A 227,987-nucleotide genomic window follows, 5' to 3' on the forward strand; every position below is an offset into this window, starting at 1 on the left:
GGTATGCTTTTCGCATATGCGCAATCACCGCCTCCGCCTCTTCTTTGGAACGAACATGAGAGACATATCCCAAAAACTCGGACTTTTTCTCCTCCAATCGACTGCGCCCTTCTCGCAATACGGTCTTATACATAGCGCCTCCGTATCTGTCTTTCGTAGCGGGGTAAGTAGCTCTTGGGAAGCGTCGTCGTAATCGCCACCCCTTCGTGGTCGTAGTCGAATTGCTCGACGGGAAACCGCGCCTTGATCTCTTCTACGCGGTGCATTTCGTCAAAACCGAAGTGCAGATCCACCTTGGCGAATCCCCCTTCGATCTTTTCTTGCAGGGCATCGAAGAAATAGTCGAAGTCCGCATCGAATTTGACGGAACCGTAGAGCACCGTATCCTCTGCCGGCAAAAACGGGAGTCTTCCCGCTTCCATCTTGTCCCGCTTGTTGACGAACAAAATCGAAGGCGTCGCGCTCACTTCGAGATCCCGAAGGATCTTTCGGGTCGTCTTATACTGCATTTCGGCATTTTCTCCGGATCCGTCGATGACGTGTACGATAAGATCCGCATCCTTTAATTCTTCGAGCGTCGTATAAAAAGATTCGATCAGGGCGGTGGGAAGATTGGAAATAAAACCCACCGTGTCGGTGACGAATACACTCAAGCCGTCTTTAAGCCGAATGCGCCGCGTGTCGGGATCCAACGATGCAAAGGGCATATCCTCCACAAAGACCGGTTTTCCCGACGAGGCGCCGTCTTTGAGTAGGCGATTCATAATCGACGATTTTCCCGCATTGGTATAGCCTACCAAGGCGATAGAAGGGATTTTGGACGACAGGCGGTCCTTTCTCCCGGTGTTTCGGATCTTTTTGGCCCGGGCCAGGCGCTTTTTGGTGCGGGTGATGTCCGCGCGAATGCGCCTGCGATCAATCTCGAGTTTTTGTTCCCCGGGCCCTCGGGTGCCGATCCCGCCGCCCAATCTCGAATAGTTCCGCTTGCCGATCAAGTGGTTTTTTCCGTATTCCAACTGCGCCAGATAGACCTGTAGCTTTCCCACATCGGTCTTCGCCCGGGCGGCAAAAATATCCAAGACGACGGCGGTGCGGTCCAAGACATCGGTCTCGAGAATCTTTTCGATCTCGCGCATCTGCACGCCGCTGAGTTCTTGGTCGAAGACCACCAGATCGACATCTTCCGCTCTGACGAAGTCCTTCAATTCCTCGAGCTTTCCCTTGCCCATTAGCGTCGACGGGTGGTAGGACCGCACGTTTTGGGTCATTTCCGCCACCACATTGCCGCCGGCGACTTCGACCAGGGCGTTCAGCTCCTTCAGACTTTCCTCGTTAAATTCGTTTTCATCGTCCCAAACGGCGACCGTTACCACCGATTCCGGACGACCTCCGCGATGTTCTATTCTGTTCACACAGTACCTCCTTTCATAAATATACACAATCCGAAGCTACTGCGCAACAGAGCCGCTGTGCTATAATTGGAGAAAGGAGGATGTGTATGGGTGGAATAAAACATTTGTCCCGCGGCGACAAGGCGAAGCTTTTCCTGCTTCTTCTCGTCGCGCTCTTCGTGTTAATCGCGGGATCGATCGGCGCCTGGATGCTCTCTATCCTGAAAAAGGCGCCGGAAACCGACTTTACAAAGGTGACGACGGCGATCGCGCAGACCTCTGTGATTTACGACGCCGAGGGCGAAGTGATTGACGAGGTGGATCCTTCGGTCTTCAGCAACTATGTGCCGCTCTCGGCGGTGCCAAAAGATGTACGGAATGCCTTTTTGGCGACGGAAGACCGCAGTTTTTATAGCCACAAGGGACTCGACGGACGGCAACTTTTTGCCAGTCTTGCGACAAATCTAAAGCAAGGCAGAATCGTCCGCGGCGGATCGACCATTACCCAACAGCTGGTAAAAAATCTCTATCTGAGTACCGAGCAATCCGTCGACCGCAAAGTCACCGAGGCCTATTTGACCCTCGCCATCGAGGAAGCACTTCCCAAAGAAAAGATCCTCGAAGCCTATCTCAACCGCATCGATCTGGGCATGGGCGCCCAGGGGATCGACGCCGCGGCGCGGGCGTATTTTTCCAAGACGCCCAAGGATTTGACCCTCGAAGAAGGGGCGCTCCTCGCCGGCATCGTAAAGAGCCCTTCAAAATACCAGCCGCTGAAGCGAATTCCCGAAGAGAACGTAAAAGATGAAAGCCCCTTGGCGGTGCGCACCATCGCCGGGGAACGGTATGTACTGGTGGAAAACCCTCACGCCCTGGCACGTCAAAAGGTCGTGCTCGCCGCCATGGAAAGCGCCGGATACATAGACGCGAAGACGCGTGCCCGCGCTGAAAACAGGAATTTGGCCTTTCGGCCGCAAGAAGACGCCGAATCGCCTTACACTTCATATGTGGCCGATGCCATAAGCGAAGAGGCCGAAGCGCATATCGCCCAGGCACTGCGGCTGACTCGCGAGGAGGCGGAGAAAAAAGTCCGAGAAGGCGGCCTCAAAATCTACTCGACCATACAACCGGATATGCAACATAAGCTCGAAGCCCTGTACGATCAATTCCCCGATCTGGTGCGATCGGGTGCAGACAAGGGCGCAAATTTTGTCGACTTCAGCACCGATACCGAAGGCAATATCGTCGATGAAGCCGGAAAAATCCTCTACCTTTCCCACGACGACCTGTTTTTAGACGACGGTTCGTTGCGCCTTACAAAAGAGGCTTTTTCCCGCGCCGGCGGCGACCTACTTCTCTCCGGACGCTACTTCTCTTTCGACGACGGCATACTCACGCTCAAACCTTCCTATTATCTCGACGGCGATGGCAATCTCTGTACCGTATCCCGCATCACCACCGCCTTTGAAGAAGAAGACGTACAAAGCGGAAGCGACTACCGCATCTCCGCCAAAGCGCTCAAAAAATACGGCGACAAGATCGCCATCGACGACGAAGAATGCATTCTCTCCGGCGAACTCTTTCTCGCCTCGGAAAATATTAATCTGCAGCCCCAATCCGCCGCGATCATCATCGACAACAAAGATGGATCCGTCGGCGCCTTCGTCGGCGGAAACGACGTCACCGATCCCGCCAGAAAGCGCTATAACCACCTCTTCGGCAAACGGCAACCGGGCTCGGTGTTTATGCCCCTCTCTACCTATCTGACGGCGCTGTGCCGAAAGGACACTCTGGCGACGGCCTACGACGACATACCCATGTATGTAGACGGGCTGATTTGGCCCGAAGGCCATAAATTCCGCGGCAATACGATCTTCGCCGAGGCCTTGGAGCAAGGCAGAAAATCGGTAAGCGGCAAGCTCCTCGAAAAATACGGTTACGACAATACCCTCAAAACCCTAAAGACTCTGGGTCTCTATGCCGACAGCGAAGACGACGACATCGTCACGCCCCAGGAATCGGCGAACCGCCACGACTTTACCTTCGATGCCATGGCATCGGGCAATTTGGTGAATGGCACGAATCTTATGCATATGACCGGCGCCTATGCAAAAATCGCCTCTTCTAATACGGGCAATATTCATATGGTGCAAAAGATCACCGATGCTTCGGGAGAAGTGCTCTATGAAGCAAAGGTAAAAAAATCGGAATTTCCGCGAAAGGCGGACGTGCTCTTGCGCTACGCCCTCGGCTCCACCGATGTGGCAAAGCGGCTTGGCGCCAAGGGCTATGATGCCTTTGCGGTGCTCGGAAGCAACAAATACAATGCGGACTACTTTTCCCTCGGCGCGACCCCCGGCTACACCTGCGGCCTGTGGCTCGGCAACGATCTGCAAAAGCTCGCGCTTACAAAAAATGACGCCGTCGTCTCGGACTTTTACGCCAAGCTCTACGATATCCCGAATGATAAGAGCACTTGGGAGCTGCCGAAAAACTTAGAGAAGAAAGAAGTGAGCGACCGCACCGGCCTTTTGGCCTCCGCCTACGCCCGCCGCGCCAAGTCGATCGTCAGCTTGCCGTTTTTGCCCAATACCGCACCCACCGAAGTCACCGAGCGCTATACGCGCAAGTTGATTTGTGCGGTCTCCGGCGAACTCGCCTCCACCTACTGCCCCTACGAAACCATCACCTACGGGTATTACTACGCCCGTCCCGACGGCTATAAGCCCGAAGACTTCGACGGCATCGTCCCCGAAGACTTCTATGCCGGACCGCGGCGCTACTGCACGGTGCATACCAAGGAATGGTATATGCAAGAGCAAGAGCGCATCCGCCAAGAGCTCGAAGAACAAAGGCGGCAGGAAGAGGAAGAAAACGAAGGCGATGACGAGGACGACGACAACAATACCTACAATCGTCAACAGAGCCAAAAACAAAACAATCGAAAGCGCAATTAGGATCGCGATGGATTTTACGAGTGAAAAGCGCGTGTTTCGGGTAAATAAATTGCATATACCCGAAATACGAAGGAGGTTCGCAATATGAAATTGAAGAAGCTCATTAAGTTTTTCGCCTTTGCCAAAGGCATCTCGCTGCTTTCTCGAAGACCCGTTCGCAAAAGAACCGGTGGCCTATTGAAGAAATATCTTGCCTGGAAATATCTGCGCAGACGCTAAAAAATCCCCGCTTTGACGGGGATTTTTTATGCAAGAAACATATTCTCAAGGAGCAAGAGATTGGTGAGACTCCCTACGCCGCCGGGCACCGGCGTCACATATTCGACGATCTTTTCTACCGCTTCGGTATCGACATCGCCGGTCATTTTTCCATTTTCGTCAAAAGCGATGCCGCAGTCGACAATCCACTGCCCTTCCCGGACAAAACGCCCGTCGATCCAACGGGACTTGCCCGTGGCATAGACCACGAGATCCGCCCTTTTCGCCTCTTCTTCCAGATTTCGCGTGCGGGAATGGGCGATGGTAACGGTGGCGTTCTTATCGAGGAGCATCATCGCCAAAGGCTTGCCGATCACCATAGAGCGATTGACGATAAGCGCCCGCTTTCCTTCCAAAGGTCCCATGGCCTCTGCAATCGCCAGGGCGCTTTTTGCCGTAGCGGGATATAGCACACCGCCCCCCGCATACACCTTGCGCTGGTTGTCCGGATGCAAGCAGTCGATATCCTTTTCGATTGCGACGGCGGCATCCACTGCGCCGGAATCGACGGTATCGGGAAGGGGATGGAAGACGAGAATGCCCCCGACGGCGGGGTTTTCGTTGTCCCGGCGAATCCCTTCGAGCAATGCCTCTGTCTCTACGTCCTCGGGGTAGCAGTGTACGTCCACGTCGATCCCCGCCGATTGCGCCGATTTCTTGAGTCCGCGCTCATAGGCGAGATCCGGCTGATTCTCGCCCACTCTATGAATACTCAGTATATAGCCTTTTTCCTCATTTCTCGCCGCTCTTGCTTTCTCTTTTAAGGAAGCGAGAATCTCTTCACGCAGTTCTGTTACGCCAAAACGCATATACGACCTCCTCTATTTCGGTAATAAAAAAGAGAACGGATTGTACCGTTCTCTCGTAATGTTATTTTACAGTACCCGTGTCGCGTTGACAAATCGGGAGCTATAATATTTTTCGCTCAACTTATTGGTTCTTACCTTTGCACTGCCGCTGGAGGCGTGGATAAACACGTCGTTTCCGATATAGATGCCCACGTGGCTTACGCCCTTACCGGAGGTGTTGAAGAATACCAAATCGCCGGGTTGCAATTGGTCTTTGCTGACCTGCTTGCCGACCTGAGATTGCGCGGAAGAGGTTCTGGGAAGGGAAAGACCCATTTCCTTTACATAGATAGAATATACCAAACCGGAGCAGTCATAGCCCTTGCCGCCGGTGGCGCCCCACACATAGGGGGAACCCATCTTCGCATAGGCGGAATCGACGACACATTGTGCCTTTTCGCCGTCTACTTGGGGAACATCGGCCGCTACGGCTGCCGCTTGGGCGCCGTCCGCTTTTTGTGCGGGCGCTTGTTCCTGAATGGTGGCTTGTTGTTTGGGGGCGATGCCGTTTTCACCGAAATCTAAGTAATTGGGATCGATTTGGAAATCCTTGCCTTCATCGTTTAAGAGGATGAAAAGGCCGTCCTTATAAGAAACTACGCGGACTTCCTGCTCTTTTTTCAGGCTATAAGTACCGTTGCTGTTTTCAAGGATCAAATCTTGTTTTACTTTTGCCGGGGTCACATAGGGACCTTCTTGGGCTTCGATGAACTCTTTAGGTACGGATCCGAACAGGCCGTCGGAGGTGTTTACCGCTACGGTGTTGGGATAGTGTTTTACCGTTTCTAGGGTTTCTCCGATAAAGAGATTGCGGACGATCTTTCCGTTGCGACGGAGAATCGCGTTCTTTTTGACTACATAGTGTTGGGGTTCGCCTTCGGTAACGAGAATTTTTTGTTTCGGTACTGTTACCTTTGCCTTGCCCTTTTGAACCACATATCCCTTATCGTTGGTTTCTACGATATTTGCCGCTTCTTCTACGGCGAAGCTCAATTTGCTGCCACTATATAGAGTTGTCGTGTGATCTTGTACGAATATTCCGGTGTCTCTCAGGCCTACCACGGAGACCAATGCCAATGCTGCGGTTCCGATGGTAAGCTTTAACTTCGAATTCATGAAAAAGTACACTCCTTACTCTCAAAATCCGCCGAAGCGGCGGAAAATCTTCTAAATTAGACATTTCTTAATGATCTTTGGAAATTATAACACAGAAGGTTACAGAATGTAACTATTTTCGGGGTCTTTTGTGTTACTTCTTTGTTACGTTTGTGTTTCAGTTCGTGATACAAATCACGAATTCGCCGGGATTTGCCGTATACCCTATAAATGCTATAATGTAGGAAGGAAACTGACGACCGGAGGTGATGGGTTTTGGAATACGAAACAAGTTATGACGAACTGATGGAACGGATCAAAGAGATCATCCGCGCGGGCGATGTGACAAAGACCCGAACGATCTACGAAGAGTACCACGCCGTCGACATCGACGAAGTGCTGGAAGATATGGAGGCGTCCGAACTTCAGTATTTTCTCTTTATGCTCGACCCGGAAATGGTGGCGGATCTGATGGAAAATGCCGAAGACGATCTGCAGATCCGTATGACCAATTTTTACTCGACCAAAGAGTTGATCGAGATCTTCAGCTATATGAGCAATGCGGACGTCGCCGACCTTTTGGGGTTGATGGGCACCAAGCGCCGCAAAGATCTGCTGAATTATATGAAGAAAAGCGACTCCAACACGCTACAAATGATCCTCTCTTACGACGAGGAGAGCGCGGGCGGGGTTATGACGACGGAGTTTTTGTCGCTGAAACAAACCCTTTCGGTGGGCGAGGCGTTACTTAAGATCAAAGAAATCGCACCGACTACAGAAATTATCGAGTCGATCTTTATTACCGACAATCTGCACCGACTGGTGGGAATCGTCGATTTAAGAGACATCTTGGTGGCGGCCGGCTTTACGCCCCTCTCGGATCTGATCCAGGACCATCCGTTTTTTATCTATGCGGATCAAGACCAGGAAGATGCCGCCAATTTGATCTACAAATACGATCTGAAGTACCTCCCCGTCGTCAACAAAAATATGGCGATCCTGGGGATTATCACCAGTGAAGATATTATCGAGGTCATGGAACAGGAACACAGTGAGGACATTCTCGCCATGAGCGGGGTCTCCAAAGACGAGGAATACGACTCGAATTTCTTTGAATCCATCAAGAGTCGCCTCCCTTGGCTTGTAATCAATCTGTTTACCGCCTTTATGGCCTCGGCGGTCGTCAGTATGTTTGAATCCACCATCAGCCAAGTGGTCGCCCTCGCCGCTGCCATGCCCATCGTCACGGGAATGGGCGGAAACGCCGGCAACCAGGCGCTTTCTATCGTTCTGACGAGCATCGCGCGCGACGAAATGGAATTAAAAGAAGATTTTCCGTTGGTGTTGAAGGAAATCGGCCTCGGCCTTTTCGACGGCGCCATGATCGGATTGTTGGCGGGCATAGTGCTATATTTTAAGTATTATAATTTCTTTTTGAGCTTTATTATCTTTGCCGCCATGATCCTCAACATGATTATCGCCGGCATCGTAGGCTTTTTGCTGCCCCTCCTCTTCGATCACTTCGAGATCGACCCGGCGATCTCCTCCCCCATATTTCTGACGACGTGTACGGATATCTTTGGATTCTTTATCTTCTTGGGATTAGCGACGACGCTGCTTCCCAAATTGATTTAACGAAAAAAAGACCCTTTGCAAAAACTGCAAAAGGTCTTTTTATATGCCCAAAATTCGATCGATCGCCGCCATGTCGACAGAGGATTCCACCAGATCCGCCAGTTTTTCGTATTGACTCTCTTTATAGGCGGCATAATCGCTGAGACTCTCTTTTTGAGAAATCCCCTTTTGTGCCCGAAGGGTCGCCAGTAGGGATTCCGTAATCCCTTCGTCTTCAAAGGCGCCGTGACGATCGAAGGTCGCGACCACAGCGTCCGCATTCGACGCATCGTGCGCCGCGTTCTCGTTCCACAAATCGAATCCTTCCAATCCGCCGCTCGCGCCATCCCCTTTTACATATTTTCCCAACAAATCCTTGCCTTCGGCCACAGCGACGAGCTTTCCGCCCGTTGCCGCATATTTCAGGACCGCGGCATACAATCCGCTTTCTTTCAGCCACTTCAAATCGCCGTAGGGACGCAGCGTGCCCGGCAAAATCAACAGATCCGGCGCACGAAAATTCCGCAGGCCGTCGATATATCGCAGCGATACATCGGGATGGCGATAAAAAGGCGCGAAATCGGTGAAGTCGGTCATATAGGGCAGCCGCAGCACCGCCACATCGACCGCGCCGCTTCTTATTTCCGCAAGGCTTTCGGATAGCGAATCTTCCGCCTCTATGGTGAAATCGCCGTAGGGTATGACGCCCAAAACCGGCGTTTTTGTGATTTCTTCCAGCGTCTCGAGCCCCGGCATCAGAATCGAGACGTCGCCGCGAAATTTATTCACGACGATGCCCTTCAGTCGCCTGCGCTCTTCTCTGTCGAAGAGCAAATGGGTGCCCGCCACGGCGCCGAACATACCGCCCCGATCGATATCCGCCACCAACAGTGCGTCCATATCCGCCGCCTTGGCGAGGCCCATATTGACGATATCTACCGATTTCAGATTGATCTCCGAAGCGCTCCCCGCCCCTTCGGCGATTACGATGTCGTATTCTTCGCGCAGGCTCTCTAAAGAACGCAGCGCCGCTTTGAAAAACGCCGCTTTTTTCGCGTAGTACGCCCGCGTCGAGAAGCGACCCGCTACGCGGCCGTTTACGATCACCTGGCTCGTGCCCGGCGCCACCGGCTTTAAGAGAATGGGGTTCATGCGGACATCGGGGGCGATCTGTGCCGCCTCCGCCTGTACGATCTGTGCCCGCGCCATTTCCTTGCCGTCTATGATGCCGCTGTTGAGTGCCATATTCTGCGACTTAAAGGGGCATACGCGGTATCCGCGGCGCCGATAGATGCGCATAAGCGCCGTAACGAGGGTGCTTTTTCCGCCGTTAGAAGCCGTGCCCAAAACGATCATCGATCCCATACTCTCGCCTCCTCTAGGGCATGTAACCATCGAGAAAATACCGAGGTATTTCCCGTAAGGTGAAGCTGTGCATAGCCCAAATAGGCATTGGGTTCATGATATCCTCCCACGTGGTTTCTAGCGGAAAGGGGTTTTTGTAACCAAAAATCCTCGCCGCTTTGCGACGATCGGGAATAATGAAACTCGTGTACGCCGATCTGCTCCCCGCGTCGTAAGAGCAGTCCGTCTTTTTGGGCATGCATAGAATAATAGCCGAAATTTTGCAGGCGATCGGTGCTCTCTACCCGGCCCGGAAGGATCGACAGTGTGGGCACGCCGTCGATGGTTTCTTGAAGTGCCGCAAAGCCCCCGCCTTCGGCAATGACGACGCCGCCGGTTTCGTAAAAGGCGCGGATTTCGTCGGCGAGGGTATGTCTGTGGGCGAGCGTCTCGCGATAGAGTTCGGGATAGCCGCCGCCCAGATAGAGCCCCGAAACTTCCTTGGGCAGAGGATCGAGAAGCGGCGAAAAACGCACCCACTCCACCCCCGCCGCCTCGGCTTCTCGCAGGACATCCTCGTAATAGAAACAAAAAGCTGCATCCTGTGCCAGGGCGCAGCGGACGGGTTGCGCAAGCCGCGGGGATATATAGTCGCTTTCGGTCTCGGTCCGTTCGGCGATCAACCACAGCCGCTCCATATCGATATGGGCTTCAAAATCGTCGGCGGCAGCATCTACATAGGCGTCGAAATCCGCCCATTCCTCCGCGCGCATCAGTCCCAAATTCCGCGAAGGCGCTTCGAGTTCCATGCGGGGAATACAGCCCAATAGGGGCAGATCTGCGTGGTCCTCTATAATTTTTTTGTAATAGCCATACATGGAAGGCTTGGTCTTGTTGAGGATCACGCCGGCGATGGTATTTTTCGAAAAATTTCGAAACCCCGCGATTTCCGCCGCGAGGCTCAACCCCTTCCCCGCACCGCTTGTGATTAAAATTACGGGCGTATCGGTCTCTATCGCCATTTCACAGGCGGAGGCGCGTCGACTCGAGCCGATGCCGTCGTAAAAGCCCATGGCGCCTTCCATAACGACGATGTCGTTTTCTTCCATTTTCGCCAGTAAATGGCGCCGATACGCCGCCTCTGTCAGGATCGAATCGAGATTCATGCCGCGCGCGCCCGCCGCCCGGTGATACATCGGGTCGATATAGTCCGGGCCGATCTTGGCGGAAGCCACGGTATGCCCCCGCCGCACGAGGGCGCGAATCAGGCCGACGGTCAATGTGGTCTTGCCCGCATCGGATGCCGTGGCGGCGAGCAAAATGCGCCGCTTCACGGCCGGCTCCATTGATAGGCGATCCGCTCTGTTCCGTCTCCTACGCGGATCGTGCCGCAATGACGGAATCCGCTCGTCTCGATCAAATTTCGCATGCGGAAATTGTCCCGGTGGGTGTCGATCCGCACCTCCGACAGACCCTTCGAGATGGCAAATGCCTTGATTGCATCCAAGGCCCGTCGTCCAATGCCGTGGCCTTTCTTTGCGGGCGAGACCGCCATGCGGTGTACCGTCAGGTACGGCCGGGCATTGGCCCAGACCCCGTCGATCACATGATAGGTGGGTTCCTCGCCCAAACAGAGTGCCGCCGTCGCCACAGGATCCTCCCCTTCTTCACAAAATACATAGCAGGCGCCGCGGCAAATATCTGTCCGCAAAGTCTCGCGGCCCGGTTCTTTGCCCTGCCATTGGTCCACGCCGTCTTTCGCGAGGGACTGTTTTGCCCCGTAAATCATTGTCTCTATGATAGAAAGATCCGCCTCCCTCGCTTGCCGCATCGCAAGCGGAGCATCGAGCCGCACGGCAACCGGTCGCGACAGATGCATTTTGGCGCCGTCGATCTTCGTATCCATAGCATAAAGATCTACGCCGGCTTGTTCCGCGCGGCAGAGTGCCGCCGCAAAGGCGGGGTCCGTCTCGTGATTGGGCGAAAAGGCGAACACGCCGTCCGTCTGTATCACAAACCATACCATGGCGCCTTCCCCTTTGGCGGCAATTTGCGTAAGTTCGTCGATATGCCGCGTGCCCCGCAGCGTGGGCGCATCAGGAAAACGAGCCATTCCGTTTTCTTCCAAGGTGACGCCTTTCACCTCGATATAGCCGGCGGCCTCCCCCCCTACAACGTAAAAGTCGAATCGACTCGTGCCTTTTTTAACCTCTCGCCGATAGGACCGCACCTTGCCGAAGCCCTTCAGCACGGGCGCGGCGTCGAGATACTCCGCCACCAGGTGATTGGCGGCGGCGGAATGAATATGAAACCACCGGTCGTCCTTTTCTACGGCGATCAGACTATATTCGGTTTTTCTCGTCTTTGTCTGTGCCGCTTTGGCGAGCAATACGCGGCGCCGGGGCACCAGGAGTTCTCGCAGGCGACCGGTATTGGGGACGTGCACGCGGATGGGCACCTCGCCCAGCTCTACCCAAGCAATAAAGCGATTTTCCCGTTTTAGAAAAATCGCTTCTTCGACAATCTCGTATTTCATTTATCGTCCTTCCTTCTGTCTTTTCCTCCGAAAATGGCGAATCAAAAACAGGATGCCCGCCACGACGAGGATCGCGGCGATGACGTATTTGTAGTAATCCAGATATTTTAATATGCTGTGCCAGTTCTCGCCTGCTTTTAGGCCCGCGAATGTGAGAATGCAGTTCCAAAGGAAAGACCCCAGGGCCGTGAGCACGGTAAAGGAAAAGAGATGCATCTTCACCATACCCGCCGGAATGGAAATCAGACTTCGGATGATCGGCACACAGCGGCCGAATAGCACGAGGATTTTCCCCTTTTCCTCGAACTTTTCGACCACCATGGTGATCTCCTGTAACTTAAAGCCCAACTTTCGCATCCAACCGCGTTCGGCGGAGGCATATATTTTTTCGGCGGGCACGAGTTTTCCGATGCCGTAGAGAATAAAGGCCCCCGCCACCGATCCCGCCGTGGCGGCGAGTACGGTGGGGAAAAAACCCAGGGCGCCGGTGCCGACGAAAAATCCCCCGAACAAGAGAATCACTTCCGAGGGAATGGGCGGAAATACATTCTCGATAAAGATCAGGGCAAATACGGCGAAATAGCCATAGGACTCGATCGCCGAAGTCATCATTTGTTCCAAAGCGCTCCTCCTATTGCATGGCCTTTAGCTTATTGGTCAGCATTTCGTTGGCCATCTGCGGATTGGCTTTGCCGCGGCTCTTTTTCATAACCTGCCCCACCAAAAATCCGACGACGCGGTCCTTCCCGTTTAAGAACTGCTGTACGGACTCGGGGTTTTCCGCGAGCACCTCTTCGACAATGCCTTCGATCGCCGAAGCGTCTCCGATCTGGGTGAGCCCTTCCGCTTCGATGATATCGGCGGGCTTTTTGCCCTCTTCGCACATAATGCGGAAGACCTTTTTCCCGGCATTGTTGTTGATCTTCTTATCGCGAATCTGTTTTAGAAGATAGGCGAAATCTTCGGCAGAAAATGCGACCTCTAACTCTCCATCTTCTGAAATGGGGATGCGGCGCAGAAACTCGGTCATAAACCAGTTCGAGAGCATCTCGTAATCGTCGAATTTCTCGGCGACGGCCTCATAAAAATCCGCCACCGCCTGAGAACCGCAGATGACCTTGGCATCATAGCTTTTGAGCCCGTAGGTATCGATAAAGCGCTGTACCTTGACGTCGGGAAGCTCTGCCATGTCGTCTTGTACCTCGCGGATCCACGCCTCGTCGATATACAGAGGACCCAGATCTCCTTCCGGCGCAAAGCGATAGTCGTTTGCCGTATACTTCACCCGCATAACGACGGTCTCGCTTTTCGCATCGTCCCAGCGACGGGTGGCGCGGTGTTCTTTTTCACCCTTTTCCATCAGCGCCTTTTGCCGTGCGACTTCGTAGTCGATCGCCTTTTCTACGGCGCGGAAGGAGTTTAAGTTCTTTACCTCGGAAATGGCACTGCGCTCGCCGCTCTCTTCGTCTTTGATGTTGACATTCACATCACAGCGCAAAGAGCCCTCTTCCATCTTGACGTCGCTTACACCGAGATAGCGCAGGGTGTTGCGGAGCTTTTCCAAGAAGAGACGTGCCTCTTCTCCCCCGGTGAGATCCGGTTCCGTGACGATTTCCACCAAGGGAACGCCCGCCCGGTTGTAGTCCATCAGGGTCGTCTCCTCTTCGGTATGCAGGCTCTTGCCGGTATCTTCTTCCAACTGAATCTGCGCGATCCCGATCTTTCGCGTCATACCCTCGTGTTCCACCTCGATATAGCCGTCTTTGGCGACGGTGGCATCGGTTTGGGTGATTTGGTAGCCCTTCGTAAGGTCCGGATAGAAATAATTTTTTCGGTAAAATGTACTCTTGGGTTGAATGTCCATGTGAAACGCCGTGGCGATCTCGATGGCGCGATCCACCGCGCCCTTATTTAAGACCGGCGTCGCGCCGGGAAGGCCCAAACAAACCGGGCACACACAGGTGTTCGGTTCTCGGCCGTAGGCGTTTTCGCAGCCGCAAAACGCCTTGGTCGCCGTCGAGAGTTCTACGTGGATTTCCAACCCCACTATTGTCTTATAAGCCATCAGATATTGCCCTCCAATTCTTTTGCGGTCGCCAATGCCTGGTGATCTTCTCCCTTTCTCGGTATAATCTGCACGCCGAAGGGCAGTCCGTTTTCACGATGCACCGGCACGCTGATGCCCGCGGTGCCGATGAGATTTACCGGCACCGTAAACAGGTCGAGCATATAGATCTCGACGGGCGACAACTCCTTGTCGACGGGCACGGCGACGGTGGGAGAGGTGGGACAGAGGATAATGTCGTGGTCCTTAAATACCTCTTCGAATTCGACGATCATGCAGTGGCGCATTTCCAACGATTTGTCGAAGTATTCCTTGGAATGGTCCATGCTCATGATGTAGGAGCCGATCATAATGCGGCGCTTGACTTCTTCGCCGAAGCCTTCGCTGCGGGTCTTGATATACAATTCCTCGAGCGAATCGTACTCCTCTGCCCGGTAGCCGTAGCGAATGCCGTCGAAACGACTCATATTGGGGGCGATTTCGCCATTTACGAGGATATGATAGATCGAGATGGCGAGCGCCAAGCTTTCGATGGGGACATATTCCACCACGGCGCCTTGTTCGCGCATATATTCTACCGTGCGGGCAAATCCTTCGCGCACTTCGTCTTGCACATCGAAGGTCTTAAAGATCTCGGGGATGCCCACGCGCAGGTCCTTTAAGGGCACCGCGTCTTTCATGGCATCGAGTCCCAACGCCGCATTGCCGATACAGGTCGCATCGCGCGCGTCAAAGCCCTCGAGGATGTCGAGCACATAGGCGGTATCGTCTACGGTCTTTGCTAGCACGCCGACCTGATCGAAGGTATTCGCCATGGCGGAGACCCCATAGCGGGAGATGCTGCCGTGGGAAGGCTTCATGCCGACGAGGCCGCAGAAGGCGGCGGGTTGGCGTACGGAGCCGCCCGTATCGGTGCCCAGGCTTACAGAACAGAAGCCCGCCGCCACCGACGCAGCGCTGCCGCCGGAACTGCCGCCGGATACGCGGCTGCGGTCGACGGGGTTTCGGGTGACGCCGAAATACGAAGTCTCGGTGGAAGATCCCATGGCAAACTCGTCGAGATTTACCTTGCCGATCAAAATCGCATCTTCTTTCTTCAATTTGTCGACGACCACCGCGTCATAGGGCGCGACGAAATCGGCGAGCATTTTGGAGGCACAGGTCATCTTTACGCCTTTGACGGCGATATTGTCTTTGATCGAGACGACGATCCCCGCCATCTTGCCCAAAGACTCGCCCCGATCGCGCCGTTCGTCGAGTTCTCTCGCCTTTTCGAGGGCCGAATCTTCCATTACGGTGATAAAGGCGTTGATTTCGTCGTCTTCCTTCTTAATATTTTCTAGATAGGCCTGTACCAATTCCACGCAGTCGATATCGCCCGAGAGAAACTTTTCGCGCGTTTCGAGTGCGCTCAAATCTGTCAGCTTCATATATCCTCCTATTCCACGAATTTGATGATTTCAAAATAGCCGTATTTTTCGGTCGCGGTGTTTTGTGTCGCCGCCTCTCGATCGAGGGACGGACGAATGGTATCCTCCCGAAGCCGATTGGGTAGATCGTTGGTGTGGAACGTGGGATCGCAATGGATCGGCGATTGTTTTATGGAATCGATCAGATCCATGGTTTCGGTAAAGTGCTCGGCAAAGCCGTCCAATTCTTCGTCGGTAAAGCGAAGCATAGAGATCTTCGCGATATGTTGTATGTCTTCTCGGTTCATCGTAATTCCCCCCATCTGGTATATAACTCGTCTTCCGACAAGATTTCGATATTCAGTGTTCGCGCCTTTTCGACCTTCGAGCCGGGATTGTCGCCGGCTAAAACGAAGTCCGTCTTTTTCGAGACGGAACCGGTGACTTTGGCGCCCTCCGCCTCGAGTTTTTTCTGCATCGCATCCCGCGGCATGCTGAGCGTACCGGTAAGCACAAAGGTATAGCCTTCGAGGAGATCCCCCGCCGCCTTTTCGGGATAGAGGATCTCGATCCCCGCCTTTTGGAAATCTTCGAGATATTCGGCGATAACGGGGTCGGTAAAAAACAATCGAATCTCCTCGGCGGTATGCGGGCCGATGTCTTCGATCTTCTCGAGCGCCGCCCGATCGGCATGGGAAAGGGCCTCGAGATCGGAAAAGCTGTTTGCGAGATCCCCTGCCGTCTTTTTGCCCACTTGCCCGATCCCCAAGGCATACAAGAACCGCGCAAAGGGCACGCGCTTCGAATTTTGTAAGGCGGAAATTAAATTCTCCGCTTTTTTCGGCCCGAACCCTTCCAGTTCCATCAGCGCATCGGCATCCAAAGCGTAGAGGTCGGGGATCTCGCGCACCAGATCGGCCGCGATCAGCTTCTGCGCCGTTTTTTCGCTAAGCCCTTCGATGTCCATCGCATCTCGCGAGGCAAAATGGCTGATGCGCCGGACCAGCTGTGGTTCGCAGCCGATGGTATTGGGGCAAAAAATATGCACCCCATCGCGAATCAGCTCGGTTTGGCAGGCGGGACAATGGGTGATGACGGGGATCGGCTCCCCCTCTTCTCCGATGCCCTTTAGGATCTCGGGAATCACCTCATTGCTTCTGCGGAGCAGTACCGCGCCGCCTTTCTTTACGCCTTTTCTGAGGATGTCGTCGTAATTGTTGAGCGTCGCCCGCTGAATGGTGGCGCCGTCGATTTCCACGGGCTCGAGGATCGCCGTAGGTGTCACCTTTCCCGTGCGCCCCACATTCCATTCTACATCCAAAAGGCGGGTGTTGACCTCTTTTGCCTCGAATTTATAGGCGATCGCCCAGCGGGGAAACTTGATCGTATGCCCCAAGCGCTCCCGCGCCGCGAGGTCGTTGATCTTTACCACTACGCCGTCGATCAAAACGTCCAGCAAATCGCGCGTCTCTTCCACCTCTCGAATGTAGTCCAAGAGTTCTGCAAAACCGTCTACGCGTTTGGTCATGGGATGGACGAGAAAACCCTGCTCGGCGAGAAAGACTTTGACCTCTCGATCGGTTTGAAACTGCGCGTCCTCGATGGCGGTGGCGTTGTAAAGATAGGCGATCAGCCCCCGCCTTCTCGTCTCTTTGGGATTGAGATTTCTCAGGGCCCCGGCCGCGCCATTTCGGGCGTTTTTTAATTTCTGCACAGCCGTTCGATTGTACCGCTCCAACGAAGCAAAGGGCATCAGCCCTTCCCCCTGTACCACCAAGTGCCCGGTAAAGGGAATCGAAAGCGGCACAGAAGAAATCGTACGTACCTGTTCGGTGATGACCTCTCCCGTGGTGCCGTTCCCCCGCGTAAGGGCACGGGTCAGTCTGCCGCCGTCATAGGTCAGAGAAATCGTAAGGCCGTCGAATTTGAGTTCCGCCATCATGCCCGCATCCAGAGCGCCCGCCGTCTCCATGCGCTGCGCCCAGTTCTGTAAAGTCTCGAAACTCTGCGCTTTGTCGAGGGAGTAAAGAGGCGTCTCGTGATCCGCTTTCGAAAATGCCTTCAGCAGCGCACCGCCCACCCGAAGCGTCGGCGAATCGGGTTCTGTGTGTCCCGTCTCTGTTTCCATCTGCACCAATCGGTCGTACAAGGCGTCGTAAGTCGCATCGTCCACCAGCGGATCGTCATAGGTGTAGTAGGCTTCGGCCCAACGGTTTAATTGGTCTACGATCTCTCGCATATTCATATTATTCCTTCTTTCGAATGGGCGCCACCGAGAGGTTTAGAGTCTTAAGCCCCTTTCCCGCAAAGGAGATCACGGCCTCGGCACCGCCGCCCTTCAGTTGCACCACCATGCCTTCGCCCCACTTTTTGTGAAGAATCTTATCGCCGATTTGGTAGTGTACCGCATCCTGAGGCGCCTCTTTCGGCTTAGGTATCTCTTCCGTCGTCGTACCGGCAAATATCTTATGCCCCGTGCGCTGATCTTTCTTCCGGTTCTCGTCTTTTACGATCTCGATGGCGTCCTCGATTTCGTCTACAAACCGACTCCGCTTCGACACAATCCGGTTTCCGTAGAGGGTGCGGGACTTCGCCGAGGAAAGAAAGAGCCGCTCCTCTGCCCGCGTAATGGCGACATACATGAGCCGCCGCTCCTCCTCCATATCCGCCTCGTCGTCGAAGGCGCGGGAAGTCGGGAACAAGCGCTCCTCCAGGCCGACCACGAACACAATGGGAAATTCGAGACCCTTTGCCCCGTGTACGGTCATCAGTTTTACGGCGCGGTCTTCGTCGGCCAATTCGTTTTTGTCGCTCACCAAACTGAGATTCGCCAGAAAATCCGTCAGCGTCAATTCCGGATTTTCGCGCTCGAATTCCGATGCCGCCGATACGAACTCCTCGAGGTTTTCCAGTCGGCTCGCCGCCTCTACGGTGTCCTCTTTCTTGAGCTCCTCGAGATACTTGCTTTCGAACAGAATGGTCTCCACCAATTCGCGGATGCCCATCTCCGCCCGCTTGCCTTGGAGCAGGTGAATCAGATTGACGAAGCTGCGGATGTTTTTTTGGGCGCGAATCTTCAATTCGTCGTTTTCCTCGAGCCCTTCCATCACCGAAAACAGGTCCATATCGTGCGCATCTGCGTATTCGCGCAGCTGGCCGATGGTGGTCTCGCCGATCCCCCGCTTGGGCACATTTACGATGCGCACCAGATTTACTTCGTCGCGGGGATTGTCGATCACCTGCAGATAGGCGATCATGTCTTTAATTTCCTTGCGGTCGTAAAAGCGCAGGCCCCCCACCACCCGATAGGGAATGCCCTCGCGCATCAAAATCTCTTCAAAGCCGCGGGACTGGGCATTGGTGCGGTACAGAATCGCCATATCGCCGAAGGATGCGCCCTTGTAGTTGAGATGCTGCATTTTCTGAACGACGGCGGTCTCTTCTTCGCTATTGTGGTAGAACTCGCGGTAGACGACGGGCGCGCCGCCTTCTTTGTCGGTCCATAGGTTTTTTTCTTTGAGACAGGGATTGTTTGCGATCAATCGATTGGCGCTGTTCAGAATCGGCGAGGTAGAGCGATAATTCTGCTCCAAGAGGACCGTCTTTGCGCCGGGAAAGTCCCTTTCAAAGGAAAGAATATTGCCCACATCGGCGCCGCGCCAGCGATAAATCGACTGGTCATTGTCGCCGACGACGGTGAGATTTGTCCCGTCGTTGGCCAACATGCGCACCAAAAGATACTGAATGTGGTTGGTATCCTGGTATTCGTCGACAAAAATATGCGTAAATTTATGGCGATAAAAGGCCAATACATCCGGCCGCTGCTCGAACAGCTCGACGGTCTTTACCAATAAGTCGTCGAAGTCCAGTGCATTGTTCTCGCGTTTTTGTCGTTCATACAGACGATAGACCTCCGCCATATTGCGCATATGGTAATCTCCGAAATGCTCTTTCATCGCCGCATCCGCATCGATCCCTTCGGTCTTCCAGGCAGAAATCTGGCTGAGGATGCTGTAAGGCTTATACAGTTCTCGGCTGATGTTCAACCGCGCCATACAGTCTTTTACCAGCGTCTTTTGATCCGATGTGTCGTAGATGGCAAAGTTCTTCGCGTATCCCAAATGGTGAATGTCGCCCCGCAATATGCGCACGCACATGGAGTGGAAGGTGCTGATCCACATCCCGTCGACATTTCGGTCCAGTAAAGCGGCGACCCGCTCCTTCATCTCCTTGGCCGCTTTGTTGGTAAAGGTGATGGCGAGAATCGCATAGGGGGATACGCCCCGCTCCCGAATCAAGTACGCGATCTTTCCGGTGACGACGCGGGTTTTTCCGCTTCCGGCTCCGGCGAGGACCAAAAGCGGTCCCTCGGTATGTAAAATCGCTTCTCTTTGACGCTCGTTATAGTCCGCTAACAATGCCATGACTCCTCAATTCTACTTCTCAATCAGATCTCGTACGATTTTCGACGCCATAATTAGGCCCGCGGCAGGCGGTACAAATGCGATGCTCGCCGGCGTGCGTTGTTCCTTTGGAATTTCGCGGGGCGGCTCTTTGGAATAGACGACGGTATAGTCATCGATACCCCTTTTCCTCGCTTCCCTTCGCATGACCCTCGCTAAGGGACACACCGAGGTCTCGGACAGTTTTGCGATCTCGAAACACTCGGGACGCAATTTATTTCCCGCCCCCATAGACGCGATAAAAGGCACCTTCGCCTTTTGCACCGCCTCGGCCAAAAGGAGCTTTGCGCTTACATCGTCGGTGGCATCGGCGACATAGTCGTAGGCGGAGAAATCAAAATCGCCGATATTTTCCGCGTTTAAGCGAATGGAGAATGTCTCCATCTCCAAATCGGGGCGAATGGAGAGGGCGCGCTCGCGAAACACTTCCACTTTTATGCGACCCACGGATTCCGTGGTGGCGATGACCTGCCGGTTCAAATTGGTCACGTCTACCGCGGCGAAATCGACGATGTCGATGCGGCCAATCCCGGTGCGCACCAATGCCTCGGCGAGGCTTCCGCCGACGCCGCCTGTACCGAAGACAATCACCTTTTTTTGCTGTAAATTCTGTAACGCCGCATCTCCGATCAGCATGCGGGTACGTTGCGTCCAGTCCATAACGCCTCCTCCCTGTCCTAACGTCTAATTATACCAAAAAAGACCCCGCGAAAACAAATTCGCAGGGCCTTTTGCCGCTTGTTAAAGTTTTTATAGACCGGCGTTAATGGGAAGGGCGGGAACGCCATTGACGGTGGCATTGATATAATAGATCTCTCCATCTCTTCTCATCACATCGGCTTTCATTGTGAGAATAGTGCCGATCGTGTATTTCTGAGTGCTTTGGAATCTTCCGCGGAAGGTATTGTCGACATCATTGCTGTCCAGCATCGTAAACTCATAGGCAGTATATCCCGGCATTGCATTTTTCCCCCAACCGGAAGTGTCGATCATCAATCTGTCGATCTTGATCTGAACTTCCTTTCCGGGTTCTTGTACATAGCCGCGTAATACTATTTTAACGACTCTGTCATTGACCATATATACATCGAGGAAAGCATTGTTCTTGTTCTTTAAAATATTGTGCAATTCCCAGGCAGTATATGTGCCGGAAGCACCTCCAAGGCTCTCATCGACATATTCGATTTTGTCCGCGAGGACATATCTCTTTTCTCCGTTTTCGTTGCTGAGTTTAATCGCAAAATCCCAAGTGGAGTTGGTGAATCCGGTGTCATATCCTTTAAAGGTTCCCTGTACCATTCCCTTTGAAGTATATTTCTCCACGCCGACGATATTTTGATACAGTAAATTGAAGCGCAGCTTCACATTTCTGTCGTTGTCCTTGATCAATGTATTGATCTTTTCAATAATCTCAGGCTCCAATACATAGTACGTGAATGCATTATCCTCAGAGAGTTTTACCTTTACCGCTTGGCGCTTGCCTTGCATTGTACCATAATCGATATCGACGACGGTTCCTTCTACGGAATGGGTCTTCGGATATACGGCGATCTCTTTTAATCGTCCGTTTTCGGTGGTAAACGCCACCATATCGTCTTTACGGATGTCGGAGGCTTTGATTGCAGCGCCGTGACGGGTGATCTTCGCATTGTCCGCAAAGGAAAATACCTCGGTTTTTTCCATATCGAATTCATGGGAGGGATCGATATTTTCTTTTAAGGTATACGAGATCTTAAAGCCGTCTTTTTCTACGCTTTGCACAATACCGATGGTCTTTACGTCTGCTTTCACCACTTCTACGGTCTTCGCCGTCAGTGCGGTAATGGCGCCCTCTTCCATATAGGCACTCACCTTGACGGTACTGCCTTCGACGATGGCATCGGCGTCAGCTGCCTTTCCATTCACGGTTACTTGGGTCTTGTCGTTCAACACAAAGCCCACGGTTTTCTTGTCTTTGGTCGCGATGGCGAAGGTGTTGGTGTTGTTCAGCCGCTCGTGATAGATGACCTTGCCTTCGTATTCACGGGTATTTTCTTGTGCTGCCTTATATTGATAGCTCAGGTCGGTGATTTTCGCCATTTGCTCACGCTTTAAGGTATCTTGGGGTCTGAATTGTCCCTCGTCGCCCAGAGCGTCGAAGATCTTGGCGTCGACCATGGCGGCATACAGTCCCTTTACGTCGACGTCGCCGATCAGTTCCTTAGCGGTCTTTCCGATGGCATCGAGGTCCGATACCTTGATCGAAGACAAGTCGTTCGAGGGCTTCATGCCGAGTGCCTTGGCATAGAGAACCAAAGCGACTTCGCGGTTCGGGTATTGGTCGGCCGTGGGTTGGCTGGTAACCCATCCGCGGGCGTAGGCCGCCTTCAAATTCGTCTCGGTCAATAGGCCGGTGTTGAGCGCATAGGAAACTGCGCTTTTTGCCCATTGGGGCACTTTATACGCGTCTGCGATATAGCCTTGCTTGGCCAGGGCTTCGGAGATTTCCGCGCCGGTGGGTTTTTGAACGCCCTTGAGCAGCTCGAGAATTTCCAAATAGCTAACGGCACGGTCGGGCTTGAAAGAGCCGTCGACATAGCCGTCTACGATCTTCAAATCGGAGAGCCTGGAAATATGTGTATACGCCCAGTGGGTGTTGGGTACGTCGCTATAGCTCGCGGCCAAAGCGGCGACGGGCGATGTCGCCAAGATGCCGGCGAGTGCGAGGGTGGCAATGGATTTCACGTGTAATTTTTTCATCCGGATCCTCCTATAAATCATACAGTTCACAATTTCATTATAACATGGACCCATCGACTTCGTTGTTACGTTTCCGTTTCATGGGGAAACGAGGATCTCTTTTTTTGCTATAATATGGCTATACACCATTATAATTTACATCCGAGGAGGTATTATGCGCTACTTTCCCCTCTACATGGATACGCGGGGTAAAAAAGTCTTGGTCTGCGGCGGTGGCCGCTCGGCGCAGTTAAAAATAGAAGGACTCCTGTCGAGCGAGTTTCATTTTTACTGCATCGCAGAGACGTTTTCTCCGGAGATTACCGCATTGCAGAAAAAATATCCCGAACGCATCTCTTTGAAAGCACGGCATCTCGACGAAGACTTTGTATTCTTCGCCTACGATTATGTGATCGTCGCCACCGACGACTACGCCGTAAATGCCGCCCTGATTCGGCGAGCAAAGCGCCTGTCCGTGCCGGTTCTTTCGACCGAAAATCGCGAGGACAGCGACTTTCGCCTCGCCTATCGGATCGAACACGGTCCGCTTTCGGTCAGCGTCTCTTGCCAAAATCCTACGATTTCCAGAAAGATCGGCGAGGCGCTCCGGCCGCATATAGAGCAGTTCGATGCGGAAAAGTTATCTCTTTTAAACCGCATCCGCGCCTGTATGCGCAGAAAGAGGCAAAAAAATATCTCCGAGGTGATGGAGGATTTATGGACAAACGAAAGTATTCAAGCACGAAAATTTTTGGAGGAAATCGATGAAACTACGCCTGGGCACAAGGGGCAGCCGATTGGCGCGCATACAAGCACAGAGCATTCAGAAGATCTTTGAGGCGACGGGATACGAGACCGAAATCAAGGTCATTACCACAAAGGGCGACAGAGTTCGCAATCTGCCCATCGATCAGGTAGGAAAAAACGGCGTCTTTGTCGGCGAGTTAGAACGCGCCCTCGTGGCAAAAGAGGTGGATGTGGCCATCCATTCGCTCAAGGATATGTCTTCAAAAATCCCCGAGGGATTTACATTGGCCCCCCCTCCTAAGGCGCCGCGGGTAGAAGATGTATATGTTTCGAAGCGCGCGAATATCTTGAGGGACGACTTAAACGGGCATATGGTCGCAACCGGATCCAATCGCCGTAAGGCACAGCTGCTGCACTTTTTCCCCCGGGCAAAAACCGTGCCCGTCCGCGGCAATATTCAAACCCGCATCCAAAAAATGGAGGAATCCGAAGCGGACGGAACGATCCTCGCCTATGCGGGGCTCGAGCGCGCGGCATTGACCGACAAGATCTCGCTCGTCCTGGACCCGAGGGAATTTATCCCCTCCCCCTGCCAGGGCATATTGGGCATCGAAGTTTCCGAGGCGCGTCACGATCTGATCGAGGTGCTGGAAGCGGCGGCGGATCCGGTGACGCGCTTTCGCATGATTATCGAGCGCAAGTTTCAGATCACCCTCTCCGCCTCCTGCCAATCGCCCATCGGCATCTACACGGAATTTACAAAAGACGGCGTTAGGCTCCACGGCTGTTACGCCAAAAATGTCGACTCTCCCCTCCGCTTCGCCCGAGTGGATACCACCATAGAGACCGCACTTAAAGACGTTGTAATACTCGCAAAGCAGGTGAAATATGAATAGAACGCGCCCCGTAGTGATCGCCGGCGCCGGAATCGGCGGCGCAAAGTACTTGACGCAGGCAGTCGATGCGGCCCTTCGCGCAGCCGATGTGATCGTATACGATCGTCTGCTGGATGCCGCCATCTTAGATCGCTACCCCGCCGCCGAGAAAATATACGCAGGAAAATCTCCCGATCGCCACACCCTACGCCAGGAAGAGATCAATGCGCTCCTCGTCAATTGTTATCGATCCCGTAAAAACACGGTGCGGCTCAAAGGGGGCGATCCTTTCGTCTTTGGAAGGGGCGGTGAAGAGGCACTTCACCTGGCATCGGAAGGCATTCCCTTTCGCGTCCTATCGGGACTTACGGCCGGCGTCGTCGTACCGGCACAATTCGGCATCCCCGTCACACACAGAAATATCGCTACCAGCGTTTCGTTTATCACCGGCCACCGCGCCGACGAAAACGACGATTTTTCGATCTATGCAGAAATTCCCGGCACGCTTATTTTTTACATGGGCCTTTCGAATGTCCAAAAGATCGCATCAGATCTCTGTGCCGCCGGAAAAGACCCCGACACCCCCCTCGCCGTCCTATCCAAGGGGATGACGGCAGAGGCGGCGCGCTTTACGAGTACGCTGGGCGCCGTCGTCAAAGACGGCATCCCGGATTCGCTCGCCACGCCGGCCCTTATCGCCGTCGGCGATACAATCGCACTTGCCGATGCGATCGACCCCACGCGCATCCTCCTCTTGGGCAGAAAAAACATCGTGCTTACGGGCGATCGGGTGCGGGCGGAAATGGCGGATATTCTCACCGCATTCGGCGCAAATGTCGTAGAGCGCCCCACCATCGCCATCGAGCCGATCCACCAAGAGCACTTGGCTGCGGACATATCCGCATTCGATGCCGAGGTATTGGTCTTTACCTCCGCCAATGCGGTTTCCATTTTCTTCGATGCATTCCGTAAAGCGCGGGACATTCGCGACCTCTATGGCGTCGCGGTCTATGCCGTCGGCGAAAAGACCGCAGAAGCCGTATCGCGTTTCGGCATTCGACCCGAAGCCTACCCAGCCGTTTATAACGGCGACGCCTTTGGCGCGTTCTTGCGCGCGCGATTGAAGAAAGGCACGCGCATCTATTTCCCGCACTCCCTCCATAGCCGCCCGGACCTTCGGGCGACTTTAGAGGAGATCGGCAGGTGTAAGAGCCGCGCCGTCTACCGGCCCGCGCTTCCCGAACGTGCGCTCCCGCTTCCGGATTCTATCGATGCCATCGCCTTTTCGTCGGGCTCCACGGTGGCGCATTTTGTCGCGTTGTATTCCCGCAAACCGCTTTTGGATACGAAGATATTCAGCATTGGCCCGATGACCACTGAGCGACTTCTCGCCGAAGGCGTGGATTCCGCGCGCATTATCGAGGCAAACTGCGCCACCGCCCATTCGCTCGCGGAATCGATTCTCGACGCCTTTGAATCAGAACATCAAGGCGATTGGAAGCCGAAGGAGGATCCCCATGATTAAAAACGACTTTTTATTGCGGCAAATTCAAGAGACGATTCTATTTCTCGTACGCCTCCTCTTTCCCCGCGGCATCACAGAGCGCGAACGCAAAGAGATTCGCAATACCGAATTGTATTTGGCGCTCACGGATTTGATCCGCGCACAAAAATTCGGCGAGGCGGAAGACCTCCTCTTCGAGAAGGCGGCGGAAGGGGGCGCCGATGCGGCAACGGGCGTGTTCTTCTATGAGGATTTGCTCGCTTTGGGCGAAACCAAACTCCGTGCCGGCGACTTCTCGGTAAAGGAAGTCGAATCGGGCTTAAACGATTATATGAAACTCTTTCATTTGCGCATATAAAAAGCGGATTCGAGGAAAAATCCTCGAATCCGCTTTTTGCTTGTGATCTATCTTTCTTCTCTTAATTTTCTCAGAATCATCTTTTGTTCCACGCCGGATACCAATCGTCTGGTGTAGTCGACCGTGTCGGGGTTTACGGACATAGAGGTAATGCCGCATTCCACCAAGAATTCTGCAAATTCCGGGTATTGGCTCGGACCTTGGCCGCAGATGGAGCAAGTGATGCCCTTTTTGTTCGCCGCATCGACGAGGATCTTGATGGCGTTTTTCACCGCCGTATTTCTCTCGTCGAAGTATCCCATGCGGTTTAAGATGCCGCTGTCGCGGTCGGCGCCCATGGTGAGTTGGGTCAAGTCGTTGGAACCGATCGAGAATCCGTCGACGAGTTCGGCAAATTCTTCGGCTTGGAAGACCACGGAGGGCACTTCTGCCATAATCCAGATCTTGAAGTTCTTGGATTGTTTTAGTCCTTCTTCCGCCATGATTTCCTTTACGGTTACCAATTCTTCCGGCGTACGCACGAAGGGCAACATGGCAACGACATTGTCGAGGCCGAAGTCTTCGCGTACCTTGCGCATGGCTTGACATTCCAGACGGAATCCCTTTTCGTATTCGGGAGAAATATAGCGGCTTACGCCTCTCCAGCCGATCATCGGGTTTTCTTCGTGGGGTTCCACTTCGTCTCCGCCCTTTAGGCCGCGGAACTCATTGGTTCTAAAGTCACTCATACGCACGACGACGGGACGCGGGTAGATGGCGCCGGCGACTTCGGCGATGCCTTCGGCGAGTTTTTCGATCAACAGATCGCCTTGGCCGGTCTTTGCAAGATACATGGGGTGCGCGCCGATTTTATTGGTAAAGATAAATTCCGTGCGCATCAATCCGATGCCGTCGAAGGGAAGATCCTTATATTTTTCGATCAGAGCGGGCTCGCCCAGATTCATATAGATCTTGGTGGCCGTGGTAGGGGCGACCATCTTTTTGAGTTCGTCTAGGGAGATGCCCAAGCCCGCACCGGTGCCTTCGGTTTTTTCCTTTTTCTTTTCCTTATCTTTGAGGACATTGCCTTCGTAGACCACGCCGCGGGTGGCATCGACGGTAATGAATTGGCCTTCCTTCAAGGTCGAAGTGGCGGTGTTGCTTCCTACGACGCAGGGAATGCCGAGCTCGCGGCTTACGATGGCCGCATGACAGGTTCTGCCGCCTTCGTCGGTGACGACCGCTGCGGCTTTTCGCATGGCGGGCACCATATCCGGGTTGGTCATGGCGGTGACGAGGATGTCGCCGTCTTCGACGAGATTGATTTCGCTAACGTCTTTAATCATCTTCACCTTGCCGCGGCCGATGCCGGGAGATGCGGCGAGACCACGTACCAACGGCGTCAGTTTTTCGGGTTGCTCGTTCATTTCAGACTCCTCTTCTTCGGATACCTCTTTTAAGGTCGTGATGGGGCGAGATTGCAGGATATACAAACCCTTGGTGTCTCTATCCATGCCCCATTCGATGTCTTGCACGCTGCCGTAAAGGCTTTCGATCTTGAGGCCTGCCTCGATTAGCGTATTGAGCTCTTCGGGGGTCAAACATTCTTCCTTCACGGCGCCCGCACCCAATACGTCTTCTACGCTTGCTTCGTGGGTGCCGATGCCGGAATCGTTTTGAACGACCATCTTTTTCTTATCGGCGACGACTTTTTCGAGTACGGATTTGTCGGACTTGCGAATCGTGTATTCGTCAGGGGTGACGATACCGCTAACCACCGCTTCGCCGAGGCCATAGCTGGCATTGATCATCATTTCATCGGTGGAACTGGTAATGGGGTTGGCGGTAAACATTACGCCGGATTTTTCCGAGTTGACCATCTTTTGTACGACGACCGCCAAAGAGACGTCGAAGTGGTTGTATTGTTGCTTTTCCCGATAATAGATCGCCCGCGGGGTCCACAGGGACGCCCAGCACTTGCGAACGTGCTGAATCAATTCCTCTTCGCCGGCAATGTGCAAATAGGTATCTTGTTGCCCGGCAAAGGATGCATCGGGCAGGTCTTCCGCTGTGGCCGAAGAGCGTACGGCGACTTGCGGATCTTTCACCTCGATGGAGCGACTGAATTCCTTATAGGCCAATACGATTTCTTCTTCGAGCTTCGGGTCGATCTCGCCCTGCTCGATATTTCTGCGAATGTCGTTCGACGCAGCGGTGAGCATATCCACATCGTCTACGTCCAAATCTTGCATCAAAAACCGAACCTTCTCGTCGAGTCCGGCGTAGTCGATAAAGGCGTCATAGCCCTTCGAAGTGACGCAGAATCCCGGAGGCACGTCGAGACCGAAATTGGTCATTTCTCCGAGGTTGGCGCCCTTCCCGCCGACGATGCCGACATCGTCTTTGCGGATCTCATGAAAAAAACGAATGTACTTAAAACCTGTCATATTCTTCCTCCTCGGGAATATTATAACACACTTAATATATATGTTGTACTATTTATTCCACGATTCCTTTAATTCTCCGATCGTCTTCGAACTGATCCGATCTTCCGGGAGTCCCAACGCGCGAACCGCCTCGTAAATCGCTTCCGCATTCGGCCCCTCGATCTCCATATAAGGTACCGGAAAGGTGTCCGCATCCCAGCGGTCCAGGTCGAAGCGCAAACCGTCTTTCTCGTAGCTGATCCGATGTTTTTTTCCGTAAATCTGGCGATTGAATCCCAAAAGCGCAAGTATTTTTCGCATCGACTCCATTTCGTCGATCAAAGCGGTGTGTTCGTCGTAGAGTTTTACCGCCCCTTCGCCGATTTTTTCTTTGAAGGTCATCTCGATCCGCTCGTCGCTTTCTTTGACCACGCGGCGAATCCGAAGATAACCCTTTTCTTCGTCGACGGGATGCGCATCGGAATTGATCCGCACGGTCTGATGCACCTCTTCGGAAACTTTTTTCGCACCGAATGCGATCAAATCCGCCTCCACCGCTTCTCGATCGATGTCGAGCACCTTGATTTCCATTTCTCGTTCCATATCACACCTCAATCTGTACCGGTCGAAAGTCGATATAATCGGAAGAAACGCAGATATACTCTACGCCTTCTATATCGCCTTCGACGATAAATTTATGTCCGTAACTGTGCAGATGGCCGTACACGCAGATGTCGATCCCCGCTTCTTTGAGGATATCGGCAAAGTCGTTGGGACTCCCCTTCGCAGAAAACGGCGGATAGTGGAGCATGGCGATGCGCTTTGTAAGCCCCGCTTCCTTGCCCTTCGCCTCCATATCTTCAATGCTGAGGCGCAGGCGGTTCAGTTCCCGGAGATAGATTTTCTCGTCCTTCTCGTCGAAACCGCCGGAGTCGATATCCGACCAGCCACGGCTGCCGCAAATGCCGATTCCCGCGGCGACATAGCCCGTATTTTGCAAAAACTCCATGTCGGACAGGCCCAAATCGTACATTTTCTTTAAAGAGGACCACCAGTAATCGTGGTTTCCCTTGATGCAGATTTTGGTGCCGGGGAGCGTTTCCAGCCTTCGAAGGTCTTTTTCCCCTTCTTCCAACTTGAGCGCCCACGAGATGTCTCCCACCAAAAGGACGATGTCCTCCGGTCGCACCCGTTCTTTCCAAGCGTCAAAAATCCGCTCCTCGTGATCCTCCCAGTCCTTGCCGAAAACATCCATCGGCTTTTCTTTTTTATAGTCCAAATGGAGATCCCCCAGGGCCCAGATCAATCCTTTCCCCTTTCTGTTTCCGCTTCTGTCGTCGTCAGACAAATGCACTGTCTTTCGAGCGACTCCAATACCGAATATATCTTTGTCTTTCGCCTGCCGTCCGCGTAGACGAATACATCGTCTAAAACCATGGGAATGGATGCGTCCATTCGCTCCAATGCGGCAAAGCGGAGCGCCATGACCAAAATATGCGCCGTCGACCGACTTAACTGCGCCTCATAAAAACTCGCACCCCACGCGTCTATCACCGAAAATTCGCCGTCTCCCATCAGGATTTTTCCGTAACGGCCATCGGATAGCGTATAGAGATATTCGCCCGCTTTTTCGAGCATATCGGCGAGAAATGCCTCGCGATCCCCGGCCTCCGCTTCTTCGAGCAGAGTTCTGGTCATCTCGATCGCTTCGAGTTCCCGCTCCAAATGGGCCTTCTGCGCCAGTTCTTCGGCATAATCTTCTTCTTTTTTACGGCGCTCGGCGGCAATCGCATTCTCTCGTTTCAATTGTCCTTCTAGCTGGCCGATGGTGCGCTGTGTATTTTCTACCGCTTGTGCCACTTCGGCGCTACGATCCGGCAATCCCTTCAGATGTGCCGCATACGTCGTCATCGCGTCCAGAAGCAATTCCATTTCAAACTCCCGCTCCAAATGGGGATCAAACCATTGGAAGATGGCGTCTTTTTCCATCAAAAGGCGATCTCTCTTCATATAGCATTCGTGATAGAGGCGAATGCGCTTTTTGGTGCGTTGCCGCATGCCGAATATGCCCAACGTGATAAGAGACACTGCGCCCGTTAGGAGAACGCCCAGACTCCAAATCGAAATCTCGTTGACAAACAAAAGAAGCGTCACCGCGGTCGCCGCAAGAGAGGCGATCACAAAGTATCGCAGCAAGCGCGAATCCGAAAAGGCGGTCCGCTTCTGCATCGACTCAAAGCGGTCGATCTCCTTTTCATTGGCCGCCAACTGGCGATCCAAGACTGCTACCTCGCCCATAGCGCGCTCGAGCTGCGGCAAAAAGTATTTCTTGTCGTTCAACTGCCGCTCTTCGCGCTTTAAGGAACTCAGCCGATCGGCGAGTGCCTCTTTTCGGGCTATGTCTTCTCGTAGGCGGTTCTCTTCGGCCTTCTTGCGCGCGATATCCGCCTCGAGACTTCGTATGTTTTCTCGATTTTCTCCCACCGGAGATTTCTTCGCACGCTCCGTTCCCAGCGCGCGCTCTTCTTTGTCCAGATACGCATAGGCTTTTGCCATATCCACGGCATAGGAACCGGTGGTTAAATAATTTTTTGCTTCCTCGATGCGACTAAAGATGTCGGCCGCGCTGTAGAGTCGTAGATCCTCCAAACAAAAAAAGCGCATAAAGTCGTCCTGGGAAAGTCCCCAGAACAGAGCGCCCGGTTGTGGAATTTTAGAGTATCGATACAATTCCTCGTTATCGCCGAGGACCCGATTGTCGTCCAGAGAAATGATATTTAGCCGTTCGTTCTCCTTCAGAAAATTGCGCTCGATACAATAGCGTTTGCCCGCCACCGACAGTTCCATGGCGGCGGCATAGCGGTTGCGATCCTTGGGAAAATACAGATCGTACGCTTCGCTATAGCGCCGCATATGCAAACTGTCTTTGGAGAAACCGTAGAGAAGGGCGCGAATACACATTACCATGGTGGACTTGCCGGACTCGTTATCCCCGGCGAGGAGCTGAAACCCTTCGTCGAAATATACGGTTTCTTCGTGAAACATGCCGAAGTCGCGCATTTCCAATTTATGAATCATACTCGTCCCCCAACACCGCGCGGATCCCCAAATCGTATACCCGCTCTCGCAGGTCGTCGTCCATGGGATGCGCCTTCACCTTCTCTAAAAACGTACCAAATTGATCGTTCGCATGTCGCTTCTCCAATGCCTTTACGATCTTCGGCAGATCCCGTGCCCAGCGAATTTCATAGGGAATCTCCATCTCCTCGAGCGTCGCGCGAATCGACGCGTCAAAGACACCGCTATAGGCGCCGGTTATCGCAATCGTATAGATCCGGGTTCCGTCGTCAGAAAATTCGCGCACCCGCCGTAAAATCGCCTCGTCGTCCGCGTCGCCCCTTCGGTGAAAATTTTCGCCGATCACAGAACGTCGCGCCAAGGAAATATATTCCGTCTCGAGATGATCGGTGAGCGCGCCGGAGACGATGCCCAAACGGCCGCGGTCGGTGTGATCCAAGGGTTCGGGCGTGCCGCACATCTGCAATTTGTTTTCATAGAGAATCGGCTTGTGCACATGCCCCAGGGCGATATAGTCGAAATACGGCAATATATTTGCATCCACGGGAAAGTAGCCGTCTCCGCCGGTCCAGTTTCCGTGGTGCAAAAGCACATGGCGAAACCCTTCCCGCAGCCCCGTCGGATCGATTTCGAGAATCTTGTGGTGGCTATCCCTCGACCAGCTTACGCCGTGAAAATCGATGCGATGCCTTTCGTCGGTAAACACATCGGAGCCCTCTTGGTTAAAGAGATAGACATTTTCGGGCACCCGCTCCGTCAGATACGGATAGAGGGTAAAATCGTGATTGCCGAGGAGCAATAGGATCGTCGCCGAACAATTCGCCATCTCGGCAAGGGCAAAATCTACTTCTTCTCGACTGATCTTCTTTTGTTCGAAAATATCGCCCACCAAAAACACATACTCCGCCTCGTATCGGTCGGCGCGGCGCAGAATATTGCGAAACGTCTCAAAGCGATCCCGCTTTCCCACTGCCCGCAAGGCAGAGTCCGTAAAGGGAAAGGAGCGCCCCAAGTGCAGATCTGCCGTATGCAAAAACCGCATTATTTGATCAGTTTTTGAACGGCTTTAAACTCATCCGTGCCCGATACGGAATTCAAGTCGAAGAGTATGGTCTCTGTGGGACGCACGGCGGCACCCATTTGGCGCATTTCTTCTGCGGCATACAGTGCCGATTCGGGATCGCGCGATCCGATCGCATCCGATGCGACATACACGTCGATGCCGCGCGCAATCAGATCCCGTACCGTCATCAATACGCAGATATGCGCTTCCATGCCGGAGACGATGACTTGTTTCGGCTTCTTTTCGTCGAAAAAGGCGGCGATTTCGTCGTCTAAGAGGCAAGAGAACGATTTTTTGTCGAAATCCTCCGCATCCTTGACCTTATTTCGAATTTCTTCGTTAAAATCGCCCAGGCCCTTTTTGTACTGCGTCGTAAATACAGAAGGAATCTGCATAATTTCTGCGGTATCCGCCAATATGCCGGCATTCTTTTTTAAGCGTTCTTCTCGATCGATCACCTTCGAAAGGCTGTCCTGGATGTCGATAAACAAAAATACCGCATCTTCTCTTCGCAAATTAAAATCCATATCATACCTCCATTTTTCTGACTTCGATTCGATTCATATCCGATTTAATGTCGACAAATTCCGAGTCGTCCGTACTTTTTGCCGCTGCAAGCGACAGTTTTAAGATCATGCGCGCATCGTAATTGCGCAGGATGCCGGTCGCCATGGCGAACAGCGCATTGTGTTCGTCGAACTCGATCTCTTCCGTTTCATGCTTGCCGTGAAAAAATTCGCCGCGGAAGAACAAAATCGCCCCTTTGTCGCTCCCGGTAACGAGAATCAGCGGAATGCGTTCTTGAAACAGCGATTTTAAGGCCTTGGATACATCGCCTATAAATTGCATGTTCTTGCCCGTGAGTTTGGAAAGGGCAAAACGGTCGATGACGATTCCGAAGGGCCGTGCCTCCACGAGATCGTCGATGTCGTCCGTATGGTCGCAGAGGACGACGACGGGCTTCGATTTTTTACGGGCGTAGCGGATCAGGGGCAACTTCATCGCTTCCCCCTCATCCCGCCTGCGGTCCCGCGTAATCGCCACGACGTCGCTTTCCGCCACTTCCTTGGCATAGCGCTCGTAGAAGTCCAAGACGCTTTCTCGGGTAATGCGTGGCTCTTTGGTAAAGATCTGCGTCGACTTATATTTTTCTTCCAGAATAAAGCACTCCTGGGTCTCGTCGCGTAAAGGCTCTCTGATCACATCGCCGCCGCGAGAGACGAATAAAGTCTCAAAGCGATCGCCGGCATTCCCGCCCAAGAAGGTAATCAGACGCACGGATTCGTTCATGTCCGCCGCCAGTTCACACATATCCGCGCCGTACCCCGCGGGTCTCGTCTGCTGAGAATCCGCATAGCTCACGCGGGACTTGGGGAAATCCTGCCCGGTAATCTTGCGCTCCAGATAGGGGCAGGGATCTACAACCAGAATCATTGCTTGCCGTCAAATCGATCGGTGATTGCAGACCGTATCCAATCGATTTTCTCCCTCGCCACCTGCGCGTCTGCATCCGTCGTATAGATATAGAGCTTGATCTTCGGCTCTGTTCCGGAGGGACGCACATAAAAGCGGCTACCGTCGGCCATATGGTATTCCAACACGTCGCTCGCGCCGATCTTTTCGATTCCGTCGCGGTAGTCCACCACGCCTTCGACTGCGATATCGCCGATACATTCGATGGGGCGCGTGCGCAGATCTTTCATAATATTCGCAATCTGTTCCTGCCCCGCCTGTCCTTCTTTTACGACCGACATCAAGTGCTCCCCGTGGAAGTGGTGTTCGCGGTAAAGATCCTCGAGAACCTCGCCCAAGGTCTTTCCCCTTCTCGCATAATAGGCGGCCATCTCTACGATCATCATCGTGGTCACCACGGCATCCTTGTCCCGCACGTGATCGCCGTAGACATATCCAATGCTTTCTTCATAGCCGAATAGGAAGGTATATTCCCCGGTGTGATCCCATTCGTTGGCGAGGGCACAGATGTTTTTAAAGCCGGTCAGCGTATTGAACATGGGCACGCCGTATTTTTCACAGATTCTCGTACCCAATTCGCCGGTCACGATGCTCTTCACCACGGCGGCGTTCTTCGGCAAATCGCCCTTTTCGCTCCGTCTGGATAGGATATATTCCAAGAGCAACGCGCCGGTTTGGTTTCCGTTGAGGGGTACAAAACCGCCGTGTTCATTGCGCACCACTATCGCAACCCGGTCGCAGTCCGGATCGGTGGCGATCAAGATATTCGCATCGACCGCTTCGCCGAGTTTCATCGCATACTCAAAGGCGTGCACATCTTCGGGATTCGGGTAGCCCACCGTCGTAAAATTCGGGTCCGGATTGGTCTGTTCCTCCACCAAATGCACTTTATGAAATCCCCGTTCCTTTAACACCCGACGCACCGGAAGATTTCCGGTCCCGTTCAGAGGGGTATATACGATGTCGATTTCCTTATCGATATCGTCTTCAATCGCCTTGGAGAGCGTGAGGTCGTAATAGCGATCCTCCACATTTTTGGGGATCGTAAGGATCAGACCGTCCGCTTGGTATTCCTCGAAGGTTTTGTCCACGGTGACATCATAGTCGAGTTTTTCGATTTCACCGGAAATCTCGTCGGCGATGGCATCTCGAATCTGCGATCCTTCTTCCCAATATACCTTATAACCGTTGTATTCCTTGGGGTTATGGCTTGCGGTAATCACGATCCCCGCCTGGGTATGCAGCGCGCGAACGGCAAATGAGAGCATGGGCGTGGGGCGAATGCCGCTAAAGATATGCACACGGATACCGCGCGATGCGAGTACGTCTGCCGCTACGCGCATAAACATCTCGCTGCGATGGCGGATGTCCCAGGCGATCGCGACACCTCTATGCTTTGCTGCTTCCCCGCGGCTTTCGATCACTTTGGCGAGCCCCAACGTCGCCCGCGCAATCACCTGTTCGTTCATGCGGTTGGTGCCCGGGCCCAGCTTACCGCGCAGACCCGCCGTCCCGAATTGCAATTCCCGGTAAAAGCTATCCGCTTTTTCCGCTTCGTCCATTTCTATCAGCCGCTCCCGATCCTCGGGAGATACGGTGGGCAAAGATTTCCAAATCTCAAAACGATTATTGATTTCCATTAGTTCCCCTCTTTCGTCAAATCTGCAAAGTCCGCTTTTGCGACACGGGCCAAATCCTGCGGCGAGATTCGCATCTGAAGTCCCTTTTTGCCGGCGCTTACATAGATCTCTTCATACGCTTCGGCCGACTTGTGGATCCAGGTGGGAAACTCTTTTTTCATTCCCACCGGAGAACAGCCGCCGCGCACATAGCCCGTAAGGGCCGTCAGCTTCTTCACCGGCAGCATTTCCATCTTCTTTTCATCGGTGACGCGCGCCGCTTTTTTCAAATCCAATTCCTCCGAGACGGGAATCACGAAGACAAAGTAGTTCTTGTCCTTTCCCTCTGCCACCAGCGTCTTAAAGACCTTTTGTGGCGGCAAATCGTTTAAAGCCGCGATTTGAACGCCGTCGACTTCCGCATTCGAATCATATTCCAGTGTTTCATATGAAATTTCCTCGAGATCCAAAAGTCTGAGCGCATTGGTCTTTTTCATAATAACACCTCTCGTATAAGTATACCCGACTTCAAAACAGATCCATTCGAAACCTTATTATATCATGGAAATTCTTATCATTCCCGCCCCTACACCAAATTCAGAACGTACGCGCGATATTGCACCGAATGGCTTATCTGCAAGAACGCAATAAAAAAAGGACCGAAGTCCTATTTTATTCGTCTTTCAACATTTCTCTTCTGGCCTGCATAATTTCCATAAGCTCGTCCAGGTCTTCCAGCGTCGCCTTTGTTCGAATAAAAGATCTGGCCGCACGCCGCCCGGCCAAATAGCGGGTACGTTCCGGATTCTTCTTTTCCCAGCGCCTGGAAGCTGCAATTTGCGCATCCGATGTTTTGTTCTCGCCCATCTCGATCTACTCCTTTGTTTTCTCGACGTCTCACGCGTAAATAGTCTTCTTCTATTATACGACGCCTGCGAACTTTCACAAAGAGGATTTACACAGTTCGGAGTAGGATGTTATATGTTTTTTCGATCTTTACCATCTTCGAACGAGAAAGAAGCACACAAAAAAGCCCTGAAACATTGTAGTTTCAAGGCTTCTTTGGCGTACCTCAGAGGATTCGAACCCCTGACCTTTTGGTCCGTAGCCAAACGCTCTATCCAGCTGAGCTAGAGGTACATATGGAGCGGAAGACGAGATTCGAACTCGCGACCCTCGCCTTGGCAAGGCGATGCTCTACCACTGAGCCACTTCCGCATATTTGGTGGAGGAGAGTGGATTCGAACCACTGAAAGCTGAGCTAACGGATTTACAGTCCGTCCCCTTTGGCCAACTCGGGAACTCCTCCATATTTACTTATATAAGTAGATGGCGACCTGGATCGGGCTCGAACCGACGACCTCCAGCGTGACAGGCTGGCATTCTAACCAACTGAACTACCAGGCCATAATAACACTTGTAGTAATGTATGGTGGGCGCTATAGGGCTCGAACCTATGACCCCCTGCTTGTAAGGCAGATGCTCTCCCAACTGAGCTAAGCGCCCATACATGGTGACCCCGCCGGGATTCGAACCCGGGTAACCGCCGTGAAAGGGCGGTGTCTTAACCGCTTGACCACGGGGCCAGTATGGTAGCGGTGAACAGATTTGAACTGCTGACACTACGGGTATGAACCGTATGCTCTAGCCAACTGAGCTACACCGCCTTATTCAAGAAAAATAAAATGGTAGCGGGAGCAGGATTTGAACCTACGACCTTCGGGTTATGAGCCCGACGAGCTACCAGACTGCTCCATCCCGCGATAGTAATTTGCTGATGGACTATCCTTTTGGTGCCGAGGACCGGAATCGAACCGGTACGATCTCAACGACCGCAGGATTTTAAGTCCTGTGCGTCTGCCAATTCCGCCACCCCGGCTTATGGCTCTCAGGGTGGGACTCGAACCCACAACCTACCGGTTAACAGCCGGTTGCTCCACCATTGAGCTACCTAAGATTATAAGATTCATTGGCTATACCATTCTATTTAATTCAGAAGAAGATAAATCTTCTGTCCGGCAATTTCCTACTCTCCCGGGTCGTTACCAACCAAGTACCATCGGCGTTAGGAGGCTTAACTTCTGTGTTCGGTATGGAAACAGGTGTGTCCCTCTTGCTGTTGTCACCGGACAACCTACAATCACTACACAATCAACTATCTTGGTCAAGTCTTCGACCGATTAGTATCTCTTAGCTACATACATTGCTGTACTTACACCTGAGACCTATCAACCTCGTAGGCTACAAGGGGTCTTATCATTGAGGGAAATCTCATCTCGAGGTGGGCTTCGTGCTTAGATGCTTTCAGCGCTTATCCCGTCCAAACTTAGCTACTCAGCCGTGCCATTGGCATGACAACTGATGCACCAGCGGTTTGTCCATCCCGGTCCTCTCGTACTAAGGACAGATCCTCTCAAATTTCCTACGCCCACGACGGATAGGGACCGAACTGTCTCACGACGTTCTGAACCCAGCTCGCGTGCCTCTTTAATGGGCGAACAGCCCAACCCTTGGGACATGCTTCAGCCCCAGGATGAGACGAGCCGACATCGAGGTGCCAAACCTCCCCGTCGATGTGGACTCTTGGGGGAGATAAGCCTGTTATCCCCAGGGTAGCTTTTATCCGTTGAGCGATGGCCCTTCCACGCGGTACCACCGGATCACTAAGTCCTGCTTTCGCATCTGCTCGAGTTGTCGCTCTCGCAGTTAAGCTTCCTTTTGCCTTTGCACTCTACGCACGATTTCCGACCGTGCTGAGGAAACCTTTGAACGCCTCCGTTACTCTTTGGGAGGCGACCGCCCCAGTCAAACTGCCCGACTGGCAGTGTCCCTCTTCCGGATTCACGGAAGTAGGTTAGAATTCTAGAATGAATAGAGTGGTATCCCAAGGGCGACTCCCGAAACACTGGCGTGCTCCGCTCATAGTCTCCCACCTATCCTGTACAGTTCATTCCAAAATCCAATATCAGCCTGCAGTAAAGCTCCATGGGGTCTTTCCGTCCTGTCGTGGGTAAGCGGCATCTTTACCGCTACTACAATTTCACCGGATCCTTTGTTGAGACAGTGCCCAAATCGTTACACCTTTCGTGCGGGTCGGAACTTACCCGACAAGGAATTTCGCTACCTTAGGACCGTTATAGTTACGGCCGCCGTTTACCGGGGCTTCAGTTCTAAGCTTCGCTTGCGCTAACTTGTTCCCTTAACCTTCCGGCACCGGGCAGGTGTCAGCCCCTATACTTCGTCTTTCGACTTCGCAGAGACTTGTGTTTTTGGTAAACAGTCGCTTGGGCCTTTTCACTGCGGCCATGTTGCCATGGCTCCCCTTCTCCCGAAGTTACGGGGTCATTTTGCCGAGTTCCTTAACAAAGGTTCTTCCGCTCGTCTTAGGATTCTCTCCTCACCTACCTGTGTCGGTTTACGGTACGGGCGGCTTACGCGAATAGTGGCTTTTCTCGGCAGCTTGGAGTCGGCTCCTTCTCTACTTATTTTCGATCCGCATCACACTTCAGACTCCGGAAAGCGGATTTGCCTACTTTCCATCCTTTGTGCTTGCACGCCACACCAACTGGGCGCTGCGCGTATCCTTCTGCGTCCCCACTTCTTCATTGCGATCGCCGGTACAGGAATTTCCACCTGTTGTCCATCGACTACGCCTTTCGGCCTCGCCTTAGGTCCCGACTTACCCTGAGTGGACGAGCCTTCCTCAGGAAACCTTAGGTTTTCGACGGGGGAGATTCTCACTCCCCTCTCGCTACTCATGCCAGCATTCTCTCTTCTGTGCACTCCACAATGCCTTACAGCTTTTGCTTCACAGCGCACACAATGCTCCTCTACCAATCCTTTGATTCCACGGCTTCGGTATCGTGTTTAGCCCCGGTTATTTTCGGCGCAGGGTCACTTGACTAGTGAGCTATTACGCACTCTTTCAATGTATGGCTGCTTCTAAGCCAACATCCTAGTTGTCTCAGTAACTCCACATCCTTTTCCACTTAACACGAATTTTGGGACCTTAGACGGTGGTCTGGGTTGTTTCCCTTTCGACTATGAAGCTCATCCCACATAGTCTGACTCCGGAGGATATGTCTTCGGTATTCGGAGTTTGATAGGTCGCGGTAACTTGGTAAAGTCCCTTGACCATTCAGTGCTCTACCCCCGAGACACTCCCTTCCAGGCTAGCCCTAAAGCTATTTCGAGGAGAACCAGCTATCTCCGCGTTCGTTTGGCTTTTCACCCCTATCCACAGGTCATCCGATAGCTTTTAAACGCTACCCGGTTCGAGCCTCCATTGCCTTTTACGGCAACTTCACTCTGCCCATGGATAGATCACACGGTTTCGGGTCTATGCCCTACGACTCTTCGCCCTGTTCAGACTCGCTTTCGCTACGGCTACGGTGCAGCACACCTTAACCTTGCCGTAGAACATAACTCGCTGGCCCGTTCTACAAAAAGTACACGATCGTGGCCGAAGCCACTTTCGCTGCTTGTAAACATCCGGTTTCAGATTCTATTTCACTCCCCTCCCGGGGTTCTTTTCACCTTTCCCTCACGGTACTTATGCGCTATCGGTCACCAAGGAGTATTTAGCCTTAGGGGGTGGTCCCCCTGTATTCCCACCGGGTTTCACGTGCCCTGTGGTACTCGTTTAGAGTGGTTGTGACTTCTTCGTATACGGGACTGTTACCCCCTACGGTTCGCCTTCCCAGGCGATTCTACTCGTCGTCACTTCCGTATCTCAATTCGGGCTCTACCCCGTTCGCTCGCCGCTACTTAGGGTATCGAGGTTTCTTTCTTTTCCTCGGGGTACTTAGATGTTTCAGTTCCCCCGGTATTCCCTCCTAAGGCTATGAATTGACCTTAGAATCCTTTGAGGCTATCAAAGGGGGTTTCCCCATTCGGAAATCTGTGGATCAAAGTGTATTTGCCACTCCCCACAGCTTTTCGCAGCTTATCGCGTCCTTCATCGGCTCTTGGTGCCAAGGCATCCACCGGATGCTCTTTCTAACTTGACCTAAATTGATCTGTTTTGATCCAATCGTTGAAATTGTAATCTTAAAAAATTTGAAGATTTGATTCTTACGATGTTCTCGTTGATTGTGTATGTGATTGTCAAGGTTCAATGCACATCCGAAGATGTGTGGTGGACCTGGGTGGACTCGAACCACCGACCTCACGCTTATCAGGCGTGCGCTCTAACCAGCTGAGCTACAGGTCCATATATAATTAAAGGTATAAGAGAAGTAACCATCTTTATGGCGCCTCGCCCGCAGGCGAGGGCCGTTTTCCTTAGAAAGGAGGTGATCCAGCCGCACCTTCCGATACGGCTACCTTGTTACGACTTCACCCCAGTCATTAACCCTACCTTCGACAGCTGCCTCCTTGCGGTTGGCTCGCTGGCTTCGGGTATTGCCAACTCCCATGGTGTGACGGGCGGTGTGTACAAGACCCGGGAACGCATTCACCGCGGCATTCTGATCCGCGATTACTAGCAACTCCGACTTCATGCAGGCGAGTTGCAGCCTGCAATCCGAACTGGGATCGGCTTTTTGAGATTCGCTTAACATCGCTGTCTCGCTGCCCTCTGTACCGACCATTGTAGCACGTGTGTAGCCCGGGACATAAAGGGCATGATGATTTGACGTCATCCCCACCTTCCTCCGATTTATCATCGGCAGTCCTTCCAGAGTTCCCGCCATAATGCGCTGGCAACTGAAAGTAAGGGTTGCGCTCGTTGCGGGACTTAACCCAACATCTCACGACACGAGCTGACGACAACCATGCACCACCTGTATTGCCGTTTCCGAAGAAAACATTTTATCTCTAAAATTGGCGACAATATTTCAAGTCCCGGTAAGGTTCTTCGCGTTGCTTCGAATTAAACCACATGCTCCGCTGCTTGTGCGGGTCCCCGTCAATTCCTTTGAGTTTCATGCTTGCGCACGTACTCCCCAGGCGGAGTGCTTATTGTGTTAACGACGGCACCGAGGTTTGACCCCCGACACCTAGCACTCATCGTTTACAGCGTGGACTACCAGGGTATCTAATCCTGTTTGCTACCCACGCTTTCGTTCCTCAGCGTCAGTTGAAGTCCAGCAAGTCGCCTTCGCCACCGGTATTCCTCCTAATATCTACGCATTCCACCGCTACACTAGGAATTCCACTTGCCTCTCCTTCACTCAAGCTCGACAGTTTCCGATGCTTACGAAGGTTAAGCCTTCGCCTTTTACATCGGACTTGCCGAGCCGCCTGCGAACCCTTTACGCCCAGTAATTCCGGACAACGCTCGCCCCCTACGTATTACCGCGGCTGCTGGCACGTAGTTAGCCGGGGCTTCCTCCTATGGTACCGTCATTATCTTCCCATAGGACAGAGCTTTACGACTCGAAAGCCTTCATCGCTCACGCGGCGTCGCTGCATCAGGGTTGCCCCCATTGTGCAAGATTCCCCACTGCTGCCTCCCGTAGGAGTTTGGACCGTGTCTCAGTTCCAATGTGACCGTTCACCCTCTCAGGCCGGTTACTGATCGCAGCCTTGGTAGGCCGTTACCCCACCAACTAGCTAATCAGACGCGAGGCCATCTCTCACCGCTGTGACTTTAACCACTGTAACAGGCGTTACTGTGGTCTCATACGGTATTAATCCCGGTTTCCCGAGGCTATCCCGTTGTGAGAGGCAGGTTCCTCACGCGTTACTCACCCGTCCGCCGCTAATCCGCTCTTCTTCACCCCGAAGGGATCCGAAGAGGTTCATCGCTCGACTTGCATGTGTTAGGCGCGCCGCCAGCGTTCGTCCTGAGCCAGGATCAAACTCTCAATAAAAACTTTTGAGTTTGCCTAACTCGGATTCACTGACTGTGTTTCCGCTTTAAGCTTAGATGTGTTATGGTTTATTCTCTTATACCATTTAATTAACTTGGTTCAATGTGCCGCTTCGGTGAAGCAGCTTATTTAGTATATCTTCTCGAAAAGACTTTGTCAAGCGTTTTTTAAAACTTTGTTAAGTTTTGTTTACGCTCGCTTTCTCTCACGAGACGACTTATATAGTTTACATCGGATGTAAACTCTTGTCAATGGAAAATTGAAATCTTCTCGATTTCTTTTTTCCTGCCGAAGGCGGATTTGCCCGCCGTTCAGATGACTTTATTATTATACTAACGGTCTTTTACAAAGTCAAGATGGTTTTTACATTTTCCATACAATCACCGCAAATCCGGGTGTCGTTCGTTTTTCTCGGTTTCTTGAATCAGCTCCCAAAGCGCCGCGTCTGCCTCTAATCGATACGCCGCTTCAAAGTCGATTCGCGCCGCCGCATAGTCTTTCTTCCTATAATAGAGAATGCCGCGGTTCATAAGTGCGGTTCGGTTCTCCGGCTCTCGTTCCAATAGCGCACTGAGGCGCATTACGGCATCTTCTTCGCGGCCGCTTGCGGCGAGTGCGATGGCGAGGTCGTTTTCTACGGCGGAATCCTCCCCGTAATGCAGGGCCTCTTCGAGATGCAATATGGCGTTTTCGTACGCGCCCATGCCGTAATAGGCCATCCCCGCGATTTTTTCCTGCCGCGCGGGATCGGTATCGCGAGAACGCACTTTTTCTACGGCGGCTAGGGCATCGGAAAACTTTCCGTAATGCAGATAGGTCTCTGCCGCCTCCAAGGCGGCGGGGTCCTCGAGCCGGAGAACCTCTTTTCGAATGCCATCCTTCCACTCTTCTGCCGCTTCGCCCCCGAGGGCCTTCTCAAAAAGCAATTTCGCTTTCAAATACTGTCCCCTCGCCTCGGAAATGCGCGCGAGTCCGGCGTTGGCAGCGGCGTCATCGGTTTTTTCGGCGAGCATGGCTTCGTATCGATCGGAGATTTCTTTGACGAGATCGGCGGCAAATTCCGCTTCCCCGTTTTCCCAATAGGCATTGTAAAGGGCCTCCATGGCATAGGTGGTCTCGAGCATATCGGCTCGATTTCCCCGCATAGCCTCTTTGGCGCGGGCGAGAAGGCATAGGAGTTCGGCATTTTCGCTTTCGAGTGCTGCGTTCATCCGCCGTTGTATAGCCGCCACGGCTTCGTCGGGATTTCTTTGCATAAATGCGAGATAGGTATCGCGATACGGGAATTTGGGGTCCAAGCCGATGACGATGCACATAGCGGTAAAAATTCGCTCGGCATCGAGTACGTCTTTTGCGTCCGGATGTAGGATTTCTCGGACGATGTCTTTTTCCAGCATCGGGATCGGCGCGCCGCTTAGGGCAGCCGCAAGGGGCGCCGTTTCGTCTTTCAGTTCTAAAAAACCGAGTTCGTCGTACCAGGAGCCGAAGTATTTTTTCGTGTCCATCGTTACCGCCTTTCGTCGAAATGTCTGATGTATTTGCCGTCTGTATAAAGATAGTAGCGCTTTGTATTCGCTAGGCGAACGCCACGCACCCGCTTCGCCGCTTTGTGTGGGTTGCGATCGGAAGCGAATTCGGGATTCCGTTTCAGAAATTCGATGACCTCATTTTTTGAAAGTTCCGGATCCTCGATGCCGAGCACATGTCCGATATAGCGGTCTTCATTGCGGTAGAAGTCTTTTTTAAGGGCATCGTAGAGTGGCGCATCTCTCCCGTATTTTTCGTTCAGATGCCTATGCAAAAATCGGTATTTGCCGTCGCGTCCCCGGAACAGACGTCGATGCGCATCGTCTTGTAATTTTTGCGCAATGCCCAAATAGAATTGAGAAGGAGGGGTTCCTTTTTTCTGTACGGCATGGTACACCTCCCGAAAACGGGCTTCGTCGTAATAATTTTCTACCGCTGTCGCAAAATTTCGGAGCAAAATCACTTCGCGCGCCGAAAAATCCGCCGTTGCTATGACTTCATATGGCGGGGTCGATTCATATACGATGCCGAATTCTTCCGCCCGGCGCCTTAACTCCGTGCCGCGCAGGAGCTTTAAAAAACCGATCTGTATTTTTTGCGCGCCCAATTTGGCGACGCGATCAAATCCCGCGAGAAAGCTCTCCAAATCCTCATGGGGCAGGCCGACGATCAGATCCAGATGGATGTGGGTCTTTTCTGTATCGAGCATTTGTAGTGCCCGCCCCACGGCATCGATATCCGTTTTCCGATGGATGGCGGCGTTGACGACGGGATTTACAGACTGTATTCCCGCTTCTATTTGAAATTTGCCCGCAGGCGCCGCATTGATATGTTTTGCGACTTCGCGATCTAAGTGCTCCAGGTTCATTTCAAAATGAATACCCGTATCCGCCGGCGATTCCTCGGAAAAAAAGTCGATGATCTCGACGGAACGAGCGGGGTCAATGTGAAAGGAACGATCGACGAATTTGATCAGTTTGGTGCCCGTGGCAAATATTTCGCGCATATCTTCTTTTATCTTCTTTACATCCCGATACCGAATGCGACCGCCTTCGGAGGACAGGCAATAGCTGCAGTGATATGGACAGCCCCGCATGCTCTCATAGTAGAGGATGCGGTTTTTCATGGATTCCGTATAGCTTGCGGGAATGAGCGCGTTCAGATCGCTCGCGTATGCGGGGAGCGGGTTGACTCGGACTTCTTCCCCTTCCCGATAGGCGAGGCCGGCAACCTCGGATCGCCCCCGCCTCCCCTCGATACATTCTACCAGGGCGCCTATGGTGTTTTCCCCTTCCCCGCGAAGAATTCCGTCGATCCAATCTTCGTTTCTGAGCCGCTCTTCGACGTCGTAACTGACCTCGGGCCCGCCCACATATTGCGCGATATGCGGGTCTGCTTTTCGAATATATTCGCCGATTCTTTGAATGTCTGTCCAGTTCCAAATGTAGGCGGAGTAGAGGATATAGTCCGGCGCCGCGAGCAAAATTTTTCCGATTCTGCGGTGCAGGTCTTCGTTTACGGTCATCTCGAGTATCGATATGTCTTTGTGCAGCTGTTCTCGAAGCAGGCGCACGGCGAGATTGGTATGCACATAGCTCGCGTTTTGAGCGACGAGTAGTCCTTTCATGGTTCCTCCAATAAAAAAGAGGCCGCCGCCTCCTTTTTTCTACATCGCATCCGGTGCCTGTATGCCCAACAGGCCCAAGCCGATGCGGATCATGTTCTTTGTGCCGTAGATCAACAGCAATCTGGTGTTGCGCAGCACCTCGTCCTCTACGAGGATCGGCGTGTTCGTATAGTACTTATTGAACGTCTTTGCACAATCGACGCTATAGCGCGTAATCAAATAGGGTTCGCACTTCTCGTGGCTGTCGACGATGACTTGGCGGAATCCGTAAAGTTTCTGCAATAGCTCCCGCTCTTCCTCTTCTTTGAGCAAATCGGTGTCGACGGCGGCATCGATTTTGAAATCGCCCTTTTTCAGCAGAGAATTCATGCGGGCATGGGTGTATTGCACATAGGGCCCTGTCTCTCCCTCAAAGCTCAGGGTGCGATCCCAATCGAAGGTATAGTCTTTGATCCGTTGGTTAAACAGCTCTTGGAACTTGACGGCGCCGATCCCCACCTGCCGGGCGAGGGTTTCGCGGTTTTCCATGGGTGCACCGATCTTTTCTTCCCGCTCTTTGAGGATCTCGTCCACCTTCGAAACGGCGCGGTTCAACACGTCTTCCAAATAGACGACATTGCCCTTTCTCGTAGACAGCGTACCCTCTTTGAGCCCCACCATGCCGAAGGGAATGTGCACGCAATCTTTCGCCCAGTCTTTTCCCATCTTGTCAAGGATCGCCTTCATCTGTTGAAAGTGGAGGATCTGCTGCGAGCCGACCACATAGAGATTCTTGTAAAAGTCGTATTCTTGTTTTCGGAAAATAGCGGTGGTGATGTCGCGGGTGATATAGATCGTAGAGCCGTCGCTTTTTAGGATGATTGCCGGCGGCAGACCGTACGATTCCAAATCGACGATCTTGGCGCCCTTATCTTCGACCAATACGCCGGTCTCTTCCATTTCCTTTACGGTGGCGGGCATCAGGTCGGTGTAGAAGCTTTCGCCGCGATAGGAATCGAAGTCGATGTCGAGCATTTCGTAGACGCGCTTAAATTCTTCGAGGCTGACTTCTCGGAACCACTCCCAGAGACTTACGGCTTCGGGATCGCCGTTTTCCAGCTTTCGGAACCATTCCCGAGAGCGATCCAACAGGTCCGGCTCGTCTTTTGCTTCGGCATTGATCCGCACATAGAGTTTTACCAATTCGGGGATGGGGTTTGCTTCGATGACATCTCGATCGCCCCAGAGTTTATAGGCTTCGATCATCATGCCGAATTGTGTCCCATAATCGCCCAAGTGGTTGACCGCCTCTACGGTGTAGCCGAGATGGCGATAGATTCTCTTGATGGAATCGCCGATTACGGTCGTACGGATATGTCCGATGTGGAAGGGCTTTGCGATATTGGGCGAAGAATAGTCGATGACCACGGTCTTTCCCTTCCCAAGATCCGATTTGGAAAAGTCTTCGCCCTCTTCTCGCACCGCTTGTAGAGTGGTGGCGGCCAAGGCTTTTCCGTCGACGATAAAGTTGAGATAGGGCCCCGCCACCTGAATCCGCTCTACGCCTTCTAAGCCTTCGAGCTTTTGTGCCAATTCCTCTGCGATCGCCTTGGGGTTTTTGCGCATCACTTTTGCCAAACTGAAGGCGGGGAAGGCGTAGTCTCCCATAGACCGATCCGGCGGGATTTCGATTTTTTGCGCCACTTCCGCCGCTTCGAGGCCGGTATTTTCGGCCAATGCGTCCACTATATTTTTCTTAAAGTCAATCATATGCTCTCCTATCTGAAATGTGCGACGGTTACACCGCTTCCGCCTTCGGCGGGATCGGCATCCTCCTCTTTGCCGATAGAGGGGTGCCTTCTAAGATATTCTTTTACTTTTTTACGGAGTTGGCCGGTGCCCTTTCCGTGGATGATGCGAATCGACGACAAAGAGGCGAGATACCCGTCGTCGATCGCCTTTTCGAGCACGGATTTCGCTTCTTCGAAGGTCTTTCCGCGTATGTCGAATTCCGTCTTAACGTGTTTGGACTTGTTTTGAGAAAATTTTTCTCGCTTGCCGCCTATATTGGGCGTCTGTGGCTCCTCTTCCCGAAGAACCAGCGCGGCACGGGGGAGCGTCATTTTCATCAGCCCCGCCTGAATGCTCACATTGCCCTTGTCGTCGGGCCCCTCCAAGACAGTGGCGGTCACACCCAACGATTCCGCATAGACGGTGTCGCCGGGTTTTAGCTTTTTGGCAGGATTTTTCGCTTTTTTCAGTACGATGCCGCGGTCCTTGGATCGCAAACGGCGATCGCTTTCTCTAAGGATATCCTGTGCTTCCTGCACGGTCTGGGCTTCTTCGCGCTCCAGATCCCGCTTCAGCGTGCGGATTTCCGATACGGCGAGGTCCGCATCTTCTCGCGCCGATTTCACAATGCGATGCGCTTTGTCCCGCGCTTTCGAGAGGATGGCACCTCTCTCGCGTTCCAAGTTCTTTCGCATTCGCGCCGCTTTATCGGCCTCTTCCCGATACTGCGCCCTTAATTGTACCAGTTCCGCCTGTTGCTTTTCCAGTCGGGTGCGCTGCTCGTCGAGCGTGGTAAGCACGTCCTCGAAGGCGATGTCTTCTTTTTCCAGAAAATCCTTCGCCCCGGCGAGCACCTCGTCGGAAAGCCCCAAGCGCGCCGAGATTTCGAAGGCATTACTCTTTCCCGGCACGCCGACCATCAGCCTATAGGTCGGCGACAAGGTGTCGACGTCGAATTCCATCGACGCATTTTGTACGCCTTCTCGGGTCAGGGCATAGAGCTTGAGTTGGGTATAGTGGGTCGTCGCCATAAAAACCGCGCCCTTTTTCAGTACGTATTCGATAATGCTCAACGCGAGCGCCGCCCCTTCGGTGGGGTCGGTCCCCGCGCCCAACTCGTCGAAGAGGACGAGGCTTTTGTCGTTTATGGTACCCAATATATCGACGATATGGACCATATGGCTGCTAAAGGTAGAAAGGGACTGCTCTATGCTCTGCTCGTCGCCGATGTCCGCATATGCGCCTTCGTAGATCCCCATCACCGTACCCGGCTCGGCGGGAATATGCAGACCGTATTGGGTCATAAGCACCATAACCCCCAACGTCTTCAAACTGACCGTCTTCCCGCCGGTGTTCGGTCCCGTAATGATCAGACCCTGATGTTGCCCGCCCACTTCCAAGCTGAGCGGAACGACGTCTTTGGGATCGATCAACGGATGGCGCGCGCCGACGAGTTTGGTATAGCGGCCTTTGGAAAGGGACGGAAATATCGCATTTTGTTCCGAGGCCAGCTTTGCCTTGGCAAAGACGAAATCCAGATCGCCGAAGATCTGCTCGTTCTGTGCAAATTCCTCGGGATACGCGCCGATTTCTGCCGATAGCTCTTCGAGAATGCGGCGAATCTCTTCGCGTTCCTTGAGTTCCAAAGCGCGGATTTCGTTATTGGCTTCGACCACCGCCATGGGTTCCACATATACCGTCTGCCCGGAGGCGCTCATATCGTGCACTAGGCCTTTGACCTTATTGCGGGCGTCGTGGCGCACGGGGACGACGTATCGACCCTCGCGCACGGTGACAATGGAGTCCTGCAGGGATTGCTGCAGATCTTGGGAATTGAGGATGTTTTGGAGTTTTTCCCGCACGGAATATCGCTTGGCGGCGAGATTTCTGCGAATTTGTTTGAGCTGCGGCGTCGCGTCGTCGTAAATTTTATCTTCCGATTCAATGGTCGATTCGATCGCTTCGCGGAGTTCTCCCCGACTCCAAAGCGCCGAAACCATGCCGCCGATAATGGGAAAGGGCAACTCTTCCTCTTCCCCTTTGGACCCGTCCATATACTTTCGAATGCGCGATACGCCGCGCAGGGAATCGCCGATATTTAAGATTTCATCGATCCCGAGCACCCCGCCGCGAGAGGCGTAGTGGGCGGCCTTTGCCACCGAACGGGCGCCGGATAAGGGCGGCGCCGCACGCGTGATCAGAAGCGAAAGCGCCTCTTGCGTCTCTTTCTGCATATATTCGATCTCGTCGGCGTCTTGCGAGAAGCGCATCTTCAAAATGCGCGCTTTTCCGATATCGGAACTCGCGAGATCCAACAAACGCTTTACGATTTCGTGAAATTCAAGGATGGCTTCTATACTTCTCGCCATATCTCCTCCTCTAAACCTCCAATATACCTCTGTTCCAATGGCCGCGGGTAAATTCTTGCACCGCGAGATCCTTCGGGCGCTCGCCTTCGATCACGCGGCGCGCCTCTTCGATGATCGGGCGCACATCTTCTCCCAGTCGGCTGCGAATCTTTAGTGCCGAGGGTGAAAGCGTCATCAGCTGCGCGCTGCGGTCCCCGAGATAGATGGGCAGACTGTTGTAGATCTCGGTCATATCGCCCACTCTTCTAAAGGGAAAGCGGACGCGCTTTTCGTCGAGGAGCGCATAGCCCTTTCGATAGCCGCAGATCGAGCAGTTTCTGTTCGCTCCGCAGCCTTTTTTTAGGCTCATGGGGCAGTGCACGGCATTCATCGCCCGAGGATACCCGTAATACAAAATCTCGCCCGCATGGCCGAATCGCATCGTAAAGTCTTCCAGTTGCCGCCGCGTACATTCCAAAGACGGCATCAGTGCGCCGCGGGCCGCAAAATAGTCGAAGCTGTATCGATTGAAGATATTTAACCCCTCTCCCGCCACTTCTTCGCCGCGGATTCGACCGAGTTGTCCGAGATTTTGAACGACCGCACCGGAAAACAATCCGTCCCAGTCGAAAAACCCTTTCGGCGTCTCGTAGGGAAAGCTGAAATACACCGGCAACGCTATTTGCCGCAAAAAATCTGCGGCCTCTTTCGAAGGCGTAAAGTATAACTCCAGTCGATCGATTTGATCATAGGGTAGGTGATAGATCTGCGGTTCTTCGGCGATTTCTACGGTCAAAAGCGTCTTTTTCGGCCGCGGCTTGACGCGAATCTCGGGCAGCGGCGCTGTTTTTAGACCCGCAGGAAGCTCTTTTTCTTCGTAGCGCATCAGCGCCTCGCGCCGCAGGCCATTGACCAAAGAAATCGGCACAAACGCTTTTTCGTCGAGCTGCAAATCGACCGCGTCCAAATAGTAAATGGAATCGCCGAACTTCGACAGATTCTCTCGAATCCGATCCGGATCTACTGCCGCTTTTTTGGCCACTTCGATCCTATCGTCTCCGATTGCCTCGACGACTTTTTGGCCCACAAGCCGAAACACGGGCCGCTTTCCGACGGCGATATACAATTCTCCGCGAAGGGGAATCCGTCCGCTCTCTTTCTGCGTGCTCTTTGCCGCTTCTGTAAGAAGCCGCGCACTTTGTAGCCGAAGTATCTTTGTGTTCGGATCGGGGGAAAAAGAAGGCGTGACTACACCCGATGCCGGCACCGTATAGGTCTTTTTTTCTCCATGCACCGAAAACTCCAGGAGATCGTCCGCATCGGGCTGCACCTTCCAGCGCACGGTTTTTTTGTCCGCCGAAACTTTTCCGATCTCCACGCCCCGGTGATTGGGCCGTTCTGTGCTGATCAGATCGTGACCGAATGCGCCAAACCCGATCCCTTTCGTATAGGTCCGGTTGAACATCTGCGCCATTTCTTCGGCCGCGTAATCTTCTCCGTCGAGGGCATGGCGGTAGTTTCTGCTCACCATGGCGACGTATTCGGCACTTTTCATGCGCCCTTCCAGCTTAAAGGAATAGACCCCCGCCTCTCGCAATTCGTCGACGCGATCGATGGTATTGAGATCGCGCGGGCTCAGTAAATACCCGCGATCATAGACGACCGCCCCGCTTTCGTCGACGATCTCGTAGGTCCTTCGGCAGGGCTGGGCACAACTGCCCCGATTGCCGCTCCTTCCGCCGATCAAAGAGCTCATAAGGCATTGGCCGCTTACGCTCACGCATAGGGCGCCGTGACAAAATGCTTCGATTTCGAGATCGGTGTGCTTTCGAATTTTCGAGATCTCTGCGGGATCGATCTCTCTTCCCACCACGACGCGGGAAAATCCCATGGATTCGAGGAAACGGGCGCCTTCTTCCGTCATCACACTCATTTGCGTAGAGGCATGCAACTCCAGCTCCGGCACCATTTCGAACAGGGCGCGGGCAAAGCCGATATCCTGCACGATCAGCCCGTCTACGCCCATTCGATGGAGTTCCTCTGCGTAGCGCACGGCGCCTTCGAATTCGTCGTCGGCAATCAGGATGTTGGCCGTGACATAGACCTTTTTTCCCCGTACATGGGCATAGGAGACGGCCTCGGCCATCTCCTCTTCTGAAAAATTCTTTGCACTTGCCCGGGCGGAAAACCGCTTGCCGCCCAAATATACCGCATCGGCGCCATTGTGGATCGCGGCGTAAAACGCGGCGAGATCGCCGGCCGGCGCCAGCAATTCGGTCTTATTTTTGTTCATCTTCACCACGGAGTACGTATATCTCCTTGTTCAAATCCACGATGCGCATTTGGCTCTCGTAGTTTTTCTCTTCCAATTCTTTGATCTTTCGGTCTTTTTCCGACAAAGCGCCGTCCAGATTTTCATTCTTCCTGCGGAATTCATCGAGCGCTTTTTTCAGCTCTTTTTCTTCGGTCTCCAGTTCCGCCACTTGTGCGACAAAGGAATCGATCTTCGCCTTCTCTGTCGCGGCATCTTCGCGAGACGTTTCGAGATCGCGCTTTAAGGCTTCGATTTCCGCCAACTTGTCCTTTAATGCACCGGCCTCTTGCGACAGAGCGTCCGCTTCTTTTTGCGATTTTTCCATTTTGTGCATCGCATCCAATGCATTTAACAAGGTCAGAATATAGACCTGTACGTCGTTTAAACGATAATTGTTTCTTTCGATCTCGTCGATGCGACGATTGGCATCTTTTGCCAGACCCTTTACATAGTCGGCATCGTCGTCGCCCACTACCTGAAATGTCATTCCTGCGATTTCTACTTGTACGCGTTTGGAAACCATAATGCACTCCTTATTCCGATCGTAGCTTGGCGTCAAACGTACTTTCTATGCCCTCAATCAATGCGTCGATAATCTCCGTCACCTCGGACTCCTTGAGCGTCCGCTCTTGGTGGCGGAAGAACATCTTTAGGGCAATGCTCTTCTTTCCGTCTTCAATGCCCTTGCCGAAGTACACGTCGAAGACACGCACTTCCTCCAATAGATCCGTACCCTTTTCTTCGATATAGTCGATCAATTTTTGCGCGGGAAGCTTTTTTTCGACGACAAAGGCGAGGTCGCGTTCCACGGCGGGGAATCGGGCGATGGGCCGGTATGTGACGGCCTCTACGGCCGCATCGACGATGCGCGAAAAGTCGAGTTCCGCCATATAGATCTCTTGACGCAGCCCCATTTCGTCCGACAATTCGGGATGTACGGCGCCGAAAATGCCGATTTCCGCATCGCCGGAAAACACCCGCGCCTGTCTGCCGCGGTGGAACAAGGGAAAGTCCTCCGCCTGTACGAAGCGCAGATCGCCGATGCCCATGCGAAAAAGCAAGGTCTCTATGGTCTTTTTAAGGAAGTAGAAATCCTCTTTGCCGTAAAAGCCGATCGAAAGATTTACCGATTCCTTCGGCAGGCCTTCGCCGTCATCTTCTTTGGAGAAGACGTTGCCAAATTCAAAACCGTATGCCGCGGAATTCTTGTAGCTGATATTTTTCGCAAAAATATCGAGCATATTCGGTAGCAATGTGGTCCGCATAATCGAATACTCTTCTCCCAGCGGGTTCATAATCCGCACACTGTCGCGTAGAGGATGCCCTTCGGGAAGGCGTATCCGATCGTAGGCGGAGGGCCCCATAAACGAATAGGTCATAAATTCGTCGTAGCCGGCGGCGAGCAAAATGTCCCGCGCCTTTTTCTCCGCGCGTCGGTAGGGACTCTTTCCGCCTCGGGTCAAAGTACCAGTAAGCGGCTTGGGCTCTATATTGCCGAAGCCGTAAATGCGGCCCACCTCTTCGGCGAGATCCTGCCAAATATTTAGATCGCCGCGGAAAGTGGGGATCGTCGCCCGCAAGGTGTCCTCATTTCGTTCTACGTCGATCAATAGAGATTCGAGGATCTTCTCCATCTCTTCGCCCGAAAGCGCGGTACCCAATAAACCGTTGATGCGAGATACGGACGCCTCGAGCGTCTTGGGAGAGACGGGATGGGGATAGTGATCCAAGGCGCCCTTTGCCACCTTGGCGGCGCCGATTTCCACCGCCAGTTGTGCCACGCGGTCCACGGCTCTTTTTGCGGTTTCCGGATCCAAGCCCTTTTCAAAGCGGGTGGAGGCTTCGGAACGCAGACCCAAGCGCTTCGAAGTCTTTCGAATATGTTCGCCGGAGAAGTTCGCGCCTTCGAGGATGACGGTGTGCGTAGAGGAATTGACGCTGCTCATCGCACCGCCCATTACCCCGGCAAGGCCGATAACGCCCGATCCGTCGGCGATGACGATGTCGCTCGGGGTGAGGATGCGCTCCTCCTCATCCAACGTCGTCATGCGCTCCCCTTCTTCCGCCATGCGCACGACGATGCCGTCGCCGTCCAGCGCCGCCAGGTCGTAGGCGTGGAGGGGTTGGCCCAGCTCGAGCATTACGTAATTGGTCAAGTCGACGATATTGTTCACGGGCCGCACGCCGGAGGCCATCAAGTCGTTTTGCATCCATTGGGGGGAAGGCGCCACTTGGACGTCGGTGAGCATGCGCAGGTAAAACCGCGGCGCATTTTCCGTCTGCACATCGAGCTTTGAAAATCTGTCTTTCATCGCCACTTCTCCGTCTTCGACGACCGAGATCTCGGGCAGGTGCAGTTCGCTGTCACAGGACGCGGCGGTTTCGATCGCCATGCCCGCCACGCTCAGACAGTCGGGACGGTTGGGGGTGATCTCGAGTTCGATCACTTCTTTGTCCAGCTCCAAAATCTTCGTATAATCGTCCCCGGGCTTGCAGTCGGCGGTTAGGATGTGAATCCCGTCGCGCGATTCCTTGGGCACCACCGATGCGTCAAAGCCCACTTCTTCTAAGGAGCACATCATGCCGCAGCTCTTTACGCCGCGCATTTCGGTCTCGTGGATCTCCATACCGCCGGCGAGTTTTGCGCCGTCCAGCGCGACGGGCACCAGTGCGCCTTCAAAGACATTTTTTGCACCGGTGATGATCTGCCGCGTATCTGTGCCGACATCGACCTGGCAGACGACGAGTTTGTCCGCGTCGGGATGGGCTTCGATTTTTTCGATGCGGCCGATTACGACGCCCGATATATCTTTGCCTCGATTTTCGATGGATTCCACGTGGCTTCCAGTCTCAGTGATGCGGTCGGCGAGGGCGCGGGTGGAGCCTTCGATCTCTACGTATTTTTCCAGCCATGCTTTGGGTAATAACATACTTCCTCCTAGAATTGCGTCAAGAAACGGGCGTCGTTTTCAAACATCAGCCGGATATCGGTGATGCCGTATTTCACCATGGCGATCCGATCGACCCCCATGCCGAAGGCAAATCCGCTGTATACATCCGGATCGATGCCGCAGTTTTTGAGTACATTGGGATGCACCACGCCGGCGCCCAACAGTTCCATGCTCCAGCCCGTAAAATTACAAGCCGGGCACCCCTCGCCGTGGCAGGCGTGGCAGGTGACGTCGACTTCGGTAGAGGGCTCGGTAAACGGGAAGTTGTGCGGACGATAGCGAATCTGCATATCGTCGCCGAACATTTCATGCACGAAGACATTTAAGGTGTCGATCAGATTCGCAAGGCTTACGCCCTTGTCGACGACCAGCCCTTCAAACTGGTGAAACATGGGCGAATGGGTGTCGTCCACGTCGTCGAAACGGAATACGCGTCCGGAACTTACGATGCGCAAGGGCGCGCCGTATTTTTTCATGGCGCGAATCTGCATCGGCGATGTATGTGTTCTGAGGAGGGTATCGTCGTCGATATAAAAGGTGTCGCTCTTGTCGCGGGACGGGTGGTTTTTCGGCGAATTGAGTGCGTCGAAGTTATTCGCCACGCTTTCGATTTCCGGTCCGTCCACCACGGTAAATCCCATCTCTACAAAAAGGTCTTCGAGCTCTTCTTTCGTCGCAAGAAGCGGATGGCGATGGCCGATTCTAAGATCGCCCGCATCCAAGGTCACGTCGAGATATTCCTCTTCCATGCGCGTCTCGTAGGCGGCCTTTTTCAGCGTTTCGACCTTTTCGTCCCAGATGCCCTGTACGAATTCCCGAACTTCGTTGGCATATGCGCCGATGACGGGTCGTTCGTCTTTGGGGAGCTTGCCCAATCCCTTGAGAATTTGGGTCAGCTCTCCCTTTTTGCCGAAGTACTGCAGCCGGATCTTTTCCAGTTCCTCTTCGGATGCGGCGCCCTCGATGGCTTTTAGGGCATCCGCTCGCAATGTTTGCAACAACTCTTTCATGATAACCCCCTATTTTTACCAATTTATCTAATGGTTAATTATACCATACAATGCGTCTTTTCCGAGAATTCAGCACGGCATTTTGCCATTTCGAAAATTCTCTTGTTTTACTGTAAAGATTGTGTTATACTTGTAAAGTCAAGAGGCGGGGCGGCATAGCCAAGTGGTAAGGCGCGGGTCTGCAACACCCTTATCTCCAGTTCAAATCTGGATGTCGCCTCCAAATCGTCGTGGAAATCCACGACGATTTTTTTGTGCGCAAGAACGGGATACAAAAAAAGCCCGGGAAACCCGAGCTTTGCTGGAGCGGAAGACGAGATTCGAACTCGCGACCCTCGCCTTGGCAAGGCGATGCTCTACCACTGAGCCACTTCCGCAAATGGTGCCCAGAGCCGGAATCGAACCAGCGACACGTGGATTTTCAGTCCACTGCTCTACCGACTGAGCTATCTGGGCAGGTCAACGACCTTTTTCCATTTTACAGAACTATAACATGTCTGTCAAGAATTTTATAATCTACGAGAGAAAAGTTTTCAGTTCCTTCCCGTCGAAGTGGTATGAGCGGTTGCAGAAATGGCATCGCGCCTCGGCCCCGTCGTCCTCTTCGATCATTTCTCGGATGTCCGAATCGGGGAGCGCGGCCAAAGATTCCGCCACCTTTTCTCTGGAACATTCACATACATAGGCGATTTCCTTGCGCTCCAATTCCCGCAAGTTGTAGTTCGGGAGCAACGCATGCAGAATGCCCTCGGCGTCCAGCCCCTGTTCGATAAACTCCGTCACCGAACGCACGTCTTTAAGCGTGGTCTCGAGTTCTCGGATCTGCGATGCCGATGCGCCCGGCAGCACTTCGACGATAAACCCGCCCGCCGCACGCACGGACAGATCTTCGTTGACGGATACGCCCAGGCCCACCGCCGAGGGAATCTGTTCGGACTGGTACAAATACTGCGCCACATCTTCGCCGATCTCTCCGCTTACCAGAGCGACTTTTCCCGTGTAGGCTTCCCTCAGCCCCAAATCCATCGTCACCGTAAGGGTTCCCGCGGTGCCTACGATGCCGCGCACGTCGAGCTTGCCGTCGGATGCGCGGGTCGGAAGATCCGCCGAGGGATTGTCGATATATCCCTTCACATATCCGTTATTTCTGCCGGTGACGACGATCTTTCCACCCGGCCCATCGCCGTCAATGATCAGCGTAAGCGATTCGTCTTCGCCCTTGAGTTTGTTGCGCAACAAAACGCCCGCCAGCAAACTGCGGCCCAGCGCCGCCGTCGCCGTCGCAGAGGTCTGATGGGTTATCCGCGCCGTCTCCACCAGTTCGGTGCCCACGGCGACGTGTACTTTGAACAGGCCGCTCTCTTCGATGGCCCGAATACAAATATCGTTCATACTTACTCCTTTATCACCACATACGATACCCGCCCCGACGTCTCCGTGGCGGGCTTATGGGTATAACCGTCCAATGTCTCCATACGATGCAGGCCGTTTTCTCGCAGCAGGTTTTCGATCTCCTCGCGGGTATAGGCGTACTCCTTGTGCACCTCCCGGGCGCGTTCGTATAGGCCGTCTCGGGTCTCGAAAAAGATATTTACGTCGTAGCGATTTACGCGCCGCACTTCGTCGTATTCGTTCTCCCACGTCAGAAAATAGTCGTCCCCTTCCCGAATTTCTCGGTATGCGCCGTATTCTTCCGAAAAACGGTAGGCTGTGTTCATGTCGAATACAAAGAGCCCGCCCGAACGCAGATGGGCATACACGCGTTCGAAGGAATTCGAGAGATCTTTTTTCGTGGGAAGGTAATTATACCCGTCGCAAAGACAGACAATCAAATCAAAGTTACGGCGAAGATCGAAGTCCCGCAGATCCGCCCTACGCATCGTCACCATGGGATCGCCGTAGAGCGCGCCGTAGGCGATCGAAAGCATTTCAGGAGAACGGTCGAAGCCCGTCACTTCCCCCAAGGCCGTCAAGCGCTCAGTGAGCTTTCCCGTCCCCATTGCCATTTCCAAGATCGTCCGCACTTCGACTTTGTGGCGACGGAGCAAGTCCTCGAGCCAACGAAATACGAGGTCATAGTCGTAATTGTCCATGACCTCGTCGTAGATGCGGCTGAATACCTCGTAATCAGCCAAGGATCCTACGCTCCAATTCGACAAGCACATCGCTTGCCGCACCCTTAAACACGACATCCGCCTGATAGTCGTAGGGCGTGGTTCCCTTGTTGACCAAAATCAGATGCTCCGCCATGCGCGGCAAGTACGCCACCGGCATCACCTGCAGGGAACTTCCCACCACGATCATCACATCGGCGCGTTCCGCCGCCTGCATCGCCGCATCGAAGGCGGGCGGCATGGCGTCGCCGAACAGCACCACATTGGTCCGCATGGTGTGGCCGCAGTTCGGGCATTTGGGCGGAATGTCGCCTTGTTGTACCAGTTCGTCGAAGGCGGCAAAATCCATCTCCCTCCCGCAGACCGTGCAGCGGGCGCTGGACGCGTCGCCGTGCACCTGCAATACATTCTCGGCACCTGCCTGTTGGTGCAGATCATCGATATTTTGGGTGACGATTTCGTGAATAATCCCCGCTTTTTGCAAATGTGCCAGAGCAATATGGGCGGGATTGGGCTTTTTGCCCTCGAGATCTTGAATGATCCGATAGCCTTCGGAATAGAAGCGCTCGGGATCGGATTCGAGTACGCCCACAGAGAGAGCCTCCTCGGGAATCATCGTATTGTAGTACCCCCTGTCGCTTCGAAAATCGGGAATGCCGGATTCGGTCGAAATGCCGGCGCCGGTCAGACAGATCGCATAGTTCGCGTTCTCTAAGAGCGCTTTGGCTTTGTCAAAATTGTCCATATACATAACCTCCTATAAAAAGATCGCAATCAAATACAGAATCGTCAGCAAGAGGACGGGAATCGGCTCTTTGTTTCGAAGGAGCTTTTCGCCCCCGCTCGGGGGCCGCTGGCGCGACCGGCGCAAAATCAGGATCAGGCTCAAAACGCAACACAGAATCAGGATCAGGGTAATGCCGTTTTCCGCCCCGCCCAGGCGTGCGGCACGGGTTAGCTCCGAAAACGCGGTGATCCACTCTTCGTTAAAGAGGCGGATCAAGAGCACGGACGCGACATTGTAGACAAAGTGAGATAGGATTGAGGGCAACAGACCACCGTGCAGATAGATATGACCCAGCACCAGGCCGAAGAGAAAGGGCGCCAGGCTGTTTTGCAAACTGAAGTGAAAGAGTGCAAATAGCGCCGCCGAAAATACCACCCCGCCCAGCGGGTTTCGCCGGGAAAACACCTCGCATACCACGCCGCGAAACAACAACTCCTCGAACACGGCGGGAAAAGCCGCCAGCGTCAATAGCTGCACCCATAAGGGCTCCTGTTCCCGCAAGATCTCTAGGTTTCGGTTTTGCAAAACCACATACTCCGAAAGAAAATCCAGAAAGAGGCCGTTGATCAGAAGTATGATCGGAAAGACCGCGAGCGTAAGAACCACGACCTCGCCGTAGCCGATTCTCTTCGGCCGATATAAGGGCAGGCGCGTGCGTAGAACAAAGGCCGGAACGGCGATGGCGATGCATTCCGTCGCCACAATGCCCCAGAGGGGGTGGAGCCTGCCCAGCACCGGCCCGGTGGCGAGAAAAACAACGGCACAGGCTACGAGGACATACAGCAGGGGAAGATATTTAATCTTCTTCGTACGTATAGATGTAGGGTTTGTTTCTGTAATAGGGTCCATAATTCAGCCCGTATCCTACGATAAATACATCGTCGATGGTAAATCCGGTCCAATCGGCGGAAAAATCCACTTCCCGACGGGAGGGTTTGTCCAACATGACGACGCTTTTTACCGATCGCGGTCCCATGGTTTCGATGGCGCGGGTCACCGTCATCAATGTCCTTCCCGTGTCGATAATATCGTCGACGATCAACACGTCGCGGTCTTTCACATCGGCCCGTAAACCGCCCAATATTTGAACGTCGCCCGAACTCACCTCGTCGTTTCCGTAGCTGGATGTGGACATAAAATCGACCTCGACTTTGCTCTGCATCTCCCGCACGAGATCCGCACAAAATACGAACGCGCCCCGCAGCAAGCCGACGACGAGGATCTCTCGCCCTTCGTAATGTGCGTCGAGTTGCGCGGCCAACTCCCGGATTCGCTCGGTAATCGTCTCTCTGTCATATAGTATCCGTTCACGTTTTTCCATTGGATCCTCCTTCATTGTATTGAACCTATTATATCAGATGGAAAGACGCTTGTTCACGATCAATGGTATAATCAGAGAAGGTGATGAAATGAATCGTGAAAATCTACGGAACTTGGCGTCCGACAAATTATATATTTTGGCCTATATCATGCGGCGACCGGCGCCGGTGGAAAGAACGGCACTGACCGCCGATATCTTGCGAGAAGGCAGAATCAATTATTTTTTCCTTTGTCAATATATCGCGGAACTTTCGGAATCCGGCCTACTGGCAGAAAGCCAAGGCCTGCTCTATTTAACCGAAGAAGGCGAACGCATCCTCACCATGTTCTCTCAAAATCTGGACGCAGAAGATTTGGCGCAGATCGAAAAACCGCGCATTGCCTACGACCTGCGCGAAGAAAACGGCTATGTGACGGTATCCAAAACGGAAGATGGCGCGCTAAAAATCGCCCTTACGCTCCCGGAATCGGAATTTTATGCCCAAAGCGCGGGTGTATCGGAAGAAATTTTGATCGAGGCGGTACTTGCGACCATCGAAAAAGCGGACAGCTGAGCTGTCCGCTTTTTCTTGCCTATCTTCCACTTACCAACGCGGGGTATTCGGTGCGTAGGTGGGGTATTCGGTCCTTACATTTTGCGGGGGATTGTTTGCAAATTGGTTGTTGATTTGATTGCCGATATTGTTCTTCTTCTTTTCTTCGAAGTCTTTGCGGGTCATCACGTCGACCACTTCGACATTGAGTTCGACCAAATTCAGGCCGGTCATCAATTCCAATTGCTTGGTAGCGTATTGCTTTAATTCTTCGAAGATGCGGGGCGCGGATTGGCCGAATTCGAGAATCATCTTTACATCGAGTACGGCGTCCTTGTCGTCAATGGTCGCATCGACGCCTTTGGTTTCGTCGTCTCCAAAGTTAAAGCTTTCTTGAATGCCGGAGATAAATCCGCCCTTCAGATCCAACACGCCTTTGATTTCACGGGCTGCCAGGGCAACGATCTTTTCTACGACGGCATCGTTGAATACCAACGAGTCCTTGTAATCTTGATCTCTGGCTTCTTCACCGCCGACGTTGGGGGCATTTTTTACCGCATTGTCGTTGACTTGATTGTTCATTTTTTCGTTGTTAGCCATTCTTTACACCCTTTCTGTTAACCCAAATTGTTGATAAATCGCATGACGACGGGATTTCTATCGAAGAAACCGCCGATGAGAAAGCCGATCGCCATCAGAATCGCCAGGAGCAGGGTTTGGAAAAACCCGATCGCCAAAAACAAGATTCCGATGATAAGGCCGATCAGCATTCCCCAAATCGTCTTTCCGTATCTTCTCAGGTAAAAGCGATTTCGTTCGTTGTCGAGCAGGCCGCGCTTTGCTGCCTGTCCGCCCCGGTTTGCATTCTGTCCGTTTCCGGAGGGCACGATGTCGTAGTCCCCCAGATAGCTGAATTGATTGTTCGGATCTCGTGTATACAGTCTCATAGTATCACCCCGCGACCGTTTCCGTCGAAGGCGCATCGGGATCCGCGAATGTCACTTCGACATCCCCTACGGAAAAACCTACATACTGTTCAAGATCTTCTCGTACCTGTTCCTGGATTTGTCTCGCCAGGAGTTTCAGATCGTGTTGACCTTTCACCTTACACGCAATTTTCGAGCGTACCGTAGGATTGCTTCCGCCGCGGATATTGACCGCGACTCGGGGCACGGACACTTGATGAAATCTGCGTACAGATGCCTCGACCACGGATTCTACGGACGATTCGGTCAAATAGACCTCCCCGTCCTTTTGGCGAATGCGCACGCTATGCTCCCGGGTCGCCGTAAACAGTGCACGGAGCAGGAGAAACAGCGCATAGGCGCCGGTGATCGCGGCGAGGATCGCCAGTACATAGAATCCCCAATCCCTACCTAAATAGGAAAGAAGATTCTGCTGTACCGCGTCGGCTCCAATCAAATTGCCGTAAATCGAAAAGAAGCAAACATAGGCGAAGACGAGAAGTATAAGGGCAATGACGATGTCCAATGCCTTTTTACCTTTTCTCATTTAAGCCTCCCCTCAGCACAGTGTGTTGAATCATTTATTTACACATGTCTTTTACCCGATATATCGGCCGCTTACACAAGGGATTCGTCAGAAAGGGCTTATATTTCTATAAAATTATAAACGTTCCTTTACAAAGTGCAGGCGCTCGTTCAGATTGGCGAGATTTTCGGTATAGGTGGCGAGCTTTTCCCGTTCCGCTTCTACCACCTCCGCCTTCGCCTTGTTGACGAAGTTTTCATTGGCGAGTTTCTTCTCTGCCCGCTCGATTTCCGATTGCGTCTTTTCCACTTCCCGCTCCAGGCGCTCCGCCTCTTTGGCGTAGTCCACCAAATCCTTCATGGGAAGGAAGAGTTCCGCTTTTTCCACGACGACAGAGATGACGTCTTCTTCCACTTCGTCGCGATTTTCGGCAAACGAGACGTCGGTGATGTTCGCGAGGTTGGCGAGATGTCCCCGGGATTCGTCGTAGAGCGCCCGGCGGTCGGCGTCCGAAGAGAGGACAAAGAGCTTGCTCTTTCGATGGGGTTCAATGTCCATTTCGGCCTTGGCGTTTCGAATGCCGCGAATGGCTTCTCGAAGGGCGGAGATCTTTTCGACATCCTCTTTGAAGGCGTATACGCCCGATTGCGGCCAGTCGCTTGCGATCAATTTCCCTTTTTCCCCGGGCAGGAAGGAATAGATTTCCTCGGTGATAAAGGGCATAAAGGGATGGAGCATCTTGAGGATCTTTTCCAATACATCGAGGAGTACGGCATAGACCGTTTCTCGATCGCGGACGTCCTCTCCGTAAAGGCGCGGCTTTACCATTTCGATATACCAGTCGCAGTATTCATCCCACACGAAGTCGTGGATCGCCTCGGCGGCAAGGCCGATGTCGTATTTTTCGATCTTTCGCGCCACATCGCTTACGGTCTTGTCGCCGCGGGTGAGAATCCACCGGTCCTCGGAGCGGAGCTTGGCGCTGTCGATCGAAGCGTTTTGGAAGTCTTCGGGCAGATTCATCAACACAAAGCGGGATGCGTTCCAGAGCTTATTGCAGAAGTTGCGGTTGTTCTCCACGCGCTTGTCGCTAAAACGGGTGTCGTTTCCGGGAGAAGTGCCCGTCACCAGGGTAAAGCGCAGGGCATCGGCGCCGTATTGGTCGATGACTTCCAAAGGATCGATGCCGTTTCCGAGACTCTTGGACATCTTTCTTCCCTGTTCGTCGCGCACGAGGCCGGTAAGATAGACGTCGGTAAAAGGCAGCTCGCCGGTGAGCTCCAGGGCGGAAAATACCATACGAATCACCCAGAAAAAGATGATGTCGTAGCCCGTTACCAGTACGTCGGTGGGATAGTAATACTCGAGATCTTCGGTCTGATGCGGCCAACCCATGGTAGAGAAGGGCCAAAGTGCCGAGGAGAACCAAGTATCGAGGGTGTCTTCGTCTTGGCGCAATGCGGTGTTATTACATTTTTTGCACGCGGTCGGCTTCTCTTTGGAGACAATGATTTCGCCGCATTCGTCGCAGTAATAGACGGGTATGCGGTGTCCCCACCACAGTTGACGGGAGATACACCAATCGCGGATATTTTCCAGCCAGTGGGTGTAGATTTTTCCGAAGCGCTCGGGCACAAAGTGCAGTTCGCCCTTTTGATACGCTTCGAGGGCGGGTTTTGCCAAAGATTCCATGGCGACAAACCACTGTAGCGACAGCATGGGCTCGATGACGGTCTTACAGCGCTCGCAATGGCCGACGGCGTTGTGGTGGTCTTCGATTTTTACCAAATAGCCCGCCTCGTCGAAATCGGCGACGATTGCCTTGCGCGCTTCATAGCGATCCATGCCTTCGTATTTGCCCGCATTGGCGTTCAAATGCGCGGTCTCGTCCATAATCAAAAGTTGGCCCAAATCATGCCGTTCCCCGACCTGAAAGTCGTTGGGGTCGTGGGAAGGCGTAATCTTTACCGCACCGGTCCCGAATTCGGTCTCGACATAGGGATCGGCGATAATCGGAATTTTACGGCCCAAAATCGGCAACACGACCTGTTTTCCGATATATTCGGTGTATCGTTCGTCGTCGGGATTAACCGCCACCGCCAAGTCCCCGGGAATGGTCTCGGGTCGGGTGGTGGAAATTTCGATACAATCGTCCTCCCCGTCGATGGGATAGCGGAAGGTCCAAATCTTGCCGTCCTGCTCGTCATGTTCGACTTCCGCATCGGAAAGGGCAGTTTTGTCGTGGGGACACCAGTTGATGATGCGATTGCCCCGGTAAATCAGCCCCTTTTCGTACAAGCGGATAAAGACTTCCTGCACCGCCTCCGAAAGATTTTCGTCGAGGGTGAATCGATCTCTGGACCAGTCACAGGATACGCCGAGTTTTTTGAGCTGATTTTTGATATTGCCGCCGTATTCCTCGGTCCAGTCCCAGGCGGCGTCGAGAAATTTCTCGCGGCCCAGGCTCTCCTTCGACTTTCCTTCTTGGCGCAATTTTTCCACGACCTTGACTTCGGTGGAAATCGACGCGTGGTCGGTCCCCGGAATCCACAACGCGCTATAGCCTTGTAAGCGCTTAAAACGGGTCAGGATATCCTGTAAGGTGTTGTTCATGGCGTGTCCCATATGGAGATTGCCCGTTACATTCGGCGGCGGCATGACGATGGTAAAGGGCTGTTTGTCCGCCGCCCGATCGGCGTCCCGATCCGGCGTGAAATCTCCCGCCTCCATCCAATCCCGATAGATCCTCTCCTCGAAGTCCTTCGGATTGTAAACCTTTTGCATATTCTTCATCTCTTCCTCCTACTCAAAAAAAGATCTCGCCCTAAAAAGGACGAGATCTCGCGGTACCACCTTTGTTCCGTATCGCTACGGCACTCTTCTCGATAACGGCGAGGACCGTTTCGCTCTCGCGAAAAATTCGACGGGCGACCTTCGATCCTTTCCTCTGGCCGCTCGCACCGAACGCGGCTTCTCTGAATCAGCTCCGGATCTACTCCTCCCGTCACATCAACTATGGGTTTGCTTCGATTATAAAAAACTCCCGTGCCGTCGTCAAGGAAAAACCCCTACTTCTGCACAAATCCGACCTTGCGGTATACCTTTCGGAGCGTCTTTTGTGCAAGATACGAGGCGCGCTGTGCCCCCTCTTTGCAGACGGATTCGAGCAGCGCCTTGTCCTCGCGGATTTCCTTATAGCGCGTTTGCACCGGTTCGAGCCCTTCGACCACCGCTTCGGCGACGCCTTCTTTTAGCGCACCGTAGCCGCTCGATGCGAATTCGCGCTCCGCCGCCTCGGGGCTGATCCCCCGAAAAGAGGCGTAAATATCCAAGAGGTTTTTGACGCCGGGTTGCGAATCGCTGTATACGACCTTGCCTTCGGAATCCGTCACCGCCCGCTTGATCTTTCTGCGTATCGCATCGGGTTCGTCCAGGATCAAAATATACGCGTTCTCGTCGGCATCGGATTTGCTCATCTTCGCCTTGGGATTTTGCAGACTCATAATCCGCGCGCCCACTTTGGGCGCCATAATCTCGGGAATCTTGAATGTCGGCGAATAGCGCGTGTTAAAGCGCTCGGCGATGTCGCGCGTAAGCTCGATATGTTGTCTTTGGTCTTCGCCCACCGGCACAAGTTCGGTTTGGTACAAGAGGATGTCCGCCGCCATCAGGACGGGGTAGTTTAAGAGTCCCGCATAGATCTCTTTTTGTTTTTGCGACTTGTCCTTAAATTGGGTCATGCGATTCAGCTGCCCCACAGAGGTGATGGTATTCAATACCCACGCCAACTCTACGTGTTCCGGCACGTGGGATTGTACGTAGAGAATGGCGTTTTCGGGGTCGACGCCGCAAGCCATATAGAGGGCGATCAGATCCAAAGTACGCTTTCTGAGCTGCGCCGGATGCTGGGCCACGGTAATGGCGTGCATATCCACCACGCAGTAGATACACTGATAGGCTTCCTGCAGCGCCGGAAAGTTTCGAAGGGCGCCGAGATAGTTTCCGATCGTCAGGGCGCCGGAGGGTTGAATGCCGGAGTATACGATTTTTCTGTCCATAAGCGATTCCTTCCTATCTTTATGATTCGCGTTCTTCCATGGCGGCGCGCATCTCTTCGTCCAGTTCCTTGCGCGCGAGGAGTGCCTCGAACTTATTTGCCACCGATTCTCGTACTTCTTCGATGTCGATCCGGGTGAGCACCCGGTCCTTCATAACGAAATTGCCGTCGATCAAGACGTGGCGGATATCGGCACTCTGGGCGGAATAGCAAAGCGCGCTGATCAGATTGTTTTTCGGCGTAAAGTTCACCGAATTCAGATCGAAACAGCTGATATCGGCGCGCTTGCCCGTCTCGATAGAGCCGATCTCCGATTCCCTGCCGAGGGCCTTTGCCCCGTTGATGGTCGCCATGCGAAGCACGTCGGCGGCGCTTACGGCCTCGGGATTTTTTTCTACGGCTTTGTTCACGATGGCCGCAAGATGGATCTCTTCCATCATATTCTGGTTGTTATTGGAACTGCTGCCGTCGGTACCCAGCGCCACGGTAAAGCCCTTTTCGAGCAGCTGCTGTACAGGCGTAAAGCCGCTGGCGAGCTTCAAATTGCTGGTGGGATTGTAGACGGGGAAAAATTTCTTCGGATTCACGAGATCCATTTCCGCCTCGGTCATATGCACGCAGTGAGCGGCGATGGTGTGCACATCGCCCAATCCCAAATCGTGCATATAGGCGATGGGGGTCTTGCCGTAAGATGCCAGCGAATCCTCCACTTCCTTTACGGTCTCCGAAGCGTGGGTGTGTAAAATCCCGTCCATTTCCTGTGCCAAGGCGATGGCCTGCTGAATATACAGACCGCTACAGGTGTAGATGGCGTGGGGCGCCGGCGCGACTTCGAGTCTTCCCTCACAGCGGCCGTGATAGCTTACATACAGCATACGGGTTTCTTCGAGTTTTTCGTCCCCGCCGCCGTCGATGTCGGTCAATCCCCGCGTCAAAAGGCCGCGCATGCCGATCTTCGCTGCGGCTTCGCCCACCATATCCAAATGGTAGTACATATCGCAAAAGGTCGTCGTGCCGCTCATAATCCCTTCTGCCATTGAAAGCAGCGACGCCAAATAGATGTCATCGCGCGTCAAATGCGCTTCCAGAGGCCAAATCGCCGTCGTAAGCCAGGTGTTTAAGTCCATATCGTCGGCATAGTTTCTGAAATAGCTCATGCCCAAATGCGTATGGGCGTTTACAAAGCCCGGCACCAAAAGCAGGTCCCTGCCGTCGGTCACCTCGCCGCCGGAAAGGCTGCCCCCTTCGGCGATGGCATCGATCTTTCCGTCTGCAAGGCGGATGTCCTTATGCGTCTCTACCGCACCCCGCACGACGTCTATGTAGTTTGTATCTCGAAACAGGTAGTCCATCGATTCCTCCTTTATAATTCTATTTAAGTATAGCACAAGAACGGGTGCGAAAAATAATCGATATAACAGGGTTTTTACCTTTACAAAACAACCCGCTTACTGTATAATACCAGTCGGTTCTAAATTATCGCGGCAAAAATATAATTTAGGAGTGAAGAATATTGGCAAAAATGATGGGACCTAGATTCAAGGAATCGAGAAGATTAGGTCTAAATGTATGTGGACACCCGAAAGCCATGAACCGTGCCGGCAGAGGTACCGCCCGTTCGGACAAGAAACTCACCGAATACGGTAAACAGCTTTTGGAAAAACAAAGACTCAGAGCTTACTACGGCGTCATGGAAAAGCAATTCGTCCGTTTGGTCGAAGAAGCACAAAAATCCGAAGAAGAGACCGGTCCCGCATTGGTAAAGCTCTTAGAAGTACGCTTAGATAATTTGACATATCGTATGGGATTCGCAAGCTCCATTCGTCAAGCGAGACAAATGGTCACCCACGGTCACATGTTCGTAAACGGCAAGAAGGTCAACATCCCCTCTTACCGCGTACAGGTCGGCGATGTCGTATCCTTAAGCGACAGAGGTCGCAAAGTGGATCTGTTCAAGGAAAACTTCGAAACCAACTATGTGAACGCGTATCCTTATATCACGAAAGAAGAGAACAACCGAGCAACCTTAAGCTCCGTTCCCGCTCGTGAAGACATTCCCGTAGAAATCGAAGATCAACTGATCGTCGAATTCTATTCCGGAAAATAAGAAAATTGCGGACACGTCCGCAATTTTTTTGTTTTCGCGGACCTAATACCGAATCCGAGATCCGGTATCTACCCCGAACAGGAAGCGAGGCAATTATGTTTCAATTTACCTTTGGAGCAAACGGCTACCATCATATACACTTTATCGGCATCGGCGGCATCAGTATGTCCGGCCTGGCCGCGCTGATGCTCTCCAAGGGCTATCGCATCTCCGGCAGCGACACAAAACCTTCGGCCATTACCGAACACTTAAAGGCGCTGGGGATCACCGTATACGAAGGGCACCGACCCGAGCAGATCGAAAATGCGGATCTGGTGGTCTATACCGACGCCATTCAAATGGACAATCCGGAGTTTCGCGCCGCCATCGCCCGCAAGGTCGATGTGGTGGACCGCGCCTCTTTTTTGGGCGCTGTGATGCGAAACTTCGGCGTTTCCGTCGCCGTCTCCGGCACCCACGGCAAGACGACCACCACGTCGATGATCGCCACCGCCATTAAGGACGAGCCCTTCTCCCCCACGATTATGGTGGGCGGCAATCTCGGCGAACTCCACGGCAATGTGCGCATCGGCGAGGGCGACTTCTTCCTCACCGAGGCCTGCGAATACCGGGCCAATGTGTTAAAGTACTTCCCCTCTACGGCGATCATCTTGAACATCGACGAAGACCATTTGGACTTCTTCGACAATATCGACCATATTATGGACACCTTCCGCGGCTACGCAAAGAACTTGGGCGAAGGGGATATTTTGATCGTAAACAGCGACGATCCCCGCGCCGATTCCATGCGCCATGCTACGAAGGCGCGGGTGGTCTCGGTCTCCATCGATCGGGATGCCGACTACCGGGCGAAGAACGTCGAGATCGACAAAGACGGCCTGGCTTCCTACGATCTATACGTCGGCGGAGAGCGGATCGATCGCATTGCGCTCCAAGTGATGGGACTGCACAATATCACCAATTCCCTCGCCGCCATCGCCGCCTGCGCGGAAAACGGCATCGATCTTCGCCGTGCGGCGAAGGGCGTCGCCCGCTACCACGGCGTGGGCAGAAGGCTGGAATATAAGGGCGAGACAAACGGCGTGCGCGTGATCGACGATTACGCCCACCACCCGACCGAGATCGCCTCTACCCTGCAGGCGATCCGCCCGACGGTGAAAAACCGCCTGCTCTGCGTCTTCCAACCCCACACCTATACGCGGACAAAACTCTTGTTGGACAATTTCTCCAAGAGCTTTACTCCGGCGGATATTACGATTATCGCCGACATCTATGCCGCGCGGGAAAAAGATTACGGCGACATTCATTCCAAGACTTTGGTCGAGGCAATTCGCGCCAATAACGACCACGCCGTCTATATCGGCGAGCACGACGAGATCCTCGCGTATCTCTTGGAACGCGCCAAACCCGGCGATGTGGTACTCACCATGGGCGCCGGCGACATCTATCTTGTGGGCGAAAAGTTTTTAGAAGCTTACGACGCAAAAAAGGTCGAAGAGTAAAATCTCTTCGACCTTTTTTTAATTTACAGAACTTTTTCTAAAAACGCACGGGTTCGCGCTTCCTTGGGATTCCCGAAGACCGATTCGGGGGGACCCTCTTCCACCAATAGGCCGTCGTCCATAAAGAGGATGCGGTCCCCCACGCGACGGGCAAAGCCCATTTCGTGGGTGACGACCACCATGGTCATCCCCTCGGCCGCCAAGGACTGCATGACGTCGAGCACCTCCCCGACCATCTCGGGGTCCAGTGCCGAGGTGGGCTCGTCGAAGAGCATGACCTTGGGCTCCATGGCGAGGGCGCGTACGATGGCGATCCGCTGCTTTTGCCCGCCCGACAGCTGCGAAGGATAGCTGTCCTTCTTCTCTTTCAGCCCGACGCGCCCGAGGAGCCGAAGCGCCTTCGCCTCGGCCTCCCCTTTTTCCAATCCCTTCACGAGAATCGGCGCCAGGGTGATATTTTCGAGCACCGTCTTGTGGGGAAAGAGATTAAAGGACTGAAACACCATGCCCATTTCCTCGCGAATTTTTTCGATAGAGGTCTCGGGTTTGTTGATGTCCACACCTTCGAAGCGCACCTCGCCGGAGGTTGCTTCTTCCAATCGATTCAGACAACGCAAAAAGGTAGACTTCCCGGAACCCGAAGGTCCGATCACGACGACCACTTCGCCCTCTTGGATCTCTGCATCGATCCCCTTTAAGACCTCGTGGTCGCCGAAACTTTTCTTCAAATTATGCACGTGAATCACTGTTCGCCATCCTCCTTTCTGCGATGCCCAAGAGCTTAGACAAGCTGAATACCAATACGAAATAGATCAGCGCGGCGGTGATATAGGGCATAAAGGGCAAATAGGTCGCCCCCGCTACCACCTTCGCTTCGAACATAATGTCTTCGATGCCGACAAAGGCGACAATGGCGGATTCCTTGATCAGGGTGACGAATTCGTTGCCCAGTGCCGGAAGTACGGTCTTTACCGCCTGGGGCAGAATAATATGCCGCATGGTCTGTTTCTTCGTCATGCCGAGAGACGCTGCCGCTTCGCCTTGGCCGCGGTCGACGGCGTTGATGCCGCCTCGAATAATCTCCGATACATAGGCCGAGGAGTTCATGCAGATGGCGAACATCGACAGCACAAAGGGATTTTTCAGCGACCCGTAGGTTTCGGGAATGATGGCCGCAAAGCCGTAATAGGCGATCAACACCTGTACCAATAGCGGCGTGCCGCGAAAAACTTCCACATAGGCCTTGGCGAGCCATTCGAGGGGTTTGATACGCGACCGGCGCATTAAGGCGATCAAGAGTCCCAGTACGAAGCCGATCAGTACCCCAAAAAACGAAATCTTCAGCGTGACGAGCATCCCGCTCAAATACGTCGGTCCCCACTTTCCGAGGAAAGCGAACCACGACTGCAATACATTCATAAATCCTCCTTCGCGATCTTCCGCGATCGAAAAAACTGTTTCCCGAGGAAACAGTTTTTTTACTTATTCCGCCGCGGGCGCCTCTTCCGCTGCCCCTTCGGCTTCTGCCCCTTCCGCTCCGGCGGATTCGGAGGCGAGTTGTTCGTATTCCACGATCCATTTTTCGATCTGTCCTTCGTCGATCAGTTTTTTCAACTCTTGGTTAAAATATGCCGTAAGCGCCTTGTTGTCTTTGTTCAGGGCGATACATACGCCGGGTTCGTCGGGGATGTCGATCTTTTTGCTGACGAGCTCGGGATTTTGCTGTGCATACTGTGCGCCGGAGCTTCTGGAGATGACCAGGCCGTCTGCGGTGCCGTTTTTCACTTCCAATACGAGATTGTTCAAGCGAGAGAGGCTGAGCAGTTCCACGTCTTTGGGGAAGTTTTCCTTGATGGTGGTCTCTTGCACGGAGCCGGTTTGGGCGCCGACTTTCTTTCCGGCAAAATCTTCCATGCCGTTGTATTGATCGGCGACGTCTTTTTTGACGAGGATGACCTGATTGTTTTCGTAGTAGGGAATGGTAAAGCTGACGGCATTTCTACGCTCCGGAGTCGCGGAAAGACCGGCAATTCCGATGTCCGCCTGCCCGGTGGAAATACTGGGAATGATGCCTTCAAAGTCTAAGTCCTTGACGGTGAGCTTTACGCCCATGGAATCGGCGAGCGCCTTGGCGATTTCGATGTCGAATCCGACGATTTCATCCTTGCCGTCTTTCAACAAATGCCATTCGTAGGGAGGATAGTCGGCGCTGGTGGCGAGGACCAACTCGCCTTTTTCCTTGATTTTTTCTACCGCCGCATCCATTTCTTCCTGCGTGGCTTCTGCCGGGGCGTCGTCATTGGCCGCGGGCGTGTCGCCGCCGCCGGAACATCCTGCCAGTACAAAGGTAAGTAGCAATGCCAAAATCGTAAATAAAGATGTCTTTTTCATAATAATCCTTTCTTGAATACCCGAATTTTCTATGTGATCGCTATGCCGATCGTCGTCTCTTGGAGCCGGAATTCGCCGGTCGATCCGAACGACGGTAAAATTTCCGTTTGCTCTCTATTATACTGAAAGTATTCAAGATTAAGGCCTCCCTTCCGTTTTTCTTTTTTGAGATTATACTATACCGCGCTACAATCCTCAAGAAAGGACAAACAAAAATGAGAAACGTCGTTTCCGACGTTTCTCATTTTTTATTCCAATACGGGTTTCAAAAACTGTCCCGTATAGCTTTCTTTGACTTGAACGATCTCCTCGGGACGACCCGTGGCGACGATGCGCCCGCCCCCGTCTCCGCCGTCGGGACCCAGGTCGATAATGTGGTCTGCGACTTTGATGACGTCGAGATTGTGCTCGATCACCACCACGGTATTGCCCTTGTCCGCAAGGCGCGACAGAACGTCTACGAGCTTGCGGATGTCCTCGGTATGCAAACCCGTCGTGGGTTCGTCGAGGATATAGAGGGTTCTGCCGGTGCCCCGCTTCGAGAGTTCGGTGGCGAGCTTGATCCGCTGCGCCTCCCCACCCGAAAGCTGGGTGGAGGGCTGGCCCAGGGTGATGTATCCGAGCCCCACATCGCGAAGTGTCTCGATCTTTCTTAGAATGCGCGGATGGTTGGCGAAGAAATCCACCGCCTCCTCTACGGTCATATCGAGAATATCGGCGATGTTTTTGCCCTTAAAGCGTACCTGCAGCGTCTCCCGATTGTATCGCTTTCCGCCGCAGACTTCGCAGGGCACGTATACGTCGGGCAGAAAGTGCATCTCTACCTTGAGAATCCCGTCGCCCTTACACGCCTCGCAGCGACCGCCCTTTACATTAAAGGAAAAGCGGCCCTTCTCGTAGCCGCGCACCTTGGCCTCGTTGGTCGAGGCGAAGACGTCGCGAATATGATCGAATACGCCGGTATAGGTCGCCGGGTTGGAGCGGGGCGTCCTGCCGATGGGGCTCTGGTCGATGGAGACGATTTTGTCCACGTATTCGAGCCCTTCCACCTTCTTGTATTTGCCGGGACGCACCTTGCTCTTGTTCACCTGTTGGGCGACGACCTTTTTTAGGATCTCGTTGACGAGCGAACTCTTGCCCGAGCCGGATACCCCGGTGACGCAGATAAACTGCCCCAGGGGAAATTCCACATCGATCCCCTTTAGATTGTTCTCCGCCGCGCCGTAAATGCGGATGCGCTCATCGGTATAGGGCCGGCGGGAAGGCGGCACGGGAATCTTCTTTCTGCCCGAAAGATACTGCCCGGTGATGGAATCTTCCACCTGCATAATCTCTTCGACATTGCCCTGGGCGACGATATATCCGCCGTGCACCCCGGCGCCGGGCCCGATGTCCAAGATTTCGTCGGCTTCGCGCATGGTGTCCTCGTCGTGTTCGACGACGATCAGGGTATTGCCGATATCCGTCAGATTGCGCAGGGAACGCAGCAACATGGCATTGTCCTTCTGGTGCAAGCCGATGGACGGTTCGTCTAAGACATAGGTTACCCCCACCAGGGCGGAGCCGATTTGGGTGGCAAGCCGGATTCGCTGCGATTCGCCGCCGGACAGCGTTCCCGCCATCCGCGCGAGCGTCAAATATCCCAGCCCCACCTGAATCAAAAAGGACAGCCGCTCCCGAATTTCTTTGAGCACCTGATCCGCGATCTTCTTTTCCGTTTCAGAAAACTCCAGATTGTCGAAAAAGTCGATGGCATCCGACACCGGAAGAAGCGTCGCCTCGTAGATGTTTTTGCCGCCGAGCTTAAAGACCAAAGATTCCATCTTGAGCCGCGCGCCGTGACATTCGGGGCAGGGAATGTCCGAGAGGAAGGGTTCGATCCGCTCCATGGCGCTGTCGCTGTGGCTCTCGCGATAGCGGCGGTCCAGATTGGCGAGAATGCCCTCAAAGTGGCCGGAATACTTCTTCTTTCCGCTAAAGTACGAATCGAATGTAAAGTTCAGCGGTTTTTTTGTGCCGTATAACAGCTCGTCGAGGAACGCTTTCGGCGCTTCTTTGATCGGCGCCTTGGTCGAAAAATCATAGCGCTTCGCCAGTTGATTGATGATTTCCTTATAGTAGGTGCCGTCGGTGGTGGAATAGGCGGAAATCGCACCTTCGTCGATGGAAAGATCCTTGTTGGGGATCACCAAATCCGGATCCGCCCGGCGGCTGCTGCCCAATCCGTTGCAGACGGGGCAGGCGCCCATGGGCGTATTAAAGGAAAAGGAGCGCGGCGTCGCCGGTTCAATGGCGATGTCGTGGTCGGGACAGGTGTAGTCGGTGGAATACAGCTTGTAATTGCCGTCCAATGTGTCGACGATCACCGTAGAACCCGATACTTCGAGCGCCGTCTCTATGCTGTCGGCGAGGCGGCTCTCGATGCCCTCGCGGACGATGATTCGGTCTACGACCACCAAAATATCGTGGACTTTGTTTTTCTCGAGCTCGATCTCTTCGTCGGCCTCGTGCATTTCGCCGTCGATCAATACGCGCAGAAATCCTTCTTTTCGGATGCGCTCCAGCACCTTTTTGTGCTGCCCCTTCTTCTGCCGAATGACGGGAGCGAGGAGCTGAAAGCGGCTCCCCTCTTCCATTTCCATAATGCGGTCTACGATTTGGTCCTCCGCATACGCCTCGATCTTTTTGCCACAGATCGGGCAGTACGGCTTCGCCACGCGGGCGTAAAGCAAGCGGATATAGTCGTAGATTTCGGTGACCGTCCCCACGGTAGAACGCGGGTTTCGGGAGGTGGTTTTCTGGTCGATGGCGATGGCCGGGCTCATGCCCTCTATAAATTCCACATCAGGCTTGTCCATCTGCCCCAAAAACTGGCGGGCATAGGACGAAAGGCTCTCCACATAGCGACGCTGTCCTTCGGCATAAATGGTATCGAAGGCGAGGGAGCTCTTCCCCGATCCCGATAGACCCGTAATGACGGTCATTTTGTTTCTCGGAATCCGAACGTCGAGATTCTTCAAATTGTGTTGGCGCGCGCCGTGTATATGAATGGCTTGTTCCAGGGTTTTATTCATTCGTTTCCTTTCCCAAATACTGTGCTTGTAGCGAACGTATCTGATCGCGAATATCCGCCGCCCGCTCGAAATCCAAAGATTCCGCCGCCTTAAACATTTCCGTCTCGAGGTTTTTCAACATGGCTTCGACTTCTTCGGCGCTGAATTCCTCTTCAAAGGCGACGGTTTCTTCGGCGGCCACAGTGTTTTCGATAATATCGCGTATGCCCTTTTCAACGGATTTGGGCGTAATGTGATGGGCTTTATTATACGCCATCTGAATGCCCCGCCGCCGCTCTGTCTCATCGATGGTCCGCTGCATAGAGCCGGTGATCGTATCGGCATACATAATAACGTGGCCGTCGACATTTCGCGCGGCCCGCCCCGCCGTCTGAATCAAGGAGGTGTCGGAGCGGAGGAAGCCCTCTTTGTCCGCATCCAAAATCGCCACCAAGCCCACCTCGGGAATGTCCAAACCTTCCCGCAGGAGGTTGATGCCGACCAGCACGTCGTAGACGCCCAGACGCAGATCACGGATGATTTCCATGCGCTCGATAGTCTTCACATCGGAGTGGAGATAGGCGACCTTCAGCCCGATCTCCTTAAAATAGGCGGACAGATCCTCCGCCATCCGCTTGGTGAGCGTCGTCACCAAAACCCGCATGCCCTTTTCGATCCGCTTGTAGATCTGATCGGTAAGGTGGTCGATTTGGTTTTTCGTCGGCACGACTTCGATGGCGGGATCCACCAGGCCCGTGGGGCGGATGATCTGTTCCACCCGCTGCTCTTCGTGCTCTTCTTCGTAGGGACCGGGAGTGGCGGAGACATAGATCACCTGATTCTGAAGCGCCTCGAACTCCTCGAAGCGCAGGGGCCGGTTGTCCAGGGCGGAGGGCAGGCGGAACCCGTACTCCACCAGGGTCTCTTTGCGTGCCCTGTCGCCGTTGAACATGCCGCGGATTTGTGGCACCGTGGCGTGGGATTCGTCGATGATAGTAAGAAAATCGTCAGGGAAGTAGTCGATCAAGGTATAGGGACGGCTGCCCGCTTCTCTGCCGCTCAAGTGGCGGGTATAGTTTTCGATGCCGGAGCAGAATCCCATCTCCTCCAGCATCTCGATGTCGTAATTGGTGCGCTGCTCCAGGCGCTGCGCCTCGAGCAACTTTTCCTGATCGCGCAGGACATAGAGGCGCTCCTCTAATTCCTCGCGAATGGTCTGTACCGCCCGCTGTACCTTTTCCGGTCGAGTGGCAAAGTGCGACGCCGGAAAAATCGACACGTGATTTCGATAGCTCTCCACATGGCCGGTTACGGCGTCGATCTCGGCAATGCGGTCGATCTCGTCGCCAAAAAACTCGACCCGAATCGTCTTTTCGGCACTCCCCGCGGGGAAGATCTCGAGCACATCGCCCCGTGCGCGGAAGGTGCCGCGGCTAAAGTCGATGTCGTTTCTGACGTATTGGATGTCGACGAGCTTGCTCATCAGCTCGTTGCGGTCCCAAACCATGCCGGGCCGCAGGCTGACCACCAGATTCTTGTAGTCGATGGGGTCTCCCAAGCCGTAGATACAGCTGACCGAAGCGACGATAATGACGTCCTTGCGCTCGAACAACGCCATGGTGGCGGAGTGGCGGAGCTTGTCGATCTCGTCGTTGATGCTGGCGTCTTTTGCGATAAAGGTATCGGTGCCCGGCACATAGGCCTCGGGCTGGTAATAGTCGTAGTAGCTGACAAAGTATTCGACGGCGTTTTCGGGAAAAAATTCCCGAAATTCCGATGCCAGCTGGTAGGCGAGGGTTTTGTTGTGGGCAATGACCAGCGTGGGCTTTTGCACCTTTTCGATCACATTTGCCATCGTAAAGGTCTTCCCGCTTCCCGTTACCCCCAAGAGGGTCTGGTGTTTCATATTCTCGTCGAGACCCTTCGCCAATGCGTCGATCGCCTCCGGCTGGTCGCCCGTAGGCCGGTACTTCGAATGTATTTTAAAATCCATTGCGACCTCCTGCGTTCAAAAAAGCGATCTTAACGATCGCTTTTTTCTATGATTTCTATCGCCTTTTGTAATTGCGTATCTTGCTCTTTATATTCCGGACCGATGCCGGTCACCTCTTTCGGCAACGCGACTTTTACGTCCGGTTCGATTCCCTTGTCCTGTATATTTACCCCCGAAGGCGTAAAATATTCACTCGTGGTCAGCTTGAGGCCGCCCCCGCCCGGCAAGGGCAATAGGGACTGCACGACCCCCTTGCCGAAGGTCTTCTCGCCGACCAACGTCCCCGCTTTGTGGTCCTTGATCGCACCCGATACGATCTCCGATGCGGAAGCACTGCCGCCGTTTGCGAGCACCGCCAGGGGCTTTTCCCATCTGTCGGCGTCGGAGGCGTAGTGAAAGACTTCTTTTCCCCGGTTGTCCTTGGCGCTTACGATGTCGCCCTCTCCCAAGAGCAGATCGCTAACGCCCACGGCTGCTTCCAAGATGCCGCCCGGATTGCCCCGAAGGTCGAGAATCAGTCCCTTCTTTCCGTCTGTCTTCGCCCGATTCAGCGCGGCTTTAAAATCCGCCAGGGTGTCGTCTTCGAATTGGGTGAGTCCGATATAGGCGATGTCGCCCAAATCGGCGGTGATCACCGATTCCATGCGGATCTCGTCGCGCTTCACCTCGACTTCTTTGAGCTCACCACCGTCTTTGGGGAGGATGCCCAGTTTTACCGTGGTGCCCTTATCCCCCTTGATGTGCTTTACCGCCTCTTCCAAGTCCTCCGCCGTATAGTCGATGCCGTTGACCGATACGATTTTATCTCCCGACTGGATGCCCGCGGCTTCTGCCGGGGAGCCCTTGATGGGAGCGATGACAGTGATCATCTTGGAATTGGCGTCGGCGCCGATTTGTACGCCGATGCCGAAGAATTCGCCGGTGGTCGCTTCGACGAAACTGTTGTATTCTTCTTCGGTAAAATACTCGCTATACGGATCGTTCAGCGCCTCTACGGTTCCCTTTCGGCGTCCGATTTCGAAGTCTTCGTCGGAAATCTCCTTGGCCCGGAGGTAGTTTTTTTTCAAAAAACGCTCCAGCGCCCGCGTGGTCATCACTTCTTTTACATCGCCCGTGACGAACTGAACGGAGGCGAAAGCGGTGGCGATATTGCTCACCGCCAGCAACAGGACAAACAGGATGACAGTTCTCTTCTTCATTTTTGCTCCTATGGAAATAAGGAACCTCCGCGCGAAGGTTCCTTATCGATTCAACTCGTTATTTATAGATAGTTAAGGGGATCGCGGACCACGCCGCCGACGCGCACTTCGAAGTGCAGGTGGGGACCGGTGCTCATGCCGGTGCTGCCCACATAGGCGATGGTTTCGCCGCCGGATACGGTCTGTCCGACATGGACGGCACGGGAGGAGAGGTGGGCGTAGACGGTCACTTTGGAGCCGTGGTCCACCATCACGCAGTTGCCATAGCCGCTCATAAAGCGGGAGGCGATGACGGTGCCGGATGCCGCGCTCACCACCGGGGTGCCGGAAGGCGCGGGGATATCGATGCCGGTGTGCATCTTTTTATACCCGAGAATCGGGTGGGTCCGATAGCCGAACGGCGAGCTGACGCGGTGATGTCCCGGTACGGGCCAGTACAGATCGCCCTTCGGCGCTTCGGGTTCGGCGACGATGCCGTTGGATACGACCGCGTCTTCCGCCGGGGCGACAGGCCGGGGCGTGTAGGTCTTTTTCACCGGCGCCGGCGTACGAACCGTCTCGGCTTCGGTTTTCGATCCTGTAGTCGCAACGGATTCGCTGCGTACGGGCGCTTCGGCTTCTACGGAAGCAGAAGGCGTCTGCTCACTTTGTGCCGTTTGCTCACTTTGTGCCGTCGCGTTCTGTTGGTTCTTTGCCTTTTGGCGCTCCGCCTTCGCCGCTTCTTTCGCAGCGTTTTGCCGCGCTACGCGGGCCGCTTCTTCTTCTCTCGCCTTTTGGATCGAATACTCCAGATTGGCGATCTTCGATTCAATGGCATCGGATTCGCGCAGCATTTGGTCGTACTGTGCTTCGTAGGCGGAGAGGTTTCCGATCAGGCCGTTCATATAAGTAGTCTTTTGCGCATTCGCACTTTCGAGGCTGGCACGTTGTTGTTGCACTTGCTGCTGTTTTGCGGCGAGTTCTTGTTCCTGTTGTGCCAGAATGGCCTGCTTTTCTTCGATTTCCTGGACCTTAGCGGTGATTTCATCGACCAGTTCGCGGTCGCTCTTCGCGATGGAACGGATCATGCGCGCATTGCCGATCAGCGATTCCGCATCGGCGGAGTCCAGCAAAATATCTAAGTATCCTCGATCGTTGGCGATATACATGGCGCGGAGCCGTTTTGCGTAGAACTCTTTTTTCTCTGCCAATTCTTGTTTGGCGGCTTCGAGCTCTTCCTTCGTCTTTTGAATCTCGGCCTTGAGTTGTGCCATCTCGCCGTTGAGTCGGTCCAATTCCACATTGGCCTGACTGATGCGGGCGTCGATGGCGCGAATCTCGGCTTCTACACTGCTGACAGCGCCTCGGGTCGATTGAATCTTCGAGCGAGCATCGGACATTTCCGATTGGATGGCATTTTTTTGCTGAATGGCTTCCGACTTTTGTGCTTCCAGACCGGCGGCAAAAGCCGGTTCCGATGCCAAGAGCAAGAGTGCCAGAGTCGCTGAAAGCTTCTTTCTGTGATTCGCGTCCAAATTCATCCTCCTCATTCGTTCCTATACGTCCAAATAGCGCTTTAGGGAAATGGAACTGCCCAAGAGCCCAATGCCCACGCCAATACAAGCGAAAATGATGCCCATATCCCGAATCATCAGCTTCGGGGGGATCAGTCGCATACCCAACAAAACATTTAATTTATCGTTAAACAGGCCGTACAACGCATCGTAGCCGAAGTAGACCACCGCCAGGGCGATGGCGCCGGCGATCACGCCGAAAATCAGTCCTTCCAAAAGGAGGGGCCGGCGGATATATCCGTTGCTGGCACCGATATATTTCATAATCTGAATCTCGTGGCTGCGGATCGAAAGCGTCGACTTTACCGTATTGTGGATCAATACGATGGCGACGACGAGCAAAATGCCGACGATCACAAATCCGACGACGCGGACCCAATCGTTCATCTGCACGATCTTTCCGATCAGCTCGTTTAAGTAATCAACCTGGTATACACCGGGCATATCCTGTAGGCTGGCCGAGACGGCCTTTGCCTCTTTGATGTCGCTGATCCGAAGAGTGAGCGACGCCGGCAGCGGGTTTTCTTCCATGCCGTCGAGGAAATACGAGTCGTTTTCCAATTCCATATTCTTGGAAAACTTCTTCCACGCCTCTTCCTTCGATACGTACTCGATATCGCGAACGTATCCGGTGGATTCCGCCTGGACGACGATGTTTTGCACATCCTCTTCCGTGGCGTTGGTATTTAAGTAGACCACGACTTTGTCGACCTTTTTCTCCGTTTCATTGACGAGGCCCGTCATATTCAGGATCAAAAGCGCCACCACGCCGAACAGGACCAACACCGCGGTAATGGAGATCACCGACAACAGGCTCATGCCCTTGTTGCGAAAGATGCTTTGAAAGGCTTCCTTGACATTGTTCAACAGTTGCCTAATAAATCGCATCGTAACCTCCTACATTCACGTCGCTGATAATGCGTCCGTTTTCGAGGGTGATCACGCGCCGTCGCAGGTGATTTACGATGTTTCTGGCGTGTGTCGCCATAATCACCGTGGCGCCGTCTTCGTTGATCCGCTGCAGCGTCTGCATTACGGTCATCGCCGTCTGAAAGTCCAGATTCCCGGTGGGCTCGTCGCAGACGAGGACCGGCGGCTTGTTGACGATAGCGCGCGCAATCGCAAGGCGCTGCCCTTCCCCGCCGGAAAGCTCCCGCGGGTAGCTGTTGCGCTTATCGGAGAGACCTACGAGTTCCAATACTTCGGGCACCCGCTTTTTAATCGTCCGTCCGCTTTCTCCTACGATCTCTAGGGCATAAGCCACATTTTCATAGGCGGTCTTTTTCGGCAAAAGGCGAAAGTCCTGGAAGACCACGCCCACCTGCCGCCGCAATTTGGGTATATACCATGGAGCGAGATTCGTGATGTCTCTGTTGTTTATATAGATCTTTCCCCGCGTGACGTCTTCTTCGCAGATGAGCAGCTTAATCAGCGTGCTCTTGCCGGCGCCCGAAGGGCCGACGAAAAAGACGAATTCACCGTAGGGGATTTCTAAATTGATGTCCATTAAGGCCTGTACGCCGTTTTTGTACTCCTTATAGACATTTCGAAACGTGATCAACGGTACACCTCATTCCATACAAGATCTAATTTATTATAGTATAAGTTACAAAGATATGAAAGCGCGGGAGGCAATTGCAATGAAAAAGACATATTTTCGTAATACATTCAAAGAAATTCGTAAGAACATTCCCGAAAACGAACGCAAACGGCGTTCCGAAACCATTTTTAATCGGCTCTGCGCCTTGAAACGGTATCGGAACGCCGAACGCATTTTCTTGTTCGTCTCTTTTGGCACCGAAGTGGAGACCCTTTCGTGGATCCCCGCCCTATTAAAGGAAAAGAAAGTCTATATCCCCTACACCGATGCCGCCAATCACACCATGCAAATGACCGAAATCTACGATGCCTGCGAATTGGAGAAGGACGCCATGGGCATCTACGCCTTACCGCCGGTTCTCGCATCGGCGCGATTGCGCGATGCAGCGGACCTTATCTTGACGCCGGGCCTCGCCTTCGACCGCGAAGGGCATCGCCTGGGGTACGGCGGCGGCTACTATGATCGCTTTTTTCAAAGCCATGGCGGTTTTCGGCTGGGCATCGGCTTTTCGGAGCAGCTGACGGACGCGCTGCCCGCCGATCCCCATGATCTGCCCCTCCACGCATTTTTGTCGGAGTCGGACTATTTGCGCTTTTCATAGATCGCTTTTACGATCTGGGCCGCCATATAGGCCGCGCCGAAGCCATTGTCGATATTGACCGCGGCGATTCCTTCGGCGCAACTGTTTAACATGCTAAGGAGTGCCGCCATGCCCTGAAAGGAAGCGCCGTAGCCCACCGAGGTAGGCACCGCGATCACGGGAATGTCGACCAATCCCGCCGTAACGGAGGGAAGCGCCCCGTCCATGCCGGCACAGACGACGGCGCAGTCGGCGGCGCGGATCGCCTCGAGTACGTCGAACAAACGGTGAATCCCCGCCACGCCGACGTCGTAATAGGATTTTGCGCCGATCCCGAAGTAGGCGAGGGTGCGCATACATTCCTCCGCCACGGCGACATCGGCCGTGCCTGCCGTAATCACCGCCACTTCCCCGACGACATCGCGCTTTCCCCCGGCCATCGCCGTACGCGAGACGGGATCGTAGTCGAGTGCGATGCCCATATCGTGTAAGGCCGAAAAGCGATCGGCGCTTAAGCGCGTGATCAGTACTTCTTTTTCTTCCGCATATATTTTTTGCACGACCTCCCGCAGATGTGCGATTTCCTTTCCTTCCCCGAAGACCACTTCCGGGAAGCACCGCCGTTTTTTTCGTTGTAGATCGGGGCGGCTGTAAATTCTCTCGGGTTTTTTTTTCATTCCCATAGATTCCCTTCTGTTTTGTTACATTTTCTTACAATTGTTAAGATCTCTTTAACAACCGAGAAGGGCTCGAAGGCAACCGTTGCCTGTGATATAATGGCGCGGAGGATGTGATGCTTTGGAACCCTTTATTAAAATTCGAAATTTATATCGAGTCTACCATATGGGAACGGAAAAAGTCTACGCACTCCGCGGCGTAGATTTGGACATCGAGCGCGAAGAGATTCTGTGTCTGTTGGGCACATCCGGCAGCGGAAAGTCGACCCTTCTCAATATGATGGCCGGACTCGACCGCCCGTCCAAAGGCGAAATCGTGATCAATTCCAAAATACATATGGAAAAGCTCTCCGAAGAAAAACTGACGCGGTTTCGCCAACTAAATGTAGGCTTTGTATTTCAGGCCTACAATCTGATTCCCACCTTGACCGCCGTAGAAAACGTCAGCCTGGGACTGATCTTTAAGGGCGTTCCTAAAAAGGAGCGAGAAGAAAAGGCAATCGCCATCCTCGAACGGGTGGGGCTGGGCGATCGCATTCACCACAAGCCCAAGGAGATGAGCGGCGGGCAACAACAGAGGGTTTCCATCGCCCGCGCCTTTGTGGATACCCCGCCGATTCTCTTTGCCGACGAGCCCACGGGCAATCTGGATACAAAGACGTCGATGGAGATCATGGAGATGATGCGGGATCTGGCGCGGGAGCACAAGCAGACTCTGATTATCGTCACCCACGACTTGGAGACAGCGGTCTATGCCAATCGCGTGGTGGAACTGAGAGACGGCCGCATCGTACGAGATGAAACCCAATCGGTAATGGAAAAGGCGAAAGAGTTGGATCTGTTGCCGGAACATTTGGTCAACCAAGAGGAGCAATTATGAAAAAACGATACATACTGGCGCTGGCTTCGGCCATAGTGTTTACGCAGACAATACCTCCCGTCGCCTTTGCATCGGAGACGACGGGAGAAATTCCGCCGCCGAAGGTGGAATCCGAAAGCCACGCACCGATTTCGATCCTCGACTTTACCGATGTCCGCTGGCCGGAATCCGTTCCCAAAAACAAAGACATCCCCGTCAATTTTTCGATCAAAAACAGCGGAAACGGCGCCGCAAAAAATATCGTCATCCGGGCGATCTCACAGGATCTCGAACATCTCGTCCCGAAATCCGTAAGCCAGGTGAATGCGAAGCACTACGAGCCGGGACAAAAAGAAAGTTATTCCTTCTCGTTCCGCCTAAACGCCGATGCGCCGCAGAAAAACTATGCGGTAAAGCTCTCCCTCGCCTATGTCGACATTAACACCAATGAGGTGCACGAAAGCAGCCAAGTCATCACCTTGCGTCCCGACGGCGGCGCATCCTCTGCCAATGGCGGTAGCGCCCCCGGCGCGGCACCCGGCGGCGGAATGGAGATGCCCGGAGACGTGTCCTCCGTCCCCTCCTTCTCCGGCGGAGGCGGAGGCGGCGGCGCCATGCCCGACTTCTCGGGCGCCGATTTGGGTCCGTCGCTTCCCGTCACGGGAACGGGCGATACGCCCCAGGGACAGGCACCCACCGGCGCCAATACGCCAAAGATCATTATCGACGATTATTCCTATGACCCCGTTCACGTCAAGGCGGGCGTGCCCTTCTCCCTCCACTTCCGGGTATTCAACACAAATCGCAAAAAGACCGTACGCAATATTCGCGTATCCCTTTCCGCCGATGCGGCAGAGCCCATGTCCCTGCCCGGTGCGGAGGGCGGTGCGGCCGCGGCGGCCCAGACGCCACCGGTCGAGGCAGCCGGCGGCGGCAGCGCCTTTATCCCCGTCGGCAGCAGCAATACCTTCCATATCGAAAAGATTTCGCCGAGAAAACACGCCGCCAAGGAAATCACCCTCACCACCGCGCCCAATACGGCGGCGCGCACCTACACCATCACCGCCACCTTTGAGTACGAAGACGGCGACGGCAATCCCTACACCTCCTCCGAGGTGATCGGGATTCCGGTCGAGCAGAGTTCCGAAATCACCCCGGGCGATGTAACCGTCGACAAGGACGGATTTGTCGACGAAGCGATGCCCCTTTCCATGGAATTTTACAATACGGGCAAATCTCCCGTGTCCAATGTGATGGTGAAAATGCGCGGCAATTTCGAGGCGGACACCAATACCTATTTTGCCGGCACCGTAGCCGCCGGCGCGAGCGAAACCTACGACGTCAACATCACCCCCACCGCAGAAGGCGAACAAAAGGGCGAGATCGTCCTCACCTTCGACGACGCGTCCGGCCAAAAGCAGGAGATCGTAAAGCCCTTCACCGTAAACGTACAGGGACCCGATGCGGCGGCAGAAGACGACGAAGCGAACGGCCAAGATGACCGCCCCGCCTGGGCGGTGCCTGCAGCGCTCCTCGCCGTCGCCGCCATCGCCGGCGGGGTCGGGGTCTATGTCGTCAAAAAGCGCAAATCCAAAAACGACGATGAAGGGGATCTGAGCATATAATGAGCCTCCGCGACCTCTTATCCATGGCGAAGAAAAACCTCCTGGCGAGAAAGCTTCGCACCGGCCTCACCCTATTAGGCGTGGTGATCGGCTGCGTATCCATTATTATTATGATGAGCTTCGGCTACGGCATGGAGGACAACAACCGCCGCATGATCGAAGGATTCGGCGACGTGAAGAATATCGACGTCCTGCCCGGCGAAGAGAGCACCGGCGGTGCCAAGCGCTTGACCGCGGCATCGATCAAAGAACTGGAGAAGATCTCCCACGTCACGGACGTCAGCCCCGTATACCAGAATTCCTTCAAGATGCAGTACAAGAAATTCCAGAACGACTTCGGGCAAATTACCGCCCTCGATAAAAAGACCATGGAGCTCTACGGCTGGAAGATCGATACCGGCTCCAAATTCTCCGGCGACGGCAAGGGACAAATCCTCTTCGGCAAGGACGCCGCACGACAATTCTATAACCCCGACAAGATCCAAGAACCGGAGTTCGACGAAGAGGGCAAGCCCATCGAATTGCCGCCTCCCTTCGACGCGGCGGGAAAAGAGTTGGAAATCGCCGCCATGGATCCTTCGAGTATGGGCGGCGAAGCCCTGCCCGGCACGCCCGTCGCCAACTACAAAGTCGTCGGCGTCCTCGAAGAAACCAAAAAGATGGACTACGACATGGGCATTTTTATGACCATCGAGGGGTATAGCGAACTCATGAGCAAGCTGGCGATGGAAAAGCCCTCCAAGACCAATTTCGATAATCTGCGGGTGCGGATCGACGATATGAAAAACGCCGAAAGCGTATCCAACGAAATCAAACAGCTGGGGTATAAGCCCCAGGGCATGATCGAGATCATTAAGGATCTAAACCAGAGCATGGCGGTGGTCAACGGCATTTTCGCCGGCATCGGCTCCATCTCCTTTATCGTCGCGGCCATCGGGATCGCCAATACCATGATTATGTCCATCTACGAGCGCACCCGCGAAATCGGCGTAATGAAAGTCATCGGCGCCTCCATTCGCGACATCCAAAAGCTCTTTTTGGTCGAAGCGGGGATGATCGGGCTGATCGGCGGCGTCTTCGGCGTCCTCACCAGCCTATTGCTGAGCCTTATATTTAACGCTCTGGGCAACCAATTCGCCGCATCCCAAGGCGCCACCGAGACGATCACCTTCTCCCGCATTCCCTTTTGGCTGGTCCTCGTCGGCCTGGGATTCTCTACCCTGGTCGGCGTACTCGCCGGCTACTTCCCCGCCAAGCGCGCCATGAATCTTTCAGCGCTGGATGCCATCCGTTCTGAGTAAGATATAGATGGGGATCGCAAGTTTGTGTTTCTATATAGGAATTTTCGATGACAGATATTCGATTTTTCGATCTTTTTCTATTTAGATCTGTTACAATATTGTAAGTGTAAAGATTTCAAAGGAGGAAATACTTATGAATAAGAAAATTAATGTAGCTGCCCTCGCCCTGGTACTCGCCATGGGTCTCACCGCTTGCGGTCAAGGCAACGCACCGGCAAACAACACCGCCAACACCGCTAACAACACGGCAACCACCAACCAAGCTGCCAACACCGCAGCAGAAGGCGACAAGGCCGATGGAGCTACCGAAACCGCCGAAGTCAAGGAAATGAAGGGCGAAGAACTCGACAAGATCGAAGAAGACGCCAAAGAAAAAGACAAGTATCTCGTCATCGACGTACGCAGTGAAGACGAATACAACGAAGGCCACGTAAAACACGCCATCAACATGCCCATCGACGAATTTGAAAGCCATATCTCCGAACTCGAAGATATGAAAGACAGCGACATCGTCACCATCTGCAACTCCGGCAAGAAGAGCGGAGAAGCCGCCAAGATGCTCGTAGAAAAGGGCTTCACCAAAGTCCACAACGCACAAGGCGTAAAGGACTTTGAATACACCACCATGAGCAAAGTAGAAAACGTACGCGGTGCCGAATTCCAAAAGCTGGTCGACTCCGATAAGTACACCGTCATCGACGCGCGCGACGCCAAGGACTTCGAAAAATCTACCTTCGAAGGCGCAATCAATGTGACTCCCGACGAATTCGACGCGAAATATGCAGAACTCCCGACGGACAAACCTTTCGCAGTATTCTGCAACACCGGTAACCGCTCCTACGAAATCGCAGAAAAGCTCGTGGAAAAGAACCACGAAGCCATCAACGCGATCGAAGGTACCAAAGAATACGACGGCTTCAACTTGAAGTAAAAAAATTGCCTTGTCGGAAGCGACAAGGCTTTTTTTATGAGCGCATTTATGAAAAAAACCATTATATTTTTTGCCCGCACCCCCGCCCTGGGCTGTGGCAAAAAGCGATTGCGCAGGGACATTAGCGACGAGGCGGCGTGTGCGATCAGTCGCGTCTTATACGACGACATCTTAAACGTCCTCGCCGCCTATCCTGCCGAACTCGTCCTCTATTACGACGGGCCCGCGCCGGAGGTGGCCCATCGAAGCGCACCGCAAACGGGTACGGACCTCGGGACGCGTATGGGCGCTGCACTCAAACAGGAGACACAAGACGGACCTGCCATCCTCTTGGGTTCGGATCTGATCGGTATCGACGCCTCCTTGCTCGACGCCGCCTTTGATGCCCTCAAGACCCACGACTGCGTCCTCGCCCCTTCGGAAGACGGAGGCTACGGCATCATCGGCATGCGCAAATACATCGACCTCTTTTCCGGCATCGCCTATAGCCGGTCCGACGTATTCGACAATACCGTAAAAAAAGCGCGACGGCAGGATGCCACTGTGGGCGTGGTCGATACGATTCGCGACATCGACGACATCTATGATCTGGTGCGGGAATATACCGGCGCCCCCGTCATTCGCGAACAGCGCCAAGGCGACGTACGTACTTTTATTACAGGCGATGGGCGCGCGCTTCGCATCGCCACGGATCCCGGCGCTCTCGAGGGATCGATCCTCCCCCCTCAGACGATGATGCCCTTTTATCACGTCCTCGAACCCATTCCTAAGGAGATGAAATGAAAAAACCGAGTAAAAAACTAATCACCGTGGGCGTAATTCTCGCTAGCCTGCTCGCCTATCTCTTGATTCCCTCCGTAAACGCGGGCATCAACCGCGCAGTGAAAGTCCTCACCACCGAGGGCATTGAAGGCATTGCCGCCTATATTCGCAGCTTCGGCGTCTATGCCGTCATCGTATCTTTCCTCTTGATGATCTTGCAATCGCTGATTTCGCCGATCCCCGCCTTTTTTATCACCTTGGCAAACTCCGCCATCTTCGGCTGGGTAAACGGCGCCATTTTGTCCTGGACCTCCTCGATGGCCGGGGCCGCCATGTGCTTTTATATCTCCCGCATCCTGGGTCGCGACGTGGCGGAACGCTTTACCGGCAGCGGCATGCTGGAGACCGTCGATAAATTCTTCGAAGACTATGGCAAATTCGCCATCTTGATCGCGCGCCTATTGCCCTTCATGTCCTTCGACCTAGTGAGCTACGCCGCCGGCCTGACCTCTATGTCCTTTGTGCACTTCTTTATCGCCACGGGGCTCGGACAGCTTCCCGCCACCATCGTATACTCCTATGTGGGCGGATCGCTGACCGGCGGCGCACAAAAGTTGATGACCGGTCTTTTGATTCTGTTTGCGGCCTCCATCGCCATCTATGTCATTAAAAGGATCTATAATGAAAAGCACGGAAAACAAGACGCTTAAATCCATAGGAAAACTGGCCCTGATCGCACTTATCGTCGGCGGGGCTTTTTTCCTATTCCGCGATTATTTTACCGAAGAACGCATATCCGCCATGCTCCGACAAGGCGGCGTGTGGGCGCCGGTGATCTACGTGACGCTGTGGGCGGTGCTGCCGGTGTTTTTGTTCCCGGTGCCGCTACTGGTGATGCCGGCGGGCTATCTGTTCGGCCTCGCTCACGGCGTCGTCTACACACTGATCGGTTGCTGCTTAAACATTACGCTGATGTACTTTCTCGCCGCAAAGCTCGCCCGCGAGCCGATTCTCGACATCGTCGAGAGAAAGAGCTCCGAGAAGGTCAAGAAGGTTTTCTTCAGCCCCGGCGGTAAGAGCCAAACGGTGTTTTTTATCTTTCGGCTGATCCCTTTGATCTCATACAATCTGATCAACTATATGGCGGGCATCTTGGAGATCGCCTTTCTCCCGTATCTTTTCTTTAGTCTGATCGGCATCACGCCGGGCATCTTCGCCTTTATCTATTTGGGCGAATCGATCCACGACCCGACGTCGCCGGAATTTCTGCGTGCCATGCTCTTTATGCTGCTTTTGACCGCCGCCTCTCTCGTCCTCTTAAAACTCTACCAGAAGAGACGAGGCGAATCATGATCTCGATCGTCATTCCCGTGTATAACGAGCTGACGCGTATCGATGCCTTTCAGGCGCGCTTAGAGGCGTTCGCGGGCGAAAAGGAGATCCTCTTTTCCGACGGCTTCAGCACCGACGGCAGCTATGAAAAAATTCGACTGCCGAAGATTCAAAAAGCGAAGGGCCGCGGCGCGCAGCTGAAGGCGGCCGCTGAGGAGGTGCACGGCGAGTACCTGTGGTTTCTCCACGCCGACTCCATTCCCCATCCGGACAGCCCAGAGGCGATCGCATCTTCCGGCGCGGACTGGGGCTGCTTTCGCCTCGCTTTTTTAAGCAATCGCCCGATGATGAAGGTCGTCGCGTTCCAATCGGATCAACGGGTGCGCTTTCGCCGCATCGTCTTCGGCGACCAGGGCATGTTTATCAAGCGCTCGCTGTATACGGCCATCGGCGGTTTTCGACCCATCCCCTTAATGGAAGACTATGACATCTCCATGCGCCTGAAAGCGGCGGGCCACAAACCCCATCTGCTTTCTCAAAAAATCCATACCGATGCGCGCATGTTCGAACGAAACGGCATTTGGCCCACGATTTTTCTGATGCAGAAACTGCAGCGCGCCTTCCGCCGCGGCGCGTCTGCCAAAGAACTCAACCGAATCTACAGGAGGCAATCATAATGATCGAGTACGCAAAGCGCGAATGCATTCACTGCAAGCGCTGCACAAAACTATGTCCTTTCCTGTCCCATTACGAGATCGATTTATCGGAATTTGCAGGACGCGAGGAGCTGGCGGGGGAATGTTATCTCTGCGACAACTGTAAGCGCGCCTGCCCCAAGGATATCTCGGGCCGGGAGATTTCGATGGAATTTCGTAAGGCATCTCCCCTGCCCCATCGGCTGGTGCGCTTTCAAAAAGATCCCTATCTCTTCCGAAATCTGCAGAAGAACAATACAAAAGATCTCCTCTTTCTGGGTTGCAATTATCCCGGCGTATTTCCGATGACAGTGCGCAAACTCGTGGAGATCTGTGCCGAACGGGGCGTGGATTTTTCCGTCGACTGCTGCAGAAAACCCATCGCCGATACCGGCTATCCGCTTTCTACAGATTCCATGTTTCAAAATCTCCGCGACCGGGGGATCGAACGGCTTATCTGTTGCTGCCCGAACTGCTATAATACCTTACAAGGCCGCTCGGAAATCGAGGTGATCTCGATTTATCGCTATCTCGACGAAGAAGGGCTTTTAACGCCCATTGGCCGCGAAGGTCTGCCCGTCTATATCCCCTGCGGCGATCGGGAGCACAGGGACTTCTATGCGGCGATCGAACCCTATCTGACGGCGCCGCGCTTTCCCTACGAATCCCTCCACTGCTGCGGATTGGGCGGCGGCGCGGCAAAGCGCAATGCGGCCGTGGCCAACGCGGTGCGGGAGAATTTTATCGCTCGGAATCGCGAAGTCGAAGAGATCTGGACCTACTGCGCCAGCTGCGCCATCGCGTTTCAAGGGTACGGCCTCGAACATATCGTAAACTTTCTTTCGGTATTTTTGGGCGTCGACGAATCCCCCTCCCCCCGTTACTTCAAGAATGTCATTTCCATGAAAGGAGTATCCCATGCATCCTTACGTTGAATCCGAATTGCAAAAAGGCAAAAACTGCGCCCAAATCGTACTGGGCCGCTTCTCCGAAACCTACGGACTCGACCGCGAGACGGCCCTGCGTATCGCCTCCCCCTTCGGGAGCGGCCGCTTTCAAGGCGATACCTGCGGCTGCATCGCCGGCGGCACGCTGGTATTGGGCCTCGCCTTCGGAACAAAGGACGATGCCTTTCAAGCAAAAAAGCAGCTGGAATTCGAGCGTCGCTTTGCCGATCGCTGCGGCGCCACGGTCTGCCGCGACTTGTTGGGCCACGACCTCTCTCAAGACGTCGCCCTGGAAGCGGCAATGGCGGACGGAAGCATTCAGCGCATCTGTCCCGGCTGTATGAGCGCGGCGATCGAGATTTTGGAAGAAATGCTGTAATTTTATCATTGCATACAAAAAAGCGGATGCCGTGCATCCGCTTTTTATATGCCTGCTTATTTTGCTTCCGAAAGGGCCGCGTCGACCGCCGACTTGATGCCGCCCGAGGTCTTGGTGGCGCCGGAGACGCCGTCGATATCGGTAGATCCCTTTTTGACGATGGCGCCGGGTAAGGTGTCCAACGCATCTTGTGCCTGGGGAATCTTATCCACAGATTCGCCGTGGTTTAAGATCTGAATATCGGAGAGCTTGCCGTCGGCGACGGTCACTTCGACCTTTATGGGGTTTTCGGGGTCGTAGCCGGGCGCTTCTCCCGTATAGGTGCCGTCCTTGTAGATGGCGCCGTTTCCACATGCCGCCAGAGTGAAAGCCAAAAGCGCCGTAGCGCCGAGGGCTGCCATTTTTTTCATAGATATGTCCTTTCGATATATGTTTCCATAAAGTCCTTACACCATTTTATTATAGAGAAGGAAAAAGACATATTCAAGCTGTTCGATATACTTATTTTCTGCCGTCGAGATACTGGCGCACGGCGGCATAGATCTTTTCTTCGGTCAATCCGAACAGGTCGAATACCGCATCCGCCTTGCCGGAGGCGCCGAATTCGTCGATGCCGATGGCGAGGCCGTCTCTACCCACATAGCGATACCAGCTCATGCGCGAGCCGGCTTCCACCGAAACGCGGGCATTCGCCTCTTCGGGCAGGACGCTTTGCCGGTATTCCGCCGATTGGGCCTCAAAAAGCTCTTGCGAAGGCATACTGACGACGCGCACGCCGCAACCTTCTTCGGCGAGCTTCTCGGCCACCGATACCGCCGGCGCGAGTTCGCTTCCCGATGCGATCAGAATCAGGTCTAGGGATCCCGATTCTTTTTTCACCACATAGCCGCCCTTTAAGGCCTCTTTCGAAGTGCCCTCCAGCTCGGGTACACCCTGGCGTGTAAGTGCCAGGGCCACCGGGGTTTCCTTGGAGTGCATGGCCACATACCATGCCGCCGCCACCTCGGTGGAATCCGCCGGGCGATAGGCGATCATATTGGGAATGCTCCGTAGCATCGTAAGGTGTTCGATGGGCTGGTGCGTGGGGCCGTCTTCCCCGACGCCGATGCTGTCGTGGGTGAAGAGGAAGGTCACCGGCAAATGCATCAAGGCCGCAAGGCGCAGCTGCGGCTTCATATAGTCGGAAAACACGAGGAATGTCGCCCCGTAGGAGCGGAAGCCCCCGTGGAGATAGATGCCGTTAACGATGGCGGCCATGGCGTGTTCGCGCACGCCGAAGTTTACATTGCCGCCGGCGCGATTGTCGACGGAATACTGTCCTTCTTCTTTCATATCGCTCTTATTGGAAGGCGCGAGGTCGGCACTGCCGCCGAAGAGATTGCCCATGCCGCGGGCGACCTTTTGCAGATATACGTGGGAGCTCGCCCGGGTCGCCATATCCTTTTCGACCGGCTGCCAGTATTCGTCTTCGTCCATAAAGGAAAGGTCTTTTTTCTCGGCGTCAAATCCCGCGACAAATGCTTCGTATTCCGCGGGGAAGTTTTCCCGATACCCCGCCTCCAGTTCCTTCCAGGCGCGGTAATTCTTTTCCTTTTCGGCGAGGATCTCCGCCACCTGCTCTTTTACGGCGGCGGAAACGACAAATTCCGCCTCCCCGTAACCGAGCTTTTTCTTGGTCGCTTCGTTGTCGTCGGCGCCCAAGGGGGATCCGTGGCATTGTGCCGAACCTTCCAGCGGGGAGCCGAAGCCGATTTTCGTCTTGATTTCGATCAGACTGGGCTTGATCTTTTCCTGTTTGGCGGCATCGATCGCGCCCACAATGGCGCGGATGTCTTCGCCGTCTTCGACGGTAAGTACATGCCAACCCAAAGAACGGTAGCGCCCCGCCACGTCTTCCTTAAAGGACAAATCCGTATCGCCTTCGATGGTGATATTGTTGGAGTCGTAGAGCACGATCAGCTTGCCCAGCTCCAAAGTACCCGCCAAAGAGGACGCCTCGTTGCTGATACCTTCCATTAAATCGCCGTCGCCGGCGAGCACATAGGTATGGTGATCGATGAGATCGTAGCCCGGCTTATTGAATTGAGCCGCTAGACGGCTTTCCGCCATGGCAAAGCCCACCGCCGTAGAAATGCCCGCGCCCAAGGGACCCGTGGTGGTCTCTACGCCTTCTGTATGCCCGTATTCCGGGTGTCCCGGCGTCTTGGAGTGGAGCGTCCGAAACCCCCTTAGATCGTCTGCCGTCGTGGGGTATCCGAATAGGTGGAGCAGCGAATACAACAGCGCGCTGCCGTGGCCCGCACTCAGGATAAAGCGGTCTCTATTCGGCCAGCTTCGGTCTTCAGGCCAAAAGTCCATCTCATGCGCCCACAGAGACCACGCCATGGGGGCTGCGCCCAGGGGAAGTCCGGGATGTCCGGAATTTGCCGTATCCACCTGGTCGATGGAGAGGGCTCTTAATGTATTAATCGCTTCTTTATATTTATTCTGCATCGTTTCCTCCTTTTTCGGATGCTACGCGGGCTACGGCGTCTTTGTCTCGTCGGATCCGCCACAAAAACGCCGGGATCGCCAGCTGTCTGGACAATCGGGACGGATTCTTCATCAGACGATACAACCACTCTAGATTGTATCGTATAAACCACGCCGGTGCACGCTTGGCTTCGCCGGCGAGCACGTCGAGGACGCCGCCGTTACCGATGGCGATGCGCACCTTCGAAAGCGCGTCCTGGTTTTCCAGGATAAAGCTCTCCTGTTTGGGAAATCCCAGGCCGACAAATAAAATCTCGGCGCCGCTGTTGTCGATCTCTCGAAGAATCTCTCGTTCTTCTTGCGTCTCTACACCGCAGTTGTGCTTGCCCTGAAAATACCCGTGGTGTACGCCGGCTACGATATCGCCCCAGCGGTCTTGTACGTTCTTTCTCGCCGTTTCGGCGATTCCTTCTCTTCCGCCGAGAAAAAAGACCTTCTTTCCCGTCCGCTGCGCCAAATCCAAAAGGTCGATGGAAAGATCGTAACCCGTCACGCGTTCCGATAAGGGATACCCGCGCATCTTCGAGCCGATGACCAGGCCGATGCCGTCGGCGACGATTAGATCGGAATCGTTCATCGCCTCGGCAAAGACGGGGTCTTTTCGGCACGCCATCACGATTTCCGTATTGGGCGTAAAGATCCGGTGAAAGCGGTCCTCCTCGAGCATCTCCGCCAGAATCTCCGCGCGCTCTTCGTTTCGAATGTCGTCGACGACGGTGTTGAAGATGCGTATTTTATCTCTTTGTTTCCAAGAGATCGAAGACATAATCGACATTCCTCCTGCTCTTATCCAACAGCGTTTCGTGTTTTCTCTTTAGCCTACGCCGCAACAGATCCCGATTCCTGTACGAAAATATAATATCGTTTAAGAGCTTTCGCTCGTCCAACCCTTCGGCCTCCACATACTCGCCGATGGCGAGCGCCTCCAGCTGCGAGCGCACCTTGGGATCGTAGACGATGCCCACCATGGGAATATTGGCGGTCACGCCGTAGATCAACGCGTGCAGCCGCATGGCGACGAGTTCCGTACATAGGCCCACCAGGCCCTGGATCTCTTCGACGCCGTAGTTGCCGTTTACGACATAGGCGTTTTCTTTATGCACCATATAATTGCGCACGCCGTCGGCAAAATGCTTGTCCTCCGGGTAGTGGAGCGGAATAAAGAGCACCGAAAGGCCCAGCTCCTCTTGTACGCGGTCGAGGACATAGGCGAGTTTTCTCGCGAGCGCCGGCGCCTTGTTCCATTTGCGCACGGCGACGCCGAGATAGTGCTTTTCGGCGGGAATCCGCTCGTAGCGCAGGAGATCCCGCGCCCGTTGGCCGTCGATCCCCTTCAGTCCGTATACGGGATCCGCTGTTACGCGGATCGGCGGATGCACCACGCCGATCTCTTCAAGCACCCGCGCGGAGTCCTCGTCTCGCAGGGTGATGAGATCCGTACGGTTTAAGATCTTTGCCGTAAGTTTGCGGTTCAGATTGCCGTGGATGGGCCCCACCCCATTGGCGTAGACGTAGATCTTCTTTTTCATGCGCTGCGCCAGCGCCATAACGCCTAAGTAGTAGTACAAAGAGCGGGAAGAGGTTTCATCTTGCAACAGAGACCCCCCGCCGCTGATCAAAAGATCCGTCTCTTGGATCGCCTTTTTGACCGAGGCGAAGTGAAACCGCTGCGTCGCCGATACCCCGTAGAGAAAGCGTGTGCGGGGCGGGTCGTAGGAGAGCACGTTTATATAGACGGCGGGATCGATCCTGCGAATATCTTCCACAATGGCATGCAAAATCGCGTCGTCGCCGCTGTTGTCGAAGCCGTAATAGCCGCTAAATAAAACTTTGTTCCCCATGGGAAATCATCCTTTTCTCGCTATGCGCCGAAGCACGCCTCTGTTTACAGATCCTGACCAGGCAATAGGTAAACGCCAAGAGAAGCCAAAACGTCGTCGTAATCTTCGTCATATAGAAAATATTTTCAAACATGCCGTGGAGCAACATACCGCAGAAGGAAGCGGTGAGTGACGCTCCGAAAATGCGGATATAGGGATCTTCGCTCCGGAGCGGATACCGAATCAGATTTACGAAGATGCTCCCCATAAAGAGGAGAAACAGCACAAATCCCACCACGCCCAGTTCGGCAAAGATCTCGATATACGAGTTGTGAGCGTGAAAGATCGGCATGGTGCGGATATACTGCTCGAAAATCAGCTTAAAGGGCTGATGCCCGAGTCCCACCCCCACCAAAAAGTGGTCGCGGATCAATTCTTCGGTGATCTCCCAGATCTTAAAGCGATAGGAAGTGGAAGAGTCCCGGAAGTTAAAAATCGTCAAAAACCGCGATACGAAGGTCTCCGGTATAAAAAACATCCCGATTCCCGAGAGGGGAATCGCAAGCAGCAAAAGTTCTTTTCGCACGATCCACACAAATACCAGCGCCGCAAAGGCGAGGCCGACCCAACCGCCGCGGGACATGGTCATAAAGAGCGCCGCGAGCTGTACGAGAAACATCGCCACAAAGAGTAGCCGCACGCCGTCCCGTTTCGTGGTCCAAAACGTCGCCACCGTAAGGGGCATCACCATCACCAGATACTCGGCGAAGATATTGGGGTTTCCGAAGAGCGAATACGCCCGCGCCCGAATCTCCGCATTGGAGCTGGTGTCTACCCACTCCGCCTGTATGTCGACGCCGATCACGTATTGGGCGATCCCGATCAATGCGAGCAGGGTCGCCGCCACGGTAACGGCGCTAAAGAGCTTGTGTAAAGATTCTGCCTCCGTCGCCTCGTTGATGACGAGGATCATAAGAAACATGCCCCCGGTATGAATGGCGAGGTCTCGTAGGGAGCCGAACAAGAGCAGCGAGGTTACGGTCTGTATAATCATAAAGAGAAAATACACATAGGCGATCGCCTCGTGCCCGGCTGCCACAAAGGGCGTCGACGGTCGAAAGAAGCGACGGAATACATACAGGCCGAAGGTGCCGTATAAGAGGAGCAGGGTCAAAATATCCGGCAGGAATATATAGCCGAAGACGCCGCAGAGGACGCTTACATAGGGACTTTCGAAGAACACCGCGAGGGCGACGAGCCCCAAAAACAGAACCGTCGCATAGGGAATCTTAAAATACAGCCCCACGCCCCCCAGCAAGAAGCCCAAGGCAAAGAGGAGCAGCGGATTGTGTCTTATTTTTTCTGCCATGCTTCCGCCTCCTCATCGTGCACAAACAGCGCGGCGATCTTTTTCAGAATGCGCAAAGAGATCGCGGTATCTGCCTTCTCGTCGGTTTTCTCGGAAAAGAAGAGGGAAAACAGGCCCAATGCCAAAAACCCGATCCCGATCAGCGCCATCGGCCGCGCAAACATCATGGCGATCACCGTCAGCGCGAGTCCGAAACCGGCGGACAGGGGTCCGAAGGTCGAAAGCGCCGTGCGGGGGCTCTTAAAATCCGCCACATAGGAAAACACTTTTGCGCCTTCCCCCGCCCCGCGAAAGCGCATGCGCAGCCAGACGATCACGGTGTTTAGGACGCGCACGATGCCGCGGAGCACCGCGAAGGCAATCGATCGCTCTACGACCGCCTCGGCGTGTTCTGCCGCATACAGGGCGACGCTTCCCTTTGCGCTCCGGCTGAAAAATCGCCCGATCGCCGCAAAAAAACGGTGCAAAGCGCTGTCTTCGTACCAGTTTTCCAACGTCTTGAGTACGGCGAGAATGCCGCGTATCAGCAAACTGGATTGGATCATCGTCTATTCCCCGTCGACGCGGATGCCGACGCAGACGCCGGTGAAGGAGCTCTGTTTCGACTTTACGCGGTATTCGTTGCCGACCCGAATTTCTTCGCCACCGACCCGATACGATTTGTCCGATTCGGTGACATTCACATCGAGGTCGATATAGACCGTATAGCGATCGGGCACTTCCGCCTTGACCCATGTGCCCTCGTAATCCACTTCCTTTTCGAAGGGGACGACGCGCTTGCCGACGATCTTTCCGAGAAATACGCCCTTGTCGTAGTGGTAGAGATCTTGGCCTTCTTGTATGTTTTCTACCGTCGGCGTACGCACATTGTCGATCAACATCGTCATCTTACCCGGCGCGGTCTTTTCTACGGAGACCGCGGAATTTCGAAAACGGAAAAAGCCGCCGATCAACGCCACCAGCAAAATCAATAAAAACAGCAAATCGATGATATTGATTTTGCCGAAAATTCTTCCTTTATTATCGATCATTTTCATACCTCTTCAAAATGGTTTCATAAATGTGTATATGGCTCTCGGCCATGGCTTTCTGACTGAATCGCGCGCGGACAAAATCGTACAGGGCCTCGCCGCGCGTTTGCATTTGCGCTCTGTGATTGGCCGCATACACCAGCTGAGAACGCAGCGCTTCTACGTCCTTTGCCGGAAAGAGCAGCCCCGCCTCCCCTGCCATCTCGGGAATGCCGCCCACCGCCGATGCGATAAACGGCACCTTTGCCTTCGCCCCTTCGAGCAGTGCGTAGGGAAAACTTTCGGAAACGGAGGTGAGCAGATTCACATCTGCGGCGTGAAATAGGCTATACGGGTCGTTCACCTGTCCCAAAAACGAGACCAGATCTTCCAATTCGTGCCTCCGTACGAATTCCCGCAGTCCTTCGCCGTCGGCGCCTTCGCCGGCGATCAGAAAATGCGTATCCCCAAGGGCATCTTGCCCCGTACGAATCGCCTCGAGAAGCGTTCGGTGGTCTTTTACCGCGTCCAGACGCGCCGCGATGACAAATAGCAAGCGGTCTTTGTATCGACTTAAGCCGTAGCGCGCCAAAAACTCGTCTTTTTCGACATAGTCTTCGCGCCTTTCCATGTCGATGCCGTTATAGACCACAAAAATGCGATCGCCCGGAAATCCCCGATCGATCATCATTTCCTTAAACCGCTCGGTGACGGCGATATAAAAGGGGAAGCGCTTTAGGGCAAAGACATTTAAGGGCGTAAAGATCATATCTTTTATAAGATTGTCCTTAAAGTCCAGCCGCCAGTCGCTGTGGAGAGTGGTCACCATAGGCACGCGAATGCGCCGGCGCAAAAACATGGCGTTAAAATTTGCCCGGGCGCCGTGGCAGTGGATCAGATCGAATTGTTCTCGCGCACAGAGTTCGGCGACTTTCGAGAGCGCGCCCATATCGAAGCGATTTTTCTGTTCCGCAAGGCGGGCGTCGATCCCGATCGCGCGGGCGCCGTCGAGAAAGGGACCGGGGCGAAAACAGACCATCGTCGCCGATGCCTCTTCTTCCAGTCCCTTTAACAGCGAATAGATATGCGTCTTGGCGCCGCCGGTATCCCCGCCGCTGATCAAGTGCAGAATCTTCATCGTCATCGCTACTCACCGTCGGCAATGCGATAGCTGCCGCGCACCAACACGATGGAGTCGCGCGTCGCAGAAAGTCCCCTGCCGTCGCTGCGCGGCGCGATCAGCATATGGTTCTTCGGCGCCGCTTTTCCATGCGACAAATCCGTACCGCCGGTGACATCGCTCAAGCCGCCGAGGGACGATGCGATCACGCTCGCCTCTCCGCTCCGTAGAATCATTTCGCTACCTTGTGCGACGATCAGCCGCTGATTGTGCGCAAGCTCCACGACTTCGAGCACATTTTCCACATTCCCGGCGGGCGCTTGCTCCTTGGGACTCTCTTGGGTGATATTCTTTTCCAGCGCCGCCAGCCGTTGGTTCAAATAGCTTAAGGACACCAAGGGGTCGTCCTGCTGTGCAAACGCGGGCACGACCACGGCGATCAGCCCCAAAGCGGCCAGGATCGCCGCCATTGTTTTTTTACTTCGGCCTCTCACATACTCATCCTTTCTTTCCCTATACTTAGCAGATCCATTATACAACATTCCCGTTGCTTCACCAATTCAATATGAAAATAAGCACGAGAAAACCCGTGCTTATCCTATGTACTATAGACCCAGACTTACTTTGATGGCATCGTCCACCGCGTCCATAATAGACGTATTGAATTTTCCGATCTTCTCTCTTAATCTCTTTTTGTCTATGGTCCGCACCTGTTCTAGCAAGATCACCGAATTTTTCGGCAAATCGTTGGTCGCCGCCCGCACCTTGACGTGGGTGGGGAGCTTGGTCTTGTTCATCTGCGAAGTGATCGCAGCGACGATCGTCGTCGGCGAGTATTTGTTGCCCACGTCATTCTGTACGATGACCACGGGACGCACGCCGCCTTGTTCCGATCCGACCACAGGACTGAGATCCGCGTAGAAGATATCTCCTCGCTTGATAACCATAGATCACATCCTTTCTATGCAATTTTTATGTATGCGACTCGACGCCGGAATCCGCCTCCGACAATCCAAAGGCTTCGGGCAGATATTCGATGATATCCGATGCGATCAGGCTGCGCATTCCCTTATGTCGCGCGGCCACATCTCCCGCCAGTCCGTGCATATATACCCCTAAGCGGCAGGCGGTAAAACCGTCAGCGCCTTGGGCGAGAAATGACGTAATGATGCCCGTGAGCACATCCCCGCTTCCGGCGGTGGCCATGCCCGGATTACCCGTGGCATTGACCGCGCGCTCCCCTTCTCGGGCGATTAGCGTCCGCGGCCCCTTCAAGACCAAAATGCCGCCGTATCGCGCCAAAAACAGATCCGCCGCCGATTCGGGGTGCGCCGCCACCCAGCGGCTGTCCCGGTCGATCAAGCGGGCTGCCTCCGCGGCATGGGGGGTATAGATCCTGTCGTCCCGTTTTTCGGCGGGCCGCGCCTGCGCCAAATGGTACAGGCCGTCGGCATCCACCACCATAGGAACATCCTTCGAAAGGACCGACGCCAAAAGCGCCCCCGCGGATTCGTCCCGCCCCATGCCGGGTCCGATCGCGACCGCATCCGCCTCGTTCAAAATCGAAAAATCCGACTGCCCCTTTACGATCACCTCCCGTGCGCGCAGGGCAAAGTCCCGCATACAGGCGTCGGGGACCGCCAAATACGAGAGCCCGCAGCCCGCGCGGAGCGCCGCCCTGGCGGAAAACTCCGCCGAGCCGTACATCCCGAGACTTCCGCCGATGACGAGCACTTTTCCCCGGTCTCCCTTGTGGTCGTCGGTATGTATGGCGGGCAATAGACGCGCCATCTCGGGATCGATGCGCGGCACCGTCCTATTGCGGAGTCTGGCGACGGCGACGGCATAGTCTTTTTCATGGCTTAGGGAAAGAGCAAACAGGCGGTCCTTCCACACCCCATAGGGCGCGCCGGCGGCCGTATAGCGCACCTTCAAATTCTTTAGGCCCGCGCGGGCGATCCCCGTGCCCAGGGCCTTCGCCATGGCTTCTTTCGCGGCAAAACGCGCGGCGATGCCGGCGGCGGTTTTCTTCCGCAACCCCTCGTATTCGTTCCCCTCTGAGATATAGCGCAAAAACGCCTCGCGGCGGCGCGCTAAGATCTTTTCTACCCGGGGGATATAGACCACATCCACACCGATCATATTCCACCTCGTTTCCCCTTCATACTATCATACTTATATATGAATAGTAAAAACAAATTTATTACATAGATACTTGACATCCGCACCTAGGGTACTTATAATAAAATGCAAATCGAATATATACGTTGATGGCGTCCTCAAAATTACAACGCCGGAGTATAATACTGTTTTAAGGCTTTGTGCGAAGAAAGGTGGTACCGCGTCGAAGAGACGCCCTTTCCCTCGAGTCTTTTTTTGTGCTTAAAAGGAGGCATTATGACCGAAAATGTATTTGACCTATTGGAGAGAAGAGGTTACATCGACCAGGTAACTTTTCCCGAAGAACTCAAAGAACGATTGGCCGAAGGACCCATTACCTTCTATATCGGCTTTGACGCCACGGCGGATTCGCTGACCCTGGGCCACTATCTCCAGGTAAAAGTACTGCAGCACTTCCAAAGAGCCGGCCATATCCCCATCACCCTCTTCGGGGGCGGCACCACCTTGATCGGAGATCCCTCCGGTAGAAGTGATATGCGCAAGCTCTTAACCAAGGAAAACATCGATCACAATATCCGCTGCTTCCAGGAGCAGCTCTCCCACTTTATCGACTACGGCGACGGAAAGGCGATCGCCGAAGACAACGGCGACTGGCTGCTGGACCTGAAATACCTCGACTTTATGCGCGAGATCGGCATCCACTTCTCCGTAAACCATATGCTCAAACTCGACGCCTACGCCAACCGGCTCGAAGAGGGACTGACCTTCTTTGAGATGGGATACATGCTCATGCAGTCCTATGACTTCCTCTACTTCTACCGCAAACACAACTGCCAGCTGCAGTTGGGCGGTTCGGATCAGTGGAGCAATATGCTCGGTGGCTACGATTTGGTGCGCAAACTGGAAAACGGCAAAGTCTACTCTATGACCTTTAAGCTGCTCACCACCGCCGACGGCCAAAAGATGGGCAAGTCTATGAAGGGCGCTATCTTCCTCGATCCCGAGAAGACCTCTCCCTACGAGATGTTCCAATACCTGAGAAACTGCGACGACCGCGACGTCATCAAGTTCCTCAAGCTCCTCACCGACGTTTCCGACGCCGAAATCGCCGAATACGAAAAGCTCGAAGGACAGGCGTTGAACGAAGCGAAAGAACGACTCGCCTGGGAAATCACCAACGAAGTCCACGGCAAAGAAGAGGCGGACAAGGCGCTCGCCTCTTCCCGCACCCTCTTCGGCGGAAGCGGCGATACCGATGAAATGCCCACCACCGAACTTTCGGCCGGCGAAGTCGAAGGCGGCATCACCGTCGTAGAACTCATGCAAAAAGGCGAACTCATCTCCTCGATGAGCGAAGGCCGCCGCTTAATCAAACAAGGCGGGGTCTCCGTAGACGACGAAAAGGTCGCTTCCCATGATCAGTTGATCACCCCCGAGGCATTGCGCGAAGGCGTACGCCTCAGAAAGGGCAAAAAAGTACACCACCTCTTCACCTTGAAAGAAGAGTAAGAAAAAACGAAAGCGATGGACATTTGTCCATCGCTTTTTCTATGCCTACTGGTGGGCGGGCTTGGCGAAGATCATCTTTCCGGCACTGGTCTGCAACATACTGGTGACGATGCAGTCGATTTCTTTGCCCAGATAGTCGATGCCGTTTTCCACGACGATCATCGTGCCGTCGTCCAGATACCCCAGCCCCTGCTTGTCCTGGCTACCGGGCTTTACCACCGACACGCGGATCTTTTCGCCAGTTACAAAGACGGGCTTTAAGGCATTCGCCAGGGCATTGATATTTAAGACCGGTATGCCCTGCACCGCGGCAACCTTATTGAGATTGTAGTCGTTGGTGACCACCATCCCCTTCACCTCTTTTGCCATCTTGAGGAGCTTGGCGTCCACGTCGTGGGCTTCGGGATAGTCCCGCTCCGAGACCACGATCTCGAGCTTGTCGTCCTCTTGCATTTTGCGAATGGCATCGAGGCCTTTTCTTCCTCGGGTCCGCTTCATACCGTCGGCAGAATCGGCGATCAACTGCAGCTCCGCCACCACAAAGGTGGGAACCACAATCGGACCCTCTAAAAATCCCAGTGCCAAAATATCCGAAATCCTGCCGTCGATAATCACCGACGAATCCAGGATTTTTGCCATAGCGGCTTTCCTCTCGCCGCTTTTTAACTTCGGCATCTCTTTGGCGGAGATGAAATTTTTAAGAGAAGTCGCGATCTCCTCCCGCTTAAACAGCATAATACGAATTCCCAATATGCCGAAAATGATATAGATAAACAGCGACAACAGGCTGCCTATAAAAGCGATGTCGAGCCGGTAGACCGGAATGGAGACCAGATAGGCCAATACCATCCCGATGACGAGCCCCGCAACGCCCCATAAAATATCGCCGGCGGGCAGATCTTTCATCCTCGCCTCTGCAAAGACGATCAAACGATCTACCCACCGATACACATACTTGCCGAGGAAGAAAAATAAAATTGCAAAAATGAGAAAAACAAAGATCGGCAAGAAGAATGTAGGCACATAGGTTTCGACAATCCCTCTGGCGCCCAACTCGGTGAGCATTTCCAAGAATAGGCGCCCTACCGCCAAACCCAAGACGGTAAACAATAGACGGAACAAAATGCGAAAAATTTGATTCGATCGGATAAAGACGCTCCTTTCTTTCTATAGTAATAGGGATCAGGCATTGCCGGCGTCTTTCAGACAACCCTCTTTCATGGTCGTATCGACGATATCGACGACTTCGTCGAAGGTCTTGTCGTAGACCAATACCATCTCGGAAAGGATAATCTGGCGAGCATTATTCAGGATCTTTCGCTCTCCGGTGGATAGGGACTTTTCCATATCCAGAGATTCAAGGTTTTTGATGACCTTGGCGATTTCTTTTAAGTCACCGGTCTTAATCTTATCCTGATGGAATCGATAACGGCGGTTCCAATTGGAAGGCATGTCTTCCTTCGAAGGGTCCTTGAGGACATCCAGTACTTCGTGCATCTCCTGCGGGGTCTTGATTTCGCGCACCCCGACTTCATCCATACTTCCTACGGGCACGAGTACGCGCATCTCGTTAACGGGGATCTTTAGGACATAGTACTCCTTCTTTTCCCCCAAAATCACTTTGCTCTCGATGTCGACGATCACGCCTGCTCCGTGGATCGGATAGACGATCTTATCTCCGATTTCAAACATAGGTACCTCCTTTACCGGAATGTCTACCTATCTATTGTACCACAAGTGAATAAAATATTGAATGTTATCATATATTTCGCCCCGGATCAAGGGAAATCGAACAATAAAAAAAGGGAGACCCGGAGGTCTCCCCAAAAAAAGGATGTATTCTTGATGAATATAAAACTTAAATGGATTCTTTTCTGGCTTTTGCCTTTTTGTATTCTTCGACGAGTTTCGGCAGAATCTTGTTGATATCGCCGACGATACCCAAATCCGCCACTTCGAAGATCGGTGCGCCGTCGTTTTTGTTGATGGCGATAATCAGACCGGAGTCTTCCATGCCCGCCAAGTGTTGGATAGCGCCGGAAATACCCATGGCAAAGTAAACGTCAGGGCGAACGGTCTTACCGGTTTGTCCGACTTGACGATCTTTTTCGATCCAGCCGGCGTCGACAGTCGCACGAGAGGAGGAAACTTCCCCTTCCATAAGGTCTGCGAGTTCTTGCAGATTTTCGAATCCTTCGGGGCCGCCGATACCGCGTCCACCGGATACGAGCACTCTCGCTTCGGTGATGTCCATCTTCTTCTTTTCGTCTTTTGCGACTTCGAGAATCTTGACGTTCATGTCGGCGTCGGTAAATTGAATGTCTTCTACGATCACTTCGCCCTTGCGATTTTCGTCATTGTCCAAAGCTTGCATAACGCCGGGACGTACGGTCGCCATTTGGGGTCTAAAGTCTTCGCAGACGATGGTGGCCATAAGGTTTCCGCCGAATGCCGGACGGGTCATTCTGAGGAATTTGGTTTCTTCGTCGATATCCAGTCCCGTACAGTCTGCGGTCAGACCTGTGTGGATCCGCGCAGCGAGTCTCGGTGCCAGGTCGCGGCCGATGGAGCTCGCTCCGTAGAGCACGATTTCGGGTTCGTATTTTTTGATGATTTCGAATACGGCTTTTGCATAGGGCTCGGTTACGTATTCCTTCAACATGGGATCGTCGACGACGATGACCTTGTCCGCACCGTGGGAAATGCAGATATCGGCGAGGTTTTTAATGTTTTCGCCCAAAACGACCGCATAGACTTCCTGTCCGAGGTCGTCGGCGAGTTGGCGTCCCTTACCGATCAGTTCCGTGCTGACTTTTTGTAATTCACCGTCTCTTTGTTCGGCGATAATAAAGACATTTTTGCTCATTTCATTCACTCTCCCTGTATGGCAATCTTAGATAATAAACTTTTCTTCCAACTTGGAGACGATGGCTTTGGCTGCTTCGTCGGCAGACAGATCGGTCATTTTAATACCTGCACCCTTGCCTTCCTTCGCATAGGATTTTTTGACCTTGGTCGGGGAACCCTTCAGGCCGATGTGGTCGATATTCAGATGTTCCTTAATGTCGTCCAATCCCCAAACGGCGATGTCTTTTTCATAGGCATCGAATACGCCCGATACGGTCATATAGCGAGGCTCGGCGAGTTCGGCGAGTGCGGTGATGACACAGGGGGTCTTGATTTCTACTTTGTGGTAGCGGTCTTCGAATTGACGTTTTACGTGGATCGTGTTTTCGTCGATCAGTTCGAGACCTTCTGCATAGGACACTTGGGGTAGGCCCAGGTGTTCTGCGATTTGGGGACCGACTTGTGCGGTGTCGCCGTCGATGGCTTGGCGTCCGGTGACGATCAAATCGTAGTCGCCGACGTTTTTGAGACCGGCAGCGATCGTGGTCGAGGTGGCCCAAGTGTCAGCCCCGCCGAATGCTCTGTCGGAGAGCAAAATGGCTTCATCGGCGCCCATGGCGAGGGTTTCGCGTAATGCGTCTTCCGCTTGCGGGGGTCCCATCGAAAGAACCGTTACGTGGGTGTTGGGGTATTCGTCTTTAATGCGCAAAACCGCTTCTACGCCGGCTTTGTCGTCGGGGTTAATAATGCTCGGAACGCCGTCACGAATCAAAGTATTGGTCTTCGGATCCAAGCGAACTTCAGTGGTATCCGGTACTTGCTTTACGCAAACAATAATTTTCATTGTGCTTTCCTCCTCTTATTTTACGCCCATCCAGCCGGAGATGACCATGCGCATAACTTCGGATGTTCCTTCGTAGATTTCGGTGATCTTCGCATCGCGCATCAAACGTTCTACCGGGTAGTCCTTGATATATCCGTAACCGCCCAACAACTGTACGGCGCGACGGGTTACATCGGATGCGTTTTCTGCCGCAAACAACTTCGCCATGGCCGCCAGGTGACTATAGGGCACGCCGCGGGATTTGCTGTCGGCTGCTTGATAGACCAACAAACGAGCCGCTTCGGTTCTGGTTTGCATATCCGCCAATTGGAATTGGGTGTTTTGGAATTGAGAAAGTCTGCGACCGAATTGTTTTCTTTCCTTCGTATACTGTACAGTCTCATCGATGGCGCCTTGTGCGATACCCAGCGCTTGTGCGGCGATACCGATACGACCGCCGTCCAAGGTCTTCATAGCCAGGGCAAAACCCTTGCCTTCGCGGCCCAACATATTTTCTTTGGGGATGCGGCAGTCTTCGAAAATCAGCTCACAGGTGGAAGAAGCGCGGATACCCATCTTGTTTTCGGCTTGTCCGATGCTGAAGCCGGGGGTTCCCTTTTCTACGATAAATGCGGAGATGCCACGGGTGCCCTTGGCTTCTCTGTCGGTGATGGCGATGACGACGAAGATATCGGCGATGCCGGCGTTGGTGATAAAGATCTTCGTGCCGTTCAATACATATTCGTCTCCGTCTAAAACGGCGATGGTCTGTTGTCCGGAAGCGTCGGTACCGGCGTTGGGTTCGGTAAGACCGAAAGCGCCGAGCTTTTTACCGCTGCAAAGATCCGGTAAGTACTTTTTCTTTTGCTCTTCGGTTCCGTTTTCGAAAATAGGAGCTACGCAAAGAGATGTATGTGCAGAAACGATAACGCCGTGAGATCCGCAGACCTTCGACAGTTCTTCGATGCAGCTGACATACGCCAGATAGTCGCCCCCTTGTCCGCCGTATTCTTTGGGGAAGGGAATACCGAAAAAGCCGGCTTTGGCCATTTTCTTGATATTTTCCATCGGCGGTTCTTCTGTTTCGTCGATTTCCGCTGCAATCGGCTCTACTTCATTTTCGGCAAATGCGCGGTACAGTTGACGCAGAAGCAGATGCTGTTTGTCCATTGCAAAATCCATTACAAGTCCTCCTTCATCTTCCTAGATTGTTCATTTATTGTTTAACTAACAGCCTGAAACTATTGACTTGAATGTATCAATCATAGCTCCACCAACTAAATCCTATTATAAACCTTTTGCGCAGAATGTAAACCATTTCCGGCAAATCTTCGTGAAATATTTTTCATTTATATTGTATCCTTTCTATATGCACTTTGCTACCATGTAAAATCATGACTTTGAAACGCCTTTTCGATTTTTCCCGTAATTCTCCCCGTTTTAAACCACGAAGATTTTTTATTTCGATTCTCCGCGACGCGACACATAAAAATAATCGTTTCCCGCTTCGTTGTATATTTGTCAATTTGGAGTACATCGTTTTCCGAAAGGACAAAAAAAAGAGATGTCTCCATCTCTTTTGCGCGTTTATAATCTCTCCCGCATCGCCTGTTTATAATCTTCTACCCCCGGCTGATCGAAGGGATTTACGCCGTCCAAGTAGGCGCTTAAGGCGCAGGCGTATTCCATAAAATAGAAGAAGCGTCCCAATTGATAGGCGTCCATTTTCTCACAGACCAACGACGCCGTATCGACGCCACCCGCTTCGTGGGCAGCGCGGGTGCCGGTGAATGCCGCGCGGTTCACTTCCGATATGGCTTTGTTTGCAATGCCATTCAAGCCGTCTTTCATGTCGAGATCCGGCACGGCGAGCGAGGCGTCCCCGTCTTCTATAAAGAGGACGGTCTCAAAGAAGGTCTTCGGCCCCTGCTGAATCCACTGTCCCATGGAGTGGAGATCGGCCGAATAGACGAGGGGAACGGGAATCATGCCCCGCCCGTCTTTGCCTTCGCTCTCGCCGAAGAGTTGCTGCCACCACTTGCCCAGCGCCATAAGCTTGGGTTCGTAGACGGCAAAGATCTCCCCGACTTTGCCGTCTCTGCGCATCGCGTCGCGAAACAGGGCGTACTCCGCCGCCTTGTTCTCGGCGGGATCTTTCGCGCATTCGGCTTCCATATCCCGAGCGCCTCGTAAGACCTCGCGTATATCGATGCCCCCGAGCGCCATGGGAACGAGACCCACCGGAGAGAGTACGGAGTAGCGTCCGCCCATGTCTTCCGGCACGACGAAACGTCGAATGCCGTTTTCTATCGCAAAATCGCGTAGAGGGCCTTTTTGGGCATCGGTGATGATTGTAAAGTGGCGTAAGTGCTCGGATTCACCACCCGCCCGTTCTAAAAACAGGCGAAAGGCGATGGCAGTCTCCATGGTGGAGCCGGATTTCGAGATTACGACCACGTGATCGCGCGCGGGGTCGTATCGATTCAGCGCATCGGAAAGATCTGCCGCCGAAAAGCTGTTTCCCGTAAAATAGAGCCCATCGGCATCCAGCGCACAGGCGGCGGCATACGCACCCAAATACGACCCGCCGATTCCCAACACGAAGATGCGCTCTGCCTGAATCCTATCGGCATAGGCCTCGATTTCCGCCACATCCTCTTCCATTGTGCGCGAAGGATAGTCCAGCCAACCCGTAAATTCCACCCCCGGAGCGGTTTTCGACCGCATGGCTTCGACGATGGCGAAAATTTCTTCGCGCCGATGCGAAGTAAAGGGCTCGTTTGTGTGCAAACCGATGCGTACTTTCATAGCGACCTCCTAGATCATGCGAATATAGACACAACTCATGTCGTCGACAATATCTTGGTGAATATAGTCTTCCAAAGTATGAACGATATGCTCTAACATAGACGGTTCGTCGCCGGAGAAGAGTTCTCGCAAGGCTTCGACACCGAATTGTCTCTGTTTTTGGTCCCTGCATTCCGTGATGCCGTCGGTATAAAACAAGAGCTCGTCTCCCCGCTTCAGATACGCCTTGCGGCATTCGTAGAAGGTGCCCTGCACCAGGCGGCTCACCGGAAAGCCCGAATTCAGCAAAAGCCGCACCCGGTTCTTTCGCTTTAACAGCGGCGGGCAGTCGTGCCCGGCATTTACGTAGGTAAAGCTGCGGTCCGTATCACAATAGACGCCCAGGAACATGGTAAAGTAAATGGTCTCCGGCAGATGCAGATCCCGAAACCGCTCCCCGAGCTCTACAATGGCGACGGTGGGATCGATCAAAATCTCGGGATCCAGATTCCGCATGGTCTGGGAGATAAACATATTGACCATCGAGGAGGCGAAGCCGTGTCCCACGGTATCGGCGATGTAGATCACCGTATGGTGCTCGTCGACCTCGAGCAGGTCGAAGAAGTCGCCGCTTAAGACCTCCGCCGGCCGGTAAAAGAAGTCCATATGCATCTTTTCGGTATATCCCCTACGCGGCAGGAGCGCCTGTTGAATATTAGCGGCGGCCATTTGTTCCTCGATCAGCGATCGATTCTTCTCGATCAGTTCGACCTGGAGGTTTTTCTCCATACTCTTGTCGCGAAAGACCTCGATGGCGCCCACGATTTTTCCCTTAGAAGAGCGAATCGGGTTTGTCTTTACGGAATAGTATTTGTCCTCGAATAAGACCTCCCGCTGAATATTCTCTCCGCTCGCAAGACAGCGTGCGGTCATGCGAAAATCGCAGAGACCGTTGGGATTGCCATCGTCTCCGGCGGGACAGAGCAAGCCGATATCCATGCCCTGGACTCGTCGCATCGCCTCGTTGACGAAGATGACTTCGTTGTTCTCGTCGACGACGCGGATCAAATCCGACATGGTATCTAAGAGCTTAATGTCCATTTGACCCGATAAAATATCACTGTCTTTCATCAAAACCTCACTCGAAACTTTATCTCGGCCGGGGCCCGTAGTATTGGTAGTAGTCTACTCTTATATTTCCGTTATACAATTTTCTCTTGCGATCCGCGACTTTCCCGAATCCCTTTTCAAAGCCGCCGTCGGCGGTAATGATGTAGTGGCTCCAGGTCTTCAGCGTGCGGCACAGCGCCCCCAGTTCGCGGTTTAAGGCCATCACCGATTCGCGGTCTTCGATCCGCATTCCGTAAGGCGGATTGGTGATGATCACGCCGTAATCGCCGGCGAGATCCAACCGCGCGATGTCCTTTTCCAACAGGCGAATGTCGTCGGTAAGACCCAGCGCGTCGATATTGATGCGCGCCGCTTCGATCGCCTTGGGGTCGATGTCGAACCCGTAGATCTCGAGGGGCGTCTCGTAGTCGATGCCCGCGTATGCTTCCTGGCGGATCTCTTTGGAGCGGGTACCCTCTAAATTCCAGTACTCGAAGTCGAACCTGCGGTTCAGTCCCGGCGGAATGTTGCGCGCGATCATCGCCGCTTCGATCAAGATGGTGCCGCTTCCGCAAAAGGGATCGACCAGAATGCGGTCCTTATTCCAATAGCTGAGCTGCACGAGTCCCGCCGCCAGGGTTTCGCTTAAAGGCGCTTTGACCGAACGCTTGCGATAGCCCCGGTCGTGGAGCCCGTCGCCGCTGGTGTCCAAGTAAATCGTCGCCATATTGTCTATAATGCGTATGCCGACGCGGAATCGGGCGCCGTTTTTCGGAAACCACTCCGTTTGGTAGCGGGTCTGCAATTTCTTGACGATCGCTTTTTCGCTGATTCGTTGAATGTCCGACAGGGAAAACAGGGCGGATTTTTTGCTCTTCGCCTCGGTGATGAAATTCGCCGTCTTCGGCAAAATCTCCTCCCACGGGAGCGCATACACGCCCTCGAAGAGCGCCTCAAAGCTTTCGGCCCGAAAGGTCCCGAGTACCCAATGTACCCGTTCTGCCGAACGCAAACAGAGATTGAAACGCGTCATATCTTCCATGGTGCCCGCCATGGACACCAATCCGTCGACGACGCGGATGTCTTTTGCGCCCAAGGCTGCTACTTCCCGTTTTACCACGGCTTCCATGCCGATATTGGTCGTCGCTTCAAATTGAATCATAGATCACCTCCACTGTATTATACTAAATGTATGCCGAAGTTAGCGTATATTTTATAGTTTTTGCCATCGTATCGTATAATAAATATATTTTGATTGTGAATTTTTATGGTCTACGGGGTATAAGGGCATTGTAGGACAAAATGATCTGTTGTATTACTGGGAGGTAATTGTACATGGCCAAATTAACCGAAACCGTAAAAAGCGGCGACTTTAAAAATGAAAAACACGTTCCCGAAATCGAAGCATCCTTCGAAAACGGCGAAGTTAAAGTAAAAGTAGCCGTCGGTTCCGAAATCGAGCACCCCAACACCTTAGAACACCATATCGCATGGATCAAGGTATTCTTTACCCCCGAAGGCGCTTCCGTTCCCTTCGAAGTAGGCAGCTATGAATTCGCAGCACATGGCGAAGAAAAAATCTTCACCAAGCCCGAAGTCGAAGCTTGCTTCAAGAGCGCAAAGAAGGGTACCGTTTATGCCCTGTCCTTCTGCAACATCCATGGTCTGTGGGAAAACGCAAAAGAAATCTAAGCGGTAAAAAAAGGATCCACCTGCGGGTGGACTTTTTTTGTGCGAAATTATCTCCTCTTTTTATTGCTTTCCGATTTTTGCCCGTAGTCTTTGGCCCGCGCAATGACCTCGTCGATCTTTTCGTCGGAAATAAACGAAATCTCTTTTCCGGTGGAAAGGGCGGTGATATACAAAAAGGCGCAGAACTCGAGATCCTTCGTGATCTCCAATGCCTCCTTTAAGGTCTTTCCGCCGGCAATCAGTCCGTGATTGGCGAGAATGACCGCCTTAGAACGGTCTCCCAAATGCTCCGCCGCCGACCGCGCCAGCGCCGGCGTTCCGAAGGTTTCGTAGGGAGCCAGGGGAATTCTCGACGTGCCGGAGGAGGCGATCAGATAGCTGATGGCCTGTAAGTCTTCGCCCAAGGTGGACAAAACCGAAATATATTTGCTGTGGGTGTGGATCAGCGCGTGGATGTCGCTTCTTCGGTCGTAGATCTCGGCGTGCATCTGCCATTCGGAAGAGGGCGTGCGAAAGCCTTCCACCACATTGCCGTAGGTATCCATGGCGACGAGATCCCGTTCTTTGATCGCAAAATAGTCCATCCCCGACGGGGTGATCATAAATTTCTCGCTGCCGTCCAAGCGAACGGACAGATTGCCGCCGCTGCCGAAAGCGAGCCCCTCTTCGATCAGGGTCTTTCCGTAATATATCAGTTCTCTTCGCTCTTGTACGTCCATAATGCCTCCTTCTCCGTGTGAGTATTATACATCCGGCGTACGGCATTCGCAACAGTACGCCGTCGTAGTATAATAGGAAACGGTGATCCTATGAAATTACGTTGGTCGGTACGCAAACTGATCGAATTTACCCTGCGAAGCGGCGATATCGACGGCGGCGTCTTATCCCACAGGCGGGCGCTCGAGGGCATTCGCCTCCACCAAAAATTGCAAGACGCTTACCCGCCCCGCTTCGAATCGGAGGTCGATATATCGACCGTGCTCTTCAAAGACGGCACCGAAATTCTCCTAGAAGGCCGCATGGACGGCATCGACCGGGAAGGGGGAGAAATCGACGAGATCAAATCCACCACGGCGACAAAAGAAGAGCTGGACGCGCACCCCAACGCGCTCCACTGGGCGCAGCTCAAGTGCTACGGCTATCTCTACTGCAAAAACGAAGAAAAAGACGAGGTGCGGCTGCGCCTTCGCTATATCCGCGTCGAGGACGAGGCGGTGTTTACCTATACGGAAGTCTTTCAGAAGTCGGATTTGGAGCGCTTTGTCTTCGACGTCATCGACCGCTACTGGGAAATTCAGAAGCGACTGGACGCCTTTTCGGAAACAGAAATCGCCTCTATGCGCGCCCTCCGCTTCCCCTACCCCCGCTTTCGACCGGGGCAGCGGGAGACTTCGGTGGCGGTCTATCAAAGGATTCGCGAAAAGGGCGCCCTTCTGATTCAGGCACCCACCGGCATCGGAAAAACCCTCGCCACCCTCTTTCCCGCCATAAAGGCCGTGGGCGAGGACATCGCCGGGGCCGTGTTTTATGCGACGGGTCGCTCCACACAAAAAGACCTCGCCTTTCAGACGCTTCGGCTACTGGAGGAAAACGGCCTCGCCACAAAATCCGTAGAACTGGTGGCGCGGGAAAAGGCGTGTCTCAACGACACGACGGACTGCCGTCCCGAGGCCTGCCCCTATGCCAAGGGCCACTACGACCGCCTGATCGAGGGAATTATCGACATTTACGAGCGCGAAAATATCTTCGACGCCCACACGATTCGCACCTACAGCGAAACACACCGGCTCTGCCCCTTCGAATTCGGCTTGGATCTGAGCAACTTCGCGCGGGTACTGGTCGGCGACTACAATTACATCTTTCATCCCAAGAGTTTTTTGGAGCGACTGATGGAGGACCGAAAGCGCACCCGAAAGACGGCGCTCTTAATCGACGAGGCGCACAATCTATGTGACAGGGGCCGGGATATGTATTCGGGAAAACTGAATGTCGAAGATTTCGACGGGATCGACTATCCCACCGCGCGCCTAAAACGGCTGGCGACGGCGGTACAAGAGAAACTGGAGGCGGAAACGCAGGCTGAGAATCGCGCCTTTACTTCGCTTCCCAAAACGCTTACGATACAGATCGAAAATCTGATCGACGAGCTGGCGTCGTACTTCGCCGCCGTAAAGGGCGAGCCCGACGAGACGCTGACAGAGCTCTATTTTATGCTCTTGGATTGGCAGAATCTCCTCTCCTACTACGACGCGGATGACTTCACTTTCTTCGTGCCCCGCCGGGGCGCCCTCGCTCTGTTGTGTCTGGATGCGAAACAGGTGCTCGCCGAACGACGTAGACGGTTTCTTTCCGCGATCTATTTTTCGGCGACGCTCAAGCCCTTCGACTACCACGCCCATTGCCTCGGCGCGGGCGACGACGCCGCAAAATACGCCGCGCCGTCGCCCTTCGATCCGGCGCATCTTCTGATTTTGCACCCGCCCGAGATCTCGGTGAAGTACAAAGACCGCGTGCGCAGCCTGGATGCAGTGAGCGAGTATCTGCGGATCCTCAGCGAATCCAAGACGGGCAACTACATCCACTTCTTCCCCTCCTACGCCTACAAGGATATGGTGGCGGAAAAGAACAAAGACTGGGAAGACGCCATGCACGACCAAACCCCGGGCATGACGGAACGGGAGCGACGGGCATTTATTCAGCGCTTCTTTGCCGAGTCCCCCGTGCACGGCTATTGCGTGATGGGTGGCGTCTTTTCCGAAGGGGTGGACCTGCCCGATACGGCCCTTACCGGCGCGAGCGTCCTTACCTTGGCGCTTCCCACGATATCGCCCGAAAGAGAGCTCTTGCGACGACAATTTTACGAAAAGGGCTATAACGGCTTCGACTACGCCTACACCTATCCCGGCCTGATCAAGGTGGTGCAGGCGGCGGGCCGCATTATACGCACCGAAACGGACCGGGGCGTCTTATTGTTGTTGGATCGCCGTTTTTCCGACCCGGCAATCCGCGCCCTGCTCCCCGACCATTGGCACATTCGCTCTGTATCTTCCCCTGCGGAAATGCAGAGCGCAATCGATACATTTTGGAGGAATCAATGACAGTACACATTTGCCTGGTAGAACCGGAAATCCCCCACAACACCGGCGCCGTCGCGCGCAGTTGCGGCCTCACCAAGAGCGTATTGCATCTGGTGCGCCCGCTGGGATTTTCTACCGACGACCGCCATCTCAAACGGGCGGGACTGGATTATTGGCATCTGGTCGACATCCGCTATCACGACAGCATCGAAGAAGTGCTCGACGAATACCGCGGCCACAACTTCTACTTTGCATCCACCAAGGCAGAGCGCCCCTATACCGGCGTATCCTTTCAAGACGGAGATTTTCTTGTCTTCGGCAAAGAGACCAAGGGGCTGCCCGAGCCGCTGATCGAGGCGCATTTCGAAAACGCCATCCGCATTCCCATGCTCAAGGATTTCGGCCGAAGCCTGAATCTTTCCAACTCGGTCAATATCATCCTCTTTGAGGCGCTGCGGCAATTGGACTTTCCGGGGATGGCGTAATGGCGAACAAAGACATCATCCTAAAGAAATTAAAAGAAAGCGAAGACTTCCTCTCGGGCGAAGAGATCGCCGAATCGCTGCATATCACCCGCGCCTCGGTATGGCAATCGGTAAAGGCGCTTAGAGACGAGGGCTACCGCATCGTCGCCGTGACAAATCGGGGCTACTTTCTCGATACGGACTATGCGCCCCTGGACGCCGATACGATTCGATCTATGCGCGCCCCGAAGGACATGGCGGCAGAGGGGATCGTGCTCCAAACGGTGGATTCCACCAACGACGAACTCTTTCGCAGAAACAAAAAGACGCCCCTCCCCTCCTATTCCTTTGTGGCAGCCGAGAAACAGACCGCCGGCAAAGGGCGGGTGGGAAAGTCCTTCCACTCCCCCTTCGGCACCGGTCTTTATCTGTCGGTCCTCCTCAAAGACGAAGTATATGTACGGCCGGATTTGATTACGATTACCGCCGCCGTCGCCGCGCGCCGCGCCGCCGCCCGTCAAAGCGAACTGCCCGTCGAAATTAAGTGGGTAAACGACCTCTACAGCGCACACAAAAAAATTGCGGGCATCCTCACCGAAGCGGACTTTTCCGCCCCCTCCCGTCCCGTCGTGGTGGGCATCGGAATCAACACCGCCACGTCACAGGAATCCTTCGAGCGCAAACAACTGCCTCGTGCGGGTTCCCTACGCGGTACAGCGGTCGATCGCAATCGATTGGCGGCGGATTTCCTCTCGGAGCTGCACGCCTGCTTTCTTACAGACCCCCGCGACATACTCAAGGAATACCGCACCCACAATCTGGTCTTGGGCCGCACGGTCCGCTTTTCCGAAGGCGATATCGTATCCACCGGCGTGGCGGAGTCGATCGACGACAATGGCCATCTGATCGTCCGTGCGGGCACGCGTCGCGTAACCCTCCGCGCCGGCGAAGTATCCGTCGAAGGCGACTGGTGATCGCGTAGATCCACACAGATTTAACAAAATCGAAATAGTGTCTTGACAAATTTCCTCCGGGGCCATATAATTATTTACTGTAATCACTGCTCACGGAGAGATGGTTGAGTTGGTTTAAGGCGCTCGCCTGGAAAGCGGGTATACGTTAATAGCGTATCGGGGGTTCGAATCCCCCTCTCTCCGCCAGTAAAAGTTTGCCATGCTAGATGGGGAATCAGCGGTGCCCTGTAACTTGCAATCCGCTACAGCAAGATTGAATTCCCGATCGAGGGTATCTTTCTTGTGGTCTGCCCGAAACAAGTGATGTTGAGGAGCGGGTCCTACGCAATAGGCGCTTGCGAACCGTGTCAGGTCTTGACGGAAGCAGCACTAAGTAAGTCAGTCTATGTGACGTAGATTCGCCTGTTCTGAGTTAACTATTTCGGTAACGCACGGGAAATTTATTCGAAGTCGGGTGCATGGCTACATATAAAAAAAGTACGGCATATGCCGTACTTTTTTTATGCTCACTTTCCCCCTTCGCCCCGAAGCCACGGGTGCGAATAGTAGGTGCGAAATCGAATTTCTTCGCCAAAAATCTCTGTCATGCGCCGCTCCAAGGGAAAATTGCGCTCGGTCCAAAAAGCGCGCAGCGCCCCGCCCGTTGAAGTCCTCGGCAAGGTGCGCATAAATGCATCCAGCGGATCATCGATCGCGATGCCCCGCGCCCCGAAAATGCGCCGAAAATCGTCCGCGCGGTAACTGAGACCCGGGCACCCCAAGACCAGCCGGTCCGCTTCTCCGCCCAGGCGATCCGCATAGTCGCGGATGATATCGAGGACATAGCTCCGCTGAAAGAGGCCATCGGCGATGGTATGGATCAAAATGCCGATATCCACATCTTCTGCCGCCGTACCCAGAGCGGGCGTCGCTGTTTTCTTACCTCGGATATAACGGTAAAAGTCGCGCTCCCAGTCGTTTTCTTCGGGCAAGAAAGACACAAATCGCTCGATCCCCATCGAGAGAAAGCGCGCCACATTCTCTTCGCGGTAGGAAGACGAATCCGCCGCCGGATCGTAGAGCAATGTGAGGTTTATATCCGGGCGCAGATGGCGAATTCTCGCCGCCATATAGGCCCCCGTTATATCTGCGATCAGTATGCCCAGTCTATACATCCCTCTCCCCCCGAACTCTCGTGCGAATCACTGCGGCGTATCTTGCTTTCAGTATAGCATAGGATCGGTCTCGTGCCCTCTCGTCGGCAAAAATTCCGTATACGGTGGGCCCCGATCCCGTCATATCGGCAAAGGCGGCGCCGGTCGCGTAGAGATCGGCGATCATCGACTCGACTTCGGGGCAGAAGGCGGCCACCCCGGGCTTTAAGTGGTTTACCGCATATCGCCCGAGTCCTTCTATGTCTCCGTTGACGAGGCAGGCGATGCTCTCTTCCACAGAACCCGCCCGCCGATCCGCAGAAAGGCGCTGATACGCCACGGGCGTCGATACCGGATACCCGGGGTTCAACAGGAGCAGCGGATACGAAGGAACCGGAACCAAGAAAGTGAGTTCGTCGCCGATCCCCGTTCCCAAGGCGGGGCGCGATGCGATGCAATAGGGAAAATCCGCCCCCAGGGGCCGCGCAATCTCTCGTAGCGTATCGTCTTCGACCGCCGGCAGATAGAGGTCGCGCATGCCGCGCATAACCGCCGCGCCGTCCGCCGTGCCGCCGGCGAGACCCGCCCCTGCGGGAATCCGCTTCGCGATCTCTATGGAAATGGGCATCGGGCCGTAGCGATCTTCCATCGCCCGATACGCCTTATACATCAAATCATTTTCGCCGTAATGGGGGCCCTTTACATGGTATTGCTTCGCCTTTTCGATTTGAATCGCATCGTGTAGTTCCAGGGGCAAAAAAATGGTTTCTATTTCGTGATAGCCGTCCTCGCGCCGATGGCGCACCCAAAGGCCGACGTTGATCTTTGCATATGCTCTCACATTTCCTCCAAGAAAAAAAGCTCCGAGCGATCGGAGCTTTTGCTTACGATATTTTTAAGTCGGCTACGTCGACGTCGTCTTCTAAGATCGTGATCTGTACCGTGGAGGTGAGGACGTCGGAGTAGGTAAAGGAAATGTTCCGATCCGATGTCTCATCCGCCTTGATCGATACGACAAAGAGGGAGGGATAAACCGCTTCCAAAATGCCCTTTCGAGTCACAATCCGCTTTCTTCCCCGATTTGCCTTGACGATGACGCGTTTGCCGATGTGCTCTGACAGTTCGTTCTTAATCATATCCATTTGAGTCATTTGGACACCCCTTCTATCCACAATGCGACTATTCTTTCATAGTATACAATAGATCCGAGGATAAGTCAAGAAAGCAACGAAATATAATATCGCATTTGTGGCAACAGGTCAAGCCATTTGCACAAAAAAGGAGCCGGTCTCCCGGCTCCCGATGGGGTCTTATGCCGCTTTTTTTGCGGATTTTTCTACCGGCTTCTCAACCGCTTGGGGTTTGTCCGCCTTGTTCACTGTATCATTTGCCGCATTGGCCTCTTTAATTTGTGCTAATTTTTGAATCACCTTGGCGAGTTCCGCTCTGGTCGCGGAGTCCTTGGGATAGAAGCGGTTTTGTTCTCTACCGTTCATAACCCCCATGTTTTGCAAGGGAATCAGGTATTCCTTCGCCCACTTTGCAATCTGCGCGTCGTCGGCAAAGGGCGCCGGCATCTGTTGGGTGACGGGGAATTTCTTCATATCGACATAGCGGCCCAAAATGGCTGCCATCTCTTCTCGGCTTACATTTTGCTCGGGCTTAAAGCTCTTGTCTTCGTAGCCTTTGACGAGTTTATTTTCTACCGCCCAGACTACCGCGTTCTCGTACCATTTGCCCTTTTCCACGTCGGGGAAGGGGTTTTTCGCGTCTTGCTTCTTGTCTTGTCCTTCCAGACGGGCGAGGGTGGTGACGAGCATGGCGCGGGAAATCTTGGTATCCGGTTCAAAGGTGGCGCGGGTCACGCCGGTAAAGTAGCCGTCGTTATACACTGACATAATGATGTCTTCCGCCCAGTGGCCCTTGATGTCGACAAAGACTTCCTCGGGCGTTTTCTCGCCGGGCTTTTCGCCGGATTTTTCGCCGACGGTCATGCGACCTTCGGTCTTGGGGCTAACGACTTTCGCTTCTGCGATATAATCTGCAAGCACTTCCGAGAGCAGATTGTATTCGCCCAGCTTCTTCTTGCCGGCAAACATCTTGTAGCCGTCTCCGCCCACGGCCATAAAGTCGTTGGTCGCGAGGGTATAGGTCTTATCGGGATCTAATGCTTCGCTCTTGACCTTCACTTCGATGATGCGGTTTCCGGCGGCTTGTTTGGGATCGTATTTTACGGTCATGCCCGCCACGTGGGGGAACTTCCCGGCGGCTTCGGGGGCGGCATCCAGGCCGTATTCCAATGCGGCGAGAATGTCCTTGCCCTTCACTTCGAGTTTCACGGGATAGTTGGTAAAGGGGAAAGAGGTCAGCACTTCGCCGCGGGTAATTTCGCCGATGTCGATGCTCGCGCGAATGCCGCCGCCGTTGGTAATCGCCACATCGGCGCCGGTTACCTTCAGCATGGCGTCGGTGAGGAGGTTCCCCAGATTGGTTTCTCCGGTGCGCACGTGTTCTCTCTCGCCGTCTAATACCACGTCGGTCTTTCCAATGACGGTCTCGAGATAGGGTTTGTTGGCTTCTTCGATGCCCGCGATCATGGCGAGAATCTTTTCGTCTTCTTTTACGTTTTTAAAGAATTCCTGATCGTGGAGCGTGGCCGATTTGGTGATGACCTTTCCGTCTCTCAGGGTGATGTTCACTTCGCCCAATTGTTTTAAGTGGCCGCCCGTCTGTGCGATCAGGGTGCCGTTTACCATGCGGCCGTCGGGCATTTCGGTATGGGAGTGGCCGTCGATGATCACGTCGATTCCGTCTACCGCCTTGGCGATGTCGGTGGATTTGATCTCGGTCGAATCGTCTACGCCCAAGTGGACGTCGGCGACGATGACATCCGCGCCCTTTTCCTTCAAGGACTTCACCTGCGCCTTGGCGACTTCGACGGGATTTAAGAAGAGAATCCCTTCGGTGTTGGCGGGATTGGATTTGGTCTTGGATTCTTCCGTAGAGAGACCGAACATCCCGATTTTCACACCATCCACTTCGATCATGGTCTGATCCTTCAGGTCCCTTTGGCCGGTGGAACGGATGACATTGGCGGCGAGCACCGGAAATTCTGCGGCGCCCGCGAGTTCAATCAGCCGGTCGTAGCCGTAGTTGTAGTCGTGATTGCCGGGGACCATTGCCTTATAGCCCATGGCGTTCATCAAGGCGACAATGCTCTCGCCGCGGCTGATCGATGCGAGCGTCGTACCGTGGAGGACGTCCCCCGCGTCGATCAATACGGAATTGGGAATGCTGTCCGCATAGGTCTTTACCTTGGCATAGCCGATATTGCCGCCCTTTTCGTCGGCGGTCGCATGGCCGTGGATATCATTGGTATGGAGCAAGGTTACCGTCTTGGTATGTTGCGCCGTCGCTTCCTGCGCTAGAACCTGCGCGGGTCCGGCGATGGCGCCAAAGACCATGGTCAGCGCCAAAAGCATAGAAATATAGGTTTTCTTCATAATGCCCTCCTTCGTGGAACTTAAAATGAAACAGTATTATTTTATTTACCCCGAAATCGAAATTTTATAGCGTCCATTTTATGGATTACAGATACGGAATCCATTTGCCGTATCCCCGCGCCTCCATTTCCGCTTTCGGTATAAATTCGAGGCTCAGGCCGTTGATGCAGTAGCGCAGCCCGCCCCGATCCGCCGGGCCGTCTTCGAAAACATGGCCCAAATGCGTGCTCTCGGTGCGCACTTCGGTGCGCCGCATGCCATAGCGGAGGTCGGTTTTTTCCTCCACCGGCGCATCCGGCGCCGTGCGGCTGAAGCTGGGCCAGCCGCAACCGGATTGAAACTTGTCCTTGGAAAGAAACAGTACCTCTTTGGTGATCACATCGACATAAATGCCTTCTTCGAAGATCCGATCATAGGGATGGCTGAAGGGCGCTTCGGTTCCTTCTTCGCGGGTCACGTGATAGGCGGCATCGCCCAAATCGCGCCGCAGCTGTTCTTCCGTACGTTTTTGTTTTTGATCCATTGTTCACCTATCCTTGCATAGGGGCGCCACAACGTGGGCAATAGGTGGCGCCCCTTTCCGTTTCAAAATGACAATTCTTGCACTCGATAAAGTCGGGCACTTCCTTGGTATGGGGAATCGATTCCACCTTGGTACCGCAGTTGGGACAAAAATTCGTCCCCTCCGTAAGGCCCTGCCCACAACGGAGACACTGCATGGGCAAATCCTCTACATCCAACGCCTTGGAATCGATCTGATTTTGAAGCGCCGCCCTCTCTTTTTGGAGTTCGTCGATGGCGAGCAGAAGTTCCGAGGAAGAGCTGTCCGTCAAATGGGACTGCTCCCGCATCTCCATATAGTACACTTCGCCCAAATGCCGGTACTGCTCCGCGATCATATTCTCGAGTTCGCGGATGCGAATACGCAGCTTTGTCGCCTTCGACGCCTCCTTCGCTTCATATATGCTTCGCTTGCCCAAATCTTTAACCTGTTGGGAAAGATCCTCGAAGCTCTTACCGATGCCGGAAAAAATATCCATACACTCACCTCAAGGGTACTATACCATATAAATTTTGCACTTTTTTCCTCCTTTGACAAGGATTGGATTTTTCGGGGAATTTGCCTGTCTTTGTGTCAGTCTTCGGAATTTGGGTATAAGACCAACGAACAAAGGAGGATGAATTATGGACTATAAATTGTATGCTGCCACCTACTGCCCCTTCTGTAAAAAGGTTGAAGGTTTTATGAAAGAAAACGGATTGGACCAAAAGGTCGAAGTCGTCTATGTCGACAAAGACGAAGCGGCCAAAGAGGCGTTGATCGAAGGCGGCGGAAAGAAACAGGTTCCCTGTCTCTACCACGACAACACCTGGCTCTATGAATCCGACGATATTATCGTCTATCTGAAAGAAAATCTGCTCTAACTTGATCTTCCCCGCCACTTGGGGTAGAATTTAGGAATCAGAGCAATACAAGGAGGAGAAAATATGATTACCAAAGATATGCTGATCGGCGATTTGGTACGCCAACATCCCGAAGCCATCCGCACGCTGATGCAGTTCGGCATGGGTTGTGTCGGCTGTCCTTCCAGCCAGATGGAATCCCTGGAAGAAGCGGCCTATGTGCACGGATTTGACGTCGACGAATTGATGAAGTCCCTCAACAACACCATTGAAAATAAATAAACGTGGCGCATTCCGAAAGGAACCGCCCAAAATAAAAAGGGTGCATACCATGGTATGCACCCTTTTTTGTTTTTTCATTAGCGAAAGAGGGATGCGATCCAGTCGATAAAGTTCGAGATCGCATTTTTGATGCCCATCAACATCCCCTGGCCTTCGTCGCTTCCCAAGTATTCCTTGGCGGAATCGGCGGCGCCTTTCGCCTTATCGGCGAGGCCTTCCCAGTCGATGTCGGTGGTCCGCAGTCGATCGAAGAAGTCGGTCAGATCTTCAGTCTGTTTTTCGTTCAGATTGATATTGTACTCATTGGAAATGTTCACGATAATGGTGCGTACTTCTTCGCGGCTCTTGGGCGCTTCCTGCGCCATAGTGTCCTTGACGCCCTTTACGAAATCCGCCGCCTTGTCGCTCCCCACATCTTCCGCGAGATCGGAGGTGACGACCATCTCTTCGTTGGCGGCCTTTTTCACGGAATCGGAAATCTTCTTGCCGCTAGATACTTCATAGGCCTTCATAATGCCCGTCAGCGCCGCCGTACCGGTCACATTGCCCGGCGCATCGACGGTGATCCGCGCATCTTCCACGCCGGCGGTCTCAAGCGCCTGCTTATACATATCGCCGGTGATATAGGTAATGCGTTCCGAAGTCTCTACCGAAATCCCGCTTCCGGGTTTGGTGTATTCGATCTTCGCACTGGAGATCGCGCGCTTGCCGATCTTCGCCGCCGGCACGAAATCTCCCAAATACTTATACTCCTCCGCATTGGTGACCTCGATGATCTGAGGATCTTTCGGATCTCCGAAGCGTTTTGTAAGCTCGTCTCTCTGTTCCGCCCGCAGATCCTGACCGAACGAGAGAATAATATCCCCCTCTGCCGCATCGGCAAATGTCGGAATCGCGGCGGCTTGCAATAATACCAGCGCCAACACAAAGGCCGCGCATCGTTTGAATGCTTTCATATTTCTCCTCCTGAGATTCTCTTTCCGCCCGATACGGCGGAGCTCTACGGGATTATTATAGCACAGCGAATGTGCCCTGCCCGCCGACTGCCGGATCCTTCGCATCTTTTAGAACGATATTAGATTTTGGGCAAAAAAAGAGAGGGCATAGCCCCCTCCTTCGATTTAGTTCTTGTTGAGCGCCGCGTCGATTTGTTTTCTGTCGAAACCGACGATCTCTTTGTCGCCGATGACCAAAACCGGCACGCCAGTATAGCCCTTAGAGATCAATTCGTCTCTGGCGGCGGCGTCGGTTTGCACATTTCTTTCTTCGAAATCTACGCCGTGTTCTTTCAAATAATCTTTTGCCATGGTGCAATACGGACAGGTATTGCTGGTATAAATTTGCACTTTTTCCATAATCATGCCTCCATTTTATTCTGAATCGGTTTACGGTATGTATACCCGCACGCCCCGGCGTTAATCAATTTCGCCCAATTTGTGGCGCGCGTGGGTATAGCCCATATTAAAGAGAATCTCCACGTGTTCGTCGTCCAGCGAATAATACACTTTCCGTCCCTCTTTGCGCGCGCGAATCAACCCCTCTTTGCGCAACTCGCTCAGCTGATGGGATATGGAGGACTGACTCATAGACAACAGGTCGACCAACTTGCTGACATTGCAGGTGGACAGCATCAGCGCATACAAAATCTTAAGCCGCGTCGGATCCGCCATCGCCTTAAAGAGCCGACTCAAAACTTCGATCAGTTCGTCGTCCTCGGCAAATGCATCAAATTGCTCTCTATCCAATTTCCTTCTCCTTTGTTACTTTGGGAAAATTTTTTGCCAATACGCGGTACTCCTCCACGCTCAAGGTCTCGGCGCGCCGCGACGGGTCGATCCCCGCGTTCAACAAACTGCGCTCGATCTCCTCTTTCTCGACGGGAAAACCGTAGCGGGACAGGGCGTTTAATAAGGTCTTTCTGCGCTTCGAAAAGGCGGCGCGCACCACCGCCTCCGCTTGTCGTAAGGTCTCCGCGTCTTCGTCGATAAAATCGCGGACCGAAAGCACCGCGCTGTCGACATTGGGTTGGGGAATAAAGCAGGTGCGGGGCACATAGATTTCCGATTCCACCGTTCCCCGCATTTGCAGATACACCGAAATCGAGCCATATGCCTTCCTCCCCGGCGACGCCGCCATGCGCTCCGCCATCTCTTTTTGTACCATCACGTGGATGGATTCCAAGGGCAGGTCGGAATCCAACAGGTGCAAGAGAATGGGGGTGGTTACATAATACGGTAGATTGGCGACCACCTTGATCTTTCGATCGGGAAAACGAGCGCCGAGTTCCTTTTTGAGATCGGTCTTTAAGACGTCGTTATAAAAGATCTCGACACGCTCGAACGCCCCCAGGGTATCGGCGAGGACGGGCCGCAGGTTTTCGTCGATCTCGACGCAAAATACCTCCGCGCCCCGCAGCGCCATCTCTTCGGTTAAGGTGCCGATTCCCGCACCGATCTCCAACACCACGTCCCCTTCTTGCACCTCTGCCGCATCGGCAATGGCGCGGACGATATTTCCGTCGATCAAGAAGTTTTGTCCCAGGGATTTATGAAACCGAAAGCCCCATTTCTCTTGTATCTCCCGTACTTTTCCGGGGCTATAAAGTCTCTTTTCCACCGAGGACCTCCTCATATTTTTCCGTAAATTCTTCTATGGTAATGCCGAAGCGGTTCAGGCGATTCAAAAACTGCTTTCCGTTTCCGTGCCCGATCCCCAAGGATTCGCCGAGTTTTCTACGCCGTTCCGTGGCCGCATCGCTCCCGACGAGGCCCCAGCGAATCATATCCGCCTTGGTAAAGGTCTCTACATAGTCCTCCCGCATGGGCTGGGCGCGCTCTACGGCGATGCGGATGTCTTCGGGCCGCGCGTTTTCGATGCCGATGTCGTCCGCCTTGATCGCCTTGTCCTGGGGCAAATACGCCTGTTTCGGCGCCTTCAGCGCCCGGGTCAGGCGGCGGCGAATCTGCTCGCCCATATAGTCCGGATCGGTGAGGATAATCACGCCCCGCCGCTTTTCGATCTTGCGGAGCTGGCGGAGCAGCTTTTCGCCGAAGGCGAAGCCGCCGGTGGCGATGACCTCGCAATCCAGCGCCGATTTTACCCGTGCGATGTCGTCTTTTCCCTCGACGACGATGACTTCGCGAATCATATAGAAAACCCGTAGAAGCGCATGGCGTTCTCGTCGGTACGGCGGATCAACTCTTGGGTGTCCATCTCGCGCAATCGCGCGATGTTTTCCGCCACAAGGCGCACATACTTGGGTTCATTGCGCTTGCCCCGATGCGGCTCGGGCGTCATATAGGGGCTGTCCGTTTCCAGAAGAAGGCGGTCGAGTGCCACCGCTTTCGCCACCGCCTTGGGGGTCTTTGCGTTCTTGAAGGTCGTCACGCCTCCCAGCGAAAAGTAGCAGCCCAATGCGGCAAATCGCTCCATCATTTCGGGCGAATAGCTATAGCAGTGAATCAGCACCGGGTGGCCGGGATGGTCGTGCAAATAGGATTCTACGATCTCGAAGGTCTCGAGCGCCGCCTCCCGGGAGTGGATCACCACCGGCAGATTCAACTCGATCGCCAATTCGAATTGGGCGCAAAATGCTTCCCTTTGCACGGATTTCGGCGAATAGTCGTAGTAATAATCCAGTCCGATCTCGCCGATGGCGACGACTTTTTTTGAGGCGGACATGGCGCGAAGTGCGTCTTCCACTTCTTTCGAATAGGTCGTCGCGTCGTGGGGATGTACGCCGATTACGGCATAGAGCCCCTCGTAGGCCTCGGCGAGCGCGAGAACCGCTTTACTGGTCTCGAGATCCGATCCCACATTGACGACGGCGTCCAGGCCGTCTTTCATTCTATTTTCGATGATGCGGTTTCGATCCTCGTCAAATGCCTCATTTTCCAAATGGGCGTGGGCGTCGATCATGCTTCCTCCTAACCGATGGCGGCGCCGGATTTTAATGCTTCCATGGTCGTCGCCAAAGACAGCTTTCCGTCCGCATCTTCTGCCGCCAAAAGCATTCCTTCGGACAAAATGCCCCTGAGCTTGGTCGGCTTCAGATTGGCGAGGACGAGAATTTGTCTGCCTTCCAATTCTTCTTTCGTATACTCTTCTTTAATGCTCGAACAAATCGTGCGCTCTTCCGCACCCATGCGGATCTTGAGCACATACAGTCTGTCGGCATTGGGATGCTCTTCTGCGGATTCGATCGTCGCGACGCGAATGTCCAACTTATCGAAGTCGTCGATCGTGATCTCGGGTTTGCGTTCCATCTTTTCTTCTCCCTCTTCTTCTATGGCTTCACCCTTTTGCAGTTTTTCCTGTTTTCTGCGCTCGATCAGGACGCCGTTTTCCGCCCACAGTCGCTTGGATTCTTCTTCGATATCCAAACGCGGGAAGATAATCTTGGTCTTTTCCACCTTTTTACCGGACTCCAGCAGTCCCCATTTTTTGGCGTCGTCCAGGGCGAATTCGCCCTCCGCCCCGATCTGATCGGCGATGTCCTTCGCCGTATTCGCCATAAAGGGCGAGAGGAGGATCGAGACAATCCGCAGCGATTCCGCCAAATTGTAGAGCACCGTATAGAGACGCTTCTTGCCGGCCGCATCGCCCTTGGCGAGCACCCAAGGTTCGTTCTCGTCGACATATTTGTTGCTGCGGCGAATCAGCTTCCAAATGGCGTCCAAGGCCGTGGAGAATTGATAGCCTTCCATTTCTCGGGCCACTTCATCCCAGGTCGATGTGGCCACTTCGATCAGCTGCCGGTCGATCTCGGTCGCCTCACCCGCTTCGGGCACGATGCCGTCGTTGTACTTTTCGATCATAGAGACCGTACGGCTTAAGAGATTGCCCAAGTCGTTGGCGAGGTCCGAATTCAGCCGCTTCATAAAGCTCTGTACGTTAAAGCTGCCGTCGTGGCCGAAGGAAAATTCGCGCAAGAGGAAGTACTTCAGCGCATCCACCCCGTACAAATCAATAATCGGCTCGGGATAGATGATATTGCCCTTGGACTTACTCATCTTGTCGTCGTCGAAGAGAATCCAGCCGTGGCCGAAAATCTGCTTCGGCAGCGGCAGATCCAGCGCCATCAACATCGCCGGCCAGATAATGGTGTGAAAGCGCATAATCTCCTTGCCGACAAAGTGCACATCGGCGGGCCAAAATTCCTCGAAGGTCTTTTCGTCGGTGCCGAATTCGCAGCCGGTGAGATAGCAGGATAAGGCGTCGATCCACACATAAATCACGTGTTCGTCGTCAAAGGGAACGGGCACGCCCCAGTCGAAGGAAGAGCGCGTGACCGAGAGATCGTCGAGGCCGTCTTTTAAGAACGAATTGACCATTTCGCTCTTGCGATAGGCGGGCTGGATAAATTCCGGGTGCTCATCGTAATACGCCAGGAGCTTATCCCGATACTTCGAAAGGCGGAAGAAATAGCTTTCTTCTTTTTGTTTGTGGGTCTCGCGTCCGCAGTCCGGGCAAGTGTGACCTTCGCCCAGTTGCGATTCCGCCCAAAATGCTTCACAGGGCGTACAGTAGTAGCCCTCGTATTCGCCCTTATAAATCTCGCCCTTATCGTAGAGCTTTTGAAAGAGCGCCTGCACATTGGCTTCGTGCACGGGATCGGTGGAGCGCACAAAGGAATCGTAGTGAATGTCCATCGTCTCCCACAATTTCTTGGTATCCGCCACAATGGCGTCTATATATTCTAAAGGCTTCTTCCCCACTTCTTCGGCTTTGCCCGCGATCTTTTGGCCGTGCTCGTCGGTCCCGGTGGTAAACTTGACGTCATAGCCCTGCAGGGTCTTAAACCGCTTTACCGCATCGACCGCAACGGTACAATACGTGTGGCCGATATGTAAATTGTCGCTGGGATAATAGATCGGCGTGGTAATATAAAACTTCTTTGACATGATTGCCTCCTTGCATATAGATGATATGCCGGCCATCGCGTGGCCCGTTCAAAATTTCTTGTATTTATTATACTATTACGGCCTAAGAATCGCAACGAATGCCTCTTCGTGCTATACTTTTTACAGGAGGTAGATCCCATGCAAACCCATCCCCATCGAGGCCGCCTCCGCGATCTGCGGGGCCGGGACTTTAGTAAACAAACCCTCGTCGGCGCCGATTTTTCGGACGCGGATCTCTCCCACGCCTGGTTCGCCGAAAGCAATCTGACCGGGGCCGATTTTTCGCGCGCGCTTCTCAGAGAGGCGAACTTCCGCGGGGCAAATCTAACAAATGCCGACATCTCGGGCGCCGATCTCTACGGCGCCGTCATGGAAGATGCCGTCCTTACGGGCATAAAAAGCGACGAGTACACCCGGTTTTTTCGCCTGCACTGCCCCGAAACCGGCGCCTTTATCGGCTATAAGCGCTGCTTCGACCACCGCCTTGTGACCCTCTACATCCCCGCCGATGCCCGCCGCAGTTCGGCGACGCTTCCCTCCTGCCGTGCCGACAAAGCCTTTGTGGTATCGATCACCGATTTCGAACACATGCGCCGCTTTGACGAGGCCATCTCCTTGGTCGACGGCGACTTCGTCTATCGCCGGGGCGAGATGGTCTATGCAAACAACTACAATCCCGATCGCTGGCGCGATTCCACCGGCGGCATCCACTTTTGGATGACAAAAGAAGAGGCGTTTCGCTATTGAAGCCATAAAAAAAGGGCCCATGGGGCCTGATTTTTATGCGTTCTTTTCGATTCCGCTTTCGCTGACTTTCCACGCCGGTACCTTCATATTCAGCTCGAACTGGCCGATGAGGAAGGAAGAGACGACCGTGGTCAAGAACGAAAAGATCAATCTCGTAAAGGGAATGTAGCTGAGGGAAAGTGCCAATACCGTAAAGTCCGTAAATAAGTAGGCTCTGGATATGGGCCAGCGGGTCTTTTTCGAAATCACCAAGGCGAGCGCATCGTCTCCGCCTGCGCAACCGCCTACGGTGACGACGATGCCACAGCCGCAGCCGATAAAGATACCACCCGCAATCGCCGCCCAAAAGGGGTAGGCGTATAGGTTCGGTAGCACCGGCCCCATTTGATCGAAGATATAATAGAATATCGCAAAAAAGATCGTCGCCAAGGACGCCTTTTTCAGGAAGGGCTTGCCCAACATCGAAAATCCCAACAGATAGCAAATGCCGTCCAGTATCGGCGATACATAGGCGAGATTCCATCCCCAAACGGTCTTCATAAACAGACCCAAACCGAGGACGCCGCCTTCGGTAATATGCGCCGGTTCGTGCACATTGATCACCCCGAAGGCCATGATCGCACATCCCAAAACAATACGTACGAGATCGCTCTTTGTAATCTCGAATTTTCTCAGCAAGTGACTGAGCATTTGTCCACTCCTAATTCTGCATTAAGAGGCAAACCAAAAAAGACTGCCGTCCTTAGGTCTACCTAATTTCGCAATCTTATGATGGTGTCGATGCTTTTTTGTTTTGCTGATTTTTTCTTATAAAAACTCTGAGCTTCTGCATATGCTTTTCCGCCTTTCAAAGTCCCACATCAGGCACTTTACAGGCTCTTTATCGCATAAACGGCATCAGATAAAAACTACCGAGTAGGTCGGTAACCACCGTAAAACGTATCTTACGGGTCCAGTTTACCACAATCTGTTTTTTTATTCAATACTTTTTAATACCGCAAGCGCCGTATCGATTTCTTCTTCGGTCGTAAAATACGACGGCGACAACCGGCACAGGCCGCTCTCTTTGGTATGGAGATATTCGTGCAAAAGCGGCGCACAGTGGTATCCCGAACGGGTGGCGATGTCGTGCTCTTCGAGGAGCATGGAAAGTTCCTGCGAACTCATGTCCGCTCTTCGAATACTCACCACGGCGGTTCCCTTTTCTTCGGGATAAAACACCTCGTAGCCGTCCAGTGCGTGGATGCCGTCGAGCAGGCGCGCAAAGATCTTGTCCTTGGTTTCAAAATAGCCGTCTTGCAGTACGAAATCCATACCCGCGGCGAGGCCGGCAAAACCGTGGACATTTGCCGTTCCCGCCTCCCAACGCACGGGCTTTTCATCGGGCATGGAGGTCTTAAAGCTCTCGATGCCGCTGCCCCCTTGCTTTAAGGGCGCAAAATCCACCTCTTCGCCGTAATAAAATCCCCCGGTTCCCATGGGACCGTAGAGCGATTTATGCCCGGCAAAACAATAGACGAGTTTACGCGTATCCACGCCCGAAAAGTCGACGGGAATCTGTCCCAGCGCCTGGGCGCCGTCGACGATGACGTACAGGTCGTGGCGATTCGCCACCTCCATAACTCGATCTATATCGGTGACGCTTCCCACCACATTGGAGGCGTGGGAGAGGACGATGGCCTCGGTTTCGGGGCGAATAAGCCCCTCGAGCTCCGAAAGGTCGGGGGCGAGGTTTTCGTTTAAGGGCAAAATGCTCATATCGCAGCCGCTGACATAGAGGGGCCGGAGGACGGAGTTGTGTTCCATCACCGATGTGATGACGTGATCGCCCTCGCCGATTAAGCCGAAGATGGCGGCATTCAGGCTTTCGGTCACACCGCTTGTGAGGGCGATCCGCTCGTCGGTGCCCAATAGCTTCGCCGCTTTTTTGCGCACGTCTCTAAGCACCCGGTAGCTGTTCTGCGCCCAAAGGTGGCTGCCCCGGCCGGGGTTGCCGTAGCCCTTTGTCAATGCATCGTAGACCGCTTGTGCCACCGATTCGGGCTTGATGGCCGTCGTGGCGCCATTGTCGAGATAAATCACAATTCTTCCACCTTTCTCTGTTTGCCGATGCGCTCGTAGCGAAACGCGCCGGCGGTCGGGATGTCGTGCGACTCGATGCGCGAAAGTGCTTCCTCTGCCCGCTCTATGGGTCCGGAAAGCGCGAGTCCGCAGGATTCCTTGATCTCGGGCAGCACGGGAATAATCCGCGTGCCCAAATCTTCGGTGGCATCGAGCGCGTCGTAGACTTGTTCCTGACCGTCAAATGCGATAACGAATTGTTCCATCCTCGTCGTCCTTTCTGCGGTAGACGATATTGCCGTCTACCATGGTCCATCGGGCGGTATCGACCATCCCCTCGAACAGCGGCGCGTCGAAAGCGACGATATCGGCGTCATAGCCCGCTTCGATCTTGCCCAGCCGATGCGAAAGGTCCAATAGCCGCGCGGGATGCACGGTAAAGGCGTCGATTACCGCCGCCTCCGATGCCCCCGCCTGAATGTAGTAGCGTCCCGCCAAGAGCAGCGTGTCCGAAGAGATTTCGGGACAGTCGGTGATGATGCCGAAGGGCACCCCAGCGTCCTCGAGCTTTTTGGCGATGTCGAAGCCGCTTCCCTTTTGTTCCAATTTGGATTCGACGCCGAAGGCGGGTCCGATAAAGACGCCCACGTCTTTCTCTTTCAGATACTCGGCGATGGCGCCGGCGCCGGTGGCGTGTTCGATGGTGTATCGCAGGTGCAGGCTTTCGCCCAATCGGATGGCGGTTACCACGTCTTCTCGACTGTGGGCGTGGAATTTGACGGCGATGCTGCGGTTCACCACGGGAATCATCGCTTCGTATACGGAATCATAAAGATAGGGTGCCACCTCTTTGCGCTTCATATACATACGCGTAGCGAGGACCGTCTCGCGAAACAGAGAAGCGATTCCCATGCGGCTATGGGGCGCATTGGGACCCACGATTCCTTCGTAGAGGCGTTTGGGGTTTTCGCCCAGCGCCGCCTTCATCGCCACCGGCGCCTTCACGACCATCTTGTCCACGATATTGCCATAGGTTTTGATGACGCTCGCCTTGCCCCCGATCACATTGGCGCTTCCGGGGGTGACGCAGACCGAAGTAATCCCGATCTTTAAGGCCTTCCGAAACTGGCAATCTTCGGGATTGACCGCATCCAGCGCATCGAGCTGGGGCCGTACGGCATCGCCGATCTCATTGACATCTTTACCCATCCCTCCGCAGGTCTCACACATGCCGATATGGCTGTGGCCGTCGATAAATCCCGGGTAGAGAAATTCCCCCGTGGCATCGATCACGTCCCAATCCTCGGAGATCTCCATGGCGCCGACCTCTTCAATTTTTGTGCCGTCGATCAACACACGCCCTTCCCGCCAGCGGCGGTACTGATAGATCTTTGCGCCGTCAATGCACTTTTTTGCCACGATCCTTTCCTTTCCGTCCCAGGGAGATGCGCTCCTTTTCGGGGTCCGCTTCGAGGACGATGACCTCCATGCGATCTCCCACCTGTATGCGTTTGTATATATTGTCCCCGGCGCTTTTTGTGATCTCGGTCCTGTGAAGCAGGCCGTCTTTTTTCACGCCGATGTCCAAAAACGCGCCGAAATCCACCACATTGCGCACAATGCCTTCGAGCACGAGCCCCGGCTTAAGATCGGCCATCGAAAGCGAGCTGCGCTTTAAGCTGATATGGCCGCCGTCTTCGCGGATGTCGCGCCCCGGCTTTTCGAGCTCTCTTTGAATGTCCGAAAGGGTATAGTGCCCGGCGGATGCGAGGGCTTCTTTTTCAGAAGCACTCGCTTCTTCTTTTAAGAGAATGCGCGCCAGCGGGTAGGACTCGGGGTGGACGCCGGTGGCATCCAACATCTCCTCGCCCCCTGCGATTCGCAAAAATCCCGCGGACTGCTCAAAGGCCTTGGGCCCCAAACCCTTTACCGACTTGAGTTCGTTTCGATTGCGAAACGCGCCGTTGGTTTCCCTATATTCTACAATATTTCGGGCGAGTTTGTCGCCGATTCCCGAAACATGCGACAAAAGAGATACGGAGGCGAGATTCACATCGACCCCGACTTCGTTGACCGCGCCTTCCACGACGCCCGAGAGCCGCGTGTCCAACGCTTTTTCGTCGAGGTCGTGCTGGTACTGCCCCACGCCGATATGCCGGGGCTCGATCTTTACCAGCTCCGCCAAGGGATCCTGAAGCCTTCGCGCGATCGAGATGGCCCCGCGTATGGTCACGTCGAGATCGGGAAACTCCTCGATCCCCAGAGGCGATGCGGAATAGATGCTCGCCCCGTCTTCGTTTACGATGGCATACGAAATATCCGCGCCCTCTTCTTCGATCATCCGTCCCAAAAATTGTTCGGTCTCGTAGCTCGCCGTGCCCGATCCCACCGCGATCACTTCGACGCCGTGCCGTGCGATCAGCCGCATCAGGGTATCGGCGGAGCGGCGATAGTCGGAGCGGGGCGGCGTGGGATAGATCACCGCCTGATCGAGATAGCGGCCGTTTTCGTCCACCACCGCCACCTTACAGCCGGTTCGGTTGCCGGGGTCGATCCCCAGCACCACCCGGTGCCCCAAGGGCGGGGTCATCAACAGGGGCTTTAGATTTTTCGCAAAGACTTCGATGGCATCTTCCCGCGCGCTCTCTCTGAGTTCGCGGCGAATCTCCCGCTCCAAAGAGGGAAAGAGCAGCCGCTTTAAGGCGTCTTCGGCGATGCGTTCAAACGACTGCTTTTTGTCCGCCGGCGGCTTGATCACCTGCGCGATGATCGAACCCATCATCTCCTCGTCCGCCTCGATCTTTATCGAAAGCGCGTCGTTCGCCTCGCCCCGGCCCAAGGCGAGTACGTGGTGGCCCTTGAGGCGGCGGAGTTTGAGCGAAAAGTCTTCATACATTTCGTATTTCCCATCGGGCGTCTTTCCGGCCGCGGACGTCAAAGAGGCGCTGCGGCGCAGATACTTCTTGAGTACATTCCGCACGGTCGGATCGTTTTGGATCTCCTCGGCGACGATATCCATCACGCCGCTTCGTGCCTCCTCTGTATCGCCGTCGAAGGCAGAGAGGGCTTCTTCGAAGGCGGCCATCGGGCGATCCGACATAAATTCTTCCGCCAAGGGACCGTATCCCGCCTCTCGTGCGGCGGTGGCCCGTGTACGCCGCTTGGGCTTATAGGGGCGGTATAGGTCTTCCAGTGTGGCGGCATCTTCTGCCGATTCCACCGCCTGTTTCAGCGCGGGGGTGAGCTTTCCCTGCTCGGAAACGGTCCTTAAGATCGTATCCTTTCGCGCCGCAAGCTTTTCCAACTCGCCCTTTCGCGCCTCAAATTTTCGCAGGGTCGCATCGCCCATATCGCCGGTGCGTTCCTTTCGGTAGCGGGCGATAAAGGGCACGGTATTGCCTTCGTCCAACAGTTGTAAGATGTCCTTGGCGACGTCTTCGCCGATGTGAAATTCCCTCGCAAGGGCATTCGAAAGTTCCATTCTTCCTCCATGAAGAAAAGAGAGGACGCGCCTCTCTTTGTTCGTCGTTGTCTTTACTTTGCGTGTGCCTCTAAAAAGGCGTTGATAAAGGGGTCCAAATCGCCGTCCATAACGCGGTTGACATCCCCCATTTCCTCTCCCGTGCGGTGGTCTTTTACCATCGTGTAGGGGTGGAATACATACGAGCGGATCTGCGAACCCCAAGCGATCTGGGAATAGTTGCCGGCGAGGTCCTCGATCTTTTCTTTTTGTTCTTCTTCTTTCAGCGCCACGAGTTTGGCGGTGAGCATCTTCATCGCCTGTTCGCGGTTTTGAATCTGGCTGCGCTCGTTCTGGCATTGCACCACGATCCCCGTGGGGATGTGGGTAATGCGCACGGCGGAGTCGGTGGTGTTTACGTGTTGGCCGCCGGCGCCGCTGGAGCGGTAGGTGTCGATCTTCAAATCTTCCTGGTTGATCTCCACTTCCATATCGTCGTCGAGCTCGGGGTAGACGTCCACCGAGGTAAAGCTCGTATGGCGCTTTTTCGCCGCGTCAAAGGGCGAGATCCGCACCAGGCGGTGTACGCCCTTTTCGGCCTTCAGATACCCGTAGGCGTGGGGCCCGGAGATCGAAAGCGTGGCAGATTTGATGCCCGCCTCGTCTTCTTTTAACACGTCGAGCACTTCGACGCCGTAACCGTGCTGTTCAGCGTAGCGCGTATACATCCGGAGCAACATTCCCGCCCAATCCTGGGCCTCGGTGCCGCCGGCGCCCGCGTGGATGGAAAGAATGACGTCGTTGTCGTCGTACTCCCCGTTTAGGAGCGTCTCGAGTTTAAAAATGCGCGCCTTTTCTTCGATGCCGTCCAGGCTCTCTTTAAACTGATCGTAGAAGCTAAAGTCTTCCTCTTCCTGCATCAGATCCAAGAGCACCGATGCCTCTTCGATCGCCTCCATCAGTTCGTCGTACTTGTCCGTGCGAGACTTAATGGCGTTTTGTTGGCGGATCACCTTCTGCGCCGCCGCGCTGTCGTCCCAAAAGCCCGGCTCCATCGTCTTTTCCGTTAAGGCGGCGTATTCGGTTTTTAATTCGTCTATACGCAGACTCTTCGCCAATCGGTGGACGAGTTCTTCCACATCTTCCAATCGTCCCCGATCCAAAAATAAATTTTGTTCCATGGGATCCTTTCTCGCTCTCTATGCGTTTTTGCCGTGGCAGTTCTTATATTTTTTGCCGCTGCCGCAGGGGCAGGGATCGTTTCTGCCGATTTTCTTCGTCTGTCTGCGTACGGGTTCTTGCACGCCGGAATCGGGATTGACGGTCTTGACTTCCTGTGCGACCTGTTTTCTTTCCATCTTTTCCGGGTTTTCCACGTGGAAGAGGAGGCGTACGGTTTCTTCGCGAATGCTTTCGTTCATGGCCTCAAACATATCGAAGCCTTCGTTTTGGTAGGCGCGAACCGGGTCGATCTGGCCGACGGCTCTGAGCCCGATACCTTGGCGCAGCTGGTCCATCGCGTCGATGTGGTCCATCCACTTTTGGTCCACGACGCGCAAAAGAATGACCCGTTCCACTTCGCGGAAGGCCTCGGCGCCGAATTCTTCTTCTTTTTCGGCATACTTCTTCTTCGCCTCTTCGCGAATAAAGCGCTTCAGTTCGTCGGCGTCCGATTCGGTATGTCCGTCGAGGAAATCTTCGTCAAAGCCGAAGGTATTGCGGGCAAAGAGATAAATGCCCTCGTAGTCGACGTATTTTTGGTGCTTGTCGTCGAGCTTTACATTGAAGTCTACGGTGTCGTCGATCAAATCCCGTGCCATGGCGGCGATGTCTTCTTTCAGATCGCCTCCTTCGAGCACTTTCTTTCTCTCGGCGTAGATGACTTCCCGCTGTTTGTTCATCACGTCGTCGTATTGGAGAACGTGTTTACGAATGCTGAAGTTGTTGCCTTCGACCTTGCGCTGTGCGGATTCGATCAAGCGGGTCAAGATCTTGTGTTCGATGGGCTCGTCTTCCGGCGCATCGATGCCTTCCATGACATTCTTAAAGCGATCGCCCGCAAAGAGGCGGATCAACTCGTCGTCGGCGGAAATATAGAACTTGGTGCTACCGCGGTCGCCTTGCCGTCCGGAACGACCTCGCAGCTGGTTGTCGATGCGGCGGGATTCGTGGCGTTCGGTGCCGATAATGTGTAGACCGCCCGCCTCGATGACCTGTTCCTTTTCCTTGTCGGTTTCCTGTTTGTATTCGTCGCGCAGCGCTTCAAAACGCGCGCGGGCATCGATAATGTTTTTGTCGTCGGTATCGAAGTGGCTGTCCGCCGCCTGAATCATATCGTCTTCAAAGCCCTCTTTTGCCATAGACTGCTTGGCCATAAAGTCGGGGTTTCCGCCCAAGACGATGTCGGTACCACGACCTGCCATATTGGTCGCGATGGTCACCGCGCCAAAGCGGCCCGCCTGGGCGACGATTTCGGATTCTTGTTTGTGGCGCTTGGCATTCAAAACCTTGTGCGAAATGCCCTTGCGCTTCAGATAGGCAGAGAGCTTTTCCGAGTTTTCGATCGAAACCGTACCCACCAGAATCGGCTGCCCCTTTTCGTGGCGCGCGCGAATGTCCTCGGTAACGGCGCGGAATTTCGCTTCTTCGGAACGATAGATCGCATCGTCTTCGTCCTTACGGATCACTTCTTTATTGGTGGGGATTTCCACCACGTCGATATTGTAGATTTCGCGGAACTCCGATTCCTCGGTCATCGCCGTACCGGTCATACCCGCGAGTTTGGTATACATGCGGAAGAAGTTTTGGAAGGTAATGGTCGCGAGCGTCTTCGATTCCGCCTTGACCTCGATCCCTTCTTTCGCCTCGATGGCTTGGTGCAGCCCTTCGGAGTACCGGCGTCCGTACATTAGACGACCGGTAAATTCGTCGACGATAATAATCTCGCCGTCTTCGACGACATAGTCGATGTCCAGATGCATGGTGCCCTTCGCCTTGAGCGCCTGGTGAATGTGGTGCAAAAGCTCGGTGTTGTCGGGGTCCGTCAAATTATCGATCCCGAAGTACTGTTCCGCCTTTGCCGTCCCCTTATCGGAAAGGGTCGCGGTCTTTTGCTTTTCGTCTATCACATAGTCCACGTCTTCCTCGCGGAACTCGCGGTTAAAGCGGTCCTGTTGTTCTTCGGACTGGTCCTTCACCCGATAGCTCAGGGTATCGACGAAATTCTTGGCGCGGATATACAGATCCGTGGATTCGTCCCCTTGGCCCGATATAATCAACGGCGTACGCGCTTCGTCGATCAAAATCGAGTCCACCTCGTCGACGATACAGAAGAATAGATCGCGCTGTACCTGATTTTCCTTATAGACCACCATATTGTCCCGGAGGTAGTCGAATCCGAATTCGTTATTGGTCCCGTAGGTGATGTCCGCATTGTAGGCGGCTTTTCGCTCTTCGGAACTCATATCGTGCAGAATACAGTCCACGGTCAGGCCCAAGAAACTATAGACCTTACCCATCCACTGCTTATCCCGCTCCGCCAGATAGTCGTTGACAGTAACCACGTGGGTTCCCTTGCCCGCCAGGGCATTTAAGTACGCGGGCAGCGTCGCCACCAGGGTCTTCCCTTCCCCGGTCTTCATCTCGGCGATACGGCCTTGGTGGAGGATGATTCCCCCGAGGATCTGTACCGGGAAGTGTTTCATGCCCAGCACGCGATCGGCGGCTTCGCGCACGACGGCAAATGCCTCGGGCAGAATGTCGTCGAGGCTTTCGCCATCGCTTACGCGGTCTTTAAATTCTTTTGTCTTTGCCTGTAAGGCTTCGTCGCTCAATGCTTGCATTTCGGTATCCAGGGCGAGGACCTTTTCCATAATGGGACGGATTTTCTTGATCTCCCGCTCGGAATACGTGCCGAATATTTTATCTAATAGAGACATAATGATCACACATTTCCTTTCACTAACATAATATTTTATCAAATCGCATTTTCTACTGCAATCAACCGCGATGATTTCACAAATATAACACGAGAACGACAGACAAAAGAAAAGTCCACCGGTCGTGGACTATTCCTCTTCCTCGTTCGGTCGGTGATGGACGATGGAAACCATCTTGTCTCCTTCACGAATCTTGCGAACCCGTTTCTCGAATTCCATGCGCGTCATCCAAATGGTGCGGTCACAGCCCATACACTCCAATTTGATGTCGACGCCGGTGCGGAGAATGCGCCATAGATTTTCCCCGCAGGCGTGGCTCTTTTTTAAGGTTACCACATCTCCTTCTCGGTAAAACAGCCGATTCATTCCGTTCCTCCTTTTCCCCACGGGAACCGGGGCACCTGAATATCATTTTCCATCATCGTCTCCTGCAAAAGCTTTCTCAGATCGTACTCCAAGTCGAACTGCTCTCCCGGCTCCGCCATAGCGGTTACGGTGATCTCGTAGCCATTGTCGATATAGCCCGTAACGCCCCAAATACTCGGCGTCGCACTGGGGTATTCCGACGTCAGCTTCTTGAGCGCCTCTTCAAACAGCGAAAGCACCACATTGGGATCTTCGCTTCGGTCGATGGGCATAATCACCTTGGCGCGCATGCGGCCGCGGGCGCGATTGGTGACGATCCGAATCTCCGAATTGGGAATGATGTGGATCGAGCCGTCGAAGTCGCGGATCTTGGTGACCCGCACCCCCACCTCGGTCACAATGCCCTTCTTCTCCGCACATTCCACATAGTCCCCCACGCCGTACTGGTCCTCGAACAGGATAAAGAATCCGTTGATAAAGTCCTTTACCATCACCTGGGCGCCCATGGCGATGGCGAGAGAGCCGACCCCGGCGGTCGCGATAATCGTCGAGGTGTTCACGTGCAGAAGGCGGAGCATCAAAAGCACCGCAAAGAAATAGATCCCGTACTTTGACAGATTGGCGGCGAGGCGCGTCAGCGTCATTACCCGCCGCTGGTTGCTCTTTTTCTTTTTCTCCCGGTCTTGGATGTACTTTTCGATGGCGTTTTCGATCACCGCCACCAAAATCCGCGTCGCCACAATCAATATCCCGGCGACGACAATCGTACCGACGATCGATAGGCTTCCGCTTTCGTTAAAGAGTACGGCCTTCAGTTCATTCAATGGTCTTTGCCTCCTCCAAATCCTGTACGGCTTTGTGTCGGAACGAAAAGTCCGGCTTTAAGGCGTAAACGGAGATCGACTTCTCTCCGTAGGCGGCGATAAAGCCGTCGCGAAGACTTAGTGTATCGGGATTTTCCGCAAAACGCAACTTGTAGGGCTTCTCGGCATGGATATTGCCCAAAATCTCGCGATTGCCGTAGGCGAAGAGCCCCTGCGGCATGGGCGCCAGCCGGTTTACATTGGCGCCCATCAAATACTGCTTCGTCTCCTCGAGCCGCTTGTCCCGCTTGCCGAGGATGCCGCTATATAAGGTATAGATATTCCCTCGGTACACACAGACGTCGCTTAAAATCGGCACGCTCTTTGTAATCAGCTCGTCTTGGATTCCGTAGAGATGCTTTTCCGTCACCACCACGGGAAAATCATAGGGCACCAGCCGCATGGAAACCTCCATGGGGAACTCCGTCTTTTCCATCTTTCGCGCATCGCCCTCTTCGCTGACGAATACCGTGGTCTTATAGCCGTTGGCCGTGTCCGAAAGTTCCGATACGGCGAAGCGATCGCGACTCTGTACGGCGAAGTCCAAAATAAAATTCTTCGTCTCGAAAATCGGCGACAAACTGCCGCTGTCTTCCGCCACAAACAAACGCTCCCCGTCGTCGTAGCGAATGTGCAACAGCCGCACTCCGTTTTGCATCTCCGCCCGAAACAGCTCGCCGTCTAAGGCATAGGACGCCTTTTCCTTCCCGTCGGGGCCGAAGACCACGAGCTTATCCACGTCCTTGTCGTAGAGCATCGCGTCCGCATCGCCGAAGAAAACCTCCTGCCCTTCCGCCGTGCGGTCCACCGTAGAGATCGTCTTGCCGTTTGTGCCGATAAACATCAGCCGGTCGCCGTCCCAAGTCGCCAAAATTCCCTTGTCCAAAATCTCCATCTTGGCGATCTCGTACTCGGTCTTTTTGCCGTATAGCAACTCCGCCTTATAGGGAAGCAAACCGAATCTTTTGATTCCGAAGAGTATTGCAATTATAATAAGTAAGAGGAGAATGGTCCTCTTGATTCCTTTTTTCATACGATTCCTCCACAGGTATTATATCGAATGAAAAAGAAGATGGAAAGGCGGAGAAATCCATGTTTATATTGCAGTGTGCGGGGATCCGCTTCGGCGTATCGCAAAAACCCTATAATTTTCGCGCCACCGAGGGCAACGCGCCCGCATCGGCGGCGCATCGCTTCCTTTCGGAAATCGGCGCCACGGCGGATTCCGTCTGGTTTATGGACCAGACCCACTCCGACCACGTGCGCATCGTGCCCACCCATCACGCGCGGCCCTATTACGGCGAATACATCGTCGCCGACTGCGACGCCCTGATCACCGACAAAAAGCACATCGCCCTCGTATCGCGCGTCGCCGACTGCACCCCCATCCTCCTCTACGATCCCGTACAACAGGTACAGGCGTGCATCCATTCCGGCTGGCGCCCTACCCTCGCCCGCATCGCAAAAAAAGCCGCGGCGGCACTTCGGACCCACTACGGCACAGAGCCGTCGGATCTCTACGCCTTTATCGGTCCCACCATCGGAAAAGACAGCTTTCAGGTGGGAAACGAAGTGAGCGCCCTGTGGCGAGATGCCTTCGACTTCGCCGAATCGGTGATTACATACGACGATCCCGAACACGACTACATCGACATTCGCGAGACCAATCGCAGAATCTTACTCGAAGCCGGCGTGCTGCCCGCCCGCATCGCCATCGATCCCGCCGACACCATGACCGACCGCCGCTACCACTCCTATCGCAATCGCACCGGCGACGACTACGGCACCAACGCCCTCGTCTCCGTCCTCGTATAAGCATACGCCGGCCGTGCAATTTTTATGTAATCATTATTTAGTCCTTGTAAATTTATGGCGGCTGTGGTACACTAATTCTTGTCGAAACGCAGTGAAATCTGTGCACGACCGACATATGGGGGTGTAGCTCACATGGGAGAGCGCTTGAATGGCATTCAAGAGGTAAGGAGTTCGATCCTCCTCATCTCCACCAAATTCCGCCTACGGGCGGTTTTTTTATGCCCTTTTGCCGATTCTTTATCTTTCTGTAAAGAAGGACTTGAACGCTTCTGATATAATATTTCCGAAAGGATGTGGGATATGGAATCCATTGTGGTATTCGATTCCGGGCTAGGCGGCATTACGGCCCTGGCGGAAGCGGCGGCGGCGATGCCGCAGGAAAACTTCATATATTACGGCGATACGAAGAATGTCCCCTACGGACCGAAGCGCGTAGAGGACATCCGTTCCTTTTTGGACGAAATGATGGATGCCGTATCCCCCTGCCATCCCAAGGCGGTGCTGCTCGCCTGCAATACGGCGACGGTCACCTCCGCCGCGTATCTGCGCGAAAAATACGCGATGCCCATTATCGGCATGGAACCGGCGGTAAAACCCGCGGTGGAAAAGGACGCGGCCCATAAGCGGGTACTGGTGCTTTCGACCGAGGGCACGAGTAAGTCCGAAAAGCTCAAAAACCTGGTGAATCGAGTGGACAAGACGGGCCAGGTGGACGTGTTGCCGCTTCCGAATTTGGTGGAGTTTGCGGAAAACTTCGAGTTCGACACGCCGGATGTACGGGCGGATCTGGAGACGATTCTCTCTTCGTATCCCCTCGACGAGTACGGCGCGGTGGTGCTGGGATGCACGCATTTTATTTGGTATCGCGAGATCTTTCGGGAGATCCTGCCGCCGGATATGCAGATTCTCGACGGCAATGCGGGGACGATCCGCCAGTTGATGCGCCGCCTAAACGGCAATATTCAGACCGCTGGCGAAGGCAAAATTCGGGTGCACTTTACCGGCGGTATGGACGCGCGCCTCTTGCACTTTCTCGAAGGGGCGCTCCCCCTCCCCGTCTCGGTGCTCGGCGAGGAACTGTGCCGTGAATAAGGCGACGATGACGGCACATCCCGGCGATCTCGTGTTAATTCCCGCCTATAAGCCCGACGAGAGCCTGCTCTCCTTTGCCGAATCGCTCCTCGTAAACGGCGCCGCGGTTTTGGTAATCGACGACGGATCGGGTGCAGAATATGCGCCCGTGTTCGACGCCCTTCCCCCCGCTGTAGAAAGGCTCGGCTACGCGGAAAACCGCGGCAAGGGATACGCCATGAAATACGGGTTTTGCCATATACGCGACCATATGCCCGCGGTGCAGCGCATCGTCACCGCCGATGCCGACGGCCAGCACAGCCCGCCCGACACCCTGGGAACCTTGCGGACCGCCGAAGTACACCCCGACGCATTGGCGCTTGGAGTACGCAGCTTTCCCGAAAATACGCCGCTTCGCTCCCGCATCGGCAACCGCCTGACCGCAAAGGTATTTCGTGGGCTCTCGGGCATTCGCGATCTGGAAGATACGCAGACGGGTCTCAGGGCGTTTTCCCGCGACGCTCTGGATTTTATGATCGACGTTCCGGGCGAACGCTACGAATACGAAATGAAGGTACTGATGGATTGGTCCCGGAGCGGGCGCGCCATCGTACAATACCCCATCGAGACCATCTACCGGGACGCGGAAAATTCCACCTCCCACTACAATCCCCTGCTCGACTCCGCCCGAATCTTTCGCGCGCTGTTTCAGCGGGGCGAGGCGATTTTGTTTGCGATCAGCGGATTTTTGAGTTTCTTGGTGGATTTCGCTTTTTTTAATTTGTTTCTACATTTTTTGAAGGCCTTCGGCATCGCCCATTTTCTCGTCGGCGCCAATGTAATGGCGCGGATTGTGAGCTCCACCTTTAACTTTGCGGTAAACCGCCGACTGGTCTTCGATTCCAAGGACACGCTCGCAAGAGATGCGCTCGAGTATTTCGGTCTGGTGCTCTGCCTGCTCGCGCTGAACAGCGGGCTCTTGTACCTGCTGGGCGAAGTGCTCTCGTTCCACCCGGTGCCCGCCAAACTCATGGTAGAAGCCACGATCTTCGTGCTCAGTTATCTGGTCCAACAATTTTATATCTTCGCCGATCAGGCGTAAGCGCGTCAGCACCCTACGGGGTGCTTTTTTTCGTTTCGTGGTACAATATTTTCATAATCGATTGGCAGAGAAAGGAGCACGGGGTGGAACTGAAATCCCTTCACGACGAACTGCATATAGACGCCGATTCCCTCCGGCTCCGCGAGATTTTGCGCTATCTGCGTCTGGAGGGAACGGCGCCCGATGCCGAACTCTTAGATGCCGTACGGCGAAATGCCGAGCGCTTGCTCGCGGTGGCAGACATTCGAAAAGTCGCCGCACTCGTTCCGCTTTCGCTTGAAGGGGGCGCACTCGCAATCGGCGATCTTCGCGTACACAGCGAAGCGCTTCTGAAAAACCTTTCCGGCTGCGACCGCGCCCTCCTCTTTGCCGTTACCCTGGGCGCCGGCGTAGACCGGCTCATCCGCCGCCTGACCGTCGTCTCCAAATACGACGCCTTTATCGCCGATGCGGCGGCGACAGAGGTCCTCGAAAGCTATGCCAACGCCTTTTGTCGCGCCGTCGACCGGGAGGCGCGCACATGGGGGTATTCCCTCAAGCCGCGCTTCTCACCCGGCTTTGCCGACTTCGGCCTGGCGTATCAATGGCCGCTGATCCGCGCCCTTCGCGCCGATACGAAGATCCATATTTCGCTGACCCGGGCGGATATGCTCGTGCCCGCAAAGACCATCACCGCCGTGGCGGGACTGTTGCCGAAAGAGAGGGAGATATGACCATCACAGACGATTTGAAAGCGCGTCGGCTCTACTACGACGGGGCGAGCGGCACCTATTTACAAGGAAAGGGCATCGCCGGGGGAAAATACCCCGAGCTCTTAAACCTACGCCGACCCGACGTCCTCTATGCCATGCACCGCGGCTATTTCGAAGCCGGGGCGAATATCGCCCTCGCCCATACCTTCGGCGCCAATCGATTCAAACTCGCGGGCACCGGCCATAGCGTCGAGGAGGTGGTGACGGCTGGGGTAAAGACCGCCAAGCGCGCCGCCGCAGAGGGTGCACATCGCTATGTATCCCTCGACATCGGCCCTTTAGGGCGGCTTCTCGAACCGGTGGGCGATCTCGATTTTGAGGAGGCGGTGGCTCTCTTTGCCGAAGTGGTGCGCGCCGGCGTGGCGGCGGGCTGCGATCTGATCACCGCCGAAACCATGTCCGATCTCGCGGAGATCAAGGCGTGTATGTTGGCGGTAAAAGAAAACAGCGATCTGCCGCTCTTTGTCACCGCCGCTTTTCAGGAAGACGGCAGAATGCTGACCGGTGCCGATATCGACGCCTTTTGTGCCACAGTCACCGCACTGGGTGCCGATGCCATCGGCTTTAACTGCAGCTTCGGGCCCGAACAGATGCAGCCGCTCCTCGCCCGGCTTTTAGAGATTTCTACCATTCCCGTCATCGCAAATCCCAATGCGGGACTGCCGGAGGTGCGCGGCGAAAAAACCGTCTACAATGTCGATGCCGATGCCTTTTCTACGTATATGGCGAAATTTGCCCGGATGGGCGTCGCCGTTATGGGCGGCTGCTGCGGCACCGATCCGCACTATATTCGCGCCCTCGTCGAAAAGACCCGCCGCCTTCCTCTGATCCCTTCGGCGGGACGCCCGCGCCCCGTGGCAAGCTCCTACCTACACGCGGTACGCTTCGACGGCTCCCCGCGCCTGATCGGCGAGCGCATCAATCCCACGGGAAAGCCCACGCTTAAACAGGCGCTCCAAAGCGGCGAGACAGACCGCATACTCCGCGAGGCCATCCGGCAGGAAGAAGCGGGTGCGGATCTGCTCGACGTCAATGTGGGCTTTGCCGGCGCCGAGGAAAAGGCGCTCCTACCCGCCGTCGTCAGGGCAATACAATCGGTGAGCGATCTTCCCCTCAGTATCGACACCGCCGATCCCTCTGCCATGGAGGCCGCCTGCCGCGCGTATATCGGTCGTCCGCTGTTGAATTCCGTCAGTGGCAAGGCAGCGAGCATGGAGCAGATCCTCCCCGTGGCAAAGCGCTACGGCGGACTGTGTATCGCTCTTCTCTTGGACGACGACGGCATTCCTGAATCCGCGGCAGGACGCCTTGCGGTGGCGGATCGCATCCTCGCCGAGGGCAAAAAATACGGCCTTACGAAAGCGGATTTCCTATTCGATCCCCTGACCCTCACCGTGGCGGAAAACCCCGATGCGGTGCGCGTCCTCACAGAAACCCTGCTCGGCCTAGAAGAGCGCGGCCTCTATTCCGTCGCGGGCATCAGCAATGTATCCTTCGGCCTGCCCCGGCGGGAGGGGCTCAATGCCGCCCTCCTCGCCATCTCCCTCTCCGCGGGGCTTTCGGCCGCCATCGTCGACGTCACCGCCCCGGCGATTCGCCGCGCCTATCAAAGCGCCCTCGCCCTTCTCGGCTACGACCGCGACTTTTCGCACTATCTCGCCGCCTACGCCGAAGGCGATGCGGTGGACTCGACGGCCCCCGCACCTACCTATGACCTCGCCTATGCCATAAAAAAGGGCATGGTCGATATGGCGGCACAGATTGCCCGACAAGAGATCGAAAAGCGGGATCCGATGTCGATTATCGACGAAGACCTCGTGCCCGCCCTCGATGCCATGGGCCGCGATTTCGAGGCGAAGACCCTCTTCTTGCCGCAACTGCTCCGCAGCGCCGATGCCGCCGCGGCCGCCTTTGCCGTCGTCAAAGCCCATTTGCCGCAACGGGCGGAGGGCGAGGGACGCGGCAAAATCATTCTCGCCACCGTGCAGGGCGACATCCATGACATCGGCAAAAATATCGTAAAGGCGCTATTGGAAAATTATAATTTTCGCGTCGTCGACCTGGGTAAAGACGTTCCGCCCCGCGCCGTCCTCGAGGCGGTGCGCACCCACGGCGCGCCTTTGGTGGGACTCTCCGCCTTGATGACCACCACCGTCGGCTTTATGGAAGAGACGATCCGCCTGCTCCGCGCCGAAGCGCCCGAGGTGACGGTCATGGTGGGCGGCGCCGTCTTAAATGCAGACTACGGCAAAGAGATCGGCGCCGACTTCTACGGCAAAGACGCCATGGCGACGGTCCGATTTGCCGAAGCGTATTTCGACCACAAGGAGGTTTCCCCATGATCCGTACATTTTACTTTTCGCCCACCGGCCGCACCCGAACCGTGGTAACCACACTGGCGAAGGCGCTCTCGAATGCGCTACAAGAAGCGGTCGTTCCCTACGACTTTACCTGCCCCGAAAAGAGGCACACCTACCCCGAGACCGCAGCCGGCGATGTCGTCATCGTGGGCGTGCCCACTTATGCGGGCCGCGTGCCCAATCTGCTGCTTTCGTATATGCAGGGCTTTCGCGCCGAAGGCACCCGCGCCATTTTGGTTTGCACCTTCGGCAATCGCCACTTCGACGACTGCCTCTTGGAGCTCTACGATCTTATGCGACAGGCGGGCGCGGAGATCGTCTGTGCCGGCGCCTTTGCAGCGGCGCATTCCTTCTCTTGCATCCTGGGTGCCGGCCGCCCCGATCGCGCCGATCGCGAAGACATCCTCGCCTTCTCTGACCGCGCGGCGAAAGCCCTTCGAAACGGCGATCGGCTCCCGCGCCCCGAACGGGAAATCGGCGGCTATTTTCGCCCGGTCGATCGAAAGGGCGCCTATATCGACTTTGTAAAAATCAAACCCGAGACAGACGCGGCGCTCTGTACCGACTGCAAAATCTGCGTCGGCCTCTGCCCCCTTGGCGCCATCCACTTCGACGACGTCGCCACCGTCGATAAATGTATGAAATGCTGCGCCTGCATCAAGGGCTGTCCCGAGGGCGCCAAATACTTTTCCCACGCCGGCTATCTGTACCACAAGGAGGAGCTGGAGGCGATGTATGCCGATCGAAAGGACAACCGGCTTTTCTTCTAAATACGCGCATCAAAAAAGGGCCCCGCGGGCCCCTTTTTTATTGCCGCCAAAATCCCGATACGTCGTCGGCGAGGCGGATGTTTTCGATTTCGGTCATGCGGTATTCGATCACATCGGCGAGGGTCAGGGGGTCGCTTTCGAAAAACGACAGGAGTTCGTCGAGGCTTTCTCCCCGCACCAGGCCTATTACGCCGTGCGCCTTGTCGCCGAAACACAATAGGCGCCCTTCGGCCGCCGCCGCGTCCGTAAATGCCGCAAACTTCTCGAACAACGCGGCGTTTTCCTCTGCCTTGAGATCGAATTCGAAGGTCTTAAACTTCCCTTCCACTACATAGTATTTCATAGCTCCTCCTTGACGACGGCGACTTTGCCGTCTTTTATGCCCTGCACCCCTTCGTGGCCTTCAAAATCCAAGTCTCCCGCTGCAATCCGCTCCCCGTAGCTGATGCGGGGGATGCCGGGCGGATAGGGCGTCACCGGGAGCGCGCAGATTCTGCCGACGGCATCGTCGATATACACCCATTCCCGGCCGGCGAAAAACGCGGCGCGCGGCGAAAGCTCTACCCGCTTGTGGAAATAGGTGGCTTCTCGCCGTACGGGCAAATACGGCCCCGCCTCCGCTTCTCGAAAGACATCCTCGAGGCGACGAATCTCGTCTTCCTTGTTTAAGGGAGAAAGGATTACCAGGGCGTAGCGGTCGTCGCCCATCTCGAGATACACCCCGCGCTCGGCGCAATCTCTCACGATTTCGCGGCCCGTCCTATGCGGCAGGCGAAAGAGAAATTTCGACCCGTCTATCGCCGCAAAATGGCCGGTTCGCGTGGGGATCGCCCCTTCGGGGAGCGCCGCAGCCAACGTACGCCGCATGTCTTCTATGCGGTGCCAGTCGTCGCTATGGGCCTGCATATGCGCCACGGCGTATTCCGAAGAGAGCATAATCAGATACGAGGGCGAAGTGGAAAGAAACAGCCGCATTCCCGTCCGCACCGCCTGCTCGGTTCCGGCGCATCGCGTGTGCAAAAGCGCCGCGCCGGTCATCGCCGGTGCCGTCTTGTGGAGCGACTGCACCGTATAATGCGCGAATCGTACGGCGGAATACGCCGACAAGGGCGTAAAGGCGAGGTGGGCGCCGTGGGCTTCGTCGACCACCAGCACCTTATTTCTGGCCTCTACCTCCCGCGCGATTTCCTCGAGCTGTAAAATTCCGCCGAAATAATCGGGACTCGTCAAAAATACCGCCGCGATCTCGGGGTCCGCATCCAGCGCACGGCCCACCTCCTTCGGGTCGATGCCGCAGAACAGGCCCGTTTTCGGGTCTGTGCCGCAGGGTAGATACACGGGAATGAGGTCCAAGTGGACGGCGGCGTGAAAGAACGCCGTGTGGGCGCCGCGCTGTACAAGCACCTTGTCGCCGGGCCGCGTCGCCGCATAAAGGGCGACTTTAATGGCGGCGGTGGAGCCGGCGGGAATCAAATAGCTTGCGGCGGTGCCGTAGGCGCGGGCGATCGCTGCTTCCGCCTCCAGAATCGCCCCTTCGGGATCCAGCAGATTGTCCGCCCCCTCGATCTCGGTGATGTCGTCTGCAAAGCCGAAGTCGAAGAGCGCCTTGGATTTGTGCCCCGGCATGGCGAAATAGGCCCCGCCCCGAAAGGCGCGTACCTTCTCAAAAAGCGGCCGCTCCACGATCTAGTACCCGGTTCGCACAAAGCGGGCATTGCGCTCCGCTTCGCTCATTCCCTCGAGCACGCCGCGCAATTTGGCGAGCATCTCCTCTTTTTCGGAGAATCGGCCGATTACCGGCGCGGTGTTGTAGCTGTGGATGCCGAAGAACAGCGCACGGGGTTTGAGATCCAACTTTTCCAAAAGGCGAATTTCCTCTTCCAAAATCTCCCCTTCCGTAAGGGTTTGAAATTCGCCGTCCGCCACCATACGCGCGAGTTCCGTTCCCGGGTGCACCGTCGTGGTAAGGGGCGATACGCTCAGGGGCTGGTGGGTGTTTAAGAGCTTTGCCGTTTCGTCGGCGTGGGCAAAGCTGTCCTCTTGGCCGGCGATCCCCGCCATCACCATGCAGATCCAATCGATGCCCGCTTCTTCCAGCTTGGCGAGTTCCCTGTACTCGTCCGCCTGGGTACATCCCTTTTTGATTTTTTTGAGCGTCGGGTCGTGGGCGGTCTCGATGCCGATATAGAGTTGGTTATAGCCCGCCTTGCGCAGACGCTTTAAGTCCTCTACGGTCTTGTTCTTCAAGTCGACGATAGAGGCATAGCAGGTGATGATCTCTACATTGGGCAGATGTTCGTAGATCCGATCGGCGATCTCTAAGAGCTCCTCGGTGGATAGAATAAAGGGATCCCCGTTTTCCAAAAAGATCCGATCGATCCGATCGGCATAAACCGACAATTCCCGCAAATCCGCCAGCACCTGTTCCTCGGGCGCCTTGCGATACGTCACGTCTTTATACATGGCGCAGTAGGTGCATTGGTTGTAGGAACACCCCACCGTCACCTCCAAAAGCGGCGTATAGGCTTCCCGCGGCGGGCGAAATGTCTGACCGGTGTAATGCATCGTCTCATCCTTTCTATTGGCTCCGGATGCGATGTCCGGATCTGGTTTCTTATTTCTGCGTATGAGAATATTGTACTATACTTATCGGTTTTTTTCTTCGCCCGCCGCTTCGGCCCGCAACCAAAAAGGCCCCGAAGGGCCTTTTTGTCACGGTGTACTCGCCTCGGAACCCGGCGATGCCGCCTCTTTTTTGTCTTTGCGCGCCTCTTCTGCTTGTTTGGCGCGGTTGTAGGCGTGCATAATCAGCGCCAAGGTGACGACCCCGTAGGAGATAAAGGTGCGGAAGTACTCGCCCATCATGGCATCACCCGTGAGGATGCGCCCGGCTTGGGGCAATACGATAAACATGAGGTGAAAGAGCATGGTGCCGATCACCGCATTGGGAATAGTCGCCCGCATAACGCTCGCGCCGCCGACGAGAATCGAAGCCGCCGCATAGAGCGCCGCCTGGTCTTGCCCCGCGTAGGTCGCCAGGGTACCGATATTTTGGAGGTAGATAATCTGCCCGTAGCAGGCGAGTACGGTCGAGATCACGATGGATTGGATGCGGATTTTATCGGAGTAGATCCCCGCATTGGCAGAGATCACCTGGTCCATGCCCACGGCGCGCATATCGTGGCCGAGTTTGGTCTTTTTGAACCAAACGATAAACAGGCACATCAACGCGATGACGAGGATCGTCACCACCGGTATGTCGAAACTGATGGCGTGCTTGGCATTGAGCGGCAAATAGATGCGGTAGAGCAAAATATTGTCAATCGCCTGGGCGGTATCCAAGGTGATGGAGTTTTTTACGCCGTAGCCTTTTGAAAGGAGCATCGACGCATTGTGCATGGGAATCACCGTGCCGCACATATAGAGCAAAAACAGCATATAGACCCCGAGCATAAAAAACGCGAGCATCATAGAAGTAATCATCTCGCGGCCCCGAGCGCGGTTGAGTACCCGGCCCGAAAACTGCCCCAAGGCGATGGCGATGGGCGTGCCGATCAAGACCGCCACTAAGATGCCTGCGGGCCCGGTGATGCCCCAGTCCTGGGCGAATACCAGGCCGATCTGCCCGGCCATGGCGCCCAAGGGAATCCCGAAGTTGATCCCCATGCCGGCGATAATCGGCACGATCAAAGAGAGCACCAGGAAGGTGTTTCGAATCATGCGCTTCGAAATTTCCGATGTGACATAGGCCAAGGGCGGCTTGGCGATCCATAGTCCGATGACGATGATGACGATAAATAGAATCGGCACCATATATCTCGACAGCTTGGCTTGTAAAGATTTATTCATTGCGATTCCTCCTCGTCAATGCGTATACGATCATGCCATTGGTAATAATCAGGCGCAAGATCTCCGATATGTCGATATTGAGCGCGCCGTTGATGACCGTCGGCGTAAGGGTGATGATCCCCTGGAACAAAAAGGTTCCTATAATCACATTAGGGATCGACGCCTTATTGATGCTCGCGCCCCCGATCAACAGCGCCGCGACGGTCTGGAATGTAAAGGCCAAAGGCGCCTGATACAGCTGTATAAATCCATAGGATTGTTGATAGACGATAATCCCCACGGCGGCGATCACCGTAGAGAGAATGACCGAAAAGAGCCGCATTCTGTCGATGTCGATGCCGCCGGCTTTCGCATAGTCGGGGTTCGACCCGACGGCGGTCATCGCCGTACCGGTCTTGGTGCGAAAGAACGCCCAGACCAAAAAGGCGAAGAAGGCAAAGACCAAAAACATGCCCACGGGAATGCGTACGCCGGCGATGCGGAAGCTCAAGAAGTCGGTGAGAATCCCCACAGAACTCCGCGTTCCCTCGGCATCCACCAGATTCTTCATCCAGTACTGCGCCACGGGCACCTGTTGCGACAGGCCGCGCCCCGCATAGCTCAATACCGACACCGGGTTTTTATAGGGCAGAATCAAATAGATAATGCACATAAATGCCGTAAACGAGTAGCCGACATAGGTGGCGATCAGCATCTCGTCGCCCTTGATTTTGTTGAGAAGCACCCCGTAGCCGAAGCCGAAGACCACGGCGATGGCGGCGGCGATCAGCATGGCGACGGCGATGCCGCCGAAGCCCTTTAGGCCGAATTCCATACTGGTGACCCCGCCCAAGATGCCCGCGACGATGCCGATGGGAATCCCGAAGTTGAGCCCGCAGCCGGACTGTACCATGGGAATTAAGCTCAACACCAAGATCGAAAACATCCCGAAGCGGGCCAATACGTTTTCTACGGAATCCGCCAGCGAAATCCCGGCCAAGGGCGCCGCTACAAACAGCGCCAATAAAAACAGGCCGATGATCAGTCGAGGCAGGCCGATTTTCTGTACGAAAGATTTATTCAACGTTCTCTACCTCCACTTCTTCTCCGCTCATCAAAAGACCGAACTGCGCCGCCGGCGCTTCGGGCGAGAGGATGCCCGCAATCTTGCCCTCGCAGATGACGGCGATGCGATCGCAAATGCTCCTTAGCTCCTCCAGTTCCGAGGAGATCATGACGATGGTCGTGCCTTCCTTCTCGTTGATGTCCTCGAGCGCCGATAGCACCAGCTCCTTGGCGCCGATGTCGATGCCCCGGGTGGGTTCCGAGACGAACAAGAGCTCCGGCTCCATGCAGAGTGCCTTGGCAAGGCAGACCTTTTGTTGGTTGCCGCCGGATAGATTGCCCGCCTTTTGGTGGCTGCCCATGCATTTGATCGCCAAGTTTTCGATGTATGCGTCGGAGACCTTTTTCATCGTTTCTTCGTCGCGAAAACTCAGTCCCATAACTTTTTTAATGAATTTATTTTGAATCTGCATGGCGTTAAAAGAAATGTTCCAGTAGATCGGCTCGTCCAGCAAAAGTCCCACGCCTCGGCGGTCTTCGGAGACGAAAGCGATCTTCTCGGCGAGGATCTTTGCGGTCTTTCCGAGCGCCAGCGGCTTGCCCTGAAATTCCACATTGCCCATTACGGGATAGGTGCCCAAAATGCCGTTGGCGATCCCGAGCTTGCCCTGCCCGGCGAGGCCCGCAATCCCCAAAATTTCCCCGCGATACACGTCGAGATTCACATCGTCCACCTGTTCGCCGGGCATATCCACATTCAAATTGCGCACCTTGAGGAGAACATCCGTCTCCCCGGGCCGCATGGGCTGCCGCTTGCGCGTCCGCGCCTCTTCGGTTCTGCCCACCATCCAGGCGGCGATCTGATCGACGCTCAAATTCTCGTTCTTCCGATTTTCGATGATCTCCCCGTCCCGGAGCACCACCACCGTATCGCATACGGTAAGGATTTCCCGCAGGCGGTGGGAAATAAATACGATCGCGATGCCCAAATCCGAAAGCCGCTTCAAAGAGGCCATCAGCATATCCGCTTCGGATTCGGTCAATACCGCCGTCGGCTCGTCCATAATAATGAGCTTTACGTCTTCGCGGGTGATTTCGCGGGCGATCTCGATAAACTGCTTATGCCCCACCGGCATCTCCGACACCATGCCCTCGGGATCGATCTCGACGCCCAATTTGTCGAGGGATTCGCCCGATAAGCGGATGTTCGCCTTTCCGTCGACGGTGGCGTATTTCTTGCCCAATACCTTCGAGAGCACCGAGGGTTTGGTGCGTTCCATATCCAAGGTGATGTTTTCCGCCGCGGTAAAGCCGGGGATCAGATTGAATTCCTGGTGCACCATGCCGATCCCCGCCTTTAGGGCGTCGATGGGCGAGCGAAAATTCACCGCCGCGCCGTCCAAGAGGATCTCGCCGTCGTAGCCGCCGGTCTCTCGAATTACTTCCATGCCGAAGATGATATTCATCAATGTGGACTTGCCCGCGCCGTTTTCTCCCACGAGTCCCAGAATCTCGCCCGGCGCCAGGTCGAAGTTTACGCCCTTTAGGACGACATTCTCCCCGAAGCGCTTGCCCACATTCCGGACCTCCATCAATGTTTGCGCCACAATATACCTCCTAAAGGAAATAAACCAACGATTGCCGCTGGTTTATTTCCGTTTTCCTCGTATAAAAACTATTTTTCGTACCCGGGATCATTCTCCGGTTTCGCCTTCGGCATCCTTTTGCGATTGTTCGATGGCATCCAAGTCGACATTCATGGTCATGTACTTTTCGGGTACTTCCACCTTGTCCATGCCCAAATATCCCTTGCCGTAGACATAGGTATCCTGTGCCAGGAGAATGTGGTTTTCTTTCTTTTCGCCGCTGGCTCGATCGACGTAATTGCTGCCGGTCCAGTTGGCGCCCTCGGTATAGGTACTGATCGCTTCGATGACCTGATCGATATTCGTGATTTCCTTTTCGCCCTTCAAGACGTCGGTCACGAGATCCACCGATCCCAGCGTCAACGAGTAGCCCAAGGAGTACGCCCAGGTACCCATGCGTTCGGAACCGCCGGCCGCCACAACCGCCTTTTCCACTTCGCTATTGATCGCTTGCCAGTCGCCGGCTTTGTCTTGAATGTCGACAGAAAACGCCTTGGGGTATCCCATAATGGGAGAGGGCAAATCCTGTTCTACAAAGATCGCGCCGCCGGCCGCCACGCCGCGAAGCAGGGGTTCGGTATGTGCGTCGTTGGTACAGAAGAACGCCGTGTCCTTGCCGTACTTGTCGATCCAGGGTTGAATGTTCTCGGCGATGTATTGTTGCGCGCCGGGCACGCCGATGTCGGTCGTGGGGTCGGGAGCGTTCAACGAAATAAACTCGAGGCCCAAATCCTTACAGGCTTCTTCCATAATCGCGCGGCGCAGCGCCAACAGCTCGATGGACATATGCCGCGGGAAGGTGATGTGCGCAAACTTGGTCGCGCCCATTTGTTTCGCCGCTTCCACGATGCGGTATCCACGGCCCACATTGTCGGCGTCGAGTACCAGATCCGCGGTGTTTTCCGCCATAATCGTATCCTCTTGCGCCACAAGATTGATCAGGATAATGTCGGGGCGTTTTTGCCGAATTTGGGTAAATGCCGCCGACGTGCCGGGAACGGATTGATTTACGATCACGGCGCGCATCTGCGGGTCGTCCGCCATGGCGACGATCTTTGCGATCGTGGTCTCCTGCTCCGCCTCAAAGCGGTCGGGGTAGGTGTCGTGGCGAATAATGCCGCCTTCGTCGGCATTGCCGTACTTTTCGATGGCATCTTGGGCCGCACGGAACTCGTCTTCCGCCTGCGATACCGTACCGGTAATGATGCCGATATGGTACTCTTCCCCTTCCTTCAAAGTTTCATATTCCGCCTTGGTCGCTTCGGCGGCGACCCCGTCTGCGCCTTCGGTCTTGCCGGCATTGGTCGTATCCACCTTCGTACAAGCTGCGGTAAAGACGAGCAACATGGCCAAGACCAAACCTAGGGACAACAGTCGCTTCCTGCGAATTTTCATGTCTATCTCTCCTCTTTGGTATGTATTGGCAAAACCTAAGCGAGTTCTTAAGTTTTTTTAAGTTTAATCTAATAAAGTATAAAAGTCAAGCAAGAATCTTTTTCTCCATTGCTTTTCCGAAGAAATTTATGCCATCTTAACGAAGACCTCACTCATCTATCGAAAACTTTACGGCGTTCCTCTTAGTCCCTTCCTTCCTGGTCTGTTTTACGCATAAAAAAAGAAGCCCCGAAGGACTTCTTTGCACTCAAGATCTCTCCCCCTGTTTTCCGCGGATGATCGCCATCAAAATCCGATACACCACGCCGAACAGCACCAGGATGGCAATGCCCTTGATCCAAGTCATCGCGAAGAAAAATACCGAGATGCCCAAGATAAAGGCGCTGTTGATAAATCCGCCGCCGTTCCAGTTTTCGGCATAGGCATAGGCAAATTCGTCGATATGTTTCTTTTCATATATGTATAAAAGAAAACCGATAATCGCCAAGATCGCCCCGGCTCCCACCAAAATCGGAGTCTGTTTTACTTCCATGCCGCCGACGCCGAGCAGCGCCCGTAAAATGATGCAGGCGGGACCGACGATCGCGAACATCAAAAATTTTTTCTTATCTGTAACGTTCATATTGCCTCCTTAATACTGTGATTTGGGAAAGGATTTCCCATGGCTATAGTATACCCCCCCCCACAAAAAATACAACGATTTCTATCCCCGTCGTTTCGAATATTTCTCCGCACTTTTTTACGCCATACAAAAAACCGCACCGAAGATTCGATGCGGTTTCGCGTTTTTATCCGCCGATCAGTATAAACAAAAAGTGTGCCACCACGCCGGCGACGATGCCGCCTATGGTGTGGGACAAAATCGCCTTGCCCGCGAGTTCGCGGGAGTCGAGCGCGTCCATCATGCCGATATGCGTACTCAAATATCCCGACCAGCACATGCCCATGGCGGTAAAGACCGCGATGTCGTTGGGAAGCGCCGCGCCGGTTTCGATAAAATTCGGCACCAGCGAGATAGCAGCGCCCACGGCGCCCAGCGCCGTAATGGGAAACGCGATGGCTTCGGGGGATCGGAATCCGAACAAGGGCTCGAAGATAAACTGCAGCTTTTCGCCGAGGAAGGGCAAAAACTCGACGCCTTCGTAGGCGGCGCCGGTGTAGACGCCGTTTTCGCCGGGCCCGAAGGTGATCATCATGACGAAAGTACAGACGATCAGCACGCCGGGGATAATCGACATCCCCATTTCTACGCCGGTCTTTCCCCCTTCCAAGAGGGCATCCAGCGTTCGTTGAAAGTAGTTGCCCTCGCGGATATAGCGAAATTCCCCTTGGGATTCGAGATCTTCGGTCTGCATTTCTACGTCAAAGGGTTCTTCGGCCTCGGCGCCGTAGAACTTCTTGGTTTGGGCGAGCATCAGGCGAACGCTCACCACCGAGCCGACAATCGCCCCCACATTCCCGAGTATCGCCGGCAAGATAAATTCCTTACCCTGGGCGATCATAAAGGTGGTTACGATCAAACCCATGCCGAACGCGGTGCCCAAATTGCACATCGCCGGAACCTGGTATTTCTTAAAGTATTGGGTAAACGTCTTGTCCTTTGCAAAAGATATGATTGCCGGATTGTCCGATAGATATGTCGCGATAGCGCCGGTGATACTGGCTCCCGGAAGGCCCCATACCGGTTTCATCAAAGGGGCAAAGATCTTGTTGATCAAGGCGATCGCGCCGTATTCGGAAAGGACGCCGCTGATGGCGCCGGCCAAAACGGCCATGGCCATAATCAAAAAGACCGTAGAGAGCAGTAAGTCGTGCGCAGTTGCCATCATGGTTTTAAACATCAGCCCCGCGCCCATCTTGTTGCCGATCAGGGCGAAGCCGCCGATGAATATAATCAGGAAGACAAAAGTTTCAAGGCCTACCGCCTTTACTTTTTTCCTGCCATGCATGTCATCCATTGTTAACCTCCGTACACTGTTTCCTAGTGTTTCTAATATTCATTTTTTCGATTTGCATTTTTTGCTATTCAATTCGGCAATCAATCTTAAGTATATTATAAGGTTTGCCGGGAAATTTGGCAACGATTTTTCGTTTGTGATTCGTCTTTCAAGGGCAAAAATGTTGAAATTCTGCGGTTTTATTTGCCTAATTTTGTATACATAGCACTTCGGCTTGTTTTCATAAGGGAAAACATTTGGGAAAATTTAATATATTGAAAACTTCGTGGCGACGTTCTTGTCGTTGTTCCCCCTACCCCTTTACGCAAGCCAAATATGGCATTAAAGGCCATTGTGATCGGCACCGAAAGATTTTACCGGCGGCCACTAATATGTGAAATTGTATATTTTATAGTATTCGGGAAAATGGAAGTATTTTTCCCCTCGCGCTTTCCCGTCGTTTTCCCAGCCTTCGAGCGAAAAATTTCTACGACTCAAATAATTTTTCTCGATTTTGAATCGAATCGAAGGCAAACGGTAATGCACAAGCGAGTTCTGCCGCGCGATGTCTGTGATCGATCTTTTTCGCTTCGGATTTTTGCAGCTATTTCCATTATTTACGAAAAATCAATTCTATTCCCGAATTATATATTTTAATCTCCCCTGTATTTCGATTTAATTTTTGTTTTATATGCCTTTTACAGCCATTTTGTTCTTTCTCGGCATTTCCTGCGAAATCCGCTTCGCTTTTCGCGTCAGATTGTATATAATGTTTTCGAGGAAAGGTGAACTCACACTGACAACGTTTTCATCATTTGCCTAAAGAGTTCCCGATCCTGTCGGTTGTACCGACGCACCATTGTTTCGACATTTGTCGACTTGTAGTAAGGAGTGTATATCTTGACAAAAGTGTTTAAGTCTATGGACGGTAACGAAGCGGCGGCTTATGTCTCCTATGCGTTTACCGAAGTAGCAGCCATTTACCCCATTACGCCTTCTTCTCCCATGGCGGCGCTCGTGGACAGCTGGTCCGCCGACGGTAAGAAGAACCTGTTCGATCAGGAAGTTCGCCTCGTCGAAATGCAGGCGGAAAGCGGCGCTGTCGCAGCATTGCACGGTTCTTTGGAAGCCGGCGCGTTGACGACTACATATACGGCATCTCAAGGTCTCGCCCTGATGATCCCGACTATGTTCCGTACGGCGGGCTCCCTCTACCCCGGCGTTATGCACGTCGCTTCCCGTACCCTGGGTTCCCACGTGCTCTCGATTTACGGCGACCATTCCGACGTTATGGCCACCCGCCAATCCGGTTGGGCTATGCTCTCTTCCGGCAATGTGCAAGAAGTCATGAACCTCGGCGGTATCGCCCACTTGGCGGCCATCGAATCGAGCGTTCCCTTTATGCATTTCTTCGACGGATTCCGTACCTCTCACGAAATCCAAAAGGTCGAAGTGATGGACTACGAAGACCTGCGCGATATGCTCAATATCGAGGCGCTGGAACGCTTTAAGTCCAATTCGATGAACCCCGAACGCCCCAAACAAAGAGGGATCGTACAAAACCCCGATACCTATTTCCAATCCAGAGAATCCATTAACGTATTCTACAACGCCATCCCCGGCATCGTAGAAAAATATATGAACAAGGTCAACGAACTCAAGGGCACGGACTACCGCCTGTTCAACTACTACGGCGCGGACGATGCGGAATATGTCATCGTCGGTATGGGTTCGGTCAGCGGTCTGGTACAAGACACCGTCGACGAACTGAACGCCAACGGACAAAAGACGGGTTACCTGCAAGTACACCTCTATCGTCCGTTCTCTCGCCAACACTTCTTAAACGAACTGCCCGAAGGCATCAAGCGCATCGCCGTGATCGACCGCACCAAGGAACCCGGCGCGCGCGATCCGCTGTATCTCGACGTGGTCGGCGCATTCGCCAATGTCGAAAACGCACCGGAAATCTACGGCGGCCGCTACGGTCTCTCCTCCAAGGACGTGGACCACGCACAGATCAAGGCGATCTTCGACAATCTGATGCAAAACGAAGTCAAAGACGACTTTACCGTGGGCATCGTAGACGACGTGACCTATCTGTCCCTCCCCGTGGACGACAGCTATGTCATCGACAATCCCAAGATCATCAACTGCAAGTTCTGGGGTCTGGGTGGCGACGGTACCGTAGGCGCCAACAAAAACTCCATTAAGATCATCGGCGACAATACCGATATGTACGTACAGGCGTATTTCGAATACGACGCCAAGAAGACCGGCGGTATTACGAAATCCAATCTACGCTTCGGCCACGAACCCATTCGCAACAGCAATGTGGTCAAAAACGGCGACTTTATCGCTTGCCACAACCAAAGCTATATGACCCGCTACGACATCGTAGACGAAGTGCGTCCCGGCGGCGTATTCCTGCTGAACACGAACTGGGACGATGCGGCATTGGAAACCCACCTCCCCAACAAGGTGAAGAAGTACATCGCCGAAAACGACGTACAGTTCTATACCATCAACGCGGTGGCACTCGCGGAAGAAATCGGTTTGGGTCGACGCACCAACACCATTTTGCAATCGGCATTCTTTAAACTCGCCGAAATCATCCCCATGGACGAAGCCGAACGCCTGATGAAGGAATTCGCCGAAAAGTCCTACGGCAACAAGGGCGAAAAGATCGTCAATATGAACTTTAAGGCCATCGAAAGCGGCTACCAAAACCTCCACAAGGTCGAAATTCCCGCTTCCTGGAAGGACCTCGAAGTCGAAGAAAAGAAGGTCGACGAAACCCTTTCCGACTACGTACGCAATATGATGATGCCCATCACCGAACTACACGGCGACGATCTGCCGATCTCGGCGTTCAAGGGCTATGAATCCGGATTTATCCCCTTGGGTACGTCCAAATACGAAAAACGCGGCATCGCCGTGCGCGTACCCCGCTGGAAGGAAGAAAACTGTATTCAATGTAACCAATGTTCCTTCGTCTGCCCCCACGCGGCAATCCGTCCCTTCCTCTCCAATAAGGAAGAAGTAGAAAACGCACCCGAAAGATTCCGTTCCGTTCCCGCCAAGGGCTTTAAGGAATATGAATTTACCATCCAAGTCGATCCCCTCGACTGTACCGGATGCGGCAACTGCGTAGAGACCTGCCCCGCCAAGGAAAAGGCGCTGGAATTCCACGATCTCGAATCGCAAATGCCCGAACAAGAAAACTGGGATTACGCACTGACCCTTTCCCATAAGGAAAACCCGATGGACAAATTTACCATCAAGGGCAGCCAATTCGAACAACCCTTGCTCGAATTCTCCGGCGCCTGCGCGGGTTGCTCCGAGTCCCCCTATGCGAAACTTCTGACCCAACTCTTCGGCGACAGAATGTATATCGCAAACGCGACGGGATGTTCCCAAGCCTGGGGCTGCGCATTCCCCATCGCACCCTACACCACCAACCACCTGGGCCACGGTCCCGCATGGTCGAACCTCCTGTTCGAAAACAACGCGGAATTCTGCCTCGGTATGTATCTGGCGGTTGGCCAACAACGCGCTAAGATCACCATGGAATTGGAAAAGATCTTGCCCGTCCTAAAAGACGAAGCGGCGAAGAAGACCATCCAAGACTGGATCGACAATATTAACGAAGGCGAAGGCACCCGCGAACGCAGCGACGCGGTCGTAGAAACCCTAGAGTCCTTAGACCTCGACGGCGAAGCCCTGGAAGCCAAAGAATACGTCCTCAAGAACAAAGAACAACTCACCAAGAAATCCTTCTGGATGTACGGCGGCGACGGCTGGGCATACGACATCGGCTACGGCGGATTGGACCACGTCCTCGCAACCGGCGCCGACGTCAACGTACTCGTCGTAGACAACGAACTCTATGCCAACACCGGCGGACAATCCTCCAAGGCAACCCCCAAGGGCGCCGTGGTACAATTTGCCGCAGCCGGTAAGAAGACCGCCAAGAAGGACTTGGGTCTGTTGGCCATGAGCTACCGCGACATCTACGTCGCCAAGGTGGCATTGGGTGCGAATATGAACCACCTGATCAAGGTCATCAAAGAAGCCGAAGCCTACGACGGCCCCTCCTTGATCGTGGCATACTCCCCCTGTATCAACCACGGCCTCTCGAAGGGCATGGCATTCGCCACCAAACAACAAAAAGAAGCGGTCGAGTCCAACTACTGGCAGCTCTACCACTACAACCCCGAACTCATCGCAAAGGGCGAAAATCCCTTTATTATGGATTCCAAGGAACCCAATAAGTCCTACCGCGAATTCCTGATGAGCGAAGTCCGCTATGCATCGCTGTTGCGTCGTTCCCCCGAGGAAGGCGAAGAGCTTCTGGATGCTTCCGAAGAAGATGCAAAGCAAACCTACAAACGCTATAAAGACCTGGCGGAAGAAAAATAATCGCAACGCGCGACACACAAAAGCGACATGGCAACATGTCGCTTTTGTATGCGCAAAATGCGCGTATTTCGTTTTTCTTACACGCCCCAGTCGGGGTTCTTCAAAAAGGCGCGGCCCACGCCGATCAGATCCGCCTTCTCGGTGGCGAGAAGCGCCTCGGCATCCTCCGGCGTCTGTACCCCGCCGGTCAGAAGAACGGGGGTGGTGACAGCCGCCTTTGTCTGTGCGGTTAAATCGGAAAACCAACCCGGTTCGCTATGGCCCGGCCGCGTATAGCCGTTCATGCCGCCGGTCATATCCAACAGATCCGCCCCCGCCGCTTCAAAGCGCTTGGCGGCCTCCACGCCGTCTGCGATCTCGGTGCCGCCGTCTTCGAAGTCCAATCCGCCGATCCGCACCGCCACGGGAAAATTTCCCAGCGCTTCTTTGACGGCAGAAAATACCTCGAGGGGATAGGCGAGTCGATCCTCGCCGTAGCTGTCGCGCCGCTTATTCACCAACGGCGAGAAAAACTGGTTCAGCAAAAAGCCGTGGGCGACGTGCACCTCTACCCCGTCGTAGCCCGCCTTTTCGGCGCGGAGAGCCGCTTCGACGAACTTTTCCTGTACGCGCGCCATATCGCTCGCGTTCATCTCGCGTACGCCGTCTTCTGCCGAGGGGCCGATCAAAGGCACAGGCGGCGTCGCGAGCTTCGACTTTCTGCCCGCGTGGTTCAGCTGCACAAAGATTTTGTGATCGCCTGCTTCCGACTGCATGGCGTCGATCAAGCGCTTGTGGGAATCGATCGCCCCGTCTTCTGCCAAAGACATCTGCTTCGGCGACACCTGACCGGCGCGTTCCACATAATTGTGCTCGATGATATAGAGCCCGAACAGCGGATTTTTTGCACATTTTCTATAAAATTCCACCGCCGATGCGCCGATCTTTCCGTCTTCCGCGCCCTCCGATGCCATGGGCGGCATTACGATGCGCGTGGGGATCTTTACGCCCGCTTGTATGCTTGTTTCGATATACTGCATAGTTCCTCCTTCAAAATTCGCGATTCCCTATACCTATACCCAAACAAAAAGAACCGGCCCTCGCCGGTTCTTTCGTCTTATTTGCCTACCCGCACCGTCATCAGAATATCGTCGATCTTTGCGGTGGCCTTCTCATACTTCTTTTGCAGTGCCTCGCTCTTTGCCATATGGGGATCGCCGCGGAAGTCGGCGCCGTAATAGAGGCCGTCTTTTTCGCCCAACAGCATGGGCGAATAATTCCATTCGCGCATCGGATGCTCTGCGCGAGAGAGGCTAAAGAGGAAGCCGTCGCCGCCATCGCGATTGGATTTTTCAAAAAACGCAACCTCTTTATCTGACACTTCGTAGACAATCTCTACGTCTGCATCCGCGGACAGAGCAAAGGACATATCCACTTCCTTTACATAGATCCGCTTGTCCGCCGCCACGTCCTTTTGCGGATAGGCACCCACGGTGACGATGCGCTCGTCTGCGATCCACCGCACGGGCAGTTTCGTCGCCTTCCCCAAGTAGAGGGCGGGTACATAGGTGCGATCTTTGTCGAGATAGGGCGCCACGTCCATGGCTTCAGTGTTTCCGTTATGGCGATAGGATTTCGCGCCGATTTGCATTGTAACCGCTTCGCTTCCCTTCGTCATGGTGACTTCTTTCTTCGCCTGGTCCCATTGTACCGTGTATCCCAGCTCTTCGGTGACCGCCCGCAGGGGCAGAAAAGTGCGATCTTCGCGAATCACCGCTTTTTGCCCCTCTTCCTGCATCGACTTACCGCTCACAAAAATCGTTACGGGTCGAGCGCCCTGGGCAAACGCCGCCGACGGGAGCAAGAGCAGACACAATACCAATGCCGCCAATTTTTTCATATTTACCTCCTACTTTCACTTCTTCGTAATAGGATCATCATACCCCATTATATCGAATAGGTCTATATGCTCCTTCTACGCTAGACTTTCCACGTATCGTATGCGACACGCGATCATAGCCATTTAACTGCGTGCTTTCATACAGAACATAATCTCCATTGCTATCGCGTTTTTCAAATAGCATAACATGTCCAGATTTATTCAACGCATCTCCAGGTTGCAAGCTACTATAAGAAATTCTAGTTGCGACCCCTTCTATATTTCCAGTACCTCTTTTAGAAGATAGACCCCAGCATCTACTCACATAGCCAGAGCAATCTAGGCCGTAAGTATTTGCCACTTTCGAAGAAGTCGAGGTTCTGATGTTCCCTGCTCTTCCGCCTTTATTCAAACCATTCAAAAACGAACTTCTGCTATCAAATCCGCCCCAACAATAAGGCATACAGGTATATGTTCCTGCCCCTTGAATATATCTGGGCTTTTTATAGCCGCTCATAGAGCTAATGTTCTGGTTCGTACAATTCCAAGAGAAAGAGGTATGATAGGAACGTGCATTGTTCATTATCGCACTTCTAGTGGTGGAAGCTAGTACAGACGGCGGTACCTTTTCGGGAGAGATTTCCAATTTCGACTCTTCATCGATTAATTCAGGTTGCCCTTCAACTGTTATTGCAGTCATGGTCAATTCAGACACATTTTCTTTGAGATTATAAACTCTGTCGGAATCAAAAACGAAAGGCTCCAAAACATCTACCTTTGTTTCAACTTCTTCTTCGTTTATAACATTATTATTAGCATCAATTTCGGTTAACAGGTTTTTATTTTGTTCACCAATTTTTACCGTTTTGCTAATGATATAATTCCCATTTCCATTCATCCCTAATAACTTTGCGCCACCTAGGGGATTTTTTGATGTAATCCTCAGAGCAGCAATCTGCTTACCATCAATCTTAAAAATATTCATATTTCCATTATTCGCGTATTCACTGCCTTCATCAAGCTCAAAAGTATAGATGTAACCATTCGAAATTCTGCCGTCTATTGCCTTTTCTGCGACGAATGCTTTTCCTTGGTTAACATATGCAGTCGTTTGCTCTTCACCGGCAAAATAGGTAATATACACACACCCATTCACAACTTCAAATTCCGAAATTGCTTCATTCTCGTCCAGATCAATCTCATAAATTCTCGAAATCCCATCCTCTTGGATAACTTCGACCTTTTTATCAGCAATATCCAAAATATAAATATTGTTATTTTCCTCGGAGACCATTGCCGGATGGTCGATAGTCACAGGAAATTCTTTTTTATCTTTTTGGCCAGATATTCTGGTAATTTTGTTATTAGCATTGTCCAATATAACAACGCTCTCTTGATTCACATCGAAATCAGTCGCGCCATATTGGTTTCCCTCCTGATCCAAAAACAAACCAAAGGAAGCTTCTTTTTCATTTGAATCAGTAATATGACTTGCATGTAACATCTGAGACTGCTTATAAATGGGTTCAATTGGCTCTGTTAATATAACTTCTTCTTGTGCCAATACCGGTGTACTGGATGCCACTAAAAACATGGCGATCATCGCAAATCTAACACTCTTTTTGAGAAACATTGAAACCACCTTTCTAATAGATAAATTTTGCAATAAACACAATAATTGACCACTGATTCAGATGTTACATAAGCACTCGTACTTTTTACCACCTCACGATCCCGTCCAAAACGAAATACTTTTTGCGAATTTTCTGACAAAGCTATTCTAAGATGAAATGGCAACGGTTTCAATAGAAATAACTTCTTTTTACAAATTTGTTTTAATTTTTACATGCATTTTACATTTTCGCTTTTAAACTCATCTTTATTAGAATTATCGCAACATATATTTCCGCGTCAGGGGACGCTCGTTGTCCGCGCCCTTTTCGATCAAATACTGGCATACGTCGAGCTTGCCCGCCTCGAAGATAGCGGCGCAGGCCTGCAGATAAATGTCCCACATGCGCATAAACTTTTCGCCCATCTCCTCTTCGATCTCGTCCCAATGGCGATGAAACCGCCGGCACCATTCCTCCAATGTCAGCTGATAGTGGCGCCGCAGGCTCTCCATATCGATCAGATGCAGCCGAAGTTTTCCCAAGGGGGCGACGATTTCGGCGATGGCGGGGATATAGCCGCCGGGAAAGATGTATTTGTTGAGGAAGGAATTCTTGCCCATATCGGGATCGTCGGGATCGCGCTGGCCGCTGATGCCGTGGATCAACGCGAGCCCCTTGTCGGCGAGCATGCGGTCGATGCTCTCGAAGTATTCGTAGAGGTTTTCCTTCCCCACGTGCTCGAACATGCCGACGCTCACGATTTTGTCGAATGTCTTGCCCTTCGCGGCGATATCCCGATAATCGGCCAAAAAGACCTGTACCCGACCGGAAAGGCCTTCCTGTTCGATGCGCTCGGTGGCGAGCTTTTGCTGCTCTTCGCTTAAGGTACAGCCGTAGGCGCGAATGGGGTAGGTCTGTGCCGCTCGAATAATGAGATTGCCCCAGCCGCAGCCGATATCCAGCAGCGTATCGCCTTCTTTTAGGCGCAACTTTTCGAGAATGTGGTCGATCTTCTGCAGCTGCGCGTCCTCGAGGCTGTCGCTTTCTTTTTTGAAGTAGGCACAGGAATAGGTCATGCTCTCGTCGAGCCACAGTTCGTAGAAGTCGTTCCCGATGTCGTAATGGTAGGCGATTTCTTCTTTGGATTCCGCTTTGCCGTGCCCCTGCAGAAACTTGAGCATTTTATATTCCTTGCTCTCCATAAAGCTGTCGTCGTTGGCAAACAGCGAACGCATCAAATTTTGCAGGGAGCCTTCAATCTCTATATCGCCGTCCATATAGGCTTCGGCGAGGGTCAAAGAAAAGTCTTTGCGCGCCTTGTTCAGATCGAGGGGCGCCTTAAAGTGGATGGCGATCTCCGCCTCGCCCGTACCCAAGAAGGACTCCGTTCCGTCCCAATAGCGGATCTGTGCCGGGATGGTGATCGAACGCTTGAGTACTTCGTCGTAAATCTTCACCGTCGGTTTCATATATCCTCCTCCAAAAAAATGCAGATGCAGGGCTTCGGCGACATCACGCGCCGAAGCCGTATATAGGAAAAACGAGCCTTTCAGCTCGTCTTCTCAGTCTTCCATTTTTACGAACATCCACTTGCTGGTGCCGCATTTGGGGCAGGTCCAGTCGTCGGGCAGCTCCGCAAAGGGAACGCCCGGCTCGATGCCGTATTCCGGTACGCCTTTTTTCGGGTCATAAATGTAGCCGCAGGGTTTGCATTGGTAGCGGCTCATGTCCTTTTCCATCGCTCTCCTCCTTCCTATATTCTACGGGATACATACCCCCGGCGTCCGCGATATATGCGGATCGCCGCGATTTTGTTATTTCTCCAAGGGACCGTGATAGGCATTCATGCCGTCTTTTACATTGACGCAGCGGTAGCCGTGGGCCATCAGATCCTTACACGCCTTAATGCTCCTGCCGCCGGCGGCACAGATGACATAGATCTTCTCCTCCCGGGGAATTTCGTCCATGCGTTCCTTTACCGTAGGGAGCGGCATTTTTACCGCCCCGGGAATGATGCCCTCGGCGTGTTCGTCGGGATTTCTCACGTCCAAGATGTATCGGTCTTCGCCGTCCGCCAATTCGTCGGCGGTGGTAGACTCAATCCCGGACGATGCGATCCGGAAAATTGGCTGCAAAATATACGAAAGAACCGTCCAGATTTTTGACATGATACCCCTCTGCTTTCAAGATGCGCTCCGCATTGTAGGAGCGAACAGAGCTCCGGCAGTGCACCACATATTTTTCGTCTTTTTCGAACTCGTCCAGACGGTCGCGAATCTCGTCTAAGGGCACATTCTTCGCCCCGTCGATATGCCCGCGCTCGTATTCCTTCGCCGTGCGCACGTCGATCACGCGGTGACCGCGCTTTTCGTAGTCCGCAAGCTCCGAAATTTGAATCGGATCGGTTAGGCCCAACATTACATTTTCGGCAAAATAGCCCGCCAAATTGATGATGTCCTTGGCGCTGCCGTAAGGCGGCGAGTACGAGAGTTCCAACTCCTGCAACCGGTCCGCCCGAAGGCCCGCCTTGATGGCGGTGGCGATCACGTCGATCCGCTTGTCCACGCCCTTCTTCCCCACCGCCTGGGCGCCCAGAATCTCGCGGCTGTCCTTGTCGTAGATCAGCTTGAGCAGAATGTCTTCCGACCCGGGGAAGTACCCGGCGTTGCTCTTTCCGATCAGGTGGATGGGTTGGTAGTTCCTGCCTTCCAACTGCGATTCGTTCAGGCCCGTCGAGGCAAAGGCGCGGTCGAAGATCCGCACGATCGAGGTGCCCAAACTGCCGGACAGATCGTGGTCGTACCCCGAGAGCATATCCGCCAGCTGTCGGCCCTGGCGATTGGCGGGCCCCGCCAGCGCGATCATTACGTCCTCGCCGGTGATGGTGTGTTTGACGATGATCGAATCCCCGATGGCATAAATCTCGGGAACGGAGGTGCGGTAGTGTTCGTCGACTTTGATGCCGTCTTTCATGCCGAGCTCGATCCCCGAGCCTTCCAAAAATCCCGTCTCGGGGGCGACGCCCACGGACATGAGCAGCAGGTCGGATTCCAATTCGCTGCCGTCTTGTAAGGTGAGTTTTTTGCCTTCCACTTTCTCGACGCTGTTATTCGTGAGCACCTTGACGCCGTGATCGGTCAGTTCCTTCTCGGCGAAGACCGCCATCTCGGGGTCAAAGGGCGGGAGCACGTGATCGGAAATCTGCACGATTGCCACCTCGAGCCCCGCGTTTTTCAGACTCTCCGCCACCTCCAGGCCGATAAAGCCGCCGCCGATCACCGTGGCGCTCTTCGGTTGCGTGCCCGCAAGCGCCCCCTTGATCCGATCGAGATCGGGGATATTTCTAAGGGTAAATACGGCGGGGTGCGAGGCAAGGCCCTCGATATCCAGCCGAATCGGCTTCGCCCCCGGCGAGAGCACGAGAATGTCGTAGGCGATTTCTTTTTTCTCGCCCGCCTTCGTTTCGGTGCAAATCTTTTTTTCTTCCGGTACGATGCGCACCACCTCTTCTTCGGCGCGCACGTCGATGCGGAAGCGATCGCGAATCGTCTTTTCAGAGACCACGATCAGATCCTCCCGCTCGGGAATTTCTTCGGAAATATGATAGGGCAATCCGCAGTTGGCGAAGGACACATAGGGATTCTTGTCGACGACGATAATCTCGTCGTCGAGATTCAGCCGCCGATAGCGCGCGGCAAAACTCATGCCGCCGGCGACGCCGCCCACCACAACTACGGTCTTTTTCTTCGTATTCGATTGCATAGATACGCCTCCTTTGTCGCATTGCCGTACAAACGGCTTTATCTCTACTATACCCCGAAGGCCGTGCAAATAAAGGCGGAAGATATTTTCTACTGACAAGACAAATGTCTTGTCATTTATAAAAATTGTGGTAAGATGGGTTCAGTCCGTTGTATTACATAGAAATGACACATAGATGAACAGGAGTTTACAATGTATACAAACGAATTGGATGCACTCAAACGAGAAAACGATGCTGTCGTCCTCGCCCACTACTATGTCGACGCCGAGGTACAGGCGGCGGCGGATTTTATCGGCGATTCCTTTTTCTTGGCGAAAAAGGCGACGACCATTCCCCAATCGACCATCGTGATGGCGGGGGTCAATTTTATGGGCGAGACCATGAAAATCTTAAATCCCGACAAGACCGTCTACCTCCCCGATGCCGAGGCGGACTGCCCCATGGCGCATATGGTGACTGTCGATGCCATCCGTGCCATGCGCGACAAATACGACGACCTGGCGGTGATCTGCTACGTCAACTCTACGGCGGAGATTAAGGCGCATTCCGACTATTGCTGCACCTCGTCCAATGCGGAAAAGATCGTCGCATCGGTACCGGAAACGCATATCTTCTTTGTGCCCGACCAAAATCTAGGGCAATACATCGCCGCCAAGTTTCCCGAAAAGCAATTTCACTTTCACGAAGGCTTTTGCCCGGTGCACCACCGCATCCGCGCCGAACAAATCGCACAACTGAAGAAAAACCATCCCGATGCCGCGATCTTCGCCCACCCCGAATGCCGCCCCGAAGTCTTGGTCCTCGCCGACTACAAAGGCAGTACCTCGGGCATTCTCGACGCAGTGGGCGAAAGGGACCGCGCGGTAAATATTATCGTCACCGAAGGTGGCATCGCGGCGGAACTCGAAAAGCGCTACCCCGAAAAGACCTTTGTCTTTCCCGAAATGCTCTGCGAGGGCATGAAACGGGTAAATCTAAAAGGCATTATCCGCGCGCTTCGCGAAGGCGGAGACGGCATCGCCATCGATCCCGAACTCGCCCGCCGCGCCAAGCGACCCCTAGATCGCATGCTCGAAATCACCGCAAAATAAGCCCCGTCAGAAAGGAGATTCTATGCACATCCCTCCCCTCCCCCATTTTTTGATCGACAAACCCATATTGCAAGCGCTCAAAGAAGATATGCACACCGAAGATGTGACGACCGCGGCAGTGATCGCCGACGATCCCCACGCCGAAGTCACACTCTTTGCGAAGGCGAACGGAATTTTGGCGGGCATGGACGTATTCGCCCGGGTGTTTTTCCTTTTGGATGCCGGCGCAATCGTCGATGCCCACGCGAAAGACGGCGATGCCGTCCGCCCCGGCGATCGACTCGCCACCCTGCGCGCGCCCCTTTCGGTACTTTTAAGCGGCGAGCGGGTGGCGCTGAATTTCCTGCAGCGCATGAGCGGCATCGCCACCTATACCAAGCAGATGGTCGACGCCCTGGAGGGTACGGGCACCCGCATCGTCGACACCCGAAAGACGACGCCGAACTTTCGCCTCTTCGAAAAATACGCCGTCCGGATCGGCGGCGGAGGCAACCACCGCCACAACTTAAGCGACGGCGTTATGCTCAAGGACAACCACATCGCCGCCTGCGGTTCCGTGAAAGAAGCCGTGGAACGGGCGCGCGCCTACGCCCCCTTCGTCCGAAAAATCGAAGTCGAGACCGAAACCCTCGAAATGGTGGAGGCCGCCCTCGAAGCCGGCGCGGACATCATTATGCTCGACAATATGTCCCCCGACGAGATCCGCGAAGCCGTCACGCGCATCGACGGCCGCGCTATGGTAGAGCTTTCCGGTAATATCGACCTGAACTCTCTCCCCCTCTACCGCGACCTGGGGGCCGATATCATTTCCTGCGGCGCCCTTACCCACTCGGCGCCGATACTGGATCTGTCGCTAAAGGAGTTGCATACCATTGACGATCGATAAACGAGAACGACTGCAGAAATTGGAAGAAATCCTCCGCGCCGCCAAAGCCCCCATCTCCGGCGACGACTTGGCGGCACGCTTCGGCGTCTCGCGCCAAGTCATCGTACAGGACATCGGCCTGCTCCGGGCGCGGGACGTCCCCATCCTTTCCACCAATCGGGGCTACTATACCGAAAAGCGCGGGGGCAGCAAACGCGTCTTTAAGGTGCACCACAGAGACGATCAGATCCTCGAAGAGCTGGATCTCATCGTCGATCTGGGCGGCACCATAGAATACGTCTTCGTGGACCACCGCATCTACGGCCGCATCTATGCGCCCATGCAGATCAAATCGCGAAAAGATGTGCGCGTGTTTATGGATACCATCTACGCAAGCGTCAGCACGCCCTTAAAAAACATCACCGACGGCTACCACTTCCACACCGTCTCCGCCGACGACGAAGAGAGCCTAAATATGATCGAAGACGCCCTCGAAAATGCGGGCATGTTGGTGCGGGGCGACGATCCCCGCCGGGAGGAAGCATGAAAAAAATATCCATCATCGGCTACGGCGCCTTGGGGAAAATCCTCACCCGTGCCGTCCTCGAAAAATTGGAGTATGCCTACGAGATCGCAGGCATATACGATCAAGCAAAGATCGATGCCCCGCAGGCGGGCGCAAAACCCATCCACGTCTATACTACCTTTGAAGAACTGCTGAAAGACGATGCCGACATCGTCGTCGAAATCGCAGGCGTCGGCGCCGTGCGCGCCTATGGGCAGAAGGTCCTCGCGGCGAAAAAAGACCTGATTATCACATCGGTGGGCGCATTGGCCGACGATCGCCTCTATGTTGATCTGCGAAAAGCGGCGGAAAAAAACGGGCGCCGCATTCACATCCCTTCGGGGGCGGTCGGGGGCTTCGATATCATCCGCACCATCGCCTTGATGGGCGGCGCCGATGTAGAGATCGAAAGCACCAAGGCGCCCAAGAGCCTAAACGGCGCGCCGTACTTAGAGGAAAGAGTGCTGCCCGCCGACGAGAAACGAGAAATCTTCGCAGGCGATGCCCGCGCCGCCATCGCGGGTTTTCCCAAAAACACCAATGTCGCCGTCGCCACCGCCATCACCGGCGTCGGCGTAGAAAAGACCCGGGTGCGCATTATCAGCGACCCCGAAGCGGCCGGCAACACCCACCGCATCCACGCCGAAAACGAGCGCGCCGCGGCGGACATCGCCATTACCTCCAAACCCGATCCCGCTAATCCGAAATCCAGCGTGACCGCCGCCTGGAGCGTGGCGGCCCTCCTCGCCGACTTGGCATCCCCGGTGCGGTTTTTCTAGGGAGGTAGGTAGAGTCATCATGCGGTCCGGCAGGGGATTCGTTGCGTAACATGTATAGAGAAAGAGATTCTTCGACTCGGAACAAAGTTCCTCGCTCAGAATGACAATAAGAGACGTGATAATAATTTGTCATCCTGAGCGGAGCGAAGCGGAGTCGAACGGATCTCGAGTTTGCTATTGCGGGTCGACTGTTCGTATGTTACCTATTGCGCTGCTTGTTGCCAAAATTCGACAAGATACATAGTACGTTTCGGCATGGGCTTCTTTGCATAACACTTCTAGGGAAAGAGATTCTTCGACTCGGAACACAGTTCCTCGCTCAGAATGACAATAAGAGACGTGATAATAATTTGTCATCCTGAGCGGAGCGAAGCGGAGTCGAACGGATCTCGAGTTTGCTATTGCGGGTCGACTGTTCGTATGTTACCTATTGCGCTGCTTGTTGCCAAAATTCGACAAGATACATAGTACGTTTCGGCATGGGCTTCTTTGCATGACACTTCTAGGGAAAGAGATTCTTCGACTCGGAACAAAGTTCCTCGCTCAGAATGACAATAAGAGACGTGATAATAATTTGTCATCCTGAGCGGAGCGAAGCGGAGTCGAACGGATCTCGAGTTTGCTATTGCGGGTCGACTGTTCGTATGTTACCTATTACGAGTCTTTTCCCCCAAAACAAAACTGTACATCCTGCGGTTCCGTACGGCTTTCGTTGCATAACATTCCTTGGTAAGGGGCAGTTGCCCGTCGACCACCATTCGCCCCTCTACCACATCATGTTCCTCCGAGAAAATAATCCCTATCGAAACACATAAAAACGCCGCCGGAAAAGTCCATGCGGCGTTTTTGCTTATCGTATCAAAGACAATATCGAGGACCGAAGCGGTTTGTCGACCTCGCTTCGAAATATCATTAGATTCATGCCGTAAATAAGCGCGGCAAAAAGGGCAAACAGATCCCAGCGAAAGTATTTGATCTGAATCGAAAGGGGATAGTTGCCGCTGAATAGATGCACATACAACATCATAACGGCGGTAATGCCCACGGCGACGATGAGCGAATGCAGCTGCTCCTTCGCATATTCTCGCACCATGCGTCGCCGAATGTCCGCTTCTTCCATGCCTTGGGAGCGCAATATGCCGATCTCCCGGCTGCGGTGCAGTATGCCGCTCTTTACCGAGGCGTAGGCATTGCTGAAGTTAATCAGTGCCACCAGAGTGCCCAGAGCGCCCATCATCCACAATAAGGCTTTTAAGTCTTCGGATTCGAAGAAGTCTTGCTCGCCCTTGGTGCGCACTGAATAACTTTCGTCATAGGCGATATGCCGTTTGAGCCTGCGGTTAATTTCTCCCTTTACGGCCGCTTCCCGATCTTTCGGCACTTTTAGAAAGAGGCCGTACTCGCCCGCCGGAACGTCAACTTGCGCCTGCCGGTAGGCTTCGACGAAGTTGCCGCGTAAACGCATAAAGGTATCCAGATCGGTAAACATGCACACTTGCAAAGGAAAAATCCTGTGTACATACTGCCGAGGCAATTCGTTCACCAATCGCACCGGCACGGTCTGTTGCAACGCATGTTCTTCTTCGGAAATGTCGTAGTCGATATGGTCGACTTCCTGAAACAAGGGAATCCACTCCGCATCGGCAATGGGCGCCTTGGGATCTTTTTGGGTGCGGTTGTAAAGAAGAACCTCCCCTGGCTTTCCTCCTATTTCCTGAAAGGCGGCTGGATCCAAACCCACAATCAGCCCCTCCACTCCGCCGGAATTTTGCATCACTTCGTCGAGTTTGGCAGCCCGCGCGGCATCGGAAAGCGGCGCATCGAGTGTGATGCGAATATATTTCTGCGCCTGCAAATATCCTCTTTCGTGGGGAACCTCTTCCTGTAGCCGACGCAGGATTCCGGGATACTTCGTACCATTTGCAAGATACGACACCTCCACATTGTATTCGCTATCGTAGGAAAAGCGCACCCGTTCGTAGGTCGCGAGTCCGTAGACGAGGCAAAGCGCGGCGAGAAGCGCAATCCCCACGGCGGATACATAGCGTTGGGCGCGCAGCACGGTTCGATTGTTGCGGGCGAGTTCTTTCCACAAGTCGGACCGACGCTTCTTTTTGCTCGAATGCATTTTTACATTGCCCCGTATGCCCTCGATAATCGGGATTTGGGCGATTCGCTTCGCCGGGGCGCGGATGGCGAGTAGAAGAATTGTGAGGGTCACGCCCACGACGCCGAGGCTGATCAACGGATGATAATAGAAGCTGCGGCCGCCTTCTGCCGCCATGCGATCCGAAAGCAATACACCGAGCCCGATTCCCAGTATATGTCCCGCCAAGACGGGTGCCACCGCCAATTGCATGGCTTCTTTGAGGAGAAGACGATAGATCTGCCCATCGGTGGATCCGATGGACTTATACATAGAGAGTTTTCGGATTTTCTCGAGGCCCCAGACGGCGAATACGTTTTTGATAAAAAATACAAAGAAGAGTATGCCCAAAAGAAGTCCCAGCCCGCTTACGATGGCGGAACCATAGCGATCTAAAAAACTCTGCGTCTCCTCCCCCAGATGGTAGTGGTGAATCCAATGTTTGTCGAAGTTGAGGTGCAGATCGCCGCTTCCCGTCGCCGTGTAGATGTGCTCCACCAATTCTTTCCGCGCCTCATACGCCCTTCGGAAGTCGTGGAAACGAACGACGGTCTTTTCGGCTGTGGTGTGCGCATCAAAGGGCGCATAGGTGACGTGGATGCCCGCCTCGGCATTGTATTCGTTGCGGACGATGCCGCTTACGACATAGCGACAGTCGCGCTTCTCGCGGAAGGCTTCTGCCCCGCTCCACGTCGCCTCCTCGGGGATCACCTTGCCGTCCACCATCCGATCTCCGAATTTCACTTCGATGGCATCGCCGATGCGAATGCCCCGTTCGGCACAAAGACCCGCCGAAATCGCGATCTCGCCTTCGCCGCGGGGCGCGCGACCTTCATAAAAGAAGTCGTCGCCCATCAGCGAATAATACACCGCATCTACCGCTCTATGCACCAGTACTGCATCGCCCGTCATTGCCGATTCGGGTTTCCCGAGGGTCGATACCGCCGCCAATGCCTCTACCTCTTCGATTTTCTTCGTCTCTTCTGCCGACAGAGGACGATTGAATGCGGCGTCAAAGGGAAATTCGGCCCGCAAGCTTTGTCGCATGGCTTCACTGCTTGAATAGGCGCTAAAGAGAATAAATGTGTAGAAGATCGTGGTTACCAAAATGGCGATGCCGATGGGAAAGTTCTGCTTACGCATTGTACGCATCTGCCACCACCTTTCCGTCTACAAAGGTGACGATCCGCTCCGCCTCCATGGCGATTTTTTCGTCGTGGGTAATCAAGAGAATCGCCTGGTTTAGGCTCCGATTAAAATACTTTAGGATCTCGATGATCTCCTTGGAGTTTTCCCGGTCCAAGTTGCCCGTGGGCTCGTCCGCCAAAATAAGTGACGGTCGGTAGATCAGACTTCGGGCAATGGCGGCCCGCTGCTGCTCGCCGCCGGAAAGCTCGCCGGGAAAGGCATCGAGTTTGTCTTCTATGCCGAGGCGCGCCGCCAGTTCCCGAAGAAAGACTTTGTCGATCTTTCTTTTGTCTAGGACCAGCGGCAGTTCGATATTGTGCCGTATGGTGATGTCGGGTATCAGATTGTAAAATTGGTAGATGAGCCCCACCTTGCGCCGCCGATAGTGCGCCAGTTCCTTGCTCGATAGCCCGGCGATGTCGCGCCCTTCTATAAAAATTTTCCCCGACGTGGGCGTATCCACCCCGCCGAGCATATGTAAAAAGGTGGATTTTCCGCTGCCGCTCGGCCCCACCAGGGCGACGAATTCGCCCCGCTCTATACACAGACTCACGTCGTCAACGGCGCGCACGGTCCGCTCGCCCGCCCCGTATATTTTCACCAGATGTTCCGTTCGTATCAACTCCATAGTATGCCCCCCTATTCTGTGTCCATACTATGGCCCTAAGATGACTTTTCGGTGACACGATAAAATTTCATTACGAAACGCGCTCCCGCCGCCCCTTCTTCGACCTCGAGTTCTCCGCCGTTTTCTTCGGCAATCTTTTTCGCCATGGCAAGCCCCAGGCCGAAGCCGTCGGAGTCCGGTGACTTGTAGAATCTGCGAAAGATCTTTTTTCGCTCTGCCGCGGGGATTCCCCCGCCGTCATCCTCTACGGCAATAGAAGTATACAGAGGGTTCGAGGCGGAGGTGATGGCGATGCGGCTGCAGCCCGTTTGGAACGCGGCGTTTTTCAGTAGATTGATCAGCGCCTCTGAAATCCAATAAAAATCGCCGACGACGACCTCTTCGCCCATGTCGATTGCACAGGCAATATGCCGCGCATCTAACATATCTTCCACGATCTCTTTCGCATACGCCGCCGCTTCGGCGAGGGGAAAGGGCGCCCGCACCATGCCGCCGCCCGCATCGAGACTCGCGAGCTTTAACAGATCGTCCGCCAAGGTATTCAGCCGCAGCAACTGCCTATACAATCCCTCGCTTTCGTCCGCATTACCGCGCCGCTCCAGCTGCAACAGTATCCCCGCGATGGGCGTCTTGATCTGATGGGCAATGTCCTCTACATTCTGCGCCTGCCGCTTGGCAAGACTCTGCGTCTCTTCTCGCGCTTCTACCGCTTCTATAAACAGCTTTAAGATCTCGTCTTCGAGGATCGAAAAATCGTCCTGCGCCATTTCCGCCCGATATCGGCCCCGGTTCATACCCTCTACCGACGACAAAAGCTGCGCAATGCGATTTCTCTTTCTGCGCTCCAGATATATATACAGACACACAAGGCTCGCACCCCATAAAAAAACAACCATACTCACTCCATTCTGTACCCGATGCCGCGCACCGTGGTGATTACATCCTTTTCTGTCTTGTCCCGAATCCGCTTGATTGTCGCCGTCAAGGTATTGTCGTTCACGTAGTTTTCCCGCTCGTCCCAAAACCGCGCCAACAGCTGCTCTCTGGTAAAAATGCGGTTGGGATTACAGATAAAGTACGACAGGATCCGAAATTCCAGCGCCGTAAGATCGGCCACTTTGCCCCGGTATTCGATCGTTCCGCGTGTGGAATCGTAGCGGCAATCGCGATGGGTGCGGATTTTCCTTTCCCCCACCTCGCTTTCCCGAAGCCTCACGTCGATCCGCGCACGCAACACCCGCAAGTCGAAGGGCTTGGTGATGTAGTCGTCGGCTCCCCGATCCAAAGCGGAAGCGATAAACCCGGGATCGTCCTTTACGGTGGCGATGATGACTTTTGCGCCCGTCGCAGAGAGATAAGAGAGGAGTGCCATGCCATCGCCATCGGGCAGGTTCAGATCCAGTATCGCGAGATCATAAACCTCCTTTGGCAAATCATGCGCTGCGCGATACGAGCGCACCCATTTTGCGGCATAGTCCGCTTCGTTCAGAAATGCTTCGATCTCGGCGCCGATAATCGGATCGTCTTCTACAATCAGTATATTTTGCATGGCCTCTCCTATCCAATCCTTTCGCGGTGGTTCGCATCTTCTTCCTATTATAATCCATCGCAACATAAAAACCCCGGGAACGGGAAGTCTTTCCCCATTCCGCAGGGTTTTCTACCCTATATCAACTGCAGACGAATTGGCCGCCGTTGATGTGGATGGTCTGTCCGGTGATAAAGCTCGAACCCTTGGCCCAGGCCAAGAATACATAGGCCTCCGCCAGTTCGACGGGTTGTCCCGCCCGCTCCATCAGGGTATTCTTTCCGAAATTTTTAACGTGATCCGCCTCGAAGGTAGAGGGAATCAGCGGCGTCCAGATGGGCCCCGGTGCGACTTGGTTGACGCGGATCTTCTGTTCCGCCAGTTGTTGGGCGAGGGAGCGGGTAAAAGCGGTGATGGCGCCCTTGGTGGCGGAATAATCCAAAAGCAGAATATTGCCTTCATAGGCGGTCACCGACGCCGTGTTGATAATGCTCGCATATGCCTGCATATGGGGAAGCGCCGCCTGCACCATAAAGAACATGGAGAAGAGGTTTGTGCGGAAGGTGCGCACCAACTGCGCCTCGTCGATGTCGAGTATGCTCTCTTGCGGGTGCTGCTCGCCGGCGTTGTTGACGAGAATATCGATTTTTCCGAAGGCGTCGACGGTCTTTTCGACGGCCTCTTCGCAAAACGCCTTGTCCCCCACATCGCCGGTGAGAATGAGCGCTTCGGAGCCCGCGGCGCGGATTTCCTCGGCGGTTATCTCCGCGTCTTCGCATTCTTTTAGGAAGACGATGGCGACCTTCGCGCCTTCTTTCGCATAGGCGATCGCCACCGCACGGCCTATGCCGCTGTCGCCGCCGGTAACTACGGCGACTTTGTCCGAAAGCCGCCCCGCCCCCTCAAAATCGGCGTCGTATACGGGTTCGGTTTGCATTTCTTCTTCTACCCCGGGCCGCGTGGGCAGCTGTTCGCCGGAAATTTCTTTTCCGACGCGTTCCAGTTCGTCAAAATATTGCGCTTCGTCGAATTTCGCCATAGTCATTCTCCTTTCGTATGCCTTTTATTTCTCTTTTCCCTTATACCCGCGATTGTGTATAAAAATATGAAATTTGCGTGTGTTCTCTCTGTTATTCCTTTTCTACAGCAAAAGGATCGGTATCGGGATTGCGATTCCAGATATATTCAATTTCTCGCGCTACGGCCTCTGCCGTGGATACGCCGTGATGGTCAGCAACAAATCCGAGTGCCATATCGATGCCGGCGGAAATCCCCGAGGCGGTATAATATTTCTCCGATATAGACCACCGCGCAGAACTCTGCCAGTTTACCTGTGCGTTCGTCGATATCACCCAGTCCCATGCCATTTTATTACTCGTCGCATCCTTCCCGTCCAGCAATCCCGTCTTCGCCAACAGTGCCGAGCCGGTACAAACGGTCAGTACATTGGCTGCTTTTTGTGCAACCTCTCGCAATTTTCGAATAAATGCCACATTCCGAATCAATTCCCTGGTCCCCATACCGCCCGGTACGAGCAGAATATCGAAAAGTGCAATATCATCGATTGCCTCGGTTTCTATCCGCGCTCCTTGTCTACTCACCTTAATGCCGCCTTCAAAAGACACATATCGCAATGTATAGCGATCGTTCATACGCCCGAAAACCTGTACGGGCCCAAAGGCATCCAGTGTCTCAAAATCGTCGAACAACAATACACATATTTTGTTCATAGCCACCTCCCAAATCATTTTACTGCGATACTGTATCTGTATCCGATTTTAATGTATCCGAACCTCAGAATTGCGAGCAATAAAAAAATCCCCGACGCCGATGCATCGAGGATTTACGGTTATGCGATTTGTCTCTGTCCTTTTTTGATCCGCACGAAGAGCCATATCAAGCCGACCCCCAAGAGGATGTGTCCCATGCCGGATACCCCCGAAAGCGCCGCTTCCGAAATCGTACCCGCGCCTTCTGCCACGACGTCGTAGATGCCGTAAGCGAGCATGGCGGCGAGGGTCCATACCAGGCCGATGTTGTAAAGATAAAACGGCCGGCGGAATCGCGCAAGCGTCTTTGCATCCGATGTGCGCACGAATAGATACGCGATCAAAAGCACCATCAAGCCCAGCGCCAGGGTATGCACGTGAAGTTTGCTCAAATGGCTGGGGGCGGTATAACCGAAAAACTTGGTGAACTCCCGGTACCATACTCCGCCCACGAGGCCCATCACCCCAAAGGTAAGGGCCTGGTCCAAAATGCTCTCGGCGCCGAATGCGGGGACGAAGTGGCGGAATCCCACCACGACGATGCCCACATAGGCCAATGTCTTCGGCATCATAAGTGCCCCCACGGCGGGCCGGGTGTCCGCCCATAGGACGACGGGGATATAGAAGGCAAAACTCAAGAAGATCAGCAGGCTCATGTATTGGAGTCCCGCTTTGTGGCGATGGCGATAGGTCCATAGGATCAGGAGTATCCCCATAATCGCAAAGGGAATGTTTCGCACAATTCCCATGGTATAGTCGCCGGGCATGCTGCCCCAGCCATTTTGCGGCAAGAGCACGCAGACAATGCGAACCGCGGCGAGGACGAGGATCGCCGCCATTTTTTTCTTGTCCGAATCGCCGCTTTGGGCCTTGTAATAGAAGTAAAAGAGCACATAAAAGATCGTCATGGTAATGCTCGTCACAAATTGTCCCATAGAGAGGGCGCGTTCATAGGCGCCGAATCCGCCGGGACTCATATGGGAAAGGATGCGGGGAATCAGATGAAAGGCATCCCCCGCTCCCAACAGCACCGCCATCCAACCGAACAGCTTTGCCCCTTCTTTGCGGGTAAAGAGCAGGCGCACGCCCAACCCGATGACCACGCACAGATAGAATACATCGAATAAAGATTCACCGAGTGCCATCAATGTGCACCCCTCCTTTCAGCCACGCTGCGTACTGCTTATAGTGCCGCACAAATTCCTGCGCGTCCCACTTCTCCAAAAAATTTCGTTGAATCAGATTGTGCACGACGGCCTTTATAAACTGCATCTCTTCCCGATACAGATACCGATCCCTGTCGCTCGCACCGGCGGCCGCGCTCTTCCGATACGCCTGCCAGCCTTCTTCGAGCCCCGGGGTCCAGTACAAAAATCGGTTCTTATAGATGCCGTAATTGCCCTCGACAAACAAGATCTCCGCCAAGCGGTCGCCATATTCCTCCAGAGCGGCGAAGACGTCGCCCTCTTGTTCGGTCAATAGCGCCATAAACAGATCGTGAATGTCTACGGTCTCGCGGTCGAGGATGGTAAAATACGCCTCTTCGAGATTCTCGAAGTACTGGTAAAAGCTGCCGCGGGCGATCTCCGACGCCTCGACGATTTCCTTTACATTCGCCTCGAAAATCGTCTTGGTCTGAAACGTGTGCTTCAGCACCTCGAGAATCCGCGCCTGTTTTTCTTCGCTCAGATTATAAAAGGTCGCCTTGGGCATCGCATACGCCTCCCCGTGCAAACAGTTGACAGAAATACTTGACTCCGGCGGCAAAGAGCGCCGCACCGAGTCCGGTATAGAATACCGCAAAAAAGAGCGTCGGAAGCAACGCGGACTTGCGCAACAAAATGCCGAAAGTCATCATAAACGCCATAATCAAATAGCTCTTTTTGTCAAAAAACGACCACGGGCGAATGGCGGCCTCGTCCATCATTCCGATGCGCACGCGGTTTTTTTCTTGTAGCGACGAAAAGATCTTGCTGTAAAAAATAAAGCCGATCGCCGCACTTACGGGCAACCACCACAAAGCGGCGCCTTCTAATGCGATTTGTGCGCCAACGCCGATCTTTAATACCATAGATCCCGCCAAGATCCACAACAGACCGGCGACGGCTGCGAGTGTATTGCGTTTCAAAATAATTCCTCCTTTATAAATGACGATGTGTCATCTATGGTTTTAGTATATATGACACCGCGTCATTTTTTCAAGGGATTTTTTAATATTTCGCGATATTTCTGCACATTAGAATGTTGCGCAATAAAAAAGACCGGGGTCACTCCCGATCTTTTGCCCTTAACAGCAGCAGCTGCCGGATTCGCCTTCCGATGCGGATTCCGCCGCCGCGGGAACGCTGCCGCAACCCTCGAAGGGGCCGAAATGGCGGGAACGATCGCCGATGATTTCAAAATACTTGCCAAAGCGCGTATTTTCTACCATACAGCAGCTATTGCCGCAGACGCGCAGCGGCAGATCCTTGATAAAGCGGTGATGGTCGTCCAAGTCGAAGTAATTTTCGCTCCCCAAGATCCCCCCGCGATAGATGGCCACTTGGCCGTATTCTTCGCAGATGTCTTCGATATATTCGGGGTGCTTGATGGCGCGAATGGTGGCGGAACTGAAGCCGATATTGCCGATCTTCTCCTCGATCTCGGCATTGCCGATGTCCGCCTTTACATTTTTGATATAGCGGAAGTCCTTCCAACCCACACTCTGCATCAGCCGGCGAAAGTCCTCGCTATACATGGCGCCGCCCAGGCACTCGCCGCGGAGCATTTCGTCGTTCGAAATCGCCTCGGGCACGCGGCGGTCGGCGAAGATGTCGGAGAAGTAGAGCTCGCCGCCGGTCTTCAGAACTCGCCAGATTTCGCGGAATACGGATTCTTTATCGGGCGAGAGGTTGATGACGCAGTTGGAGATGACGACGTCTATCGATTCGTCTTCGATGCCCATGGCGGCGAGGTCTTCGATAAAGCCTTTCTTAAATTCGACGTTCGAAGCGGAAAATCCGAACGCCTTGGCCATTTCGTCGCGGTAGCGCTTGGCGATAGCCAATTGATCGTCGTTCATATCCACGCCGATTACTTTGCCGGATTCGCCTACCAACTTCGATACGGTGTAGACATCGACGCCCGTACCGCAACCCAGATCCAAAACGGTGCAGCCCTCGAGCGCCAGCGGAATGGGAGATCCGCACCCGTAAAAGCGCTTTACGATCTCGGGGTGGATCTTCGCCTGTACCTCGGCGATATGTGCCGGCACCGCATCCAAGGAACAACAGATATTGGTCTCCATTGTCCCTTCTTTTTCTACAGTGATCTTGCTGTAATAGTCTTTGACTTCCTGTCTAATGTCGCTCATGGTATCTCCTTTTGTTTCTTAGTTTGCACCACATATTCTGTAGCGGCTCTGTAGCTTAAAATGACAATCGAAATATTTGCACTTAACCCGTATATAATTTTATTATAGCACGATCATTGGCAGTAAAAACGCGCTTTGTGTGGGTCCACCGTCTCTAAACTTGTTCTTTTTGGTATTAACATATATAATTGCGCTATGGTTTTCTTTTATTCTCGAGAACTCAAGAATATTTTGGGTATGCTTTTTAATATCAAGACGATTTTTCCTTTTAAGACGATTACACGAAACACACAGAAAAGGAGGCTGTATATGAAACGACGATCACTCGCGCTCGTTTTGGCAATGCTTACGATGCTCTTGTCGATTCCCGTCTACGCCGCTTCCGAAAAGGGAACCATTACCTTCGGCGATGCGGGCTGGGAGAGCAACAAATTCCACAACGCCGTGGCGGGCAAAGTGGCAAAAGAAGTGTATGACTACGATTGGGAAGAAACGCCCGGTTCTTCTGCCGTGGTGCACGAAGGGCTGTTGATCGGCGAAATCGACGTGCAAATGGAAGAATGGACCGACAATCTGCCCAAGTACTTAGCGGATCTGGATGCGGGCAAGCTTCAAGAACTCGGCATCAACTTCGACGACAACTACCAGGGCATTTACGTGCCCCGCTACGTGATCGAAGGCGATCCCGAACGGGGGATCGAACCCACCGCGCCCGATCTGAAGCACATTCGGGATCTCAAGCAATATCCCGAAGTCTTCGCCGATCCGGAAAACCCGTCGAAGGGCAGAATGTACGGCGCCATCACAGGCTGGGAAGTGGACAATATCTTACAGCGCAAGTTCGCTCACTACGGCTTGGACGAGAGCTTCGTCTACTTCAGCCCCGGTTCCGACACGGCGCTGCAAACCGCGATTATCGATGCCTACGACAAGGGCGAACCGGTGGCGGCCTACTACTGGGAACCGACGGCCCTTTTGGGAATGTACGATATGGTGCTCTTGGAAGACGAACCCTATCGCGACGAAGCCGCGTTTAACGCCGGCGAAACGGAACTGCCGCCTATGCGGGTTACCGTCGGCGTAAGCAACGCCTTTTACGACGATCCGAAAAACGCCGATATGGTGCAGTTTCTCGAGAAATACCATACCTCCAGCGAACTCACCTCCGAAGCCCTCGCCTATATGGAAGAAAACAAGGCGAACTACGAGGAAACGGCGGAATGGTTTTTGAAGGAACACGACGAACTCGTAGACGACTGGTTAAACGAAGAAGACGCCGCCACACTCCGCGAAGCCCTCGATGAAAAGGGCGGCAAAGGGCGGCGCTCTATCTACGACTTTCCCGTTCAATTGCCCATAGACTTCACTGCCATCGATAAATCCGTACGCGACTTCAGCGTCAAACACGACGGGTTCTTTGGCGCCGTCACTCGCGGCCTTACGGACTTCGTAAACGCCATTCAGTCCGTACTGGAATTTATCCCCTGGTTCGTGCTGATCGCGGCGGTGTTTTTCGCCACGTGGAAGCTATTGGGAAAAATTTCTACCGCCCTCCTCTACGCTGTCCTCCTCTTTTTGGTGGGCGCCGTGGGCTATTGGGATATGATGAATGAAACCTTGGCGATCATCATCGCATCGGTACTCATTTCGCTGTTGCTGGGCTTTCCCCTGGGGGTATTGATCTCCGCCAGCGAACGCGCCGACCGCATCGTGCGCCCGATTTTAGATACCATGCAGACCATGCCCGTCTTCGTGTATCTGATCCCCGCGCTGCTCTTCTTCGGCTTGGGAAAAGCGCCCGGCGTCATCGCCACCACAATCTATGCGGTGGTCCCCATGATCCGACTGACCAGCCTCGGCATCCGCGGCATCGACCCCGAAGTCGTAGAGGCTTCGGTCGCATTCGGCTCCACCTGGATGCAGTCGCTCCTCAAGGTAAAAATCCCCCAAGCACTCCCCACCATTATGACCGGCATCAACCAAACCCTGATGATGGCGATCTCTATGGTCGTGACCACCTCTATGATCGGCGTACGGGGCTTAGGCATGGAAGTCTTAGACGGCGTCAACAAAATCGAAATCGGCCGTGGACTGATTTCGGGCATCGCCGTCGTCATTATAGCCGTCATCTTAGACCGCATTACCCAAGGTTTTGTAAAACAAAGCGAGGTGAAACACGATGGAAGATAGCATTCTTCGCGTAAAAGACGTATCCGTCGTCTTCGGCCCGGAACAAAAAAAGGCGCTGGAGATGAAAAAATCGGGTCTATCAAAAAGCGAAATCTACCAAAAGACCAAAACCACCGTCGCCCTTTATGGCGCAGACTTCGAAATCTACCCCGGCGAGACCTTTGTCGTCATCGGCCTATCGGGCTCCGGCAAGTCGACTTTGGTGCGCTGCTTAAACGGCTTAAACACCCCCACCACCGGCACGGTTGAATTTCACGGAAAGGACATCTTTCGGTTCAAAAAAGACGATCTGATCCGCTTCCGCCGGGACAGCATCTCCATGGTCTTTCAGCAGTTTGGGCTGATGTCCCACCGCAACGTGTTGGGAAACGCCGAATACGGTTTGGAGATCAAGGGCGTGCCCAAGGAAGAACGCACACAAAAGGCCATGGAAATGCTCGCCATGGTGGGCCTGGAGGGCCACGAGCACGAATCCATCGCGAGCCTCTCCGGCGGCATGAAGCAGAGAGTCGGCATTGCCCGGGCCCTCGCCAACGACCCCGAAATCCTATTAATGGACGAGCCCTTCTCCGCCTTAGACCCCTTGGTGCGCAAAGACATGCAGTTTGAGCTTCTCACCATTCAAAAGAAACTCAACAAGACCATCGTCTTTATCACCCACGACATCAACGAGGCCTTTAAGCTCGGCGATCGCATCGCTATTATGAAAGACGGCGACATCATTCAAATCGATACCCCCGAAAAAATGAGCACGCACCCCGCCAACGACTACGTGAAACAATTTATCGACAGCGCGGACATGACCCAGGTCCTCACCGTGTCCAATGTAATGGCGCGGCCGGACAGCTTGGTAAAAATCAGCGACGGACCGGAGGTCGCCATCGCCACCATGCGCAGAAACAACACCTCCAGCGCCTATGTCCTAAGCGACGATATGAAACTCATGGGACTGGTAAACGTCTACGACACCCTGCGCGCCGTGCGCGAATCCCTGCCGCTGGAAGAAATCCTTATTACCGACCTGTACACCACCGGCCCCGATACCTTGCTTACCGATATGATGGAAATGGCCACCGAAACCCCCTACCCCATCGCCGTCGTCGACAACGACAACAACTTCCTGGGCATCGTGTCCAAGGTCCACGTACTTTCCTCAATCGTATAAGAACAAAACTTGCAAACGGGAGATCCCCAGGGATCTCCCGTTTTTTCTGGAGCCAATAGCGGCAAGTAGAGTCTGCGCTTCACAAACGTCCCCTTTCCCACCAAAGTCCTTTTGTTTCATTATAGCAATCTGCCGATACAAAAAAAGCCCGGATCCCTCCGGGCCTTTCTCTATTGGTCCTCTGTGCTTTTTATGCTCTTTATCATTTCGTCCATCAACTTTTGGTAGCGATCGGTGCCGATTCCCTCTTCGGGAAAGTGCAAGACGATATATTTGCCGTCCGCATAGCGCAACACCCGATCTTCGAGATTCGAAAGCGGCGGCTCATCTTCGGCGGCGATGGTAAACAAAGTGCCCGGCTCGTTGTCGTATTGGCCCAGCGCTTCTTTCGCCGTAAAGACATACTTTCCGCCGATCTCGTTATAATCGACGGCATCGGGCACGATCAGAGAAATGCCGAGAGGATCGAGACTCTCGGTAAACTCCGTCACCGCCCCCGGGTTCGGCCGCTTGGCGACGATCACCGTGCGATTCTTTCCGTCCCAATCGACTATCCCGCCCAGCGCCTCTTGCACAAAGCGCACCGGTATGTATACCGTCCCGCCGTCTTCGAAGGGCGCGGCGTCCATGGCCGTGGCGTTCCCGTTTGCGGTATAGGCCTTCTCGCCGATTTTCATGGCAATCTGTTTGTCGCCTGCGCGAAGCGTTACGGCGCCGTCGCCGCTTTGCTCCACGGTATAGCCGAAAAAGTCTTCGCAGTTCGCCAGGGAAAGATACGTTCTGCCTTCGCGAATGGGGGCGACCTCTTCTGCGCCGTATTGGCTAGCCGCCAAGTTCATGCCGTTTACATATACGGAAACGGCCGCGCCCCCCCCCCTCTCCCCATACTGCCGTCGGAATCAACACAGCTGCACACAAAAACAATAACAATCGTCTCTTCTTTTGTCCACACTACCCCTCCTCCGGTATAGTTTTTTCAGGTATGCGACGAAATGCCGCCGAGCCCTTTTGCTCGCCCCCATCGTATCACCCCCCCCGGAAAAAACAATGACAAATTCTTTATTTTACTTCTACTTTCAATTCCGGGGCTTCCCGTCCTCGTCAAAGCGCTGCCGCAAGGCAATTTCCGTGGGCAGGATGGCGCCGAGCATCACCGCGACCTCTGCAAAAGAGATGCCGAACACAAAACCTTCCTGCGCATCTCCCATTTGATTCCACGCAAAGAGCAAAACAAAAGCCCCGCCACAGCCAAGACAATGTCCGTCACCAGCCAAATTTTGCCGAAAAACTTTTGCGCGAATTGCCATGCCTCCGGGCTTTTCATTGAACGCTTTGTGCGGTACCCATACGTCGGATTGATTTCCTTCGGCCCCCGTGCATACAAGAGCCAACCGAAAACGATCATTATAATGGGTACGAGCAAAACACCCATCGCCACAAGAAATACCATACGTCCCTCCTATCGCAAATCTATTACTTCATATTCGAAGTATATTGTATGGAGGATAAGAATTCAATGAAGTTCGTCCGGCATATTTTTAAAAAAACAGAGCGATGTATCGCTCTGTGTTTATAAATTGGTTTTATATTGTTTATACGCCCATAAACAATTGCAATACATCTTTTTTGATCTCGGAAAACGCCACGGTGGCGGTAATCTCCAAGGAGCGCGGCCGACGCCGATAACAACTCATATGTTACGGCTTATATACTCCTGCGATTCGCTCTTCCCTCACACTTCCATGCTGGTATGGGGCAGTTGCACCACGGTATTCACCCCGTGTTCTTCACAGTAGCGCACCAGGTGAAAGGCGACGCGATCGGTGCGCTCGGCGATTCTCGGCAGGCGCTTAACGGGACGGTTTAGGGACACGAAGAAGTTGTCCCAATGAATGGGGACGACGAGTTTTGCCGCTGTGCGTCCTATGGTTTCGTCGAAAAACGCCCGCCGCTTTTTGCGGCGCAACCGTCGATACCCCGCCACGGCCAAAAAGAGTACGTCGGCCGGATAGCCTTCGAGCCGCCCTTCGATATAGTTGCCGCTGGGATGAATCAAATAGCGCTTTTCGCCGTTTTGCACATAGAAGTCGTAGGAGCCGCCTTCCTTATACTTTCGCAACCGGCTCGGCCGGGCGAGGGGCGCCTCGATCTCCTCGCCGATGTCGTCGTGAAAGGCGACCGGGCGGGAATGGAGAGACGGTATCACGGTGATCTCAAAATGGCCGATGCGATAACGTTTGTAGCCTTCGAATACGGCAAGTTGTTCTGTGGGCACGCCCCCGCCCAAGCCCACATTTTTGGTAGATTCGCTGCCATACAGGGTGGCCCCGCAACGCCTGGCGATGTAGGGCGCATCGATCACGTGGTCGTAATGGGAATGCGAAATAAAGACGGCCCGCAGTCGATCGATGCCGTGGGTTTCGAACAGATCGTCGATCAGATCGCAATCGGTGTCGACCTTTCGGAACAGATAGCGCCCCACCGTCGGGCGGGTAAAATTTGCGTCGAAGAGGACTTGATCCTCGCCGTCGTCGAACAGCAAAGTGGTGGTGCCGAAATTGGTGATTTTCATCCTTTCCTCCTCGAATTTATTGCACAATCCCAAACCTATTGAAGAGACTACTATCGTTATAGGAATTTATTGAATAGAATCGACGCCAACAGAATGACGACGGCACCTACGGCGAACAGCTTATACTTGGATGGGTCGTCGAAATAGACCGGCGCATCCGGCTCGATTGCCGCGTCCGCTCGCTCCGCAGGGCGCTCGCCATCTTGCGCCTTTTCCCCATCCTCGATCTTGTCCGCGCGCTCCGGCGTCTCGGCCTGCGCGTGTGTGGAAGCAGGCGCCGTCGACTCTTCGACGACTTCGCTCTTTTCTTCCGCGGCATGCGGATTGGAATCCGCCGTTTTGTTTCGCAAGCCGAGATCGTGGAGCAACTGATTTTCCCTCTGTTCTTCCTTTTTTATAAAATACGCCGCTTCTTCCAAGGCCTTATCGTCGAAATACGGCTCGAGTTCTCGAATGGCCTCCCGATTTCTCAGCGCGTCGCACACTTCCCCCAGCACGGTCTGCCGCTTTTTGGCCTTTTTGTGGTGCATCACTTGGGTGAGGGTGGTGTGGTCGTCGAAGAACTCGGTGACGTATCGGTATTTTTTACTTTTCAGCCGAATTCGATGCACAAAGGGCAGGTCGAATTCCTCCATGCGCCACAGCGCCTCGAGGGTATAGCGATACCAATTGTGCAGCCTTTGGTCCAACAGGAACACGCCGTCGATTTCGTGCCAGTCGGACATACTCAGGCTGTGCATAAATGTATTTAAGCCTTCTTTTAACTCTTCGCGAATGCGATCGGTCTTTAGGAGCGCGAGTAGCCGTTCCTCTTCTCGCTTCCGCTGTTCCATTAAGGCGTTCTTCAGGTGGACTTGCTCCGGCTCTCTCACCTTGTCCCACTCTTCCATCAACACGTCCAGTTCCCGCAAGAGTTCCGCGTCTCTGCCCTTTTGCCGGAAGATATCTTGAATTTTTGCGTAGGACGAAGGATTCAATATGGGTTTTACCATAGAAATTAACGCCCTAAATCGGCGAATGGAGACCCGGTATTGGTGCACGGATTCGACTTCCCAAGGTTCTCGAATAAAGGTATCGAGGTTTTTGAGAATCTTCTTAAAGCCCTCTTCGATTTTCGGCAAAAGGAGCTTTTGCAGCGAAATGTCCGTTCCCTTACGAAACGGCACCACGATTTCTTCGGGATAGGCAAAAAATATCAGATCTTTTGCCCTATAAATCCACTGCACCGTTTCCCGCCCTGTCGGGTCTTTCTTCGAAAGTACCGCCATGTGATCGTCAAAATCTACCCTTTTTCCGGTTGCGGCATATAAATCCGCCGATAGCCGTTCGGGCACGTCCATGAGAATGCGGCATTCGTCGTCTTCCGAAAAAAACAGCTCGTTTTTCGGTTTCAGCGCGAGCTCTCCAAATACGCCCGCAAAATCTTCCGCCCGCGTTTTGAGACTGCTGTCGTAATACAGCGTCTTTTTACAAGGGGGCAGCCCCAAGGACAGCGCCTTGATCCGATTGATTTTTCTCTTTGTTTTGCCTTCGGCATTTTCTTTCGGTCTATATAATGCAAAAGGATATATTCTTAGTATGAGCATCCTGTATCCCTCCGATTTTGCCACAATTATATACTATAAACTATAAATAGTCATCTATATGGCTGAATCCTCTGTTTTGTTTCGCCTGTGTATAGGCGATATGAGAAATAGAGTACTTTTTTCTTATCAGCCACTTTCTCGTTACACACCGTTATTTTATTGCATCAAAAAAGACCGCTGAAAAAAACGGCCTTTCCGAATAGATCATATATAGAATTGCCCTACATTTTCATAGGGGCTCTTTTATCAAACACTGCAGTCTTTTTGGGTACGCAGGGCATACCACTTATACATCTTACATAAACACCGTCGCGCGTTACTCGTGAGAATACGCAATGCCCAAGGCTCTGAGCATATAGGTCTTTTTGAGCTTGTGGTACTTTTGCTTTTCCAAGATCCGGCGGACCATCTCCACCCCTTGGGGCAGGTATTTGCCCTTATTGAGCATAATGCACTCCGCCGAAGCGCCTTCGGCAACGTCGGTGATTTCCGCTCGCGTGGGGATGCCCCGTTTGATCAGGTTCGCCAAAACTTCAGTGGCCCAAATCACGGGAATATTGGCCGCTTCACAAATCCACATAATCTCCTGTTGCAGCTCCGACAGGCGCACATAGCCGCATTCTACCGCCAAATCCCCCCGGGCGATCATTACACAGAGCGGATTTTTCCCCGCGCCTTGCAAAATGATCGAAGCCAAGTTGTCCACAGCTTGCACCGTCTCTATCTTCGCCAAGATCGGGATTTTTTTGGCCCTTTCTCCGACTTGTCTTTCCATTTCTTCCTGGATCATTCTCATATCCTGGGCATTTTTCATAAAGGAAAACCCAATGATATCGGCATGCTCCAAGGCAAAAGCCAAATGGACCTTGTCTTGTTCCGGCAACACATGCAGGTCGAACCGGGACTTGGGAAAGTTAATGCCCTTTTCCGACTTAATCCGGGTATCGGATCCGTTTACCTTGTGGATATATAGGGTCAGACCCTGCGCATCTTTTTCCACCACCCGGCATTCCACAGTTCCGTCGTCAATAATGACCTCTTCTTCTTCTCGGATATCTGCGAGGATTTCCGGTACCGTCATTCCCACCACCAACTTACAGTGCGGGTAATTGCCAATTTTTGTCGTATCCTTATCCAGACGAATCGAATCTCCCGCCGCCACCTTCGGATTCTTTTCGGTGGTATAGACCCACGACGTTCGAATTTTAGGACCGGCCATCTCCATCGAAATCTTTACTTCCCGACCAAATTTTTTCTCTGCTGCCCGTACCCTTTCGATCATTTGGGTCCAAATCTCTTCGTCGTCGTGGGAACAGTTGATTCGGGCGATGTTCATTCCGTTTTCTACCAGCTTGTCGACAAACTTTTGGTCGTCGGTGGCTTCTGTGGGCAGAGTCGCCATAATGCGAGTGTAATTTTTCGACTCGGTAGGACCGAAAATCTCCAAAGTATTTTTTGCCAAAATCTCAGGTCCCTCATAGAAGCGGGCAATTTTCGGATGGAACACGGTTTTTTCCGCACCTGTAATATCCTCGAGGGTAGCTACCAGGGAATCGAGCGTGGCGAGAGTCTTCGCCTCCAACCGCCCCAAAGACGAAAGACCCCAGGGAATTAGGGCCTCCTGCAAATCCCGAAGGTCCCTTCGGCGAACGGCGAGATAGTGAAAAAGGTTTTCCGCCGAGGGTAGAAAATCCTCCCTCTCCAGCTCCTCATCCCAAAGGGCTATATCCCGATCCCTTTCGTCCATCACATCCTGTCGTAACTTTCTGACCCGGACCAACAGTTCCCGCGCCAATTTCATCTCATCCGCACCCTTATCCATGCCGGCCTCCTTTTCCTATGGATTGTATTCCTATTCGTTCTTTACTACATTTATTTATACCTATCTATAATTGTATCATGCTTAAAAATATTTGGAACGCTATAAAGACTTTCGATGCGCCATATGTAGCCGGCGAATCATAACTTTACGTAATTTTAACGGCAGATATGCTTATTTTGATAATTTATTAAATTACTTTGTCTCCGCTGCAAATGCGATTCGCTGCTCTTCGGTATCTTCCACCGCATCGACGCCAAAGGGAATAATGCAACGCGGCGTACTATGCGCTTCATCCGCCGACTTACCGAACAATACGCCGCGCACCGCGCCAAATACGCCGGCGTCGCGAAGGGTCTCCGTCATCCTGCGAAACTTCTCGGGCGTTCCTGTTCTTTGCCCTATATACACCTGATCTTCCGCTCACGCAGGCACCCAATGGAATGCACTTGTTTTTTTTTACAAAAACCGCCGAACCAATCTGCCGGTCTCGGCTTTCTCCTCTAATTCTTTTCTTCGGTATCTTCTCGTGACGAGCGCAAATCAAGAACCATCGCCATAAAATCGATGTATCGCTCCCCGATCTTCACCAAAGCAGGCACTCTTTCCGTTCGTTCAAACCCGAACGTTTGAAAGAAAGCCATCGCCCGGCGATTTTCTTCGCTTACCTCGAGCGTGACGATTTCGATTCCGTTTTTCTGTCCGAAGTCGATGCCCCAGCGCAACATCGAACTGCCGATGCCGCGTCCTCACGCGTCCTTCGCCACCGCCATGCCCAGCTCCGCCCGATGCGCCATCCGGCCCGAAGCGCCCGCAAGACTCAATGTTCCCAAAAGGGTCTCCCCATCCCATGCGATAAGAAAAAGACAATTCTTCTCATCGCGCATGCCCTCCAAAAATCGCGCCCCCTTCTTTAAAGAGATGCCGATCCCTTCCGCGCCATACGACAAATACTCCGTCTCGCCGCCCACTTGTCGAACAAACTCCAACACTTTCCCCGCATCGGCAGCTTTCCCTTCGCGAATCGCAACTGCCATCGTGATCTTCCCTTCCGCTGAAACCCTACTCCGATATATTTTCTTACTTTATTATTGTAATCGATTACGGTATAAAAATCGCCAATAAAAACGCCCACAGCGTAAACCGCCGCGGGCATAACTTGAGTTGGCGACATATACCATGTAAGGGCAAAAGTCGGCCTTCCTATCTCCCTCCACTTTTATCGATTCTATATTTACAAAATCTCTTTTTTCTCGCGCAAGGAAACACCATCCGAGGTTTTCCAGCAATCCCATCCATTCCGAGACCCATGTAAAATTAGCGACGCTGAACTGCTCAGCGCACTAAATCCATCGATTTTCGGATTTACTATATGGGATCGTTTAAATACTAATTTTTCACCATCATCATAAATAATCCCATCATCTATCAAGCTCTGTCTTTCTTCATTAATTTCCGGATAATTATCCGCATTTTTAAACAGAGCGAGCTCCGATCCTTCATAGATTTCGACCGCACCGTTATCTGCATAAAACATTCCCGATGCCGAAACGCCATTGGCGTCGATATAGATCGGTGTCGTCTTAATAATTTTTGAATTGGTTTGGGGATATGAGAATAATTTATTAAACGCTTGAATTAAGAATTCCGTTCTTTCGTGAATCGCATGGATATCCCATTTTTCTTTTTTCAAAATATCTTGATTGATTTTTAAGTGAGATGTGTTCGATAAAATTTCATTTTTATAGGTCCAGACCTTATTTTGCATCCTGCTATTATCGACTTTAGAAGCCAAAGTCAAATTCCCCAACCTGCTTACATTTCTTTGGTATTCTTCCTCATCGACGCCCAATGCTTCATACCATTCCGGCGTGGGCGTTTGCGGCATTAAATGTTCAATATTCAAATCTTCCAAATGGACGGGCGCCGGATTGTCGTGATGTTCGAGTTTATCGAAGAAGATTCGAAGTGGCGTTTTAATCTTATACACATTCGCATGTAGCAAAATATCTCTTAGCTGCTTGTCGTTGGGGACATACATGCCATTGTTACTATTCTTAAAGACTAAATTCTTTTTCAGGACTTCCACTACATTCTTGTAGTCTCCGGCACATTCTTCCTCGATATCCTTTAACAAGGGCGGGAACATTTTTGTAAGATAGCTGGTGTTTAAATCGCATAGAGCCCTCCGTATTAAATAGGAATTAATGATATAAATCATCTCAGAGGTTTGCGCAATGCTTATCTTTCCCTTTTCGTATAAGTCCCATAAACCCATCATCAAAGGCGCAGGCATGTCGGATAGAATTCTTCGATACTCCTTGATCGGCCCTCTTAGCGCTTTCTCTATAGCAGCGAGATCTTTATAGTAAATTTCATAATAATATCTGCTATATTTTATAATATCATCAAAAATAGCTTCTCTTTCTACATCCTGATTCTTCTTATACCAATGTACAAATTCTCTGTACACAGCATTTTTATTTGGCAAGACCTTATTTTTTATGGAAAGATAAAATCGAAAAAAAGATTCTAGTTTCTTGGAGTCACTTCCCAAGTACTTTTCTAGCTCCATCCAATACTTTGTGTAATAGAGATCTTGTAACTCGCTGTTTAAATCCATGAGTAAAAAATTTCGAATTAAATCGGAAGCGGTTAATTTTACGCCGGTAGAATTGATACTTTCAAATATTTTTTGTGCATTATCTTCTTTGGATAGAGGGATACAAACGACGTATAACTTATTTAAAGCCAGTAAAATTTCATTATACGTAAACTTTTCATTGAGTGTCTTTACGTAATTTACTATATACTTAAAATTTTTATACACCAGAGAATCTGTATCCTCTATATCGCCGGCTTTGTCGTTCACGATATATTTATAAACCGAGTCATCCGAAACCAAAGGCTTCAGCTTGTATTTTAACGTTTCATGGGTGGCGAATGGATTGGTCAAAATTTGCCCATCTAAGCTCTGGATTGCGTCCACGGCATTTTCTTGTTTCATGATTTCCCGTATGGCATAGAGGATCAGAAATGTCGTAGTCAATCTCTGTTGCCCGTCGATCACCGAAAATTCTCGGCTCGTAAAATCGATTGGCGTATCTAGATAGATGATGATGCCCAAAAAATGATTGTTATATTCCCCCAACAAAACACTTTTTAAGTCATCGAGATATTGCTTAACTTCTTTACCTGCCGACCAAGTATAATTTCTTTGGTACACGGGTATCACGAATTGGCTACCGCTGCTATTTCTTAGAAAGTCCAACAATCCCGTTCTTAAAGGCGGTTGCGCATTTGCGCTCATACTCCTCACTCCTCCATACGATCTTTGGCATGCGAAACGCTCAAAAGCCCTCTGTTCTATCTACCGTCGAAAAGTTTCTATGCCTTCATTTCTTCCGGTCATCCTTTTAAATAAGCAGCCTCTAGCCTCACGCCATCATTCTTTTATAGCTGCGATCCTATATAAGCACATCTCAAATCGCATTGGCCCTTAAACTTTTGTAAATCTCGGGCATAAATAACCCGAGGACTTCTTTTTGCGCATCTCGGTTATCGAGCAAATAAGAGAAAAATCCTTGATTTTGATCTAAGCCCTGGATCAAAGCATCTTCGATATTCGAAAAATAAGAGAATCTAAAATCCTCTTCTGTATTATTTTTAGCGGAAGTTCTAAGTTCTTCTGATTTCAACATCAAATCCCGAATTTGCATGGCTGCTGTGGTGGCCAATTCCACATCGTAATTAGAACCGGTTTTCGCATTAATATCCGCGATAATCTCCGAAAGTCTCTCTTTTTTATCCCCCGATATTTCAATGGGTTCTGCCATGGGAAGATTGACGACAGGCTTTGAGATCATCTTTTCGTCCTTGTGCGTTTCGCCCTCTATTTGCGCAAAGTTGCTTGCTTCTACTTTGCCCTTGAGGTCAAAGCCGTCTCCCCCATCGTCGAGACTGATCATATCCAAGAAATAGCATACGTATATATAGTATTTGTGAACATCCAAATCTTCATAACTGGATACCTGAATGAGATACTCATAGAACCGTTTGAAGTTTTTCATCCTGGCCACAAATACTCTTTGCGGTACTTCTTTCAATTCCTTTAGCCTGCGATTGGAATTCTGTAAAGACAGAAGAAGAGACTTCTGCTCATTTCTTGTTATGGAGCCCTTTCGCTTTTTAAAGATCAATGTATTGACGCGATCTACATCCAGCGGGTCGATAATGTAATATCCTTCCAAACTTGTCAGCATCTCTTTGATCTTACCGGGGGTTAAATCGCTCGCTAAGAGCGTGGTCGTATAATACGGAGCAAACGCGTTTTGCATACTTTCATAGTCATTTACAAAGTCCAGTACAAATACTTTCTTTTCGTAAGGCGGACAGACTCTATTCAATCTCGATAGCGTTTGCACCGCGTTTACGCCCCGGAGTTTTTTCAATACATACATGGCGGATAGCTTCTTCTGATCGAAGCCGGTCTGATATTTATTGGCCACGATCATTACATTATACCGATCACTGTCGAATTCATAGGGAACACTTTCTTCGGCCACATGATTGATGCCGAACTCTGTATATGTCTCGTTGTCGTCTTCTAAATTGACCTTGCCGGAAAAGGCCACGAGGGCGCGGATGTTCTCATAGCCCTTTTCTCGAACATATTTATCCAAATGTAACTTATACTTTACCGCCGCCTGCCTGGAAGCGGTAACGACCATCGACTTCGCCTGGCCGCCCAATTCCGGTACCACATGATTTCTAAAATGCTCGACGATAATCTCGACCCTTTGGCGAATATTGGTATCGTGCAGATCGATAAACCTTGCAATCTGCCGCTTGGCCTTCACGGTTTTCAGCTCTGGATCTTCTTCTATCGCCTTGTTAATTTTATACATCGTTTCGTAGGTCGTGTAGTTTTGCAGCACATCCAATATAAAGCCTTCTTCAATGGCTTGCTTCATCGAGTACAAATGAAAGGCTTCGTAGTTTCCATTTTTATTTAGCCTACCGAACATCCGAAGCGTCGTCGGTTTGGGGGTCGCCGTAAAGGCAAACATAGAAACATTCGATTGCTTGCCCGATCTTTTGATTTCATTCAAAATTACGTCGTCTTCATCTTCCAATTCTTCTTCCCCGGAACCCAAAGACTGCGTTACGGCCATCATATTCTTGCCGGAGGTCGAAGAATGCGCTTCATCGATAATGACGGCAAAGTTCTTTTCTTTTAAATTCTTCAATTCCTCCACGATATACGGGAATTTTTGGATCGTCGTCGCCACAATCTTCGTATTGCCTTCCAAGGCAATTTGCAAATCATGAGACGAACACTTATCATCCATGGTCCTGATAAGCCCCGCCTGGTGATCTAAACTTAACACCGCTTTTTGTAGCTGCCGATCCACGACCACTCTGTCCGTAACAATAATAATGGTGTCATAAATGGGATGGTTATCGGCATCGTGCAGGGATACCAATCGATGAGATAGCCAAGCGATAGAATTCGTCTTGCCCGACCCCGCCGAATGCTCGATTAAATAATTCAGGCTCGTTTTGTTGACCTTTACATCCGCCAATAACTTTCTGATCAGATCGAGCTGATGAAAGCGGGGGAAAATCACCGTCTCTTTTACCTTTACTTTTCCCGTCAGTGCATCCTCGTCTTCTTTTCGCTCTATAAAAATAAACTTCGAAATCAGCTCGAGGATAGAATCTTTGGTTAAAATCTCTTCCCACATATACGAAACCGGCAACTTGTCCGGATACGCGGGGTTACCCGCTCCCGTATATATGCCCTCGCCCTTGCCCTTATTGAAAGGCAAAAAGAAAGTGGATTCGCCGTCGAGTTTCGTCGCCATCATCACCATACTCGTATCCATGGCAAAATTTACAAGGCATCCCGCCTTCCACAAAAACAGTCTCGACTTGGGATCCCTATCCGTTCGATACTGCAAAATGGCATCGTGATACGTTTGACCCGAGTATTCGCTTTTCAGTTCAAGGGACATAATCGCAAGTCCATTCAAGAACAATACCAGATCGACTCTCTCCTCGTCATTCGGATATACCTCTTGCATGACAGAGAAAATATTGCCTTCATACTTTTCGAGCAAATCTTTATTGTAGTCGGTGGCCGGCTTTGTATACATCAGTGCCAGCTTTTTATTGTTGATTTCGATGCCCCTTTTGAATACATCGAGGAGCGAACTGCCCTTTTTGGTGATCTCTTTATTGAGATAATTCACGATGGTTTCTCTCGTATCCTGTTTGTAGATACTTTCTAACTCTTCCATCACATCGCTTTGCGTAGCAGAGAAGAATTCGAAAAGAATATCGATGTCCATCGCATACGCCCGATTAAAATCTTTATTCTTTCTTTCTATAAAACCGTTTTCTTCCACCAAATGCGCGACGAACTCCTGCTGAAACTCATTCCTTTCATCGAAGATATTGACCTTAACCATGAGAAACCTCCTTTTTCCCCGTAACGTATTCGTAGATCAAAGACTTCTTGTATTCTTCCAAGACTTCCAGTTGGTGATGTTTTTGGTTTATGGAATCGTCTACCACTTGATTGACCTTATCTAAATAACTTATTATTACTCGCAGTTCATGTTCACTAGGTACCGCGATATGCATATTTATAAGCATGTCCATTTGTAAATGTATTTGATTGGTCGAGCCTTTTGCAAAAATACCATTTAATAAATCATACTTTGTACTTAAAAAATAGTAAATCAACTTGGAAAGATCTAATATATTCATTCTTATAAATGCAACGTCCGTAGATGCTAAATATTTTTCGTCTTCTTGGAAGAAATATGTTTTCCCTAAAACGCCTCCACCAGTAGTAGCTATTAGAACGTCATTTTTTTTCAATAAAGCATCACTTTGAATGTTGTTGCTACAATACTTTAAATTATAGTCAAAGTATCCTTTGCTAAACGTTGCTTGATTAACAACCGGGGTTAATTCTTCCTCAACATAATTTGGGCTTATACCTTTGGATATAGTAGTCGCAATATTTTTTAACTTAATTAGCTCCCAATGCTCCGGAATCTCTCCAATCCATTCTATGCCCGACTCTTTCATCTTCACATTTTTATCCAGCCCCTTTGTAACCACCTCGGTGATAAGGGACTTTTTGTATTCTTCCAGCGTTTGGATTTGTTGAGTGATAAATTTTTTTAATTTTTTTATTTCTAGGCACTTGTTATTTACTAACTTAACAATCTTCCTTTGGGAGTCAATACTAGGGATCGGAAACTTTACCTCGTTTAATAATTTTGTTATATCTAAATTCTGTATACCTGTGGTTTGATTGAAATATAATTTAGTGCCGCCATTCTTATAAAAGGAATAAAAACAGAATTGTGCAAACATCGGCAATATTTGCATTTTATCGACTCTTATTCTTTCAATGAAATTGGCGAATAACGCTTCATATTCTTGATCCCATATAATGGTTCTCCCTACAGGCATTTTTTCGCCACCACCCGATTTTTCAATTAGTATATCTTCTTTTTTTAACCTATACTTGATTATTTCTTTTTCAGTATAATTCCTGAATGTATATGGCCTGTCTTTTCTTACCGTCATATTTGGAAAATCAAAGTCTGCGACCCGTATACATATTTTATTATTCAAACTATCTACTATTTCGTCCTTTCCCCATACTCCGGATTGTCTATCTACAACGATACGCTTTAACACCGTAGTTTCCCACTCCTCCGGTATCTCGCCAATCCACTCTATTCCCGAATCTTTCATCTTCCTCGTCATATTATTCCTCCGCAAACAGCTCTTTGATTTTTTGGCGCACGGCCTTTTCCAGTTCTAGAAACTCTTGTTTCAGTTCTTCCGACGGTCTGGGGGCTTCGTATTGGTAGAAGTATCTGGTAAAGGGAATTTCGGCGCCTGTTTTGATTCTCGGGCTTTTGAGAGTCATATCCTCTTCAAAAAAGGCCTTGGCGTCCGGCACGTGCGGAAGCACTTCTCTTTCCATATACTCCTCAATATCTTCTCGTACATTTACGATTTCCGTATTCTTGGTGTCTTTGTCGTAAATGATTTCGCCTTTTTTATCGGTTTCTATGATGGCTTCTTTGTCCATGACAGAAAGCGCATCCATCACTTTGGTAAAGATGTTTTTCGGCAGATCGATGTTCGATAAAACCCCTTGTAAGACCGGTTCAAATTCGTCTTTTGACAGATATTTTTTATCCGAGATGTTCTTTTCCAGTTGCAAGAATATCTCCTCATAATCTCTCTTATTTTTTTCGTATTTTTTTAAATTCGTCTTTTCTGTCTTTTTGAGTTTCTCGCCGAGTTCTTCTTTCTCTAATAATTCTTGGTGTTTTGCCGGATCATAAAAGCTATTGAGGGCATTGGAAATTTCGAGATTTTCGATTCTTTCCGCGTTGATTGCGTAAGACCTTTGCAGGGGTTGCATCACCGTATATTCTTTGTAGATGAACTCTGTATTTTCGTGAATTTGAGACAGTTCATTTTCTTCGAAATTCGCATACAGCTCTGTAATCTTTCTTCTATCTTCTTTGGTAAATTCTCGCCTCTTGTTTCCCAGAGATTTTCTAAGGGTGTGGTAGATCTCTCTGGCGTCGATGAGTTGAATTTTGCCTTGTCGTTCTTCCCTTTTGTTTTTCGAAAGAATCCAGACATAGGTCGCAATGCCGGTATTGTAAAACAGATCGGTCGGCATGGCGATAATGGCTTCTATCAAATCCTCTTCCAAAAGCCATCTTCGAATTTGACTTTCGCCGGACGAAACGCCCCCGTTAAATAACGGAGAACCGTTTGTGATGATGGCCGCCCTTCCTAACGCATCGTCCAGCTTATCGACGGCGGACTGCATAAAGATAAGTTGCGAATCTCCTCCCGCAGGAAGACCCGCCTTCCATCTGGAATGCTCTTTTTCATGCTCGTCGTTGACCGCTTGTTCCTGCCCGGACTTGGCGTTGGATCCTTTCCAAGGGGTCCCAAAGGGCGGATTTTCTAAGACAAATCGCATGGTGGTATCTTTAAAGCAATCTTCTTTTAAGGTATCTGCATGGCGGAAGTTTTCTGCGTTTTGGTCTTTAATCAGCATTTCGGCAAGACCCACCGCATAGGACTGCCCCATCATTTCCTGTCCGAACAATCGTATATCTGCGGATGCGTTCAAGCCTTTCAAATGGCTATACGCCGTAGAGAGCATACCGCCCGTTCCGCACGCCTGATCCAGTATGGTAATGACTTTACCTTCGTCGAACACATCGTCCGAGCCTTCTGCCGTCAACACGGAAACCATCATCTTTATAATGTCACGACCCGTATAAAACTGCCCGGCATCCACATTTTGATAGAATCTGCCTATTAGATTTTCAAATATGTATCCCATCTTAATGGAATCAAAGTTTTCGTACGAAAGATCCAGTTCCGAAAAAGCCTTTACCACATTAAAAAGACAGTTTTCCTTCGCCATTTTATCGATATGAGAATCTATATTTAACTGATTTAAAATTTCTCGCACATTGGCAGAAAACCCATCCAAATACGCCTTAAAGTTCGAGGCGATGTGATCCGGATCGTTGCACAATTCTTTTAGACTATATCTGGAGGTGTTATAGAATTCCTTTTTGGAGATCCTATACATGGCCCGTACCGGGTAGTCTTTATTTTTCTCGTACGTTTTGATGACCTTCTCTTTGGTCGGTTCCAAAACGCACTCAAATCTTCGAATAATCGTCATGGGGATAATTACGTCGCCGTATTTATCGGGCATATAGGCGGCCCGCAGCTTATTGGCTATGGACCAAATAAAGTTCGCCTCTCTCGTTATATCGACGGGTACATCATCTACAAAATCGGTCATCACTATATTTTCGCTCATTTTGCATTCTCTCCATTGTCGTTCTCATCGCTAGACATTCGATCGTAATATAAGAATATTGTATCATCCTGTGAACATATAGTCGCCAAAAATATGCATTTGCTTCCTGTCCCTGTGCGATAGCGTGATCAATGAATTTTACTTATATTATGTATATTTCTTCTTCGTTATATGCGCCAATCCCCCGCTTTATAAGGTCAATTTAGACTACAATTGAGATTTTAGAACAGGATTGTATCTAGAAATAAGTCTACTTTTGTTTATTTCTAAATTCAGTTAACATATTATTCAATACTAATGCGTTCTCATACTCCTCAACAAATGCTCCTTTTTTGTAATGAGGAAATATATCGAGATATTTTCTCTCTACCGAGTAACCTTCTAATAATTTAGTAATCTTATTACGCTAAAAAGATATATAAATGAACTGATTTCGAGAATCTAATAAATACTAAATTTATCTTGCTGGGTGTTCTCCCATTTTAAATCTTTGCTATCATAAATTCTCATTATTTTTATAGCTATTATGAGCTCTTGCTATGTAAACAACTTTAGCCATTCCATATTTTTATTAGATGAACTCCAGCAATTTCTTCTTCATACAAAATTCATATCCCAACTTTTTTACGCCAAGATTATTAAATTGAACAATAATAGAATTACCTTCGATGGCTGTAATCTCGCCAAAACCAAACATCTTATGACTTACCTGTTTCCCAACAATATTTGCTGGTATTGTTATTTTTTCTTTTGGTTCTGGTTTTGGAATAATCGGAGCAGCATACCTTGGCTTCTTTGTCCTCTTTTGCTTTCCAGCCCTTAACTTCTTTTTATATTGAGCATCCACATTCTTCCCACGATTTTTGTAATCCTCCATATTATTAAATACAAACATCTGGGGTTTCTTTACATCATTATCCGGCACTGGCTTTATTGGGAATATCCATACTCTACGGTCGTTCCCATCTTCTCCTGGCTGTACGTCTATGTATGGTTTCTCCACAAGCTCTATCCTGCCACAGTATATATATTCGCCGGCATCGATAACCTCAAAAAGATGAACATCAATTCCGTTAAAATCGGACTCAGCCAATGTAGCATTTTGTGCCCAATAGATATCTTGATCCCCTGATTTACCCATGCCAGTATAGTGGAAAACTCCATCGATCCTTTTATCGAAATAAAGTCCTTTTGTATAATCGGATACGATAACAAGCGTATTCGTTTTTTCGAACGCCGCATACCTCCCATATTTCCGCATTTGAATATTTCTATAATATCCGAATTCTTTATTATCTGTCCTATTTTTAATCCTGGATCGAACATTAAATATTCCTCCATTTCTCAGCATCTTTTACCTTCAAAAGCCAAAATTTGAAGAATCGTTATTGTGGACAAGCTAGCTAAAGATGCCGAATTTCACGGGTATCTCTCCCTTTTCCCGGTATTCGGACTGTAATGCATATATGAGCATGAATGCAAATACATCGATTCCATCCTCGTTTAGTTTCCAACAATGGCTGGAATTCTCAATTCGTATTTTATTCTCACGCCATAATCGGTCGCTATCCGGCCATCGATATTTTTTCTTTTCTATCCAAACTTTTTTGCCATTTGGCTTCTTTTTCCTTTTTCTCACAATCTCCGGTGCCGGAAAATACTCTCTGTGTAACATAATTATTCCGTCGCAAGTATCCAGAGCGCTTTTATAATTTTCTAAATTTATATTATAAGAAGTATAGGCATAAAGATACCAATCTTCATCTTTCGCAATTAATTTACAGGAGGCCCCGAATCCCAGACTCAACAAATCACCTCATTTTATTCCAACGGATAATTTGGATCCGCACCAAACCAGGTTTGTGCACTGACCCCCAAAAGTTGGACCTATGAAACCAACTATTGGGGGTCTTTTTATGGCAAAATACAGTTATGAATTGAAACGTAGGATTGTGGATGAATATCTAAGCGGAAAAACAAGCTATTCGCAGCTCGAAAACAAGTACGGCATAGATAATTGCATAATTTGTAAGTGGGTCAAGAATTTCCAACATTTTGGTGATGAAGGGTTGGTACGGTCTAGAAATCAGCGTTCGTACAGTGTAGAATTTAAATTAGAAGCCATTACACGCTACGAAATGAGTGAAAGCAGCTATCAAGAACTTGCTCTCTTGCTCGGCCTCACGAATCCCAGCCTCATTGCGAATTGGCGGAGACAATATCGAGAGCAAGGCATCGATGGTCTGCGCCCTAAAAAGCGAGGTAAACCCATGAAAGATAAGAAAAATCCGGATCAACCATCCCCGTCTTCCAAACCGGAAGCAATGGACACAGCTACGCGAGAAGAATTGGAGAATCGGATCCAAGAGCTAGAAGCAGAAAATCGTCGGTTGACCATTCAAAAAATGTTCTGGGAACAGCTAAGGAGTTTGGAGAGGGAAGAAGCAATGCGCAAAAGGCGAGGATCGTCGCCAAACTCCGAGAACAATTCCCGCTAACAAAGATCCTGGCCGCGGTGCGTTTTCCAAAGTCTACGTTTATGTACTGGCAAAAGAAATTGGAAATCATCAGCTACACCCCCTCGGATCGACCAAATGGAGTAAGCATGCTGAGAGGCCTCGAAGAAGCCATTCGGCAATCAGAGAATTGCCCCTATCGGCGGACCTTTCATTCCGATCAAGGTTGGGGGTACCAGATGAAAACCTATCAAGCCATGCTAGAGAAACATCATATATTCCAAAGCATGTCTTGCAAAGGGAACTGCTACGACAATGCGCCCATGGAAAACTTCTTTAGCATTCTGAAACGCGAGATCTATGACGGCTATGTCTATACAAGTCGTAGCGAGTTGGTTCTGGCAATCAAGAATTTCATCGTTTACTGCAACGAGAATAGAATCAAGGAAAAGTTAGGGGAGCTAAGTCTGAGACAATATCGAGAAAACAAGAAGCCGGCATCGTAAAATATGTAAAACCAAATCGAGTAAGTAAAATCTACTTACTCGATTTGGTCCAACTTTATGGGGTCACTCTTCACTCTTTCCATCTGCCATACTCTTTTTTATATTCGTTGTTTACTACTTATTCTGTACGGTTTGAAATGATAGGATGAATAAAATAGATTGTTAGAAAGGAGATGAAAATGAAACCATTTAATCGATATTTAATATGCGCAAAAATTCTACTCATACTCGCTATTATTTTTATTATTGTAGCAATTAATCACCCAGAAATGTCATTTCCATGGAGTAATAAATATACTGGTTTCTTGTACTCTTTGTATTTTATAGTAACAATATTTTTGTTTGTACTCGGAATCCGAAAAAATAGCTAGCGCCTATACAGTGACCCCATAAAGTTGGTTTTCTAGGTTCAACTTTATGGGGTCACTGTAATTTTGATGTCTGTTTTTATTTGTTTTGACATGGCTCACTTTATTTGCTCATTTTATTATCAAGTCCAAAATACAAAAAGCTATTAATTGTAACCTTTAAATCTTTCTATTCCTCGACATCAAGACCAACGTCTCAGCCGTCGAGTTCTAACCAATCGAAACTCCCGCTCGTCGTTTCTCTTGGGAACTCTTGGCATAAGACCAACATCTACTTAGAAGGAGGATAGTAAATTATCTCCTTCTAAGTAGTGTCAGGGCTTCCACATGAAACCAGTGAACATTAAGTATCTCAGGTCATCCTGTTTGTTTGTAATAACATATCTACGAACCCTTTAACAATAGGTAGAAACTATCGTTAAAAGTATCAACTCGACAAACTGAGAATTGCCTCTATTTCTTTTTTGTAGTGTGATACCTTTTTCTACAACCTATAAGGAAAGCATACACCATATTGTCCATAAATACTCTGTTTTTCCTGTTTTATTTGATATGTGTATTGATAATAAAACAACGGCTCCTGAGATTCTAGTTAATACTAATTCCATGTTCTTTATTGATTTGCCAACCTGAGAAATTTAAATTTGTACGAATTATACTGTAAAAAAATAAGGTTACAGATTTTACTCCAAAGTCTCAATATTTTTAAAATAAGCTTTTTTAGGAATTGTGAAATTTCCTGCTGATAATATAAAAGTAAACTGGGAAAATTCTATGTCAAAGAAAAGGCTAGAAACTTAATTAAACAAATTATCGGAAATTCTAATTCGCTAAGGAAATATTTTAATTTTAAATGTAAAAAACTCTTCATCTTTCAATACTTTATATTCTATGTTGTAATTATTCAGAATATTACTTACAATGTATAAACCTAAACCATTACTATTTTCCTTATTTAAATCAAATTTAACATCAAATATTTTATCCATATTCGGAATTTTATTGTTACCATATAAATTCTCTATATATAACCAATCATTAACTATCCCAATATTAATTACCCCATTTACATCAGTATATTTTACCGCATTACTAATCAAATTAGATAGAATAATTTTTAAAGCTGGTTTTCCTATATAAACATTCTCATCTAATATATAATTATTGACAGTTATTTTCTTTTGATTTGCTAATATTTCATACTTTTTTAATATGTCTTCTAATGTATCATTTATTTTCAAATATTCTTCATCATTATTCAAATCTTCTATAGAATGAACTGATAATATTTGATGAATATTTTTTGTTAAACTATCAACAATTTCAATGCATTCATTAATATAAATATCTCTTTCTTTATATTTTCCAATATTGTATTTCATGTTTTCCAATATTATTTTAAGACTAGCAAGAGGAGTTTTAAGTTCATGGGATGCACCTTTAAAAAAGTCATATTTTAACTTCTCTAATTTTAAAATTTCTTTATTTTTAAATTTCAAATCGTCAATTGTTCTTAATAAAGTAGAATACAAATCATTAATTTGTTGTTTTAATTCTCCAACTTCATCATTAGAGCTAATTTTTAAACGAGTTTTTTTATCAAGTTTCATCATTTTATCAGTAACAATTTTTATTTCTTGTATATTGTTTTTTATTGATTTTGCATAAATTAAAGAAATAATAGCAGAAAATAAAATTGATATTAATAAAGAATATGGTAAAAATTTAAGGCTTAAATCTTTCGCATCTTTTTGCATATCAGCTGTAGAAACAAATTGTAGATTTGTTTTTTTACCATCATTAAGCTTTATTTCTCTTTCTTCAATTATCAAAGAATTACTATCACTTTCTAAATTAACATTTATATTATCTTTAATTTGTATTTCATTCTTATTATTTTTTTCTTTTATAAATGCTTTTATTTCACTACTCTTAGAATAAAGTTCCAAAGTTTGTTCTATATATCTTATTTCTTTTCCATTCATATTACTAGAAATTTCATTTGCCATACTATGAATCTTTTCTTTTCTCGTCTCCAAATATGTTTTAGGAAAGATAAAAAAAACTAATGAATGAACTAATATAATTATTATTCCAAGAACAGAAAATATTTGTATGAACATTTTTGGAAATATCTTTAATTTTTTCATTTTCTCTCCAATTTATATCCTACATTTCTTATAGTAGTTATACAGTCTAGCTGTAATTTTTTTCTAAGTTCTTTTATATATACATCTATTACTCGATCATAAGGAGTTTCTTCGCTATCTTTCCATACATAATCAATAATTTGCATTCTTGTTAACACTTGTCCATAATTATCCAATAAACATTTTAATACTTCTAGTTCTTTTGCATTTACATCTATTTCTTCACCATTTATTTTAGCTGTATATCTATTAAAATTAACCAATAGATCCTTATATTCAAACTTCTCTAAATGTCCATAATTCTTCTTAATTAAAGAATCTATTCTAGCCTTTAAGACTGGCAATGAAAATGGCTTTTCTACATATCCGTCTACTAAATTAGTGAATGCATCAATTTTATATTCTTCATCACTAAATGCAGTCAAGATTAGAATTGGTAAATTGCTTTTCTTTCTAATTTCTTTCAACACTTCTAAACCATTTATAAAAGGTATCTGAATGTCTAAGATAACCAAATTTATATCACTATTAAATTTTGACAAGGCTTCTCTTCCATCTTTAGCTTGAATAACAGTATATCCAAATTCTGAAAGATATTCACTTATTCCCTCTCTTATCATATTATCATCTTCAACAGTTAATATTTTCATATATACCTCCACTTAACCCTATACACTTATATTATACAGCATATTATTTGATTTTTTAAATCAAAACTACCAGCTTAGCTGGTAGTTTGCACTGCGCCTATAAACCACGAATACCGGCATGCCCCTATTGGGGATCCGAGTATTCCGTCACATGCACCACTATCCCAACTACTGCTAAAGCAGTTTATTATTTGTTTTTATTTACCGGCTCACCCGTAAACGGGTATTATATTCCTTTATACTTATTTGATCCGAATAATAGTCTTCTCTTAATTGATTCTGTATATATTCTTTGATTTTCTTCTCATTGCGCCAACTGTATCTATACAGTACCATCGACATCAAAAATGTCTATTTCCATACTTGTATTTTAGGTTTGCATGTCTATCTAATATTATTAAGGAACTTTTCCCTTTCAAATATCCCATTATTTCTGATACACTGCATTTGGGCGGTATTTCTAACAACATATGAACATGATCAGGACATAGTTCTGCTTCTATTATATTTATTCCTTTTCGTGTGCGTAACTCTCTTAATATACTTCCTATATCCACCTTAAACTGTCTGTAAATTACTTGCCTTATATTTTGGCGAAAATAAAATATGATATTTACATCGATATTTGGTATGTGATAAACTATTCTTATCCAATGTATCCTCCTTGTTTTAATTGTGCATGTGATTATCACAATTATACATCAAGGAGGTTTTTGGTGCTTGAAGCTAAAGCTTTCGTCCTCCACCTGCATAGCAGGTGGTTTACTGTTTCGCTCACTTTCGTTCACTCAACACACTAAAGTGCACAATCCAAAAAATTTTTGGTGCTAAAAAGCACCAAAATTTTAATTATTGTCAGTTAATAATTCTTTTGGATTCCTTCTTAATATATTGAATGAAGAAATAATCAATGATATAAGAAGTACTAAACTCATAAATATAACTACATAAATTATGAATTTAGGTAATACATTTATATCTAAACTTGATAATGTCTTGTTAAATCCTTCGGCTTCTGCCCCACCACCTAATTGGCTAGATGCAGATTGTCTAGCTATTTGTTTAGCTATATCACCAGTAACCTTATTCAATATATTATTCCCAAGCTTATCAGCTGTATATTGAGCTAAGAAATAAGAAGCAACGAATGCGGGGATTGATATAAATGCCATCTCAATTAGAAATTGACCAAAAATTTCTAATTTTGATATACCTAATGATAGTAATACTGCTATTTCTTTCTTTCTAGCATTCATCCATAAGAATAATAATAATGAAACTACAACTCCTGCAAATATTAATGAGCCAATAAATAATTTACTTGAAATTGAGTAGATACCTGATATAGATTGTTGCAGCGCAGGATAATTTGATGAACTTTTAATCAAATTATATTCTCTCCAATTTATATCTAATTTCCCAAGATCTTTTATTACGCTATCAAGATTCTTATCACCTTTTACAAAGAATGTTGCATCTTGGTATACGGCAGTATCTTCTGTATTACCATAAACTTTAGCAGCTGTATGAACATCAGTGATTAATGTATTTTCGTATAGTTCTTGTGCTGCACTTACGCCACCACTATTGTGTCCATCAAAAAGCCCTTTAATCTCGACTTCTACCGTTTCATCAGCACCTTTTTCATTATCGGCATCAAATAAATTTGATTTTATTTTTATTTTATCCCCAACTTTTAGGTTGTTTTTTTTCGCTAAATCTTTATGCATTAAAATTTTATTTTGGTCTTTATTTTCTAAATGTTTTCCTTCTATTAATTTATATGCTTCGGATACAAACTTTGTTTCCTTTGATGAATCATTAACCCCTGTTAACATAACCGTTCTTTTGAAGTTTTTAGCTCTTTCAGGAGATTGATTTGCTAGTGTTTCTTGAGTTTCAATAATATCATGATCCACTAAATCTGCAACACTATTGATTCTTTTTACATAAGAGTCGATACTATCTGTTTCAGATATCTTTTTTATATCTTCACCTTTTATATTTCCCCCACCTCTAGGTGTTCCTGGATTTACTTGTCTATTTATCTCCATAGAAAAACTATTTGTTATATTAGCAAATGTTTCTTTTGAAGCTCTGTCCGTAGCATCTTTAATAGATAAACTAATGAGACTTAAAGTTGACATAGATAAAATAACTAATATAATAATTAATGATTTTAAGCTTTTTCTAGTTACATAAGCAAATGCATTTTTTATCATTATTCAACCTCCAAATTCATTTTATTTACTTTTTTCAACTTTTTACCACTTAGTTCTAAAATGATATCCGCAGAATCTGCTACTTCCTTACTATGTGTTACAACTATTACACATTTATTTCTATCTTTAGCTAATGTCTTTAATATATTAATTATTTCTCCAGCAGTAACACTGTCTAGATTACCAGTAGGCTCATCAGCTAGTATTATTGGAGCATCTGATACCAATGCTCTAGCAATAGCTACTCTTTGTTGCTGTCCACCAGATAATTTCATAACATTTCTTTTTATTTGTTTATTATCTAAGCCTAATTCAAACAAGATGCTCTCATCTACTGATTTATTTACTAATCTAATATTTTCAATAGGCGATAAATAATCTATCAAATTATAATTTTGAAATACTAAAGATATATTATTTTTTCTATGATTACTATATCCTTTCTTTTGTATATCTTCATTCTTAAACAATATTTTTCCTGTTTGAGGTTTATCAAGTCCTGCAAGTAAGGAAAGAAGTGTAGATTTTCCTGTTCCTGACTTTCCTACTATCGAATAAAACTTTCCAAGTTCAAATTTTTGATTTACTCCTGACAAAACTTTTTCTCTAGAATTTGCATAACTGTAAGTTACATTCTTTATTTCTAATATACTCATTATTTTCTCCTAACTTATTTTTGATAATATTTTTTTTGGTTTTTTTATTAATATTAATGAGGAAGCAATTACAATTGATAAGACAATAATGCTTATTAATATTAAATAACTTTCTGCAAGTGTTGTTATATTTAGCATAAAAGTGCTTTTATTTATTAAACTTCCACCAAAAATCATTGAGTTATCTGAGTTAATGAATCCTTCTACAATTACTTTTAGTAGTAGATTTCCTAAAAATAAGGAGGATATTATACTTGGTATAGATATGAATATTAACTCAAATATAAACTGCATTATAATTTGTACTTTAGTTATTCCAATAGATAAAAATATACCTATTTCATAAATTCTTTCTCTTAACCATAGAATCAAGATTAACGAAAGAACAACCATACCACCTAACATAATAGAATAAGTCATTATTTTTATTATATGTTTTATTCCACTCACTGACTCCAGAGACTCTTCAAACGCATTATTATCTTTTTCAACGGAATACCTTGATTCATCAATTTTAAGATCTTTAATTTTTTTTAAGGCTAAGTCTGTAGATTCCAAACTACCAGAATACATTAAAATTTTATTTGCAATTTTATTATTTTCTGATTTATTTAATATCTCTTGGCTTGTTGAATAATCTGCAAAGACCATGTTTTCGCTAAAATCAGAAGACAACCCTGTATATGTTTCCTGTTTTTTACCAGAAAAAATTCCTATAATTTTAAATTTATGACTTTTTATTTTTCCATTTTTTTCCATATCTAGTAATTCAAGATCAACTTCATCCCCTAATTTTAGATTGTTTTGTTTAGCAAATTCTTCATGAATAATAATTGAATTTCTATCATTTTCTTCTATATTTTTACCTTCACTTATTATAAATACTCCGCTACTGAATAAAATGTTTCTTTTAGTATTATTAGTAGCTTCGAGTGAAACAACATTCTTAAATTCGTCAGATAAATCTTCTCTATTTATTCTTTGTTCTCCGCTAACTACTTTAGCATCTTTTAGTTTTGCTAATCCATCATATTGAATTATTTTTTCTTCAATTTCTTTTAATTTTTCAATATCTTTAAATTGATTGATATTAAAATAATTGCCATCTTTTTTTGTTATTGATATTGAAGAATTAGAACTTTCATATAAAGCCCTTTCTATTTCATTGCTTGATTTCATTATTGTTAAACAAGAATACAAGCAAGAAAGAACTATAGTTAATATGATAAAAATTATTAAAGTTCTATTTCTCTTTCTTGTAATATATGCTATCGCGTTTTTTATCACTTTCCTAACTACTCCTCTCTATTTTCTTACTCCATAACTAATTGCATCCATTGGACAAGCATTTTTACATCGTCCACATCTAATACACTCAAGGTGATTAGAGTTTTCAACTGGGTCTACATTCATTTGGCAAACTTTTTTACACCTACCACAACTAATGCACTTTTCTTCGTCTAGTTTATACCTGAATACTGAAATCGGATTAAAAACCGAATAAATAGCCCCCAGAGGACAGATATACTTACAGAAAGGTCTATATATTACTATTGAAACTAATAAAGTAAGTATTAAAATTGCTCCCTTCCAATAGTATAAAAAACCTATGGCTCCTCTCATACTTTTATTCAATAATACAAGGGGTAAGCCTCCCTCAAGCATACCAACTGGACAAATAAGCTTACAAAAATATGGAGACCCTTGCCCTAAAATATCCACTAAAAATAGAGGAAGTATTATAACGAAGATAATCAATATTATATATTTCAATTTTCTCAAATGCTTATCAAACTTAAATGTCTCAATTTTTTTTGAAAAGGGAATTTTGTGTAATAAATCTTGAATCAAACCAAATGGACATAGCCAACCGCAGACAAATCTACCCATGAGTGCACCTATCAAGAAGATAAAGCCAACTATATAATAACTGAACTTATAGTTCGAATTTCCAATCACTGCCTGTAGGGATCCTATAGGACAAGAACCCTTTGCCCCCGGGCAGGAATAACAATTCATACCCGGAACACAAACTTTCTTCAGGTCCCCACCATAGATTTTACCTGTCTTAAACCCTTCAAAATAAGAATTAGTAACTAAAAACCAAAGGGCTTGAAATTGATGTCTAAAACGATCTCTTATTTTATATTTATCTTTTTTTTTACTACCCTTCATAAATTTTTTAATTCTATCCAATTCCAACACACTCCATACAAATTCTTATCGCCTTTTCCAAGACAACTTTAGCCTCTCCATTCGTATAGCCATAGTAAATCATAGCCATACTAATAAAGACCATTACTACCGAGAAGGCACGGCTTTTTAAAAACTTATTAACCATATCCCATTCACCACTTTACATTTACTTATTATTTATTTTTGCTAATTCTTTTTCAATTACCTGCTTCCATTCCTTTGCACTCTTTGCCCCTGAATAAGTATCACCTACAATGTTTCCATTCTTATCAACAAAGAAAGTCTCTGGCATAGCCTGTATACCATTCAATCTACCATTAAAGTTTGTCTTGTCTGGCATCAAGAAAGGATATGAAGCCTTTGTCTTTTCAAATATTAACTTTGACTTTTCAATAGCTTCCTTGTTTTCACCCTTATCATCAACAGTATCTGTTACAACTCCAACAATATTGACACCCTTGCTTTTCATTTCATTCTGAACCTCAACCAAATCAGGAATTTCCTTTACACAAGCTGTGCACCAAGTGGCAAATACGTTCACCATAGTAAGATCATACTTCTCAAAATCCTTGCTTGAAAAATTCTTGCCATTTATATCCTTTGTTGATAGATTACGCAAGTCTTTAACGGAATCTTTGCTAAATGCTTCTGTATTTTCTAAATCAGTTTTTTCTGAAAGCACAAAACCATTTTCTGGACGTTCTTTTTTATCTATAATTTCACTCTCTGTGTTTTTAAATTCTTCCACAAGACTGCTTTCAGCTTTGCTATTTGTGCTTAAATAGTAATCGTAAGCTCCATCTCTTGAAACTCCTATTTTAGTATGAGTATCACATTTTGTAATTTCAGATATTTTTTCTTCTGACATATTTTTTTCAAACATACCAATAGTCCCAATTCTTTCAAGTCCATTCTTCCATTTTTCATAACCATCGCCCATTTTTTCTATAACTGCATTTTTTTGCTCTTCCGTCATTTTTTCAAATGTCAAAATAGCATACTTTAGTTCTTTATCTATAGGACTTTGATCATCTAACATTCCTATCTTTTTATCTGTCATATACTTTTTAACTTTGTCTGAGAGTTTGAATTTAAGCCCTAAATATTCATAAACATATTCTTCCTTTGCTTCCAATGTGTAATCTGACGGTTTAAAAGTTTCATTTTTGCCATCTGGGTTAATTGACATGCCCGCCTCTTCAGAACTTATAGATTGCCCTTCTTTAATTTTATTGTTTTCATTACTTTTTTGACAGCCAACTGCGCTCAAGCTCAAACATAATGCAAGTAATAGGCATGCTCCTCTTGATACTATTTTTTTCATAAATTATTCCTCCTTTATTTTTTACACAATAGCATTTCATAGCTACTTTCAATAACATTCTACACACCTTTTATGAAACGTTGATGAAATATGTTTTTTATTTCTAAGCTTGGCGCAATCGTGGTTACTCCGTTACGTTTATTTCTTAATTTTTTCTCATTATGCTAAGTGTTTTTTAGAATTCCTTTGTCTTTGTTGCTTCTTCTAGTAGGACTTTTATCTCTCCTTCTGTTAGTTCTACTGCATTTTCTATAAGACTTTTTAAGATTGCTCCTCTTTTTATAAGTCTATGTGTTCTTTGTTTCTTTCTTTTTCTATGTCTTGTATTAATATCTTCTTTTCTCGATTTTTTAGTTGCTTTAATCTTTCCTTCTTAATTCTGGGCGATCGAGTAGGGCATAATTAAATGCCCTCTCACACCACCGTACGTACCGTTCGGTATACGGCGGTTCAATTAAATCTAACATTACGTCTTTCTGTATAATAATCTAAGCAACTGACTAGACCTCGTCTGGTCAGTATTTCTTTTGAGATTGATCTGACTACACAAGTTTTTGTTACTACAAAGTAGTACCTGTTTCCTACATATGAGGTTAGTCTTGTTAGGTCTTTGTTCACACCTAGTTTTTGTACTCCCCATTGTCTTTTTGATGCTACTTTCCACATTTTCCAGATTATCATTCTTAGTCGTGTTCTTAAGTGCTCATCTATTTTTGTTAAGTTTGTTTTCATGTCACCTATTAAGAAGTAGTTTATCCATCCTCTTATGATTTGGTTTAAATTATTTAACCTTGTCGTAAAGTCTATTGACCATCTTCTAGTTGTCAGTTCTTTTAACTTTGATTTAAATTTCTTTACTGAGTCTTGGTGTGGCCTTGGTCTCCATGTTGAGGTTTTAAAGTCATGCCAGAATCCAAATCCTAGATATTTTAATTTACTTGGTTTTGTTATTTGGCTTTTCTCTGTATTTACTTTTAAACCTAGTTTTCTTTCTATCCAGTTTGTTACTGAATACATCACTCTATTTGCTTCTGATTTGCTTTTAACTGTAATGATACAATCATCTGCATATCTTACAAAATTTAATCCTCTTTGTTCTAGTTCTTTGTCTAGTTCATTGAGCATGATGTTGCTTAAAAGTGGTTAGAGATTTCCTCCTTGAGCTGTACCTTCTTTTGATGGTTCGTATTGCCCTTTATTCATGATTCCTGCTTGGAGGGATTTTCTTATCAATGATTCTGTTTCGGGGTCGTTGATATGTTCATGAACTAGGCTCATTAATTTGTCTTGTGGTACTCTGTCGAAAAACTTTTCCAAGTCTATATCTAGAATCCAATCATAACCATTATTAAAGTATTCTAGTAGTTTCACTATGGCCATTTCACAGTTTCTTCTTGGTCTGAACCCATAACTATATTCTGAAAATTTCTGGTCTATGATTGGTGTTAGGACTTGTACTATTGCCTGTTGGATTATTCTATCCATCACAGTTGGTATTCCTAGTTATCTTACTCCACCATTCGGTTTTGGTATTTCTACTCTTAATACTGGTTGTGGTTTGTATTTTCTTGTTTGTAGTTCTTCTTTTATCCTTGGCCAGTTTTCTCTAATGTATCCATCTATTTGGTCTATGGTTATTCCATCGATTCCACTTGTACCTTTATTTGAGTATACTCTTTTTAAGGCTTGATACATATTTTGTCGGTCAAGTATTTTATCTAGTAGTGTTTCCATAATGTGCACTTGCTCCTTTCCGCTTGCTTAGATTCATCTTGTGCTACTGGCCTTGAACTCATTTTACGTTTTCATCTGTGCCTGTCAGATATTCTAAGCTACATACATTTTGCTTTATGCTCTCTAATTGTTCTGTCCTTCGTAAAAAACTTTTACTACTATGACATCTGCTGACTTCTCATAGTTCGTTGTTACTACTGTTTCGTCTATGAGACCTCACGGGTTAAGTCATATATCTTTCCTCGTTTACCTGCAGAATTTACGTTTTAGGATTACGGTTATCTTTTGGACTTTGTTGTCTCCAGCCAACTTATCCACCTAACTCGCCTTGTATTCTGTTCCTGTTCGTCAGGCCACGATTTTTCTATTGCTTCCTCTCTCCCATGCCTCACGGCGTGATACTTGCAAGTTGCTATTGGATTCGTCGATAACTACGCTCCGTTGGACTTCCACCTTAGACATATGACATGCCCGTCAAACTGAAAAAAGACACCAATCTCTGGTGTCTTGTAGTTTATTTATTGAGTTCTAAATATTTATCATTTGCTATAAGTAACTTTTGATAATACTCATCATAGCTCTTGCTAAACTTTCTTATCAGCGGAATAGCTATTTCATAGTATTTATTATCTTCCATATATCTTTGCAGTTTATCTTGAATGTTTTTCATTGGGCTACTTTGATATTCATCACTATTTTTATAATCTTGATATAAAGCTACCATATCCTTATTTTCTTCTAACCATTGTTCAGAATTCTCTATAGCTTCAATTTTTGATGTATTCACTTCTTTTAAAACTTTCATGTTATAAGCAGAGCTAACAACTTCAATATACTCTTGTTCTTCTTTACTAAGTGTAAATGAAGGTAAATTATCTAAATAGGCTACAAAGTCTTCATATGAAGCTTTTCCTTCTACATTCAATGTTTCATTCAAAAATGATTGATAAGAAGAAAATATTAGCTGTCCAAAATAGCCAGGAAAGGCATTTGCTAACTTTTCATAAATGCTCTCCTCTGCTTCGATCAAGGCGATTTTATCATCGATTACAGTTTGACATTCTTTCTTCACCATCAGTTCAATAACTTCTTTTCTTTTTTGTTCAATATCTAACTGATGTTCTTTTTTTCTAAGCATAGAAGAAAGTGAGTTACCATTGGACGATAAACATTCTTCTATCTCAGATATTCTTAGACCCACTTTTCTAAATAATGCGATTTTGTTTAGCGTAACTAAATCTTCATTACGATAATCTCGATAGCCATTTTCTAATTTCAACGGCTGAATCAAACCTTTTTCTTCATAATACTCGATTGCTTTTCTAGTCAAACCTGTTTTCGCTTGAATTTTATTTCTTAGCATGGTTTAACACCTCCTTGATTAAAGGATAGCTCAGTCCCTAGTGGACAGGTCAAGGCTTAAATTTAATTTCTACATCTCTTTTTTTATTTGATATGATAATAGACATTTATTCCTACAACACAAAGATATGAAATCACTACCACAATAATAGTAAATATATCTGAAACAGCTATTGCTAAATAGAGCAATACTGCTCCAAAAATATAAATAAAAGTATCATACGCCTTTGATTTTGCTATATTCGAAATAGTACTGTTTCTCTCATCGTTTTTTCTATTTCTAACTGTTTATATGTTTCTGCGATTTTTTAATGTATTTACTTTTATTATTTCTCCAACACCATGTCCAAATAAACCACATCCTATACCCACCAGAATATATGGTAATGATTTTAAAACACTTTCTGTCTCAGAATAATTTCTTTCCAAATATATTCCGATAATCAATGACAACGCTCCACAAGAAGCTAATATCCAATACTTGTATTTCTTCATTTTATATCTCCTCCTCGTAAATAAATACTTCTTCAATTGATAAATTAAAGAACTTAGCAATTTTAAATGCCAAAATTATAGATGGATTATATCTTCCATTCTCTAAAGAACCAACTGTCTGCCTTGATACTTCAAGAGCATTAGCAAGTTCTTCTTGTGTTATTCCTTTTTCTTTCCTAATTTCTTCAAGTCTATTTTTCACATTACATCTCCTCCTGAAACGGAAAGCCAGCTTTACATATAGTATAATTCCTACTACAAAAATGTCAAGCTCACTTTCCATAAAATCGCAAAAAACTCGCCCTAAAGCAAAGTGTCTCTGCTCTATCTTTCTATTTTCACTTTATTCTCCTCAAGGAATGTAAATTCAATCCTTCCATCATGATGAACCGTCAAATATTCCACCATGCTAAGCCATATATTTTTATCAAATTCTGTAATAAGTTCCTACTTTTCTATATCCTTAATGAATAACTCTACTGTCTCTTTCCTGGATTTCTTCTCGAAAATATTTGAGCTTACTTCTTTTATTCTTACTCATTCTATACAGATACTTTCTTCTAAACCCTCCCTTATTCAGGTGGGTGCAAGTGGGTGCATTTTTCCTTGTTATCCATTCCCAAGTGTCAACTCTACCTTATGGATATGTTCCCACTTAGTCTATTTTTATCGAAAAAAAGAGGGCTTATTCCAAGTTACCGTTACCTTTTAATGATAGCCTATGAATAAGCCTTTATTTTCAATTCTTTATTTACTTACTGGGTGCAACTCTTGACATCAAAACGACACTCTCAACATGGCTTGAGTGGTCAATATAGTTAAAATTTGATATTTTTCAAAAGCCTCGTATGTGGGAATAGGTCAATCAGTAAATATCTTGTAATTTATTATGTAACTCTAAAGTAAAGAAAATCAACCTATAGCTCCGCTCAATTTTGTTTATTAATTAAAGGGTATCATTTGTTTACTTACATTTACTTCTGCTTCTACCCCAAAAGGAATTATACATCTTGGTGTTGAGTGTCCAATGTTTATATTATATAAAATTGGTAAATCTTTATTAGTGATTTCTTCTAATAAAATAGATTTATACTCCTCGTAATAGATTTCATTTTGAGGTTTTCCTACTAACACTCCAGCTAATACATCAAACAAGCCGTAGTCTTTTAGAGCAAGTATCATTTTCCTATATAAATCAGGTTTTGATTTTTCTTCGCTTGATTCTATAAGTAAAATCTTATTTTCCCATTGCTCAAGGTTGGAAATAAATTATATTTGCTACAAATTTCTACTGTATCGTTAAATCTAGAATTATCGAACATATCATATATTGATTCTATGCATCCGCCTAAAATTTTTCCACTAAATATAGGATTTCCTCTTAATAGCTCAAAACCGGTATTAGGATGACTTTTCATTTCTACTCCTATAGCTTTCTCGCTAAAATCTTCCCTTTCTTCATACCACACTTCACTAGGGTGGATCTCATTTATTTTCCCTGTTTTTATAAGTTCTAAAAAGTATTTTTCTGTATAAGCTAGCATATTATCAGATAGTTCGCATACATCTGGCAAAAATGCCTGACCATAAAATGTTTTTATAACAAACTTATTTAGCATGAAGTGATTCATTGTTGAGTCAGAAAAACCTAAAAAACTTTTTGTTTAACAATATTTTTTAATCTATCTCTTTCAAATAAATAAGGAGCTAATCTATAGGTATCTTCTCCACCAATAGCACATAAAATCATATCAATAGAGTCATCTTCAAAAGCAATCAGCAAATCATCTACCCTAAGTTCTGGATTATTTTTTAAAAAGTCTATACCTTTCAAAGAATTAGGTAAAAATTATATTTCGACTCCTAGCTTGTATAATCTATCTATTCCATTTTTTATTTCATGCTCAACAAAACTTTCCCCCAAAACACCACTTGATAAACTCACAATTCCTATTGTCTTTATCATTATTTCCTCCAAATTTCTAAATAAAATGGATGTCTTTCATTTTTACTTTCCACATTAAAATATTCAGTTTTTAGATTTTGAGGGTCAAACCTCTAATTTTTCCATAATACTAGATATTTTCTTTATATTTTCTGATATATTATCAGTGTTTTTAGTGTCAATCATAATTTTTCCATCTTTTAAAAATATTACTCTATTCGCATATGCAGCAGCATTCATATCATGAGTTACCATTATTATCATAGTATTGTCTTCATTTATATTCTTAAATATCTCCATTACACTTTTACTCATTTTCGAGTTTAATGCTCCTGTAGGCTCATCTGCAAATAATATCTTAGGACTGTTAATTAAAGCTCTAGCTATTGCCACTCTTTGATACTGCCCACCAGATAGATTGCTCGGACTCATATATCTTATATCCTCTATGCCAAGACTACTTAATAATGTATTAGCTTTCATTTCTATATCTTTTTTTGATTCTCTCTTTAGTTTTAATGCTGGATACATAATGTTATCTAGTACACAAAGATTTTTTAATAGGTATGGTTTCTGAAAAACAAAGCCCATCTTAGATAGTCTAATATCTTCTAGTTCCTCATCTTTTAGGTCATTTAAATCTCTAGAATCAAATATAATACTACCGCTATCTACTTTATCCATTCCGCTTATAGAATATAAAAGTGTAGATTTACCAGATCCAGAACTACCCATAATAGCTACAAACTCAGAATTCTCAACACTAAAACTTATATTATCTAATACCAGGTTATCACCAAATTTTTTATATATATTTTTTATCTCTATCATATGTTTTCACCTCTTATGTTGAGATTTTTTACATTTCTAGCTCCTAAATAAGTTGAAATTATAATAACAATAAACAATATAAGCACATATCTAAAATCAGCCAAAGTTACTTCTACATTTATCTTTGAAATTCCTAAATTTAAAATCGTAAATATTATACTTATGACAGAAGATATGGTAAGCAGAAGAACTAAAATAGCTATAACAAATCCCTTTAATCCCGAGAAAACACTAGCTAATATCTCCTCTTTTATTATCTCTTTGGTTTTTATACCCATATGCTTTTTTGATAAAAAGTAATCGCTATATTTTATAACTCTAAGTTTTTCAAATAATATCACCACTATAAAAACAATCGAAAGTGCGATAATTGATACAATCAGAGATACTTTTTTTAGTTGTCTAGCCACAGGGCCAAAAATCTGTTTAACCATCTCATCACTTTTATATATCTTATAATTATCGTCTAGAACTTCTAAGTTTTTAAGACTACTTTTTAAATCTTCACTTATTTTCTCATAGTCACCATCTATATAAAATACAGATTTTTGAAAATCATAACCATTGAATTTATAAGCAGTCTTAGCAGTCTTGCCACCACTAGTGATATCCTGATAGATCCCAACAATCTTTAGCCTTATATCTTTATCCGCTTCATTTATAGATATATCATCACCTATACTTAGCCCAAGTTCTTCAGCTATCATATAAGATATTGCTATTTCTTTTTTTCCATTATCTACATGTCTACCTTCTATATATTCTATGTTATCCGCTATATTGTTTCCGACTTCTATCTGAGCAGATATGCTGTCATATTTATCATTCGTGATTTTTTGACGATATATATCACTAGTTTTATAACTTATATAATCACTATATTCATCTAGAGTTTTTGATATCTCATGGATACTATCTTTACGACCTGACGCTTCATATATCTCTATGAAAGCTTCATTTTTTTCTATGCCCATGTATGATAAAAACTCATCACCATCGAATATCTTGCTCATACTTGTCGGAAAAATCATAGCTAAGGAGCTAGCAAATACGAGCAAAATTATAATCCCATATCCACTTTTTGAATTGTGAATAGGCATTGCTATATCGATAGGCATATTGGGTAGTCTTTTTATTTTTTTCTCACTACTTTTACTAAAACCTTTATTTTTTACCACGATGTCAATAACCGATAATTTTTTTATCTTTTTTAGTATAGCTTTAACAAATGTTGTTATTATTAAATACATTATCAAAGCTATAACAATAGATATCATATATCCTAGAAGACCTATATTGATATGTCCAAATATCCTCTCAATTCTACCAGTCATAAATCGTGTGAAAATATTAGATATTATATATCCAAGTACTACGCCCACAAATGAGAGCAAGCTAAACTTATTTAGGTATAGATTTCTGATATCCCTATATGATATTCCCATAGCCTTCATATTACCTATTACAAGCCTATCTTCCTCTATCTCCATCATAATCACATATCTTAGTGAGACTAATGATATGATCATAAATATAATACCGGCTATTAAAAACATCAGAGAATTTAAGATATCTGTGATTGCACTTATAGTCACTATTAGATTATAAGTTACTGCTTGACCATTTTTAGGAAGTCCAGATTCTTCATACTTGACTTGGTATCTATTTGCATAGTCAGGATCTTTAAAAATCGATTCTATCATATACTCAGTATCTTCAGAGTTTTTTAAAATATCGTTGTAATCGCTATCAGATAATAAAAATCTCACAGATCCCGCCATACTCGTATTCATCTGAGCGTCATACATAATATTAGATACTTTATATTCTCTATATCCATCATCTGTTTTATATCTTAATGTATCTCCAATCTCTATGTCATAATCTTCTAGAAGAATCCTAGGAACAGCTATCTCTCCATCTTTTAGCTCTAGTATACTTTTATCCTTATCTAATAAATAATCAAACTTTTCACTTTGCTTAACTATAGATATATCCAATTTAAAATTTTCAAGGCTTGTATTAGCTTTGCTTTTATCTTTCTTAATTACATTAAAATCACTTCCATAGGCATTTATTAAAGTTATAACTTGAGAGTCTTCTACATAATCTATATTTTTATTAAACTCTTTTATCTCATCTATATTTATTTCACCCTTGTGAAGCTGTAAAAAATGAGGAGGCCTAGCTACTTCATATAGTGAAAAAATAGAGCTAAATAAACTAAAACAAGTCAAAAACACAGATATAATAACCGCTACTGAAAGCGATATAAACAATGTTATTATGATATTATTTTTAAAATTCTTTTTTAGGTCATTTTTTAAAAATCTATATTCCATCTTTTTCCTCCATTTGACTTATATTTTTATTATTTAATGTAAACAAAAATACTATAGAAAATAGTATACCAACTATTATTAAAAGTAAGCCTATACCTTTACCTGGTCCTACACCTAAAACTCTTAAAAAAGTGTTAGATAATATACCGTCCTCTCTCATCATAGGTTCAAAAACATTATCTACAAGAGGTCCTGATATTAGAAAGGCAGCCACAATTCCTATCTGAGTTAGAAAGCCAATAATACCCCAGGCTCTACCTTGGAGTCTATTAGGAATAGAGTTTCTTACGAGCGCATCAGCACTTGCATTGATAAATGGTAGAGTAATAAAAAACACAAAGATAAATATAACAATAAATATTAGTGAACTAGAAAATCCAGCCAAAGATATAAAAATACCAGAAACTATCCCTGCTATTCCAAGAGATCTAGCATACTTTAGCTTTATACCTCTTATTCCTATAAAACCACTACCTACTAAAATCCCAAAAGCGCATATAGATTCAGCTATCCCAAGCATCTTCTCATTAGCAATATTTAATATCATTGGTCTTACTAGAACTTGGATAAAAGCCATCAAAAAACAAGCTAAAAACATAAGAAAAACCAAATTACTAACACCTTTATTGCCCCTTATTATTTGAAGACCCTCTCTTAATTCCTTTATTATATTCTTTTTAGTTGTGGTTTTATCTATGTCCTCTTCTGTTATATTCTCATCATTTTTTAGAGAGTTTCTGATTATTGTAAGTATAATAATAGTAAATAATACTGTCGATATATCTATAAGAAGAATTAGATCTATGTTAGATTTAGCTAGGATAATACCAGCTAAAGCAGGCGATATCAATAATTTAGAACTAGCCGCCAGCTGCAAAAGCCCACTGGCCTTACCATAGTTATCAGATGAGACAAGGTCTGTTACGGTCGATTTATATGCAGGTTCCAATATGCCTAAAAATATAGAGCTAACCCCGATAGCTATAAATATGGGAACTATTGTATCTGACATATTAACACTGGTTCTAATAATATATAAAATATAAAGTAGGCACAATCCAGATAATACATCACCCATAATCATTAAAACCCTTCTATCATATCTATCTGCTAATATACCACCTATAGGGTTTATCAATATAGCTGGCAAAAATGATATAAGATTTAACATAGCAATATCAGATACTTTACCAGTGAAATTATATACATATAGCGATAGGGCAAAAGCTGTCATGCCACTTCCTATATTTGCTATCATTTCACCTATCCATAAAAGAATAAATGTTTTCATTTTAATCCTTCCTAATCATTAAACTATGAATCTTATCAACATCTATGCCTAACATACTAGCTAAAAGCTCTATAAGTGCCTTGAATATGGATTTTTTTTCATCATTATTTAAATTAATAACACCATCATCTAATAGATTAATAGCAGAGCATAAAAATATGTACATGCTCTCTTTTGGGTATTTACAAGAAAAAACATTAGACCTGTTGCCCTCTTCTATGATTTTTTCAAAATATGGTGTCACATCTTTTAAAATTCCATTTAGAGTCTTTTGATGTAGCAGAGCATTTTCAGGCTTATGCATATGATTAGTTATCATATTATGATTTTCTACCTTAAGAGCTGATATAGCCATAAATAACTTTTCATCTGGTGATCTATCTGATGATGCAACCTCACTAATGTTTTTTACAATCTCCTTATTGACTTCATTAATCACCTGATTTAGCAGTTCTTCTTTTGATTTGAAATAGTGGTAGAAAGTCCCCTTAGCTATACCAAGTTTTTTTATTAGATCATTAATACTAGTATCTTCATATCCAATAGAAATAAACATTGCCCTAGCCATATCTAATATCTCAGACTTTCTATCGAAATAATCCATTCTCTCACGTCTTTTTTTATTATCCATTAAACCATCCTCACCATACTAACCGACCATCGGTCTATTATTAGAATAAACTCTTAAATCTAATATGTCAACAAAATTCTCACTCGATTAAATCCAACTTTTTGGGGTCACTCTATATCGGTGTATTTTTAGAATATAGATTTTTTATCCTATCTATAGGTTTCGTGTCATATTTTCTATATCATTTTTATTTTTATTTTCATATACATGGTTAAATTCTTGTTTAAAAGCCTTTATATTTATCTTAGAAGCATAATAATATTTAGAACTAATAATAGATACATAATCTAATTTTACAAGTTTTAGAATTGGTGCATTATCTAGGAATATAACAATGTACTCTCTTAAAATATCAGTACATTATATAAACGAAGTTATTCATAATATAGAGCTTATTGCGATAATAAAAGATATTATAGTCTTGGAAAATTTATTATTATTAATAATATATGTGTAAAATAGAAAAAGAGAACTCAAACTTGTAAAGTTTTATTAAGCTTGAATTGTCAGATTAAGTGCAAGTCAGTTGAATGATATACTTCATAAGTGTTTTCCAATTTAAGCATTTGCGAGTTTTCAAATGGCCTATTTTTTTACACAATTATATGGACTCTATCTATGTATTGACAATATAATAAAATCAATATACTATTGTAGTAACTAGTTACTACTATAGGAGAGCTGATATGGAAAACATAAAAAATAAGCAATTCATATTTGCAAATATATTTATTATTGCAAACAGGCTTCAAACGGCATGCGAAAAAATTCAAACAGATATTACAATGAAACAATGGCTAATGCTTGCAATCGCATCAGCAACAGATGGGATTCAAAACCTTAGTGAAATAGGAAGGCTTATGGGTTGTTCTAGGCAAAATGTGAGAAAACTTGCAAATCCTCTAATAAAAAAAGATTTCATAAGACTTGTAAAAGGCGATAACAATTCTATAAACATAATTCCTACTGAAAAATTTGAAAGTTATTCAAAAAAAATGGAAGATAAAAATCTTATGACCTTAAATTTACTTTTTGAAAATTTCTCCCAATCAGAATTAGTAGAAGCATGTAAATTTGTAGGTAAATTTTATGATGGCCTGGAAAAGGTTGCAAAATATGGAGAAGATTTAAATGAAGGGAAATAAAAATATAATTATGGTACTTTTAGGCGTTTTAATTATAGTAATTGGAATTTTAGTAGTTTATTCTAACATATCCTATTCCCCACTTAAAAATAATTTTAATAGTGATTTTAAGGCTTTGGATACTGAAACAAACAAGAAAAATGAATATTTTACCAAGGAAGATTTCTCAGATTTTCCTGATGCTATAGTAAAATATATAGAAAATAATGGTTTTATAGGTAAAGAAAAAATGGACTATGCATATATGGAATATAAAAATGTTT

General features: G+C 50.8%; 200 protein-coding genes, 16 tRNA genes, 3 rRNA genes, 1 other RNA gene, 4 pseudogenes and 1 other annotated feature (2 of these 225 running past the window's edge). Of the genes and pseudogenes, 50 read left to right on the plus strand and 174 right to left on the minus strand.

Going from position 1 to position 227,987, the window contains the following annotated elements; translation table 11 throughout:
* Nucleotides 1-133: the beginning of a YigZ family protein gene (locus EL294_RS04640; protein ID WP_126465535.1), read on the minus strand. 536 nt of this gene lie to the left of the window's left edge; 133 of the gene's 669 nt are visible here — the first part of the coding sequence; it begins with the start codon at nucleotides 131-133; the stop codon falls past the left edge of the window.
* On the minus strand, nucleotides 126-1,412 hold the full coding sequence (gene hflX / locus EL294_RS04645; protein ID WP_164715226.1) for a GTPase HflX: 1,287 nt from the start codon (nucleotides 1,410-1,412) through the stop codon (nucleotides 126-128). Before hflX ends, EL294_RS04640 begins: the two co-directional genes overlap by 8 nt.
* Before the next feature lie 86 nt (nucleotides 1,413-1,498).
* Here hflX and EL294_RS04650 point away from each other — a divergent pair, with 86 nt between their 5' ends.
* Both EL294_RS04650 and EL294_RS08115 read left to right on the plus strand, forming a co-directional pair.
* Nucleotides 1,499-4,348: a transglycosylase domain-containing protein gene (locus EL294_RS04650; RefSeq protein WP_164715227.1), complete on the plus strand. Its 2,850-nt coding sequence runs from the start codon at nucleotides 1,499-1,501 to the stop codon at nucleotides 4,346-4,348.
* A gap of 84 nt (nucleotides 4,349-4,432) precedes the next feature.
* Nucleotides 4,433-4,567: a hypothetical protein gene (locus tag EL294_RS08115; protein ID WP_269471177.1), complete on the plus strand. Its 135-nt coding sequence runs from the start codon at nucleotides 4,433-4,435 to the stop codon at nucleotides 4,565-4,567.
* A 26-nt stretch (nucleotides 4,568-4,593) separates the two neighbouring features.
* On the opposite strand, the gene EL294_RS04655 is transcribed toward EL294_RS08115, so the two are convergent.
* Nucleotides 4,594-5,415, minus strand: coding sequence for a bifunctional 5,10-methylenetetrahydrofolate dehydrogenase/5,10-methenyltetrahydrofolate cyclohydrolase (locus tag EL294_RS04655; RefSeq protein WP_126465538.1), 822 nt, complete (start codon nucleotides 5,413-5,415; stop codon nucleotides 4,594-4,596).
* A gap of 66 nt (nucleotides 5,416-5,481) precedes the next feature.
* A complete protein-coding gene (locus EL294_RS04660) occupies nucleotides 5,482-6,570 on the minus strand; it encodes a C40 family peptidase (RefSeq protein ID WP_126465539.1) in 1,089 nt (362 codons plus the stop codon).
* Nucleotides 6,571-6,825: 255 nt separating this feature from the next.
* Here EL294_RS04660 and mgtE point away from each other — a divergent pair, with 255 nt between their 5' ends.
* On the plus strand, nucleotides 6,826-8,184 hold the full coding sequence (gene mgtE / locus EL294_RS04665) for a magnesium transporter (RefSeq protein ID WP_232006452.1): 1,359 nt from the start codon (nucleotides 6,826-6,828) through the stop codon (nucleotides 8,182-8,184).
* Nucleotides 8,185-8,223: 39 nt separating this feature from the next.
* Here the strand turns inward: mgtE and EL294_RS04670 are convergent, their stop codons facing one another.
* The 11 genes from EL294_RS04670 to EL294_RS04720 all read right to left on the minus strand — a co-directional run bounded on the left by EL294_RS04670 (nucleotide 8,224) and on the right by EL294_RS04720 (nucleotide 22,719).
* Nucleotides 8,224-9,528 carry a cobyric acid synthase gene (locus tag EL294_RS04670; protein ID WP_164715228.1) on the minus strand — a complete coding sequence of 435 codons (1,305 nt, stop codon included), beginning with the start codon at nucleotides 9,526-9,528 and terminating at the stop codon, nucleotides 8,224-8,226.
* Nucleotides 9,516-10,841 carry a cobyrinic acid a,c-diamide synthase CobB gene (locus EL294_RS04675; RefSeq protein WP_164715229.1) on the minus strand — a complete coding sequence of 442 codons (1,326 nt, stop codon included), beginning with the start codon at nucleotides 10,839-10,841 and terminating at the stop codon, nucleotides 9,516-9,518. Before EL294_RS04675 ends, EL294_RS04670 begins: the two co-directional genes overlap by 13 nt.
* Nucleotides 10,838-12,043: a DNA/RNA nuclease SfsA gene (gene sfsA, locus EL294_RS04680; RefSeq protein ID WP_126465542.1), complete on the minus strand. Its 1,206-nt coding sequence runs from the start codon at nucleotides 12,041-12,043 to the stop codon at nucleotides 10,838-10,840. The genes EL294_RS04675 and sfsA overlap by 4 nt, the downstream gene beginning before the upstream one ends.
* Nucleotides 12,044-12,655: a DedA family protein gene (locus EL294_RS04685; protein ID WP_232006518.1), complete on the minus strand. Its 612-nt coding sequence runs from the start codon at nucleotides 12,653-12,655 to the stop codon at nucleotides 12,044-12,046.
* A 19-nt stretch (nucleotides 12,656-12,674) separates the two neighbouring features.
* Nucleotides 12,675-14,108 (minus strand): Asp-tRNA(Asn)/Glu-tRNA(Gln) amidotransferase subunit GatB, encoded by a 1,434-nt coding sequence (gatB, locus tag EL294_RS04690; RefSeq protein WP_126465544.1) that lies wholly within the window; start codon nucleotides 14,106-14,108, stop codon nucleotides 12,675-12,677.
* The gene (gene gatA / locus EL294_RS04695; protein ID WP_126465545.1) at nucleotides 14,108-15,538 is read right to left on the minus strand and encodes an Asp-tRNA(Asn)/Glu-tRNA(Gln) amidotransferase subunit GatA; all 1,431 of its coding nucleotides are present in this window, start codon (nucleotides 15,536-15,538) and stop codon (nucleotides 14,108-14,110) included. Before gatA ends, gatB begins: the two co-directional genes overlap by 1 nt.
* A gap of 8 nt (nucleotides 15,539-15,546) precedes the next feature.
* Nucleotides 15,547-15,825: an Asp-tRNA(Asn)/Glu-tRNA(Gln) amidotransferase subunit GatC gene (gene gatC, locus EL294_RS04700; RefSeq protein WP_126465546.1), complete on the minus strand. Its 279-nt coding sequence runs from the start codon at nucleotides 15,823-15,825 to the stop codon at nucleotides 15,547-15,549.
* Complete coding sequence (gene ligA, locus EL294_RS04705) at nucleotides 15,822-17,762, minus strand: NAD-dependent DNA ligase LigA (protein ID WP_126465547.1); 1,941 nt, start codon at nucleotides 17,760-17,762, stop codon at nucleotides 15,822-15,824. The genes gatC and ligA overlap by 4 nt, the downstream gene beginning before the upstream one ends.
* Nucleotide 17,763: 1 nt before the next feature.
* On the minus strand, nucleotides 17,764-19,941 hold the full coding sequence (locus EL294_RS04710; RefSeq protein ID WP_126465548.1) for an ATP-dependent helicase: 2,178 nt from the start codon (nucleotides 19,939-19,941) through the stop codon (nucleotides 17,764-17,766).
* Nucleotides 19,942-19,953: 12 nt separating this feature from the next.
* The gene (locus EL294_RS04715) at nucleotides 19,954-20,640 is read right to left on the minus strand and encodes a tRNA threonylcarbamoyladenosine dehydratase (RefSeq protein WP_126465549.1); all 687 of its coding nucleotides are present in this window, start codon (nucleotides 20,638-20,640) and stop codon (nucleotides 19,954-19,956) included.
* Between the two features lie 90 nt (nucleotides 20,641-20,730).
* Nucleotides 20,731-22,719, minus strand: coding sequence for an S-layer homology domain-containing protein (locus tag EL294_RS04720; protein ID WP_164715230.1), 1,989 nt, complete (start codon nucleotides 22,717-22,719; stop codon nucleotides 20,731-20,733).
* 154 nt (nucleotides 22,720-22,873) lie between these two features.
* Between EL294_RS04720 and EL294_RS04725 the strand changes: the two genes are divergently transcribed.
* Genes EL294_RS04725 through EL294_RS04740 form a run of 4 tightly spaced genes read left to right on the plus strand, consistent with a single transcriptional unit; the run spans nucleotide 22,874 to nucleotide 26,182 of the window.
* A complete protein-coding gene (locus tag EL294_RS04725) occupies nucleotides 22,874-23,536 on the plus strand; it encodes a precorrin-2 dehydrogenase/sirohydrochlorin ferrochelatase family protein (protein WP_126465551.1) in 663 nt (220 codons plus the stop codon).
* Entirely contained in the window at nucleotides 23,463-24,341 is an 879-nt protein-coding gene (gene hemC, locus EL294_RS04730) for a hydroxymethylbilane synthase (RefSeq protein WP_126465552.1), read from the plus strand. The genes EL294_RS04725 and hemC overlap by 74 nt, the downstream gene beginning before the upstream one ends.
* The gene (cobA, locus tag EL294_RS04735) at nucleotides 24,334-25,845 is read left to right on the plus strand and encodes a uroporphyrinogen-III C-methyltransferase (RefSeq protein ID WP_126465553.1); all 1,512 of its coding nucleotides are present in this window, start codon (nucleotides 24,334-24,336) and stop codon (nucleotides 25,843-25,845) included. The genes hemC and cobA overlap by 8 nt, the downstream gene beginning before the upstream one ends.
* Nucleotides 25,838-26,182, plus strand: a complete 345-nt coding sequence (locus EL294_RS04740) for a DUF6483 family protein (RefSeq protein ID WP_126465554.1) — start codon at nucleotides 25,838-25,840, stop codon at nucleotides 26,180-26,182. The genes cobA and EL294_RS04740 overlap by 8 nt, the downstream gene beginning before the upstream one ends.
* A gap of 47 nt (nucleotides 26,183-26,229) precedes the next feature.
* On the opposite strand, the gene ppsA is transcribed toward EL294_RS04740, so the two are convergent.
* From ppsA to pheS, 32 genes are all read right to left on the minus strand, one after another.
* The gene (ppsA, locus tag EL294_RS04745) at nucleotides 26,230-28,608 is read right to left on the minus strand and encodes a phosphoenolpyruvate synthase (RefSeq protein ID WP_126465555.1); all 2,379 of its coding nucleotides are present in this window, start codon (nucleotides 28,606-28,608) and stop codon (nucleotides 26,230-26,232) included.
* A 48-nt stretch (nucleotides 28,609-28,656) separates the two neighbouring features.
* A complete protein-coding gene (locus EL294_RS04750) occupies nucleotides 28,657-29,190 on the minus strand; it encodes a class IV adenylate cyclase (RefSeq protein ID WP_126465556.1) in 534 nt (177 codons plus the stop codon).
* Nucleotide 29,191: 1 nt separating this feature from the next.
* A complete protein-coding gene (locus EL294_RS04755; RefSeq protein WP_126465557.1) occupies nucleotides 29,192-29,893 on the minus strand; it encodes a metallophosphoesterase in 702 nt (233 codons plus the stop codon).
* Nucleotides 29,890-31,665, minus strand: coding sequence for an ATP-binding protein (locus EL294_RS04760; protein WP_126465558.1), 1,776 nt, complete (start codon nucleotides 31,663-31,665; stop codon nucleotides 29,890-29,892). The genes EL294_RS04755 and EL294_RS04760 overlap by 4 nt, the downstream gene beginning before the upstream one ends.
* Nucleotides 31,655-32,698: a metallophosphoesterase family protein gene (locus tag EL294_RS04765; protein WP_164715231.1), complete on the minus strand. Its 1,044-nt coding sequence runs from the start codon at nucleotides 32,696-32,698 to the stop codon at nucleotides 31,655-31,657. Before EL294_RS04765 ends, EL294_RS04760 begins: the two co-directional genes overlap by 11 nt.
* 8 nt (nucleotides 32,699-32,706) lie before the next feature.
* Nucleotides 32,707-33,255 (minus strand): isochorismatase family protein, encoded by a 549-nt coding sequence (locus EL294_RS04770; RefSeq protein WP_126465560.1) that lies wholly within the window; start codon nucleotides 33,253-33,255, stop codon nucleotides 32,707-32,709.
* A gap of 1 nt (nucleotide 33,256) precedes the next feature.
* Nucleotides 33,257-34,162 carry a PfkB family carbohydrate kinase gene (locus EL294_RS04775; protein WP_126465561.1) on the minus strand — a complete coding sequence of 302 codons (906 nt, stop codon included), beginning with the start codon at nucleotides 34,160-34,162 and terminating at the stop codon, nucleotides 33,257-33,259.
* Nucleotides 34,159-35,841 carry a phospho-sugar mutase gene (locus EL294_RS04780; protein ID WP_126465562.1) on the minus strand — a complete coding sequence of 561 codons (1,683 nt, stop codon included), beginning with the start codon at nucleotides 35,839-35,841 and terminating at the stop codon, nucleotides 34,159-34,161. The genes EL294_RS04775 and EL294_RS04780 overlap by 4 nt, the downstream gene beginning before the upstream one ends.
* Nucleotides 35,841-36,317, minus strand: a complete 477-nt coding sequence (ybaK, locus tag EL294_RS04785; RefSeq protein ID WP_126465563.1) for a Cys-tRNA(Pro) deacylase — start codon at nucleotides 36,315-36,317, stop codon at nucleotides 35,841-35,843. The genes EL294_RS04780 and ybaK overlap by 1 nt, the downstream gene beginning before the upstream one ends.
* Before the next feature lie 175 nt (nucleotides 36,318-36,492).
* The gene (locus EL294_RS04790) at nucleotides 36,493-36,687 is read right to left on the minus strand and encodes a hypothetical protein (protein ID WP_126465564.1); all 195 of its coding nucleotides are present in this window, start codon (nucleotides 36,685-36,687) and stop codon (nucleotides 36,493-36,495) included.
* A gap of 196 nt (nucleotides 36,688-36,883) precedes the next feature.
* Nucleotides 36,884-36,960: transfer RNA gene (locus EL294_RS04795), tRNA-Arg, on the minus strand.
* Nucleotides 36,961-36,963: 3 nt separating this feature from the next.
* Nucleotides 36,964-37,038 (minus strand) — tRNA-Gly (locus tag EL294_RS04800).
* 5 nt (nucleotides 37,039-37,043) lie between these two features.
* A tRNA-Tyr gene (locus EL294_RS04805) sits at nucleotides 37,044-37,129 on the minus strand.
* 21 nt (nucleotides 37,130-37,150) lie between these two features.
* Nucleotides 37,151-37,227 (minus strand) — tRNA-Asp (locus tag EL294_RS04810).
* A 23-nt stretch (nucleotides 37,228-37,250) separates the two neighbouring features.
* A tRNA-Val gene (locus EL294_RS04815) sits at nucleotides 37,251-37,326 on the minus strand.
* 5 nt (nucleotides 37,327-37,331) lie between these two features.
* A tRNA-Glu gene (locus EL294_RS04820) sits at nucleotides 37,332-37,406 on the minus strand.
* Nucleotides 37,407-37,410: 4 nt separating this feature from the next.
* Nucleotides 37,411-37,487, minus strand: a tRNA-Met gene (locus EL294_RS04825).
* A 19-nt stretch (nucleotides 37,488-37,506) separates the two neighbouring features.
* Nucleotides 37,507-37,583, minus strand: a tRNA-Met gene (locus EL294_RS04830).
* 28 nt (nucleotides 37,584-37,611) lie between these two features.
* Nucleotides 37,612-37,699: transfer RNA gene (locus EL294_RS04835), tRNA-Leu, on the minus strand.
* Between the two features lie 3 nt (nucleotides 37,700-37,702).
* A tRNA-Asn gene (locus EL294_RS04840) sits at nucleotides 37,703-37,777 on the minus strand.
* Nucleotides 37,778-37,833: 56 nt separating this feature from the next.
* Nucleotides 37,834-37,950 (minus strand): 5S ribosomal RNA (gene rrf / locus EL294_RS04845).
* A 30-nt stretch (nucleotides 37,951-37,980) separates the two neighbouring features.
* Nucleotides 37,981-40,829: ribosomal RNA gene (locus EL294_RS04850) — 23S ribosomal RNA — on the minus strand.
* Between the two features lie 126 nt (nucleotides 40,830-40,955).
* A tRNA-Ile gene (locus tag EL294_RS04855) sits at nucleotides 40,956-41,032 on the minus strand.
* Between the two features lie 75 nt (nucleotides 41,033-41,107).
* Nucleotides 41,108-42,635 (minus strand): 16S ribosomal RNA (locus EL294_RS04860).
* The 16S, 23S and 5S rRNA genes sit together here with 11 tRNA genes alongside, the layout of an rRNA operon.
* 380 nt (nucleotides 42,636-43,015) lie before the next feature.
* The gene (locus EL294_RS04865; protein WP_126465565.1) at nucleotides 43,016-44,140 is read right to left on the minus strand and encodes a tetratricopeptide repeat protein; all 1,125 of its coding nucleotides are present in this window, start codon (nucleotides 44,138-44,140) and stop codon (nucleotides 43,016-43,018) included.
* 2 nt (nucleotides 44,141-44,142) lie between these two features.
* Entirely contained in the window at nucleotides 44,143-45,789 is a 1,647-nt protein-coding gene (locus EL294_RS04870; protein WP_126465566.1) for a B12-binding domain-containing radical SAM protein, read from the minus strand.
* Nucleotides 45,790-45,828: 39 nt separating this feature from the next.
* A complete protein-coding gene (argS, locus tag EL294_RS04875; RefSeq protein WP_126465567.1) occupies nucleotides 45,829-47,538 on the minus strand; it encodes an arginine--tRNA ligase in 1,710 nt (569 codons plus the stop codon).
* 8 nt (nucleotides 47,539-47,546) lie between these two features.
* Nucleotides 47,547-49,928 (minus strand): endonuclease MutS2, encoded by a 2,382-nt coding sequence (locus EL294_RS04880; protein ID WP_126465568.1) that lies wholly within the window; start codon nucleotides 49,926-49,928, stop codon nucleotides 47,547-47,549.
* A gap of 10 nt (nucleotides 49,929-49,938) precedes the next feature.
* On the minus strand, nucleotides 49,939-52,200 hold the full coding sequence (locus EL294_RS04885; protein WP_126465569.1) for a peptidase U32 family protein: 2,262 nt from the start codon (nucleotides 52,198-52,200) through the stop codon (nucleotides 49,939-49,941).
* A complete protein-coding gene (locus EL294_RS04890) occupies nucleotides 52,187-52,744 on the minus strand; it encodes a cell division protein ZapA (RefSeq protein WP_126465570.1) in 558 nt (185 codons plus the stop codon). Before EL294_RS04890 ends, EL294_RS04885 begins: the two co-directional genes overlap by 14 nt.
* A gap of 10 nt (nucleotides 52,745-52,754) precedes the next feature.
* A complete protein-coding gene (gene pheT / locus EL294_RS04895) occupies nucleotides 52,755-55,151 on the minus strand; it encodes a phenylalanine--tRNA ligase subunit beta (protein WP_126465571.1) in 2,397 nt (798 codons plus the stop codon).
* A gap of 8 nt (nucleotides 55,152-55,159) precedes the next feature.
* Nucleotides 55,160-56,182, minus strand: a complete 1,023-nt coding sequence (gene pheS / locus EL294_RS04900; RefSeq protein ID WP_126465572.1) for a phenylalanine--tRNA ligase subunit alpha — start codon at nucleotides 56,180-56,182, stop codon at nucleotides 55,160-55,162.
* A gap of 149 nt (nucleotides 56,183-56,331) precedes the next feature.
* On the opposite strand from pheS, the gene EL294_RS04905 reads away from it, so the two are divergent.
* Nucleotides 56,332-56,405: transfer RNA gene (locus EL294_RS04905), tRNA-Cys, on the plus strand.
* 79 nt (nucleotides 56,406-56,484) lie between these two features.
* Here EL294_RS04905 and EL294_RS04910 read toward each other — a convergent pair.
* The 7 genes from EL294_RS04910 to hpt form a co-directional block, all read right to left on the minus strand.
* A tRNA-Gly gene (locus EL294_RS04910) sits at nucleotides 56,485-56,559 on the minus strand.
* Between the two features lie 3 nt (nucleotides 56,560-56,562).
* Nucleotides 56,563-56,638, minus strand: a tRNA-Phe gene (locus tag EL294_RS04915).
* 60 nt (nucleotides 56,639-56,698) lie between these two features.
* Entirely contained in the window at nucleotides 56,699-57,574 is an 876-nt protein-coding gene (gene hslO / locus EL294_RS04920; protein WP_126465573.1) for an Hsp33 family molecular chaperone HslO, read from the minus strand.
* A gap of 2 nt (nucleotides 57,575-57,576) precedes the next feature.
* The gene (locus EL294_RS04925) at nucleotides 57,577-58,317 is read right to left on the minus strand and encodes a class I SAM-dependent DNA methyltransferase (RefSeq protein ID WP_164715232.1); all 741 of its coding nucleotides are present in this window, start codon (nucleotides 58,315-58,317) and stop codon (nucleotides 57,577-57,579) included.
* Nucleotides 58,310-59,041 carry an SIR2 family NAD-dependent protein deacylase gene (locus EL294_RS04930; RefSeq protein ID WP_126465575.1) on the minus strand — a complete coding sequence of 244 codons (732 nt, stop codon included), beginning with the start codon at nucleotides 59,039-59,041 and terminating at the stop codon, nucleotides 58,310-58,312. The genes EL294_RS04925 and EL294_RS04930 overlap by 8 nt, the downstream gene beginning before the upstream one ends.
* Before the next feature lie 12 nt (nucleotides 59,042-59,053).
* A complete protein-coding gene (locus tag EL294_RS04935) occupies nucleotides 59,054-59,932 on the minus strand; it encodes a CPBP family intramembrane glutamic endopeptidase (protein ID WP_126465576.1) in 879 nt (292 codons plus the stop codon).
* Nucleotides 59,880-60,404 carry a hypoxanthine phosphoribosyltransferase gene (hpt, locus tag EL294_RS04940; RefSeq protein ID WP_126465577.1) on the minus strand — a complete coding sequence of 175 codons (525 nt, stop codon included), beginning with the start codon at nucleotides 60,402-60,404 and terminating at the stop codon, nucleotides 59,880-59,882. The genes EL294_RS04935 and hpt overlap by 53 nt, the downstream gene beginning before the upstream one ends.
* Nucleotides 60,405-60,492: 88 nt before the next feature.
* Between hpt and EL294_RS04945 the strand changes: the two genes are divergently transcribed.
* Nucleotides 60,493-60,957, plus strand: coding sequence for a DUF4364 family protein (locus EL294_RS04945; protein WP_164715233.1), 465 nt, complete (start codon nucleotides 60,493-60,495; stop codon nucleotides 60,955-60,957).
* A gap of 30 nt (nucleotides 60,958-60,987) precedes the next feature.
* Here EL294_RS04945 and EL294_RS04950 read toward each other — a convergent pair whose 3' ends face one another.
* The 6 genes from EL294_RS04950 to EL294_RS04975 form a co-directional block, all read right to left on the minus strand.
* A complete protein-coding gene (locus EL294_RS04950; RefSeq protein WP_126465579.1) occupies nucleotides 60,988-61,536 on the minus strand; it encodes an Asp23/Gls24 family envelope stress response protein in 549 nt (182 codons plus the stop codon).
* Between the two features lie 17 nt (nucleotides 61,537-61,553).
* The gene (locus EL294_RS04955) at nucleotides 61,554-61,883 is read right to left on the minus strand and encodes a DUF2273 domain-containing protein (protein WP_126465580.1); all 330 of its coding nucleotides are present in this window, start codon (nucleotides 61,881-61,883) and stop codon (nucleotides 61,554-61,556) included.
* A gap of 4 nt (nucleotides 61,884-61,887) precedes the next feature.
* Nucleotides 61,888-62,448 (minus strand): alkaline shock response membrane anchor protein AmaP, encoded by a 561-nt coding sequence (amaP, locus tag EL294_RS04960; RefSeq protein WP_126465581.1) that lies wholly within the window; start codon nucleotides 62,446-62,448, stop codon nucleotides 61,888-61,890.
* Between the two features lie 114 nt (nucleotides 62,449-62,562).
* Nucleotides 62,563-65,220, minus strand: coding sequence for a valine--tRNA ligase (locus EL294_RS04965; RefSeq protein ID WP_126465582.1), 2,658 nt, complete (start codon nucleotides 65,218-65,220; stop codon nucleotides 62,563-62,565).
* Nucleotides 65,221-65,253: 33 nt separating this feature from the next.
* Nucleotides 65,254-65,446, minus strand: a binding site (T-box leader).
* 49 nt (nucleotides 65,447-65,495) lie between these two features.
* Nucleotides 65,496-66,485: a tryptophan--tRNA ligase gene (gene trpS, locus EL294_RS04970; RefSeq protein WP_126465583.1), complete on the minus strand. Its 990-nt coding sequence runs from the start codon at nucleotides 66,483-66,485 to the stop codon at nucleotides 65,496-65,498.
* 19 nt (nucleotides 66,486-66,504) lie between these two features.
* Entirely contained in the window at nucleotides 66,505-67,836 is a 1,332-nt protein-coding gene (locus tag EL294_RS04975) for an amidohydrolase (protein WP_126465584.1), read from the minus strand.
* Between the two features lie 161 nt (nucleotides 67,837-67,997).
* Here EL294_RS04975 and rpsD point away from each other — a divergent pair, with 161 nt between their 5' ends.
* Nucleotides 67,998-68,591, plus strand: coding sequence for a 30S ribosomal protein S4 (rpsD, locus tag EL294_RS04980; protein ID WP_126465585.1), 594 nt, complete (start codon nucleotides 67,998-68,000; stop codon nucleotides 68,589-68,591).
* Nucleotides 68,592-68,686: 95 nt separating this feature from the next.
* Nucleotides 68,687-70,093, plus strand: coding sequence for a UDP-N-acetylmuramate--L-alanine ligase (gene murC / locus EL294_RS04985; protein WP_126465586.1), 1,407 nt, complete (start codon nucleotides 68,687-68,689; stop codon nucleotides 70,091-70,093).
* 23 nt (nucleotides 70,094-70,116) lie between these two features.
* On the opposite strand, the gene EL294_RS04990 is transcribed toward murC, so the two are convergent.
* The 9 genes from EL294_RS04990 to ftsE form a co-directional block, all read right to left on the minus strand.
* Nucleotides 70,117-70,839, minus strand: coding sequence for an amino acid ABC transporter ATP-binding protein (locus EL294_RS04990; RefSeq protein WP_126465587.1), 723 nt, complete (start codon nucleotides 70,837-70,839; stop codon nucleotides 70,117-70,119).
* Entirely contained in the window at nucleotides 70,823-71,512 is a 690-nt protein-coding gene (locus tag EL294_RS04995) for an amino acid ABC transporter permease (protein WP_126465588.1), read from the minus strand. Before EL294_RS04995 ends, EL294_RS04990 begins: the two co-directional genes overlap by 17 nt.
* A gap of 63 nt (nucleotides 71,513-71,575) precedes the next feature.
* Complete coding sequence (locus EL294_RS05000; protein ID WP_126465589.1) at nucleotides 71,576-72,484, minus strand: transporter substrate-binding domain-containing protein; 909 nt, start codon at nucleotides 72,482-72,484, stop codon at nucleotides 71,576-71,578.
* A 248-nt stretch (nucleotides 72,485-72,732) separates the two neighbouring features.
* Nucleotides 72,733-75,558 carry an excinuclease ABC subunit UvrA gene (uvrA, locus tag EL294_RS05005; protein ID WP_197721083.1) on the minus strand — a complete coding sequence of 942 codons (2,826 nt, stop codon included), beginning with the start codon at nucleotides 75,556-75,558 and terminating at the stop codon, nucleotides 72,733-72,735.
* A complete protein-coding gene (uvrB, locus tag EL294_RS05010; protein WP_126465590.1) occupies nucleotides 75,551-77,530 on the minus strand; it encodes an excinuclease ABC subunit UvrB in 1,980 nt (659 codons plus the stop codon). The genes uvrA and uvrB overlap by 8 nt, the downstream gene beginning before the upstream one ends.
* A gap of 29 nt (nucleotides 77,531-77,559) precedes the next feature.
* Complete coding sequence (locus EL294_RS05015; protein ID WP_126465591.1) at nucleotides 77,560-78,729, minus strand: S41 family peptidase; 1,170 nt, start codon at nucleotides 78,727-78,729, stop codon at nucleotides 77,560-77,562.
* Between the two features lie 62 nt (nucleotides 78,730-78,791).
* A complete protein-coding gene (locus tag EL294_RS05020; RefSeq protein ID WP_232006453.1) occupies nucleotides 78,792-80,243 on the minus strand; it encodes a M23 family metallopeptidase in 1,452 nt (483 codons plus the stop codon).
* Nucleotides 80,244-80,264: 21 nt separating this feature from the next.
* The gene (gene ftsX / locus EL294_RS05025; RefSeq protein WP_126465592.1) at nucleotides 80,265-81,170 is read right to left on the minus strand and encodes a permease-like cell division protein FtsX; all 906 of its coding nucleotides are present in this window, start codon (nucleotides 81,168-81,170) and stop codon (nucleotides 80,265-80,267) included.
* Nucleotides 81,157-81,843, minus strand: a complete 687-nt coding sequence (gene ftsE, locus EL294_RS05030) for a cell division ATP-binding protein FtsE (RefSeq protein WP_126465593.1) — start codon at nucleotides 81,841-81,843, stop codon at nucleotides 81,157-81,159. Before ftsE ends, ftsX begins: the two co-directional genes overlap by 14 nt.
* 79 nt (nucleotides 81,844-81,922) lie before the next feature.
* Between ftsE and EL294_RS05035 the strand changes: the two genes are divergently transcribed.
* Nucleotides 81,923-82,483, plus strand: coding sequence for a 5-formyltetrahydrofolate cyclo-ligase (locus EL294_RS05035; protein WP_164715234.1), 561 nt, complete (start codon nucleotides 81,923-81,925; stop codon nucleotides 82,481-82,483).
* Here EL294_RS05035 and larB read toward each other — a convergent pair.
* Nucleotides 82,465-83,145, minus strand: a complete 681-nt coding sequence (gene larB, locus EL294_RS05040; protein WP_126465595.1) for a nickel pincer cofactor biosynthesis protein LarB — start codon at nucleotides 83,143-83,145, stop codon at nucleotides 82,465-82,467. The two genes, EL294_RS05035 and larB, sit on opposite strands and share 19 nt — an antisense overlap.
* Before the next feature lie 115 nt (nucleotides 83,146-83,260).
* On the opposite strand from larB, the gene EL294_RS05045 reads away from it, so the two are divergent.
* From EL294_RS05045 to EL294_RS05090, 10 genes are all read left to right on the plus strand, one after another.
* Nucleotides 83,261-84,019 (plus strand): ABC transporter ATP-binding protein, encoded by a 759-nt coding sequence (locus tag EL294_RS05045; RefSeq protein WP_232006454.1) that lies wholly within the window; start codon nucleotides 83,261-83,263, stop codon nucleotides 84,017-84,019.
* Nucleotides 84,016-85,623, plus strand: a complete 1,608-nt coding sequence (locus tag EL294_RS05050) for a COG1361 S-layer family protein (RefSeq protein WP_126465596.1) — start codon at nucleotides 84,016-84,018, stop codon at nucleotides 85,621-85,623. The genes EL294_RS05045 and EL294_RS05050 overlap by 4 nt, the downstream gene beginning before the upstream one ends.
* The gene (locus EL294_RS05055; RefSeq protein WP_126465597.1) at nucleotides 85,623-86,924 is read left to right on the plus strand and encodes an ABC transporter permease; all 1,302 of its coding nucleotides are present in this window, start codon (nucleotides 85,623-85,625) and stop codon (nucleotides 86,922-86,924) included. Before EL294_RS05050 ends, EL294_RS05055 begins: the two co-directional genes overlap by 1 nt.
* A gap of 133 nt (nucleotides 86,925-87,057) precedes the next feature.
* Entirely contained in the window at nucleotides 87,058-87,855 is a 798-nt protein-coding gene (locus tag EL294_RS05060) for a rhodanese-like domain-containing protein (protein ID WP_126465598.1), read from the plus strand.
* A 48-nt stretch (nucleotides 87,856-87,903) separates the two neighbouring features.
* The gene (locus EL294_RS05065; RefSeq protein WP_164715235.1) at nucleotides 87,904-88,638 is read left to right on the plus strand and encodes a TIGR04282 family arsenosugar biosynthesis glycosyltransferase; all 735 of its coding nucleotides are present in this window, start codon (nucleotides 87,904-87,906) and stop codon (nucleotides 88,636-88,638) included.
* Nucleotides 88,635-89,327: a TVP38/TMEM64 family protein gene (locus EL294_RS05070; protein WP_126465600.1), complete on the plus strand. Its 693-nt coding sequence runs from the start codon at nucleotides 88,635-88,637 to the stop codon at nucleotides 89,325-89,327. Before EL294_RS05065 ends, EL294_RS05070 begins: the two co-directional genes overlap by 4 nt.
* Entirely contained in the window at nucleotides 89,299-89,970 is a 672-nt protein-coding gene (locus tag EL294_RS05075) for a TVP38/TMEM64 family protein (protein WP_164715236.1), read from the plus strand. The genes EL294_RS05070 and EL294_RS05075 overlap by 29 nt, the downstream gene beginning before the upstream one ends.
* Entirely contained in the window at nucleotides 89,967-90,626 is a 660-nt protein-coding gene (locus EL294_RS05080; RefSeq protein WP_232006455.1) for a TIGR04283 family arsenosugar biosynthesis glycosyltransferase, read from the plus strand. Before EL294_RS05075 ends, EL294_RS05080 begins: the two co-directional genes overlap by 4 nt.
* Complete coding sequence (locus tag EL294_RS05085) at nucleotides 90,626-91,579, plus strand: heterodisulfide reductase-related iron-sulfur binding cluster (RefSeq protein ID WP_126465603.1); 954 nt, start codon at nucleotides 90,626-90,628, stop codon at nucleotides 91,577-91,579. The genes EL294_RS05080 and EL294_RS05085 overlap by 1 nt, the downstream gene beginning before the upstream one ends.
* Complete coding sequence (locus EL294_RS05090; protein WP_126465604.1) at nucleotides 91,563-91,970, plus strand: C-GCAxxG-C-C family protein; 408 nt, start codon at nucleotides 91,563-91,565, stop codon at nucleotides 91,968-91,970. The genes EL294_RS05085 and EL294_RS05090 overlap by 17 nt, the downstream gene beginning before the upstream one ends.
* Nucleotides 91,971-92,026: 56 nt before the next feature.
* On the opposite strand, the gene EL294_RS05095 is transcribed toward EL294_RS05090, so the two are convergent.
* The 11 genes from EL294_RS05095 to EL294_RS05145 all read right to left on the minus strand — a co-directional run bounded on the left by EL294_RS05095 (nucleotide 92,027) and on the right by EL294_RS05145 (nucleotide 101,963).
* Nucleotides 92,027-92,380: an FMN-binding protein gene (locus EL294_RS05095; protein ID WP_126465605.1), complete on the minus strand. Its 354-nt coding sequence runs from the start codon at nucleotides 92,378-92,380 to the stop codon at nucleotides 92,027-92,029.
* Nucleotides 92,381-92,471: 91 nt separating this feature from the next.
* Nucleotides 92,472-94,463 (minus strand): transketolase, encoded by a 1,992-nt coding sequence (gene tkt, locus EL294_RS05100; protein ID WP_126465606.1) that lies wholly within the window; start codon nucleotides 94,461-94,463, stop codon nucleotides 92,472-92,474.
* Nucleotides 94,453-95,268 (minus strand): WecB/TagA/CpsF family glycosyltransferase, encoded by an 816-nt coding sequence (locus EL294_RS05105; protein ID WP_126465607.1) that lies wholly within the window; start codon nucleotides 95,266-95,268, stop codon nucleotides 94,453-94,455. The genes tkt and EL294_RS05105 overlap by 11 nt, the downstream gene beginning before the upstream one ends.
* Entirely contained in the window at nucleotides 95,237-96,343 is a 1,107-nt protein-coding gene (gene csaB / locus EL294_RS05110) for a polysaccharide pyruvyl transferase CsaB (RefSeq protein WP_126465608.1), read from the minus strand. The genes EL294_RS05105 and csaB overlap by 32 nt, the downstream gene beginning before the upstream one ends.
* Nucleotides 96,321-97,691 (minus strand): O-antigen ligase family protein, encoded by a 1,371-nt coding sequence (locus EL294_RS05115; RefSeq protein WP_126465609.1) that lies wholly within the window; start codon nucleotides 97,689-97,691, stop codon nucleotides 96,321-96,323. The genes csaB and EL294_RS05115 overlap by 23 nt, the downstream gene beginning before the upstream one ends.
* A complete protein-coding gene (locus EL294_RS05120) occupies nucleotides 97,676-98,236 on the minus strand; it encodes a hypothetical protein (RefSeq protein ID WP_126465610.1) in 561 nt (186 codons plus the stop codon). The genes EL294_RS05115 and EL294_RS05120 overlap by 16 nt, the downstream gene beginning before the upstream one ends.
* Nucleotides 98,237-98,239: 3 nt before the next feature.
* Nucleotides 98,240-98,722: a DUF4330 domain-containing protein gene (locus EL294_RS05125; protein WP_164715237.1), complete on the minus strand. Its 483-nt coding sequence runs from the start codon at nucleotides 98,720-98,722 to the stop codon at nucleotides 98,240-98,242.
* Nucleotides 98,712-99,845, minus strand: coding sequence for a glycosyltransferase (locus tag EL294_RS05130; protein WP_126465612.1), 1,134 nt, complete (start codon nucleotides 99,843-99,845; stop codon nucleotides 98,712-98,714). The genes EL294_RS05125 and EL294_RS05130 overlap by 11 nt, the downstream gene beginning before the upstream one ends.
* Nucleotides 99,846-99,847: 2 nt before the next feature.
* Nucleotides 99,848-100,315 carry a hypothetical protein gene (locus tag EL294_RS05135; protein ID WP_126465613.1) on the minus strand — a complete coding sequence of 156 codons (468 nt, stop codon included), beginning with the start codon at nucleotides 100,313-100,315 and terminating at the stop codon, nucleotides 99,848-99,850.
* A 111-nt stretch (nucleotides 100,316-100,426) separates the two neighbouring features.
* A complete protein-coding gene (locus EL294_RS05140; protein ID WP_126465614.1) occupies nucleotides 100,427-100,768 on the minus strand; it encodes a type II toxin-antitoxin system PemK/MazF family toxin in 342 nt (113 codons plus the stop codon).
* Between the two features lie 25 nt (nucleotides 100,769-100,793).
* On the minus strand, nucleotides 100,794-101,963 hold the full coding sequence (locus EL294_RS05145) for an NAD(P)H-hydrate dehydratase (RefSeq protein ID WP_126465615.1): 1,170 nt from the start codon (nucleotides 101,961-101,963) through the stop codon (nucleotides 100,794-100,796).
* 255 nt (nucleotides 101,964-102,218) lie between these two features.
* Here EL294_RS05145 and tyrS point away from each other — a divergent pair, with 255 nt between their 5' ends.
* Complete coding sequence (gene tyrS / locus EL294_RS05150) at nucleotides 102,219-103,451, plus strand: tyrosine--tRNA ligase (RefSeq protein WP_126465616.1); 1,233 nt, start codon at nucleotides 102,219-102,221, stop codon at nucleotides 103,449-103,451.
* Nucleotides 103,452-103,496: 45 nt separating this feature from the next.
* Here the strand turns inward: tyrS and EL294_RS05155 are convergent, their stop codons facing one another.
* The 8 genes from EL294_RS05155 to EL294_RS05190 form a co-directional block, all read right to left on the minus strand.
* Nucleotides 103,497-104,573, minus strand: a complete 1,077-nt coding sequence (locus tag EL294_RS05155) for a PIN/TRAM domain-containing protein (protein WP_503487457.1) — start codon at nucleotides 104,571-104,573, stop codon at nucleotides 103,497-103,499.
* 60 nt (nucleotides 104,574-104,633) lie between these two features.
* A complete protein-coding gene (locus EL294_RS05160) occupies nucleotides 104,634-105,143 on the minus strand; it encodes a CarD family transcriptional regulator (protein ID WP_126465618.1) in 510 nt (169 codons plus the stop codon).
* Between the two features lie 166 nt (nucleotides 105,144-105,309).
* Nucleotides 105,310-106,317, minus strand: coding sequence for an electron transfer flavoprotein subunit alpha/FixB family protein (locus tag EL294_RS05165; RefSeq protein ID WP_126465619.1), 1,008 nt, complete (start codon nucleotides 106,315-106,317; stop codon nucleotides 105,310-105,312).
* A 27-nt stretch (nucleotides 106,318-106,344) separates the two neighbouring features.
* Nucleotides 106,345-107,142 (minus strand): electron transfer flavoprotein subunit beta/FixA family protein, encoded by a 798-nt coding sequence (locus EL294_RS05170; protein WP_126465620.1) that lies wholly within the window; start codon nucleotides 107,140-107,142, stop codon nucleotides 106,345-106,347.
* Nucleotides 107,143-107,157: 15 nt separating this feature from the next.
* Nucleotides 107,158-108,303 carry an acyl-CoA dehydrogenase gene (locus EL294_RS05175; RefSeq protein ID WP_126465621.1) on the minus strand — a complete coding sequence of 382 codons (1,146 nt, stop codon included), beginning with the start codon at nucleotides 108,301-108,303 and terminating at the stop codon, nucleotides 107,158-107,160.
* A gap of 405 nt (nucleotides 108,304-108,708) precedes the next feature.
* Nucleotides 108,709-109,929: a phosphoglucose isomerase-related protein gene (locus EL294_RS05180; RefSeq protein ID WP_126465622.1), complete on the minus strand. Its 1,221-nt coding sequence runs from the start codon at nucleotides 109,927-109,929 to the stop codon at nucleotides 108,709-108,711.
* A gap of 9 nt (nucleotides 109,930-109,938) precedes the next feature.
* Nucleotides 109,939-111,039, minus strand: a complete 1,101-nt coding sequence (locus tag EL294_RS05185) for a SpoIIE family protein phosphatase (RefSeq protein ID WP_126465623.1) — start codon at nucleotides 111,037-111,039, stop codon at nucleotides 109,939-109,941.
* A 19-nt stretch (nucleotides 111,040-111,058) separates the two neighbouring features.
* Nucleotides 111,059-112,180 carry a THUMP domain-containing class I SAM-dependent RNA methyltransferase gene (locus EL294_RS05190; protein ID WP_126465624.1) on the minus strand — a complete coding sequence of 374 codons (1,122 nt, stop codon included), beginning with the start codon at nucleotides 112,178-112,180 and terminating at the stop codon, nucleotides 111,059-111,061.
* 173 nt (nucleotides 112,181-112,353) lie between these two features.
* Between EL294_RS05190 and EL294_RS05195 the strand changes: the two genes are divergently transcribed.
* A complete protein-coding gene (locus EL294_RS05195) occupies nucleotides 112,354-112,710 on the plus strand; it encodes a desulfoferrodoxin family protein (RefSeq protein WP_126465625.1) in 357 nt (118 codons plus the stop codon).
* Between the two features lie 47 nt (nucleotides 112,711-112,757).
* On the opposite strand, the gene EL294_RS05200 is transcribed toward EL294_RS05195, so the two are convergent.
* Nucleotides 112,758-113,429 carry a class II aldolase/adducin family protein gene (locus EL294_RS05200; RefSeq protein ID WP_126465626.1) on the minus strand — a complete coding sequence of 224 codons (672 nt, stop codon included), beginning with the start codon at nucleotides 113,427-113,429 and terminating at the stop codon, nucleotides 112,758-112,760.
* Nucleotides 113,430-113,519: 90 nt separating this feature from the next.
* Between EL294_RS05200 and EL294_RS05205 the strand changes: the two genes are divergently transcribed.
* From EL294_RS05205 to ffs, 5 genes are all read left to right on the plus strand, one after another.
* Nucleotides 113,520-115,808: a helicase C-terminal domain-containing protein gene (locus EL294_RS05205; RefSeq protein WP_126465627.1), complete on the plus strand. Its 2,289-nt coding sequence runs from the start codon at nucleotides 113,520-113,522 to the stop codon at nucleotides 115,806-115,808.
* Nucleotides 115,805-116,272: a tRNA (cytidine(34)-2'-O)-methyltransferase gene (locus EL294_RS05210; protein ID WP_126465628.1), complete on the plus strand. Its 468-nt coding sequence runs from the start codon at nucleotides 115,805-115,807 to the stop codon at nucleotides 116,270-116,272. The genes EL294_RS05205 and EL294_RS05210 overlap by 4 nt, the downstream gene beginning before the upstream one ends.
* Nucleotides 116,272-117,225 (plus strand): biotin--[acetyl-CoA-carboxylase] ligase, encoded by a 954-nt coding sequence (locus tag EL294_RS05215; protein ID WP_126465629.1) that lies wholly within the window; start codon nucleotides 116,272-116,274, stop codon nucleotides 117,223-117,225. The genes EL294_RS05210 and EL294_RS05215 overlap by 1 nt, the downstream gene beginning before the upstream one ends.
* Nucleotides 117,226-117,319: 94 nt before the next feature.
* Nucleotides 117,320-117,411, plus strand: a tRNA-Ser gene (locus EL294_RS05220).
* 11 nt (nucleotides 117,412-117,422) lie between these two features.
* Nucleotides 117,423-117,687: signal recognition particle sRNA large type (gene ffs, locus EL294_RS05225), an RNA gene on the plus strand.
* A gap of 44 nt (nucleotides 117,688-117,731) precedes the next feature.
* On the opposite strand, the gene EL294_RS05230 is transcribed toward ffs, so the two are convergent.
* From EL294_RS05230 to EL294_RS05255, 6 genes are all read right to left on the minus strand, one after another.
* A complete protein-coding gene (locus EL294_RS05230) occupies nucleotides 117,732-118,379 on the minus strand; it encodes a hypothetical protein (protein ID WP_126465630.1) in 648 nt (215 codons plus the stop codon).
* Nucleotides 118,372-119,199 (minus strand): 4-(cytidine 5'-diphospho)-2-C-methyl-D-erythritol kinase, encoded by an 828-nt coding sequence (gene ispE / locus EL294_RS05235; protein WP_126465631.1) that lies wholly within the window; start codon nucleotides 119,197-119,199, stop codon nucleotides 118,372-118,374. The genes EL294_RS05230 and ispE overlap by 8 nt, the downstream gene beginning before the upstream one ends.
* Nucleotides 119,200-119,242: 43 nt before the next feature.
* Complete coding sequence (locus tag EL294_RS05240; protein WP_126465632.1) at nucleotides 119,243-119,509, minus strand: Veg family protein; 267 nt, start codon at nucleotides 119,507-119,509, stop codon at nucleotides 119,243-119,245.
* 159 nt (nucleotides 119,510-119,668) lie between these two features.
* Nucleotides 119,669-121,861 carry a 5'-nucleotidase C-terminal domain-containing protein gene (locus EL294_RS05245; RefSeq protein ID WP_126465633.1) on the minus strand — a complete coding sequence of 731 codons (2,193 nt, stop codon included), beginning with the start codon at nucleotides 121,859-121,861 and terminating at the stop codon, nucleotides 119,669-119,671.
* An 85-nt stretch (nucleotides 121,862-121,946) separates the two neighbouring features.
* Nucleotides 121,947-122,384 carry a peptide-methionine (R)-S-oxide reductase MsrB gene (gene msrB, locus EL294_RS05250; protein WP_126465634.1) on the minus strand — a complete coding sequence of 146 codons (438 nt, stop codon included), beginning with the start codon at nucleotides 122,382-122,384 and terminating at the stop codon, nucleotides 121,947-121,949.
* A 7-nt stretch (nucleotides 122,385-122,391) separates the two neighbouring features.
* Nucleotides 122,392-122,901, minus strand: a complete 510-nt coding sequence (locus EL294_RS05255) for a zinc ribbon domain-containing protein (protein WP_126465635.1) — start codon at nucleotides 122,899-122,901, stop codon at nucleotides 122,392-122,394.
* A gap of 142 nt (nucleotides 122,902-123,043) precedes the next feature.
* Between EL294_RS05255 and EL294_RS05260 the strand changes: the two genes are divergently transcribed.
* Nucleotides 123,044-123,286: a glutaredoxin family protein gene (locus EL294_RS05260; RefSeq protein ID WP_126465636.1), complete on the plus strand. Its 243-nt coding sequence runs from the start codon at nucleotides 123,044-123,046 to the stop codon at nucleotides 123,284-123,286.
* A gap of 63 nt (nucleotides 123,287-123,349) precedes the next feature.
* Entirely contained in the window at nucleotides 123,350-123,547 is a 198-nt protein-coding gene (locus tag EL294_RS05265; RefSeq protein WP_126465637.1) for a DUF1858 domain-containing protein, read from the plus strand.
* Nucleotides 123,548-123,624: 77 nt separating this feature from the next.
* Here the strand turns inward: EL294_RS05265 and EL294_RS05270 are convergent, their stop codons facing one another.
* From EL294_RS05270 to metG, 7 genes are all read right to left on the minus strand, one after another.
* A complete protein-coding gene (locus EL294_RS05270; protein ID WP_126465638.1) occupies nucleotides 123,625-124,503 on the minus strand; it encodes a DUF1002 domain-containing protein in 879 nt (292 codons plus the stop codon).
* A 165-nt stretch (nucleotides 124,504-124,668) separates the two neighbouring features.
* Nucleotides 124,669-124,902, minus strand: coding sequence for a glutaredoxin family protein (locus EL294_RS05275; protein WP_126465639.1), 234 nt, complete (start codon nucleotides 124,900-124,902; stop codon nucleotides 124,669-124,671).
* A gap of 60 nt (nucleotides 124,903-124,962) precedes the next feature.
* Nucleotides 124,963-125,292: an ArsR/SmtB family transcription factor gene (locus EL294_RS05280; protein WP_232006456.1), complete on the minus strand. Its 330-nt coding sequence runs from the start codon at nucleotides 125,290-125,292 to the stop codon at nucleotides 124,963-124,965.
* Nucleotides 125,285-126,163: a 16S rRNA (adenine(1518)-N(6)/adenine(1519)-N(6))-dimethyltransferase RsmA gene (gene rsmA / locus EL294_RS05285; protein WP_232006457.1), complete on the minus strand. Its 879-nt coding sequence runs from the start codon at nucleotides 126,161-126,163 to the stop codon at nucleotides 125,285-125,287. The genes EL294_RS05280 and rsmA overlap by 8 nt, the downstream gene beginning before the upstream one ends.
* Complete coding sequence (gene rnmV, locus EL294_RS05290; RefSeq protein WP_126465641.1) at nucleotides 126,144-126,695, minus strand: ribonuclease M5; 552 nt, start codon at nucleotides 126,693-126,695, stop codon at nucleotides 126,144-126,146. Before rnmV ends, rsmA begins: the two co-directional genes overlap by 20 nt.
* Nucleotides 126,692-127,465, minus strand: a complete 774-nt coding sequence (locus EL294_RS05295; protein WP_126465642.1) for a TatD family hydrolase — start codon at nucleotides 127,463-127,465, stop codon at nucleotides 126,692-126,694. Before EL294_RS05295 ends, rnmV begins: the two co-directional genes overlap by 4 nt.
* Before the next feature lie 8 nt (nucleotides 127,466-127,473).
* Nucleotides 127,474-129,450, minus strand: coding sequence for a methionine--tRNA ligase (gene metG / locus EL294_RS05300; protein ID WP_126465643.1), 1,977 nt, complete (start codon nucleotides 129,448-129,450; stop codon nucleotides 127,474-127,476).
* Between the two features lie 138 nt (nucleotides 129,451-129,588).
* Between metG and EL294_RS05305 the strand changes: the two genes are divergently transcribed.
* On the plus strand, nucleotides 129,589-130,197 hold the full coding sequence (locus tag EL294_RS05305; RefSeq protein WP_126465644.1) for a pentapeptide repeat-containing protein: 609 nt from the start codon (nucleotides 129,589-129,591) through the stop codon (nucleotides 130,195-130,197).
* Nucleotides 130,198-130,230: 33 nt separating this feature from the next.
* On the opposite strand, the gene EL294_RS05310 is transcribed toward EL294_RS05305, so the two are convergent.
* The 10 genes from EL294_RS05310 to EL294_RS05355 all read right to left on the minus strand — a co-directional run bounded on the left by EL294_RS05310 (nucleotide 130,231) and on the right by EL294_RS05355 (nucleotide 141,918).
* Nucleotides 130,231-130,887 (minus strand): DUF6198 family protein, encoded by a 657-nt coding sequence (locus EL294_RS05310; protein WP_126465645.1) that lies wholly within the window; start codon nucleotides 130,885-130,887, stop codon nucleotides 130,231-130,233.
* 285 nt (nucleotides 130,888-131,172) lie between these two features.
* The gene (locus EL294_RS05315; protein ID WP_164715238.1) at nucleotides 131,173-132,279 is read right to left on the minus strand and encodes an aminotransferase class V-fold PLP-dependent enzyme; all 1,107 of its coding nucleotides are present in this window, start codon (nucleotides 132,277-132,279) and stop codon (nucleotides 131,173-131,175) included.
* Complete coding sequence (locus tag EL294_RS05320) at nucleotides 132,276-132,524, minus strand: putative Se/S carrier-like protein (protein WP_126465647.1); 249 nt, start codon at nucleotides 132,522-132,524, stop codon at nucleotides 132,276-132,278. Before EL294_RS05320 ends, EL294_RS05315 begins: the two co-directional genes overlap by 4 nt.
* On the minus strand, nucleotides 132,499-133,677 hold the full coding sequence (locus EL294_RS05325; protein WP_126465648.1) for an amidohydrolase family protein: 1,179 nt from the start codon (nucleotides 133,675-133,677) through the stop codon (nucleotides 132,499-132,501). Before EL294_RS05325 ends, EL294_RS05320 begins: the two co-directional genes overlap by 26 nt.
* Nucleotides 133,658-135,739: a helix-hairpin-helix domain-containing protein gene (locus EL294_RS05330; RefSeq protein ID WP_126465649.1), complete on the minus strand. Its 2,082-nt coding sequence runs from the start codon at nucleotides 135,737-135,739 to the stop codon at nucleotides 133,658-133,660. The genes EL294_RS05325 and EL294_RS05330 overlap by 20 nt, the downstream gene beginning before the upstream one ends.
* A 53-nt stretch (nucleotides 135,740-135,792) precedes the next feature.
* Nucleotides 135,793-136,899 carry a peptide chain release factor 2 gene (gene prfB, locus EL294_RS05335; RefSeq protein ID WP_126465650.1) on the minus strand — a complete coding sequence of 369 codons (1,107 nt, stop codon included), beginning with the start codon at nucleotides 136,897-136,899 and terminating at the stop codon, nucleotides 135,793-135,795.
* An 18-nt stretch (nucleotides 136,900-136,917) separates the two neighbouring features.
* On the minus strand, nucleotides 136,918-139,656 hold the full coding sequence (secA, locus tag EL294_RS05340) for a preprotein translocase subunit SecA (RefSeq protein WP_126465651.1): 2,739 nt from the start codon (nucleotides 139,654-139,656) through the stop codon (nucleotides 136,918-136,920).
* Between the two features lie 129 nt (nucleotides 139,657-139,785).
* The gene (locus EL294_RS05345; RefSeq protein WP_126465652.1) at nucleotides 139,786-140,022 is read right to left on the minus strand and encodes a DUF951 domain-containing protein; all 237 of its coding nucleotides are present in this window, start codon (nucleotides 140,020-140,022) and stop codon (nucleotides 139,786-139,788) included.
* On the minus strand, nucleotides 140,019-140,846 hold the full coding sequence (locus tag EL294_RS05350; RefSeq protein ID WP_126465653.1) for a mechanosensitive ion channel family protein: 828 nt from the start codon (nucleotides 140,844-140,846) through the stop codon (nucleotides 140,019-140,021). The genes EL294_RS05345 and EL294_RS05350 overlap by 4 nt, the downstream gene beginning before the upstream one ends.
* A complete protein-coding gene (locus tag EL294_RS05355) occupies nucleotides 140,839-141,918 on the minus strand; it encodes a hypothetical protein (RefSeq protein ID WP_126465654.1) in 1,080 nt (359 codons plus the stop codon). Before EL294_RS05355 ends, EL294_RS05350 begins: the two co-directional genes overlap by 8 nt.
* A gap of 59 nt (nucleotides 141,919-141,977) precedes the next feature.
* Here EL294_RS05355 and EL294_RS05360 point away from each other — a divergent pair, with 59 nt between their 5' ends.
* From EL294_RS05360 to EL294_RS05390, 7 genes are all read left to right on the plus strand, one after another.
* Nucleotides 141,978-142,700 carry a purine nucleoside phosphorylase YfiH/LACC1 family protein gene (locus tag EL294_RS05360; protein WP_126465655.1) on the plus strand — a complete coding sequence of 241 codons (723 nt, stop codon included), beginning with the start codon at nucleotides 141,978-141,980 and terminating at the stop codon, nucleotides 142,698-142,700.
* 117 nt (nucleotides 142,701-142,817) lie between these two features.
* A tRNA-Ala gene (locus EL294_RS05365) sits at nucleotides 142,818-142,893 on the plus strand.
* Between the two features lie 107 nt (nucleotides 142,894-143,000).
* Entirely contained in the window at nucleotides 143,001-143,792 is a 792-nt protein-coding gene (murI, locus tag EL294_RS05370) for a glutamate racemase (RefSeq protein WP_164715239.1), read from the plus strand.
* A complete protein-coding gene (locus tag EL294_RS05375; protein ID WP_126465657.1) occupies nucleotides 143,785-144,873 on the plus strand; it encodes a bifunctional glycosyltransferase family 2/GtrA family protein in 1,089 nt (362 codons plus the stop codon). Before murI ends, EL294_RS05375 begins: the two co-directional genes overlap by 8 nt.
* An 83-nt stretch (nucleotides 144,874-144,956) precedes the next feature.
* Nucleotides 144,957-145,586, plus strand: coding sequence for a hypothetical protein (locus tag EL294_RS05380; RefSeq protein WP_126465658.1), 630 nt, complete (start codon nucleotides 144,957-144,959; stop codon nucleotides 145,584-145,586).
* Nucleotides 145,583-147,967: a homocysteine S-methyltransferase family protein gene (locus EL294_RS05385; RefSeq protein WP_126465659.1), complete on the plus strand. Its 2,385-nt coding sequence runs from the start codon at nucleotides 145,583-145,585 to the stop codon at nucleotides 147,965-147,967. The genes EL294_RS05380 and EL294_RS05385 overlap by 4 nt, the downstream gene beginning before the upstream one ends.
* A complete protein-coding gene (locus EL294_RS05390; RefSeq protein ID WP_126465660.1) occupies nucleotides 147,964-148,755 on the plus strand; it encodes an EFR1 family ferrodoxin in 792 nt (263 codons plus the stop codon). The genes EL294_RS05385 and EL294_RS05390 overlap by 4 nt, the downstream gene beginning before the upstream one ends.
* Nucleotides 148,756-148,792: 37 nt before the next feature.
* On the opposite strand, the gene EL294_RS05395 is transcribed toward EL294_RS05390, so the two are convergent.
* The 9 genes from EL294_RS05395 to EL294_RS05435 form a co-directional block, all read right to left on the minus strand.
* Nucleotides 148,793-149,098: a YciI family protein gene (locus EL294_RS05395; protein WP_126465661.1), complete on the minus strand. Its 306-nt coding sequence runs from the start codon at nucleotides 149,096-149,098 to the stop codon at nucleotides 148,793-148,795.
* Nucleotides 149,095-150,438, minus strand: a complete 1,344-nt coding sequence (locus tag EL294_RS05400; protein ID WP_126465662.1) for an aminotransferase class I/II-fold pyridoxal phosphate-dependent enzyme — start codon at nucleotides 150,436-150,438, stop codon at nucleotides 149,095-149,097. Before EL294_RS05400 ends, EL294_RS05395 begins: the two co-directional genes overlap by 4 nt.
* Before the next feature lie 3 nt (nucleotides 150,439-150,441).
* Nucleotides 150,442-151,320 carry a radical SAM protein gene (locus tag EL294_RS05405; RefSeq protein WP_126465663.1) on the minus strand — a complete coding sequence of 293 codons (879 nt, stop codon included), beginning with the start codon at nucleotides 151,318-151,320 and terminating at the stop codon, nucleotides 150,442-150,444.
* 147 nt (nucleotides 151,321-151,467) lie between these two features.
* The gene (locus tag EL294_RS05410) at nucleotides 151,468-152,604 is read right to left on the minus strand and encodes an ABC transporter permease subunit (protein WP_126465664.1); all 1,137 of its coding nucleotides are present in this window, start codon (nucleotides 152,602-152,604) and stop codon (nucleotides 151,468-151,470) included.
* A complete protein-coding gene (locus EL294_RS05415) occupies nucleotides 152,597-153,667 on the minus strand; it encodes an ABC transporter permease subunit (RefSeq protein WP_126465665.1) in 1,071 nt (356 codons plus the stop codon). The genes EL294_RS05410 and EL294_RS05415 overlap by 8 nt, the downstream gene beginning before the upstream one ends.
* On the minus strand, nucleotides 153,660-155,240 hold the full coding sequence (locus EL294_RS05420) for a sugar ABC transporter ATP-binding protein (RefSeq protein ID WP_371828958.1): 1,581 nt from the start codon (nucleotides 155,238-155,240) through the stop codon (nucleotides 153,660-153,662). Before EL294_RS05420 ends, EL294_RS05415 begins: the two co-directional genes overlap by 8 nt.
* A 102-nt stretch (nucleotides 155,241-155,342) precedes the next feature.
* A complete protein-coding gene (locus tag EL294_RS05425; protein ID WP_126465667.1) occupies nucleotides 155,343-156,689 on the minus strand; it encodes a DUF3798 domain-containing protein in 1,347 nt (448 codons plus the stop codon).
* Nucleotides 156,690-156,936: 247 nt separating this feature from the next.
* On the minus strand, nucleotides 156,937-157,311 hold the full coding sequence (locus EL294_RS05430; protein ID WP_126465668.1) for a hypothetical protein: 375 nt from the start codon (nucleotides 157,309-157,311) through the stop codon (nucleotides 156,937-156,939).
* Nucleotides 157,312-157,477: 166 nt separating this feature from the next.
* The gene (locus tag EL294_RS05435) at nucleotides 157,478-158,638 is read right to left on the minus strand and encodes a CD0519/CD1768 family membrane protein (protein ID WP_126466320.1); all 1,161 of its coding nucleotides are present in this window, start codon (nucleotides 158,636-158,638) and stop codon (nucleotides 157,478-157,480) included.
* 888 nt (nucleotides 158,639-159,526) lie between these two features.
* Here EL294_RS05435 and nifJ point away from each other — a divergent pair.
* Nucleotides 159,527-163,045 (plus strand): pyruvate:ferredoxin (flavodoxin) oxidoreductase, encoded by a 3,519-nt coding sequence (gene nifJ / locus EL294_RS05440; protein WP_126465669.1) that lies wholly within the window; start codon nucleotides 159,527-159,529, stop codon nucleotides 163,043-163,045.
* Nucleotides 163,046-163,122: 77 nt separating this feature from the next.
* Here the strand turns inward: nifJ and EL294_RS05445 are convergent, their stop codons facing one another.
* The 7 genes from EL294_RS05445 to EL294_RS05475 form a co-directional block, all read right to left on the minus strand.
* Complete coding sequence (locus EL294_RS05445) at nucleotides 163,123-164,064, minus strand: NADH:flavin oxidoreductase (protein ID WP_126465670.1); 942 nt, start codon at nucleotides 164,062-164,064, stop codon at nucleotides 163,123-163,125.
* A gap of 77 nt (nucleotides 164,065-164,141) precedes the next feature.
* Nucleotides 164,142-164,924 (minus strand): copper amine oxidase N-terminal domain-containing protein, encoded by a 783-nt coding sequence (locus tag EL294_RS05450; protein WP_126465671.1) that lies wholly within the window; start codon nucleotides 164,922-164,924, stop codon nucleotides 164,142-164,144.
* 37 nt (nucleotides 164,925-164,961) lie between these two features.
* Nucleotides 164,962-166,536 carry an NlpC/P60 family protein gene (locus EL294_RS05455; RefSeq protein ID WP_126465672.1) on the minus strand — a complete coding sequence of 525 codons (1,575 nt, stop codon included), beginning with the start codon at nucleotides 166,534-166,536 and terminating at the stop codon, nucleotides 164,962-164,964.
* Nucleotides 166,537-166,791: 255 nt separating this feature from the next.
* Nucleotides 166,792-167,985 carry an SAM-dependent methyltransferase gene (locus EL294_RS05460; RefSeq protein WP_126465673.1) on the minus strand — a complete coding sequence of 398 codons (1,194 nt, stop codon included), beginning with the start codon at nucleotides 167,983-167,985 and terminating at the stop codon, nucleotides 166,792-166,794.
* A 93-nt stretch (nucleotides 167,986-168,078) separates the two neighbouring features.
* The gene (locus tag EL294_RS05465; RefSeq protein ID WP_371828952.1) at nucleotides 168,079-168,255 is read right to left on the minus strand and encodes a rubredoxin; all 177 of its coding nucleotides are present in this window, start codon (nucleotides 168,253-168,255) and stop codon (nucleotides 168,079-168,081) included.
* A gap of 75 nt (nucleotides 168,256-168,330) precedes the next feature.
* Nucleotides 168,331-168,684: a rhodanese-like domain-containing protein gene (locus tag EL294_RS05470; RefSeq protein WP_126465674.1), complete on the minus strand. Its 354-nt coding sequence runs from the start codon at nucleotides 168,682-168,684 to the stop codon at nucleotides 168,331-168,333.
* Nucleotides 168,614-170,278: an FAD-dependent oxidoreductase gene (locus EL294_RS05475; protein WP_126465675.1), complete on the minus strand. Its 1,665-nt coding sequence runs from the start codon at nucleotides 170,276-170,278 to the stop codon at nucleotides 168,614-168,616. The genes EL294_RS05470 and EL294_RS05475 overlap by 71 nt, the downstream gene beginning before the upstream one ends.
* A 192-nt stretch (nucleotides 170,279-170,470) precedes the next feature.
* Here EL294_RS05475 and nadA point away from each other — a divergent pair, with 192 nt between their 5' ends.
* The 4 genes from nadA to EL294_RS05495 are packed head-to-tail and all read left to right on the plus strand — an operon-like array spanning nucleotide 170,471 to nucleotide 173,579.
* Nucleotides 170,471-171,370, plus strand: a complete 900-nt coding sequence (gene nadA / locus EL294_RS05480; protein WP_126465676.1) for a quinolinate synthase NadA — start codon at nucleotides 170,471-170,473, stop codon at nucleotides 171,368-171,370.
* 22 nt (nucleotides 171,371-171,392) lie between these two features.
* On the plus strand, nucleotides 171,393-172,256 hold the full coding sequence (nadC, locus tag EL294_RS05485) for a carboxylating nicotinate-nucleotide diphosphorylase (RefSeq protein ID WP_126465677.1): 864 nt from the start codon (nucleotides 171,393-171,395) through the stop codon (nucleotides 172,254-172,256).
* Nucleotides 172,243-172,782: a transcription repressor NadR gene (locus tag EL294_RS05490; RefSeq protein ID WP_197721086.1), complete on the plus strand. Its 540-nt coding sequence runs from the start codon at nucleotides 172,243-172,245 to the stop codon at nucleotides 172,780-172,782. Before nadC ends, EL294_RS05490 begins: the two co-directional genes overlap by 14 nt.
* Nucleotides 172,779-173,579 (plus strand): aspartate dehydrogenase, encoded by an 801-nt coding sequence (locus EL294_RS05495; RefSeq protein WP_126465678.1) that lies wholly within the window; start codon nucleotides 172,779-172,781, stop codon nucleotides 173,577-173,579. The genes EL294_RS05490 and EL294_RS05495 overlap by 4 nt, the downstream gene beginning before the upstream one ends.
* An 850-nt stretch (nucleotides 173,580-174,429) precedes the next feature.
* Here the strand turns inward: EL294_RS05495 and EL294_RS05500 are convergent.
* From EL294_RS05500 to EL294_RS05545, 10 genes are all read right to left on the minus strand, one after another.
* Nucleotides 174,430-176,877, minus strand: coding sequence for an ABC transporter permease (locus tag EL294_RS05500; RefSeq protein ID WP_126465679.1), 2,448 nt, complete (start codon nucleotides 176,875-176,877; stop codon nucleotides 174,430-174,432).
* Nucleotides 176,861-177,541: an ABC transporter ATP-binding protein gene (locus EL294_RS05505; RefSeq protein ID WP_126465680.1), complete on the minus strand. Its 681-nt coding sequence runs from the start codon at nucleotides 177,539-177,541 to the stop codon at nucleotides 176,861-176,863. Before EL294_RS05505 ends, EL294_RS05500 begins: the two co-directional genes overlap by 17 nt.
* 35 nt (nucleotides 177,542-177,576) lie before the next feature.
* Nucleotides 177,577-178,437: a sensor histidine kinase gene (locus EL294_RS05510; protein ID WP_126465681.1), complete on the minus strand. Its 861-nt coding sequence runs from the start codon at nucleotides 178,435-178,437 to the stop codon at nucleotides 177,577-177,579.
* Between the two features lie 2 nt (nucleotides 178,438-178,439).
* The gene (locus EL294_RS05515; protein WP_126465682.1) at nucleotides 178,440-179,090 is read right to left on the minus strand and encodes a response regulator transcription factor; all 651 of its coding nucleotides are present in this window, start codon (nucleotides 179,088-179,090) and stop codon (nucleotides 178,440-178,442) included.
* A 121-nt stretch (nucleotides 179,091-179,211) separates the two neighbouring features.
* Nucleotides 179,212-180,108, minus strand: a complete 897-nt coding sequence (locus EL294_RS05520) for a glucose 1-dehydrogenase (RefSeq protein WP_126465683.1) — start codon at nucleotides 180,106-180,108, stop codon at nucleotides 179,212-179,214.
* A 91-nt stretch (nucleotides 180,109-180,199) separates the two neighbouring features.
* Nucleotides 180,200-180,817 (minus strand): DJ-1/PfpI family protein, encoded by a 618-nt coding sequence (locus tag EL294_RS05525; protein ID WP_331852442.1) that lies wholly within the window; start codon nucleotides 180,815-180,817, stop codon nucleotides 180,200-180,202.
* Nucleotides 180,818-180,918: 101 nt separating this feature from the next.
* Complete coding sequence (locus tag EL294_RS05530) at nucleotides 180,919-181,983, minus strand: DUF2871 domain-containing protein (protein WP_126465685.1); 1,065 nt, start codon at nucleotides 181,981-181,983, stop codon at nucleotides 180,919-180,921.
* Nucleotides 181,970-182,551, minus strand: coding sequence for a TetR/AcrR family transcriptional regulator (locus EL294_RS05535; RefSeq protein ID WP_126465686.1), 582 nt, complete (start codon nucleotides 182,549-182,551; stop codon nucleotides 181,970-181,972). Before EL294_RS05535 ends, EL294_RS05530 begins: the two co-directional genes overlap by 14 nt.
* Entirely contained in the window at nucleotides 182,529-182,966 is a 438-nt protein-coding gene (locus EL294_RS05540; protein WP_126465687.1) for a hypothetical protein, read from the minus strand. The genes EL294_RS05535 and EL294_RS05540 overlap by 23 nt, the downstream gene beginning before the upstream one ends.
* Nucleotides 182,967-183,125: 159 nt before the next feature.
* Nucleotides 183,126-184,190 carry a methyltransferase domain-containing protein gene (locus EL294_RS05545; RefSeq protein ID WP_126465688.1) on the minus strand — a complete coding sequence of 355 codons (1,065 nt, stop codon included), beginning with the start codon at nucleotides 184,188-184,190 and terminating at the stop codon, nucleotides 183,126-183,128.
* Between the two features lie 309 nt (nucleotides 184,191-184,499).
* On the opposite strand from EL294_RS05545, the gene EL294_RS05550 reads away from it, so the two are divergent.
* Nucleotides 184,500-186,380 carry a glycine betaine ABC transporter substrate-binding protein gene (locus tag EL294_RS05550; protein WP_126465689.1) on the plus strand — a complete coding sequence of 627 codons (1,881 nt, stop codon included), beginning with the start codon at nucleotides 184,500-184,502 and terminating at the stop codon, nucleotides 186,378-186,380.
* Nucleotides 186,370-187,545 carry a quaternary amine ABC transporter ATP-binding protein gene (locus EL294_RS05555; protein WP_126465690.1) on the plus strand — a complete coding sequence of 392 codons (1,176 nt, stop codon included), beginning with the start codon at nucleotides 186,370-186,372 and terminating at the stop codon, nucleotides 187,543-187,545. Before EL294_RS05550 ends, EL294_RS05555 begins: the two co-directional genes overlap by 11 nt.
* Nucleotides 187,546-187,715: 170 nt before the next feature.
* Here EL294_RS05555 and EL294_RS05560 read toward each other — a convergent pair whose 3' ends face one another.
* The 14 genes from EL294_RS05560 to EL294_RS05620 all read right to left on the minus strand — a co-directional run bounded on the left by EL294_RS05560 (nucleotide 187,716) and on the right by EL294_RS05620 (nucleotide 205,230).
* Complete coding sequence (locus EL294_RS05560; RefSeq protein WP_126465691.1) at nucleotides 187,716-188,384, minus strand: copper amine oxidase N-terminal domain-containing protein; 669 nt, start codon at nucleotides 188,382-188,384, stop codon at nucleotides 187,716-187,718.
* Nucleotides 188,385-188,695: 311 nt separating this feature from the next.
* Complete coding sequence (locus EL294_RS08180) at nucleotides 188,696-188,995, minus strand: SdpI family protein (protein WP_126465692.1); 300 nt, start codon at nucleotides 188,993-188,995, stop codon at nucleotides 188,696-188,698.
* A 282-nt stretch (nucleotides 188,996-189,277) separates the two neighbouring features.
* Entirely contained in the window at nucleotides 189,278-190,117 is an 840-nt protein-coding gene (locus EL294_RS05570; RefSeq protein ID WP_126465693.1) for an MBL fold metallo-hydrolase, read from the minus strand.
* A 56-nt stretch (nucleotides 190,118-190,173) separates the two neighbouring features.
* Nucleotides 190,174-191,703, minus strand: coding sequence for a CHAD domain-containing protein (locus EL294_RS05575; RefSeq protein ID WP_126465694.1), 1,530 nt, complete (start codon nucleotides 191,701-191,703; stop codon nucleotides 190,174-190,176).
* Between the two features lie 316 nt (nucleotides 191,704-192,019).
* Entirely contained in the window at nucleotides 192,020-193,525 is a 1,506-nt protein-coding gene (locus EL294_RS05580; RefSeq protein ID WP_126465695.1) for a pyruvate kinase, read from the minus strand.
* A 192-nt stretch (nucleotides 193,526-193,717) separates the two neighbouring features.
* Nucleotides 193,718-193,888: a hypothetical protein gene (locus EL294_RS07890; RefSeq protein ID WP_164715240.1), complete on the minus strand. Its 171-nt coding sequence runs from the start codon at nucleotides 193,886-193,888 to the stop codon at nucleotides 193,718-193,720.
* 137 nt (nucleotides 193,889-194,025) lie between these two features.
* The gene (locus tag EL294_RS05585) at nucleotides 194,026-194,262 is read right to left on the minus strand and encodes a GNAT family N-acetyltransferase (protein WP_269471191.1); all 237 of its coding nucleotides are present in this window, start codon (nucleotides 194,260-194,262) and stop codon (nucleotides 194,026-194,028) included.
* Between the two features lie 9 nt (nucleotides 194,263-194,271).
* On the minus strand, nucleotides 194,272-194,559 hold the full coding sequence (locus EL294_RS05590; protein WP_126465697.1) for a hypothetical protein: 288 nt from the start codon (nucleotides 194,557-194,559) through the stop codon (nucleotides 194,272-194,274).
* Nucleotides 194,560-194,756: 197 nt separating this feature from the next.
* Nucleotides 194,757-196,832, minus strand: coding sequence for a DUF4357 domain-containing protein (locus EL294_RS05595; protein WP_126465698.1), 2,076 nt, complete (start codon nucleotides 196,830-196,832; stop codon nucleotides 194,757-194,759).
* A 172-nt stretch (nucleotides 196,833-197,004) separates the two neighbouring features.
* Nucleotides 197,005-199,995 carry a type I restriction endonuclease subunit R gene (locus tag EL294_RS05600; RefSeq protein ID WP_126465699.1) on the minus strand — a complete coding sequence of 997 codons (2,991 nt, stop codon included), beginning with the start codon at nucleotides 199,993-199,995 and terminating at the stop codon, nucleotides 197,005-197,007.
* Nucleotides 199,988-201,313 carry a restriction endonuclease subunit S gene (locus EL294_RS05605; RefSeq protein ID WP_126465700.1) on the minus strand — a complete coding sequence of 442 codons (1,326 nt, stop codon included), beginning with the start codon at nucleotides 201,311-201,313 and terminating at the stop codon, nucleotides 199,988-199,990. Before EL294_RS05605 ends, EL294_RS05600 begins: the two co-directional genes overlap by 8 nt.
* A 1-nt stretch (nucleotide 201,314) precedes the next feature.
* Nucleotides 201,315-203,420 carry an N-6 DNA methylase gene (locus EL294_RS05610; protein ID WP_126465701.1) on the minus strand — a complete coding sequence of 702 codons (2,106 nt, stop codon included), beginning with the start codon at nucleotides 203,418-203,420 and terminating at the stop codon, nucleotides 201,315-201,317.
* A 571-nt stretch (nucleotides 203,421-203,991) separates the two neighbouring features.
* Complete coding sequence (locus tag EL294_RS08025; RefSeq protein ID WP_232006459.1) at nucleotides 203,992-204,771, minus strand: SRA domain-containing endonuclease; 780 nt, start codon at nucleotides 204,769-204,771, stop codon at nucleotides 203,992-203,994.
* A 48-nt stretch (nucleotides 204,772-204,819) separates the two neighbouring features.
* On the minus strand, nucleotides 204,820-205,230 hold the full coding sequence (locus EL294_RS05620) for a hypothetical protein (protein WP_126465702.1): 411 nt from the start codon (nucleotides 205,228-205,230) through the stop codon (nucleotides 204,820-204,822).
* 106 nt (nucleotides 205,231-205,336) lie between these two features.
* Between EL294_RS05620 and EL294_RS08215 the strand changes: the two genes are divergently transcribed.
* Together EL294_RS08215 and EL294_RS08220 are read left to right on the plus strand one after the other, a co-directional pair.
* Nucleotides 205,337-205,918 (plus strand): helix-turn-helix domain-containing protein, encoded by a 582-nt coding sequence (locus EL294_RS08215; RefSeq protein ID WP_164715241.1) that lies wholly within the window; start codon nucleotides 205,337-205,339, stop codon nucleotides 205,916-205,918.
* 41 nt (nucleotides 205,919-205,959) lie between these two features.
* Nucleotides 205,960-206,382, plus strand: a complete 423-nt coding sequence (locus EL294_RS08220; RefSeq protein WP_126465704.1) for a DDE-type integrase/transposase/recombinase — start codon at nucleotides 205,960-205,962, stop codon at nucleotides 206,380-206,382.
* Between the two features lie 1,198 nt (nucleotides 206,383-207,580).
* Here the strand turns inward: EL294_RS08220 and EL294_RS05640 are convergent.
* The 21 genes and pseudogenes from EL294_RS05640 to EL294_RS05735 form a co-directional block, all read right to left on the minus strand.
* A complete protein-coding gene (locus EL294_RS05640) occupies nucleotides 207,581-208,900 on the minus strand; it encodes a sensor histidine kinase (RefSeq protein WP_126465706.1) in 1,320 nt (439 codons plus the stop codon).
* A complete protein-coding gene (locus EL294_RS05645) occupies nucleotides 208,897-209,550 on the minus strand; it encodes a response regulator transcription factor (protein WP_126465707.1) in 654 nt (217 codons plus the stop codon). The genes EL294_RS05640 and EL294_RS05645 overlap by 4 nt, the downstream gene beginning before the upstream one ends.
* Before the next feature lie 187 nt (nucleotides 209,551-209,737).
* Nucleotides 209,738-210,204 (minus strand): annotated as a pseudogene (tnpA, locus tag EL294_RS05650) (IS200/IS605 family transposase).
* 191 nt (nucleotides 210,205-210,395) lie between these two features.
* Nucleotides 210,396-211,772, minus strand: a complete 1,377-nt coding sequence (locus EL294_RS05655; protein WP_126465708.1) for an ABC transporter permease — start codon at nucleotides 211,770-211,772, stop codon at nucleotides 210,396-210,398.
* Entirely contained in the window at nucleotides 211,772-212,428 is a 657-nt protein-coding gene (locus tag EL294_RS05660) for an ABC transporter ATP-binding protein (RefSeq protein ID WP_126465709.1), read from the minus strand. Before EL294_RS05660 ends, EL294_RS05655 begins: the two co-directional genes overlap by 1 nt.
* Nucleotides 212,429-212,437: 9 nt before the next feature.
* On the minus strand, nucleotides 212,438-213,715 hold the full coding sequence (locus tag EL294_RS05665; protein ID WP_126465710.1) for an ABC transporter permease: 1,278 nt from the start codon (nucleotides 213,713-213,715) through the stop codon (nucleotides 212,438-212,440).
* 18 nt (nucleotides 213,716-213,733) lie between these two features.
* Nucleotides 213,734-214,624 carry a 4Fe-4S binding protein gene (locus EL294_RS05670; protein ID WP_126465711.1) on the minus strand — a complete coding sequence of 297 codons (891 nt, stop codon included), beginning with the start codon at nucleotides 214,622-214,624 and terminating at the stop codon, nucleotides 213,734-213,736.
* Nucleotides 214,617-214,769, minus strand: a complete 153-nt coding sequence (locus EL294_RS08120; protein ID WP_126465712.1) for a CD1871A family CXXC motif-containing protein — start codon at nucleotides 214,767-214,769, stop codon at nucleotides 214,617-214,619. Before EL294_RS08120 ends, EL294_RS05670 begins: the two co-directional genes overlap by 8 nt.
* A 21-nt stretch (nucleotides 214,770-214,790) precedes the next feature.
* The gene (locus EL294_RS05680; protein WP_126465713.1) at nucleotides 214,791-215,948 is read right to left on the minus strand and encodes a TlpA family protein disulfide reductase; all 1,158 of its coding nucleotides are present in this window, start codon (nucleotides 215,946-215,948) and stop codon (nucleotides 214,791-214,793) included.
* Between the two features lie 175 nt (nucleotides 215,949-216,123).
* Nucleotides 216,124-216,326: pseudogene (locus EL294_RS05685) on the minus strand (hypothetical protein).
* 72 nt (nucleotides 216,327-216,398) lie between these two features.
* Nucleotides 216,399-216,899, minus strand: coding sequence for a group II intron maturase-specific domain-containing protein (locus EL294_RS08030; protein WP_269471192.1), 501 nt, complete (start codon nucleotides 216,897-216,899; stop codon nucleotides 216,399-216,401).
* Nucleotides 216,873-217,436 (minus strand): annotated as a pseudogene (locus EL294_RS08035) (reverse transcriptase domain-containing protein); the annotation flags it as partial. The gene EL294_RS08030 and the pseudogene EL294_RS08035, both read right to left, overlap by 27 nt.
* A 15-nt stretch (nucleotides 217,437-217,451) precedes the next feature.
* A complete protein-coding gene (locus tag EL294_RS08040; RefSeq protein ID WP_232006460.1) occupies nucleotides 217,452-217,682 on the minus strand; it encodes a hypothetical protein in 231 nt (76 codons plus the stop codon).
* Nucleotides 217,683-218,196: 514 nt separating this feature from the next.
* Nucleotides 218,197-219,045 carry a MerR family transcriptional regulator gene (locus EL294_RS05695; RefSeq protein ID WP_126465714.1) on the minus strand — a complete coding sequence of 283 codons (849 nt, stop codon included), beginning with the start codon at nucleotides 219,043-219,045 and terminating at the stop codon, nucleotides 218,197-218,199.
* A 287-nt stretch (nucleotides 219,046-219,332) separates the two neighbouring features.
* Entirely contained in the window at nucleotides 219,333-219,539 is a 207-nt protein-coding gene (locus EL294_RS05700) for a hypothetical protein (protein ID WP_126465715.1), read from the minus strand.
* A 1-nt stretch (nucleotide 219,540) separates the two neighbouring features.
* Nucleotides 219,541-219,741: a helix-turn-helix transcriptional regulator gene (locus tag EL294_RS05705; RefSeq protein WP_126465716.1), complete on the minus strand. Its 201-nt coding sequence runs from the start codon at nucleotides 219,739-219,741 to the stop codon at nucleotides 219,541-219,543.
* 740 nt (nucleotides 219,742-220,481) lie between these two features.
* Nucleotides 220,482-221,505 (minus strand): annotated as a pseudogene (locus tag EL294_RS08150) (S66 family peptidase).
* A gap of 84 nt (nucleotides 221,506-221,589) precedes the next feature.
* The gene (locus tag EL294_RS05720; protein WP_126465717.1) at nucleotides 221,590-222,315 is read right to left on the minus strand and encodes an ABC transporter ATP-binding protein; all 726 of its coding nucleotides are present in this window, start codon (nucleotides 222,313-222,315) and stop codon (nucleotides 221,590-221,592) included.
* Nucleotides 222,312-224,657, minus strand: a complete 2,346-nt coding sequence (locus tag EL294_RS05725; protein ID WP_126465718.1) for an ABC transporter permease — start codon at nucleotides 224,655-224,657, stop codon at nucleotides 222,312-222,314. The genes EL294_RS05720 and EL294_RS05725 overlap by 4 nt, the downstream gene beginning before the upstream one ends.
* A complete protein-coding gene (locus EL294_RS05730) occupies nucleotides 224,647-225,948 on the minus strand; it encodes an MFS transporter (RefSeq protein ID WP_126465719.1) in 1,302 nt (433 codons plus the stop codon). The genes EL294_RS05725 and EL294_RS05730 overlap by 11 nt, the downstream gene beginning before the upstream one ends.
* Nucleotide 225,949: 1 nt before the next feature.
* A complete protein-coding gene (locus tag EL294_RS05735) occupies nucleotides 225,950-226,579 on the minus strand; it encodes a TetR/AcrR family transcriptional regulator (RefSeq protein WP_126465720.1) in 630 nt (209 codons plus the stop codon).
* 686 nt (nucleotides 226,580-227,265) lie between these two features.
* On the opposite strand from EL294_RS05735, the gene EL294_RS05740 reads away from it, so the two are divergent.
* Nucleotides 227,266-227,724, plus strand: a complete 459-nt coding sequence (locus EL294_RS05740; protein WP_126465721.1) for a helix-turn-helix domain-containing protein — start codon at nucleotides 227,266-227,268, stop codon at nucleotides 227,722-227,724.
* Nucleotides 227,711-227,987 carry the 5' end (the start) of a DUF6544 family protein gene (locus tag EL294_RS05745; RefSeq protein WP_126465722.1) on the plus strand. 581 nt of this gene lie beyond the right edge of the window, so 277 of the gene's 858 nt are visible here — the first part of the coding sequence; the start codon lies at nucleotides 227,711-227,713; the stop codon falls past the right edge of the window. Before EL294_RS05740 ends, EL294_RS05745 begins: the two co-directional genes overlap by 14 nt.

The organism is Aedoeadaptatus ivorii, from assembly GCF_900638585.1.
In the GTDB taxonomy this organism is placed as follows: domain Bacteria; phylum Bacillota; class Clostridia; order Tissierellales; family Peptoniphilaceae; genus Aedoeadaptatus; species Aedoeadaptatus ivorii.

What these genes read in the sequence shown, in the direction of transcription:
- EL294_RS04650 (WP_164715227.1), top strand. Translation starts at nt 1,499, where the DNA reads ATGGGTGGAATAAAACATTTGTCCCGCGGCGACAAGGCGAAGCTTTTC.
- EL294_RS08115 (WP_269471177.1), top strand. Translation starts at nt 4,433, where the DNA reads ATGAAATTGAAGAAGCTCATTAAGTTTTTCGCCTTTGCCAAAGGCATC.
- EL294_RS04655 (WP_126465538.1), bottom strand. Translation starts at nt 5,415, where the DNA reads ATGCGTTTTGGCGTAACAGAACTGCGTGAAGAGATTCTCGCTTCCTTA.
- EL294_RS04660 (WP_126465539.1), bottom strand. Translation starts at nt 6,570, where the DNA reads ATGAATTCGAAGTTAAAGCTTACCATCGGAACCGCAGCATTGGCATTG.
- EL294_RS04670 (WP_164715228.1), bottom strand. Translation starts at nt 9,528, where the DNA reads ATGGGATCGATGATCGTTTTGGGCACGGCTTCTAACGGCGGAAAAAGC.
- sfsA (WP_126465542.1), bottom strand. Translation starts at nt 12,043, where the DNA reads ATGAAATACGAGATTGTCGAAGAAGCGATTTTTCTAAAACGGGAAAAT.
- EL294_RS04685 (WP_232006518.1), bottom strand. Translation starts at nt 12,655, where the DNA reads ATGATGACTTCGGCGATCGAGTCCTATGGCTATTTCGCCGTATTTGCC.
- gatB (WP_126465544.1), bottom strand. Translation starts at nt 14,108, where the DNA reads ATGGCTTATAAGACAATAGTGGGGTTGGAAATCCACGTAGAACTCTCG.
- gatA (WP_126465545.1), bottom strand. Translation starts at nt 15,538, where the DNA reads ATGAAGCTGACAGATTTGAGCGCACTCGAAACGCGCGAAAAGTTTCTC.
- gatC (WP_126465546.1), bottom strand. Translation starts at nt 15,825, where the DNA reads ATGAACCGAGAAGACATACAACATATCGCGAAGATCTCTATGCTTCGC.
- ligA (WP_126465547.1), bottom strand. Translation starts at nt 17,762, where the DNA reads ATGAATATGCGAGAGATCGTAGACCAATTAAACCGTTGGGCCGAAGCC.
- EL294_RS04710 (WP_126465548.1), bottom strand. Translation starts at nt 19,941, where the DNA reads ATGGCATTGTTAGCGGACTATAACGAGCGTCAAAGAGAAGCGATTTTA.
- EL294_RS04715 (WP_126465549.1), bottom strand. Translation starts at nt 20,640, where the DNA reads ATGGACTGGACGCAACGTACCCGCATGCTGATCGGAGATGCGGCGTTA.
- EL294_RS04720 (WP_164715230.1), bottom strand. Translation starts at nt 22,719, where the DNA reads ATGAAAAAATTACACGTGAAATCCATTGCCACCCTCGCACTCGCCGGC.
- EL294_RS04725 (WP_126465551.1), top strand. Translation starts at nt 22,874, where the DNA reads ATGCGCTACTTTCCCCTCTACATGGATACGCGGGGTAAAAAAGTCTTG.
- hemC (WP_126465552.1), top strand. Translation starts at nt 23,463, where the DNA reads ATGAAACTACGCCTGGGCACAAGGGGCAGCCGATTGGCGCGCATACAA.
- cobA (WP_126465553.1), top strand. Translation starts at nt 24,334, where the DNA reads ATGAATAGAACGCGCCCCGTAGTGATCGCCGGCGCCGGAATCGGCGGC.
- EL294_RS04740 (WP_126465554.1), top strand. Translation starts at nt 25,838, where the DNA reads ATGATTAAAAACGACTTTTTATTGCGGCAAATTCAAGAGACGATTCTA.
- ppsA (WP_126465555.1), bottom strand. Translation starts at nt 28,608, where the DNA reads ATGACAGGTTTTAAGTACATTCGTTTTTTTCATGAGATCCGCAAAGAC.
- EL294_RS04750 (WP_126465556.1), bottom strand. Translation starts at nt 29,190, where the DNA reads ATGGAACGAGAAATGGAAATCAAGGTGCTCGACATCGATCGAGAAGCG.
- EL294_RS04760 (WP_126465558.1), bottom strand. Translation starts at nt 31,665, where the DNA reads ATGATTCATAAATTGGAAATGCGCGACTTCGGCATGTTTCACGAAGAA.
- EL294_RS04770 (WP_126465560.1), bottom strand. Translation starts at nt 33,255, where the DNA reads ATGGATTTTAATTTGCGAAGAGAAGATGCGGTATTTTTGTTTATCGAC.
- EL294_RS04775 (WP_126465561.1), bottom strand. Translation starts at nt 34,162, where the DNA reads ATGATTCTGGTTGTAGATCCCTGCCCCTATCTGGAGCGCAAGATTACC.
- EL294_RS04780 (WP_126465562.1), bottom strand. Translation starts at nt 35,841, where the DNA reads ATGGAAATCAATAATCGTTTTGAGATTTGGAAATCTTTGCCCACCGTA.
- ybaK (WP_126465563.1), bottom strand. Translation starts at nt 36,317, where the DNA reads ATGAAAAAGACCAATGCGCTCAGACTTTTGGATCTCGAGGAAATTTCA.
- EL294_RS04790 (WP_126465564.1), bottom strand. Translation starts at nt 36,687, where the DNA reads ATGGGCGAGAACAAAACATCGGATGCGCAAATTGCAGCTTCCAGGCGC.
- EL294_RS04865 (WP_126465565.1), bottom strand. Translation starts at nt 44,140, where the DNA reads ATGGACACGAAAAAATACTTCGGCTCCTGGTACGACGAACTCGGTTTT.
- EL294_RS04870 (WP_126465566.1), bottom strand. Translation starts at nt 45,789, where the DNA reads ATGAAAGGACTACTCGTCGCTCAAAACGCGAGCTATGTGCATACCAAT.
- argS (WP_126465567.1), bottom strand. Translation starts at nt 47,538, where the DNA reads ATGATTGACTTTAAGAAAAATATAGTGGACGCATTGGCCGAAAATACC.
- EL294_RS04880 (WP_126465568.1), bottom strand. Translation starts at nt 49,928, where the DNA reads ATGGCGAGAAGTATAGAAGCCATCCTTGAATTTCACGAAATCGTAAAG.
- EL294_RS04885 (WP_126465569.1), bottom strand. Translation starts at nt 52,200, where the DNA reads ATGAACAAAAATAAGACCGAATTGCTGGCGCCGGCCGGCGATCTCGCC.
- EL294_RS04890 (WP_126465570.1), bottom strand. Translation starts at nt 52,744, where the DNA reads ATGGTTTCCAAACGCGTACAAGTAGAAATCGCAGGAATGACATTTCAG.
- pheT (WP_126465571.1), bottom strand. Translation starts at nt 55,151, where the DNA reads ATGTTATTACCCAAAGCATGGCTGGAAAAATACGTAGAGATCGAAGGC.
- pheS (WP_126465572.1), bottom strand. Translation starts at nt 56,182, where the DNA reads ATGAAAGAGTTGTTGCAAACATTGCGAGCGGATGCCCTAAAAGCCATC.
- hslO (WP_126465573.1), bottom strand. Translation starts at nt 57,574, where the DNA reads ATGAACGATATTTGTATTCGGGCCATCGAAGAGAGCGGCCTGTTCAAA.
- EL294_RS04930 (WP_126465575.1), bottom strand. Translation starts at nt 59,041, where the DNA reads ATGGACAATTTTGACAAAGCCAAAGCGCTCTTAGAGAACGCGAACTAT.
- EL294_RS04935 (WP_126465576.1), bottom strand. Translation starts at nt 59,932, where the DNA reads ATGGACCCTATTACAGAAACAAACCCTACATCTATACGTACGAAGAAG.
- hpt (WP_126465577.1), bottom strand. Translation starts at nt 60,404, where the DNA reads ATGGAAAAACGTGAACGGATACTATATGACAGAGAGACGATTACCGAG.
- EL294_RS04945 (WP_164715233.1), top strand. Translation starts at nt 60,493, where the DNA reads ATGAATCGTGAAAATCTACGGAACTTGGCGTCCGACAAATTATATATT.
- EL294_RS04950 (WP_126465579.1), bottom strand. Translation starts at nt 61,536, where the DNA reads ATGGCTAACAACGAAAAAATGAACAATCAAGTCAACGACAATGCGGTA.
- EL294_RS04955 (WP_126465580.1), bottom strand. Translation starts at nt 61,883, where the DNA reads ATGAGACTGTATACACGAGATCCGAACAATCAATTCAGCTATCTGGGG.
- amaP (WP_126465581.1), bottom strand. Translation starts at nt 62,448, where the DNA reads ATGAGAAAAGGTAAAAAGGCATTGGACATCGTCATTGCCCTTATACTT.
- EL294_RS04965 (WP_126465582.1), bottom strand. Translation starts at nt 65,220, where the DNA reads ATGAAGAATATGCAAAAGGTTTACAATCCGAAGGACTTCGAGGAGAGG.
- trpS (WP_126465583.1), bottom strand. Translation starts at nt 66,485, where the DNA reads ATGGACAGAAAAATCGTATACTCCGGCATTCAACCCTCCGGCGCCCTG.
- EL294_RS04975 (WP_126465584.1), bottom strand. Translation starts at nt 67,836, where the DNA reads ATGGACTACCTGTTTCGAGATACAAACTACATAGACGTCGTGCGGGGT.
- murC (WP_126465586.1), top strand. Translation starts at nt 68,687, where the DNA reads ATGTTTCAATTTACCTTTGGAGCAAACGGCTACCATCATATACACTTT.
- EL294_RS04995 (WP_126465588.1), bottom strand. Translation starts at nt 71,512, where the DNA reads ATGAATGTATTGCAGTCGTGGTTCGCTTTCCTCGGAAAGTGGGGACCG.
- EL294_RS05000 (WP_126465589.1), bottom strand. Translation starts at nt 72,484, where the DNA reads ATGAAAAAGACATCTTTATTTACGATTTTGGCATTGCTACTTACCTTT.
- uvrA (WP_197721083.1), bottom strand. Translation starts at nt 75,558, where the DNA reads ATGAATAAAACCCTGGAACAAGCCATTCATATACACGGCGCGCGCCAA.
- uvrB (WP_126465590.1), bottom strand. Translation starts at nt 77,530, where the DNA reads ATGGATTTTAAAATACATTCGAAGTACCGGCCTACGGGCGACCAGCCG.
- EL294_RS05015 (WP_126465591.1), bottom strand. Translation starts at nt 78,729, where the DNA reads ATGAAGAAGAGAACTGTCATCCTGTTTGTCCTGTTGCTGGCGGTGAGC.
- ftsX (WP_126465592.1), bottom strand. Translation starts at nt 81,170, where the DNA reads ATGCGATTTATTAGGCAACTGTTGAACAATGTCAAGGAAGCCTTTCAA.
- EL294_RS05035 (WP_164715234.1), top strand. Translation starts at nt 81,923, where the DNA reads ATGAAAAAGACATATTTTCGTAATACATTCAAAGAAATTCGTAAGAAC.
- larB (WP_126465595.1), bottom strand. Translation starts at nt 83,145, where the DNA reads ATGGGAATGAAAAAAAAACCCGAGAGAATTTACAGCCGCCCCGATCTA.
- EL294_RS05050 (WP_126465596.1), top strand. Translation starts at nt 84,016, where the DNA reads ATGAAAAAACGATACATACTGGCGCTGGCTTCGGCCATAGTGTTTACG.
- EL294_RS05055 (WP_126465597.1), top strand. Translation starts at nt 85,623, where the DNA reads ATGAGCCTCCGCGACCTCTTATCCATGGCGAAGAAAAACCTCCTGGCG.
- EL294_RS05060 (WP_126465598.1), top strand. Translation starts at nt 87,058, where the DNA reads ATGAATAAGAAAATTAATGTAGCTGCCCTCGCCCTGGTACTCGCCATG.
- EL294_RS05065 (WP_164715235.1), top strand. Translation starts at nt 87,904, where the DNA reads ATGAAAAAAACCATTATATTTTTTGCCCGCACCCCCGCCCTGGGCTGT.
- EL294_RS05070 (WP_126465600.1), top strand. Translation starts at nt 88,635, where the DNA reads ATGAAAAAACCGAGTAAAAAACTAATCACCGTGGGCGTAATTCTCGCT.
- EL294_RS05075 (WP_164715236.1), top strand. Translation starts at nt 89,299, where the DNA reads ATGAAAAGCACGGAAAACAAGACGCTTAAATCCATAGGAAAACTGGCC.
- EL294_RS05080 (WP_232006455.1), top strand. Translation starts at nt 89,967, where the DNA reads ATGATCTCGATCGTCATTCCCGTGTATAACGAGCTGACGCGTATCGAT.
- EL294_RS05085 (WP_126465603.1), top strand. Translation starts at nt 90,626, where the DNA reads ATGATCGAGTACGCAAAGCGCGAATGCATTCACTGCAAGCGCTGCACA.
- EL294_RS05090 (WP_126465604.1), top strand. Translation starts at nt 91,563, where the DNA reads ATGCATCCTTACGTTGAATCCGAATTGCAAAAAGGCAAAAACTGCGCC.
- EL294_RS05095 (WP_126465605.1), bottom strand. Translation starts at nt 92,380, where the DNA reads ATGAAAAAAATGGCAGCCCTCGGCGCTACGGCGCTTTTGGCTTTCACT.
- tkt (WP_126465606.1), bottom strand. Translation starts at nt 94,463, where the DNA reads ATGCAGAATAAATATAAAGAAGCGATTAATACATTAAGAGCCCTCTCC.
- EL294_RS05105 (WP_126465607.1), bottom strand. Translation starts at nt 95,268, where the DNA reads ATGTCTTCGATCTCTTGGAAACAAAGAGATAAAATACGCATCTTCAAC.
- csaB (WP_126465608.1), bottom strand. Translation starts at nt 96,343, where the DNA reads ATGGGGAACAAAGTTTTATTTAGCGGCTATTACGGCTTCGACAACAGC.
- EL294_RS05115 (WP_126465609.1), bottom strand. Translation starts at nt 97,691, where the DNA reads ATGGCAGAAAAAATAAGACACAATCCGCTGCTCCTCTTTGCCTTGGGC.
- EL294_RS05120 (WP_126465610.1), bottom strand. Translation starts at nt 98,236, where the DNA reads ATGATCCAATCCAGTTTGCTGATACGCGGCATTCTCGCCGTACTCAAG.
- EL294_RS05125 (WP_164715237.1), bottom strand. Translation starts at nt 98,722, where the DNA reads ATGATCGATAATAAAGGAAGAATTTTCGGCAAAATCAATATCATCGAT.
- EL294_RS05130 (WP_126465612.1), bottom strand. Translation starts at nt 99,845, where the DNA reads ATGACGATGAAGATTCTGCACTTGATCAGCGGCGGGGATACCGGCGGC.
- EL294_RS05140 (WP_126465614.1), bottom strand. Translation starts at nt 100,768, where the DNA reads ATGGTTATCAAGCGAGGAGATATCTTCTACGCGGATCTCAGTCCTGTG.
- EL294_RS05145 (WP_126465615.1), bottom strand. Translation starts at nt 101,963, where the DNA reads ATGATCGGTGTGGATGTGGTCTATATCCCCCGGGTAGAAAAGATCTTA.
- tyrS (WP_126465616.1), top strand. Translation starts at nt 102,219, where the DNA reads ATGACCGAAAATGTATTTGACCTATTGGAGAGAAGAGGTTACATCGAC.
- EL294_RS05160 (WP_126465618.1), bottom strand. Translation starts at nt 105,143, where the DNA reads ATGTTTGAAATCGGAGATAAGATCGTCTATCCGATCCACGGAGCAGGC.
- EL294_RS05165 (WP_126465619.1), bottom strand. Translation starts at nt 106,317, where the DNA reads ATGAGCAAAAATGTCTTTATTATCGCCGAACAAAGAGACGGTGAATTA.
- EL294_RS05170 (WP_126465620.1), bottom strand. Translation starts at nt 107,142, where the DNA reads ATGAAAATTATTGTTTGCGTAAAGCAAGTACCGGATACCACTGAAGTT.
- EL294_RS05175 (WP_126465621.1), bottom strand. Translation starts at nt 108,303, where the DNA reads ATGGATTTTGCAATGGACAAACAGCATCTGCTTCTGCGTCAACTGTAC.
- EL294_RS05180 (WP_126465622.1), bottom strand. Translation starts at nt 109,929, where the DNA reads ATGAAAGTACGCATCGGTTTGCACACAAACGAGCCCTTTACTTCGCAT.
- EL294_RS05185 (WP_126465623.1), bottom strand. Translation starts at nt 111,039, where the DNA reads ATGAAAGACAGTGATATTTTATCGGGTCAAATGGACATTAAGCTCTTA.
- EL294_RS05190 (WP_126465624.1), bottom strand. Translation starts at nt 112,180, where the DNA reads ATGATTCAATTTGAAGCGACGACCAATATCGGCATGGAAGCCGTGGTA.
- EL294_RS05195 (WP_126465625.1), top strand. Translation starts at nt 112,354, where the DNA reads ATGGCCAAATTAACCGAAACCGTAAAAAGCGGCGACTTTAAAAATGAA.
- EL294_RS05200 (WP_126465626.1), bottom strand. Translation starts at nt 113,429, where the DNA reads ATGGACGTACAAGAGCGAAGAGAACTGATATATTACGGAAAGACCCTG.
- EL294_RS05205 (WP_126465627.1), top strand. Translation starts at nt 113,520, where the DNA reads ATGAAATTACGTTGGTCGGTACGCAAACTGATCGAATTTACCCTGCGA.
- EL294_RS05210 (WP_126465628.1), top strand. Translation starts at nt 115,805, where the DNA reads ATGACAGTACACATTTGCCTGGTAGAACCGGAAATCCCCCACAACACC.
- EL294_RS05215 (WP_126465629.1), top strand. Translation starts at nt 116,272, where the DNA reads ATGGCGAACAAAGACATCATCCTAAAGAAATTAAAAGAAAGCGAAGAC.
- EL294_RS05230 (WP_126465630.1), bottom strand. Translation starts at nt 118,379, where the DNA reads ATGTATAGACTGGGCATACTGATCGCAGATATAACGGGGGCCTATATG.
- EL294_RS05240 (WP_126465632.1), bottom strand. Translation starts at nt 119,509, where the DNA reads ATGACTCAAATGGATATGATTAAGAACGAACTGTCAGAGCACATCGGC.
- EL294_RS05245 (WP_126465633.1), bottom strand. Translation starts at nt 121,861, where the DNA reads ATGAAGAAAACCTATATTTCTATGCTTTTGGCGCTGACCATGGTCTTT.
- msrB (WP_126465634.1), bottom strand. Translation starts at nt 122,384, where the DNA reads ATGGATCAAAAACAAAAACGTACGGAAGAACAGCTGCGGCGCGATTTG.
- EL294_RS05255 (WP_126465635.1), bottom strand. Translation starts at nt 122,901, where the DNA reads ATGGATATTTTTTCCGGCATCGGTAAGAGCTTCGAGGATCTTTCCCAA.
- EL294_RS05265 (WP_126465637.1), top strand. Translation starts at nt 123,350, where the DNA reads ATGATTACCAAAGATATGCTGATCGGCGATTTGGTACGCCAACATCCC.
- EL294_RS05270 (WP_126465638.1), bottom strand. Translation starts at nt 124,503, where the DNA reads ATGAAAGCATTCAAACGATGCGCGGCCTTTGTGTTGGCGCTGGTATTA.
- EL294_RS05275 (WP_126465639.1), bottom strand. Translation starts at nt 124,902, where the DNA reads ATGGAAAAAGTGCAAATTTATACCAGCAATACCTGTCCGTATTGCACC.
- rnmV (WP_126465641.1), bottom strand. Translation starts at nt 126,695, where the DNA reads ATGATTCGCGAAGTCATCGTCGTCGAGGGAAAAGACGACATCGCACGG.
- EL294_RS05295 (WP_126465642.1), bottom strand. Translation starts at nt 127,465, where the DNA reads ATGATCGACGCCCACGCCCATTTGGAAAATGAGGCATTTGACGAGGAT.
- metG (WP_126465643.1), bottom strand. Translation starts at nt 129,450, where the DNA reads ATGTCAAAGAAGTTTTATATTACCACGCCGATCTATTATCCCAGCGAC.
- EL294_RS05305 (WP_126465644.1), top strand. Translation starts at nt 129,589, where the DNA reads ATGCAAACCCATCCCCATCGAGGCCGCCTCCGCGATCTGCGGGGCCGG.
- EL294_RS05310 (WP_126465645.1), bottom strand. Translation starts at nt 130,887, where the DNA reads ATGCTCAGTCACTTGCTGAGAAAATTCGAGATTACAAAGAGCGATCTC.
- EL294_RS05320 (WP_126465647.1), bottom strand. Translation starts at nt 132,524, where the DNA reads ATGGAACAATTCGTTATCGCATTTGACGGTCAGGAACAAGTCTACGAC.
- EL294_RS05330 (WP_126465649.1), bottom strand. Translation starts at nt 135,739, where the DNA reads ATGGAACTTTCGAATGCCCTTGCGAGGGAATTTCACATCGGCGAAGAC.
- prfB (WP_126465650.1), bottom strand. Translation starts at nt 136,899, where the DNA reads ATGGAACAAAATTTATTTTTGGATCGGGGACGATTGGAAGATGTGGAA.
- secA (WP_126465651.1), bottom strand. Translation starts at nt 139,656, where the DNA reads ATGTCTCTATTAGATAAAATATTCGGCACGTATTCCGAGCGGGAGATC.
- EL294_RS05345 (WP_126465652.1), bottom strand. Translation starts at nt 140,022, where the DNA reads ATGAATCGGCTGTTTTACCGAGAAGGAGATGTGGTAACCTTAAAAAAG.
- EL294_RS05355 (WP_126465654.1), bottom strand. Translation starts at nt 141,918, where the DNA reads ATGAAAAAAGGAATCAAGAGGACCATTCTCCTCTTACTTATTATAATT.
- EL294_RS05360 (WP_126465655.1), top strand. Translation starts at nt 141,978, where the DNA reads ATGTTTATATTGCAGTGTGCGGGGATCCGCTTCGGCGTATCGCAAAAA.
- murI (WP_164715239.1), top strand. Translation starts at nt 143,001, where the DNA reads ATGGAATCCATTGTGGTATTCGATTCCGGGCTAGGCGGCATTACGGCC.
- EL294_RS05385 (WP_126465659.1), top strand. Translation starts at nt 145,583, where the DNA reads ATGACCATCACAGACGATTTGAAAGCGCGTCGGCTCTACTACGACGGG.
- EL294_RS05390 (WP_126465660.1), top strand. Translation starts at nt 147,964, where the DNA reads ATGATCCGTACATTTTACTTTTCGCCCACCGGCCGCACCCGAACCGTG.
- EL294_RS05395 (WP_126465661.1), bottom strand. Translation starts at nt 149,098, where the DNA reads ATGAAATACTATGTAGTGGAAGGGAAGTTTAAGACCTTCGAATTCGAT.
- EL294_RS05405 (WP_126465663.1), bottom strand. Translation starts at nt 151,320, where the DNA reads ATGCATTACACCGGTCAGACATTTCGCCCGCCGCGGGAAGCCTATACG.
- EL294_RS05410 (WP_126465664.1), bottom strand. Translation starts at nt 152,604, where the DNA reads ATGAATAAATCTTTACAAGCCAAGCTGTCGAGATATATGGTGCCGATT.
- EL294_RS05420 (WP_371828958.1), bottom strand. Translation starts at nt 155,240, where the DNA reads ATGGAGGTCCGGAATGTGGGCAAGCGCTTCGGGGAGAATGTCGTCCTA.
- EL294_RS05425 (WP_126465667.1), bottom strand. Translation starts at nt 156,689, where the DNA reads ATGAAAATTCGCAGGAAGCGACTGTTGTCCCTAGGTTTGGTCTTGGCC.
- EL294_RS05430 (WP_126465668.1), bottom strand. Translation starts at nt 157,311, where the DNA reads ATGAACGTTACAGATAAGAAAAAATTTTTGATGTTCGCGATCGTCGGT.
- EL294_RS05435 (WP_126466320.1), bottom strand. Translation starts at nt 158,638, where the DNA reads ATGCATGGCAGGAAAAAAGTAAAGGCGGTAGGCCTTGAAACTTTTGTC.
- EL294_RS05445 (WP_126465670.1), bottom strand. Translation starts at nt 164,064, where the DNA reads ATGCAGTATATCGAAACAAGCATACAAGCGGGCGTAAAGATCCCCACG.
- EL294_RS05450 (WP_126465671.1), bottom strand. Translation starts at nt 164,924, where the DNA reads ATGAAAAAATTGGCGGCATTGGTATTGTGTCTGCTCTTGCTCCCGTCG.
- EL294_RS05455 (WP_126465672.1), bottom strand. Translation starts at nt 166,536, where the DNA reads ATGTTTCTCAAAAAGAGTGTTAGATTTGCGATGATCGCCATGTTTTTA.
- EL294_RS05460 (WP_126465673.1), bottom strand. Translation starts at nt 167,985, where the DNA reads ATGAAACCGACGGTGAAGATTTACGACGAAGTACTCAAGCGTTCGATC.
- EL294_RS05465 (WP_371828952.1), bottom strand. Translation starts at nt 168,255, where the DNA reads ATGGAAAAGGACATGAGCCGCTACCAATGCAAACCCTGCGGCTACATT.
- EL294_RS05470 (WP_126465674.1), bottom strand. Translation starts at nt 168,684, where the DNA reads ATGTCAAAAATCTGGACGGTTCTTTCGTATATTTTGCAGCCAATTTTC.
- EL294_RS05475 (WP_126465675.1), bottom strand. Translation starts at nt 170,278, where the DNA reads ATGCAATCGAATACGAAGAAAAAGACCGTAGTTGTGGTGGGCGGCGTC.
- nadA (WP_126465676.1), top strand. Translation starts at nt 170,471, where the DNA reads ATGTATACAAACGAATTGGATGCACTCAAACGAGAAAACGATGCTGTC.
- nadC (WP_126465677.1), top strand. Translation starts at nt 171,393, where the DNA reads ATGCACATCCCTCCCCTCCCCCATTTTTTGATCGACAAACCCATATTG.
- EL294_RS05495 (WP_126465678.1), top strand. Translation starts at nt 172,779, where the DNA reads ATGAAAAAAATATCCATCATCGGCTACGGCGCCTTGGGGAAAATCCTC.
- EL294_RS05500 (WP_126465679.1), bottom strand. Translation starts at nt 176,877, where the DNA reads ATGCGTACAATGCGTAAGCAGAACTTTCCCATCGGCATCGCCATTTTG.
- EL294_RS05505 (WP_126465680.1), bottom strand. Translation starts at nt 177,541, where the DNA reads ATGGAGTTGATACGAACGGAACATCTGGTGAAAATATACGGGGCGGGC.
- EL294_RS05510 (WP_126465681.1), bottom strand. Translation starts at nt 178,437, where the DNA reads ATGGTTGTTTTTTTATGGGGTGCGAGCCTTGTGTGTCTGTATATATAT.
- EL294_RS05515 (WP_126465682.1), bottom strand. Translation starts at nt 179,090, where the DNA reads ATGCAAAATATACTGATTGTAGAAGACGATCCGATTATCGGCGCCGAG.
- EL294_RS05520 (WP_126465683.1), bottom strand. Translation starts at nt 180,108, where the DNA reads ATGGCGAAATTCGACGAAGCGCAATATTTTGACGAACTGGAACGCGTC.
- EL294_RS05525 (WP_331852442.1), bottom strand. Translation starts at nt 180,817, where the DNA reads ATGATTTGGGAGGTGGCTATGAACAAAATATGTGTATTGTTGTTCGAC.
- EL294_RS05530 (WP_126465685.1), bottom strand. Translation starts at nt 181,983, where the DNA reads ATGGCACTCGGTGAATCTTTATTCGATGTATTCTATCTGTGCGTGGTC.
- EL294_RS05535 (WP_126465686.1), bottom strand. Translation starts at nt 182,551, where the DNA reads ATGCCCAAGGCGACCTTTTATAATCTGAGCGAAGAAAAACAGGCGCGG.
- EL294_RS05545 (WP_126465688.1), bottom strand. Translation starts at nt 184,190, where the DNA reads ATGAGCGACATTAGACAGGAAGTCAAAGACTATTACAGCAAGATCACT.
- EL294_RS05550 (WP_126465689.1), top strand. Translation starts at nt 184,500, where the DNA reads ATGAAACGACGATCACTCGCGCTCGTTTTGGCAATGCTTACGATGCTC.
- EL294_RS05555 (WP_126465690.1), top strand. Translation starts at nt 186,370, where the DNA reads ATGGAAGATAGCATTCTTCGCGTAAAAGACGTATCCGTCGTCTTCGGC.
- EL294_RS05560 (WP_126465691.1), bottom strand. Translation starts at nt 188,384, where the DNA reads ATGAACTTGGCGGCTAGCCAATACGGCGCAGAAGAGGTCGCCCCCATT.
- EL294_RS08180 (WP_126465692.1), bottom strand. Translation starts at nt 188,995, where the DNA reads ATGGTATTTCTTGTGGCGATGGGTGTTTTGCTCGTACCCATTATAATG.
- EL294_RS05570 (WP_126465693.1), bottom strand. Translation starts at nt 190,117, where the DNA reads ATGAAAATCACCAATTTCGGCACCACCACTTTGCTGTTCGACGACGGC.
- EL294_RS05575 (WP_126465694.1), bottom strand. Translation starts at nt 191,703, where the DNA reads ATGCTCATACTAAGAATATATCCTTTTGCATTATATAGACCGAAAGAA.
- EL294_RS05580 (WP_126465695.1), bottom strand. Translation starts at nt 193,525, where the DNA reads ATGGATAAGGGTGCGGATGAGATGAAATTGGCGCGGGAACTGTTGGTC.
- EL294_RS07890 (WP_164715240.1), bottom strand. Translation starts at nt 193,888, where the DNA reads ATGACGGAGACCCTTCGCGACGCCGGCGTATTTGGCGCGGTGCGCGGC.
- EL294_RS05590 (WP_126465697.1), bottom strand. Translation starts at nt 194,559, where the DNA reads ATGGCAGTTGCGATTCGCGAAGGGAAAGCTGCCGATGCGGGGAAAGTG.
- EL294_RS05595 (WP_126465698.1), bottom strand. Translation starts at nt 196,832, where the DNA reads ATGAGCGCAAATGCGCAACCGCCTTTAAGAACGGGATTGTTGGACTTT.
- EL294_RS05600 (WP_126465699.1), bottom strand. Translation starts at nt 199,995, where the DNA reads ATGGTTAAGGTCAATATCTTCGATGAAAGGAATGAGTTTCAGCAGGAG.
- EL294_RS05605 (WP_126465700.1), bottom strand. Translation starts at nt 201,313, where the DNA reads ATGACGAGGAAGATGAAAGATTCGGGAATAGAGTGGATTGGCGAGATA.
- EL294_RS05610 (WP_126465701.1), bottom strand. Translation starts at nt 203,420, where the DNA reads ATGAGCGAAAATATAGTGATGACCGATTTTGTAGATGATGTACCCGTC.
- EL294_RS08025 (WP_232006459.1), bottom strand. Translation starts at nt 204,771, where the DNA reads ATGCTGAGAAATGGAGGAATATTTAATGTTCGATCCAGGATTAAAAAT.
- EL294_RS08215 (WP_164715241.1), top strand. Translation starts at nt 205,337, where the DNA reads ATGGCAAAATACAGTTATGAATTGAAACGTAGGATTGTGGATGAATAT.
- EL294_RS08220 (WP_126465704.1), top strand. Translation starts at nt 205,960, where the DNA reads ATGTACTGGCAAAAGAAATTGGAAATCATCAGCTACACCCCCTCGGAT.
- EL294_RS05640 (WP_126465706.1), bottom strand. Translation starts at nt 208,900, where the DNA reads ATGAAAAAATTAAAGATATTTCCAAAAATGTTCATACAAATATTTTCT.
- EL294_RS05645 (WP_126465707.1), bottom strand. Translation starts at nt 209,550, where the DNA reads ATGAAAATATTAACTGTTGAAGATGATAATATGATAAGAGAGGGAATA.
- EL294_RS05655 (WP_126465708.1), bottom strand. Translation starts at nt 211,772, where the DNA reads ATGATAAAAAATGCATTTGCTTATGTAACTAGAAAAAGCTTAAAATCA.
- EL294_RS05660 (WP_126465709.1), bottom strand. Translation starts at nt 212,428, where the DNA reads ATGAGTATATTAGAAATAAAGAATGTAACTTACAGTTATGCAAATTCT.
- EL294_RS08120 (WP_126465712.1), bottom strand. Translation starts at nt 214,769, where the DNA reads ATGGTTAATAAGTTTTTAAAAAGCCGTGCCTTCTCGGTAGTAATGGTC.
- EL294_RS05680 (WP_126465713.1), bottom strand. Translation starts at nt 215,948, where the DNA reads ATGAAAAAAATAGTATCAAGAGGAGCATGCCTATTACTTGCATTATGT.
- EL294_RS08040 (WP_232006460.1), bottom strand. Translation starts at nt 217,682, where the DNA reads ATGGAAACACTACTAGATAAAATACTTGACCGACAAAATATGTATCAA.
- EL294_RS05695 (WP_126465714.1), bottom strand. Translation starts at nt 219,045, where the DNA reads ATGCTAAGAAATAAAATTCAAGCGAAAACAGGTTTGACTAGAAAAGCA.
- EL294_RS05700 (WP_126465715.1), bottom strand. Translation starts at nt 219,539, where the DNA reads ATGAAGAAATACAAGTATTGGATATTAGCTTCTTGTGGAGCGTTGTCA.
- EL294_RS05720 (WP_126465717.1), bottom strand. Translation starts at nt 222,315, where the DNA reads ATGATAGAGATAAAAAATATATATAAAAAATTTGGTGATAACCTGGTA.
- EL294_RS05725 (WP_126465718.1), bottom strand. Translation starts at nt 224,657, where the DNA reads ATGGAATATAGATTTTTAAAAAATGACCTAAAAAAGAATTTTAAAAAT.
- EL294_RS05730 (WP_126465719.1), bottom strand. Translation starts at nt 225,948, where the DNA reads ATGAAAACATTTATTCTTTTATGGATAGGTGAAATGATAGCAAATATA.
- EL294_RS05735 (WP_126465720.1), bottom strand. Translation starts at nt 226,579, where the DNA reads ATGGATAATAAAAAAAGACGTGAGAGAATGGATTATTTCGATAGAAAG.
- EL294_RS05740 (WP_126465721.1), top strand. Translation starts at nt 227,266, where the DNA reads ATGGAAAACATAAAAAATAAGCAATTCATATTTGCAAATATATTTATT.